At 72.2% G+C, this 225462-nt stretch carries 212 protein-coding genes, 4 pseudogenes and 2 riboswitches (2 of these 218 cut by a window edge); of the genes and pseudogenes, 138 read left to right on the forward strand and 78 right to left on the reverse strand.

Going from position 1 to position 225462, the window contains the following annotated elements; translation table 11 throughout:
- From ACSMTC_RS28445 to ACSMTC_RS28480, 8 genes and pseudogenes are all read left to right on the forward strand, one after another.
- Positions 1-750: the 3' portion of a glycosyltransferase family 39 protein gene (locus tag ACSMTC_RS28445; RefSeq protein ID WP_436562564.1), read on the forward strand. The gene continues 717 nt to the left of window position 1, outside the view; only the last 750 of its 1467 coding nucleotides appear in the window; its start codon lies off the left edge, out of view; it ends in the stop codon at positions 748-750.
- A gap of 16 nt (positions 751-766) precedes the next feature.
- Positions 767-930: pseudogene (locus ACSMTC_RS28450) on the forward strand (TetR/AcrR family transcriptional regulator); the annotation flags it as partial.
- Between the two features lie 6 nt (positions 931-936).
- Entirely contained in the window at positions 937-1209 is a 273-nt protein-coding gene (locus ACSMTC_RS28455) for an SDR family oxidoreductase (protein ID WP_436564838.1), read from the forward strand.
- Between the two features lie 92 nt (positions 1210-1301).
- Positions 1302-2210 carry a zinc-binding dehydrogenase gene (locus tag ACSMTC_RS28460; protein WP_436562565.1) on the forward strand — a complete coding sequence of 303 codons (909 nt, stop codon included), beginning with the start codon at positions 1302-1304 and terminating at the stop codon, positions 2208-2210.
- A 168-nt stretch (positions 2211-2378) separates the two neighbouring features.
- The gene (locus tag ACSMTC_RS28465; RefSeq protein ID WP_436562566.1) at positions 2379-2516 is read left to right on the forward strand and encodes a hypothetical protein; all 138 of its coding nucleotides are present in this window, start codon (positions 2379-2381) and stop codon (positions 2514-2516) included.
- A gap of 350 nt (positions 2517-2866) precedes the next feature.
- Positions 2867-3958 carry a ribosome small subunit-dependent GTPase A gene (gene rsgA / locus ACSMTC_RS28470; protein WP_436562567.1) on the forward strand — a complete coding sequence of 364 codons (1092 nt, stop codon included), beginning with the start codon at positions 2867-2869 and terminating at the stop codon, positions 3956-3958.
- Between the two features lie 140 nt (positions 3959-4098).
- Positions 4099-5730 (forward strand): DNA-3-methyladenine glycosylase 2 family protein, encoded by a 1632-nt coding sequence (locus ACSMTC_RS28475; RefSeq protein ID WP_436562568.1) that lies wholly within the window; start codon positions 4099-4101, stop codon positions 5728-5730.
- Positions 5727-6230, forward strand: coding sequence for a methylated-DNA--[protein]-cysteine S-methyltransferase (locus tag ACSMTC_RS28480; protein WP_436562569.1), 504 nt, complete (start codon positions 5727-5729; stop codon positions 6228-6230). Before ACSMTC_RS28475 ends, ACSMTC_RS28480 begins: the two co-directional genes overlap by 4 nt.
- A 195-nt stretch (positions 6231-6425) precedes the next feature.
- On the opposite strand, the gene ACSMTC_RS28485 is transcribed toward ACSMTC_RS28480, so the two are convergent.
- The 4 genes from ACSMTC_RS28485 to ACSMTC_RS28500 form a co-directional block, all read right to left on the reverse strand.
- The gene (locus tag ACSMTC_RS28485) at positions 6426-6968 is read right to left on the reverse strand and encodes a MarR family winged helix-turn-helix transcriptional regulator (protein ID WP_436562570.1); all 543 of its coding nucleotides are present in this window, start codon (positions 6966-6968) and stop codon (positions 6426-6428) included.
- Between the two features lie 286 nt (positions 6969-7254).
- A complete protein-coding gene (locus ACSMTC_RS28490; RefSeq protein ID WP_436564839.1) occupies positions 7255-7875 on the reverse strand; it encodes a DUF305 domain-containing protein in 621 nt (206 codons plus the stop codon).
- Between the two features lie 125 nt (positions 7876-8000).
- Positions 8001-8681, reverse strand: coding sequence for a DUF3105 domain-containing protein (locus ACSMTC_RS28495; protein WP_436562571.1), 681 nt, complete (start codon positions 8679-8681; stop codon positions 8001-8003).
- Between the two features lie 111 nt (positions 8682-8792).
- Entirely contained in the window at positions 8793-9329 is a 537-nt protein-coding gene (locus ACSMTC_RS28500; RefSeq protein WP_436562572.1) for a hypothetical protein, read from the reverse strand.
- A 934-nt stretch (positions 9330-10263) separates the two neighbouring features.
- On the opposite strand from ACSMTC_RS28500, the gene ACSMTC_RS28505 reads away from it, so the two are divergent.
- Entirely contained in the window at positions 10264-11448 is a 1185-nt protein-coding gene (locus ACSMTC_RS28505) for a PP2C family serine/threonine-protein phosphatase (protein ID WP_436562573.1), read from the forward strand.
- Between the two features lie 21 nt (positions 11449-11469).
- On the opposite strand, the gene ACSMTC_RS28510 is transcribed toward ACSMTC_RS28505, so the two are convergent.
- Complete coding sequence (locus ACSMTC_RS28510) at positions 11470-12105, reverse strand: TetR/AcrR family transcriptional regulator (RefSeq protein WP_436562574.1); 636 nt, start codon at positions 12103-12105, stop codon at positions 11470-11472.
- Positions 12106-12261: 156 nt separating this feature from the next.
- Here ACSMTC_RS28510 and cutA point away from each other — a divergent pair, with 156 nt between their 5' ends.
- The 13 genes and pseudogenes from cutA (at position 12262) to ACSMTC_RS28575 (ending at position 19359) form a co-directional block, all read left to right on the forward strand.
- Entirely contained in the window at positions 12262-12585 is a 324-nt protein-coding gene (gene cutA / locus ACSMTC_RS28515; RefSeq protein ID WP_436562575.1) for a divalent-cation tolerance protein CutA, read from the forward strand.
- A gap of 191 nt (positions 12586-12776) precedes the next feature.
- Positions 12777-12971, forward strand: a complete 195-nt coding sequence (locus ACSMTC_RS28520; RefSeq protein WP_436562576.1) for a hypothetical protein — start codon at positions 12777-12779, stop codon at positions 12969-12971.
- 294 nt (positions 12972-13265) lie between these two features.
- Entirely contained in the window at positions 13266-13421 is a 156-nt protein-coding gene (locus tag ACSMTC_RS28525) for a hypothetical protein (RefSeq protein ID WP_436562577.1), read from the forward strand.
- A gap of 171 nt (positions 13422-13592) precedes the next feature.
- Positions 13593-13808 carry a hypothetical protein gene (locus ACSMTC_RS28530; protein ID WP_436562578.1) on the forward strand — a complete coding sequence of 72 codons (216 nt, stop codon included), beginning with the start codon at positions 13593-13595 and terminating at the stop codon, positions 13806-13808.
- Positions 13798-14310, forward strand: coding sequence for a DUF6879 family protein (locus tag ACSMTC_RS28535; protein WP_436562579.1), 513 nt, complete (start codon positions 13798-13800; stop codon positions 14308-14310). Before ACSMTC_RS28530 ends, ACSMTC_RS28535 begins: the two co-directional genes overlap by 11 nt.
- 20 nt (positions 14311-14330) lie before the next feature.
- Positions 14331-15185, forward strand: coding sequence for a helix-turn-helix domain-containing protein (locus tag ACSMTC_RS28540; RefSeq protein WP_436562580.1), 855 nt, complete (start codon positions 14331-14333; stop codon positions 15183-15185).
- 352 nt (positions 15186-15537) lie between these two features.
- Positions 15538-15780: a hypothetical protein gene (locus tag ACSMTC_RS28545; protein ID WP_436562581.1), complete on the forward strand. Its 243-nt coding sequence runs from the start codon at positions 15538-15540 to the stop codon at positions 15778-15780.
- Positions 15781-15884: 104 nt separating this feature from the next.
- Complete coding sequence (locus ACSMTC_RS28550; RefSeq protein ID WP_436562114.1) at positions 15885-16736, forward strand: IS5 family transposase; 852 nt, start codon at positions 15885-15887, stop codon at positions 16734-16736.
- 28 nt (positions 16737-16764) lie between these two features.
- Positions 16765-17010 (forward strand): annotated as a pseudogene (locus ACSMTC_RS28555) (DUF7848 domain-containing protein); the annotation flags it as partial.
- 190 nt (positions 17011-17200) lie between these two features.
- Positions 17201-17437, forward strand: a complete 237-nt coding sequence (locus tag ACSMTC_RS28560) for a DUF397 domain-containing protein (protein ID WP_436562582.1) — start codon at positions 17201-17203, stop codon at positions 17435-17437.
- Between the two features lie 92 nt (positions 17438-17529).
- Positions 17530-18006: a hypothetical protein gene (locus ACSMTC_RS28565; protein WP_436562583.1), complete on the forward strand. Its 477-nt coding sequence runs from the start codon at positions 17530-17532 to the stop codon at positions 18004-18006.
- Positions 18007-18019: 13 nt separating this feature from the next.
- Positions 18020-18895, forward strand: coding sequence for a JmjC domain-containing protein (locus ACSMTC_RS28570; protein ID WP_436562584.1), 876 nt, complete (start codon positions 18020-18022; stop codon positions 18893-18895).
- A 188-nt stretch (positions 18896-19083) separates the two neighbouring features.
- Positions 19084-19359: a hypothetical protein gene (locus ACSMTC_RS28575; protein ID WP_436562585.1), complete on the forward strand. Its 276-nt coding sequence runs from the start codon at positions 19084-19086 to the stop codon at positions 19357-19359.
- Positions 19360-19768: 409 nt separating this feature from the next.
- On the opposite strand, the gene ACSMTC_RS28580 is transcribed toward ACSMTC_RS28575, so the two are convergent.
- The 4 genes from ACSMTC_RS28580 to ACSMTC_RS28595 form a co-directional block, all read right to left on the reverse strand.
- A complete protein-coding gene (locus tag ACSMTC_RS28580) occupies positions 19769-20080 on the reverse strand; it encodes a hypothetical protein (protein WP_436562586.1) in 312 nt (103 codons plus the stop codon).
- A gap of 241 nt (positions 20081-20321) precedes the next feature.
- Positions 20322-21359: an agmatine deiminase family protein gene (locus ACSMTC_RS28585; RefSeq protein ID WP_436562587.1), complete on the reverse strand. Its 1038-nt coding sequence runs from the start codon at positions 21357-21359 to the stop codon at positions 20322-20324.
- Positions 21360-21470: 111 nt separating this feature from the next.
- On the reverse strand, positions 21471-23195 hold the full coding sequence (locus ACSMTC_RS28590) for an urease subunit alpha (RefSeq protein WP_436562588.1): 1725 nt from the start codon (positions 23193-23195) through the stop codon (positions 21471-21473).
- A 91-nt stretch (positions 23196-23286) separates the two neighbouring features.
- Entirely contained in the window at positions 23287-23997 is a 711-nt protein-coding gene (locus ACSMTC_RS28595; protein WP_436562589.1) for an urease subunit gamma, read from the reverse strand.
- A gap of 315 nt (positions 23998-24312) precedes the next feature.
- Between ACSMTC_RS28595 and ACSMTC_RS28600 the strand changes: the two genes are divergently transcribed.
- The 4 genes from ACSMTC_RS28600 (at position 24313) to ACSMTC_RS28615 (ending at position 29422) form a co-directional block, all read left to right on the forward strand.
- Positions 24313-25290 carry a quinone oxidoreductase family protein gene (locus ACSMTC_RS28600; protein WP_436562590.1) on the forward strand — a complete coding sequence of 326 codons (978 nt, stop codon included), beginning with the start codon at positions 24313-24315 and terminating at the stop codon, positions 25288-25290.
- A gap of 121 nt (positions 25291-25411) precedes the next feature.
- Entirely contained in the window at positions 25412-25870 is a 459-nt protein-coding gene (locus ACSMTC_RS28605) for a MarR family winged helix-turn-helix transcriptional regulator (RefSeq protein WP_436562591.1), read from the forward strand.
- Positions 25871-26309: 439 nt separating this feature from the next.
- Complete coding sequence (locus ACSMTC_RS28610; RefSeq protein WP_436562592.1) at positions 26310-26723, forward strand: ATP-binding protein; 414 nt, start codon at positions 26310-26312, stop codon at positions 26721-26723.
- 473 nt (positions 26724-27196) lie between these two features.
- Positions 27197-29422 (forward strand): SpoIIE family protein phosphatase, encoded by a 2226-nt coding sequence (locus ACSMTC_RS28615; protein ID WP_436562593.1) that lies wholly within the window; start codon positions 27197-27199, stop codon positions 29420-29422.
- Between the two features lie 112 nt (positions 29423-29534).
- Here the strand turns inward: ACSMTC_RS28615 and ACSMTC_RS28620 are convergent, their stop codons facing one another.
- The 8 genes from ACSMTC_RS28620 to ACSMTC_RS28655 all read right to left on the reverse strand — a co-directional run bounded on the left by ACSMTC_RS28620 (position 29535) and on the right by ACSMTC_RS28655 (position 37096).
- Positions 29535-30566: a DUF2637 domain-containing protein gene (locus ACSMTC_RS28620; protein WP_436562594.1), complete on the reverse strand. Its 1032-nt coding sequence runs from the start codon at positions 30564-30566 to the stop codon at positions 29535-29537.
- Between the two features lie 171 nt (positions 30567-30737).
- Entirely contained in the window at positions 30738-31610 is an 873-nt protein-coding gene (locus ACSMTC_RS28625) for a (2Fe-2S)-binding protein (protein WP_436562595.1), read from the reverse strand.
- 114 nt (positions 31611-31724) lie between these two features.
- Entirely contained in the window at positions 31725-32519 is a 795-nt protein-coding gene (locus ACSMTC_RS28630) for a hypothetical protein (protein ID WP_436562596.1), read from the reverse strand.
- A 239-nt stretch (positions 32520-32758) separates the two neighbouring features.
- Positions 32759-33772 (reverse strand): hypothetical protein, encoded by a 1014-nt coding sequence (locus ACSMTC_RS28635; protein WP_436562597.1) that lies wholly within the window; start codon positions 33770-33772, stop codon positions 32759-32761.
- Positions 33773-33827: 55 nt separating this feature from the next.
- Positions 33828-34460: a nucleotidyltransferase family protein gene (locus ACSMTC_RS28640; RefSeq protein ID WP_436562598.1), complete on the reverse strand. Its 633-nt coding sequence runs from the start codon at positions 34458-34460 to the stop codon at positions 33828-33830.
- Positions 34461-34532: 72 nt separating this feature from the next.
- Positions 34533-36029 carry a DHA2 family efflux MFS transporter permease subunit gene (locus ACSMTC_RS28645; protein ID WP_436562599.1) on the reverse strand — a complete coding sequence of 499 codons (1497 nt, stop codon included), beginning with the start codon at positions 36027-36029 and terminating at the stop codon, positions 34533-34535.
- A gap of 99 nt (positions 36030-36128) precedes the next feature.
- Positions 36129-36623 carry a MarR family winged helix-turn-helix transcriptional regulator gene (locus ACSMTC_RS28650; RefSeq protein WP_436562600.1) on the reverse strand — a complete coding sequence of 165 codons (495 nt, stop codon included), beginning with the start codon at positions 36621-36623 and terminating at the stop codon, positions 36129-36131.
- A 92-nt stretch (positions 36624-36715) separates the two neighbouring features.
- Positions 36716-37096, reverse strand: coding sequence for a MerR family transcriptional regulator (locus ACSMTC_RS28655; RefSeq protein WP_436562601.1), 381 nt, complete (start codon positions 37094-37096; stop codon positions 36716-36718).
- 111 nt (positions 37097-37207) lie between these two features.
- On the opposite strand from ACSMTC_RS28655, the gene ACSMTC_RS28660 reads away from it, so the two are divergent.
- The gene (locus ACSMTC_RS28660) at positions 37208-37993 is read left to right on the forward strand and encodes an amidohydrolase family protein (protein ID WP_436562602.1); all 786 of its coding nucleotides are present in this window, start codon (positions 37208-37210) and stop codon (positions 37991-37993) included.
- A gap of 232 nt (positions 37994-38225) precedes the next feature.
- Positions 38226-38975, forward strand: coding sequence for an HNH endonuclease family protein (locus ACSMTC_RS28665; RefSeq protein ID WP_436562603.1), 750 nt, complete (start codon positions 38226-38228; stop codon positions 38973-38975).
- Between the two features lie 125 nt (positions 38976-39100).
- Here the strand turns inward: ACSMTC_RS28665 and ACSMTC_RS28670 are convergent, their stop codons facing one another.
- Both ACSMTC_RS28670 and ACSMTC_RS28675 read right to left on the reverse strand, forming a co-directional pair.
- A complete protein-coding gene (locus tag ACSMTC_RS28670) occupies positions 39101-39433 on the reverse strand; it encodes a DUF6204 family protein (protein WP_436562604.1) in 333 nt (110 codons plus the stop codon).
- Positions 39426-40208, reverse strand: a complete 783-nt coding sequence (locus tag ACSMTC_RS28675; protein ID WP_436562605.1) for a TetR/AcrR family transcriptional regulator — start codon at positions 40206-40208, stop codon at positions 39426-39428. Before ACSMTC_RS28675 ends, ACSMTC_RS28670 begins: the two co-directional genes overlap by 8 nt.
- A gap of 118 nt (positions 40209-40326) precedes the next feature.
- Between ACSMTC_RS28675 and ACSMTC_RS28680 the strand changes: the two genes are divergently transcribed.
- A complete protein-coding gene (locus ACSMTC_RS28680; protein WP_436562606.1) occupies positions 40327-41910 on the forward strand; it encodes an MFS transporter in 1584 nt (527 codons plus the stop codon).
- An 81-nt stretch (positions 41911-41991) separates the two neighbouring features.
- On the opposite strand, the gene ACSMTC_RS28685 is transcribed toward ACSMTC_RS28680, so the two are convergent.
- On the reverse strand, positions 41992-42984 hold the full coding sequence (locus tag ACSMTC_RS28685; protein WP_436562607.1) for a quinone oxidoreductase family protein: 993 nt from the start codon (positions 42982-42984) through the stop codon (positions 41992-41994).
- A gap of 108 nt (positions 42985-43092) precedes the next feature.
- Between ACSMTC_RS28685 and ACSMTC_RS28690 the strand changes: the two genes are divergently transcribed.
- Positions 43093-43479 (forward strand): ArsR/SmtB family transcription factor, encoded by a 387-nt coding sequence (locus ACSMTC_RS28690; RefSeq protein WP_436562608.1) that lies wholly within the window; start codon positions 43093-43095, stop codon positions 43477-43479.
- A gap of 3 nt (positions 43480-43482) precedes the next feature.
- Here ACSMTC_RS28690 and ACSMTC_RS28695 read toward each other — a convergent pair whose 3' ends face one another.
- Complete coding sequence (locus tag ACSMTC_RS28695; RefSeq protein WP_436562609.1) at positions 43483-44424, reverse strand: alpha/beta fold hydrolase; 942 nt, start codon at positions 44422-44424, stop codon at positions 43483-43485.
- Positions 44425-44599: 175 nt separating this feature from the next.
- Here ACSMTC_RS28695 and ACSMTC_RS28700 point away from each other — a divergent pair, with 175 nt between their 5' ends.
- Positions 44600-45034, forward strand: coding sequence for a MarR family transcriptional regulator (locus ACSMTC_RS28700; RefSeq protein ID WP_436564840.1), 435 nt, complete (start codon positions 44600-44602; stop codon positions 45032-45034).
- A gap of 220 nt (positions 45035-45254) precedes the next feature.
- On the opposite strand, the gene ACSMTC_RS28705 is transcribed toward ACSMTC_RS28700, so the two are convergent.
- Positions 45255-47636 carry an ArnT family glycosyltransferase gene (locus ACSMTC_RS28705; protein ID WP_436562610.1) on the reverse strand — a complete coding sequence of 794 codons (2382 nt, stop codon included), beginning with the start codon at positions 47634-47636 and terminating at the stop codon, positions 45255-45257.
- Positions 47637-47841: 205 nt separating this feature from the next.
- Positions 47842-48972, reverse strand: coding sequence for an alpha/beta hydrolase (locus ACSMTC_RS28710; RefSeq protein WP_436562611.1), 1131 nt, complete (start codon positions 48970-48972; stop codon positions 47842-47844).
- Between the two features lie 13 nt (positions 48973-48985).
- On the opposite strand from ACSMTC_RS28710, the gene ACSMTC_RS28715 reads away from it, so the two are divergent.
- The 8 genes and pseudogenes from ACSMTC_RS28715 to ACSMTC_RS28750 all read left to right on the forward strand — a co-directional run bounded on the left by ACSMTC_RS28715 (position 48986) and on the right by ACSMTC_RS28750 (position 57284).
- Entirely contained in the window at positions 48986-49660 is a 675-nt protein-coding gene (locus ACSMTC_RS28715; protein ID WP_436562612.1) for a hypothetical protein, read from the forward strand.
- A gap of 115 nt (positions 49661-49775) precedes the next feature.
- Positions 49776-50945, forward strand: coding sequence for a hypothetical protein (locus ACSMTC_RS28720; RefSeq protein WP_436562613.1), 1170 nt, complete (start codon positions 49776-49778; stop codon positions 50943-50945).
- A gap of 361 nt (positions 50946-51306) precedes the next feature.
- Positions 51307-51537 carry a hypothetical protein gene (locus ACSMTC_RS28725; protein ID WP_436562614.1) on the forward strand — a complete coding sequence of 77 codons (231 nt, stop codon included), beginning with the start codon at positions 51307-51309 and terminating at the stop codon, positions 51535-51537.
- Positions 51507-54076: pseudogene (locus tag ACSMTC_RS28730) on the forward strand (lantibiotic dehydratase); the annotation flags it as partial. The gene ACSMTC_RS28725 and the pseudogene ACSMTC_RS28730, both read left to right, overlap by 31 nt.
- Positions 54056-54598 (forward strand): lantibiotic dehydratase C-terminal domain-containing protein, encoded by a 543-nt coding sequence (locus ACSMTC_RS28735; protein WP_436564841.1) that lies wholly within the window; start codon positions 54056-54058, stop codon positions 54596-54598. The pseudogene ACSMTC_RS28730 and the gene ACSMTC_RS28735, both read left to right, overlap by 21 nt.
- Positions 54595-55872 (forward strand): lanthionine synthetase LanC family protein, encoded by a 1278-nt coding sequence (locus tag ACSMTC_RS28740; protein ID WP_436562615.1) that lies wholly within the window; start codon positions 54595-54597, stop codon positions 55870-55872. The genes ACSMTC_RS28735 and ACSMTC_RS28740 overlap by 4 nt, the downstream gene beginning before the upstream one ends.
- Positions 55873-56094: 222 nt before the next feature.
- Positions 56095-56748: a DUF1707 SHOCT-like domain-containing protein gene (locus ACSMTC_RS28745; protein ID WP_436562616.1), complete on the forward strand. Its 654-nt coding sequence runs from the start codon at positions 56095-56097 to the stop codon at positions 56746-56748.
- A gap of 122 nt (positions 56749-56870) precedes the next feature.
- Positions 56871-57284, forward strand: coding sequence for an NUDIX hydrolase (locus ACSMTC_RS28750; protein ID WP_436562617.1), 414 nt, complete (start codon positions 56871-56873; stop codon positions 57282-57284).
- Positions 57285-57434: 150 nt separating this feature from the next.
- On the opposite strand, the gene ACSMTC_RS28755 is transcribed toward ACSMTC_RS28750, so the two are convergent.
- Together ACSMTC_RS28755 and ACSMTC_RS28760 are read right to left on the reverse strand one after the other, a co-directional pair.
- The gene (locus ACSMTC_RS28755) at positions 57435-57701 is read right to left on the reverse strand and encodes a DUF397 domain-containing protein (RefSeq protein ID WP_436562618.1); all 267 of its coding nucleotides are present in this window, start codon (positions 57699-57701) and stop codon (positions 57435-57437) included.
- Positions 57698-58558, reverse strand: a complete 861-nt coding sequence (locus ACSMTC_RS28760) for a helix-turn-helix domain-containing protein (protein ID WP_436562619.1) — start codon at positions 58556-58558, stop codon at positions 57698-57700. Before ACSMTC_RS28760 ends, ACSMTC_RS28755 begins: the two co-directional genes overlap by 4 nt.
- A gap of 395 nt (positions 58559-58953) precedes the next feature.
- Here ACSMTC_RS28760 and ACSMTC_RS28765 point away from each other — a divergent pair, with 395 nt between their 5' ends.
- Positions 58954-59643, forward strand: coding sequence for an ATP-binding protein (locus ACSMTC_RS28765; RefSeq protein ID WP_436562620.1), 690 nt, complete (start codon positions 58954-58956; stop codon positions 59641-59643).
- A gap of 342 nt (positions 59644-59985) precedes the next feature.
- Positions 59986-60474 carry an NUDIX domain-containing protein gene (locus ACSMTC_RS28770; protein WP_436562621.1) on the forward strand — a complete coding sequence of 163 codons (489 nt, stop codon included), beginning with the start codon at positions 59986-59988 and terminating at the stop codon, positions 60472-60474.
- A gap of 33 nt (positions 60475-60507) precedes the next feature.
- On the opposite strand, the gene ACSMTC_RS28775 is transcribed toward ACSMTC_RS28770, so the two are convergent.
- On the reverse strand, positions 60508-61734 hold the full coding sequence (locus ACSMTC_RS28775; protein WP_436562622.1) for a serine hydrolase domain-containing protein: 1227 nt from the start codon (positions 61732-61734) through the stop codon (positions 60508-60510).
- A gap of 113 nt (positions 61735-61847) precedes the next feature.
- Here ACSMTC_RS28775 and ACSMTC_RS28780 point away from each other — a divergent pair, with 113 nt between their 5' ends.
- Entirely contained in the window at positions 61848-63002 is a 1155-nt protein-coding gene (locus tag ACSMTC_RS28780) for a sensor histidine kinase (protein WP_436562623.1), read from the forward strand.
- A complete protein-coding gene (locus tag ACSMTC_RS28785; RefSeq protein WP_436562624.1) occupies positions 62990-63634 on the forward strand; it encodes a LuxR C-terminal-related transcriptional regulator in 645 nt (214 codons plus the stop codon). Before ACSMTC_RS28780 ends, ACSMTC_RS28785 begins: the two co-directional genes overlap by 13 nt.
- A gap of 259 nt (positions 63635-63893) precedes the next feature.
- Here the strand turns inward: ACSMTC_RS28785 and ACSMTC_RS28790 are convergent, their stop codons facing one another.
- From ACSMTC_RS28790 to ACSMTC_RS28800, 3 genes are all read right to left on the reverse strand, one after another.
- Entirely contained in the window at positions 63894-65297 is a 1404-nt protein-coding gene (locus ACSMTC_RS28790; RefSeq protein WP_436562625.1) for an NAD(P)-binding protein, read from the reverse strand.
- Positions 65298-65596: 299 nt separating this feature from the next.
- Positions 65597-66268, reverse strand: coding sequence for a TetR/AcrR family transcriptional regulator (locus tag ACSMTC_RS28795; protein WP_436562626.1), 672 nt, complete (start codon positions 66266-66268; stop codon positions 65597-65599).
- A gap of 156 nt (positions 66269-66424) precedes the next feature.
- On the reverse strand, positions 66425-67177 hold the full coding sequence (locus ACSMTC_RS28800; protein ID WP_436562627.1) for a ferritin-like domain-containing protein: 753 nt from the start codon (positions 67175-67177) through the stop codon (positions 66425-66427).
- A gap of 475 nt (positions 67178-67652) precedes the next feature.
- On the opposite strand from ACSMTC_RS28800, the gene ACSMTC_RS28805 reads away from it, so the two are divergent.
- The gene (locus ACSMTC_RS28805; RefSeq protein WP_436562628.1) at positions 67653-68453 is read left to right on the forward strand and encodes an ABC transporter ATP-binding protein; all 801 of its coding nucleotides are present in this window, start codon (positions 67653-67655) and stop codon (positions 68451-68453) included.
- A complete protein-coding gene (locus ACSMTC_RS28810; RefSeq protein WP_436562629.1) occupies positions 68450-70987 on the forward strand; it encodes an FtsX-like permease family protein in 2538 nt (845 codons plus the stop codon). Before ACSMTC_RS28805 ends, ACSMTC_RS28810 begins: the two co-directional genes overlap by 4 nt.
- Positions 70988-71013: 26 nt before the next feature.
- Here ACSMTC_RS28810 and ACSMTC_RS28815 read toward each other — a convergent pair whose 3' ends face one another.
- A complete protein-coding gene (locus ACSMTC_RS28815; RefSeq protein ID WP_436562630.1) occupies positions 71014-71796 on the reverse strand; it encodes an alpha/beta fold hydrolase in 783 nt (260 codons plus the stop codon).
- 164 nt (positions 71797-71960) lie between these two features.
- On the opposite strand from ACSMTC_RS28815, the gene ACSMTC_RS28820 reads away from it, so the two are divergent.
- Entirely contained in the window at positions 71961-72821 is an 861-nt protein-coding gene (locus ACSMTC_RS28820) for a helix-turn-helix transcriptional regulator (protein WP_436562631.1), read from the forward strand.
- Between the two features lie 164 nt (positions 72822-72985).
- Here ACSMTC_RS28820 and ACSMTC_RS28825 read toward each other — a convergent pair whose 3' ends face one another.
- Positions 72986-73729: a class I SAM-dependent methyltransferase gene (locus tag ACSMTC_RS28825; protein WP_436562632.1), complete on the reverse strand. Its 744-nt coding sequence runs from the start codon at positions 73727-73729 to the stop codon at positions 72986-72988.
- Between the two features lie 372 nt (positions 73730-74101).
- On the opposite strand from ACSMTC_RS28825, the gene ACSMTC_RS28830 reads away from it, so the two are divergent.
- A complete protein-coding gene (locus ACSMTC_RS28830; protein ID WP_436562633.1) occupies positions 74102-76273 on the forward strand; it encodes a PIG-L family deacetylase in 2172 nt (723 codons plus the stop codon).
- A 42-nt stretch (positions 76274-76315) separates the two neighbouring features.
- Here the strand turns inward: ACSMTC_RS28830 and ACSMTC_RS28835 are convergent, their stop codons facing one another.
- The gene (locus ACSMTC_RS28835) at positions 76316-78127 is read right to left on the reverse strand and encodes a stealth family protein (protein WP_436562634.1); all 1812 of its coding nucleotides are present in this window, start codon (positions 78125-78127) and stop codon (positions 76316-76318) included.
- 1585 nt (positions 78128-79712) lie between these two features.
- On the opposite strand from ACSMTC_RS28835, the gene ACSMTC_RS28840 reads away from it, so the two are divergent.
- The 4 genes from ACSMTC_RS28840 to ACSMTC_RS28855 all read left to right on the forward strand — a co-directional run bounded on the left by ACSMTC_RS28840 (position 79713) and on the right by ACSMTC_RS28855 (position 82064).
- The gene (locus ACSMTC_RS28840; protein WP_436562635.1) at positions 79713-80666 is read left to right on the forward strand and encodes an SPFH domain-containing protein; all 954 of its coding nucleotides are present in this window, start codon (positions 79713-79715) and stop codon (positions 80664-80666) included.
- A 22-nt stretch (positions 80667-80688) separates the two neighbouring features.
- Positions 80689-80922: a type II toxin-antitoxin system antitoxin gene (locus tag ACSMTC_RS28845; RefSeq protein WP_436562636.1), complete on the forward strand. Its 234-nt coding sequence runs from the start codon at positions 80689-80691 to the stop codon at positions 80920-80922.
- 174 nt (positions 80923-81096) lie between these two features.
- Entirely contained in the window at positions 81097-81726 is a 630-nt protein-coding gene (locus tag ACSMTC_RS28850; protein WP_436562637.1) for a GOLPH3/VPS74 family protein, read from the forward strand.
- A 65-nt stretch (positions 81727-81791) separates the two neighbouring features.
- Positions 81792-82064: a CGNR zinc finger domain-containing protein gene (locus tag ACSMTC_RS28855; protein WP_436562638.1), complete on the forward strand. Its 273-nt coding sequence runs from the start codon at positions 81792-81794 to the stop codon at positions 82062-82064.
- Positions 82065-82127: 63 nt separating this feature from the next.
- Here ACSMTC_RS28855 and ACSMTC_RS28860 read toward each other — a convergent pair whose 3' ends face one another.
- A complete protein-coding gene (locus ACSMTC_RS28860) occupies positions 82128-82619 on the reverse strand; it encodes a winged helix-turn-helix transcriptional regulator (protein ID WP_436562639.1) in 492 nt (163 codons plus the stop codon).
- Positions 82620-82710: 91 nt separating this feature from the next.
- Between ACSMTC_RS28860 and ACSMTC_RS28865 the strand changes: the two genes are divergently transcribed.
- Positions 82711-83208, forward strand: coding sequence for a tautomerase family protein (locus ACSMTC_RS28865; protein ID WP_436562640.1), 498 nt, complete (start codon positions 82711-82713; stop codon positions 83206-83208).
- A 326-nt stretch (positions 83209-83534) separates the two neighbouring features.
- Here the strand turns inward: ACSMTC_RS28865 and ACSMTC_RS28870 are convergent, their stop codons facing one another.
- Positions 83535-84101, reverse strand: coding sequence for a cupin domain-containing protein (locus ACSMTC_RS28870; protein ID WP_436562641.1), 567 nt, complete (start codon positions 84099-84101; stop codon positions 83535-83537).
- Between the two features lie 91 nt (positions 84102-84192).
- Positions 84193-84585 carry a DUF488 domain-containing protein gene (locus tag ACSMTC_RS28875; RefSeq protein ID WP_436562642.1) on the reverse strand — a complete coding sequence of 131 codons (393 nt, stop codon included), beginning with the start codon at positions 84583-84585 and terminating at the stop codon, positions 84193-84195.
- A 414-nt stretch (positions 84586-84999) separates the two neighbouring features.
- On the opposite strand from ACSMTC_RS28875, the gene ACSMTC_RS28880 reads away from it, so the two are divergent.
- The 10 genes from ACSMTC_RS28880 (at position 85000) to ACSMTC_RS28925 (ending at position 96634) form a co-directional block, all read left to right on the forward strand.
- On the forward strand, positions 85000-85341 hold the full coding sequence (locus ACSMTC_RS28880; RefSeq protein ID WP_436562643.1) for a DUF1508 domain-containing protein: 342 nt from the start codon (positions 85000-85002) through the stop codon (positions 85339-85341).
- Positions 85338-85742 carry a hypothetical protein gene (locus tag ACSMTC_RS28885; RefSeq protein WP_436562644.1) on the forward strand — a complete coding sequence of 135 codons (405 nt, stop codon included), beginning with the start codon at positions 85338-85340 and terminating at the stop codon, positions 85740-85742. Before ACSMTC_RS28880 ends, ACSMTC_RS28885 begins: the two co-directional genes overlap by 4 nt.
- A 335-nt stretch (positions 85743-86077) precedes the next feature.
- Positions 86078-87124: a PstS family phosphate ABC transporter substrate-binding protein gene (locus tag ACSMTC_RS28890; RefSeq protein WP_436562645.1), complete on the forward strand. Its 1047-nt coding sequence runs from the start codon at positions 86078-86080 to the stop codon at positions 87122-87124.
- 297 nt (positions 87125-87421) lie between these two features.
- A complete protein-coding gene (locus tag ACSMTC_RS28895) occupies positions 87422-88015 on the forward strand; it encodes a hypothetical protein (protein ID WP_436562646.1) in 594 nt (197 codons plus the stop codon).
- Positions 88016-88223: 208 nt separating this feature from the next.
- Positions 88224-90755, forward strand: a complete 2532-nt coding sequence (locus ACSMTC_RS28900; protein ID WP_436562647.1) for a hypothetical protein — start codon at positions 88224-88226, stop codon at positions 90753-90755.
- 179 nt (positions 90756-90934) lie between these two features.
- Entirely contained in the window at positions 90935-91939 is a 1005-nt protein-coding gene (gene pstC / locus ACSMTC_RS28905; protein WP_436562648.1) for a phosphate ABC transporter permease subunit PstC, read from the forward strand.
- Positions 91940-92029: 90 nt separating this feature from the next.
- Entirely contained in the window at positions 92030-93088 is a 1059-nt protein-coding gene (pstA, locus tag ACSMTC_RS28910) for a phosphate ABC transporter permease PstA (RefSeq protein WP_436562649.1), read from the forward strand.
- 38 nt (positions 93089-93126) lie between these two features.
- On the forward strand, positions 93127-94830 hold the full coding sequence (locus ACSMTC_RS28915) for a phosphate ABC transporter substrate-binding protein PstS (RefSeq protein ID WP_436562650.1): 1704 nt from the start codon (positions 93127-93129) through the stop codon (positions 94828-94830).
- The gene (locus ACSMTC_RS28920; RefSeq protein ID WP_436562651.1) at positions 94827-95765 is read left to right on the forward strand and encodes a sortase; all 939 of its coding nucleotides are present in this window, start codon (positions 94827-94829) and stop codon (positions 95763-95765) included. Before ACSMTC_RS28915 ends, ACSMTC_RS28920 begins: the two co-directional genes overlap by 4 nt.
- Before the next feature lie 26 nt (positions 95766-95791).
- On the forward strand, positions 95792-96634 hold the full coding sequence (locus ACSMTC_RS28925) for a phosphate ABC transporter ATP-binding protein (protein ID WP_436562652.1): 843 nt from the start codon (positions 95792-95794) through the stop codon (positions 96632-96634).
- A gap of 69 nt (positions 96635-96703) precedes the next feature.
- Here ACSMTC_RS28925 and ACSMTC_RS28930 read toward each other — a convergent pair whose 3' ends face one another.
- A complete protein-coding gene (locus tag ACSMTC_RS28930) occupies positions 96704-97027 on the reverse strand; it encodes a DUF2087 domain-containing protein (protein WP_436562653.1) in 324 nt (107 codons plus the stop codon).
- A 344-nt stretch (positions 97028-97371) separates the two neighbouring features.
- On the opposite strand from ACSMTC_RS28930, the gene ACSMTC_RS28935 reads away from it, so the two are divergent.
- Positions 97372-98745, forward strand: a complete 1374-nt coding sequence (locus ACSMTC_RS28935; protein ID WP_436562654.1) for an ATP-grasp domain-containing protein — start codon at positions 97372-97374, stop codon at positions 98743-98745.
- A 155-nt stretch (positions 98746-98900) separates the two neighbouring features.
- Positions 98901-99560, forward strand: coding sequence for a hypothetical protein (locus ACSMTC_RS28940; RefSeq protein ID WP_436562655.1), 660 nt, complete (start codon positions 98901-98903; stop codon positions 99558-99560).
- Positions 99561-99716: 156 nt separating this feature from the next.
- On the opposite strand, the gene ACSMTC_RS28945 is transcribed toward ACSMTC_RS28940, so the two are convergent.
- Entirely contained in the window at positions 99717-100769 is a 1053-nt protein-coding gene (locus ACSMTC_RS28945) for a YncE family protein (RefSeq protein WP_436562656.1), read from the reverse strand.
- A gap of 143 nt (positions 100770-100912) precedes the next feature.
- Here ACSMTC_RS28945 and ACSMTC_RS28950 point away from each other — a divergent pair, with 143 nt between their 5' ends.
- Positions 100913-101833 carry a LysR family transcriptional regulator gene (locus ACSMTC_RS28950; protein ID WP_436562657.1) on the forward strand — a complete coding sequence of 307 codons (921 nt, stop codon included), beginning with the start codon at positions 100913-100915 and terminating at the stop codon, positions 101831-101833.
- Positions 101834-101892: 59 nt separating this feature from the next.
- Here the strand turns inward: ACSMTC_RS28950 and ACSMTC_RS28955 are convergent, their stop codons facing one another.
- Together ACSMTC_RS28955 and ACSMTC_RS28960 are read right to left on the reverse strand one after the other, a co-directional pair.
- Positions 101893-103014, reverse strand: a complete 1122-nt coding sequence (locus ACSMTC_RS28955) for a hypothetical protein (protein WP_436562658.1) — start codon at positions 103012-103014, stop codon at positions 101893-101895.
- Positions 103015-103152: 138 nt separating this feature from the next.
- The gene (locus tag ACSMTC_RS28960; protein WP_436562659.1) at positions 103153-104049 is read right to left on the reverse strand and encodes a phosphotransferase enzyme family protein; all 897 of its coding nucleotides are present in this window, start codon (positions 104047-104049) and stop codon (positions 103153-103155) included.
- Positions 104050-104201: 152 nt separating this feature from the next.
- Between ACSMTC_RS28960 and ACSMTC_RS28965 the strand changes: the two genes are divergently transcribed.
- From ACSMTC_RS28965 to ACSMTC_RS28980, 4 genes are all read left to right on the forward strand, one after another.
- Positions 104202-104912, forward strand: a complete 711-nt coding sequence (locus ACSMTC_RS28965) for an aldo/keto reductase (RefSeq protein WP_436562660.1) — start codon at positions 104202-104204, stop codon at positions 104910-104912.
- A 151-nt stretch (positions 104913-105063) separates the two neighbouring features.
- Complete coding sequence (locus ACSMTC_RS28970; RefSeq protein ID WP_436562661.1) at positions 105064-105297, forward strand: hypothetical protein; 234 nt, start codon at positions 105064-105066, stop codon at positions 105295-105297.
- A gap of 80 nt (positions 105298-105377) precedes the next feature.
- A complete protein-coding gene (locus ACSMTC_RS28975; protein WP_436562662.1) occupies positions 105378-106316 on the forward strand; it encodes a hypothetical protein in 939 nt (312 codons plus the stop codon).
- Between the two features lie 322 nt (positions 106317-106638).
- Positions 106639-107427, forward strand: coding sequence for an AfsR/SARP family transcriptional regulator (locus ACSMTC_RS28980; protein WP_436562663.1), 789 nt, complete (start codon positions 106639-106641; stop codon positions 107425-107427).
- Between the two features lie 97 nt (positions 107428-107524).
- On the opposite strand, the gene ACSMTC_RS28985 is transcribed toward ACSMTC_RS28980, so the two are convergent.
- Complete coding sequence (locus ACSMTC_RS28985; protein ID WP_436562664.1) at positions 107525-107941, reverse strand: DUF3592 domain-containing protein; 417 nt, start codon at positions 107939-107941, stop codon at positions 107525-107527.
- Between the two features lie 437 nt (positions 107942-108378).
- Between ACSMTC_RS28985 and ACSMTC_RS28990 the strand changes: the two genes are divergently transcribed.
- The 4 genes from ACSMTC_RS28990 to ACSMTC_RS29005 all read left to right on the forward strand — a co-directional run bounded on the left by ACSMTC_RS28990 (position 108379) and on the right by ACSMTC_RS29005 (position 112891).
- On the forward strand, positions 108379-108702 hold the full coding sequence (locus tag ACSMTC_RS28990) for an SAV_915 family protein (protein ID WP_436562665.1): 324 nt from the start codon (positions 108379-108381) through the stop codon (positions 108700-108702).
- The gene (locus tag ACSMTC_RS28995) at positions 108699-109148 is read left to right on the forward strand and encodes an Lrp/AsnC family transcriptional regulator (RefSeq protein WP_436562666.1); all 450 of its coding nucleotides are present in this window, start codon (positions 108699-108701) and stop codon (positions 109146-109148) included. The genes ACSMTC_RS28990 and ACSMTC_RS28995 overlap by 4 nt, the downstream gene beginning before the upstream one ends.
- A gap of 199 nt (positions 109149-109347) precedes the next feature.
- Entirely contained in the window at positions 109348-110313 is a 966-nt protein-coding gene (locus ACSMTC_RS29000) for a DUF4331 family protein (RefSeq protein ID WP_436562667.1), read from the forward strand.
- A gap of 67 nt (positions 110314-110380) precedes the next feature.
- Positions 110381-112891 (forward strand): sensor histidine kinase, encoded by a 2511-nt coding sequence (locus ACSMTC_RS29005; RefSeq protein WP_436562668.1) that lies wholly within the window; start codon positions 110381-110383, stop codon positions 112889-112891.
- Here ACSMTC_RS29005 and ACSMTC_RS29010 read toward each other — a convergent pair.
- Complete coding sequence (locus ACSMTC_RS29010; RefSeq protein WP_436562669.1) at positions 112885-113412, reverse strand: universal stress protein; 528 nt, start codon at positions 113410-113412, stop codon at positions 112885-112887. The two genes, ACSMTC_RS29005 and ACSMTC_RS29010, sit on opposite strands and share 7 nt — an antisense overlap.
- Positions 113413-113789: 377 nt before the next feature.
- Between ACSMTC_RS29010 and kdpB (ACSMTC_RS29015) the strand changes: the two genes are divergently transcribed.
- Complete coding sequence (gene kdpB / locus ACSMTC_RS29015; protein ID WP_436562670.1) at positions 113790-115934, forward strand: potassium-transporting ATPase subunit KdpB; 2145 nt, start codon at positions 113790-113792, stop codon at positions 115932-115934.
- A 171-nt stretch (positions 115935-116105) separates the two neighbouring features.
- On the opposite strand, the gene ACSMTC_RS29020 is transcribed toward kdpB (ACSMTC_RS29015), so the two are convergent.
- From ACSMTC_RS29020 to ACSMTC_RS29035, 4 genes are all read right to left on the reverse strand, one after another.
- Complete coding sequence (locus tag ACSMTC_RS29020; RefSeq protein ID WP_436562671.1) at positions 116106-117452, reverse strand: hypothetical protein; 1347 nt, start codon at positions 117450-117452, stop codon at positions 116106-116108.
- 407 nt (positions 117453-117859) lie between these two features.
- Positions 117860-118519, reverse strand: a complete 660-nt coding sequence (locus tag ACSMTC_RS29025) for a response regulator (protein WP_436562672.1) — start codon at positions 118517-118519, stop codon at positions 117860-117862.
- Positions 118516-119832, reverse strand: a complete 1317-nt coding sequence (locus ACSMTC_RS29030; RefSeq protein WP_436562673.1) for a sensor histidine kinase — start codon at positions 119830-119832, stop codon at positions 118516-118518. Before ACSMTC_RS29030 ends, ACSMTC_RS29025 begins: the two co-directional genes overlap by 4 nt.
- Before the next feature lie 67 nt (positions 119833-119899).
- Positions 119900-120343 carry a hypothetical protein gene (locus ACSMTC_RS29035; protein ID WP_436562674.1) on the reverse strand — a complete coding sequence of 148 codons (444 nt, stop codon included), beginning with the start codon at positions 120341-120343 and terminating at the stop codon, positions 119900-119902.
- Between the two features lie 295 nt (positions 120344-120638).
- Here ACSMTC_RS29035 and ACSMTC_RS29040 point away from each other — a divergent pair, with 295 nt between their 5' ends.
- Complete coding sequence (locus tag ACSMTC_RS29040; protein WP_436562675.1) at positions 120639-121976, forward strand: sensor histidine kinase; 1338 nt, start codon at positions 120639-120641, stop codon at positions 121974-121976.
- The gene (locus ACSMTC_RS29045) at positions 121964-122638 is read left to right on the forward strand and encodes a response regulator (protein WP_436562676.1); all 675 of its coding nucleotides are present in this window, start codon (positions 121964-121966) and stop codon (positions 122636-122638) included. The genes ACSMTC_RS29040 and ACSMTC_RS29045 overlap by 13 nt, the downstream gene beginning before the upstream one ends.
- A 63-nt stretch (positions 122639-122701) precedes the next feature.
- Here the strand turns inward: ACSMTC_RS29045 and ACSMTC_RS29050 are convergent, their stop codons facing one another.
- Positions 122702-123481 carry a hypothetical protein gene (locus ACSMTC_RS29050; protein WP_436562677.1) on the reverse strand — a complete coding sequence of 260 codons (780 nt, stop codon included), beginning with the start codon at positions 123479-123481 and terminating at the stop codon, positions 122702-122704.
- Entirely contained in the window at positions 123478-123777 is a 300-nt protein-coding gene (locus tag ACSMTC_RS29055) for a PadR family transcriptional regulator (RefSeq protein ID WP_436562678.1), read from the reverse strand. The genes ACSMTC_RS29050 and ACSMTC_RS29055 overlap by 4 nt, the downstream gene beginning before the upstream one ends.
- 409 nt (positions 123778-124186) lie before the next feature.
- Positions 124187-124358: riboswitch (cyclic di-AMP (ydaO/yuaA leader) on the forward strand.
- A gap of 2 nt (positions 124359-124360) precedes the next feature.
- Here ACSMTC_RS29055 and ACSMTC_RS29060 point away from each other — a divergent pair.
- From ACSMTC_RS29060 to ACSMTC_RS29145, 18 genes are all read left to right on the forward strand, one after another.
- Complete coding sequence (locus ACSMTC_RS29060) at positions 124361-125323, forward strand: CAP domain-containing protein (protein ID WP_436562679.1); 963 nt, start codon at positions 124361-124363, stop codon at positions 125321-125323.
- Between the two features lie 430 nt (positions 125324-125753).
- Positions 125754-127160, forward strand: coding sequence for an NAD(P)/FAD-dependent oxidoreductase (locus ACSMTC_RS29065; RefSeq protein WP_436562680.1), 1407 nt, complete (start codon positions 125754-125756; stop codon positions 127158-127160).
- 149 nt (positions 127161-127309) lie between these two features.
- Positions 127310-127485, forward strand: a riboswitch (M-box (ykoK) riboswitch).
- 337 nt (positions 127486-127822) lie between these two features.
- Complete coding sequence (locus ACSMTC_RS29070) at positions 127823-129472, forward strand: NRAMP family divalent metal transporter (RefSeq protein WP_436562681.1); 1650 nt, start codon at positions 127823-127825, stop codon at positions 129470-129472.
- Positions 129473-129599: 127 nt separating this feature from the next.
- Complete coding sequence (locus tag ACSMTC_RS29075) at positions 129600-129935, forward strand: hypothetical protein (RefSeq protein ID WP_436562682.1); 336 nt, start codon at positions 129600-129602, stop codon at positions 129933-129935.
- 194 nt (positions 129936-130129) lie between these two features.
- On the forward strand, positions 130130-130390 hold the full coding sequence (locus tag ACSMTC_RS29080) for a hypothetical protein (RefSeq protein WP_436562683.1): 261 nt from the start codon (positions 130130-130132) through the stop codon (positions 130388-130390).
- Positions 130391-130507: 117 nt separating this feature from the next.
- Positions 130508-130963 (forward strand): winged helix-turn-helix domain-containing protein, encoded by a 456-nt coding sequence (locus ACSMTC_RS29085; protein ID WP_436562684.1) that lies wholly within the window; start codon positions 130508-130510, stop codon positions 130961-130963.
- 230 nt (positions 130964-131193) lie between these two features.
- Complete coding sequence (locus ACSMTC_RS29090) at positions 131194-131709, forward strand: hypothetical protein (RefSeq protein WP_436562685.1); 516 nt, start codon at positions 131194-131196, stop codon at positions 131707-131709.
- A 446-nt stretch (positions 131710-132155) separates the two neighbouring features.
- A complete protein-coding gene (locus tag ACSMTC_RS29095) occupies positions 132156-133007 on the forward strand; it encodes an SDR family NAD(P)-dependent oxidoreductase (RefSeq protein ID WP_436562686.1) in 852 nt (283 codons plus the stop codon).
- Between the two features lie 523 nt (positions 133008-133530).
- A complete protein-coding gene (kdpF, locus tag ACSMTC_RS29100) occupies positions 133531-133620 on the forward strand; it encodes a K(+)-transporting ATPase subunit F (RefSeq protein WP_266275987.1) in 90 nt (29 codons plus the stop codon).
- 1 nt (position 133621) lies between these two features.
- On the forward strand, positions 133622-135283 hold the full coding sequence (gene kdpA, locus ACSMTC_RS29105) for a potassium-transporting ATPase subunit KdpA (protein ID WP_436562687.1): 1662 nt from the start codon (positions 133622-133624) through the stop codon (positions 135281-135283).
- Positions 135283-137406: a potassium-transporting ATPase subunit KdpB gene (gene kdpB / locus ACSMTC_RS29110; protein WP_436562688.1), complete on the forward strand. Its 2124-nt coding sequence runs from the start codon at positions 135283-135285 to the stop codon at positions 137404-137406. The genes kdpA and kdpB (ACSMTC_RS29110) overlap by 1 nt, the downstream gene beginning before the upstream one ends.
- A 12-nt stretch (positions 137407-137418) precedes the next feature.
- Positions 137419-138054, forward strand: a complete 636-nt coding sequence (gene kdpC, locus ACSMTC_RS29115; RefSeq protein WP_436562689.1) for a K(+)-transporting ATPase subunit C — start codon at positions 137419-137421, stop codon at positions 138052-138054.
- A gap of 154 nt (positions 138055-138208) precedes the next feature.
- Entirely contained in the window at positions 138209-140749 is a 2541-nt protein-coding gene (locus tag ACSMTC_RS29120; RefSeq protein WP_436562690.1) for an ATP-binding protein, read from the forward strand.
- Entirely contained in the window at positions 140746-141420 is a 675-nt protein-coding gene (locus ACSMTC_RS29125) for a response regulator (RefSeq protein ID WP_436562691.1), read from the forward strand. Before ACSMTC_RS29120 ends, ACSMTC_RS29125 begins: the two co-directional genes overlap by 4 nt.
- A 300-nt stretch (positions 141421-141720) precedes the next feature.
- The gene (locus ACSMTC_RS29130; protein WP_436562692.1) at positions 141721-142215 is read left to right on the forward strand and encodes a hypothetical protein; all 495 of its coding nucleotides are present in this window, start codon (positions 141721-141723) and stop codon (positions 142213-142215) included.
- A gap of 578 nt (positions 142216-142793) precedes the next feature.
- Positions 142794-144326 (forward strand): hypothetical protein, encoded by a 1533-nt coding sequence (locus ACSMTC_RS29135; RefSeq protein WP_436562693.1) that lies wholly within the window; start codon positions 142794-142796, stop codon positions 144324-144326.
- 103 nt (positions 144327-144429) lie between these two features.
- A complete protein-coding gene (locus tag ACSMTC_RS29140) occupies positions 144430-144603 on the forward strand; it encodes a hypothetical protein (RefSeq protein ID WP_436562694.1) in 174 nt (57 codons plus the stop codon).
- Between the two features lie 28 nt (positions 144604-144631).
- Positions 144632-144736: an aromatic-ring hydroxylase C-terminal domain-containing protein gene (locus ACSMTC_RS29145; RefSeq protein ID WP_436562695.1), complete on the forward strand. Its 105-nt coding sequence runs from the start codon at positions 144632-144634 to the stop codon at positions 144734-144736.
- 429 nt (positions 144737-145165) lie between these two features.
- On the opposite strand, the gene ACSMTC_RS29150 is transcribed toward ACSMTC_RS29145, so the two are convergent.
- Positions 145166-148054: a BREX system ATP-binding domain-containing protein gene (locus ACSMTC_RS29150; protein WP_436562696.1), complete on the reverse strand. Its 2889-nt coding sequence runs from the start codon at positions 148052-148054 to the stop codon at positions 145166-145168.
- A gap of 403 nt (positions 148055-148457) precedes the next feature.
- Between ACSMTC_RS29150 and ACSMTC_RS29155 the strand changes: the two genes are divergently transcribed.
- The 10 genes from ACSMTC_RS29155 to ACSMTC_RS29200 all read left to right on the forward strand — a co-directional run bounded on the left by ACSMTC_RS29155 (position 148458) and on the right by ACSMTC_RS29200 (position 157966).
- Complete coding sequence (locus ACSMTC_RS29155; protein ID WP_436562697.1) at positions 148458-149192, forward strand: thioesterase II family protein; 735 nt, start codon at positions 148458-148460, stop codon at positions 149190-149192.
- A 72-nt stretch (positions 149193-149264) separates the two neighbouring features.
- A complete protein-coding gene (locus ACSMTC_RS29160) occupies positions 149265-150149 on the forward strand; it encodes a class I SAM-dependent methyltransferase (RefSeq protein WP_436562698.1) in 885 nt (294 codons plus the stop codon).
- Positions 150150-150421: 272 nt separating this feature from the next.
- On the forward strand, positions 150422-150595 hold the full coding sequence (locus tag ACSMTC_RS29165) for a hypothetical protein (protein ID WP_436562699.1): 174 nt from the start codon (positions 150422-150424) through the stop codon (positions 150593-150595).
- A gap of 453 nt (positions 150596-151048) precedes the next feature.
- Positions 151049-151420: a hypothetical protein gene (locus ACSMTC_RS29170; RefSeq protein ID WP_436562700.1), complete on the forward strand. Its 372-nt coding sequence runs from the start codon at positions 151049-151051 to the stop codon at positions 151418-151420.
- Positions 151421-152288: 868 nt separating this feature from the next.
- Entirely contained in the window at positions 152289-153116 is an 828-nt protein-coding gene (locus tag ACSMTC_RS29175) for an AfsR/SARP family transcriptional regulator (protein WP_436562701.1), read from the forward strand.
- Positions 153117-153146: 30 nt separating this feature from the next.
- Positions 153147-153611 carry a group II truncated hemoglobin gene (locus tag ACSMTC_RS29180; protein WP_436562702.1) on the forward strand — a complete coding sequence of 155 codons (465 nt, stop codon included), beginning with the start codon at positions 153147-153149 and terminating at the stop codon, positions 153609-153611.
- A gap of 220 nt (positions 153612-153831) precedes the next feature.
- Positions 153832-155058 carry an MFS transporter gene (locus ACSMTC_RS29185; RefSeq protein ID WP_436562703.1) on the forward strand — a complete coding sequence of 409 codons (1227 nt, stop codon included), beginning with the start codon at positions 153832-153834 and terminating at the stop codon, positions 155056-155058.
- A gap of 79 nt (positions 155059-155137) precedes the next feature.
- The gene (locus tag ACSMTC_RS29190) at positions 155138-155887 is read left to right on the forward strand and encodes a methyltransferase (RefSeq protein WP_436562704.1); all 750 of its coding nucleotides are present in this window, start codon (positions 155138-155140) and stop codon (positions 155885-155887) included.
- Between the two features lie 127 nt (positions 155888-156014).
- Positions 156015-157472 carry an NAD(P)/FAD-dependent oxidoreductase gene (locus ACSMTC_RS29195; protein ID WP_436562705.1) on the forward strand — a complete coding sequence of 486 codons (1458 nt, stop codon included), beginning with the start codon at positions 156015-156017 and terminating at the stop codon, positions 157470-157472.
- A gap of 86 nt (positions 157473-157558) precedes the next feature.
- The gene (locus ACSMTC_RS29200) at positions 157559-157966 is read left to right on the forward strand and encodes a RidA family protein (protein ID WP_436562706.1); all 408 of its coding nucleotides are present in this window, start codon (positions 157559-157561) and stop codon (positions 157964-157966) included.
- 70 nt (positions 157967-158036) lie between these two features.
- Here the strand turns inward: ACSMTC_RS29200 and ACSMTC_RS29205 are convergent, their stop codons facing one another.
- A complete protein-coding gene (locus tag ACSMTC_RS29205) occupies positions 158037-158612 on the reverse strand; it encodes a flavoprotein (RefSeq protein ID WP_436562707.1) in 576 nt (191 codons plus the stop codon).
- 245 nt (positions 158613-158857) lie between these two features.
- Between ACSMTC_RS29205 and ACSMTC_RS29210 the strand changes: the two genes are divergently transcribed.
- From ACSMTC_RS29210 to ACSMTC_RS29230, 5 genes are all read left to right on the forward strand, one after another.
- Entirely contained in the window at positions 158858-162115 is a 3258-nt protein-coding gene (locus tag ACSMTC_RS29210) for a non-ribosomal peptide synthetase (RefSeq protein ID WP_436562708.1), read from the forward strand.
- Entirely contained in the window at positions 162112-163707 is a 1596-nt protein-coding gene (locus ACSMTC_RS29215) for a GMC family oxidoreductase (protein WP_436562709.1), read from the forward strand. Before ACSMTC_RS29210 ends, ACSMTC_RS29215 begins: the two co-directional genes overlap by 4 nt.
- Before the next feature lie 2 nt (positions 163708-163709).
- Positions 163710-164459: a thioesterase II family protein gene (locus ACSMTC_RS29220; protein ID WP_436562710.1), complete on the forward strand. Its 750-nt coding sequence runs from the start codon at positions 163710-163712 to the stop codon at positions 164457-164459.
- A gap of 4 nt (positions 164460-164463) precedes the next feature.
- On the forward strand, positions 164464-165606 hold the full coding sequence (locus ACSMTC_RS29225) for an acyl-CoA dehydrogenase family protein (RefSeq protein ID WP_436562711.1): 1143 nt from the start codon (positions 164464-164466) through the stop codon (positions 165604-165606).
- A 90-nt stretch (positions 165607-165696) separates the two neighbouring features.
- Positions 165697-166299, forward strand: coding sequence for a helix-turn-helix domain-containing protein (locus ACSMTC_RS29230; RefSeq protein WP_436562712.1), 603 nt, complete (start codon positions 165697-165699; stop codon positions 166297-166299).
- A 46-nt stretch (positions 166300-166345) separates the two neighbouring features.
- Here ACSMTC_RS29230 and ACSMTC_RS29235 read toward each other — a convergent pair whose 3' ends face one another.
- Positions 166346-167320: an NAD(P)/FAD-dependent oxidoreductase gene (locus ACSMTC_RS29235; protein ID WP_436562713.1), complete on the reverse strand. Its 975-nt coding sequence runs from the start codon at positions 167318-167320 to the stop codon at positions 166346-166348.
- Positions 167321-167536: 216 nt separating this feature from the next.
- On the opposite strand from ACSMTC_RS29235, the pseudogene ACSMTC_RS29240 reads away from it, so the two are divergent.
- From ACSMTC_RS29240 to ACSMTC_RS29250, 3 genes and pseudogenes are all read left to right on the forward strand, one after another.
- Positions 167537-167781, forward strand: a pseudogene (locus ACSMTC_RS29240) (IS1380 family transposase); the annotation flags it as partial.
- A gap of 54 nt (positions 167782-167835) precedes the next feature.
- On the forward strand, positions 167836-168150 hold the full coding sequence (locus tag ACSMTC_RS29245) for a metalloregulator ArsR/SmtB family transcription factor (protein WP_436562714.1): 315 nt from the start codon (positions 167836-167838) through the stop codon (positions 168148-168150).
- Complete coding sequence (locus ACSMTC_RS29250) at positions 168147-168560, forward strand: SRPBCC family protein (protein ID WP_436562715.1); 414 nt, start codon at positions 168147-168149, stop codon at positions 168558-168560. Before ACSMTC_RS29245 ends, ACSMTC_RS29250 begins: the two co-directional genes overlap by 4 nt.
- Positions 168561-168590: 30 nt before the next feature.
- Here the strand turns inward: ACSMTC_RS29250 and ACSMTC_RS29255 are convergent, their stop codons facing one another.
- The 9 genes from ACSMTC_RS29255 to ACSMTC_RS29295 all read right to left on the reverse strand — a co-directional run bounded on the left by ACSMTC_RS29255 (position 168591) and on the right by ACSMTC_RS29295 (position 176455).
- Positions 168591-169454, reverse strand: coding sequence for an ROK family protein (locus ACSMTC_RS29255; protein WP_436562716.1), 864 nt, complete (start codon positions 169452-169454; stop codon positions 168591-168593).
- Between the two features lie 104 nt (positions 169455-169558).
- Complete coding sequence (locus ACSMTC_RS29260) at positions 169559-169990, reverse strand: GNAT family N-acetyltransferase (RefSeq protein ID WP_436562717.1); 432 nt, start codon at positions 169988-169990, stop codon at positions 169559-169561.
- A gap of 59 nt (positions 169991-170049) precedes the next feature.
- Positions 170050-170808, reverse strand: a complete 759-nt coding sequence (locus ACSMTC_RS29265; RefSeq protein ID WP_436562718.1) for a polysaccharide deacetylase family protein — start codon at positions 170806-170808, stop codon at positions 170050-170052.
- Positions 170805-172094 carry a glycosyltransferase gene (locus ACSMTC_RS29270; RefSeq protein ID WP_436562719.1) on the reverse strand — a complete coding sequence of 430 codons (1290 nt, stop codon included), beginning with the start codon at positions 172092-172094 and terminating at the stop codon, positions 170805-170807. The genes ACSMTC_RS29265 and ACSMTC_RS29270 overlap by 4 nt, the downstream gene beginning before the upstream one ends.
- 481 nt (positions 172095-172575) lie before the next feature.
- Entirely contained in the window at positions 172576-172866 is a 291-nt protein-coding gene (locus ACSMTC_RS29275; RefSeq protein WP_436562720.1) for a metal-sensitive transcriptional regulator, read from the reverse strand.
- A 141-nt stretch (positions 172867-173007) separates the two neighbouring features.
- Positions 173008-174294, reverse strand: coding sequence for a YbfB/YjiJ family MFS transporter (locus ACSMTC_RS29280; RefSeq protein WP_436562721.1), 1287 nt, complete (start codon positions 174292-174294; stop codon positions 173008-173010).
- 186 nt (positions 174295-174480) lie between these two features.
- Positions 174481-174783, reverse strand: a complete 303-nt coding sequence (locus ACSMTC_RS29285; RefSeq protein WP_436562722.1) for a heavy-metal-associated domain-containing protein — start codon at positions 174781-174783, stop codon at positions 174481-174483.
- A 398-nt stretch (positions 174784-175181) separates the two neighbouring features.
- The gene (locus ACSMTC_RS29290) at positions 175182-176090 is read right to left on the reverse strand and encodes a M56 family metallopeptidase (RefSeq protein WP_436562723.1); all 909 of its coding nucleotides are present in this window, start codon (positions 176088-176090) and stop codon (positions 175182-175184) included.
- Positions 176087-176455: a BlaI/MecI/CopY family transcriptional regulator gene (locus tag ACSMTC_RS29295; RefSeq protein ID WP_436562724.1), complete on the reverse strand. Its 369-nt coding sequence runs from the start codon at positions 176453-176455 to the stop codon at positions 176087-176089. The genes ACSMTC_RS29290 and ACSMTC_RS29295 overlap by 4 nt, the downstream gene beginning before the upstream one ends.
- A 222-nt stretch (positions 176456-176677) precedes the next feature.
- On the opposite strand from ACSMTC_RS29295, the gene ACSMTC_RS29300 reads away from it, so the two are divergent.
- From ACSMTC_RS29300 to ACSMTC_RS29345, 10 genes are all read left to right on the forward strand, one after another.
- On the forward strand, positions 176678-177886 hold the full coding sequence (locus ACSMTC_RS29300; RefSeq protein ID WP_436562725.1) for a trans-sulfuration enzyme family protein: 1209 nt from the start codon (positions 176678-176680) through the stop codon (positions 177884-177886).
- 251 nt (positions 177887-178137) lie between these two features.
- On the forward strand, positions 178138-178638 hold the full coding sequence (locus ACSMTC_RS29305) for a MaoC family dehydratase (RefSeq protein ID WP_436562726.1): 501 nt from the start codon (positions 178138-178140) through the stop codon (positions 178636-178638).
- A gap of 47 nt (positions 178639-178685) precedes the next feature.
- Positions 178686-179516 (forward strand): class I SAM-dependent methyltransferase, encoded by an 831-nt coding sequence (locus tag ACSMTC_RS29310; RefSeq protein ID WP_436562727.1) that lies wholly within the window; start codon positions 178686-178688, stop codon positions 179514-179516.
- Positions 179517-179541: 25 nt separating this feature from the next.
- Entirely contained in the window at positions 179542-180594 is a 1053-nt protein-coding gene (locus ACSMTC_RS29315; protein ID WP_436562728.1) for a class I SAM-dependent methyltransferase, read from the forward strand.
- Positions 180595-180621: 27 nt separating this feature from the next.
- A complete protein-coding gene (locus tag ACSMTC_RS29320) occupies positions 180622-181515 on the forward strand; it encodes a diiron oxygenase (RefSeq protein ID WP_436562729.1) in 894 nt (297 codons plus the stop codon).
- 36 nt (positions 181516-181551) lie between these two features.
- The gene (locus ACSMTC_RS29325; protein ID WP_436562730.1) at positions 181552-182427 is read left to right on the forward strand and encodes a class-II aminoacyl-tRNA synthetase family protein; all 876 of its coding nucleotides are present in this window, start codon (positions 181552-181554) and stop codon (positions 182425-182427) included.
- A 52-nt stretch (positions 182428-182479) separates the two neighbouring features.
- Entirely contained in the window at positions 182480-182848 is a 369-nt protein-coding gene (acpS, locus tag ACSMTC_RS29330) for a holo-ACP synthase (protein WP_436562731.1), read from the forward strand.
- Positions 182849-182908: 60 nt separating this feature from the next.
- On the forward strand, positions 182909-183151 hold the full coding sequence (locus tag ACSMTC_RS29335; RefSeq protein ID WP_436562732.1) for an acyl carrier protein: 243 nt from the start codon (positions 182909-182911) through the stop codon (positions 183149-183151).
- Positions 183152-183266: 115 nt separating this feature from the next.
- Positions 183267-184460, forward strand: a complete 1194-nt coding sequence (gene metK / locus ACSMTC_RS29340; protein WP_436562733.1) for a methionine adenosyltransferase — start codon at positions 183267-183269, stop codon at positions 184458-184460.
- 318 nt (positions 184461-184778) lie between these two features.
- Positions 184779-185456 carry a maleylpyruvate isomerase family mycothiol-dependent enzyme gene (locus ACSMTC_RS29345; protein ID WP_436562734.1) on the forward strand — a complete coding sequence of 226 codons (678 nt, stop codon included), beginning with the start codon at positions 184779-184781 and terminating at the stop codon, positions 185454-185456.
- Positions 185457-185609: 153 nt separating this feature from the next.
- Here the strand turns inward: ACSMTC_RS29345 and ACSMTC_RS29350 are convergent, their stop codons facing one another.
- Positions 185610-186347 (reverse strand): SAM-dependent methyltransferase, encoded by a 738-nt coding sequence (locus tag ACSMTC_RS29350; RefSeq protein WP_436562735.1) that lies wholly within the window; start codon positions 186345-186347, stop codon positions 185610-185612.
- A 174-nt stretch (positions 186348-186521) separates the two neighbouring features.
- On the opposite strand from ACSMTC_RS29350, the gene ACSMTC_RS29355 reads away from it, so the two are divergent.
- On the forward strand, positions 186522-187091 hold the full coding sequence (locus ACSMTC_RS29355) for a helix-turn-helix domain-containing protein (RefSeq protein ID WP_436562736.1): 570 nt from the start codon (positions 186522-186524) through the stop codon (positions 187089-187091).
- A gap of 122 nt (positions 187092-187213) precedes the next feature.
- Here the strand turns inward: ACSMTC_RS29355 and ACSMTC_RS29360 are convergent, their stop codons facing one another.
- Positions 187214-187999, reverse strand: a complete 786-nt coding sequence (locus tag ACSMTC_RS29360) for a PIG-L deacetylase family protein (protein WP_436562737.1) — start codon at positions 187997-187999, stop codon at positions 187214-187216.
- A gap of 602 nt (positions 188000-188601) precedes the next feature.
- On the opposite strand from ACSMTC_RS29360, the gene ACSMTC_RS29365 reads away from it, so the two are divergent.
- Both ACSMTC_RS29365 and ACSMTC_RS29370 read left to right on the forward strand, forming a co-directional pair.
- Entirely contained in the window at positions 188602-190179 is a 1578-nt protein-coding gene (locus tag ACSMTC_RS29365) for a class I tRNA ligase family protein (RefSeq protein ID WP_436562738.1), read from the forward strand.
- Positions 190180-190376: 197 nt separating this feature from the next.
- Positions 190377-190571, forward strand: a complete 195-nt coding sequence (locus tag ACSMTC_RS29370) for a hypothetical protein (protein WP_436562739.1) — start codon at positions 190377-190379, stop codon at positions 190569-190571.
- 198 nt (positions 190572-190769) lie between these two features.
- Here the strand turns inward: ACSMTC_RS29370 and ACSMTC_RS29375 are convergent, their stop codons facing one another.
- From ACSMTC_RS29375 to ACSMTC_RS29390, 4 genes are all read right to left on the reverse strand, one after another.
- Positions 190770-191969, reverse strand: coding sequence for a DUF2332 domain-containing protein (locus ACSMTC_RS29375; protein WP_436562740.1), 1200 nt, complete (start codon positions 191967-191969; stop codon positions 190770-190772).
- Between the two features lie 231 nt (positions 191970-192200).
- Positions 192201-192665 (reverse strand): Fur family transcriptional regulator, encoded by a 465-nt coding sequence (locus ACSMTC_RS29380; RefSeq protein WP_436562741.1) that lies wholly within the window; start codon positions 192663-192665, stop codon positions 192201-192203.
- A 102-nt stretch (positions 192666-192767) separates the two neighbouring features.
- Positions 192768-193769: a helix-turn-helix transcriptional regulator gene (locus tag ACSMTC_RS29385; protein WP_436562742.1), complete on the reverse strand. Its 1002-nt coding sequence runs from the start codon at positions 193767-193769 to the stop codon at positions 192768-192770.
- Between the two features lie 460 nt (positions 193770-194229).
- Positions 194230-195093: a class I SAM-dependent methyltransferase gene (locus ACSMTC_RS29390; protein WP_436562743.1), complete on the reverse strand. Its 864-nt coding sequence runs from the start codon at positions 195091-195093 to the stop codon at positions 194230-194232.
- 347 nt (positions 195094-195440) lie between these two features.
- Between ACSMTC_RS29390 and ACSMTC_RS29395 the strand changes: the two genes are divergently transcribed.
- Positions 195441-196793, forward strand: a complete 1353-nt coding sequence (locus tag ACSMTC_RS29395) for a hypothetical protein (protein ID WP_436562744.1) — start codon at positions 195441-195443, stop codon at positions 196791-196793.
- Positions 196794-197058: 265 nt separating this feature from the next.
- Here the strand turns inward: ACSMTC_RS29395 and ACSMTC_RS29400 are convergent, their stop codons facing one another.
- Positions 197059-197451, reverse strand: coding sequence for a hypothetical protein (locus ACSMTC_RS29400; RefSeq protein WP_436562745.1), 393 nt, complete (start codon positions 197449-197451; stop codon positions 197059-197061).
- On the opposite strand from ACSMTC_RS29400, the gene ACSMTC_RS29405 reads away from it, so the two are divergent.
- Entirely contained in the window at positions 197432-197878 is a 447-nt protein-coding gene (locus tag ACSMTC_RS29405; protein WP_436562746.1) for a DUF4232 domain-containing protein, read from the forward strand. The two genes, ACSMTC_RS29400 and ACSMTC_RS29405, sit on opposite strands and share 20 nt — an antisense overlap.
- 52 nt (positions 197879-197930) lie before the next feature.
- On the opposite strand, the gene ACSMTC_RS29410 is transcribed toward ACSMTC_RS29405, so the two are convergent.
- The 4 genes from ACSMTC_RS29410 to ACSMTC_RS29425 form a co-directional block, all read right to left on the reverse strand.
- The gene (locus ACSMTC_RS29410; RefSeq protein WP_436562747.1) at positions 197931-198449 is read right to left on the reverse strand and encodes a GNAT family N-acetyltransferase; all 519 of its coding nucleotides are present in this window, start codon (positions 198447-198449) and stop codon (positions 197931-197933) included.
- Positions 198450-198808: 359 nt separating this feature from the next.
- Positions 198809-201127 (reverse strand): heavy metal translocating P-type ATPase, encoded by a 2319-nt coding sequence (locus ACSMTC_RS29415; protein WP_436562748.1) that lies wholly within the window; start codon positions 201125-201127, stop codon positions 198809-198811.
- A 67-nt stretch (positions 201128-201194) separates the two neighbouring features.
- Positions 201195-202145 (reverse strand): hypothetical protein, encoded by a 951-nt coding sequence (locus ACSMTC_RS29420; RefSeq protein WP_436562749.1) that lies wholly within the window; start codon positions 202143-202145, stop codon positions 201195-201197.
- A gap of 44 nt (positions 202146-202189) precedes the next feature.
- Entirely contained in the window at positions 202190-202471 is a 282-nt protein-coding gene (locus ACSMTC_RS29425; RefSeq protein ID WP_436562750.1) for a metal-sensitive transcriptional regulator, read from the reverse strand.
- Between the two features lie 193 nt (positions 202472-202664).
- Here ACSMTC_RS29425 and ACSMTC_RS29430 point away from each other — a divergent pair, with 193 nt between their 5' ends.
- Together ACSMTC_RS29430 and ACSMTC_RS29435 are read left to right on the forward strand one after the other, a co-directional pair.
- Positions 202665-204122: a DHA2 family efflux MFS transporter permease subunit gene (locus tag ACSMTC_RS29430; protein ID WP_436562751.1), complete on the forward strand. Its 1458-nt coding sequence runs from the start codon at positions 202665-202667 to the stop codon at positions 204120-204122.
- Between the two features lie 474 nt (positions 204123-204596).
- Positions 204597-206258 carry an APC family permease gene (locus ACSMTC_RS29435; protein ID WP_436562752.1) on the forward strand — a complete coding sequence of 554 codons (1662 nt, stop codon included), beginning with the start codon at positions 204597-204599 and terminating at the stop codon, positions 206256-206258.
- Between the two features lie 155 nt (positions 206259-206413).
- Here ACSMTC_RS29435 and ACSMTC_RS29440 read toward each other — a convergent pair whose 3' ends face one another.
- A complete protein-coding gene (locus ACSMTC_RS29440) occupies positions 206414-207379 on the reverse strand; it encodes a TetR/AcrR family transcriptional regulator (RefSeq protein ID WP_436562753.1) in 966 nt (321 codons plus the stop codon).
- A 94-nt stretch (positions 207380-207473) separates the two neighbouring features.
- On the opposite strand from ACSMTC_RS29440, the gene ACSMTC_RS29445 reads away from it, so the two are divergent.
- A complete protein-coding gene (locus ACSMTC_RS29445; protein WP_436562754.1) occupies positions 207474-209309 on the forward strand; it encodes a right-handed parallel beta-helix repeat-containing protein in 1836 nt (611 codons plus the stop codon).
- A gap of 58 nt (positions 209310-209367) precedes the next feature.
- Here ACSMTC_RS29445 and ACSMTC_RS29450 read toward each other — a convergent pair whose 3' ends face one another.
- A complete protein-coding gene (locus tag ACSMTC_RS29450) occupies positions 209368-210711 on the reverse strand; it encodes a lytic transglycosylase domain-containing protein (RefSeq protein ID WP_436562755.1) in 1344 nt (447 codons plus the stop codon).
- Between the two features lie 137 nt (positions 210712-210848).
- Positions 210849-211946, reverse strand: coding sequence for a C40 family peptidase (locus tag ACSMTC_RS29455; RefSeq protein WP_436562756.1), 1098 nt, complete (start codon positions 211944-211946; stop codon positions 210849-210851).
- A gap of 566 nt (positions 211947-212512) precedes the next feature.
- Between ACSMTC_RS29455 and ACSMTC_RS29460 the strand changes: the two genes are divergently transcribed.
- On the forward strand, positions 212513-212716 hold the full coding sequence (locus ACSMTC_RS29460; RefSeq protein ID WP_436562757.1) for a hypothetical protein: 204 nt from the start codon (positions 212513-212515) through the stop codon (positions 212714-212716).
- A 205-nt stretch (positions 212717-212921) separates the two neighbouring features.
- On the opposite strand, the gene ACSMTC_RS29465 is transcribed toward ACSMTC_RS29460, so the two are convergent.
- Together ACSMTC_RS29465 and ACSMTC_RS29470 are read right to left on the reverse strand one after the other, a co-directional pair.
- Positions 212922-214181: a glycosyltransferase gene (locus ACSMTC_RS29465; RefSeq protein ID WP_436562758.1), complete on the reverse strand. Its 1260-nt coding sequence runs from the start codon at positions 214179-214181 to the stop codon at positions 212922-212924.
- Between the two features lie 286 nt (positions 214182-214467).
- Positions 214468-214962 carry a MarR family winged helix-turn-helix transcriptional regulator gene (locus ACSMTC_RS29470; RefSeq protein ID WP_436562759.1) on the reverse strand — a complete coding sequence of 165 codons (495 nt, stop codon included), beginning with the start codon at positions 214960-214962 and terminating at the stop codon, positions 214468-214470.
- Between the two features lie 142 nt (positions 214963-215104).
- On the opposite strand from ACSMTC_RS29470, the gene ACSMTC_RS29475 reads away from it, so the two are divergent.
- The 4 genes from ACSMTC_RS29475 to ACSMTC_RS29490 all read left to right on the forward strand — a co-directional run bounded on the left by ACSMTC_RS29475 (position 215105) and on the right by ACSMTC_RS29490 (position 220543).
- A complete protein-coding gene (locus tag ACSMTC_RS29475; protein ID WP_436562760.1) occupies positions 215105-215515 on the forward strand; it encodes an organic hydroperoxide resistance protein in 411 nt (136 codons plus the stop codon).
- A gap of 275 nt (positions 215516-215790) precedes the next feature.
- Positions 215791-217209 carry an aldehyde dehydrogenase family protein gene (locus ACSMTC_RS29480; protein ID WP_436562761.1) on the forward strand — a complete coding sequence of 473 codons (1419 nt, stop codon included), beginning with the start codon at positions 215791-215793 and terminating at the stop codon, positions 217207-217209.
- 75 nt (positions 217210-217284) lie between these two features.
- Positions 217285-218364 carry a Zn-dependent alcohol dehydrogenase gene (locus ACSMTC_RS29485; RefSeq protein WP_436562762.1) on the forward strand — a complete coding sequence of 360 codons (1080 nt, stop codon included), beginning with the start codon at positions 217285-217287 and terminating at the stop codon, positions 218362-218364.
- 331 nt (positions 218365-218695) lie between these two features.
- A complete protein-coding gene (locus tag ACSMTC_RS29490) occupies positions 218696-220543 on the forward strand; it encodes a cholesterol oxidase substrate-binding domain-containing protein (protein ID WP_436562763.1) in 1848 nt (615 codons plus the stop codon).
- Positions 220544-220617: 74 nt separating this feature from the next.
- On the opposite strand, the gene ACSMTC_RS29495 is transcribed toward ACSMTC_RS29490, so the two are convergent.
- Positions 220618-221118, reverse strand: a complete 501-nt coding sequence (locus ACSMTC_RS29495; RefSeq protein WP_436562764.1) for a YbaK/EbsC family protein — start codon at positions 221116-221118, stop codon at positions 220618-220620.
- Between the two features lie 200 nt (positions 221119-221318).
- Here ACSMTC_RS29495 and ACSMTC_RS29500 point away from each other — a divergent pair, with 200 nt between their 5' ends.
- The 3 genes from ACSMTC_RS29500 to ACSMTC_RS29510 are packed head-to-tail and all read left to right on the forward strand — an operon-like array spanning position 221319 to position 224294.
- Positions 221319-222407: an ABC transporter substrate-binding protein gene (locus ACSMTC_RS29500; protein ID WP_436562765.1), complete on the forward strand. Its 1089-nt coding sequence runs from the start codon at positions 221319-221321 to the stop codon at positions 222405-222407.
- Positions 222407-223495 carry a FecCD family ABC transporter permease gene (locus ACSMTC_RS29505; protein ID WP_436562766.1) on the forward strand — a complete coding sequence of 363 codons (1089 nt, stop codon included), beginning with the start codon at positions 222407-222409 and terminating at the stop codon, positions 223493-223495. Before ACSMTC_RS29500 ends, ACSMTC_RS29505 begins: the two co-directional genes overlap by 1 nt.
- 7 nt (positions 223496-223502) lie before the next feature.
- Positions 223503-224294, forward strand: a complete 792-nt coding sequence (locus ACSMTC_RS29510) for an ABC transporter ATP-binding protein (protein WP_436562767.1) — start codon at positions 223503-223505, stop codon at positions 224292-224294.
- Positions 224295-224373: 79 nt separating this feature from the next.
- Here ACSMTC_RS29510 and ACSMTC_RS29515 read toward each other — a convergent pair whose 3' ends face one another.
- Both ACSMTC_RS29515 and ACSMTC_RS29520 read right to left on the reverse strand, forming a co-directional pair.
- Positions 224374-225327 (reverse strand): L-tyrosine/L-tryptophan isonitrile synthase family protein, encoded by a 954-nt coding sequence (locus ACSMTC_RS29515; RefSeq protein WP_436562768.1) that lies wholly within the window; start codon positions 225325-225327, stop codon positions 224374-224376.
- Between the two features lie 85 nt (positions 225328-225412).
- On the reverse strand, positions 225413-225462 hold the final stretch of the coding sequence (locus ACSMTC_RS29520; protein WP_436562769.1) for a cytochrome P450 family protein. Its footprint extends 1228 nt past the window's final position; only the last 50 of its 1278 coding nucleotides appear in the window; its start codon lies off the right edge, out of view; it ends in the stop codon at positions 225413-225415.

Below are 225462 nucleotides of genomic sequence, written 5' to 3' on the forward strand. Positions count from 1 at the left end.
GACATCTGGGCCCCGGCCCTGACCAGCGCCGTCGGCGCACTCTGCGCCCGTCTGCGCCCGCCCGCCGTCCCCGGAGCGCCGTGCGGGACGCGGGCGTTGGCGCTGCCGCTGCTGGTACTGCCGCCGGCGGTGCTGATCCTGGTCTCCTACCTCGACCCGCTGTACGTGGACCGCTATGTGGTGTTCAGCTACGCCGGTCTCGCGCTGCTGCTCGGCCTCGCCCTCGACCGGGCCTGGGCCCGGCTGCCGGCCGGGCTGACCGGCTGGTCGGTCGCCGGGCGGCCGGTGGCCGCGGCGCTCGCACTGGCGCTGCTGGTACTGGTGCCGCTGCCCTTCGAACGCGGGCTGCGGACGCCGCAGAGCAGGCCCAACGACGTTGCGGCGGCTGCCCGGGCGGCGCGGGACCTCGGCCGCCCCGGGGACGGCGTGCTCTTCGTCCCCGGTGCCCGCCGGGAGGCCGAGCTCTACGACCCGGCCGCCTTCGCCGGGCTGCACGACCTCGCACTGGTACGGACCGGTGCGGACTCCGGCACCATCAACGGAGTGGAGGCCGAACCCGCGCGGATCCGGGCCGCCGTGGCCGCCCAGCACCGGGTGGTCCTGGTCACCGACCCGCGACCGCGGGCCGCCTCCTCCGCACGAGACCAGGCCAAACTCGCCGTACTCGCCGCCCGGTTCAAGCTCTGCCGCACCCGGGCGGTGCATGGCATCACGGTCGCCCTCTACGCGGTCCGGGGGGACTGCGGCTGACCGAAGACGCTGCGGCTCGATGCAGGATCTGGTGGACCACCTCGGCATCAACCGGGGCAGCAGCTACGCGACCTTCGGGAGCAAGCACCAGCTGTACCTGCAGGCGCTCGACCGCTACCGCGAGTTCAGGGGCGACAGGCCCTGGACCTGCTGAACAGGCCCGGCCCCGGAATGACGGCGTACGCCATGAGCGAGGCCGCCATCAGCGGGCTGACCCAGGGGCCGGCACGCGACCTCGGGCCGCGCGGCATCACGGTCAACCAGGTCGCACCCGGTTCGACCGACACCGGCATGAACCCCGCCGGCGGGCCCAGGGCCGACCACCAGCGCTCGCAGACCGTCTTCAACCGCTACGGGACGGCCGAGGAGGTCGCCCACGCGGTGGCCTACCCGGTCTCGCCCGAGGCGGCCTCCGTGACCGCCGCCACGCTCGCCATCGACGACGGCTCGAACGTCTGACTGGGGGTCAATCTGCTTCGGTGTGCCGGGAATACATCCGGCCGGGCAGTGATTCCACCTCTCCAGTAATCGGAACCGAAGGGGTTCACACCATGCGTGCTCTCGTCATCGACCGCTCCGCTCCGGGCCAGCTCATCCCGGCCGACGTCCCCGATCCGGTGCCGGGTCCCGACGAGGTGCTCGTCCGGATCGCGGCGACCTCGCTGAACTACGGCGAGCTGCCCAAGCCCGGCGACGACCGGCCCGACGGCACCGTCCCCGGCTGGGACGCGTCCGGGGTGGTCGAGCGGGCCGCCGCCTCCGGCCGGGGGCCCAAGCCCGGAGACCGCGTCGTGACCTGGGGCTGGAACGGCGGCTGGGCCGAGCTGCGGGCGGTACACGTGGACGAACTCGCCGTCCTGCCCGACTCGGTGGACTTCGTCCAGGCGGCCGCACTGCCGGTCGCCGGCCTGACCGCGCTGCGCGCGCTGCGCCGGGCCAAGGTCCGGCCCGGCCATCGGGTCGCCGTCACCGGCGCCTCGGGCGGGGTCGGCAGCTTCGCCGTCCAGCTCGCCCACCTGGCGGGCGCCGAGGTCTACGCGCTGGTCGGCAGCCGTGCGCGCGGCGAGGGCCTGGCCGAGCTCGGCGCGGACCACGTCATCACCGGCCCCGAGGAGATCGACAGCCCGGTCGACATCATCCTCGACAACGTCGGCGGCCCGCTGCTCACCGAGCTGCTCGGGCACACCGCCTCCGGCGGAGTCGTGATCTCCATCGGCGCCACCTCCGGCGAGCCGACACCGATCCAGCCCTACCAGCTGGTCGCCGGCCAGTTCACCCTGATCGGCATCCAGGCCGGCGGCGAGACCGGGGCCGACCTCGGCTACCTGGCGGCCCTGGTCGCCGAAGGCCGGCTGCAGGCGCGGGTGGACCAGGTGAGCGACTGGACGACCGCGACCGAGGCCGCAGCCGCGCTGCTGGAGCGCCGGATCCGGGGGAAGGCCGTACTCACCATCGGCTGAACCCTGCTTCACAACCTGATACCTGAACAGAAATCAGCTGTACGCGGACCTGTCGGCGAAATCGTCGCCGACGGGTCCGCGTTTTTCGTCCGCCGGCGAACCGGTCGGTCTTTCCCGGTCGAGTCGTCGCAGGCCGCGCGCCGGCTGCTGCTCTTCACTCCCTCGGGCGTGGACCGCTTCTTCCTGGAGGCCGGACAGCGGGCCGAGCCCGGGACACTGCCGCCCCCAGCGGAGCAGGAGGGCCTGACCCACGTCGCCGCGGTCGGCGAGCGGTACCACCTGTTCCAGGCCGCGGGGGAGAACTGACCCGGCCGAGGCCCGTGACGGCGTCACCGAGCCGTCGTACCAGGGGAGTTACAGCCAGACCGCTGCCCGTGGCCGCACCGGGCCGAAAACCGGTGGCGGCCCGGGACCGCCGTGACTACGGTGACGTCGTCAGGAACGGCCCGTCGGGGGCCGTGCCGTCGGCTGTCGAGATCAAGAGGGAGGTGGCGACCGTGGTGGCTGTCATTGTCCGGCGCGTTGCCCGTGCCAAGAAGACCGGCGTTCCTACCTCCGTGGTCTCCGGCCGACCCGCTCGCACACCCAGGCGCTGACGCTCCGGCGTCGAACCGCGCGCGGCCGGGGCCACCCTTTTCCCTGAAGGGTCACCCCCGTTGAACAACAACTCCTCCAACGCCTCCGCACTGTCCGGCTTCGGCTGGGACGAGGCGTGGGCTGCCGAGTTCACCCCCCTCGCCGAGGCCGGGCTCACCCCCGCACGCGTCGCACGGGTGGACCGAGGCCAGTGTGACGTCGTGCTCGCCGACCCCGCGTCGGGCGAGCCGCGGACCGTACGGGCCGACTCCCGGCCGGTCCTGGACCCCGACCCGGTCAACAACCCGTGCACCGGTGACTGGGTGGCCGTCGACCTGACGGCCGAGCCGATGGCCGTCCTGGCGGCGCTGCTGCCGCGCCGCACCGCGATCGTCCGCAAGGGCGCCGGCGGCCGCTCGGACGGACAGGTGCTGGCGGCCAACACCGACTCCGTACTGATCGCCGTCTCGCTCGCCACCGAACCCGACCTCAGCCGGATCGAGCGCTTCCTGGCCCTGGCCTGGGAGAGCGGGGCGGAGCCACTGGTCGTCCTCACCAAGGCCGACCTGGTAGACGACGCCGAGCACATCAAGGCGGACGTCGAACTGATCGCGCCCGGCGTGACCGTCCTGGCGGTCAGCGCCGAGACCGGTGAGGGGATGGACGTCCTGCGCGCCTGCCTCGGCGCCTCGACGGCGCTGATCGGACAGTCCGGCGCCGGCAAGTCCACCCTGACCAACGCCCTGACCGAGACCGGTGCCATGGCCGTCCAGCACATCAGGGACCGCGACGGCAAGGGCCGCCACACCACCACCACCCGGGAGCTGATCCCGCTGCCCGGTGGCGGCGTGGTCATCGATACCCCCGGACTGCGCGGGGTCGGCCTGTTCGGTGGTGACGGCCTGCGGCAGGCCTTCGGCGAGATCGAGGAACTCGCCGAGGACTGCCGCTTCCACGACTGCGGTCACAACACCGAGCCCGGCTGCGCCGTGCAGGCCGCGCTCGCCGACGGCACGCTGTCGCAGCGCCGCTGGGAGAGCTACCGCAAGCTCCAGCGCGAGAACGAGTGGAACGCCTCCCGGACCGACGCCCGGCTGGCGGCCGCCCGGCTCCAGCGGTTCAAGACCATCGCCAAGACGATGCGCGGGCCGCACAGCCCGACCCGCCGCTGACCTCTGCCGCCGAATTCTGCCGCTGACCTCGGCCGCTGAATTCTGCCGCTGACCTCGGCCGTGCGGCCGCCTCCCGACCGCGGGGCGGCCGCACGGCGTCCGTCCGGCCGCCGACGGCCGTGTCCGATTTCCGCCAGTCGATGCCTCTGTGGTGGCGCAGACTGGACAGCGTGATCGACGACGACACCCGATACCGAGCCGTGGACAGCCGGGACGCCCGCTTCGACGGAGTGTTCTTCACTGCCGTCAGGACCACCGGCATCTACTGCCGGCCGAGCTGCCCCGCGGTGACCCCGAAGCGGGTGAACTGCACCTTCTTCCCCACCGCGGCGGCCGCCCAGGGCGCCGGGTACCGGGCCTGCCGGCGCTGCCGCCCGGACTCCGTACCCGGCTCGCCCGAGTGGAACCACCGGGCCGACCTGGTCGGCCGGGCGATGCGGCTGATCGGTGACGGCGTGGTGGACCGTGAAGGCGTCGCCGGACTCGCCGACCGCCTCGGCTACAGCGCACGCCAGCTGCAGCGCCAGCTGACCACCGAACTCGGAGCCGGGCCGCTCGCGCTCGCCAGGGCACAGCGCGCCCAGACCGCCCGCCTGCTGCTCCAGACCACCGAACTGCCGGTCACCGAGATCGCGTTCGCGGCGGGCTTCGCCTCGGTCCGGCAGTTCAACGAGACCATCCGCGAGGTCTACGACCGCACCCCGAGCGGTCTGCGCGCCGAGATGGCGACCGGCCACCGGGGTGCCGCGCGGCCTGGCACGATCAGTCTTCGCCTCGCCTACCGGGGAGCCCTGGACAGCGAACACCTGATGGACTTCCTCACCCTGCGTGCAGTCCCCGGCGTGGAGGAGATCGTCCCCAGCACGCAGGCCGGTACGCGGACCGGTGTGAGCTCCAGTGCACCCAACGGCGTGCGCACCTACCGGCGCACCCTCGCGCTGCCGTACGGCCACGCCGTCGCGGAGGTGGACGAACTCGGCCCGGACACCGACTGGCGCCGGGGCTGGCTCGACTGCCGCCTGCGCCTGACCGACCTGCGCGACCTCACCACCGCCGTGTACCGTCTGCGGGCGCTCTTCGACCTGGACGCCGACCCGGACGCCGTGGACGCCCGGCTCGGCGCCGACCCGGTGCTCGGCGGTCTGGTCCGGGCCCGCCCGGGGCTCCGCTCGCTCGGCCATGTGGACCCGCACGAGCTGGCGGTCCGGGCGGTGCTCGGCCAGCAGATCTCCGTCGCCGCCGCGCGTACGCTGGCCGGGCGGCTCGCCGACAAGTACGGTGTGCCGCTGGCTGAGCCGGACGGCGGGCTTCGGGTGCTCTTCCCGGACACCGCCGCCCTGGCCGGGGCGGAACCGGGCGACCTGCCCATGCCGCAGTCCCGCCGCCGGGCCCTCACCGGTCTGTGCACCGCACTGGCCGACGGCACGCTACGGCTGGACGCCGGCGTCGACCGCGAGCAGGCGGCCGCCACGCTGCTGGACCTCCCCGGGATCGGCCCGTGGACCGTCGGCTACGTGCGGATGCGTGCCCTCGCCGACCCGGACGTCTTCCTGCCCACGGACGCCGGGGTCAGACACGGGCTGCTCCGCCTCGGGCAGGCGGGCGATCCCAAGGCGGCCGACGCGGCCGCGCGGGTCTGGGCGCCGTGGCGCTCGTACGCCATCCACCGGCTGTGGTCCACCGCTTCGCCGGAAGCGGTGGCGGCGGCCGGGACCGTGGACCGGGCGATCCCGGGCAGTGCTTCGAACAGTGTGAAGGGTGAACAGGCATGACAACGGTGTTCACGACCATGGAGAGCCCGCTGGGCGTGCTGCTGCTGAGCGGCGTCCTGGACGGCGACGGGCCGGCCGCGCTGAGCGCGGTGACCGCCCCCGGCCAGAAGGGGGCACTTGCCGAGCCAGCCCCGGACTGGGAGCCGGACGCGCCGGCGCTGGCCCCGGCCGTGGAGCAGCTGGGCGCCTATTTCGCCGGTGAGCTCAGTGTCTTCGACCTGCCGCTGGCGCCGGTCGGTACGGAGTTCCGGCAGCGGATCTGGCGTGCCCTGGACGACATCCCGTACGGCACCACCGTCACCTACGGCGAGCTGGGGGAGGCCGCCGGTCAGTCGCCGCGCGCGGTCCGGGCGGTCGGCGGGGCGGTGGGGGCCAACCCGCTGCTCGTGGTCCGGCCCTGTCACCGGGTGGTGGGCGCCAACGGCTCGCTCACCGGTTTCGCCGCCGGCGTCGAACGCAAGCGCTGGCTGCTGGAGCTCGAACGCGGCACCCTCTTCTGAGAGCCGGGTGCCCACCGGGGGCCGTGTTCTCACGGGGGAGCGCGGGGGCCGTGCGACCGGGCGTCGACCCGGTCGCGCGGCCCCCGCGCGCTCTCGCGGCTCGCGCACACCCCTCAGCGCCCGGGAAACGCCCACGCGCCCCGGAGAGAGCCGCACGCGGCTCTTCGTAGCCGGGGATCGGCGGCCGGTGGAGGGTCAGAGGCCGGTGCGGTCCTCGGGCACGCCGGGGCCGGTCAGGGCCTTGGCGAGCTGTTCGAGGCCGGGGATGGCTCCCATGACGGCCTCTCGATCCGCCTGCGTAAGGCTCTCCAGGGCGTCGGCCATCCGGCGTTCGTGTGCGCGCTGCCAGTCCCTGAGCTGCTGGTGTCCCGCCTCGGTCAGGGCGATCCGGGCGGTGCGGCGGTCGCCGGGGTCGGCCTGGCGGTCCACGAAACCGGCCTCCAGCAGCTTGCCGACCAGCCCGCTGACGGTGTTCGGGGCCAGCCGCTGGCGTGCGGCCAGCTCGCCGACCCGCAGCGGTGCGGCGGCCAGTGTCTGGAGCAGCTCGACCTGCGCCATCGGAAGCGATTCCCACGGGTACTCGGTGCGGATGCTGCTGCGCAGCGCCCGGCGCAGTCTGGTGATCACATCGGTGAGTCGCTGGGCACGCTCGATCGCCGCGGCCTTCTCCAGCGCGGACTCACCACCGGCGACGGCGGCGTCGGAGGAGGTAGGAGAGGGGTTGGACAGCGATGGCATGGCGGACAGCGTAGCGCCTCTTATGCGCGCGACCCGGCCTGTGAACTGCTCCGCAAGCGTCCCTCCCACCTGGTGGAGGGCGTGCCGGCGGCTTCACCGGCCGCCACGCCCGTAGTGGCGCCGCGCGGCGGGGAGCCCGTGTGCGAGGTCGTACAGGTGGCGGCGCAGGTGCCGCGGACGGCGGGGCGCCGCCGAGCCGGAGGGTGTACCGCCGTAGCCGGAAGGGGTGCGGCGGACCGGTAGTCCACCGCACCCCTTCCGGGTGGTGCGACCGAGCTGACGGAGGTCAGGAGAGCGGCTTGGCGCCGCGCTCGGCGAGCATGCCGGTGATCAGGTCGATCTCGGAGCGCTGCCCGTTGACCATGCTCTGGGCGAGCCGCTTCTCCACCGGGTCGGTGCTGACGTCCACATAGCCCTGGGCCATCTCCACCCCGCCCTTGTGGTGCTGGATCATCAGCTGGAGGTAGTAGATCTCGGCGTCCCGACCGCTGAGTCCGCGCAGCTTGTCCAGGTCGGCGTTGGTGGCCATGCCCGGCATCAGCGAACCGTCGTGCGCCGCGTAGGGGTGGTCCATCTTCATCCACGCCATCGGCGGTGCGGTCGAACTCTGGGTCAGCCCCCACTGGTCGAGCCAACCCATCAGCATCCCGCGCTGGTTGGCCTGGGTGTTGATGATGTCGAAGGCCAGGTTGCGGACGGCGGCGTCCTGGGTGCGGTCCCGGACGATGAACGACATGTCGATCGCCTGCTGGTGGTGCGTCGCCATGTCCCGGGCGAACCCGGCCTCGGGCGAGTCGGTCGCGGGCGCGGCCGCCACCGTCCCGGAGGCGGAGGAACCCCCGGCCATCAGCGCCGGGATCCCCAGCCCGAGCGCCAGGGCGGCGGCCAGCGCGGCCGGCCACCACATCCGCCGCCCGCGCGGCTTGGCGGGCACCTCGATGCTCTCGATCGTCTCCACGGCTTCCACGGTCTCCACGCCTTCCTCGGGGTGGGGAGTGTCCACGGTCATGCCCTCGGCCGGGCCGGCGCCGGTCACTGGACGGTGCTGCACGACGCGCCCGGCTCCTGGGTCTGCGGGCCCTGCACGTACTTGGTGAAGAACTCGTCCACGCGCGGGTCCTTGGCGCTGTCCAGGATCAGCTGGGTGCCCCAGGCGGTGAGCGTGATGGTGCCCTTCTCCTCCGGGTACGGGCTCATCAGCGAGTACGGGGTCGCCTTCACCTTGGCCGACAGCGTCTTGAGGTCGTCGGCGGAGGCCTTGGCGTTGTAGGTGACCCAGACCGCGCCGTGCTCCAGCGAGTGCACGGCGTTCTCGTTGGCGACCGGCTTGTCGTAGACGGTGCCCATGCAGTTGGCCCACACCGGGTTGTGGTCACCGCCGACCGGCGGGGTCTGCGGGTAGTTGACCTTGGTGGTCACATGGTTGCGGGAGAGGTTGTCGTAGGTCTTCACGCCCTCGATCGGGGACTTGGCGGCAGCGCTCTTGCTGTCCTGCTTCGACTTGGCGTCCAGCGCGACCCACGCGCCGACACCGATCATCGAGGCGACCAGCACGCTCGCCGCGCCGATCGCGACGAACTTGCTGCGGCGGTCGCGGCGCTGCTCCTGGGCCCGGAGCTCGGCGATCCTCGCCCGCCGGTCGCCCCCTTCGGCCTTGCCGGCCGCTGTCTGCTGATTGCCCGGCTTGTCCGACTGCTTCGATGCGGAACCCATGGGAAGTGTCCTTGTCCCCGCCGCGCGTCAGGGCACGGCGGAATTCGGTGTGGAGGGATGGCGGAGCCGCCGGCCGGTCGCGTGGGAGCGCCGGACGACGGTGGGTTCCGCTTAGGACCGGTGGACCTGGAGCACATGCAGGTCGGGCGCGTGGTCGGGCCCGAGCAGTGTGGTGAGCGCGGCCGGCCGGGGCAGCGCCCCGGACGGGAGGAGCTGGGTCGGCACGGCGGCCGCCGGCTGCGGCGGCGCGTTCGGCAGCTGGGACTGCTGGCCGCAGAACGGGTGGCTGGAGCAGCCGCTGCCGGGCATCTGCCGATCACCGTCGACCGAGCACCAGGTCAGCGGCAGACGGCCGTCGTCCACCGGCAGGCCGTGCAGGGCATGGGTGGTGACGCCGTGTGCCCGGGGGCCGGGTGTACGGGAGCCCGGTGCGGTGCGGTGCGCGCCGGTGGTCGGCGAAGCGGGCAGCGCCACGGTCACGGTGGTGGCCGGAGGGTGCCCGGGGCCGGCCGTCGAGGCCTGGGCGCGGCCCGCACAGGGAAGCAGCGCCAGCAGACCGACCAGCAGCAGGACCAAGAACGCGCCTGCCGGGCGGCCCGTGCTGCTGGCCCTCCCCGGCTGTGGTGCGGTGGCTCCCGGCGCGGTCATGCGCACATATTAATCAGCTGAACGAGCGAAGCGATGCCCTTTGCGGTCCCTCATTTTGGGCTGAACGGCCCGCAGCCGGTGCCGAATCCTCCCTGGTGGGGGAAGTTCCGGCCAGGCCGGGACCGATCGGGCGCGGCGGTGGCCGGAATACTGCCCCCACCGGGTGACCGGTTGTCCACGATTCCCGGACAACATCGTTCTCCTTGGGGACAATGACGTCGAGTCCGGCACCCCAGCCCGCTCGGCAGACGGCAGTACACGGACGAGGAGCCGCCAGATGAGCAACCAGGGCGCACCCCCGCACCACCGACCGGACGACGGTTGGTGGCACACGGTGTACGAGGGCCCGGCGGGAACGCTGCCGGACACACCCGGCGCCACCGCGGACGAGGGCAGCGTCGACGACTGGTTCGACACGGCGGCGGGGATGATCGGGGCGCTGCGGGCGAGTGCTCCGCCGACGGGTGCTCCTCTTACGGGTACTCCGCTGACGGGTGTTCCGCTGGTGGGTACGCAGCGTGCGGGGGAGCCGCCCGTTGGGGGGCCCCGGGGTGGTGAGGCACGGGGCGGGGAACCGCACTCCGAGCCGTCCGCCTCGGCGGCGGACCGTACCGACCGGACGGCTGCGGCCGATTCCATGGAGCAGGCCGAGGAACCGGTCGTGAGCGATCGTCCGAACCCGGCCGGGGCCACCGATGACGAGGTCTCCGTCGATGAGGCCACCGTCGATGAGGTCACCGTCGACGACTGGTTCGACTCGGCAGCCGGTGTGATCGGGGCACAGCGCACCGCCCCGCAGCCGTCCGAGGGCTTGGAAGCCGAGTCCGCGTCTGAGACCGAGCCCGCGGCCGGGCCTGAGACTGAACCTGCGCCTGCGTCCTTCCCCTCCCCGGCGCCTGCGCCCGTCTCTGAGTCCGCGCCTGAGCCGCCATCCTTGGTCAAGTCCGCCGACGGTCGCGGGTTCCCGAAGGCACCCGAGCCGCGGACAGCAGAGCTGCCGGACCTGTCGGAAGACCTCGCGCCCGCGCCGCACACCCCCTCGGAACCGGTTTCCGCGCCCACCGTCGCGGCCGCCGAAGCCGCCGAGACCGGCACGGTCACTGAGGCCGATGCGACCACCGAGGCCACCGAGGTCGCGCCCCGCCCGCCGACGCCCCGCCCGCCGTACCGCAGCCAGCAGCCGCACCCCGTCCCGCACATCGGTGAGCGCCCGCCCACCTACGGGCCAGAGCCGACCACTCTGCCCGCCGCCTCCCCGGACGAACTCGCCCTCCTCGCCCCCGACACGGTCATCGAGGGTGCGCAGTACGGTCCGACGACGCTTCGGGCCGCCTCCGTGCGCGGGGACTCCGCCCGCTACCTGGGCGAGCCCAGGAGGGACTCGCTCCTGGTCACCCGGTTCGGCGAGGGTGAGGAGGGCCTGCTGCTGGCGGTGCTCGCCGCGCCCGGCCGCTCGCGGCCGCAGTCCGCCGCGAGCGCTGCCGAGGCGTGCCGCCAGCTTGCCGCCGCGATCGGCCGCAGCCGACCCGAACTCGCCGCCGACCTCCGCGCCGGCGCCCGCGACCGCCTCCGCTACGGCCTGCAACGCCTCACCGCCCGCGCGGCTGCTCCCCTCCGAGCTGAGGAAGCGTCGGCCTCGCCGACCGCGGAAGCCCGGTCCGAATCCGCCACCGAAGGTGCGGAGCGGGCCGCTGGGTCGGCCGACGCCGGTTCGTTGCACTGCCTGCTGTTCTCGCTGGACCCGGAGGCCACCCATCGGGCCGCGTTCGGTACCGGACCGGGCGGCCTCTACCTGCTGCGTTCCGGCCACTGGATCGACGCGTACGGTGCCAGGCTGCTGCACCACCCCGACGGCCGCGAGTCCGTACCGCAGCCCTCGGAGGCCCCGCCGCGCCCGTTCCGCTTCCGGCTCGTCCCGGCGACCCCGGGAGACATCCTGCTGCTCTGCTCACCGGGCCTGGCTGAGCCGATCGCCGAGGAACCGGCCGTCGCGCACTTCCTGTCGAGCCACTGGGCCCACCCGCACCCGCCGGGCACGGTCGACTTCCTCCGCCAGGTCCAGGTGCGAGCCAAGGGCTACGCCGACGACCGTACGGCGGCGGCCCTCTGGACCGAGTGACGGACCGACTCGCGCCGCAGGTCAGCGTTCCCTCCCCAGCAGGGCCGCCGCGACGGACGCGACCTGCGCGGCGGCCTCCTCCCGGTTCGCCCCGGGGAGCCCGATCGCGATCGGCACGGCGAAGCCGTCCAGCAGCGCGCGGATCTGGACGGCCCGGTCGTGCGCCCGGTCCGCCGTGAACTCGCCCGCCGCCACGCCTTCCTCGATCAGCGCGACCAGGTCGGCCTGCCAGGGCGCCTCGATCTCCAGTTGCCCCTGCCGGATCTCCGCGCTCGCCGGCGAGCGGCCCCACACCTCGAGCCAGAGGATCCAGCGCGGATCCCCGGGCCCCTCCGGCAGGTACAGCTCCGTGTACGCGGCGAGCCGCGCCCACACATCGCCGCCACCGCGACCGCCGTCACGACTGTCACCGCCGTCACGGCCGAGCGCGGCGTGGCGGCGTACGCCCAACTGCTCCTCGCTCCAGCGCAGGGTCTCCAGCAGCAACTGGTCCTTGCTGCCGAAGTAGTAGAGGAGATGCCCGGCGCTCATCTGGAGCTGTCTGCCGAGCCCGGCCATGGTGAGCTTGGCGAGGCCGTGCTCCGCGATCGCGGCCCGAGCGGCGGCGAACACCTCCTCGCGCGGCCGCGCGGCCCGGCGCGCCCGTGCCTCCGCCATCTGCTCTTCCTCCTCGCGACCTGCTCCGACGGTCTCCCACCATAAGGCCCCATCCGCCTCGAACTCCGGTGAGCCGGGCCCAGCCCGAGCAGCGGCGCCGTTCCCGGCCGGGCGGAGTCGGGTCCGCGGTCCACTGGCCCGTTCTACCCTCGGGCCATGACGAACCGTGACTTCATCGTGGTGACGACCACCCACGACGACGAGGCCAAGGCCCGCGAGCTGGCCGCCAAGGTGGTCGGCGAGCGCCTGGCGGCGTGCGCGCAGGTGTACGCGATCGGCTCCGTGTACTGGTGGGAGGGCGAGGTGCGGTCCGGCGACGAGTGGCGCATCGACTTCAAGACCCGCGCCGATCTCTCCGACCGGCTCGCCGCGTTCATCGGCGAGCACCACGGTTACGACACCCCGGAGATCATCGGCGTACCGGTGGTGACCGGCTCCACCGGATACCTGGACTGGATCAACACCGAGACCGCGAACTGACAACGGGCGACGGCGGCGCGGAGCTCCCCCGAAGGCTCCGCGCCGCCGGACTGTCCGGCCGCCTCATCGGTCGAGCGGCAACTGTGCTGAAACGCTTGAAAAGAGAGCCGCGAATGCGAACACTGGTTCACGCCGAAGCAAGATCATTGCCTGGCCCCGAACTCGCCTTCCGAGTAGTAAGAGGTACACCGATGTCTCGCACCCGTATCGCAGTCGTCCTGGCAGGTTTCGCGGCAACCGTCGCCGTGTTGACCGGCGCCACCACGGACACCGTGAAGCAGGCGACCGTGGCCGACACGAGCTGGGGTGACGTGGCTACGCCGGCCGGATCCGTGGCGGCGTCGGCCGGTCACGCGGTTGCCCTCGTCGACGACAACTCCTGGTGATCGGCGGCGACTTCGAAAGCCCGGTCGGCCGGTGAAGCAGGCCTGCCGGCCGGTCTCCTGAATCCCGGTTCGTATCACCCGCTCTCATCGGGCGATCCGAACCGGGATGCATGGCCTTGGTCGACGCCGAGTCAATCTGCGGGTCACCCGACGTGAAGTGGCGTCAGTCTCCGGGCTGCCGCCGCGTGATGCAGTGGACGTCGACACCGGGAGGGCTTCTGCCCCTCCGGCGTGCCGTTTCTTGACGGCTTCAAGATCGGTGGGCTTCGCCGAGACCTTGGCCAGCTCGGTCTCGTGCTTCAGCGCGGCGACCAGTCCGACGGGCGCCTGCGCGACCTGGACCAGCGCGTTGACCGGTTGGAGCGCAGCCGGTGGCCCCTGCCGGCGGTCGCCGCGCTGACCGGCCTCGGCGCCCTGGTCCTCTCCGCGATCGCCCTCATACGCCCGTGAGCAGAACGCCCCGCCCGGCTCCGGCCGGGTGGGGCGACTTTGTCGTTCAGTCCCATGGCCGATCATCGCCACGCTACGGTTCGTGCAAGTTCCTGCAAGGACCTGGCGCTTCGACACCCCGACAGGCAAGCCTGATCACAGACATCGTCCGCTCCGTAGCTGGAGGTCATCATGGCACTGCACATGCTTGGCAAGGATCCGAACAGCCCGGAGGGCAAGTCGCCGACCCTCTACTACGACGATGTCAAGGACACCTACGTCATGCAGGGGTGGAAGGTCACCGACCCCGAGCGCCTCGCCCAGATGGACATCCCCGACCACGAGACGGTCATCGAGTGGCCCAAGCGCATGATCCAGTTCCTCCCGGAGGTGAACGGTGACAGCTGAGCCGACATTCGAGGAGCTGTTCGGGCGCTGCCAGCGCTCGGCCGTACACCTGGAGATGCGCGACGGTTACATGCGCGACGACCCGAAATTCATCGCCTGGCAAAACGGTACGCTCGGTGACGAGACCGACATTGAGCGAAGCCCGTGGCTCACCCTGATGGCACGCACAATCCGCCGGGGAGTCGGGGTTCGGCGAGCGCGCATCGTCTCAGAGCCGATCAGTGACTACGTCCGGTTCGAGTACGAGGTCAGCGTCGGCAATATCGCAGCTGGCGAACAGATTCGTTGGCTGCCTCGGCGTAGTGCCACCGACTTCGCCTTGCCGGGAAACGACTTCTGGCTGTTTGACGGCGAGCTGATTCTGCTCAACCACTTCGATGGTGATGGCAACTTCACCGGCCACGAGCTCACCACTGAACCGGCCGTGATCAAGCTGTGCGCCTCTGCCTTCGAAGCCGTGTGGGAACGTGCTGTCCCGCACGAGGAGTACCAACCAGCCTGACCCGAGAACATACGGTCCCCATGTCTACCTCTTCCGCGTCCTCCAGCGTTCAGCAGGCCCGAGCGGCCTTGGGTCTGCGCCTGCGTGAGATCCGCAGGGACGCTGGCATGACGGCCAGGGCCCTCGCACACATGGCGGGCTGGCACGAGTCGAAATGCTCGCGAATCGAGCACGGGAAGACGGCTCCGTCGGACGCGGACATCCGGTCCTGGGCCCTGCACTGCGGGGCCCAGGACCAGGAGCAGGACCTCATCGCAACCGCTAGGGGCATCGAGGGAGCGTACATCGAGTGGCGTCGCCTGGAACGTCCTGGGCTGAAACGCGCCCAGGAAGCGGTACTACCACTGTTCGAGCGAACGCACCGGTTTCGAACCTACCAGTCATGGGTGATCCCTGGGTTACTGCAAACCGCGGGCTACACGAGGGCAGTCCTGGACACGATCGTTGCCTTGCGTAGCGTTCCGAACGACGTGGACGCGGCGGTCGCCGTGCGTATGGAACGGCAGCGAATCCTAACTTCCGGCAACCACCGGTTCGCAATGCTCATTGAAGAATGGGTGCTCCGAACCTTGATCGGTAGCTCCGACGTGATGGCTGGCCAACTGGGTCATCTGATTGCCGTGGCTTCTCTGCCGTCGGTGAGCCTCGGCATTGTCCCTCTCGGTGTGCCTCGCGGCGCGGGGTGGCCGGTGGAATCGTTCACCATGTACGACGATGCGCAGGTCAATGTAGAGCTCGTGTCCGCACACCTGACGGTGACCCAGCCCCAAGAGGTTCAAGAATACGCACGAGCGTTCGCTGAACTGGCCGATCTCGCGGTGTACGGGACGCAGGCGCGAACGCTGATCACATCGGCTATCGACGCTCTCGGGTGAACGCGTGCAAGTTTGCGCACACTCGTTGAGAGGGTCCTGCTGACACTCCTACCGTTCTGGTGATGGCAAAGCCTGCGTCTCCTTGCAGATATGGCAAGCCCGTTTCGGATCTTCCTGCCATCCACCAAGACCTGATCAGGAGTCCGGAGGGACGCATGCCCGTATCGACTGAACGGCAGCAGGCAGCGGTGGAGGCTGAGCCAGTGGGCGGCCGACAGGAAGTCCTGTCGTGCCGAACCTGTGGGGCCGAGAATGTGCCGCTGCACTTTGACTCCGTGGCGCCTCCCGAGCGGGTCAGCGACCTGGTGGTGCGTGACCGAGGCCGCTGCATCTCCTGCGTGGTGCAGGGTCGATGAGCGTCGCGAAGACCTACGAGGAGTACAAAGCCGAGCGGCGTCGGCGGGTCCGGCCGCCGGATGGGTGGCGTCCGCTGGACGACTACGACCCAGCCGAAGCCGACTGGATGCTCGCGCGCCGAGGCGTCCCGAGCGGCTTCCCGTTCTGCGAGTGCGGATCCCCCAACTGCCCCGACAAGGGCGCCTACCAGCTGAGCAACTTCAGCCGCCTGAAAGAGCAGCAGCTTCATGCCCCGTAAGACCGACCGGCAATAGGTGCTGGCGAGGTGGCCCGGACGGCAGAACGGGCACGGGTCCACGCGATCATGGAGTTCTCTACGCTCAGTGATCACGAAGGACAGCCGTGCCCGCGCTGCCATCTTGCCTGCTCGAACCCCTCTGGGACCAATTCGCCGCACTCCTGCCCACACGACCGGAGTTCGCTGTGGGCCACCCACTCGGCTGCCACCGCCGCAGAGTCCCCGACCGGACCGTGTTCGAACACGTGGTACTCGCACTGGTCCACGGCTCGGGCTACGAGCGCCTCTCCAGCCCCGGATGCTCGGACCGCACCATCCGTCGAAGACTCAAGGAATGGGCGGAACAAGGCATTTCCGAGGCCGTCCACGCTCTCGCGCTCCAGGCGTACGACCGCATGATCGGCCTGGAACTGTCCGAGATATCCGTCGACGGCTGCATCACCAAGGCCCCGTGCGGCGGCGAGCGTGCGGGCCGGTCCCCGGTCGACCGCGGAAAGCAGGGCCTGAAACGCTCGATCGCCACCGAGGCCCACGGCGTCCCGCTCGGCCTGGTCGCCGCGGGGGCCAACCGCCACGACTCGCCTCTTCTCGGACCAACCCTCGAGGCCGCCATCGGGCAGGTCGGGCCCCTTCCTCAGGACGTGAATGTCAACCTCGACCGGGGCTACGACAACAACAAGTCCCGAACTCTGCTTCGGGAGTTGGGCTTCACCGGTGAGATCGCCCGCAAGGGCGTACCCGCCCCGATCCAGGCCGGCAAGCGGTGGACCGTGGAACGAACGCACTCGTGGATGAACGGCTACGGCAAGCTGCGGCACTGTACCGAGAGGAACGGCGCGGTCGTCGAGTTCTATCTCCACCTGGCCGCTGCACTCGTCACACTCCGCATGCTGATCCGCCGCGCCACCACCCGCTACCGGTGGGGCGACCGTCCCACCACACGCCGCCTCAAGTGATCCATTTGCCGGTCGGTCTAAGTTCTTCCGCTTCCTCGACTGGACTCTGACGCCGGACCGTGAGCCGGACGCGCCCCCGATCCAGCACATGTACTGGTGTTGCGGGGAGGACGAGGATGGCAAGCCATGCGGCGCCGAAGGTCCGACCTGCACCGACTTCAAAACGGCGCAACGCTGGCCCTTCGAGCACATCAAGGAACAGCAAGGCCACCGGTCGTACGCCCACGTCGCGGTCACGCCCTGGCTGATGGTGCCGAAGGAAGAGCCGTCGTGACGATGCCCGCCGACGATCCGCAGGCTGAGTACCGCGAGGTCGCCAGCCTGGCCGCCGTCCTGCTCATGTCCGCGCGGCGGTGCTGATCGGCTACCCCAATGACTCCCGCGCCGGTGCGCCCGGGGCGGGTCGCACCATCCGACTGGTCAGCCGGCCGGGCGGAACACCACCAACTCTGTTGGAGGAAGTCATGTCCAACCTGTACGAGCTGGCGATCGACGGCGCGGTGTTCGCGCGTCAGTGTGGCGGCAACCTCGACAGCGAAAGCGAGACCTGCGTCGACCTGGCCGCCATCCCCGGTACGGCGGACGGCTACGTGCTCCGTGACACCAAGTCGGAGGGGGCCGGCCGCGAACTGCGGTTCGAGGCGGCCGAGCTGGACGCCTTCGCCCGCAGCTGGGTGACGTCCCGGGGTCTGGCCCTCTGACGCCCTAGGCTGACCCACCCCCGAAATAGCAGGAAGGCACCTGTCCCAAGGTGTAGTTGGGGCAGGTGCCTCCACTCTCTGGAGGATAACCCGTGGACTTCTCCGGCCACTGGCACGGGTACGGCCCCTGGACCGGGACCAGCCCCGCCTACCACACCGAGTACCTGCGCCGGCCCACCCCGCTCGACCCCGCATGGGTCAGGACGCTCAAGAACCCGGACCCCGAGTGCTTCGTCTCCTTCGAGCGGCGCACCATCCCGCCCATGCGCACCGGCCACTACCTCCTGCGCCGCCCCGCCGGTCTCGCCGACCGGACCTGGAAGGACGCGGACCCGGCGGTGGACTGGCTCACCGAGACCTACCGGAAACACCCGCCCGCACCGCGTCCGGACGGCCGTGCGGTCGACTGCGGCCTGGAAGCCAGGACCCACCACGCGCGGGTGGCGCTCTCGCACCGTACCGATGCCGTGTGGTGCTACTACATCACGGGCGACCGGCTGACCAGCTACGCGGTGGTCAACTGCCCCAACCTCCCCTTCCACCCCGACATCCCCTGCCCGCTCGGATGAAAGAGACCACCGCATGTCCCTCACCACGCTGCTGGGTCCGGGCGCCGAGGCGCTGCTGCGCGAATGTCCGACTGAGCCGCGGCTCTACCGCCGGACCGGCTCCGAGCTGGACGAGAAGATCACGCTCCAGCTCATGGACAGCCACATCGACCATGGCCTCGTGACCCCGGCGTTCACCGCCGCCGTGAAGGACGGCGGCGCCGTCCACCCCGGCCGGTTCTCCAGGGACGGCCAGATGACACCCGGCAAACTCCGTGCACTCTTCAACGACGGCCACACCGTCAACCTCCGCGAGATGCAGCGCACGGTGCCCTACCTCGCCGAGCTGTGCCGCACGATCCGGCACGAGACCGGCTATTCGCTGTACGTCTCCGCGATCATCACCCCGCCCGGCCGGCGGGGGCTCACCCACCACTGGGACCAGTTCACCGCCGTCGTCACCCAGATGCACGGGCACAAGCGGTGGCCCGTCTGGCGGCCGGAAGTCGACCTGCCGATCGACACCTACCTGGACTCACCGGTCATGTGGACCCAGGAGATGCAAGACCGATGGGACGCCACCGAGCCGTACGCGGTCTACGACCTCGGCCCCGGCGACACCCTGGTCCTCCCCCGAGGCTGGGTCCACAGCCCCCACTGCATCGGAGAGGAAACCAGCTTCCACCTGACCTTCGCACTGCGCGAACGCATCGCCCTCGACCTGGCCAGCGCGATCGTCACCACCGCACTCACCCAACGGGACTTCCGTATCGGCATCCCACCCGCCGCACTGGGCCCGGAAAGCCTCCCCCACACGCTCCACGAGGTGCGGAAGGCGTTGATCTCCTACTTGGATCAAGCCGACCTCTCCGGAACCGCCGAAACGGTCCGCGAGGCACTGATCGGCTGAGCTGCCGCCAGCTTGGCGCAACGCACGCACCCTCGCGCCCTGCCGACCGGTCGGCAGGGCGGGACCCCCATGCTCCCGCCGCAGCTCCGTAGGCATACCGGCACAGCGGGACCCAAGCCCCGGCCGGCCGCCCATCCCCCCTGATGGGCCGGTCGGGCCGCCAATCGTCAGACCTGAAAGTCGAAGCGGTGGAGTCGTTGAACGATGCCTTGGAACAGGTGCGCCAGGCGGCCGACCTGAAGCGGCAGCTGGAGGTGCGGCTGGACCTGATACTGAGGGCGGCGGTTCGCACCGCGCGGGCCCAGGGCGCGCTCTACACCGAGATCGGCGTCGTCGGCGGATTCTCCAGTCAGACGGCGGCGAACCTGGAGAAGCCGCCCTATCCCGACCGGCGGAATGTACACGAGGCGCCCGGAGATCACAGAGAGCTGGGGAGCCGTCGCGGTCCTCACCGGCGACGGTGATCTGCTGTGCCCCGAAAGCACATGCGGGTGGCCGCTCCCTCTCCCGCGTCCCGTGATCCACGTCCCGATCCACCAAGCCCAGAACGGGGAGTGCCGCTTCTCGGCCGCCTTGGTGACACCGATCGCCGCGCAGCTCGGGGTGCGCGGCTGATCGGGCGCGCCGATCACGGTCACGCGGCCGCCAACGATGACGGTACGAGGGAAGTCGCATGACGTCGGTACCGTCCGGATCCGAGCGGCTGCACCGGTTCATGGTGAATGCCCACCGCGCAGTGCCGGGATCGCGGCGGTCGCCGTGCTGAGCGGCTTCGGCGTACTGGTCCTGTCAACAGTCGCCCTCGTGTGTCCGTGGACACGACGCTCCCCGCTCTCCTTCGGGAGGCAGGGGGCGTCTTCGTCGTGACTGCCGTCAGTGGAGTCGGGTGCGCCCGCTGTTGGGCCGGATCCGACCTCGGCTGGTGCGCGGCGGCTGGGACGGGCGCCGGTCCGGGAGCGGGGCGGCGGCCTCGGTGCGGCGGGTGAGCGCGTCCTTCAACGCCCGTACTGCCGCGATCATGGCCAGCGCCGCGAGTGCGGGTGACTCCTCGACGCCCCGCGCGGCCATCTCAGCCTGGCACTCGGCGCACCAGACCACGCTCGCGGCCGTGCCGTTCCCGTACCGCAGGCCGACGGGTGGCAGATAGCGGATCGAGCACTCCTGACAGACGAAAATGAGCCTCATCCCGTCACCACCCCGGCCCCTCCGCAGGTGTGCTGCACCTTCTCGGTGCCCCTCTGGCCGGCGCACGCCGTGCATGGCCGCGATTCTGACATTCCGTCACCTCCGGTACAGAAGGTAGCGGTCCGCCTGCAAGATCGGGGGCGATCGGTCAAGGTGCGACGACCGGCCTTGACCGAACTCGGGGCGGCGCGGAGGCTCATGGGTGAATCGCTCCTGTGCGCCGCCCCGATCTGAGGAGACGTCAGGCCCTGGGCTGCTGCTGGGTGATGCAGTGGATGCCGCCCCCGTTGGCGAAGATCTCGCGGGCGTCGACCAGTTCGACCTTGCGGTCGGGGTAGGCCTCGCCGAGGATCGAGGCGGCGACCTGGTCGCGGGGGTCGTCGAAGGCGCAGAGGATGACGGCGCCGTTGGCGACGTAGTGGTTGACGTAGGAGTAGTCGACCGGCTCGCCGTCCTCGTCGGTCAGGACGGTGGGGGCGGGGAGTTCGATGACCTCCAGTCGGCGGCCGGCGGCGTCGGTGGAGGCGCGCAGGATGGCGGTGATCTCCTTGCAGACCTCGTGGTCGGGGTGGGCCGGGTCGGGCTGGACGTGGGCCACGACGGTGCCGGGGCGGACGAAGGAGGCGACGATGTCGATGTGGCCTCGGGTGCCGAACTCGTCGTAGTCGCGGGTGAGTCCGCGCGGGACCCAGATGGCCTTGGTGGTGCCGAGCTCGGCGTGCAGCTCGGCCTCGACGGCCTCCTTGGTCCAGCCGGAGTTGCGGCCCTCGCCGAGCTGGACGGTCTCGGTGACCAGGACGGTGCCCTCGCCGTCGACGTGGATGCCACCGCCCTCGTTGATCAGCTCGGAGGCGAAGCGCCGGACGCCGGCCAGCTCGGTGATCCTCTCGGCGATGTGCTGGTCGTTGTCCCAGCGGGCCCAGGACTGCGCGCCCCAGCCGTTGAACACCCAGCCGACGGCGGCGGTTTCGCCCTTGCCGTCGATCAGGAAGGTGGGGCCGATGTCGCGCATCCAGGCGTCGTCCAGGGGGCGCTCGACCAGCTCGACCCCGGTGGAGACGTAGCGGCGGGCCGCCTCGGCCTCGCCGATGTTGACGATCATCGTGACCGGTTCGTACCGGACGATGGTGTTGGCGACCCTGGCCCAGGCCTCGCGGGCGGCGTGCAGGTGCTCCGGGGTGTCGAAGGTCGGGTTGTCGGTCGGGAACGCCATCCAGGTGCGCTCGTGCGGGTGCCACTCGGCGGGCATCCGGAAGCCGAGGGGGGCGGGAGTCGTCATGGGGGAGGTCCTAGGTCCGGAGCGAGGTGGGGCGGGACACTGCGGGGGCGGGTGGGACGCCGCGAGGTCAGCGGGTGGGGCCACTGAGGGCAGGGAAGGGGCGTCGCGGGGTCAGAGGAAGTACAGGCGGCTCAGCGAGACGCTGTCGGCGGGGGCGGAGCGCAGCGGCGAGCCGTCCAGGGAGACCAGACCGGTGTCGGCCTCGACCTCGACATGGCCGATCCGGGCGTTGCGGACCATGTCGCGCGGGCCGATGCCCCGGGTGTTCCGGACGCCCACGCGCCGCCTGCGGGTGGGCAGTTGGTCGCCGGCGACGTCCAGGTAGGAGGCTTCGGCGGCGGCCTGGGCGACGAAGGCGACCGAGATGTCGGCGGCCGTCGCGCCGTGGGCGCCGAACTGCGGTCCCAGCACCAGGGGTTCGCAGCGGTCGGTGGAGGCGTTCGGGTCGCCGACCACCCCGTACGCGGGGAACCCGGCCTTGAGCACCAGCTGCGGCTTGGCGCCGAAGTGGTCGGGACGCCAGAGCACGACGTCGGCGAGCTTGCCGACCTCGATCGAGCCGACCTCGTGCGAAAGCCCGTGTGCGATGGCCGGGTTGATGGTGAGCTTGGCGATGTAGCGGAGCACCCGCTCGTTGTCGTCGCCGCCCGCGCCGGTGCCGTACGAGCCGGTGCCGTCCAGCGGACCGAGTTCGGCCTTCATCTTGCCGGCCATCGCGAAGGTGCGGCGCACCGTCTCGCCGGCCCGGCCCATGCCCTGGGCGTCGGAGGAGGTGATGCCGATGACCCCGAGGTCGTGCAGTACGTCCTCGGCGCCCATCGTGCCGGCCCGGATGCGGTCGCGGGCCATCTTGGCGTCGCCGGGCAGGTCGACCTTGAGGTCATGGGCGGAGACGATCATGCCGAAGTGCTCGCCCAGGGCGTCCCGGCCGAACGGCAGGGTCGGGTTGGTGGAGGAGCCGATGACGTTCTCCACGCCCGCCATCTTCAGGACGTTGGGGACGTGCCCGCCGCCGCAGCCCTCGATGTGGAAGGCGTGGATGGTGCGGCCCTCCAGCACGGCGAGGGTGTCCTCGACGGACAGGCACTCGTTCAACCCGTCGGTGTGCAGGGCGACCTGGACGTCGTACTCCTCGGCGACCCGCAGCGCGGTGTCCAGCGCGCGGGTGTGCGCCCCCATGTCCTCGTGCACCTTGAAACCGGAGGCACCGCCCTCGGCCAGCGCCTCGACGAGCGGGGCGGCGTCGGAGGACGAACCGCGCCCCAGGAAGCCGATGTTGACGGGCCAGGCGTCGAAGGCGTTGAAGGCGTGCCGCAGCGCCCAGGGGGAGTTGACCCCGACGCCCCAGACCGGCCCGAACTCCTGGCCGATGATCGTGGTCACGCCGGAGGCCAGCGAGGCCTCCATGATGCGCGGCGACAGCAGGTGGACGTGGGTGTCGATGGCGCCGGCGGTGGCGATCAGTCCCTCGCCGGAGACGATCGTGGTACCGGTGCCGACCACCACCTCGACGCCGTCCAGGGTGTCCGGGTTCCCGGCGCGGCCGATCGCGGCGATCCGGCCGTCCCGGATGCCGATCGAGGTCTTGCGGATGCCCTGGATCGCGTCGATCACCAGGACGTTGCTGATCACCACGTCGCAGGTGTCGCGGACGGCGGCGGCCTTGAGGTGCAGTCCGTCGCGCGCGGTCTTGCCGAAGCCGGCCAGGAACTCCTCGCCGGGCGCCTGCGAGTCGGACTCGACCCGGACGATCAGGCCGCTGTCGCCGAGGCGGATCCGGTCGCCCGTGCGGGGGCCGTGGACCGAGACGTAGTCATGGGGGGTGATCGCGGTCATGCTCCCGCCTCCGGGCAGTCGATCGGGGTCGGGGCCGAGGACGCGGGCGTCGTTCCCCGCGGGGCGGCAGCGTCGTCGGGGGTGGGGGCGGTCACGACTCGACCTCCGCATCGTCGAACGTGGTCAGGTAGCCGGTGGCACGGGCCTTGGCCAGGGCGGCCTCGCGGGCGCCGGGAGCGTCCAGCGGGCCGTCCACCAGGCCGGCGAAGCCGATCGCGACGCGCTCGCCGCCGATCGGTACCAGGCCGACCTCCACGGTGGCGCCCGGGTCGAAGCGGACCGAGGAGCCGGCCGGAACGGCGAGGTGGGTGCCGTAGGCGGCCTCGCGGTCGAAGGCCAGCCGGGGGTTGGCCTCGAAGAAGTGGAAGTGCGAGGTGACCGAGATCGGTACCGCCGAGGTGTTGTGGACCAGCAGTACGACCGCCTCCTCGATCGGGTCGTAGCCCTCGCCCGCGCCGACCAGGACGGTGCCGGGAGCCTCTTCGCCGAGCGAACCGGCGCCCTTGAAGGGGTCGTTGACCACCGCGAGCCGGGTGCCGTCCTCGAACACCGCCTCGACCTGGATGGTGGTGACCACGTCGGGTACGCCCGGCAGCACGTCGTCCGCGGTGAGCACGCTGCGCCCGGCCTCGATCGCCTCGGCGAGCCGGCGGCCGTCGCGGGCCGCCTCGCAGACGGTGTCGGCGATCAGGGCGGTGGCCTCGGGGACGTTGAGGCGGACGCCCCGGGCGCGCCGGGCGCGGGCCAGTTCGGCCGCTGTGAAGATCAGCAGCCGGTCCCGTTCGGTGGGGGTCAGTCGCACGGTTCCTCGCTCGCGGGGGTGCCGGTGGAGCCGGTGTCGGGGCGGTCGGTACCGGAGCCGGAGTGACCGCCGAGCTGGTTAGAACGTCGTTCAAACAGCTCTGCGGCCATTGAACCCGCGCCGGGTCGCCATGTCCAGCGTTGCCCGCGGCGAAGTCATCGGCGCGTCGGGTGTCGCAATCGAGTATTCGGCTACGGATTCGTATCAGGTACCTGATATAACCAAGGTGCCTTGCAAATAGCCAAGGCGCCTTGCAGCTCGGCCCGCGCAGGGTCGAGTGCTTCCGAGTACGTCCGAGTCGTGAGGAGCGCAGCCGTGCGCGCTGTCCGTTACACCCGCACCGGTGGTCCCGAGGTCCTGGAGATCGCCGAGGTGCCGGCCCCGCAGCCGGGAGAGGGCGAGGTCGTCATTGATGTCAGCCACGCCGGTGTCCACTTCGCCGACGTGATGTTCCGGCGCGGCCAGTTCCAGCTGCCGCTGCCCGCCGTCCCCGGACTGGAGGTGGCCGGCACGGTCGCCGGACTCGGCCCGGGCGTCACCGGTCTGCGGGTCGGCCAGCCGGTGGTCGCGGTGCCGACGGGCTTCGGCGGCAACGCCGAGCGCGTCGTCGCCGGTGCCGTCACCACGGTCCCGCTGGAGGGTGAACTCACCGGTCTCGACCCGGCGTTGGCCGCCGCCACGGCCTGCAACGCGGCCACCGCCGTCGGCACCCTGCGCGGCGCGGCCCGGATCGAGAAGGGCGACCGCGTCCTGGTCCTCGGTGCCTCCGGCGGCCTCGGTCTGCTGCTCGGCCGGCTCGCCCGCAGCTACGGCGCCGCCCTGGTGGTCGGCGCCGCCGGTACCCCGGAGCGCGCCGCCCGCGCCCTCGCGGCCGGCTACGACCGGGCGCTGACCTACGGCGAACTCGCCGACCAGCTGGACGAGTTGACCGAGGGCCGGGGCTTCGACGCGGTCATCGACTCGGTCGGCGGCGAGCCGCGCGAGCAGGTCAGGGGGCTGCTCGCGGTGCTCGGGCGCCATGTGGTGATCGGCAACGCCGCCGACCGGGACGTCACACTGGAGGCCAACCAGGTCTGGTACGACAGCTTCACGCTCGCCGGCTACAACCTCGGCGGCGTCCTGGCCCGCCGTCCCGACCTGCTGCGCGCCCACCTGGAGGAGGGGCTGCGCCTGGTCGCCGACGGCACCCTGCGGCCGGAGTTCCAGGAGATCGACTGGGACGGCGTCGCCGAGGCGCACCGCAGGCTGGAGGGGCGCACGGCGATCGGCAAGTACGTGCTGCGGGTGCGCTGAGCCTCCCCGGCCCGGTGGGCACGGCCCGTGGAGCCATACTGGTCGGGGCCCGAAAGGGCCACGACCAGTACCGGTACCAGCGCCGACAGAGCGAGCGCGAGCGAAGGAGAGGCTGCGGCCCATGACCACCGACCCCGCCGAGCTGCTCGCCGGACCGCAGGGCTCCCAGCTGCGCCTGGGGCTCGCGATCAAGCAGGCAGAGCAGGCCATGATGGCGGCCAAGTCCGACGCGCTGCGCGAACTCGACCTGACGGTCCCGCAGTACGCGGTGCTGCTCCAGCTGACCGAACGGACCGGGATGTCGGGCGCCCAGCTGGCACGCGGGGCGGCCGTCACCCCGCAGACCATGGCGGGCGTGCTGGCCAATCTGGAGGCCAAGGGGCTGATCGAGCGCGAACCCTCCGAGCTGCACGGAAAGGTGCTGGTGACCAGGCTCAGCGAGGCCGGCCGGACGGTGGTGGCGGAGGCCGACGCGCGCGCGGTCGGAATCGAGTCGGCGCTGTGGACGGCCTTCGACGAGTCCGAGCGGGACCTGTTCCGCGGCTTCCTCCAGCGGGTGACCTCCGTGCTGCAGAAGTGAACGGGGCGGCCCCGGCGCGCAGACGTTCGCCGAACATCGGGGCGGTACGGCCCGCGCCCGCCGGACGGTGACGCATTCTGGCTGCGGGGCTCGCCGGAAGCTCGCGAAAATGGCCTGCCGTCGAACTGAAATGCGGTTGGAAACCGTGTGCGGCGCTCGCAAACCTCTCACAGGCCCTGAAAAGGATCACTCGGGAGCCTCCGAGCTCCGCTTTCACACCAGGTGACCGCCTACGCACTGTTGCGAACCGCCGTGACTGGGCATGAGGATGGTCGGCAGAACGTTGGACGGACCGACCGATGGGGGACGCGGTGGCCGGCCGTCCGGACAAGGGTGGGGGCGTACGGTGATGGATGGTCAGGCGAGGTTTCCGCGCCAGCGGACGGCTTCGAACAGCGACACGGTCACACCCGTCGGACGAAACGGCGAGAACCTGCCGTTGGCGCACGAGCCCGGCTGCGCCCTGCACCGCAGGCTGCACGCCGCGCTGGACCCGGCCGATGTGGTCGCGGTCAGCGCGGTACGCCACCGGCTGCGCGCCGCACTGAAGCGGTGGGGGGTGCCGGAGCTCGCCGACACCGCCGAGCTGCTCGCCTCAGAGCTGGTCACCAACGCGCTGGTGCACACCGGCAGAGGGGCGGTCTTCGACGCCGTCCTCACCTCCGAGACCTCCCAGCGGCGCCTGCGCATCGAGGTCCAGGACGGCACCGCCCGGCTGCCGGGCCGCCGGACCCCGGCCGAGTTCGCCACCTCGGGCCGGGGTCTGCTGTTGGTGGAGGCGCTCGCCGACGACTGGGGCGTACAGCTCCGGGGGGACGGCAAGGTCACCTGGTTCGAGCTCGCTCTTCCCTGAGCCGCCGCTTCAGCCGACGGCGAGCCGCTCACGGCAGAGAGGCCGCTCACGGCAGGGAGGCCGGGCAGCGGCATGGGGCCGATCACGGCAGTGGGGCCGGGCACCAAGGGCGCGCGGCACATACCTTCGTCGCGGTCCTCGACGGGCCGAGCCGGCACCGTCCCAGGGAGTGGAACGCGCGCGAGCGACCGCGCACGGCCGAACCGGGCCGGTCGAGCACACAGTTGGGCGAGCAGGCCCCGCGCTCCCGAGACGCTCGCGCGGGCGGCCCCGTCGAACTCCCGCGGACGGCCTGTCGGGCACGGGCATTGCCGCCTTGCCGAACATTCGACAGGATAGTGAGAATGTGTGTCCGGGAAGGCAGCGGGGAGCTCCGAGCCTCGACTGAACGCCACCACCCGTGACACCGTCCCACCACCCCACGGCCATCGCAGTCCGTCCGGACGGCATGCCACGGCAGCGGCAGGAGAACCATGGCGACTGAGCCCGAGCCGCAAGGGCCCGCGCGCCGCACCCCACCGGCCCAGACCTCCCGGAGTGCCGCGCGCAACAGCGCGCTGCGCACCGCACCCGGTCTGCCGGCCGGCCGGATCGTGCCCGCGGCACCGCGAGGACTTCCCACCCGTACCGGTGACTCCACCCCGGACTGGCTGGAACCGGCGATGGCCGCGAACGGCATCGGCTCGTTCGACTGGGACATCCGACGCGACGTCCTGGAGGGGGACCACCGGGCCTGCGCCATCCTCGGCCTGGACGCCAAGCGCTTCGACCGCAGTTCCGCCGCCTTCCTGGCCATGCTCCACCCCGAGGACGCGCCGGTCGTCCGTCGCCGGGTCGAGCGCGCCGTCGCCGAGCTCGGCCAGTGCGGCGCCTACTACCGCACGGTGTTCCCCGGCGGCGGGATGCACGCCGTACGGTTCCGGGGCCGGGTGCTCGCGGACGCCTTCGGCCGCCCGTCCCGGATGGTCGGGTTCGTCTGGGACGCCACCGTCGAGCTGCACAAGCGCGAGCGGGCCGGCGAGCTGGCCGCGTTGCGCGAGGAGCGCTCACGCTTCATCAAGGAGGCCGCCCGCGCGCTCTCCGAGGCCATCACGGTCCGTGATGTGGCGCGGGTCTTCACCGAGCTGCCACTGCCCGGACTGCCCCCGGACGGTCTGCTGCTCGCCTCACTGGAGGCCGGCCGACTCCAGATCCTGGGCGCCAGCGGCTACACCCCGGACGCCGTCCGCCCGTACGACCGCTCGATGCTCGGCCCGGCCAACCCGGCGGCCGAGGCGATCCGCAACCGTGCACCGGTGTTCATAGCCAGCCGGGAGGAGTACCGCGAGCGCTATCCCGAGGACTGGGAGCGGGTCCCGCCCGGCAACCCGCGCAGCGCCTGGGCCTACCTGCCGCTGGTGGCCAGCGGCAGACCGATCGGCGTCTGCGTGTTCGCCTTCGACGACGACCGGGAGCTGGACGCCGACGAGCGCACCCTGCTCTCCACCCTCGGCGGCCTGGTCGCCCAGTCCCTGGCCCGGGCCCGGCTGCACGACGCCGAGCACGAACTCGCCGCCGGACTCCAGCGGGTGATGCTGCCGCGTACGGTGCCGTCGGTCTCCGGCGTCACCACCGCCGTGCGCTACCTGGCGGCCGGATCCGGGCTGCAGATCGGCGGCGACTGGTACGACGTGGTCCCGCTGCCGGGTGGTCACGTCGGCCTGGTGATCGGCGACGTCCAGGGCCACGACGTGCACGCCGCCGGCATCATGGGCCAGTTGCGGATCGCCCTGCGCGCGTACGCCGCCGAGGGCCACCCGCCCGCCGCCGTGATGGCCCGCGCCTCCCGCTTCCTGGCCGACCTCGACACCGACCACTTCGCCACCTGCACCTATGCCGAGGTCAACGTCGACTACGGCGTGGTCTACGCGGTCCGGGCCGGCCACCTGGACCCGGTGGTCCGCCGCGGCGACGGCAGCGCCACCCCCGTCCCGGTCGCCGGCGGACTGCCGCTGGGCGTCGACCCGGACGAGGAGTACCGGGTCACCCGGTTCAGCCTGGACCCGGGGGAGACCGTGGTGCTCTGCACCGACGGCCTGGTCGAGGCCCGGGGCATGGACCTGGACACCGGCTTCGCCCGGCTCTGCGACGCCGTGTCCGGTGACCTCCCGGCCCGGGGCGAGTCGCCGTACGACCCGCTGGAGGTGCTGGCCGACCGGATCGCCTCGCAGGCGGCGGACTCCACCGAGCGCGAGGACGACATAGCGCTGCTGCTGCTCCGCTGGGACGGTCCGGCCGGGGGGCTCGCCGCCCAGCAGCTGCGCCGCCGGATCGGGCAGGCGGACCTGGCGCGGATCTCCGAGCTGCGCGGTGAGCTGAGGGACGCGCTGCGCCGCTGGGGTGTGGCCGAACTGGTGGACACCGCGGAGCTGTTGGCCTCGGAGCTGGTCACCAACGCGATCCGGCACACCGACCGGGACGCGATGTTCACCGCTCGGCTGTACCGGGAGCCGGTCCAGGGCGGTGAGCCGGCCGGGCGTGCCAGGCTGCGGGTGGAGGTCGAGGACGAGTCGGACCTCTGGCCGACCCGTCGCACACCGGGGGAGCAGGCCTCGTCCGGGCGCGGGCTGATGCTGGTCGAGGCCCTCGCCGACGGCTGGGGCGTGGAGCCCAGGGGTACGGGGAAGCGGATGTGGTTCGAGCTCTCCGCCGAGAGCTGAGACCGACCGGCGATGGTCGGCACGCGACGTCGCGGGCCCTATCGCCGGTCGGTCCGAGTGCCACCCGGTTCCCCGCGACCCGCTGTGCTCAACCCGGGCCGATCGGGCGCCGTCAGCCGAACTGCTCCTCCAGGTCCTTGAGCTTCTGCTCCAGGGAGTCCAGCCGCGGCAGGGTCACGGTGTCCTCGTCCGGGGTGAGGTCGATGCTGCGGCGGTCCTGGCGGGCCGGCAGGCCGGGCGGGCTGATCGCCGCGCCGGCGACCGGGGCGTCGGCTGCCGCTATGGCGGGCTCCGATCCGCCGGCCTCCAGCTGCGGGGGCAGCTGGGGTGCCAGCCGGTGCTCGCCGCGTGAGCGCCAGACCGAGCCGTGCTGGCGGCCCAGCGCCTTGATCTCGGCGCGCTGGCGGCGCTCGGCGAGCCGCTGCCGCTCCCGGTTGAGCGCGGCCTCGCGCTTGTCGTCCCGGACCTCCTCGACCGCCTCGTCCAGGGTGCGGACGCCCTCCAGGAGCATCAACGACCAGGCGGCGTACGTCTCGCGGGGTGCCCGCAGCCAGCGGACCATCCGGATCTGCGGCAGTGGCCGGGGTACCAGACCCTGCTCCCGGAGTGCGGCCACCCGGGTCTGCTTGAGGGCGCGGTCGAACAGGACGGCGGCCGACAGCGACATCCCCGCGAAGAACTGCGGTGCCCCGGCATGGCCCCAACCACGCGGCGCGTGCACCCAGTTGAACCAGGCCGAGGCCCCGGCGAAGAGCCAGACCAGCAGTCGCGAGCCGAGTGCGGCGTCGCCGTGGCTGGCCTCCCGGACGGCCAGGACGGAGCAGAACATCGCCGCACCGTCGAGACCGAACGGGACCAGGTACTCCCAGCCGTCGGAGAGGCCGAGGTTCTGCACGCCGAAGCCGACCAGGCCGTGGAAGGAGAGCGCGGCCGCGACGGCGGCGCAGCAGAACAGCAGGGTGTAGGAGGCCGCCCCGTACAGGGATTCCTTCCTGCGGCGGCGTTCCTCGGAGCGTTCCCAGGAATCCGAGCCGCCGGTCGAGGCGCTGGATCTGGTGCGGACGAAGGCCACCAGCACGGCGGTCAGCAGCAGTGCGACCACGCCTGTGGCGGCCCAGCCCAGTGGTATGTGGAACAGTCTCATGGCCGGAACCAGTCTCGCTTTCCTCCGCGTTGACGGTGAGGGACATCATTGCGGAAGTGGTCGCGAGTTTTGGCCGGTTTACCCGCAATGCATCATGGCGAGGGAATCCGGGGCAGAATTCGGGCCGATGATATGAAAATCAATAGGGCCAACTCGGATACCTGTTCCGCATCAGCTCTGATTCGTACACGTCCGAGGGCAGCCGAAGCAGGCCTCGGCCGGGCGGACGGTGTAGAACAGGCAGCAGCTCGTCCGGGTGCGGGTCCAGGCTTTGAGGGCGTCCGGTTGCCCGGCCGCACGGAATCCGGCGCCGCCGACGAACGGCGGGCGGCGCTCGCCGTCCGGCAGCAGCAGTCGCAACTCGGCCACCGCCGCCGCCTCTTCGTCCAGCAGGCTGCCGAGGTACCAGAGTCCTTCGACGACGTCGTCGGTGGCCATGCCCCACAGGGTGCGCGGTCCGCGCCGCAGTTCGGGGCGGAACGCGGCCAGCACCGGGGCCAGCTGCTCGGCGAGCGCCGCCAGCAGCTCGCCTCGCAGCGCCTCTTCGTCCGGCACCACCCGGGTGCCGGGCAGGGTGGCCGCCGGATCGTCCGGCAGGCAGGCGAACCCGAGTGGCTGGACGGTGAGTTCACCCGAACTGCGGCGGATCGACACCCGTTCCACCGGGATCCGGGGCACCCGGTGCTCCAGCAGCCACGGCAGCGTGAACAGCAGCGCGACCGGCCAGTTGTAGCGGTGCAGGCAGAATCCGGCCGCGACGTCCGGGCGCAGCGGCTCGCCGTACTCGGCCAGGCCGAGCGCGGCGTCGTAGGCGATCAACTTCCGCAGGGCGTCCGGGTCCTGGACGAAGTCGGCGGTCCGTAGCCAGCCGTGGCCGGTGCGCGGCGGTCCGGTGTGCACCCGCACTCCGGGGAAGGCCCGGCCGAGCCTGGTGTAGCTGTGGAGCAGGGGGGCGGCGGGTGAGTCCGGGCCGGTCCGCGCGCCCGGTGCGGACGGGGCGCCCGGCCCGGTCGGCGCGGCGGCCACGGTGGTGCTCACGGTCATGGTCGGGCCCCATCGGGTGGACCGGAGCCCGGTGAGCTCCGCGACGGCAGGACTGAACCTGCCCGAGGCACTGCTCCCCTCGGGCAGGTTAGGCTCACCTTAGATGATGGAGGCTTAGGCGCCCCGTACGACGGGACCGTTCGGTGGAGCCGTGGATGCGGGAACGGCGCTCAACCGGCGCGCGAGCCACACCGGGACCCCGCCCAGGGCCTGCACCAGCCGGGCCGCCTCCGCGCGCAGCCTGGCGGCCTCGACGGGTTCCGACACCTGGGCCAGCGCGGCCAGTGCGGGCGCCACGCCCACCGTGAACCCCAGGTCCTCCCGTAGTCGCAGCGAGGCCCGGAAGCCCTCCCGGGCCCGCTCCCGGTCGCCCGCGGCCAGCGCCAGTGCCGCCAGGTGCCCCCAGGTGTACGAGCGCAGCAACTCGTCGCCGCGCTCCGTGGCCCCCTCGTGCGCCCGCCGGTAGGCGATCCAGGCGGCGGTCCGGTCGTGCAGCAGGTTCTCCGCGACCAGGCCGCGCCGGAAGTCCAGCAGCGGCCGCCCGGGGGCACCCGGGGGCAGCAGCGCGGAGGTCCGGCCGAGCGCGGCCTGGGCCTCGTCCAGCCGGTCGCGTGATCCGAGCACACTGGCGATGTAGGCCAGGAAGCCGCGTGCACAGGCGGCGGCCGCCCGCTGGTCGGGGGCGGCCGCCCCGGCCTCGGCGAGGCGAAGGGCGTGCTCCGCCTCCTGCCAGTTGCTCCCGGTGAACAGGCTCTGCTCGATGAGGAGTTCGGCCCGGCGTAGGGCGGCGCCGGGGTCGTGTGCCGCGGTGGGTGTCAGTAGCTCGGCGGCCTCGCGCCAGCAGCCGCGCGAGCGTAACCGCCACACCGTGTCGGCGCTTCCCCCCAGGTCCGTACCGTGCTCCGACAACGCCACCTCCTTGTGTGCGGTGTCCAGAAAACGGGACTCTGTGGCCGCAATTCAACACCGGGGGTGAGCTTGTGCACCAGATCACGAGCGTCGGAGATTGCTGATTTCTGTGATCGATCTCACGCGGTCCTGAGGCTTGAGTTGACGGTGGGTCAGTCCTGGATTGACGGGACGGTCAAGGACGGTTGACGTCGGCTCGGAACGGGGCCGGTGGGCCGGTGGTACGGCGGCGGGGCCGGTCAGGACGTCCAGCCGGTCTCCGCCAGCGCCTCGGCCGCCCCGTTGGCGGGCTGCGGAAGCCCCTCCTCGTCCAACTGGAACAGGGCCACCAGCAGTTGCTCGCCGCGCACCGTCGCCTGGTGCGAGTAGCCGCCGACGGTGAACATCGCGGCGGCGATCTCCTCGGCGTGCAGGGTCTGCAGCCAGAGGCACTCGACGGCCTTGACGTCCGCGGGCTCGACACCCGCGTCAACCTGGGCGACCATCCGGCTGCCCAGCATGGTGACGGCCTGACTCTCCTGCTCCTCCGTCAACTCCAGGTCCTCGAAGCCCAGCCATTGGAGGTAACGCGCGGCGGTGATCACCGCGTCCTCCGGGCCGCGCACCGGCTGCGGCCGGAACGGCGCCCGACCACCGCCGGGCCGGCCGCTGCGGCCGCCCCGGTCGCTCCGGTCGCGGAAGTCGGAGCCGTACCCCTGCGGCGGCACCATCGGGACCGGGCCGCCCAATCGCGCCCCGTACGGGCGAGGGCGCGGTGAGAACGGGGCGCCCTGGCCCGGCAGTGCGGCGGCTCCGGGCGGGGCTGCGCTCTGCGCCCGGGGTGAACGGTCCACCGGCAGACGGACCGTGGCGCCGCAGTTGCAGGTGAACTCCGGCTGCGGCCACTGGTCGCTGCGCCCGCAGTGCGGGCAGCGCATGCTCAGCCAGGAGTCCTCCCAGGAGCGGAAGCGCACCTGGACCGGCACGCCCCCGCGCAGCAGCGGCACCCGCAGCAGCGCCCCGCACGGGCACGGCAGGCTCGGCGGCTCGTACAGGTGCTCGCGACGGCAGGCCGGACAGCGGATCGCGCTGGCGGCCGGGCCCGCACCGCCGGCTTCCGAGGCGCCCGACGACCCGCCGGGGCCGGGGGAGCCGGCCGGTTCGGGCAGGGCGTCCGGGCCGAACCAGGCCGGATCGCTGAAGTCGTCGGGCAGCGGCGCTGAGGCCATGGCGTGCACCGTCCGTTCGGGTCGGCTGGGCAGGTTCGCCTCCATCGTCCCTGATCCGTACGGGGCTTGGCGCCGAATGCGGCAATAGTTCGGGGGAACTTCAGGGGCACGGGGGCGTTCCGGACCTGGCGTGCCAGCGCGCGAGGTCCGCCGGGGTGTCGAGGTCGTCCGGAACGGCGACGTCACCGCACTCGACCAGAACGATCTCGGCGGCGTGCGCCGCGAGCAGCGCGCGGGCTCCGGCGTCGCCGGTGGCACCGGCCGCGGCCTCGGCGAAGTGGCGGGCACCGATCAGCACCGGGTGGCCGCGCCTGCCGCCGTACGCGGCGGCCGCGAGCTCCGCGCCCGCGCGGTGGGCGGCCAGCAGGCGGGCGACGGCGGTCGGGGTCACACCGGGGGTATCCACCAGCATCACCAGCACGGCGCGCGCGCCCGGTGGCAGAGCCGCGAGCCCGGCGCGCAGCGATGAGCCCATGCCGCTCTCCCACGCCGGGTTGTCGACCAGACGGCAGTCGCCGACCTCGGTGGCGGCCCTGACCTGCTCGGCCGCCGCGCCCAGTACCGCCACGGTCTCGGTACAGCCTCCGGCCCGGACCACCGCGAGGGCGTGCTCGATCAGCGGCCTGCCGCCGTGCCGGATCAACGCCTTGGGGCGTCCGCCGAGCCGACTGCCGCCGCCCGCGGCCAGGATCAGGGCCACCGGAGGCCGGGACGGGGGAGACTGAGCTGCCATGTGGCCAGTGTGGCGGCTCCCGTGCGGACCGGGGTGCGGGGGCCGGCGACTCGTACCGGGAGGGCCGGGCGGTCAGGCCGCCGGGCTCAGCCGGTCTGCGGGCGCCGCGTCCGACCGGGTGTCCGTCGGCTCGCCCGGGGAGCCGGCCGGGGAGTCGGCCGGCCCGGGCCGGCGCAGGACGGCGGCCGCGAGGACGAAGGCGGTGATGAGGAGGGCGGCGCCGAGGGCGAAGGCCAGGCGGAACCCGGCGGTCAGCGCGGTGGCGGCGTCGTGGCCGGTGGCGGTGAGGCGGTCGGTGCGGGAGGCGGCGAGGGTGGTGAGGACGGCCACGCCGAGGGCGCCGCCGACCTGCTGGGTGGTGTTGAACAGGCCCGAGGCGACACCGGCGTCGTCGGGGCCGGCGTCGGACATGGCGAGGGAGGTCAGGGCGGTGACGGCCAGGCCGAAGCCGGCGGCGAGCAGCATGGTCGGGAACAGGTCGACCAGGTAGTCCGAGTGGACGGGCAGGCGGGTGAGCAGGCCCAGGGCGGCCACCAGCAGGGCGAGGCCGATGAGCAGGACCCTGCGCTCGGTGAGGCGGGCGATCAGCCGGGCGGAGAGTCCGAGGGAGACGGTTCCGATCGCCAGGGCGGCCGGGAGCATCGCCAGTCCGGTGGCGGCCGCGCCGTAGCCGCGGACGTTCTGCAGGTAGAGGGCCATCAGGATCTGGAACCCGAAAAGGGCGGAGACCATCAGGGCCTGCACCAGGTTGGCTCCCGAGACGTTGCGGGAGCGGAACGTGCGCAGCGGCAGCAGGGGACGGGCGGCGGTGGCCTGCCGGGCGACGAAGGCGGCGAGCAGGAGGGCGGCCAGGGCGGCGGGGCCCAGGGTGCGGGCGGAGGCCCAGCCGAAGCGGCCGGTCTCCACGATGGTGTAGATGCCGAGCATCAGGGCGGCCGTGATCAGCAGGGCGCCGAGGGCGTCGGTCCCGGCGCGCAGGCCGGGGCCGCTCTCCGGTGCCAGCACCCTGCAGGCCAGTACGACGGCGGCCGTTCCGATCGGCAGGTTGATGAGGAAGATCCAGTGCCAGTTGAGGCTCTCGGTGAGGACGCCGCCGAGTACCTGGCCGATCGAGGCGCCGGCGGCCCCGACGAAGCCGAAGACGCCGAAGGCCTTGCCGCGCTCCACGGGGTCGGGGAACAGCGTGACGATCATGCCCAGGCTGACGGCCGAGGCCATCGCCCCGCCGGTGCCCTGCAGGAAGCGGGCGGCGATCAGCATCTGCCGGTCGGTGGCGACCGCGCACAGCAGCGACGCCGTGGTGAACAGCGTCAGACCGGCGACGAAGACGCGCCGGCGCCCGATCAGGTCGCCGAGCCGTCCGGCCAGCAGGAGGAGCCCGCCGAAGGCGATCAGGTAGGCGTTGACGGTCCAGGTCAGATCGGCGGGTGAGAAGTCCAGATCGCGCTGGATCGCGGGCAGTGCCACGGTGACGATGCTGCCGTCCAGGATGACCATCAGCATCCCGGCGCAGAGCACGGTGAGAGCAAGTCGGGGTGAGCGTACGGGGGTTGGGAAGGTCGAGGTCATGGCGAAACTCCCGGTTCATGAGGACCAGGTAGGACGCTATCAGATAGTCCCGTACGGGACTATCTATCTATGGACTTCTCCTGCTTCTCTGGCGCCGCGCTACTGCCGGGGCCGGCGGGCCCGTCGCACCGGTCGCTCGCTCTCCATCGGGGTGGACAGGTGCCCGCCGTCGTCGACCAGCCGCAGCAGGGCGGAGGCGAAGATCTCGCGCTCCTCCTCGGGCAGGGAGGCCAGGGCCTCGCGGTGCACCCGGTCGGAGATCTTCGTGCCCTTGGCGACGGCCTGCTCGCCCGCCGGGGTGACCGAGATGATCCGGGCTCGGCGGTCGGTCGCCGAGGGGCGGCGCTCGGCCAGGCCCGCCTTCTCCAGCTCGTCCACCGTGACCACCATCGTGGTCTTGTCGATATCGGCGATCTCGGCCAGCTGGATCTGGGTCCGCTCGGCCTCCAGGGCGTGGAACAGGACGCAGAACGCCCGCGGCGTGATGCCGATCTCGGCGAAGGCGGCGGCCATCCGGGTCGCCAGGACATGGCTGGCGTGGGCCAGCTGGCCGGAGAGGTCCATGACATGGCGCTTGGGGGCTGGGGTCGGCATGATCCCAGCCTAACAAGTGGGGAGTTACTGGATTATCCGGACATGGATGAACTGTCCGGGTCTGCGATCGAGGGCGCCGGGGCGGGGGGAGGCTACCCGTGGAGCGCCCCGCCGCCGGGCGGCCCGGCCTGCTCGGTGGCGGCGATCGCCAGGCGCAGGGTCTGCCGCGCCTGCGCCAGCTCGTCCGCACGCCGGTCGAGGCGGGCGAGCTGGGTACGGAGCTTGTCCAGCACCCCGGGGCACGGACGCAGCGAGCCGTCCGCGAGGCCGCAGGGCAGCACCTGCCGGATCAGGCTGGTGGACAGCCCGGCCGCCAGCAGGGCGCGGATCTGGCGGACCGTCTGCTCGGCGTCGTCGTCGTAGTCGCGGTATCCGTTGGCGAGGCGGCTTGAGGTGAGCAGGCCGACGCGTTCGTAGTACCGGATAAGGCGCTCGCTCGTCCCGGTCAGTCCGGCCAGCTGCCCGATCAGCATCGCCCTTCACCCCTCCGCTCGGCTTGACCTTGTCACGGTGTCAACCTTCAACACTGGGCCCGGCGGCCGCATTCCGTCGCCGCCGCTGTCGGCCCTGACCAGGAGAATTCGTTGATCATCGACGCGCACAGCCATGTCCACGATCCCGTGCGCAGCCACATCGCCCTGCTGGACGAGGCGGGAGTCGACCGCGCCGTACTCTTCGGCACCCGGCCGCACCCCGAGCGGGCCACCGATGCGGCCTCGTTCCGGCGCGAGATGAGTGTGCTTCACGAGGCGCTCAGCGGACGGTCCGACGGCCCGGACGGCTTCGAGGCCGCGCGGCGGGAACTCGCCTCGGCATGTGCGGCACACCCCGACCGGTTCATCGGCTTCGGCTCGGTCCGGCTGGACCTGTCGGCCCCGCAGATCGCGGCCGAGGTCGAACGGGAGGTGGTCGGCCGGGGCCTGCGGGGCATCGGTGAGCTGACCCCGCCACCCGACGGGGCCGGCCGGATCGAGCCGGTGCTGCGGGCGGCCGCCGACCACGGTGGACTGCCGGTCGTCGTGCACGGGTTCGCGCCGACCACGGCGGGCGATCTGGCGACGCTGGCCGCTCTCGCCCGCCGGTACCCGACCGTGCCCATGGTGGTCAGCCAACTCGGCGGGCTGAACTGGCTGGCGGCCATCGAGCTGGCCCGGGAGACCCCGAACATGTACCTGGAACTGTCCACGGCGAACGTCATCTTCGCGGTACGGCTGGCCGTTCAGGAGGTGCCCGACCGCACCCTGTTCGGCTCGGACGCCCCCTACGGCGACCCGGTCCTCACCCGCGCCACCGTGGAACGCGTGACCAGGCCGGGCGAGCTGCGCGATCGCGTCCTCGGCGGCACCCTCGCCGAACTGCTCGGTCTCTGACCGAACGTGACCGCCCGCGACCTGGCGCGGCCGGCCGGCCTGAGCCGGGGAACCGTCGGCCCGGCCCGGCCCGGCCGCGTACGCCGTCGGCCGGGCCGGCACCCCGCACCCCTCGGGGCGCCGGGTGTGAGCCTCGCCATGTCTCCGCGCACCCCGTTGTGGCGCCTTGACCAGGTATGACCGCACTGGTGTGCTGGTGCGCCGTCAGACGTCACACCATCGGGGGAGCACCATGCGCGCCGGCCGTACCACCCTGTCCGCGATAGCCCTGCTGCTCGCCGTCACACCGGTTCTGACGGGCTGCAGTGGGGGAGGCAAGCCCTCCGACAGCTCCGCGCGGCCGGCCGGGCCCGGGACCAACCCGCTGCGGAACCCGGACGGCACCAAGCCGGGGCTGGCGCCGATAACCTCGGACGCCGACCGCAAGGCCGCCCGCGACCTGATAACCAAGGTCGCGACGGCGGCTCCCGGGCCCAGGACCGGCTACGACCGAGACCAGTTCGGCCCGGCCTGGACGGACAACGTGGACGGCGTCCCGCTCGGGCACAACGACTGCGACACCCGCGACGACATGCTCGCCCGGGACGGCAGGTCCGTCGAGTACCGGGACGGTTCCACCTGCGTGGTCAGCGCCATGACCATCGACGACCCGTACACCGGCAAGACCGTCAAGTGGACCAAGCAGCAGGCGACCCGAATACAGATCGACCATGTGATGCCGCTCTCGTACGACTGGCAGATGGGCGCGGCCAAGTGGGACAAGGCCAAGCGGCTCCGGATAGCCAACGACCCGCTCAACCTGATCCCGGCGGACGGTTCGCAGAACGCCTCCAAGGGCGACTCGGGACCCGCCGGCTGGCTCCCGGGCAACGAGGCCGTGCGCTGCTCCTACGCGGTGCGTTTCGCCCAGGTCTCGCTCAAGTACCAGCTGCCGGTGACGCCGGACGACAAGAAGGCCATGCTGCGACAGTGCGACGGTTGAAGAGAGCAGGCCCCGCACGGTCGTACCCACCCGCGTGAGCGCCGCCACCCCCGCCGCCATCACAGCGGGCTGCGGCTGCAGCCCTGGCACTGGGAGGAGCGCTGAGCCCTGCCGCCGCCCGGCCGTCAGCGCCGGGGACGGCGGATCTTCATGTCGTCGACGCTGGTGGCCGTGGCGCGCAGCGCACCGTGGCGCAGTCCCCGGGCGGCCAGGGCCGTGGCCGCCCGGTCGCAGGCGTACTCGGCCGCCATCTCGTCGTCCTCGTCAGCGCCCTGCCGGACCACGCAGCGGAACGAGAAGGGGCGCAGCGTGCGGTCGTAGATGAGGCTGCCCTCGTCGGTGAAGGACGCGTTGAGGATGTCGTGCCGGTCGGCCGCCGCGAGCAGTTCGGCCCGCTGGGCGTCGTCGAGGTCCTCGAACACGCCTCGGACGATCACGCGGTAGGTACGTTCACTCATGGCTGCTGCCTTTCTCGGTGTCGGCCGCGGACGGTCGTGCCGCGGACGGCTGTGCTGCGGACTGCCGCGCCGCGGAGGGTCGCGATGGTGAGCCGCCCTGCGTCAGCAGCGCGGCCAGTCCGTCGAGGAGCCGCTCCAGGCCGAAGCTGAACCGGGCCTCCATGGAGGGGCCGGTGAGGTCGTCGGCGAGGGCGACGAGGTTGGGGAAGGACGCCTCGGGGAGTTGGCGGAGCTGGTCGCCCACGGAGGTGGCGACCTCCGAGCGGCTGGCGCCGGCGACCTCGGACGCCGAGATGGGGGACTGCTCCTGGAGCACGAAACCCTGGACGTAGGCACCGAGCAGGTAAGTGACCAGCGCGGCATCGGAGTTCGAGAATCCGGCCTCCCGCAGCCGGTCCAGCTGCTCCTCCATCAGCCGCAGCAGGTTCGGCCCGAGCGCGAGGCGCCCGGCGACGACCTTGGCGGCGTCGCGCCGGTCCAGCAGGTGCCGCCGGTAGCGCAGGCAGTACTCGCGGAACTGCTCGCGCCACTGGCCCTCGCGGGGCGGCGCCTCGGCGCCGGCCATGAGCTCGTCGGTGAGCAGGTCGAGCAGCTCCTCCTTGTTGCGGACGTGCCAGTACAGCGAGGGGGCCTGCACGCCCAGTTCGGCGGCGACCTTGCGCATGGACAGCCCGCCGATGCCCTCGCGTTCCAGTACCCGCAGGGCTGCCCGGGTGAGCGCCTCCCGGGTCAGCCCGGGCTGCTGGGCGTCCGTCCGCGCGCTGCCGCCGGCCATGGGCCACCTCCGTCGAAGGGGGTCGAGGGGAAGTCGAAGGAAAAAGACACTTGCCATCTAACACTGTTAGGTGCAGTCTGGCGACACCAATTTCCGCCTAACAGTGTTAGGGAACCTCATGAAGGATCCGACTGTGCGGCGCAGGACGACGGCGCTTGCCGCCCTGTGCATAGCCATGTTCATGACGATGCTCGACAACGTCATCGTCAACAACGCCCTGCCCCGGATCGGACAGCAGCTGCACGCCGGGGTCAGCGGCCTGCAGTGGGTGGTGGAGGGCTACAGCCTGGTCTACGCGGGACTGCTGCTCACCGGCGGCACGCTCGGCGACCGGTACGGCCGGGCCCGGATCTTCCTGGCCGGGCTGGCCGTGTTCACCGCCGGGTCGGCGATGGCGGGACTGTCCTGGTCAATCGGCCTGCTGACGGCCGCCCGGATGGTGCAGGGCATCGGTGCGGCGCTCCTCACTCCGGGAAGCCTGTCGATCATCGGGCACCTGTTCACCGGCGAACGGGAGCGGGCCCGCGCCATCGGTCTCTGGTCCGGAGTCTCCGCGCTGGGGCTGGCCATCGGCCCGGTCCTGGGCGGGCCGCTGGTGGAGGCGTTCGGGTGGACCGGGGTCTTCTGGGTCAACGTCCCGGTCGGTCTGGTCGGGCTGGTGGTGGCGGCCAGGTCGCTGCCGCGGATCGCGACCACGGCCAGGCGGCTGGACCTGCCCGGGCTGGTGCTCTCCGGGGCCGGTCTCGGCGGGCTGGTCTACGCGCTCGTCGAAGGGCCGAACCGCGGCTGGACCGACACCCGGGTGATCACCTGTGCGGCGCTGGCGGCGGCGGCACTGCTGGCCTTCGTCCTGGTCGAACTCCGCACCGCCGAGCCGATGCTGGACCTGCGGCTGTTCCGGGACCGGGTGTTCAGCGGAGCGGTCACGGGTGGATTCATGGTCAGCTTCGGCATGTTCGGCACGTCGTTCTTCCTGCCGCTGCTCATGCAGGGGGTGATGGGCTGGAGCCCGTCCGACGCGGGGCTGGCGGGCCTGCCGATGACCGCGATGATCGTGGTCGCGTCGCCGCTCGCGGGAACGCTCGCCTCCCGCCTCGGTCCCAGGATTCCACTGGTGACCGGCCTGGCCCTGTGCGCCGTGGCGCTCGGCGGGCTCTCGTGCTACGGCGCCCGCGCCCACTACACGCAGTACCTGTGGGTGCTGTTCACCATGGGCTTCGGGATGGGCATGACCTTCACTCCGGTCTCCGTCGCGGTGCTGCGCCGGGTCGCTCCGCAGCAGACCGGTATGGCCTCGGCGACCATCAACACCCTGCGCGAACTCGGCGGTGTCGTCGGCGTCGCCGCACTGGGCGCGGTCCTCACCGGCCGGCTGACCGCGAACCTGGCCGGAGCGCTCGACCGGCTCGGCGTCCCGTCGGATGCCGGTCGGCGCCTGGCGGACTCCGTCACCTCCGCCGGTGCCACGGGCGCCGAACGCCCGGCCGGTCTGCCGCCGGCCGTACACGATGCGGTGACCGGCGCGTTCGTGGACGGGCTGCACTTCGCCATGCGGTGCGGCGCCGGTGCGATCGCGCTGGCGGCGGTGCTGGTGGCGGTCCTCCTCTCCGGCGACCGGCCGGCCGGTGCCCGGCTGGGCGAGGTTCCGCCGGGCACCGGCGGGCAACGGCCGGAACCGGTCCGCGGGCTCATCCGCGGCTAAGACCGGCCGGCACGCGACGCCGCGGGCCCTGTTGCCGGTCGGTCTAAGCCCTCATACGGCTCCGGCGGTTGGCCGGCAGCTCTAGAGGATGCCTTCGCCGATGCGGGCCACGTACTTGCCGGAGCCGCGGCCCTCGGCGAGCAGGTCGTGGGCCGCGGGGATCTCCGCGAGGCCGGGGACCTCGGTGACCGGCATGGTGAGCCGGCCGTCGGCGAGGAAGCCGAGGATGCGGCCGGTGGCGGCGGCCACCCTGGCGGGGGCGTTGGCGACCAGGCCGCGGTGGCTGAAGCCGGTGATGGTGAGGTTGCCCCGGAGCAGCCGGTCCACCGGAGGCAGGGCGTCGATCGCCGCACCGGTGGCGTTGCCGAAGAGGACCACCCGGCCGCCGGGTGCCGCCAGTTCCAGATCGAGGCTGAGGGCGGTGGTGCCCAGTGGGTCGAGGATCAGATCGACTCCGCGGCCGTCGGTGGCCGAGCGGACCGCCTCGGTGGGGTCGGTGTCACGGGTCAGTACGAGCTGGTAGCCCGCGCGCTCGGCCTCGGCGGCCTTCTCCGGCCGTCCGACCGTGCCGATCAGCCGGCCGCCGCCCAGCAGCGGTACCAGTCGGGCGACCGCACCGCCGATCCCGCCGCTCGCCGAGTGCACCAGGACGGTGTCGCCGGGGGTGAACCGTCCGGCGTCGGTCAGCAGCAGGAGCGAGGTGGCCAGGCCCAGCGGCGTCGCGGCGGCCGCCGCGAGCGATACGCCGTCCGGTACCGGTACGGCCAACTCGGCGCTGGCGAGCGCGACTTCGGACATCCCCGCACCCTTGGGCACCGCGACCACACGGTCGCCCACCGCGAGGTGTGTCACGCCGGGGCCGAGGGCGCGGACCGTGCCGGAGACCTCGAGGCCGGGGCGGTGCGGCCAGGTCGCGTAGCCGGCGTCGCCCCGGCGGGCCATCACATCGACGAAGTTCAGTCCGGCGTACGCGACGTCGATGGTCAGCTCGCCTGGCCCGGGAACCGGCTCGGCGACCTCGACGACCGACGAGTTCTCGGCGCCGCCCGGCGCGGTCATCACCAAGGTACGCATCTGTGAACGCCTCCTGTGGGTAGGATGTCATTCGAAGTTCTACGAACGACGAAATTAGTACCACGCTCATTCGATGAATGTCGAACATCGCTGCTCAGGAGGTTTCCCTTGCCCCGCTCGCATCAGCGCCGCGCCCCGCTGTACCACCCGGAGGCCGAGGAGATCGACCTGCTCGACGTGCTGCACGCGCTCGCCGACCCCACTCGGATGACCATCGTCCAGACCCTCTGGGCCGAACCCGAGCGCGCCTGCGGGACCTTTCCGGTCGACGTCGCGCCCTCCACCCTCAGCCACCACTTCAAGGTGCTCCGTGAGTCCGGGGTCATCCGCCAGCGTGGTGAGGCCAACCGGCGGCTGAACGAGCTGCGCCGGGAGGAGCTGCAACAGCGCTTCCCCGGCGTGCTCGACGCGGTCCTCGCAGCGGCCGGTCCGGCCGAAGCTGCTTCGCCCGAGGTGGCGCAGGTAGAAGCGGGGCAGGTCGGCCAGGGGGCCTGACGGCTATTCCACTCCCGTCCGCGGCCGCGGGTCGGGCGCGGACCGGTCCGGCGTGCCGAGGAAGCGGGTCACCCGCTCGTTGAGCGGCTCGGGATCGGCCATGGGTGCGACGGTGTGCGAGATGCCGGGCAGTACGGCCACCTCGGCGTCCGGTAGCAACCTGCGGGCAGCGTCCGCGACTTGGGCGCTGTCATGGGTGCGGCTGCGCTCCGCCAGGAGGACCAGGGTAGGGACGGTGAGTGATCGCAGCCGCTCGGCGGACGGGCGCGGGCCGGTGACGGGGCGGGAGCTTGGAAAGTGGGCCGCGCCCAGCGCGTGCACGGTCGACCAGGCGGAGTCGACCAGTCCGCGCGCCGGCGCGCCGCCGGACTCCCAGTCGACGTAGGCGCGGGCGCGGGCCTCGGTGGGCCGGGCCACGAGCGGGGTGACCCGCAGCAGGTAGCCGAACCGGTATCCGGCGAAGCACTGGGTGGGGTCGAGCAGGGCGAGCCGCTCCACCCGCTGCGAGGCGTGCAGCGCGTAGGTGAGGGCGATCCAGCCGCCGTACGAGTGGCCCATCAGGGCGGTCGAGTCGAGCCCGAGGTGGTCGAGGACGGTGTCCAGCCACGCCGTCATGGACTCGGCCCGCCTGATCGGGTGCCCGTCGTGGACACTGCGGCCCGGGTCGCCGAGCAGATCGACCGCGTACACGCGGTGGTCGGCGGCGAGCGCCGCGACGTTCGCGTACCAGATCGTCGAAGTGGCACCGCCCTGGGGCAGCAGGACCAGCGGGCGGCCGTCCTCGGGCCCGCAGGCGTTGATCCGGGTGGTGCCGTACTCGGAGACGACGGTGATCGGTGTCACCGGGAGCGGCCAGCGGGCCAGTGCGGCGTCGTATGCCGCGAAGAAGGCGATCTCGTTCTCGGGTGTCCTGAAGGCGGGCCGGTCGGCTCGTCGTGCACTCATGATGCAGCCCCAGATCTGACAGAATCGACTCGCCGAGCAACAGTCTCGGAGAGCAATACTCTCGTTGAGCGAGATATTAGACCTGCTGATGTCCACGGCGGAAGCCCGGGCGGAGCGGACGGAAGAAGGAACATTGGGGACGGAGCAGGACCCGAGGCGCGCTGCTGACAGTTCGATGCAGCTGGTGCACCTGCTGCGCGCACTCACCGTCGAACTCGACCAGCTCGGAGGTGAGTTCGCGAGCCTGCACGGGCTGCACCCGACGGACCTGCGGGCGCTGATCCATCTGCTGGACGCCGCCCGTGCGGGCACCGAGGTGACACCGGGTCAGCTGGGCGAGCAGCTGCGCCTCAACTCGGCCGGGACGACGGCACTGGTCGACCGGCTGGAACGGCTCGGCCACGTCCGCCGGGTGCGGGACACCCGGGACCGCCGCCGGGTGCTGCTCGTGGTCGAGGACCGGGCGATCGAACTCGGGCAGTCGTTCTTCGGCCCGCTGATCGGCGGGATGGTGGCGGCCCTCGGCGACTTCGACTCCGCCGAACTGGCGGCTGCCCGGCGCTTCCTGCTGACGATGACGCAGGTGGTCTCGGCCACCCGGGAGGGATAGTCGCCGGCCCGGCACAGCGGACCGATCCCTCCGGTCCTCGACTGGGGGCCCTTCCCGGCCCGAGGATCGGGGGGATCGGCGGAACCGGACCGGAATCCGTCAAGGTGCTTCGGTTGCCGAGGTAGGCGAGCCCGTGGGCCACGCCCTGGCGCGAGCCCGGAATGCCGAGGGCCCACCGGTGGGGAGAACCGGTGGGCCCAGGGCGGTCGGTGGGGCCGCGTCAGTGTGAGGCCGGCGCCGTCAGGTCGTACACCGTGGCGGTGCCGACGGTCCTGGCGGTGTAGTGGGCGGCCACCCAGGCGGCGATCTGTCCGGCCTCGGAGTCCGAATTGCCGCGCGCGAAGCCGTCGTTGACGTGGGAGTCCTCCGCAGCGCCCGGCCCCCGGCCCGCGCCCCTGCCGCCGCTCATGCCGCCCCCCATGCCGCCTTCGCCGGAGCCGATGAAGTAGTGGATCTTCCCCTGCTTCACGTACTGCTGGAAGTCCGCCAGGCTCAGTGAGGGATCGGTGCCGTTGAAGCCGCCGAGGGCCATCACCGGCTTTCCGGTGGCGAGTTGGTAGCTGGCCTGGTTCTGCGAGCCGACCGTGGCCGCGATCCAGGTGTACGAACCGGCGTTCTGCTTGAGCAGGTCGGCGAGCTCACTGCTGACCCGGGCGCCGTCGAGCAGTCCGCCCATGCCGCCGCCCATGCCACCCATGCCGCCACCGCGTCCGGACTCCCGCCAGGAACCGGCGGCACCACCCTGTCCGTCCTGTCCGCCCTGTCCACCCGGTCCGCCGAAGCCGCCGGGGAAGCCGCCCGGGAACCCGCCGCCCGGGAAGGCGCCGTTCTGTCCGCCCGGCTGTCCGCCGCGCTGTCCGCCCGGGAACCCGCCGCCGGGGAAGCGGCCACCCGGGGCGCCACCCGGGAAGCCGTGCCCGCCGCGTCCGAAGCCGCCGGCGGTCGCCACCCGGGGCCCGGCGGTCACGATCGAACCGGTGTGCGCGGTCGAGACAGTGTCCAGTGCGTACGCCGTCGGCCCGCCGAACGCGGTCGCCAGCCCGGCCAGTCCGACCACCGCGGCCACCCGCCCGGCCAGCCGGCCCGCCAGCAGCAGCGCGGCCGCCGCCACCAGGCCCCCGACCAGGACGGCCCACCGCAGCCATGGCAGGAACGAGGAGCTGCGCCCCAGCAGGACGTACGACCACACCGCCGTCCCGGCCACCACCACGGCCAGCAGCGCCGCGTACGGCAGTTGCCTGCGCACTCGCCACAGCCCGTCCACGCCCATGCCGACCAGTGCGGCGACGGCGGGGGAGAGGGCGACCGTGTAGTACTGGTGGAAGATGCCGGACATGAAGCTGAAGACCAGTCCGGTGCAGACCAGCCAGCTGCCCCAGATCAGGAAGGCGGTACGGGCGCGGTCGGTGCGGGCGTGGCGCCGGGTCGCCCAGAGGCCGAACACCAGCAGGACCAGCGCGGCCGGGATCAGCCAGGCGATCTGACCGCCGATGTCGGTGCCGAAGAGCCGGGTGATGCCGGTGCCGCCCCAGTGGCCGGCGCCGCCCCCGGGACCGCCCGCAGGTCCGCCGCCGACGCTGCCGCGCTCGTTGCCGGTCAGCCGGCCGAGGCCGTTGTAGCCGAGCGCGACCGAAATGAAGCTGTTGTCCTGCGAGCCGCCGATGTACGGCCGGGAGGAGGCCGGGACCAGCTCGACGATCGCCACCCACCAGCTGGCCGAGAGCAGCAACGCCAGCCCGCCGAGCAGCAGTTGGCGCACCCGGCGCCACAGCCCGGTCGGCGCGGCCACCAGGTGGACCACCGCGAAGGCGGGCAGGATCAGGAAGGCCGCCAGCGTCTTGGTGAGGAAGGCGAAACCGAACATGACCCCGGTGAAGACCATCCACCGGGTACTGGCGGTCTCGGTGGCCCGCACCAGCCCGTACGCGGCGAGCGAGAGCAGCAGCACCAGCAGCGCGTCCGGGTTGTTGAAGCGGAACATCAGTGCGGCGACCGGGGTGAGGGCCATCGCCGCGCCCGCGACCAGTCCGCCCAGGGGGGAGAAGCGCCGGCGCACCGTCGCGTACACCGTGCCGACCGTGGCCACCGCCATCAGCGCCTGCGGGGCGAGCAGGCTGAAGGAGTTCAGCCCGAGGACGCGGGCCGAGAGCTCCATCGGCCACAGGAACATCGGGGGCTTGTCGACGGTGATGAAGTTGGCGGCGTCCGAGGAGCCGTAGAAGAAGGCCTTCCAGCTCTGGGTGCCCGCCTGCACGGCGGCCGAGTAGAAGGAGTTCGCCCAGCCGGAGACCGAGATGTTCCACAGGTAGAGCACGGCGGTCGCCGCCAGCAGGCCGAGCAGCGCGGGCCGGGCCCAGCGGGGGTCCTCCGGCCGTCCGTGCCAGGCCCGGGCCGGCAGGGTCCGCAACCGCCCGGCCCAGGACGCCGGGCCCTTGGGGCCGACGGCGGGCAGCTCGACCGGCGGGAAGGGCTCCGTCGTGACGCTCGCACCACTCGCACCACTCGTACCGCTCGCACTGCTCGCCGGGGGCGTGGGAGGCGGGTAGTCCGCAGCCTCGGGCCACGGTTCGTCGGTCGGCGGAGTGGAACTGGTCGAGGTCATGGCACCACGCTCGGGGGTGTCGCTGAGATTCTCATGAGTCCCAGCTATGAGCGTGGTGTGATCTCGCCCGGGAGGACCGGGAGGACCGGGAGGACCGGGAGGACCGGGCGGACCGGAGGCCTGGCGGGGCACGGCGAACTGCCCGGGCGGCCAGGCGTCTTCGGGTCCGGCCCGGGCCCTCACCCGCCTCGGCCGGCCGTACCGGCTACGCGGACTGCGCCGGCTGGGGCGGCGTGATGCGCTTGCCCAGCCACTCCAGTGCGGGCGGGATCTCGCGGGTCCAGGTGTGGAAGTTGTGGCCGCCGCTGTCCAGGGTGATGGTGGACATCGCGGTCGGGGCCCTGAACGCGGCGACCATCTTCTTGGTCGCGGCGTAGTTCTCCTCGTTGGGGCTGGTCGCCAGCAGCAGCGAGACTGGCTCGGCGGGCTTGTTCTTCAGCCGCCACAGCAGGTCGTTCTCCCGCTTGAGCTGGGCGTCGCCGCCGAACAGGTCGCCGGTGGTCGGGTCGTTGGAGACGCTGTAGTAGCCGGAGTACGAGGCGGCCGCCCGGTACGCGTCGGGCTTGCGCAGCGCGAACTTCAGCGCGCAGTACCCGCCGGTGGAGTCGCCCATGGCCGCGCGCGCGTCGGGCCGGTCCAGCACCCGGTAGTCGGCGGACATCGCCTTCGGCAGGTCCTCGGTGAAGAAGGTCTCGACCTTGGGCCCGCCGGGGATGTCCATGCACTCGGTGTCGCGGTTGCCGGACAGCGTCGGCTGCATCATCACCAGGACGGTGGGCGGCAGTTGCTTGCTCTCGATCGCCTTGAGCGCGGAGGCCGGGTACTGCAGCAGGCTGATCAGCTTCTCCGCCGAGCCCGGGTAGCCGGAGAGCACCAGTGCCATCGGGAAGCGCTGCCCGGAGTAGTCCGGCTGGAAGTACTGCGGCGGCAGGTAGACGTACGCCTTGCCGGACATGCCCGAGGCCTCGCCCTGGATCCGGACCTGCTGGATCAGGCCGGAGCGCTCCTTGGCGGAGCCCTGCGAGGAGTACATCTTCTGCTCGCCGGTCACCGAGATCGCCTTGCCGCCCGGCTTGTGGTCGACCACCGTACCGGGGCCGCCGTCCAGCCCGAGCAGGTCGCTCCAGGTGCTGTAGAAGCCGAAGTAGGAGTTGGCCACCAGCGCGAGCGCGGCCAGCACGGCGACCTGGGTCACGAGGAAGGCACCGATCCTGCCCAGCCAGGCCCGCCAACTCCGCCCGCTCAGCCGGGGCCAGAGCCACATGGTGGCGGCGAAGACGGCGATCGCCAGCACGGTGGCGATGATCTGCAGAGGAAGTCCGGTCAGGCTTGGCACGCGCCGATCGTAATTGACCACCCAACCGGCCCTCGGGCGGCCCCCTGCCCGAGGGCCGGGGAGCCTGCCCGAGGAACTCGCGAAGGCCGAATGGGAGCTGCGGGCGGGGCTCACCGCCGACCGGTTCTACTGCGAGGGGAAGCGGCCAGCCGAGATCCTGATCGAGCGGCCGGCACCGGGGGAGGCCGTCCTGCTCGACATGGTGTGCGAGGGCGACGGCTACAAGAAGCTGACCCTGGTCACGCGCACCGGGAAGAGGATCACGGAGGAGCGGTTCTTCAGCGACCCTGGCCCGTACCGGGGCCGGGAGCTGGTGCCGGCCGAGCGGACGCACGTCCGGATCGAGACCGAGCCCGACCACCGGTGGTCGCTGCGCTTCCGCCCGTTGCACGACGCCCGCCCGCTCACCGAGAGCCTGTACGGCCAGGGCCCCGAAGTACTCCGCTGCCCCGAGTCCGGCAGTCTGCGGCTCACCGCTCACCTGCGGCAGCCCGGGGACAACGGAGAGGTCCGGTTCGTCGACGATGCCGATGCCGAGGCCGGTGTGGAGATCAACTGGAGCGGGGATGCGGGTCACATGGTCGCCCACGGCCTCGGGACCTTCCGCCGCACGGAGTCCGTGACCGGACCGGGTCTGCTGGTGGTGAGGACCATGGGGACCTGGGAGCTCAAGCTCTCACGACCGTGAGGAGCAGGAACAGGGAGACGCCGGTCCTGACCGACACCGCTGGACGGGCGTGAGCGGTCGGTGCGAGCCGGCGCGCGTTGAGGCCGTCGTGCAGCGCTGCCGGGGCCACTCGGCGATGTCCGCGTTCCCCCATAGGGTTGGGAGGTCAGGCTCTCGCATCGTCCGTCGTCTGTGGCTGGAAGAAACCGTGACCATCGCCGCTCGTCTCGTCGCCTCCATCGCCGCTCCGCTGGACTCGACGTCAGCAGAGGCTCCGCAGGTGCTGCACTGGCCCGACCGCAGACTCCTCGTGCAGCGCGGCGACACCGAAGTGGTGGCCCTCGATTTGGATGTGCCCCACGCCGGTCGAGCCTCTGAGGTCCGCTTCCCAGCACCCTGGCCGCGCCACTTCGGATCGGTGACGGTGTCGCCGGAGCGGGATGCGGCGGTGTTCGCCGGAGTGCACGCGGTGCGGTCGGTGGAGGCGACCGGTGCGACGCGGTGGGAGGTGCGGCACGGCTGCTGGGGCGGTGGCTGCCCGCTCCTGCACGTGTCGTTCGGTGAGTACGCGGATGACAGGGACCATCTTCACGCTGACGGCGGTTCGGTCGCCGTCAGTGCGGACGGCAGGCTTGTCTGGGCCCACGTCCTCGGCTCTTCGGGCAGTGGCGGGCACACGGAGGACGCTCCGGAGCAGTGGGTGGTCCTGGATGCCGCGAACGGAAGGATCCTGGGAGGTGTGGAGACCATGACCGTGGCCTCCAACTCCGAGCACACTTCACACCCGGACCCCGGATGGATGGGGCTGAGCATCGGCGAGGGCGAGGAGGGGTCGCCTGTGCTGTGGGGACGCTGGGACGGGCAGCAGCTGACCACCGGGCAGATCGGCGTCGAGCAGGTCCTCCTTGCGGTGAGCCCGGCCGGCCGGCACCTTCTGACCGTTGACGTCGGGCAGTGGTCGCTCTCCCTCCACCAGGTGGAGAACGGCTCGGTTCTGCGGGAACTGGACGCTGCGGACACCGTGCCGGCGCACCCGGGCAGCACCGGCGAGGACAGGGTGTACTGGGACTATGACGCGGCCTTCGTGGATGAGGACACCATCGTTGCCGGGACCTCCGAGTGCGATGCGCCGTACGGGTCGGTTCGTCACTGGCTGGTCGACGTGCACGGGATGAGCCTGCGCGGCGAGATCTCCTACCCCGTCCCCGTCTCGGGGCCTGCCCGCGCAGCCGGGGGCGGTGCGTGGTACACGATCTCGAAGGACGGGACTTCCGTTGATCTGTGGGAGCTGGCCGAAGAGAACTGACTTCGATCGGTGACGCCTCGCCGTCCGGGGAACAGCGACAGCCGGGGCCCGGTAGTCCTGGCCATGCGGAGATGTCCCATTGGTCGCTGCCCCGCGCCGCCGTCGCCGACCGCGCTGACCAGGGGTTGTCGGGGGTCGGCCGAGGGCTGTCGGTGCCGTGGCCGGCCGCTGCCCGGCCGGTCGGGGTGGTGACCGCCCCGGTGGCGGACTGGGCGGGCGGTGCGCGGTGGCGGTCCCGGAACGGCGTGAAGCTGGCCGGTTCCCGATCGTCGGTGGATCCGGCGATAACCGAATCCGGTCGTTCACCCGTCTGTTGTGGGACGGTCGGCCGGTGGTGGGCCGCTGGACGAAGGGAGGAACGATGGCGCGAGTACTGGCCGGGTTGGTGGGGGACACGGCGGCCTTCGCCAAGCTCATGGAGGAACGCCGGCCGGAGGTGTTCCGCACCGCCGGGTGGCCGACGGGGCTGCCCCGGCCGAGCGAGCTGGACGACGTGCTGCGGGGCGGCCTGCTGCGGGTGCCGTACGTCGAGCTGAGGCGGTCAGCCGCTACCGGCTGCGGATGGCCACCCGGCCGACCCCGTTCGGGCTGATGGCCGCCGTGGCAACGGCACGCTTCGGCACGGCGGCCGAGGTCCGCTGGGGCGGGGCCGACCGCCGCGCGCTGCGGCCCGACCTCGGCTGGCTGCTCCCGCTGCTCGACCGGCTGCGGACCGACCCGGCGGTGCTGCCCCGCCTGCGGCTGGCCGTGGACCAGCAGGCCGTCCTGCGCGGTGACCGGCTGGTCCTGCCGTACCTGCCCGAGCGCCGCGACGGCGCCGAGGCGCAGCCGCTCGCCGAGCGGACCGTCCGGGCCACCGCCGTGGTCCGGGCCGCGGTCGAGGCCTCGGCCGAGCCGGTCCGACACGCCGAACTGCTCGCCGCGCTGGCCGCCGGGTTCCCCACGGCCCCGGCCGAGGCGATCGCGGCCCTGGTCCGCACGCTGGTCGGACAGGGTTTCCTGCTCACCGACCTGACACCCCCGCCGGACAGCACCGACCTGCTGGGCCATGTGCTCGACCGGCTGCCCGCGGACCACCCGGTGCGCGCCGAACTGGCCGCCGTCCGCGACGGGTTGGCGCGAGCGTCGGCTATGCCGCGCGGGCAGGCCACCGACCTGCTGCGCGAGCTCCGGACCCGGATGACCCGGCTCGCTCCGGCCGACCGCCCGCTCCACGCGGACCTCGCGCTGGACGCCGAGGTGGTCCTGCCGGACCAGGTCCGCACCGAGCTGGAGCAGATCGCCGCGGTCCTGTGGCGGCTGTCGCCGCCGGTCACCGCGCCCGAGCATCTGCGGTCGTACCACGCGGAGTTCGTCGAACGGTACGGGATGGACAGCCCCGTCCCGCTGGCCGAACTGCTCGACCCCGATACCGGCCTGGGACCGCCGGCCGGCTATCTGCGTCCGGTCTCCGGCCGCGGCTCGGCCAAGGCGCAGCCGTCCCGTGCCCGTACCGGTGCCGAAGCGGCTCGCGACCGGCTGCTGGCCGAGCTGGCGGCGGGCGCCCTCGCGGACCGGGGGCCGGACGGCATGCTGCCCGAAGTGGTCCTGGACGACGACCTGTTGGCCCGCCTGACGCCGCCGCGCGACGAGGCGGGCCCCGCGGCCGCCGAGACCCCTCCCGCCTCCCTGGAGCTGTACGCCGAGCTGGCGGCGGACTCCGTCGGGGCGCTGGACGCCGGGGACTTCAGGCTGGTGCTCTCCCCGACGGCCGGCAGCGACTTCGCCGGAGCCACCTTCGGCCGCTTCGCCTCACTGCTCGCGGGTGCGGGTGATGGTTCCGGCGCGCGCGATGGTGTGCGCGATGGCGCGGGCGCGTCGGCGCACGACCCGGTGGCGCCGCACCACGACCCGGCCACGGCCGGCGGGGCGCTGCTGGCCGAGGCCGCCGGGTCCGGCGACGACGGCGCGCTCGAAGCGCACCTGGAGTTCACCCCGTACCGGCCGCGCCACGCCAACATCGCACTGACCCCGCGCTGGCTCGGCCACCGGGTGGTGGTCAGCGCCTTCGCCGACCCGGGCGGCCCGTCCGTACTGCCACTGGACGACCTCGTCGTGCTGGCCGACACCGAGCGGCTCGCGGTGTACTCCCGCCGCCTCGGCCGGGAGGTCCGGGCCACCGCCCATCATGTGCTCAACCAGCGCACCGGCGCGTCCAACGCCGCCCGCTTCCTCCAGGAGGTGACGCTGACCGGGCAGCGGTCCTGGCAGCCCTGGGACTGGGGCGCGGTGAACAGCGCACCCGTGCTGCCCGGGTTCGCCGGGGCCGGGTGGTGCTGGCACCGGCCACCTGGCGGCTGACCGCGCCCGTCCCGGCGGCCCCGGCCCCGTTCGAGGAGTGGGCCGACGGACTGGCCCGCTGGCGCCGGCGCTGGGGAGTGCCGGCCGCCGTCCGGCTGGTCAGCGGCGACCAGCGGATCAGCCTGGACCTGGACGACCCGTGGCACCGGCGGCTGCTGTACAGCCAGGCGCGTTCCACCGAGTTCACCGTGCTCCAGGAGGACCTCGCCCCCGCCGGTGACGGCGGCTGGCTGCGCGGGCCGGACGGCGCGCGGACCGCCGAGCTGGTGGTCCCGCTGCGCCGCAGGCCGGCCCCGGATGCGCACTCCCGACCCCGCCGCCGGCTCCCCGCCGGGCGCGCCCGGACCATCGAACTGCCCGGTGGCGCCTGGCTGTTCGCTCGGCTGGCGGCCGCCGAGGTGCGTCAGGAGGAGATCCTGGCCGACCACCTGCCCCGGCTGGTCGACGCCCTGCCGGACCAGGTGGACCGCTGGTTCTTCGTCCGCTACCGGGACCCGGCGCCGCACCTGCGGCTGCGCTTCCACGGTGCGCCGCCGGCCCTTGCCGCCGATCTGCTGCCCGCGTTGCACGACTGGGCACTGGAGCTGCGCCGGGCCGGCCTGGCCGCCGATCTGCGCCTGGAGAGCTACGCGCCGGAGACCGACCGCTACGGCGGTGCCGAGGTGCTCGCGGACGCCGAACGCGTCTTCCATGCCGACAGCCTGGCTGCGCTCGCCGCGCTGCGACTGGCCCGGGCGGAGCGCCGCCTCTCCAGGGACCTGCTGGCCGCCGTGAACATCGCGGGTACCGCGCAGGCCTTCCTGGCCGGCCGCAGCGGCCCGCCGACGGGGCACCGTGCCCCGGACGCCGCTGCTCCTGGTGCCGGTGCCCCCGATGCCGGGGCTGGGTCCGACGCCCCCGCAGACGTACCCGGCGGACCCGGCGTACCCGGCGGACCCGGCGGACCGTCGGCCGGCGCCTGGCTGGCGGCGGCGTACCCGAAGTCGGAACAACACCACCAGGCGTTCCGGGCCCACCGCGCGGCCGCGTTGCGGGCGATCGGTCCGGACGGGCCGACCGCCCCGGCCGGCGGTCTGCTGCCCGCCGACCCCGCACTGGTCGCGGCCTGGCAGCAGCGGGCGGTCGAACTCGCGCGGTACGCGGCACAGTTGGACCCGCTGTCGGCCGACCCGGTGCTGGCCTCGCTGCTGCACATGGGCCACAACCGGCTGGTCGGCATCGACCGCGAGGCCGAGCGCCGGGCCTACGCGCTGGCCAGAGGAGCCGTCGAGGCCCACCGGGCCCGCCGGTCGAACCCGGGGGTGGGGCGTTGAACGCGACGGATCGACTCCGCGCGGTGGCCGAGCTGCTCAGCAGGCCCGGTGAGGCCGGTGGCACCTCCGACGGTGGGCCCGCCGCCGCGCCGCAGGGTGCCGCGCACGCGCTCGGGGACGGCCACAGCGGCGCCGCACTCGCACTCGCCGTGCTGGCCGACCGCGAGGACGACGCCGAGCTGCGCCGCGCCGCGCACGGGCGTCTCGCGGCCGCCGTGAAGTCCCCCGGGGCGATGCGGGGCGGCGGGCTCTTCTCCGGTGCCGCCGCGATCGCCTTCGCCGCCCGCACCATGGCGCGGCGCCCCGGCGACTACCGCACCCTGCTCGACGGGCTGACGCCCCGGATCCGGCAGGCCGCCGCCGGCCGCGTCACCGAGCTCCGCGCCGACCTGGCCGCCGGCGCGGGACTGCGCGCGCACACCTACGACGCCGTCTCGGGCGCGGCGGGCCTCGGCCGGCTGCTGCTCGCACTGGAGCCGGACCAGCCGGCGCTGGCCGACCTGCTCGCCGCGCTGGTCGAACTGGCCGAGCCGAGCGGCGGAGTGCTGCCGCGCTGGTGGGTGGCCGGTGGACCGGGACTGCCCGGCGCGGATCCCACATACCCCCGAGGCCACCTCAACCTGGGCCTGGCGCACGGGATTCCGGGACCACTGGCCCTGCTGGCGCTGGCCTGGCTGCGCGGCGTACGCGTGCCCGGTCAGGACGAGGCGATCGACGCGCTGGCGAGCTGGCTCGCCGCCCGGCGGGCTCCCGCCGGGCGGGACTCCACCGCCGGCGGCTTCTGGCCGATGACCGTACGCGTGGAGGACGAGGAGGCCGGGCACCTGCCCGCCGACCCGCCGACCAGGGCGGCCTGGTGCTACGGCACCCCCGGTGCGGCCCGCGCGCTCTTCCTGGCGGGTACCGCGCTGAACCGCTCCGACTGGCAGGCCACCGCCGTCGCGGCGCTGGCCGGCACACTGCGCGACCCGTCCAGCTGGAACCTCGACGGCGCCGGGCTCTGCCACGGCACCGGCGGCCTGCTGCGGATCACGCAGCGCATGGCCGAGGAGTCCGGCTCCGCCGAGCTGGCCGAACACCTCCCCATGCTCGCCTCCGCAGTCGCGGCCGACCTCGACCGGGCACTCGCCGCCGACGGGTCGTCAGGCCTGTTGGAAGGGAGGGCGGGCGCGGCCCTCGCCCTGTACGCGTACGTGCGCGCCGGTGCCGGTGGCGCCTCGGTGGGTGCGGGTGACGCCGCTGCGGAGTGGGACGCCTTCCTGCTGATCGGCTGATCGGCTGATCGGCTGATCGGCTGATCCGCTGGCCTGCTGACCTGCTGACCTGCTGGCAACGATCGCACCGGGCACCGGTCCGGCGCTCGATCGCGGACGCACTCGAACGAGACGCTTTGTGACCGGGCCTGGCGGGCATCCAACTCGCGATATATCGTAAGTTGCCAGCCGTGCCGCCGGCCACACCACGCGAAGACGTTCGACAGGATCAGGATGGGAAGCATGTCGGGAGAGATCTCGCCCACGGGGAAGCGCCCTGGCAACGACTCACCGCCCGAGCTGCGGGCCTCTCATGCGGACCGGGATCGGGTGGTGGACGTGCTGCGTGTCGCGGCGGGCGACGGCCGGTTGACCGCGGCCGAGCTGGACGAGCGCGTGGAGGCCGCCCTGTCGGCACGGACGGTCAGCGAGCTGACCGTGCTCACCGCCGACCTGCCACCCATGTCGGCCTTCGCCGGCGCGGTTGTGGCGGAGGCCAAGGACGTACTCCGGATCGACCAGAAGTTCAGTGCGGTCAAGCGGGTTGGGCACTGGGTGGTGCCACGACGCCTGGAGCTCGCGGTGGAGTGGTGCGACGTGACGCTCGACTTCACGGACGCCGTGATCACGCAGGACACCTTGCGGATCGAGATGGACATGCGCGGCAAGAACCTGACGCTGATCACCAGGCCGGGCATCGTGGTCGATGCCGATGCCCTGAGGCTGGAGTTCAGCAAGGTCAAGATCCGTGAGGTCCCGGCCCCTGACGCGCCGATCACACTGCGAGTGGAGCTGGTCGGCACCAAGAGCTTCGGCCGCGTCATCGTGCGGCACCCACGGCGGACGGTCGGCCAGTGGATGCTGAGGACCCCCGCGCCCCTGCCTGCCATCGACTGACCTGCCCATCGCCCAACCGCATTCGGAACATTGCCGACGCGCACGCTTGCGATTTCGGTTAGTTGCTGCATCGATGTCGATACGCTCCTTCGGTCTATGCCAGTCGCCCTGGAGGAGCAGACGTGACGCAGCAGACTGCCGAGGAACGCCCAGGAATTGCCGCCGCGATCGTGGTGCACGAGGACCGTGTCCTGATGGTGCGGCGGCGGGTCAGTGAAGGCCGGCTCTCCTGGCAGTTCCCGGCCGGTGAGATCGAGCCGGGCGAGTCGCCCGAGGAAGCGGCTGTCCGCGAAACCAAGGAGGAGACCGGACTCTGTGTGGCCGCCGTCAAGCTCCTGGGCGAGCGTGTTCACCCGAAGACCGGTCGGCTGACGTCGTACACGGCTTGCGAGGCCGTGAGCGGTTCCGCCGAGGTGGTGGACGCCGAGGAGTTGGATGCGCTGGCGTGGGTGGCCCTCGCCGAGATCCCGCAGTACGTGCCCTACGGGCTCTACGAGCCGGTACAGGCGTACCTGGACGCCTCGCTCGCTGGCTGAATTCGCCGAGGGCGGCGGCCGTGACGCCAGCTCGCCTGGGCGACCCGCGTCTGGCACTTCGCGAAGTGGGTAGAAAGCAGGACGGTCCGGCGCTCTATGGGTGCGTCGGACCGTCCTGCTTCGTGTGGGTTCAGCAGCCCGCAGGACCGCTCAGGCGGTGGGCGGGTAGAGGTTGGCCTGCCCGGCGACCATGCCGCCGCCGAAGGCGTTCCATTCCTGCATGTTGAAGCGGAGCTCCCGGGGGTCGTCGGCAGGCAGCTTGGAGTCGCGGACCGCGACGCCGACCTGGATGCCGTTGAGCGTGATCGGGGTGATCCTCACGCAGGCGGCGCCGTTGCCTGACAGTTCTGAGGTTGCCCCCTCCACACCGGTGAGGTCGACGGCGTAGAGGTCTTCCTTGCTGATCTGGTCGCTCATAGTTGCTCTTTCATGAACTTGTGGAGGAACCGTACGGTCTCGTCGTGAGACAGTGCGGCCTGCTGGGTGTGGTCGAAGGCGCGCACGGCTCGGCGCACCTCATGGGCCGACTCGCACTGCGTGATGCCGGACATGTCTTCAGCGAACGCGAGTTGGTGATCAGTGGCATCGGGAAAGTCCAGCAGGAACAGAGGTGACTGCAGGATGCCGCGTCGTCCTGCAGTGAAGGGGACGACCTGGATGGTGATGTTGTCCAACTCGCCGAGCTGGAGCAAGTATTCGATCTGTTCCCGCATCGCCTGAGGTCCGCCGATGTCGATGTGGAGGGCGGCCTCGCCGAAGACCGTGTGCAAGTTGAGCTTCGGGTCCTCTACCAAGCGTCGTTGGCGCCGCATCCGGATCTCTACCAGAGCTTCGACATGATCAGCACCGGGCTTCTGCCAGATGTTTTCGATCACCGCGCTGGCGCTGCGCTCGGTTTGGGTGAGACCGGAGAAGACGAGTGAGGAAGCTTCGCGGACGCCCGAAGCTGCAGCTTCCAAGGGAAGATAGCGGGCGAAACCTGGGACCAGGACATCGTCGTAGGCTCGCCACCACTGTTTGATGGGCTCCCCGGTGGTCAGGGACTCCAAGCTGTCGCGGGTGCGGCCCTTCACCCCGAGGTGGTCGAACATCGCGAGGACATCCTCTTGGCTGACGGTGATACGCGCCCGTTCGACCTTGCTCAGCCATGGACCGGTCTTCCCTACCGACCTGGCGACCTCTTCCAGGGACTTGCCCGACTCCTCGCGGATGGCGCGCAGTTCAGCCCCGATCTGCTGTGCCTTGTGCGGCGGCAGTGGGTCCTTGATCGCCATGTGGCGTCTCCTCGTGGTGACTTGATTGACCGTAAGTGTCACCTGTGCCAGGGGTCGCTCTCAAGTGTGATCCGCCGAGGTTTTTTCAACTTGCCGTTCACTTTGACTTGCATCTTGCAGTCAGGGCGCGCCACACTGCATTGAGCACGGTCCGCTGCCGCTCGGTAGCGGAGTGTATGCCTCGACATGAGGCCTGCGGCAAGCGTTCAAGTGACCTCGGAGAGGTTTGGCTCGGTTCCGCTCTACTTGGTCTCCCGGCCTGGCCGCATGCCTCCGTATTGCAAGCCATCCTGATCGACCGCCGAGCTGGTTGGTCGGCGCGCAGGTTCTGGTGCGAGTCGACCAATCGGCCCTGAGGGTCACCGCGACCACAGCGGTCGCTCCTGGAATGCCAGATGACCACCCGCAAGGCGGGCCGGAGATATGTCATGATCACGGTGAATCTCTCAACTGAAGTCAGATACAGCGCAGTTGGCGAGATGCGAGATGCTGTCGTGAACGACCTGCGGAGGGCAGGCCTCGACCTCGACGACGAAATCGCTTACACGGTGAGGCTCCTGCTGTCCGAGGTGCTCACCAATGCCCTGGAACACGGATACGGCGGAGAGGTGGCGGATCCCTGCGGCCGTCTTCGTGTGACGGCGACGGCGAATCCCAGGGCAGGGCTGCTGCGCGTTGTCGTACCTGATCCAGGAGCCGGAATCCCGGCGGAGCGGCAGGCGAGCGGGGAGGATATCGATGGGCGCGGTCTTGCCCTGGTGTCCTCCCTGGCTTCCGACTTCGGGTGGGAGAGGGACGAAGGCGGCGGCGCGGGCATGGGCCCGAAGCGGGTCTGGTTCGAGGTCGAGATCGACCCGGTGGCATTCGGTACGGCGCGGTGCGCCCAGGAGGCCACCCCGGAGGCGTTGGCCGATATGCGGACGATGCGGAGCGGAGCTGCTATGGCCGTCCACTGGCGGCGCGGGCCAGTGTGCCTCGGAGGTGGATCGGTCAACCTCGCCGACGGCTCCATGATCAGGCGACATGTCGACGTTGTGGCATTCGTCTGCCGTGCCGCCGCGAAGCGACCGGTGGAGACAAGGTGACTCGCGCCCTGGTCCGGCTCTTTGCCGCCGCGACCGTGATCCTCTCGGCCGTCCTGCTGTACGGCGCTTGGGTCGCCTGGTGCCAACGCCGCGCCCTTCAACTGCCGTGACAGTCAGCCTCGTTATCGGCGCAGGCCTGCTGGTCGCCCTCGCGTTCAGCGGCTGTGCCGCAGTCCTCGCGGAGAAGTACCGCATCGAACTCCCGCCGGGGCCGGACTCCCCGCCCCGGTGGGCGAACCCGGGTGGGCCGCGTGCGCCACGCCGAAGGCATGCGGCCCACCCGGGCCCGCGATCAACTCACCGGAATGACAAGAACAACCGCAACAAGCAGAAGGAAAGCCGATGTGCTCCGATCTCACCCCCGACCAGCGTTACTCCCGGATCCAGCTGGGGTGTCAGGCACTGATCACCAATCCCCGGGGCTTCGTGCTGCTGGTCAACCCGGATCGCAGGGAGGGATGGACCCTGCCCGGCGGCATCGCCCGCGACGATGAGCTGCCGCATCTCGCCGCCGCCCGTGGGGTGCGTGAGGAGACCGGTCTCGATCTGCGGTTCGGTGATGCGCTCATGGTGGACGTCGTCCCCCGGGAGGACTCGCCGCAAGGAGTGGACCACGTCTTCGCGGCGCAGGTGTCGGCCCAGGCCGCCGCCATGGCCACCATTCCGGCCAGGGCGCTCGCCGAGATCAGCGAGATCGCCTGGGTCGAGCCGGACTACATCCCCGACCGATGTACGGACGACCAGACTCGCCGTATCTGGTCCGCGCTGCTGCGGCTCACCGACCCGTTCGCGCCCGTGTACCACGTCGACGGCCGGCCGATCGGCGACTGACCGGGATCCTGTACCCGCTCCACGCGGAGGACCTCAACGCTGCTGACGGTCGCCGTTCGGAGTTGCGCACAGGGCGTCGTCGACCAGCTTGGTCTCGGCCTGTTCCACGTGCAGGACGTCGTCCGCGGAATCGGCGAGGACGCCCGACAGCGAGACCGTGACGCTGCGCCGGCCGTCGGCGGTGACGCCGGTGGCCGTGATCCAGCCGGAATCGCCGCCCTCGTGGCCCCAGTACACCCCGCCGCAGGACAGTGGGCGTGAGAAGAGTCCCAGCCCGTCACGGGCGCCCGGCAAGAGCTGCTCGAACTCCTTGCTGACCGGGATGGTCTGCTTCATCTGCGCCAGCTGCGCCGGGGGCAGGAGCCGGCCGCCGAGCAGGGCGCGGAAGAATCGGTTGAGATCGGCGGTGGTGGAGACGAGCCCGGCCTCTCCGTTCGTGCCCGAGCCGACCTGCTCGGTGACGTCCACGAGCGGCTCGCCGGCCTTGAACCTCTGATAGGTCTCGGCATGTGGCTGGGCCAGTGTGGGTGAAGTACCCGGCCAGAAGGTGTGATCGAGGCCGAGTGGCCGGACGATCCGATCCCTCACCTCCTCGTGCCATGGGTGCCCGGTGACCCGTTCGATGATCATGCCGAGCAGAACGTAACCGGTGTTGGAGTAGCTCCAGTCCGTGCCGGGCTGGAAGTCCGGGTGGTGGCGCATTGCCCGGGCGACGGTCTGCTCGGGTGTGTGGGTGTCGTACCGGTGCTGGTAGAAGTCCTCCGCTGAGGTGTAGTCCGGGTAGTCGTCGTGGATGCCGCTGGTGTGCTGGAGCAGTTGGCGGATGGTGATCATGCGACCGTCATTGCCGTTTCCGGACACCACGCCGGGCAGCCACCGCTCGACCGAGTCGTCCAGGGAGAGCCTGCGGTCACCCGCGAGTTGAAGGATCACGGTGGCCACGAACGTCTTGGTGACGCTGGCTATCCGGAAGGTGCCGTCCCGAGGGACCGGCCGCCGGGCCGTCAGGTCGGCGACGCCGCTGGTGGCGGTCAGGTCCCGGCCGGCAGAGGTGACCAGGCGGGCCTGCACTCCCGCCACGCCGAGTGCGGTGATCGCATCGGCATCGTGCCGGAGCTGGATCCGGTCGTCGTGCTGCCGGGCGGCCATCGCGCCGGACACACCGGTGGAAACGGTTCCGGCCACGATGGCGGCCAGCGCCAGGTTCCGTCGGATGGATCGGCCGTGCCGCCGTGGCGGAAGAATCGGTGAACTCGTCATGGGCGTTGACACTAGGCCTGGCTGAGGTGAGCAGACGGTACCGCTCACTGGTGAGAAAAAGGGGTGGCTGGCTGTAGTGCCAGGCTCGGTCGCCATGGCCCAGACTTGTGCGAATGAACCACCACGGGGCCACCCGGCTTTCGGCGATGTGGCGGAGTCTGGGTTATCTACTGGGAAGCCTGTTCACCGCCGTGGTCGCGCTGTTCGCGCTGCCCGTACTCCTCGTCCCGATGACGGCGCGCGCCTGGGCGTCCTGGCATCGGCGCCGTGCCGACCGGCTGCTGCTCTCTCCGTGTTCCGGTCCCGTCCGTGTCGGTACGTGGCGTGTTCTCGGATGGCTGTGCGCATGCATCGTGAGCAGTCTGGCGTTCGGACTCGTCGTGGTGTTGTGCGCGGGTAACGCGGTGGCCACGGCCATCACGGTGCCCTTGTGGTGGGCGTTGCCCGCCGGCACCGGCGCGGGAGGCTTCGCCGCCGGTGTCCCACTGTCCGGGTGGGGCACGGCGTTGACCCTGGGGACCGCACAAACCGTCACCTTCGCGGCTCTGACCTACTGGCTGGTTCCACCGCTGGCGCGCCTACACGCCCGGATCTGTGTCGCGTTGCTGTCCCCCTCGGCCGCCGAGAGGTTGGCGCGGCGTGTGGAGACGCTGACCGAGACGCGGGCCGACGCCATGAAGGCACACGGCGCGGAACTTCGCCGGATAGAACGTGACCTGCACGACGGTACCCAGGCCCGGCTGGTGGCCATCGCGATGCGGCTGGGCGTGGCCCGTGAGTTGCTGAGCGAGGACCCCCTGATGGTGGCCGGACTCTTGGAGGAAGCGCATGAGAGTACCGAGGAGGCCATGGCGGAGCTTCGTGCGGTGATCCGGACGATCTACCCGCCGATCCTCGCCGATCGCGGCCTCGCCGGGGCGCTGGCCGCACTGGTGAGCCGATCGGCGATCGACACCACCCTCGATATCGGTGGCCTCGGCACGATCCCCGCCGCGGTCGAGGCCGTGGCGTACTTCACGATCGCCGAGGCGCTCACCAACGTTGCCAAGCACAGCCAGGCCACCCGGACCACCGTCCGCGTCGCACGCGAGGGTGATCGGCTGTCGATCGAGGTCACCGACGACGGAGTCGGCGGCGCCGACGGGACGCTGGGTACCGGCATCGCCGGAATCCGCCACCGTGTCCTGGCGCTCGACGGCACCGTCCACATCCACAGCCCCGGCGGCGGCCCGACCACGATCACTGTGAGGTTGGCGTGCGGGTCGTGATCGCCGAGGACAACGTCCTGCTGTCCAACGGGCTGGAACTCCTGTTGACCGTCAAGGGCTTTCACGTCGCCGCGATCACCCAGGACGCCCCGGGCTTCGTCGCCGCCGTCACCGAGCACCGACCGGACGTCACCATCGTCGACGTACGGCTACCGCCAACCTTCCGCGACGAGGGCATCCACGCCGCCATCCACGCCCGCCGCCGGCACCCCGGCCTGCCCGTGCTCGTCCTCTCCCAGTACGTCGAGCAGCAGTACGCCGGCGAGCTGATCTCCGATGGACGCGGCGGCGTCGGCTACCTTCTCAAGGACCGGGTGAGCCGGGTGAGCGAGTTCATCGACGCGCTGCGGCGGGTTGCCGCCGGCGGTACCGTCATGGACCCCGAGGTGATCGGGCAGCTCCTCACCCGTCACGCCCAGGACCCGATCGCCGCCCTCACGCCACGCGAACGCGAAGTCCTCGCCCTGATGGCCGAAGGAAAGGACAACACCACGATCGCGGCCCGGCTCGTCATCACCGAGAACGCCGTCCACAAGCACATCGGCAACATCTTCGCCAAGCTCGGCCTCTCGCCAGCCGACAGCGGCCACCGCCGCGTCCTCGCAGTCCTCACCTATCTCAGCCGCCACTAGCACCTGTTCATCGCCGAGGCCATCACCGGTGAACCGTCCGTGGACGAGGCCCGGATCGACGGACTGCTCCTGCGCACCACCCACCGGCTCGCCCAGGGCGAGCAGCTGCGCACTCGGGTGACGTACCGGGTGACTCCTCCCCCGGCTGAAGCCGGGGGAGGAGTCATGTTCGTGCCGCCCTCCAGCGTGCGGTGCCGGCCGGCCGAGGACGCGCTCAAGCCGTGGCGGCACCGTTACGCGAGATCGCTTGTCCGCCCGGTCAGTTCACCACCGCGACTGCGTCCGCCTGCTGCAGAAGCTGCTCCAGCTTCAGCCTCAGGGCTTCGAACATGGGCAGGAGTGCGGCCCGCTGCTCCGGCGAGAGCTCGGGGAGCCGCCGGCCCAGGAGCCTGCAGGTGCCGAGCCATTCGAGGAGTGCGGGGTCGGCGGTCCATCGCACGACCCGCTCCTGGATGTCGCCGAAGAACTGTATCCAGTCCAGGGCGGAGTCGGGGTGCTGCGAGGGCGCGCACAGCCCGTTCCTGGTGTCGTCGTCGGCGTAACCCGCCTCGATGTGGGCGATGAGTGCGGCACTGAACACCTGCTGGCAGGGGATCACCGCCTGCAAGGTGATGCGCGCCTGGTCGAACACCGGCACCGTCGGCCGTCGCTCCAGGCCGTCGGCGGTGCAGTCGATGTAGAGGGTGCCGGCCTGCGCGGGAATGGTGGCCTGGTCGAGCTCGATCGCGTTCTCGCCGATGCGCTTGACCCTGCCGTGGCGGACGACGTCGCCGATGCGGCGCAGCTGTTCGAGTTCGGCGCGGGCGACGGTCGCGCAGCGGTAGGCGGTCGGCTCGACGTCGGGGGAGAGCCGCAGCAGCAGGCCGCTCTCCTCCAGCCGTGCGAACAGCTCCCGGACCGTGTCGGCACCGGCCACGGCCTCGCGACGGGCCGCCTCCGTTTCGAGGTAGGAGCCTCCGGGCTGGGTGTGGGCTCGGTCGATCATCCAGGAGTCGCGGGGCATGATCCAGGTGATGTCGGACGGATCGGTGCCGCGGCTGAGCAGCCACAGGCAGGCGTCCATACCCGTCTTTCCCGCCCCGACGACGGTGTAGTGGGACGGCTGGCCCTGCAGTGCGGGCAGCTGGTTGGGGGTGATCAGGCGGACGCCGGGGGCGACCTCGTACTTCGGTGGCACCATGGCCGGCACCGTGACGTTCATGTAGGTGGCGTCCACGGTCCGCCGCTTGACGGTCACCTCGAAGCCGGTCCCGCTGACGATGGAGTGGAAGCGGTGGACGTCGGGCCGCTCGGGATCCGGGCCGTCGTAGGACGACTTGGGGAAGTAGGAGACCCGGCCGGTCGGCAGGAGCGTCCTGCGCATCACCTGGTCGAAGTAGGCCAGGATCTCGCCGGCCGAGGCCAGTTCGTTCAGTCCGGCGTTCCAGCCGTCCTGGTCCACCGTGCCGCTGCCCAGCTCGCGGGAGTTGACGCCGTAGAAGGCCGACGGCTGGTGCAGGCGCACGAAGGGGTAGGCGACCGTCCAGTGACCGCCGGGCTGGTCGTAGCGGTCGACGATGGCCACCGTCGCGTCGGTCTCGGCGACGAGGGTGTCGGCGAAGGCCATGCCCATGGCCCCGGCTCCGACGATCAGGTAGTCGACCTCAAGAGCTGTCGTTTTCAAGGGATTTCGTCCTTCCGTGGTTGCTTTCCGAGGGTTGGGAGCCGGACGTACTCGGCGTGGCCGCGGTTACCGGTGGCGCAGTGCGGCAGAGCCACGGCGCGTGAGGATCTTTCGCTCGCGCGATGTCCGGCCGTCAGGCTCGGCGTGCCAGGTCCCATGTGAAATGGCATGCGGACATGGGCCGTTGACCGCTCGCGGTGGCACACGCCACTGCGGTCAGGGCCATGCGCAGATTCCGGGCCCGGCGAGGAGTGGGACGTCGGGCCCGGCGAGGAGTACCTCGGGGTCTGTGAAGACGCTCAGGAATCGGAGGGGTTGAAGCCGGCGACACGCTCTTCCTCGGCGGTCGTGAGGGCGGCCACGGGCATGTCCGCCAGCCCGGGGTGGACGCGCAGGCCGTCCAGGACGATCGTCAGGTAGCGCCGCCACACCTCGCTCGAGACCGGCTGGGTGTGCTGGATCGCGCAGTTCACCATGTAGAAGATGAGCTGCAGGTCGGTCAGTGCCAAGTCCGGACGCAGCAGACCGGCGTCCTGGGCGCGACGCATGACCGCCTCGGCCGCGGGCATGAACCTGCGGCGAGCCTGTGCCACCAGGGGACGGCCTCCGACCTCGGAGAACACCACCTCCCGCAGTCCGCGATCGGCTGCCATCTGCTCCAACACCCAGGTCAGCAGGCCGACGACCCCCTCCCACGGGTCGTCGTTCGCCAGAGCCTGTTCGGCGGTCACCACCAGGGCGTCGACACGCTCTTCGAACAGCTCGTTGATCAGTGCTTGCTTGTTGCCGAAGAGCCGGTAGGAAGTCGCCACTCCGACACCGGCGTGGCGAGCGATGTCGTCAAGGTTCACTCCCAGCCCTCGTTCGGCGAACACCTCCCGAGCGGCTTGGAGCGTGCGCTGCCGGTTTGCCTCGGCATCGCGTCTCAGGCGCCGTGCGCCACGGGGTGCGGATGAATCCGTTCCGTCCATGAGTTCACAGTAACACTATCTGGAGTTGGCAACTCCACTAAGCGGGGTCGGCCCGTGGGGGGCGGCGTCCGCGATGGCGTGGGCGGGCCGACTGTGACGGCAGGAGTGCGCCGTAGGAGTGCTCGGGTGGGGCTCGGCGGCGGAGCCCGCGTGCGGTCAGGCCGAGGCGGGACGGTGCGAGGCGGTGCCCGTCGTGCGGGCTCCCCGCTTGCCGAGCAGGGTCGCCGCAACTGCGGCTGAGGCACCCATGGAAGCGCGGAGGAAGCGGGTCCGCCGCACCTTGAGTGCGCGCAGTGCCGGGCCGTGGTCCAGGGCGACGAAGAGGGCGGCGGCCAGGAGCAGGATGCGCCAGCCGAGCACCGCGACGGACCGTGCGGCTACGGGAAGTTCGTCGATCGAGTGGCGAAGCCTCCTGCAGTGGAAGGGGATGTGGCGCTGTTCGTCGGCCAGGATCCTGGACGCCACCTCGCGGGCCAGCGGGTCCGCGACCCCGTCGCGGACGCTGCGGTAGTACTCGACGGCGACCAGCTCCGCGATCATCAGCACCATCAGCTCCAGCCGAAGCCCGAGCAGTCGCCGGAACTGGACGAAGATCCGGTCGCTCCAGTGGCTTTCGAGGGTGGTGACGCCTCCGGCTGCCAGCAGGCGGGCCAGCAGGCGTGCGTGGTTCTGCTCCTCGGCGATGAACAGACGGACCGCCGCGGAGTAGGTGGCGTCCCCGGCCCGGTCCGCCTTGGCGATCAGGTGCCGGCCGTCGCCGTCCTCGCCGACCTGGAAGCGCTGCAGGCTGCGCCAGACCGCGGCCGGCAGGGCCGCCCCTTGCGACCAGTCGGGATCCCCCGCTCCGGACCGGCGCTCCTTCTCGGCTTCGAACTTCGCGACCCAGTCGGCGAACCCGGTCGTGCCCATGTCTTCCCCCTGCGTGTCGTCGGTTGATTGGAGGACGCCCGCAGGCGCGGACCGGCCGCGACCGGTCCTCGACGGGGCGGCGGGAAGCGGGCAGGCCGATTCCCGGGGCGGGCGGGCGCGAAGTCGAAGCGGTGCGCCGCCGCAGCGTCCTCGGCACACCGTAACCTAAGACTGAACGTGTTCAAATTACTGTGGCCGATGGACGGCGCACCTGGTTCGGCCCCTCCGGGGTCACACGCGGTCGCCATGACCTCACGCTCCGACCTGCGGGAGCGGCGAGCCGGCGGGTGGAAACGGAGCAGAGTGGGGGCACCCTGGAAGGCTCTGCGCACACCCCGGCGAGTCCCGGTACCGGTGGCCCCGGGGTGCGGGCGGGGGATAACCCCACCATGGGGAGGCCGGTGGCCACCATGGTTCGCCGTCGTCCGGATTCCTAGCGTGGACCACGTAGTCGACCAGCTAGGAAAGGCACACCATGGCACTGCGCCCAGGCCGCACACGGACCGAGCGACCACAGCCCGTGTACCCGGCGATCGAACTGCGCTCCGTACGGCGCAGCTACGGTCGGGGCGAGGCGGCCGTGCACGCGCTGCGCGGCGTCGATCTGGCGCTGCCGCGCGGGAGTTTCACCGCCGTGATGGGGCCGTCCGGGTCCGGCAAGAGCACGTTCCTGCAGTGTGCGGCCGGGCTGGACCGGCCGAGTTCGGGGGAGGTGCTGCTCGGCGGGGTGGAGATCACCGGGCTGGACGAGAACCGCCTGACCGAGCTGCGGCGCAGCCGGATCGGGTTCGTCTTCCAGTCGTTCAATCTGCTGCCGTCGCTGACGGTGCGGCAGAACGTGCTGCTGCCGCAGCGGCTCGCCGGTGTGTCGCAGGACCGGCGGCGGGCCGATGAACTGCTGGCCCGGGTCGGCCTGGGGGAGCACGGCGGACGCCGTCCCGGGCAGCTGTCCGGCGGGCAGCAGCAGCGGGTGGCGATCGCCCGGGCGCTGATCACCGAGCCCGAGGTGGTGTTCGCGGACGAGCCGACCGGTGCGCTGGACACCCGTACGGCGCAGGAGGTGCTCGGACTGCTGCGGCAGGCGGTGGACTCGATGGGCGCGACGGTGGTGATGGTCACCCATGACCCGGTGGCCGCCTCGTTCGCGGATCGGGCGCTCTTCCTGGCGGACGGTGCGATCGTCGACGAGCTGTGGTCTCCGCAGCCGGAGGCGGTGGCGGGCCGGATGCTCGCGCTCACCGCGGCGCCGGGTCGCTACGCGGGAGCGGCGGCGTGAGCAACGGTCTGGCACGCGCCTCGGTGCGCTTCAGGCCCGCGTCCTTCGCGGGCAGCTTCATCGCGCTGCTGTTCGGCGCGGCGATCATCACCGCCTGCGGCATCCTGCTGCAGAGCGGTATCACCGCGCACCTCGCACCCGTGCGCTACGCGCAGTCGCCGGTGGTGGTCGCCGGTGACCCGTACGCCAGGATCAGCGTCAAGCACGGCAAGAACACCGACGAGAAGGCGACCGCACTGTCCGAACGGGTCAGGGTGGACGCGGAGTTGGCGTCGCGGATCGCGGCCCGCCCCGGGGTCGCCGCAGCCCTGCCGGACCTGGCCTTCCCGGTGCTGTCCGACGCTCTGCCGACAGTGACCGGCCGGGGCTACTCCTCGATCGGCATCACCGCCCCGGGCACCGCTCCGCTGGCCGAGGGGCACGCCCCCGGCGCGGGAGAGGTGGTGCTGGACGAGGCCACCGCGCGGGCCGCGAAGCTGCGCACCGGTGACAGGGTCTCGTTCACCGCGCCTGCCGGCGGCGGGAGTTACCGGATCTCCGGTCTGGCCTCCGCGCAACTAGGCTCCGGCGGCGCGTGGTTCGGCGACGCGGTGGCGGACCGGCTCTCCGGGCACCCCGGCCGGGTGGACGCGATCGCCGTCACCCCGCGCGAGGGGGTGTCGCCGCGTGAACTCGCCCGGCAGGTAAGGGAGGCGGTCGGCGGTGCGGCCAAGGTGTTCACCGGTGACGACCGCGCGATGGTCGAACGGCCCGCCCTGCTGCAGGCGGGGGAGGTCCTGATGGGCCTCGGCGGTTCCTTCGGCGGAATCGCCGCCATGACGGCCGTCTTCGTGGTGATGGGCACGATCGCCCTGGCCACCGGGCAGCGGGCCCGCGAGTTCGCCCTGCTGCGCGCGATCGGCGCGACCCCGCGCCAGATCCGCCGCACCATCGCCACCGAGGCGGTGCTGATCGCCCCGCTCGCCGCGGCCCTGGGCACCGTACCGGGGTACGCGCTGGCCCGCTGGTGGTTCGACCAGCTGGTGGCGCGCGGCGCGGTGCCCGAGGGCGTCGTACTGGACGTGGGCCCGATCCCGATCCTGGTCGCGGTGGTGCTGAGCCTGCTGGCCGCGCTGACCGCAGGCCGTCTGGCCGCGCGGCGGCCGGCCGGGCTCCGGCCCGCCCAGGCGCTGGGCGAGGCCGCCGTGGAACGCGGCCGGCCAGGGACGGTGCGCACCGTCATCGGCCTGGTCGCGGTGGCGGGCGGCGTGGTGCTGGCCGTCGTCGCCGCCAACCTGAACGGTGCCACCGCCGCCAACACCGCGCTCGGCGTGGTCATGTGCTTCCTGCTGGCGGTCGCCCTGCTCGGCCCGCTGCTCGCCCGGGCCGCCACCACCGTGCTGGGCCTGCCGCTGCGGACCGGCGGCGCGGGTGCCGCCGGGTCGCTGGCGGCCGACAACACCCGGGCCAACGCCCGGCGGCTGGCCTCCGCGATCACCCCGATCGTGATGGTCACGGCCTTCTGCGGAACCCTGCTGTTCCTGCAGAGCACCATCCGGCACGTCTCCGGCGAGCAGGTGCGCAAGGGGGTCGTCGCCGACCAGGTCCTCGGCTCGGCCGGGCCCGGACTGCCGGCCGACACCGCCGAGCGCGTCGCCCGGGTGCCCGGGGTGGCCGCGGCGGTCGGAGTGCTGCGGACCGGAGTGTTCCACTGGTCCCTCGACTCCCTCAACTCGGATACCGCACTGGGCATTTCGGGGAATCCGGCGCAGCTGTCCAAGGTGCTCGACCTCGGTGTGCGCAGCGGCTCGCTGAGCGCGCTCGCCGATTCTCCGGACACCGTCGCGCTCTCGGCCATGCTCGCCGAGGATCTCGACGCCAAGGTCGGCGACCGGGTTCCGCTCCGGCTCGGTGACGGCACCGAGGTCCGGCCGAAGCTCGTCGCGACGTACGAACGCGGCCTCGGGTTCGGCCAGGTGCTGCTGCCCCGGGCCGCGGTGGCCGCGCACGTCGGCGCCGGGTACGACAGCCAGGTACTGGTGAGCGACGCCCCGGGTGCCGAACGGGCCTCGGTGGCACGGAATCTGGCGGAGCTCGGCGTTCCCGGCCTGACCGTCACGGACGCCGCCGGGTACGCCGCGCAGACCGACCGGAACCAGGAGATCGGCTCCTGGGCGAACACCGTGATGGCCGCCGTCCTGGGCGGATTCGCGGCCGTCGCCGCCGCCAACACCCTGGTGATGACGGTCCTCGACCGCCGCCGCGAGGTCGGACTGCTGCGGCTCGCCGGCACCACGCGCCGCCAGGTGCGCGGCATGATGCGCTGGGAGGCGCTGCTGGTGGCCGCCACCGGACTGCTGGTCGGCGGGGTCATCGCCTGGATCACCCTGTCGCCGATCACCCGGGGCCTCACCGGCTCCGCACCCCATGTCCCGCTCTCCACCGCCCTTCCGCTGGCCGGCGGCGCGGTCCTGCTCAGCCTCGTCGCGACGGCCCTGCCGACCCGGGCGCTGCTGCGCAGCCGCCCGGTGGAGGCGGCCGCGGGACGCCAGTAGCGGACCAGGACGGGGGAACCGCCGGGTCACCGGGTGAACTCGTCCACCAGCTTGGCGAATTCCTCCGGCTTCTCGAAGAGCGCCACATGCCCGGCGTCGATCTCGGCGTAGGAGCTGTCCGCGATCGCCGCGTGCAGCGCCCGGCTGTTCTCGACGGGCACGGTGGCGTCCTGGACGCAGCCGATGACCAGGGTCTCCGCCTGGATGCGCGGCAGCAGCGCGCGGATGTCGAGCTGGAGGTCGTAGTCGACATGGCGCAGGGTGCCCGGGGAGGCCGGCATGTTGGGGATCAGCTGCTCCACCTGCTCACGGCCGATGGCGTTGAGGAAGCCGCGGCTGAAGCCGGTCATGGTGACGAGCCGTCCGAACGCCTCGGAGTCGGTCCGGCCGAGCCGCTGCCACAGGGTGAAGAGGTTGCGCAGGTACTCGTCGCTCTCGGTGTGGGCCCACCCGGCCACCAGGATCAGGCGCCGCACCAGGTCGGGGCGGAGCGCGGCGGCCGTCGCGGCGACCGTGGCACCCATCGAGAAGCCCAGCAGGTCGACCGGGCCGGTGCCCGAGTCCTCGATGACGGCGATCACCTGGGCCGCCAGGCCCTCGACGGTCAGCGGCGCGCCGTCGTCGGTGGTGCGGTCGGCACCGGACAGGTCGGGGGTGATGACGGTGTGGTTCCCGGCGAAGACCGGGGCGATCTGGCCCCAGTTGATCGCGGCACCACCCGATCCGGTGCCGTGGACCAGGACGAGAGCCGGACCGTCGCCGGTGCGGTCGTAGTGGACCAGGGCGTCGGCGACGGAGACGGTTGCCATGGTGGGACTCCTCTCCCAGACGGGGCTGGGGTTCTGCCCGGCGGTGCCGGGGCCGGGCGCTCGCTCCGGCAACGCCAACACTGCCGCCGCCCGGTCGGGGCCGGGAGAGCCCCGCCGACCCTGGGACCGGCGATCCCTGGTTGGGCCCGGCCCCGTCGTGCAGGATGGCGCGCATGACGATCAACCGTGCCGAGCTCGCCGACTACCTGCGCTGCTCCCGGGACCGGGTCCGCCCGCAGGACGTGGGCCTGCCCGCCGGACCCAGGCGCCGGACCCCGGGTCTGCGCCGCGAGGAGGTCGCCCAGCTGGCGGGGATGTCGGCCGACTACTACATCCGGCTGGAGCAGGCCCGCGGCCCGCAGCCGTCCCCGCAGATGCTCTCCGCGCTCGCCCGCGCGCTGCGCCTGACCGCGGACGGACGCGACCACCTCTACCTGCTCGCCGGCCACCGGCCGCCCGCCGGCCGCGCCGCCGGCGACCACGTCAGCCCCGGCCTGCTGCACCTGCTCGACCAACTCCCCACCACCCCGGCCCAGGTGCTCAGCGACCTCGGCGACGTCCTCGCCCAGAACGCCGTCGCCCGCGCGCTGCTCGGCGGGGTGTGCACGGTGTCCGAACACGGCCGCAACGTGGCCTGGCGCTGGTTCACCGATCCCGCCGTCCGCGCCGCCTACCCCGCCGAGGAGCACGACCACTACAGCCGGCTCCACGTGGCCGACCTGCGCGCCGCCACCGGCCGGCGCGCGGGTGACCCGGCGGCCGCCCGCCTGGTGGAGCGACTGCGCACCGCCAGCGCCGAGTTCGACGCCCTGTGGGATCTGCACGAGGTGGCCGTGCGCCGCCACACCCGGATGCGCGTGCTCCACCCCGTGATCGGCCCCGTGGAACTCGACTGCCAGGTGCTGCTCGCCCCCGAGGGCGACCAGCGCCTGGTCCTCTACACCCCGCCTCCCGGCAGCGACACGGCCGGCCGCCTGGCCCTCCTCGACGTGGTCGGCACCGAGCAGTTCAGCCCGGCCGGCTGAGGGCCGGACCGCCCTTCGAGGCCGCGGCTCCGTCCGACTGCGGCGGTGCGGTGGAATCATGAAGCCCGCCGTCCACGCCGGGCGGGTGCGCCGACCTCCTCACGTGCGGCGCCGCTCCGCACTCCTTGAGCGGCTCGCGCTCCTTGAGCAGCGGTGGCCGCGGATCACCAGCGACGGCCCAGCCGTCTGAGCCGCAGCACGTCGGGGGAGCGGCCGTCCTGCGGGCGGAAGCCGGCCTCGCCGAGTTCCCGCGCCAGCTCCTCGTCGGTCAACGGCCACTGGTGGAAGGTCTCCCGGGCCCTGCGGATCTCCCGTCCCCGCCGGTGCACCAGATAGAGGTAGTCGAGCCGGATGCGGTCCGACTCCGTGCGCTCGGTCAGCCAGGCGGTATAGACGTCGGACCCGACCCGGGCCCGGCCTGCCCGGCGGCGTCCCGGCCCGGCGGGGAGGGCGGCGGGCGGGCGGTCCACGAACAGCAGGCCGCCGGGGAGCAGGCAGTCGGCGAGCGCGCGCCAGACCTCGCGGCGCTCCGCGGGCGGCAGACCGGCGATCACCCGGAAGCAGACGGCCAGGTCCGCCCGCGCAGGGAGGTCGAGCTGCTGGGCCCGGCAGGTGTGGACCGTCACCCGGCCGAGCGCCTCGGGGCCGGCGGCGGCCAGCCGGGAGAGCAGCACCGTCCGCATCGCGGCGGCCGGTTCCACCGCGTGCACGGGCACGGACGAGGCGTCGACCAGCACACCGGTCACCAGCCCGGTGCCGGCGCCCAGTTCCACGATCCCGACCCGGGCGGCCGCGGCCGGCCCGCTCAGCGCCAGCGCGTGCCGCCGGTACTGAGCGCCGTGCAGGACGTCGTAGAACTCCGCCGAGACCGCGTAAGCGCCCTGAATCTCCGGCGCCACCTGCTCCATCAGTCCATCATCAGCGCAACGCGACCGCCCCTCAATCGCTGCTCAGGGGCCCGATACGCTCCGTGCCGCGCCCATGGCGCCGTGCCACCGCCGGGGCCTGCCCGGCGGACCTCTTCGCCCACGCGAGGGCCGCCGCGCCCCCACCTGCGGTCCCGCGCGGCCCCACCCGGCACAGCCCGGCACAGCCCGGCACAGCCCGGCACAGCCCGGCCACGCGGCCGAATTCGCGCCCGAAAGACCCGTGACAGGCTCCCGGAGCAGAAAGGTTCGAACGGCGAATTTTAGTATTGTTCCCCGACAGAGATCTTGACACGGGGACCCCCACTTCAGCGGAGCGCGGCCGACCCCGACACTGCCCAGGGGGGACCACCCGTGAGCCCGACTCCAGCGGCGCAGGACAGTGCGCCCGAAGCCGTACCACCCCGGCGGACCGCCCACGAGTGGGGCCGCCGGACCGTACTCGGCGCAGGGCTCGCCGCCCTGTCGCTGACCGGCCTCGGCGGTATGTTCAGGGCCGGCCCGGGTGAGGACGAGGCCGCGGTGAAGGACCTGGCCAGGGCCGGCGGCGCGCCCACCGGAGAACGCTGGCACGGCTCGCACCTGCAGATCATCGCGCACCCCGACGACGACCTGTACTTCATGAACCCGCTGCTCCAGCGCTCCATCGCCGAGGGCTCGACGGTCGCGACCGTGGTGATGACCGCCGGCGAGGCCGACGGAAAGAACAGCCCCACCGACGACGACAGGGAACACGACAAGACCCCGACCGACAAGCCCGGCTACACCGAGGCCCGGCACAACGGACTGCGCTCGGCCTACGCGCTGATGGCCACCGGCAATCAGCGGGCCGCCTGGCGCCGCGAGGTGGTGGCCCTCGGCGACGGCGCCCAGGTGGAGCGCTGCACCCTCGCCGAGCGCCCGGCGGTCCAGCTGTACTTCTTCAACCTCGCCCAGAACCTGCACGGTTCGGCCAAGGCCCCGGACGGCACCGGCGTACGGCTGCGCACCCTCTGGTCCACGGACGTCCCGCTGGAGAGCACCCTGCCCGGCACCGGCTCACCGGTCACCGCGCCGCAGGACTTCAGCCGCGAGAGGGTGATCGCCTGCCTCCTCGACCTGCTGAAGCAGCGCCGGCCCACCGTACTGCGCACCCTGGACCCCGACCCCGAGCACGACCCGTACGAGCCGGGCATCTCGCTCGCCGACCACATCGACCACACCGCGACCGCCCAGTTCGTCCTGGCCGCGCTGCGCCAGTACACCGAGCAGACCGGCGAGCGCCCGGTGGTCGAGTACTTCCGCGGCTACACCAGCAAGTTCTGGCCGCCCAACCTGAGCGACGCGGCCAAGGCCGAGAAGCGCGAGTACCTGATGCCGTACGCCGGTTACGGCGCGCCGTGCCCCGCGGACGCCTGCGGCGACTTCCAGGTGCGCCCCGACCCGGGCGACTCCATGCACATCATCAGCACCGCCTACCGCTACACCCCGGACACCGACTGGCTGGTCAAGGACGGCACCGGCCGGCTGAACGCCTTCGCCGTGCTCGGCGGCCGGGTGGCGCACTGGGCCGAGCAGGCACCCGGGAGCGGGAGCTGGGGTGCGGTCCGCTTCCTGGCCGGCGACTGGCTGATGCCCAGGCTCCAGGTGCGCGCGGACGGGTCGGGCCGGATCCACCTGGTCGCGCTGCGGCGCTGGGCCGGGGAGAAGGACGCGGTCGGGGTCGAGGTGGTGCGGGCGGTACAGAGCGCTCCCGGCGGCGACTTCGGCTCCTGGGAGTCGCTGGAGGGCCCGGACTACGGCAACTCCGACCAGCGGGTGCGGCGCGAGATCGGCGGGCCGGCCGCCGCCCTCGACGCGGACGGGCGGCTCCATGTCTTCGTCCGCGACTTCGCCCACGGGCTGAGCCACCGCCAGGAGCTGCCCCAGGGCGGCTGGAGTCCGTGGCAGCGGCTCGGGGGAGCGCGGCTGCAGGACGCGGTGACGGCGTTCACCGGCCACGACGGTGCGGTCCAGGTCTTCGCGACCGACACCTACGGCGTACTGCGGTGGCGTCAGGAGCGGCCGGGCGGAGCGTTCCGGGCCGAGCGGATCGGTACCCCGGTGCCGGTCGCCGGCGCGGTCACCCCGGTGGAGTGCGCACCGGGCCGGCTCACCCTGTACTACCGGGAGGCCGGCAGCGGCGACGTGGTGGCCTACCGGCAGGAGTCCGACGGCGCGCACTGGCCGCCGCTGCCCGCCGTCCTCTCCGGGCACGACGGCATCGGGGAGGTCGCGGTGGCCCGGCACGGCTCGGGCGGGCGCGGCGGTACCGCGGTCGCGGACCGGGCCGGGTCCGGTCTGCTGAGCCTGCTGGTCACGGCGCCGGGCGCGGCGGGGACCGCCTGGGCACAGAGCGGCGGACAGCTGGTGTACGCCCCGGCCCTCGCGGAGGACTCGACGGGCCGCATGGTGGCGGCGGTGATCGGCACCGACGCCCGCCTCCACCTCACCCGTCAGGCGACCCCGGACGGCACCAGCCCCTTCGGGCCCTGGGCCACCGTCTGAACAACCCCTGGCGGCGCCCCGAGGACGCCGCCAGGGCCGCCGTCAGCGCTTCTCGAAGGGGCTGGGCTGCGGGAAGTACGCGTCCAGGAACGGCTGCAGCAGCTCCAGCTGGTTCGCCAGGTCCTTGCGGTCCGAGACCGTGTCGTTGATGCAGAAGACGTCCAGGTCCCGGGCCGCGAGGATGCGGGCGAGCCGGCGCGAGGTGCTCTGGTGCATCAGGTCCAGATAGGCGTACTTGAGTTCGGACGGCACCGCGCGGGCGCTGTGGTAGCCGTAGTAGTGGTGCAGCGAGGAGGCCACCGAAAGGTCCGAGGGGCTGCGGAACTTGGCCTCGGACGTCGCCTGGTGCAGCTCCTTGAAGTGCTCCTCGATCTCGGCGAGCACATCGCGGCGCAGCGCGTGCGGCACGTGCTGCATCTTCTGCACCAGGGTGCTGCCGAAGTCCTCCTCGATCAGCCGCCGGTTGTTCTTGGCCGCGGCGGAGACCGGCGAGTCCAGCAGCGAGGGGGTGCCCAGCGGCACGGCCGCCACCGACGGGAAGAACTTGCTCAGCCCGTTGGAGTGGAAGAACAGCTGCGGCGAGATCGGACGGCCCAGGAAGACGTCGTCGTTGAAGTAGAGGAACTGCTCGGACAGCCCCTCGACGTGGTGCAGCTGGCTCTCGATGGCGTGCGAGTTGAAGGTCGGCAGGACGCCCTTGTCACGGAAGACCTCCCGATGGCTGAGCACCTTGATCCGGGGGTTGGAGGTGTCCAGCCAGGGCGGCGTCTGGTCGTCGGTGACCAGGTACACGGTGCGTACCCAGGGCGCGTTGAGGTGCAACGAGCGCAGCGAGTACCGCAGTTCGTCCCGGCTCATGTAGCGCGCGTCGTTGGCGGCCTCGGGGTTGAGGTCCTGGGCCGAGCCGTCGGCCTCGGCCCGGCGGCGCTGCCAGGCCGGGTCGTTGCCGTCCACCCAGGTGTAGACCACGTCGATCGGGAAGCGGATGTCCTCCGGCAGCGCGCGGACGAACTCCGGCCGGGTCGGGACCGGGTTGTCGGGGCGGTCCCAGGCCTCCAGCCGGGTGAACATGCCGACGGGCCCGGGGACCGGCTCGTGCCAGGCCGGTACCCGCTCGGTGACCCGGTTGCGGCGCGGGGCGACCAGCTCCCCGTCCTCGGGCGCCCAGAACTCGATGTCGCAGCCGTACTCGTGGCCCATCACACAGGTGGTCCCGGGGTCCGCGTGGAACCAGGTCATCCGGATGACCTCGGCCTGGGCGACGGTGGTCCAGGCGTGCTTCTCGAAGCCGGGCTCGGACCGGGTCGGCGCCGTGCTCCGGTCGGTCGGCATGGCCGAGACGTAGCCGGGGACGGTCGCGCAGAGCGCCGCCAGCGCCCGGTACGCGGCCGGCCGGTCGGCGCGGGAGACGGCGATGGTGGCGGAGGTCTCCTGGAAGCCGCGGACGGCGAAGCAGTCGATCCCGGCCTCGGCCAGGGCGGTACGGACCAGGGTGAGGTTGTCGTTGCGGGCCTGCAGCGGGGAGACATCCGGTCGGAGGCTGACGATCTTCCGCGCCCGGCCGACCTGGATCAGCGTGACCCGGCCCGACTCGAACAGCGCGGGGTGGCGCTTGGCCAGCAGACCGCCGTGCACCGAGGCGACCTTCTGCTGGACCGAGAGCGAGCGGGAGAGCCGGTGGATCACCTGGGTGCGGAGCTCGTACGGGACCATGCCGGCGATCGCCGCGCGGCTGCGCTCGGGGAGCAGCCGCCGGTACACCCGGACGACCTTCGAGCGCTCCGACTGGAGCACACCGACCGTGCTGGGGGCGGTCGGCGCGGGGGCCGGCTGTTTCTGGGCGTGGATCGCCATCTGCCGGCCAGGGCCGTCGTTTATTTGCGAGCCAGCCAACGTATCCCCCTGGTGCATGGATTCCGGAGCTCACCGTCCGTCAGTCGGATCGGACACTTAATTTCATCACATCTTCATCCCCCTCAGTCTTGAGTCGGGGGGCGTCTATCGGTTCCTAAGAAGATTTCGTGGCTTATGTCCTGTTTTGCTGGCTTTCGATGAGGTGTCCCGGCGGTCCGGTGTTCCCGTGGCGCGGTGCCCCGGTGGCGCGGGAAGCCTGCGGTCGGCAGGCCGCTGCAGCGCCCGGGTGCGGCACGGACCTCCCGTCAGCAGGGACCTCAGGGTACCGCCACGGCGACATGCCCTATGGATCGGTGGAGGATGTAAAGGTCCAGGTCAGAGCTGATGTGAGGGGTGGGAGTGGGGGCGCTGGAAGCATCGTGACATACACCACATTCCCGGCGATTCCCATTGGAGGGGCAACCGTTCGCGGGTGCGGGGGCGTCGAGAAGGGAGCAGGCGACCTCGGTGTGATGTGGCATCAGTGCCGGGGGATGTCGTCGGCTCTCTGGCGGCGGCGGCCTTGCGGCCTGTGTGCGGGCCTGCCGGGTCCGTGTCGGTAACAGGGTTCCCGGTCGCCGTGGAGAGGGCGGCTGGGCCGTCCTTGCCGTGGCCGCCGGCCTTCCGCTGCTCCACTGGCCGGAGGATCGGCACTGTCGGGTCGGACCGGATGCCCTGTGCCGGGCGAGCTCGTAGAGGCTCGGTGGGGCCGAGCCGGTCGAGTGCTCGCGATGGGGGCTGAGAGCCGTTCCTCTTGGCGCGGGCCTGTCGGGCGCCCTCCCGGCGCAGGGTGGGGCGAGGCCACCGAGGCGGGCCTGTGTGTACGGCCGGTGCGCCTGCCGGGGAAGGGTCTTGCGGCCGCGCAGTGCCCGGAGCGTCCCGGTGGGCGTCGGGGCGGCCCATGCCGCGTCGCGGTGGAGGTGACCGATGCGGCGTCGGGCGCACGGTGCGGTCCGTCGTGGCCGGACGGCGACCTCCGGGGAGGGGCGCGGGTTTCGTCCGCTGCGGCGTTCTGTCTTCGAACGCTGAATCACGGTCAGATCTCGGTCGAAATCGACGGGGGCTCAGTTGGCCGGCGGGCACTTCCATACAAGTGCGTACCCTGAGAATCGTTGGTGGGACTGGCTTCCGGTCGACATTACTGACCAGTAATCAGCGGTTGGATTTCCGGGGGTTCCGAATGCGCGGTAATTCCCGGGGTGCCCGGCCATTGCTTCCGGCAATTCCCGACACCGGCTCGGGGGTCTCCTGAAGGGTCCGCCGTCCGGGTTCTCCAGGTGGGGCCGGCGGGCCCGTCGGTCGGCCGCGCTGTCGAGCGGTTCGAGGTCGTGGTGGCCGAGTTCCCCGCGCGGGGTCTCCGCGAGCCCCAGTCGCCCCAGGGCGGTGCCCGTGGTGCGCGCTCCGGTGGTGCCGGGCGAGTGGGCGGTCGGGGGCTCCGGGCTCCGCCTCCGGCGCGGTTGGCCGGCGGGGAGGGGTTTGCGGGGCTCGAAAAAGTGATATCACTTTGCTAGGTTCGTGCCACACCGCAGGAGAGGAACCCGGTCCGATGACCCCAACGCACAACCACGCCGACACCACGGACGACTTCGCCCTCGACGTCCCCACCCCGAAGGTCACCGAGCGCGTCATCACCGGCCTGCCGGGGCTGCCGATGGTCGGGCTCTTCCTGCTCTGCCTGCTCGGCGGGATCGCCCTGACCGTCGTCGGCGGCAACCGGCAGGCGGACGGCGAGACCGGGGTGGGCACCACCCTGCTGGTGGTCGGGCCGGTGCTGGCGGTGATCGGCCTGCTGCTGGCCCGGGGGCTGCACATCGTCTCGCCCGGGCAGGCCCGGGTCATCCAGCTGTTCGGCCGCTACCGGGGCACCATCCGGGCCGACGGTCCGACCTGGATCAACCCGTTCACCAGCTGCCGCCGGCTCTCCACCCGGATCCGCAACCACGAGACCGAGACCACCAAGGTCAACGACGCGGACGGCAACCCGATCGAGATGGCCGCGGTCGTGGTCTGGCAGGTCGAGGACACCGCGAAGGCCATATTCGAGGTGGACGACTTCACCGAGTTCGTCGCCATCCAGACCGAGACCGCGGTGCGCCACATCGCCAACAGCTACCCCTACGACTCGCACAGCGAGGGGGAGATGTCGCTCCGCGACAACGCCGACGAGATCACCCGGAAGCTGTCCGCGGAGATCGCCGCCCGGGTGTCCTCGGCCGGTGTGCGGGTGATCGAGTCCCGGATCACCCGGCTCGCCTACGCCCCCGAGGTCGCCCAGGTGATGCTCCAGCGGCAGCAGGCCGGTGCCGTGGTCGCGGCCCGCCGCCTGATCGTGGAAGGCGCGGTCGGTATGGTCGAGGAGGCCCTGGACCGGCTTGCCGAGCGCGACGTGGTCGAGCTGGACGAGGAGCGCAAGGCGGCGATGGTGAGCAATCTGCTGGTGGTGCTCTGCGGTGACCGGGGCACCCAGCCGGTCGTCAACACCGGCTCCCTCTACCAGTAGATCCAGTGAGGAGCAGCACGCGGTGGCGACGGAGCGGAAGAAGATCCTGCTGCGCCTGGACCCCGCGGTCCACGACGCGCTGGCCAGGTGGGCCTCGGACGAACTGCGGAGCACCAACGCGCAGATCGAGTTCCTGCTCCGCCGGGCGCTCACCGAAGCTGCCCGGATGCCCGGCGGCGCGGCCCGCCTGCCGCGCCGCGGACGCCCCCCGAAAGCGGCTCCGGAGCCGGAGAGCCCGGAGCCGGACGGCTCCTAGCCGACGAGCCCGGGCGGGGGAGTCCCCGCCCGGAAACCCGGCGGCGAGGATCAGCGACCCCTGATCCCGCACCCCTCCCCGGCCACCGCCCCGCTCCCGCTCCGCTCCCGCTCCCGCTCCGAAGCCGGTCCGCCGGCACCAGCCGAGCCACGCCGAAGCCACCAGGAGTCAGCGATGGAACTGCCCGAGACCCTTGCCGGAAAGCTCTACCTGCTCGCCTACGACCCGGAGCGCGAGCGCCTCACCGGCCGGCGCAACCTGGAGTACCTGCTGCGCGCCGCGGCACTGACCGAACTGCTGCGCCGGGGCCTGCTGCGCGAGGACGGGCGTACGCCGGTCGCCGTGGGCACCCTGCCCGCCGGGCTCGACCCGGTGCTCGCCGACCAGTGGCGGCGGATAGCCGGAGGGCGGTCGCACAGCTGGCAGCACTGGGTGCGGTGGCCCCACCGCCGGACCGTGCGCGCCGTGCGGGAGGGCCTGGCCGCAGCGGGCTGGATCGACGTCGAGGAGTACCGCGTCCTCGGTGTGTTCCCGGCCGCCCGGATCGCCCTGCGTGAGCCGCGGGTGCGCAGGGCGCTGGAGGCGGCGGTCTCCTCGGCGCTGCGCGGCCCGCTCTCCCGGGTGGACCCGGACGACGCGGCGCTGGTGGCCCTCGCCGACGCGGCCCGGCTGCACGCCGTGCTGACCTGGCGGCAGAGCCGCGAGTTCCGGTCGCGGATCCAAAAGCTGGCCCCCGCCGCCGGTCCGGTGCCGCTGGCACTGCGGCGGGCGCTCCAGGCCCGCGGTGCGGAGGCCGCGTCCTAGCCAGGCGAACCGGTCCTCACCGGGGTCGCGCCCTCGTCAACAGCGCGGCCGCCGAGCCCACTTCGGTGCCCGAGCTCTCGGCCGACGCGACCTCCGTCCGCTGGAGCGGTGGCGGAGTCGCAGCGGTGCTCTCGATGGTCGCGCGGGACCTGATCGCGCTCTGCCACTCGGAGCACCGCACCCGTGTCCGCATCTGCGGGAACCCCGCCTGCGGCACACCGTTCGTTGACACCTCCCGGGCTGGCGCCCGTCGCTGGTGCTCGATGAAGACCTCCGGCGCACTCGCCAAGAAGCGGGCGTACCGGGCCAGGATTCAGACGGCCGCCGACGGCGAATAGGTCACCGACGGCGAATAGGTCACCGACGGCGAACGGGCCGGCCCGCCGGCGCCGTTCACCGCCTCAGGACGCGTCCACGAAGCGTGCGCCCGGCCCGGGCGTGCGGAGGACGTCCTCCGGTGCGAGATGACTGTGCCCCGCGGCGCACTCCAGGACGACCCTGACCGGCTCCTCGCACGCACTCGCATCGTCGACGGGATGGTGCCGGACGACGACCGACGGACCCTGCGCGTCGGCGAGGTACCTGTCCCCCCACTCCAGCAGCGCCAGCAGCGTCGGCCTCAACGCCTGCCCCTGCTCGGTGAGTTCATAGGCGAAGCGCTGCCGGTCCCCGGGCTCCTGATACGGCACGCGGCGCATCACGTCGGCCGTCACCAGGGTGTCGAGCCGACTCGCCAGGAGGTTCTTGGCGATCCCGAGGCGGGAGTGGAACTCCCCGAACCGGCGCGCGCCGTCCAATGCCTCGCGGACGATCAGCAGCGACCAGCGCTCCCCCACCACCGAGAGGGCGCGCCCCACCGAGCAGTTCACCGGGTCGATCCGCCGCGTCTCCATGGCACCAGTCTACCCACCTGGGTTTACGAACTGAACTCAGCTCCCGTACGCTCCGATCTAAGTTTAAAAACTAAACCCAAGGGGTTCGGTCATGCCCATGCTCGATGTGTACGTTCCCGACGGTGTGCTCCAGCCCGATGCCGAGGCGGCGCTGATGAACCGGATCACCGAGATCCTGATCCGTCACGAGGGGTTCGACCCCGCCGATCCGGTGGCCCGGTCCGTCTCCTGGCTGTTCCTGCACCGACCGGCCGCCGTCTACGTCGGCGGCGAACCCTCGGACGCGCCCCGCTACAAGGTCGTGCCGTCCGTGCCCGAGGGCCAGCTCGACGAGCGGAAGCGCGCGGGCGTCATCGCCGAGGTCACCGAGGCGATCCTGGATGCCGAGAGCGGCGCCTGGCCGCGCGATGCCAGCCGGATCTGGGTCTTCCCCACGGAGATCCCCGAGGGCCACTGGGGCGGCTGGGGCCGGATCAGGCCGCTCGCGGCGATCCTCGCCCGGCTCAGCGGCGGCGACACCGAGCGGGCCCGCACGCTGGCCCGCGAGCGGATCGCCGCCAGCCGGGCCGAACGCACCCGTCTCCCCTGATCGATCGGTAGAACGGCGACACGGGAGAGCCGGGACGGGAGAGCCTGATAGGGCGTCCCCCGAAGGATCCCGGCTCGGTGCCCGCAGAGCTCGCCGAACGATGAACCTGCCGCCGGGCCAGGGGCCGTGCCACCGGTTTTCGTGACGGGAGGACTAGCTGGTGCCCAACAGCGCCCATCTGGGCGGAAGTTGAATGTCCCGGGATCAGGACGGGCGATCACTGCCCTGATCGGCGTCCGGACGGTTCACGCGGACGTGGACGCCCGGCAGGTACATCGAATCCGACCCGTCGCAGATACCTGACGGCACATCAGGAATACAGGGGCTCAAGCGACTTCCAGGCGCTCGCCGCACTGGCTGCAGAAGACCGGCGCCGTGCCCTCGGCCAGCCGTCCGCAGCCGGGGCAGACCCGGTTCAGCCAGCAGGCCGACTCGCCGCCCTCGCCGCCCTCGTCGGTCCGGACGGTCGGGACGCTCGGGACGGAGGGGACGGAGGGGGCGGTCAGAGCGGAGTCGGCGGGCGGCCCGGAGCGGATGGTCATCCCCGGGCGCCGCCGGTGCACCGTCAGCCAGGCCAGCCCCGCCGAGGAGGCGCGCAGCGCCCGCCGGGAGCCGTGCGGCAGCCAGGCCAGCGCGCCGGGGGTGAGCGGCTGCGACCGTCCCTCGGAGTACAGGGTCCCGCTGCCCTCGACCACCAGCAGCAGGACGTCCAGATCCGGCTCCATGTGCTCCTCGACCGCGCCGTCCGCCGGCAGGCGGACCAGGTTGGCGTCGAGCTGCCGTCCCGGCTCGGCGAGCCGCCAGAGCGCTCCGCGCTGGTCCGGGGACGCCGTGGCGACGCGCTCGGCGAGGTCGGCCAGCAGGCGGGGAACGTCGGTGTCGGCGGACGGCATGGGCAACTCCTGGTCTCGGGGGACGGTCGCGGTCCGGCCGGTCCGGGGACCGGTCGTGCCGCCCGAAGCCGGGCCGGCCGGCGTCGGGAGGCTAGCGGTGCGAGCCGCCGCCGTGGCCCTTTCCGCCGTGGCCGGAGAGCCGGTCGGCGAGGACCGAGGCCTGGCTGTGATCGACGTCGCGGCTGGCGGTGAGCAGTGTCAGCGGCCCGCTGTCGGCGATCTCGGTCAGGCTCCGCAGTGCCTGCTGATGCTCCGGATCACGCAGTTCGGTGAGGTAGCGGCGGCGGAACTCGCCGTAGCGCTCGGGATCATGACCGTACCAGCGCCTGAGCTCGGTGGACGGCGCCACCTCCTTCATCCAGACGTCGAACGCCCCGGCGTCCTTGCGCAGCCCGCGCGGCCACACCCGGTCCACCAGCACGCGCACCCCGTCATCGGGCCCGGCGTCGGCGTAGATCCTCCGGTACTCGACGTGTCTGGTCATGACCGGCCTCCGTGCTGCTCCTCGGTTACGGTGCCCTACGGCCACTATGCCCCGCCGCGCACCGCGGCGTCCCGCCCGAAAACCCCGGTTCCGTACGGCCGCGCGCCCCGTCCCGGCCGGCCGTCCCGGCCCCGGCGAAAAGCCGCCCGACGACACCCCGGAGCCGGCGCCGACGGCCGCTCCCGCGGTGCGGCAGAGGTCTGGTCCAGAGGAGATTAACGAGGGAGAACTTCTGCGCCAATAGCGGGCTTTGGCGGATCCTCCGCCTTCCCGGCCGCCAGTGTGCACACATAGCGTTGGAGCCGCTGTCGATCATTCAGCACGAGTCCCGCGGGGGCAGTGGTGGGGGGTTCCGGGCGTTCCGGAGAGCGTGGAGCGGCCGGTGCCGGCCGGGACGGGCTGCAGACCGAACGGGTGTCGAGCGGCCGCTTCCAGTGGCAGCTGAAGGCCCCGAACGGACGGGTGGTCGCGGTCTCCTCGCCGGTGTACGAGTCGGCGGCCGAGGCCGAGCGGGCGTTCGCCGAACTGGCCGCCGCCGCTCCTGACCTGGTGGCCCGGATCACCCATGTCCGGGAGGGCCTCGGCTGGATCTGGGCGATCCCCGGCACCCGGGGGAACCCGGTGGCACGGTCCAGCCGGGCGTACGAGCGGTACGCCACCTGCCAGAACGCCTTCCGCCGGTTCGTCGCCCTGCTGGCCAAGCCGGACCTTCCCGCGGGGAGCGACCTCCCCGCGGGGCCCGGACTGCCCCGATGACCGACGGGCGCCGCCCCCGGCTGCTGGCGCTCCAGGGACCGGACCACACCGTCGGCTGGGCCCTCTGCGCGGCCAACGGACGGCAGCTCGCCACCGCCGCCAGGCGCTACCGCGGCGAGCGGGAACTCCGGGCCGCACTGCGGGAACTGCTGATGGAGCGCGCGGCGCTGCGGTACACGCTGAACCAGGACGAGCGGCGGCTGTGGATGTGGGCGGCCTACCTCCCGCTGCGCAGTACCCGGCCGGGTGCGGACGACGCGCCGCCGGTCGCCCGCAGCGCCCGCGGCTATCTGCGCCGCGACCAGTGCCGACGGGGCATGGAGACCTTCCGGACCAGCCTGCAGCAGATCGACCGCCGGCTGCGGTGCGCGGGGGCGGAGGAGGACCGCTGGCCGTGGTGACCCGGGCGGTGGGCGGGGCGGCTGCGGCTGGGGCGGCCGGTTGTTGCCAGGGTGACCGGCAGATGGCCGAACGCCCCCCGAATCGCCACCTGGAGAAGAACGCTGCCGCCGGAGCCGGTCGGCCCCGGCCACCGGTGACCCCTCCGCTGAGCTGCCCGGTCGCGGCGGGCGGACCGTGGCGGCGCAGCGGTCCGGCCGGTCGGACGGCTCTTCCGGGGGGCCGGGCCGCGCCGCAAGTATCGGTGCCGCCGGAGGCCGATGGACGGGCCCCGGAACCGGACCCGGTCACGGGCTCCGGTCACGCGATGTACGTCTCTCCCCGGAGGAAGAGGACCATGCGTCACACTGCCGCCAAGGCGTTCGCGGCTCTCGCCCTGACCACCGCCCTTGCCACCGCCGCCGTCCCGGCGATCGCCGACCCGTCGGTGACCCCGGCGGCCCAGGACATCGTGGGCACCGGCTCCGACACCACGCAGGCCCTGCTGAACCAGTTCTCCACCGACTACAACGCCTCGCTGACCGCCGCCGGTGACACCACCTCGCCGCGCCTGTACAGCTGGGACGCCACCGGCAGCACGACCATCACGCCCAAGACCGGTGCCACCGGCATCAACCGTCCCAACGGCTCGGGTGCCGGCATCTCCGCGCTCAACGCCAACACCAGCGCCACCGTGGACTTCGCCCGCTCCTCCCGGGCCCCGCAGGCCGGCGACCTGAGCACGGACGACTTCGTGGCCTTCGCCAAGGACGCGGTGGCCTGGTCGGCTCCCGCCACCGGCAACGCTCCGAGCGCGCTGACCACGGCCGACCTGCAGGGCATCTACACCTGCACCATCACCAACTGGAACCAGATCACCGACGTCCCCGGCTACACCGGCCCCAGCGCCACCATCAAGCCCTTCCTGCCGCAGACCAGCTCCGGCACCCGCTCGTTCTTCCTGAGCGCCATCGGCGGCGGCAGCGCCGTGACCCCGGGCTCCTGTGTGACCTCGGGGCCTGAGGAGAACGAGGGCACCGACCAGCAGCTGTCCGACCCGAACGTCACCTACCCGTACTCGATCGGCCACTTCGTCGGCCAGCTGAACGGCCACAACAGCTCCAGCGACAACGTCGGTGTGCTCACCCTGCGCACCCTGGACGGGGTGGACCCGCTGACCGCCGCCAACACCATCAACCCGGCCTTCGCCGCGACCGGTTACAGCCGGGTGCTCTACAACGTGGTCCGCGACGCCGAGTGGAACGGCACCGACGCGCACGCCGCCGCGCTGCAGGCGATCTTCGGCACCAACGGCTGGGTCTGCAACAGCGGCCGCACCGACATCTCCAGCTACGGCTACCTGCCGCTGCCCGGTGCCGCCTGCGGCAGCGTCACGCACCTGTGACCACCGCTTCACCGGTGGGCGACGCGCACGGCCCGTGGACCTGGCTTCCCGGTCCGCGGTCCGCAGTGTGAAGTCCGCAGCGCGAAGTCCGCAGTGTGAAGTCCGTAACCCGTAGTCCGTAACGCGTAGTCCGTAACCCGTAGTCCGTAACGCGTAGTCAGTAGAGCGCGATCCGCGACGCGCGGTTCGCAGCCGGCAGTTCGTGGGGGAGCCCGCCCGCCGCAGGTCCGGCGGGCGGGCTCGTCCACGGGACACACCCGTCACGAGGCGCCGGCCTCCAACAGCCGAGGAGTTCCCATGACCCGTCCAGCCGTCCGTTCCGCCGCGCTGTCCGCCGCCGCCCTGCTGGCGGCGGGCGCACCGCTCGCGGTGGCCGCGCCCGCCGGTGCGGCCACCCCGCCCTCGGGGAGCGCGGTGGTGACCGAGAGCGGCACCTTCTTCCAGCAGGCCGCAGCCGCCGGGATCGTCGCGGTGCCGCTGCCGCCGGCCGGAGCCTCGTACGACGCCACCAAGGGGCCGGCGGCGACCTTCCGGGTGACCGGCGGGTCGGCCAGCCTGCCCGGCTACTACGGGACCGTCCAGCTCGGCGGCGGCCTTCTGGCCTTCGACGCGCGGACCGGCAAGTGCGTGACCTTCGAGCAGCTGGCCTTCGACGCGGGTTCCTGGCAGCTGACCGGAGTCCCCGCGGGCGGTACCGCCCCGGTCGCCCTGCTGGATCCGGCCGGAAGCAACACGGTCACCAGGAACGGCGCCACCCAGAACCTGGCGGCCTCCGACCTCCGGCTGGACGCCGCGGGTGCCGCACTGCTCGACAGCCGCCTGGGGACGTCCTTCTTCACCGCCGGGCAGTCCGTCGGCTCGTTCTCGCTCTCCTTCACCCCCGGGTCGTAGTCGCGCGCCGTGGCCCCGGGTCGTAGTTGCGCGGCGTGGCCCCGGCGGGCTCTCTCGCGGACCGACCGGCTCAACTGCCGTTGTCAGCAGTCACGTTGTGGCCTCGTACACCTGACCGACAGTCAAGCGCCATATCGGCCTGGCCGAATGGAGGGCAGCTGGGTGTGAGCTTGTGAAACCGATCTGCGTCAGCACCGGAGGTATCCCCATGAGAGTCGGCCCACCAGGTCCGTCCGGCCGGAACACCCGACCCCGGGTGCTGCTCGCGGCCGGGCTGGCCTGGGCGGTGGTGGCGGTGCTCGGTCTGCTGCCGTTCGGGGGAGTCCTTCCGCAGGCGCACGCGGACTCCGGTGTCACGGTCGAGGGCCCGAAGGTCTGGCGGCCGAGCAGCCAGAGCTACGGTCCGGCCGGCTCGGTGTCGGTGACCCCGGCGAACGGGCTCACCGACCAGGTGATCCGGGTCTCCTGGAAGGGCTTCACCCCGACCGTCGACGGGGCCGGCCGGCCGGTGGCCACGGTACGCAACCCGCACGACGGCACGGCGGACTCCAATGCCCGCTACCCCGTGCGCGTCTACCAGTGCCGTGGCACCGACCCGGGTCCGACCGACTGCTACGGCTCCACCCTCTACGGCGCGGACCCCGGCAAGGGCTTCCAGCAACCCGCACCGGCCGCCGGCCTGACCACCCCCGAGTTCCCCTCCAACATGGCCATCGCGGCCACCAGGCCGGACGGTTCGGGGCAGGCGTCCATCGAGGTCTGGACCGCCCAGCAGAGCCAGAGCCTCGGCTGCGACGCCGGCCACCCGTGCTCGCTGGTGATCGAGGCGGAGTACGGCGGTGACTCGCTCGGCGCGTACCAGAGGCCGCTCGGCGCGATCAACTGCGACGACCACGAGGGCGACAGCGACTTCTTCTTCAACGAGGCGACCGACGCCTCCTTCTACGTGAACAACCTCGGCCACACCTGGCGCAGCGGTGAGGCCTGCGCCTGGACGCACCGGGCCGTCGTCCCGCTGACCTTCGCCCCCTCGGCCGCCGACTGCCAGGCCAAGGCCGCCGACTTCAAGGCGATGGGCCTGGAGATGGCCAACCGCGCGATGCAGCAGTGGCGGGCCGGGCTCTGCCAGGGGGCGAGCCCGCTGAGCGTGCAGTACACCTTCGGCGGCGGCGAGCCGCAGGCCAGGGCCAGGTTCCTGCAGCGCGCCCCCGACTTCGACGTCGCCCTCACCGCCAGACCGGATTCGAGCCCGGCGAGCCGGCCGTACGTCTACGCGCCGTTGGCAGACTCGGCCATCTCGGTGGTGTACGTGGTGGACGACGCGGTCAGCCATCAGCAGATCCGCCAACTGAAGCTCAACGCAAGGCTGCTGGCCAAGATGCTGACCCAGTCGTACATCCTGGCCGGCCAGGACAACATCCCCTCGGTGTCCGGCAATCCGCGCTGCGTCTTCGAGGATCCCGAGTTCCTGCAGCTGAATCCGGTGGACAAGGTGAACGGACCCAACTGGCCGGCCTGCGGCGCGACCGCAGACCTGCGCAACACCGCGCCCGTGGTGGTCGGCGGCACCACCGACCTGGTGCACCAGCTCACCGCCTGGCTGGCGGCCGACCCGGCGGCCGGCCAGTTCCTCCAGGGCGCGCCCGACCCGTGGGGCACCCACCTCGACGCCTACTACCTCAAGCCGAAGTTCCCCGGCTATCCGGTCGACGCCTTCCAGCCGCAGGACTACTCCGGGCCGGGCAACTGGAAGCAGTACGAGTGGAACCCGGTCCTCGGCGGCCTGGACCAGGTGGCGCGGTCCGCCATGCAGAGCCAGCCCTCCTGCCTCAACCCCAACGTCAACCCCACCGGCGGGCACGACAAGTGCCAGGTGCAGACGGTCGGTTCACGTCAGTTCTTCGCCGTCCTGGACGCCGGTGAGGCGCAGGCGCTCAGCCTGCCCGAGGCCGCGCTGCAGAATCCGGCCGGGAACTTCGTCACCCCGACCCTGACCGGTATGCGCGCGGCCGTCGCCGACATGCCCGTCGACCCGGCCACCGGAACACAGCAACTCCCTTACGGCGACCGGAGCTCCGCCTTCGCCAAGGACGCCGACGCCTACCCCCTGACCATGGTCCAGTACGCGATGCTGCCCACCGGCGGACTCGACCCGGCCAAGGCCGCCGCCGTGGCGCGCTTCGTCCAGCAGGTCACGGATCCGGGCGGCGGGCAGGTCTACGGGTCCCAGCCGGGGCAGCTCGCGGTGGGGTACGCCGGACTGACGGACGGCCAGCTCGCCTCGGCGCAGGACGCGGTGCGCCATGTGCAGGCGCAGGACAAGGCGCTGCCGGGCAACCAGAAGGCCGGCCAGCCGGGCGGGGGGCCGGACGGCGGCACCCCGGGAGGCGGTGGCACGTCCCAGGGCGGGGGCCCGGGCTCGTCCGGCTCGTCCGGCGGCGGAGCCCTCCCGGCGGGTGGCGCCGGAGGGGACGGGACGGCCGGCGGTACCGGCGGTGGAGCGGGGGCCCAGAAACCCGGCGCCCCGGCGCCCTCGGGTGCTGCGGCCGCCGTGGCCGCCGGGCAGCCCTCGCCCGACCGCGCCGGGCTGACCCGCTGGCTGCTCCCGGTGGCCCTGGTCATCGGCGCGGCCGCCCTGGTGGGAGGCCCCGCGGCACTGGCCCTCAGTGGAACCCCGGCCGGCCGGCGCGTCATCGCCACCGCGCAGCAGGCCTGGAACCGCGCCACCAGCCGAGCCTGAGCCAGGCGGCCCAAGGGGGTCGCACCTCGGCGGTGATCGAGGTGCGACCCGTCCGCCGGGGCCGAGCGAGGCCGCGTTCCGCCGTGCGCACGCGGTCGGCCGGGTGCGGCCCGCGCCCATGGGGAGCTTCCCGGCCGCCCCGAACCGAGCCCGTCCGCAGTGACCTTCCCGGAGAGCAGATGAGCACCGACACCGTCGTCCTGGAACACGTGCCCGAGGAGGAGGACCGCCCGCGCGCGCTGGCCGCGCCTTCGGCACCGGCCGACCGGGTCTTCCGGGGGGCGCTGCGACTGGCGGGCCTCTCGGTCTTCCTGATCATGGGCCTGATCTCCTTCTTCCTTCTGCTGCGCGGATCGCAGGCGCTGCGCGCGGTCGGCTGGTCGTTCTTCACCGAACAGCGCTGGCAGACCGCCGCCCACACCTTCGGTATCGCCGCCGTGCTCCCCGACGGTCTGCTGATCGCCCTGATCGCGCTCTGCCTCGCGGTGCCGGTCGCGCTCACCGCGGCGGTGTTCATCTCCGAGTACGCCCCGGCCCGGCTGCGCTCGGTGCTGGTCTCGCTGGTCGACCTGATGGCGGCGATCCCCAGCATCGTCTACGGCCTGTGGGGCCTGTTCTTCCTCCAGCCGAGGGTCGTCGGCCTGGAACGCTGGCTCTCCAACCACCTCGGCGGGCTGATCCCGTTCCTCAAGGTGCGCACCGGGGACATCGGCACCTCCTACACCTCCTCGACCTTCATCGCGGGCGTGGTGGTCGCCCTGATGATCATCCCGATCGTCACCTCGCTCAGCCGGGAGGTGTTCTCGCAGGCGCCCCAGGGCGAGCGCGAGGGAGCGTACGCGCTGGGCAGCACCCGGTGGGGCATGGTCAGAACGGTCGTCCTGCCCTTCGGCCGGGGCGGGGTGATCGGCGCGGTGATGCTCGGCTTCGGCCGGGCGATGGGGGAGACCATCGCCGTCGCGCTGATCATCTCGCCGACCTTCAAGTTCGCCGGGCACGTCCTGGAGACCGGTGCCAACTCCATCTCGGCCCTGATCGCCCTGCGCTTCGGCGAGTCGGACCCGCTCTCGATGTCCGCCCTGATGGCCGCCGGCCTGGTGCTGTTCGCCCTGACCCTGCTGGTCAACGTCGCGGCCGGACTGGTGGTCAGCCGCTCCCGCTCCGGCTCCGCCACCGCCGACTGAGCCCGAAGCCCCGCGACCGAGCCCGAAGCCCCCACCGCCCAAGCGAAAGCGAGCCGTCCGATGACCGTCACGCACCAGGTACCGCCACCGGTGGAAGCACCTCCGGAGCCCGAACTCCGCATCCGGCTGCAAGGGTTCACCCGGCCCGAGCTGTACTCGGTGCTCGGCGCGGCCGCGGGATCGCTGGGGCTCGACTGGCTGCTGTACGAGCGGCTGCTCCCGTTCAGCGGCGCGCTGGGCTTCCTGCTCTGCTGGTACCTGCTCTTCCTGGTCCTGTACTTCGGCGTCGGTCGCCTGCAGTGGGACGGCCGGGTGGTACGGGAGAAGATGGTCTCGGCGCTCGCCTGGAGCTCCGGACTGCTGGTGGTCGGGCTGATCGCCGACCAGATCGGCTATGTGGCGGCCCGGGGGCTGCACGCCGCCGTGCACCTCAACTTCCTCACCCAGTCCATGGAGCACACCGCCGCGCTCTCCCCGATCACCTCCGGCGGCGCGCTGAACGCGATCGCCGGATCGCTCGAACAGCTCGGCCTGGCAACGCTGTTCGCCGTTCCGCTGGGTATCGCGGCGGCCGTCTTCATGTCCGAGGTCGGCGGCCGGTTCGCGCGGCCGGTGCGCACCCTGGTGGAGGCGATGACCGCGCTGCCGTCGATCGTCGCGGGGCTGTTCATCCTCGGCGTGGTGATCCTCACCCTGGGCGCGGAGAAGAGCGGCTTCGCGGCCTCACTGGCGCTCACCGTGATGATGATGCCGATCGTCACCCGGGCCGCCGAGGTGGTGGTCCGCCTGGTCCCCGGCACCCTGCGGGAGGCCTCGTACGCGCTCGGCGGCAGTCAGTGGCGCACTGTCTGGAACGTCGTACTCCCCACCGCCAGGCCCGGGTTGGTGACGGCGGTGGTCCTCGGCATGGCCCGAGGTGTCGGCGAGACCTCGCCGGTCCTGCTCACCTCCGGCTTCACCGCCCGGATGAACCTCGACCCGCTGAAGGACCACCAGGTCAGCCTGCCGCTGTACATCTGGAACTACGTCAAGCAGCCCTACCCCGACATGGTCGCCCGCGCCTTCGCCGCCGCGCTCACCCTGATGGTCCTGGTGCTGGTGCTCTTCGTCACCGCCCGGCTGCTCGGCCGTCGCGGTCCGGGGCGGTGACGGCTGCCGTGCGTCCGCCCAACTCCCGAGGAGTCCCCATGCCGTGGGCACGTCGCCTGGTGCGAGTGCTGTCAGCCCTGTTCGCCGCCGTCCTGGTACTGCTGGCGAGCCCGGCGGCCTACGCCGGTACCTCGCTGAACGCCGACGGCTCCAGCTGGGCCGGGCCCGCCATCGACCAGTGGCGGCAGGACGTCTCGCCGCAGGGCATCCAGATCAACTTCAATCCGATCGGCTCCGCTGCCGGGCGCAACCAGTGGGAGAGCGGCCAGGACGACTTCACCGCCTCCGACGTGCCGTTCCGCTCCCGCGCCGACACCGGGGTCGGCGGCGGTGCGGGCTCGGGAGCCGGTCAGCCGGAGAACCCGCAGTACGGCTTCTCGTACGTTCCGATCACGGCCGGCGGCACCGCGTTCATGTACAACCTGGTGGTCGGCGGCAAGCGGGTGACCGACCTGCGCCTGTCGCCCGACGTCCTGGTGGACATCTTCACCAACAAGATCACCTCCTGGGACGATCCGAAGATCACCCAGGACTACGGCCGGGCGCTGCCCAAGCTACCGATCACCCCGGTGGTCCGCTCCGACGGCTCGGGTGCCACCGCCCAGTTCAGCCGCTGGATGGAACACGCCCACAAGAGCCAGTGGGACGCGTACTGCGCCCAGGTCAACGGCGTCGGCTGCGGCGACTACACCGAGTTCTTCCCGCCCTCGGGCCGGATGGTCTCGCAGAACGGCTCCGACGTGGTGGCCGGCTACATCCAGTCGCCCACCGGCCTCGGCGCGATCGGCTACGACGAGTACGCCTTCGCCAAGCGCAGCAACTGGCCCGTGGTGAAGGTGCTCAACCCCAAGGGCTACTACACCCTGCCCACCGCCTCCAACGTGGCCGTCGCCCTGACCGCCGCGAAGGTGCGGGGAGTCGACGACAGCACCTCCCCGAACGACCCCGACTACCTGCAGCAGAACCTCGACGGCGTCTACACCAACGACGACCCGCGCTCCTACCCGATCTCCAGCTACAGCTACGTCATCGTGCCGCGCTCGGGTGCCGCCCAGCCGGTGCCACCGCGCTTCAACAACGACAAGGGCAGCGCACTGAGCCGGTTCATCTCCTACGTCCTGTGCGAGGGCCAGGGCGAGGCCGACAGCCTCGGCTACTCGCCGATCCCCCGCGGGCTGGTGCACGGCGGAATGCTCCAGGTCCGCCACATCCCCGGCAACGCCAGCCCGGTGGACCCCGACTCGCTCGGCAACTGCGCCAACCCGACCTTCGACTCGCAGGGCAAGCTGACCGTCCTGCTGAACGCGCCGCAGCCGAGCCCCTGCGACCAGAAGGGCGCACCACTGGACTGCACCGTCCAGAACGGCCGGCCGGTCGCGGGCTCCTCGGGCTCCGGCTCCGGCGGCACCGGGGCGGGCGGCGGCCCGGGCGGGAGCGCCGGCGGCGGTACGGGCGGCGGCGCGGCCGCAGGTCCGGGCTCCTCGGGCGGCGCGGGCGGCGGTTCGGGCGGCACCGTGGTCGACCCGCAGACCGGCGAGGTGCTCGCACAGGGCTCCTCGGGCGGGGGCTCGGTACCCGCCTCAGTGGTCGCGATCGGCGGACGCCCCGAGAACTGGCTGCTGAGTGCGCTCACCGCGGCGGAACTGCTGGGTGTGATCGCCGTACCGCCGCTCCTCGGCCACTGGCTGCACCGGCGCCGGGCCGCCGCCACGGGGACGGGCGCGGGCGGTGGCCGGCGATGAGCGCACCCGCACCCGAGGCCGGGCCCTCGCCGTACGCCCCGCCCGCGCCGTACGCCCCGCCCGGCGCCCACGGCGGCGCGGGCGCCTACCCGGTCCCCTTCCGCCCGCGGTCGCAGCCGCGCCGGCACCGCCCCTGGCTGGCCCGACTGGGCTGGGCCCTCTCGCTGGTGGCGGTACTGCTGCTGGGCTTCGTCGGATACCTGCTGGTGTTCTCCCGCCTCCAGGAGCAGCACGTCCAGTCCACCGCCTACCGGACCTTCCGTGACCAGCTCGCCAACGCCGTCGCCCCGACCGGTGCCGCCCCCGACGGTGCGCCGGTGGCGGTCCTGGACATACCCGCGATCGGGGTGCACCAGGCCGTGGTGGTCGAGGGCACCGGCGGACGCGACCTGATGCGTGGCCCCGGCCACCGCAGGGACTCGGCGCTGCCGGGCCAGAGCGGTGTCAGCGTGCTGTTCGGCCGGGGCACCGCCTTCGGCGCCCCGTTCGCCCGGCTGAGCGAGCTGCGGATCGGCGACCGGATCCAGGCCACCACCGGGCAGGGCAGCTTCAGCTACACGGTCAACGCCTACGGCGACGGCGCGCATCCGATCAAGGACACCGCCACCGCCCGGATGGTCCTGGTCACCAGCGACTCCGGTCCGCTGCCCGCCGGCACCGTGCTGATCGGCGCCCGGCTGGACGGCACCCCCCAGCAGAACCCGCACGGCAGGCCCGCGTTCACCGACGCCGACCGCGCGCTCGCCGCCGATGCCGGAGCCCTGCCGGCCCTCCAGCTCTGGTCGCTGGCACTGCTCTCGGCAGCGACCGCGGCCACGGTCGCGGTGCGGCAGTGGCATCGCTGGGCTGCGTATCTGACCTTCGCTCCCGTGCTCGGCGCGCTGCTGTGGTGCGTGTACGAGAACGCCGCCGCCCTGCTGCCCAACCTCTACTGACGGACCGTCGGAAAGGCTCCCGGACCATGCTCGAAGCACCCCACCCGACCCCACCGCGACCCGCCGCCGAGGACGACACCGTCCGACTGCCCGCGGTCTCCGGCCTCCAGGCGCGGGCGGTGTCCGCGTGGTTCGGCGACCGCAAGGTGCTGGACCGGGTCTCGCTCACCATGCGGGCGGGCGAGGTGACCGCGCTGATCGGCCCGTCCGGCTGCGGCAAGTCCACCTTCCTGCGGATCCTCAACCGGATGCACGAGATGGTGCGCGGAGCGGCGCTGGCGGGCGAGGTGCTGCTGGAGGGCGAGGACGTCTACGCGCCCGGACGCCGCCCGGCCGAGGTGCGGCGCCGGATCGGCATGGTCTTCCAGCGCCCGAACCCCTTCCCCGCCATGTCGATCCGGGACAATGTGGCCAGCGGCCTGAAGCTGGCCGGGATCAAGGCCGGCCGGGCGGAACGCGACCACCTGGTCGAGACCAGTCTGCGCCGGGCCGGGCTCTGGGACGAGGTCAGCAGCCGCCTGGAGACCCCGGGCGGCGCGCTCTCCGGCGGCCAGCAGCAGCGGCTGTGCATCGCCCGCTCGCTCGCCGTCTCCCCGGACATCCTGCTGATGGACGAGCCCTGCTCGGCCCTCGACCCCACCTCCACCCGGCGCGTCGAGGACACCATCGCGGAGCTGCGGGGCCGGCTGACCATCGTCATCGTCACCCACAACATGCAGCAGGCCCAACGGGTCTCGCAGTCCTGCGCGTTCTTCCTGGCCACCCACGACACCCCCGGCCGGATCGTCGAGGCCGGCCCGACCGCGCGGCTCTTCACCGACCCGGCCGACCAGCGCACCGCCGACTACGTCAACGGCCGCTTCGGGTGACGGCGCCGGGGCGTGGCCGGCTACGGTCGGGCCCCGCTCTCGTGCCGCGGGTGTGCCGCCCGCGGGGCGCTACCGGCGGGAAGCGGTGGGGCGGTCCTCACGGAGCCGGTAGACGCCGTCCGCGCGGTCGAGGATGTGCTCCTCCACCAGGTCGCGGCGCAGACCGGCGTGGTCGGACTCGCCGCCCTCGCACCAGCGGCGCAGGATCTCGTTGACCTCGGGCTCGGTGTAGCCGGTGCGCGGCTGGAAGGAGAGCGCCGCGACGTGCTCCAGGACGACCAGCCGCTTGGCGCGCTTGACGGGAAGCCGGGTCAGGTGCCCGTCCCGGACGAAGGAGCGCAGTACGGCTGCTGCCTGCTGGTCGGTGGGGGCCGGTGGGTTCTGGGAGGTCATATCGGCGGTCATGTCGGAGGTCCTCGTCCTCGGGCGGGCCAGAGCCCCGACATCCTGTCCCTCTCCCGCGGTCCGGCGCATCCGAATAAACGCCCGCTCCGGTGGCGCCGAGCGGATTCGGGCCACCTCGGCTCAGCCGGGCCGGGCGCGTTCCCCGACGGCCTCCGGCCGCGGCGGAGGACACCCCGACCGCTCCGACGGGCCGGGACGGTACCGGCGTCTTCGGCCGCCGGAACCCCTTCCCGGCGGGAGCGGTCGGGCAGTCTAATGCATCATCAGTGTTCCAGCTGCTCAGACAAGTTGATCAAAATGCGGAAGAGGTGGCTGGATGCATAATCCATCGCGTGATCGCTTCTCTTGATGACGTCGAGCGACTGCTGCGCCCCGCCGGGTACCTGGGGCTTGCCGCGCGCCCGCTCTACCTGCTGCCCATGCTGCGCACGGGCTGTCTCTCCGAGCTGCTGACCGTGGAGGGGGCGGACGCCGGCTGGGCCGAGCGGTTCGGGGTCCGGGTGCATTCGCTGGAGGAGCAGACCGCGCGCCGGGAGGACACGCTCAGCGGGCGACATCTCGAGGAGCTGATGGAGCACCTGCCCGCCGTGGTCGGAAACCGCTGGCGCGGACGGGAGTTCGCACTGGCGGCCTACGGGACGTACCGCGAGCACTGGCGGCAGGCGATCGGACGGACCGGCGCGACCCTGCTGGTACCGCCCGCGCCCGGCGGCGGGGACCTGCTGACCGACAAGGTGCTGATGCGCGACTGGTTCGAACACCTGGGCGTGCCCACCCCGGCCAGCGTGGTGGTCGACAGCATCGACTACCCGCTGCTGAGCGGGAAGTTCGGGCCCGTCTTCGTCGCCCAGAAGCCGAAGGGCAGTTCCGGCGGCAACGGCACCTATCTGGTCACGGGCGAGCAGGAGGCCCGCGAACTGCCGCAGCGCAGCCGCTGGCTGGTCAGCGAGTACGCCGGCGACACCACCTTCAGCTTCCACGGCTTCGTGCCCCGGGAGGGGACCCCCGAGGTGCTGCGCCCGGCGCTCCAGCTCACCGGCGTGGAGGGGCTGGGCTCGGGCTTCGGCGGGTACGTCGGCACCGACTTCCAGGCGCCGGCCCTGCTGCCCGCCGAGGCGCTGGCGAAGGGGCGCGAGGCGATGGAGCGGATCGGCCACGGTCTCGCCGACCTCGGCTACCGGGGCATCTTCGGCGGCGACTTCGCGCTGCGCGCGGACGGCTCGGTGGCCACCCTGGAGATCAACTGCCGGGTCCTGGGCTCCAGCTGGCTGCTCGGTGAACTGGAGGTCGGCGCCGGTCTGCTGCCCACCATGGTCCGGCACTTCGCCGAACGGCACGGTCACGTCACCATCGGCAAGCCGGACCTGGATCCGGTGGAGGCGGTCCAGTTGACGATCCGCCACACCGACGCGGCGGGTGTGCTGCTGGACGCGCCGGTGGGCGGCGTGTACGCCCTGGAGGGCGACCGGCTGGTCTTCCGGCGACCCGGGGCCGGACTGCTGGAGTGCGGGCCGGCGGACACCCAGGAGTGCGTCCTGCTCAACCTGCCCCGCGCCGGAACCGCGCTGCACCCCGGCGGCATCCTCGGCCGACTGGTCACCCGCCGACCGCTGACCACCGCCGACGGCCGCTCCCTGAACCAGTACGGCCGGATCCTCGTCAATGCCATGCGCCGTCTGTACTCTTTCGTGGACGCCACGGGTTGACGCGGACGGCCGCCCGGGTCCGGCGGGTCCTGCCGGTCCTTTGAAGCCGGCAGGTTTGGGGGTAGCGCTCCCGTGGGAGGTGGTCCATGATCGCTTCGGCCGTGAGAACGATCATGGAAAGGGGTGGGCCGCCGATGGCTTCCATGGGGACGGTAATGAGCACACCGGGTGGGGACCTGTCGGAGGAGCCGCAGTCGGGCTCCGAACCCGGCGGAGCCGCGGGCCGGTTCGAGGGCGAAGCACACGAAAGGCTGCGGCAGTCGGTTCAGGCGGCGGAACGGGCCTTCGGGGAGCTGGCCGCCTGCGACGCGGCGCTCGACCGGGCCGCGGTGCGGGGCCGGGCGCTCTCCGAGGACCTGGCCCGGCTGGTGGCGGCGGAGGACGAGCAGGACGTCCCGCCCCTGCTGGACGCGCTGAAGGAACTCGCCGACGAGGTCCAGCGCTCCGAGGAGACCCGTCGGCTGGTCAGCCGGATCCTCGGTCAGGACGGGCCCGCCGAGCGACCGGGCGTCCCGGTACCGCACCTGTCGGAGGAGCAACTGCCGCCCGTTCCGTCGGTGTACGACGAGAGAACCGCGGAGTTCGGTGATCTGCCGGGCGCTTCGGAGCTGATGGCCACGCTCGCGCCGCGCCTGCGGGCCGCCCACGCCGAGCGGATCCGGCAGACGGCCGACCACCTGGTGAAGACCGTCCGCCGGCTGGCCGGGCCGGAGCTGATCGACACCGGTTTCGTCCATGACTCGCTGGTCGAGGCCGACCTGACCTTCGAGCTCTGGCGGCGCTGCCTCGCGGACCGGCGGCTCGACCTGGACTAGCGCCGACCGCACTCCGTGCCGACCGGCACTCCGCGCCGGCGGGTGGCATCGGCGCGGAGTGAGCGGCCGAAGCCGCCCGGCTGCGGATTCAGGCCTTCGGGCCGTCACGGCCGGCTTGAAGACCTCCCCGCACCACCGCCGGAGCGTGGGCGGGGGTCAGGCCGGGCGCGGGATGTAGGCCAGGCCGTGGGCGCCGGCCTCGCCGAGCCTGGCGATGTCCAGCCGGGCAAGGCGCTCCAGCGTCTGAAGGTCGACGATGTCGACGGTGGAGGAGACGGCGCAGGCCACATAGGCGAGCCGGCCGTCGGGGGACGAGGTGATGGTCAGCGGGAAGCGGCCCACCTCGATCCGGCCCAGCTGCTCGCGGGTGTCGGCGGAGAACACCGTGAGGCGTCCCGGCGCGTGGCGTCCGAGCCGGGACTCCGGGTCGGCCTCCACGACCATTTCGCCCGCGAGCAGCTTGCCGGTCGACGTCAGGTGCACCGGCAGGACGATGTTCTCCGTGGAGAGGGTGTCGACGACGGACGCGGTCCGGGCGTCGATGACACGGATCCCGGTGGCCGGTCCCTGCTCGGTGAGGGTGGAGAAGGAACCGTAGGGCGAGGCGACGAAGACCTGCGTGCCGTCGGCGGAGACGGCGAGCCCCTCGCTGCCCGGCACCTCGACCTTCGCGATGAGGGTTCCCCGTTCGAGGTCGACGACCGAGACGAACGGTGCCTCCTTGTTGGTGGCGTAGCCGATCCGTCCCGCCGGGTCGACGGCGAACCAGTGTGGACCGGGCGCGTCGGTGTCGATCCTGCCCAGGGGCCGGCGGGTCTCCGTGTCGATCACCACGACGCCGCCGGGCCGGTCCGCCGAGGCCTCCACGCTGACGTAGAGGCGGCGACGTGCCGTGTCCAGCGCCAGCCCGTGCGGTCCGTGTTCCGGGGCGAGGTCGACGACCTCGACGATGCGGCGGGTGTCGGGGTCGATGACGGTCAGCTCGGTGCGCCGGCCGCTGTTCGCGTTGTAGTAGCCGGAGTGGTACGTCGCGGTGCACCACAGCAGCCGCTGGATCGGGTCGAAGCACAACTCGTGTGGCTCGGCGAGGACTTGGATCGTATCGAGGTGCCGGTCGTCGGCGGCGTCGAAGAACGAGACCGTCGGCCCGCTCTGACTGATGACGGCCAGAACGTCGCCTTCTCGGCCGGCGCGGGGGGACTGCTGCATGGAGGGCTCCTTGGAAGGGCCGATGAGGATGCCACGCGTCTTCCGTGGACACCTCCACTCTCGGCGACCGCAGGTGCCGCGACAATGCAAGGATTGACAACCAGTAGTTGACTCAGACGCAAAAGTGCGGCCCAGGAGCGCCGATGGACCTCAATCTGCTGCGAGTTCTGGACACCCTGCTCCAGGAGAACAGCGTGACGCGTGCCGCCGAGCGACTCGGCACCTCACCCGCGGCGGTCAGCCGCAGCCTGGCCCGGCTCCGCCGTGCCGTCGGTGACCCGCTGCTGGTCCGCGCGGGCCAGGGGATGGTCCCGACCCCGCGAGCCCTGGAGCTCAGGGAGGAGGTGGGCGCGCTGCTGCGCGGCTGCGAGGACGTGCTGCGGCCCGGAGCCGGTTTCGACGCCGCGCATCTCCGGCGCACCTTCACGGTGCAGGCCACCGACCTGCTCCTGGCGGGGCTGGCCGGGACCTTGACCGACCGGATCCACACCGAGGCCCCGAACGTGGACGTGGTCTTCCTGCCGGAGGCGGTGGAGGGCGGCCCCGCGCTGCGGCAGGGCCTGGTCGACGTCGAACTGGGCGTCCTCGGGCACCTGGACCCGGAGGTCCGGACCCAACGGCTCACCCGGATGGCGCTGGTCGGCGTCGCCCGCGGCGGTCATCCCCTCTTCGACGGACGGATCGACGCCCGCCGTTTCGCCGCGGCCGACCACATCGGCATCTCCCGGCTCGGCAAGCGCCTCGGGCCCATCGACAGCGCGCTCGCGGAACTCGGCCTGCGGCGCCGGATCGCGGTCGTGGTACCCAGCCACACCAGCGCGATGATGCTCGCCCGGGACTCCGACCTCGTCGCGCTCACCCTGGCCGACTGGCTCCCCGACGCCATCGCCGCACTGGGACTGCGCACCTTTCCCATCCCCCTCGATCTGGAACCTCTCGACCTCGGAATGGCCTGGCACCCCCGCAGTTCGGCCGACCCGGGGCACCGCTGGTTCCGTGACCGCCTGGCGGCCGCGGTCCTGGCCCCGTCAGGGACGGGGACGACGGCTCCGGAGGGAGCCTGACGCCTTGGGGCGAGGTGGTACGGCCGGGCCTCTCCAACGGGCAGCCGGCCTACCGGAGTTCAGATCAGCCGGTCACGGTGGTGGGCGGCCCTGGCCCGGACCAGGTCGGCGAACTCCTTCCGGTTCAGGGCCTCCTCGCCCCGAGGCTCCTCGCCGTCCGCGGACTCCTCGGCGTGCTCGGCGTAGAGCAGCCAGCAGCCGTGGACGGCGGAGACCAGGTCCTCCAGCAGATCGCGGGCCGGACGGCGGGGGTCGAGCGAGGTGAGGCGGATCCGGGAGAGCTCGGCGCGGAGTTTGGGGTCGTCGGCGCCGTACTTGGCGATCAGCTCCTCGACCGGGGCGATCTGCGCGCGGAAGGCGACCAGGTCGGGCAGGACGCCGTCGGCGACCTCGAGCGCTTCACCGACCAGGTTGGTGACCGCGTCGTACGGCGTCACCCCGGTCTCCAGTAACTGCAGGACGTGGGTGGGGCTTTCGTGCGGGAGGGCCTCCAGGTCGTCGGCGAAGCGGATCACCGCGGCGGTCGGGTGCCCGGACCGCTCGGCGGCGATCTCGGCCGCGGCGTGCAGCCAGTGCGCCGCCGCGACCGCCGCCGAGGTCGGGTCCACGGTGGTGAACAGCGACTCCTGGCCGAACGGGTCCTGGCTGAACAGCTGGTCGGCGGCGGCCACCTGGACCGGCGACGCGTCCTCCAGGCTGAGCAGTACGGCCTGCCCGGCCCGACCGGTGAGGCCGCCGAGTCCGGCGCTCTCCACCGCCGCGAGTTCGACACCCACCTCGGCGCGCACGGCCGCCGTCAACTCCCGGTCGGCCAGGGCATGGAGGGCGCGTCCCACCTCGTGCGCGAACTCCAGCAGCGGGCTGTACTCCAGGACGGTCTCCTCCCCTCCCGGGAGAACGGGGCGGGTGATCGCGCGCAGGGCCTCGCCGAACGCCCCGCGTCCCTGCTCGCGTCGCCACTCCTCGCCGGTGGACTCCAGCGGGTCGAGGACCGCGGACGGGTGGGTGTAGGTGTGCCAGGCGGCGGTGGACAGCCGGGCGAGCGCCGCGGTCAGCCGGTTCAACCGAGCGGGATCCGACACCTCGGGCACGGTGGAGACCCGGGTGGCGAGTTCGCCCTCACCGGTCTCCCAGGTGGCGATGAGTTCACGGCGCGCCGGGTCGATGGCATAGCGGGTCATGCGGACTCCTCTCCCAGTCGCCTCCGTGATACCACCTGCCGTCGGGGCTTCGGGTGCCGATCGCCACTTCGCCGGTTCGAGGGCGGAAGCAGTCGTAACAGTGGTCTGCCGTAGTGCAGTTGTACGATTGTCGGCTGGTCAGCCGAGCGGGGTCCAGTGCCATGGGCGGGGGCCGCGCCGACCCTGGAGGCAGGCGAGGCGGTGGTGCGCCTGCTCGCGGTGGCGCGGCGGATCGGCGGCGGCGTGCTGGAGGGCGTAGCAGACGGCGCGGAGTTCCCGGACGGAGCTCAGCAGCGGGTATCCGGGCCAGTCGGTGACGTCGCAGCCGTAGGCCGTGCAGAAGGCGGCGTACTCGGCATCGGTCAGCAGGCCGAAGGTGCGGTGGTCCACGGCGGTGGAGACCAGGTCCCACTCCGGCGGGCCCAGCCCGGTCCGTTCGAAGTCGAGCAGATAGGCGGCATCGGAGGTGACGGCGACATTGCCGCCCCAGGCGTCGCCGTGGACCACGGTCTCCGGCAGGCCGGGCGGCGGCCCGGCGGACCAGGCGGCGTTAAGGCCGGCCAGCCGGTGCCGCAGCCAACTCCGCTCGGATCCGGCCAGGGTGGTCGCACCGTCGATGCGTTCGGCCAGACGGACGAAGGGATCGAGCCTGGTGAGCCGGAGGCTCTCGGGCGGCCTGGGAAGGCTGTGCAGGCGGCGCAGTATCAGCGCCAACTCGGCTGCCCAGGCGGGCCGGTGGGGCGGCAGCCGGTGCCAGAAGGTCACCGGGCGCCCGTCCACCTCGACCGGCCCGGGGATGCCGTCGAGCGGTCGCACGGCCGGGAGGCCGAGAGCGTTCAGCCAGCGGGCGACGGCGATCTCCCGTGCGGCGGCGTCCGATTGGCCGGTCCTGGAGATCCTGGCGACGATGCCGTGCGCGAGGCGCCAGATCTCGTTCTCGCCGAGCCGCATCGGTTCGGCGCCGACGGCATGGGCGGCGGGCAGTCCGGTGGCTTCGCAAGCCCTGAGCAGCAACGCGTGGGATGCGGTGGTCACGGCCTCCACGGTAACGGTGTTGACTTGGAGGGCAATCGAACGCCTAGGTGCGGCCTCGTGACTCCGAAGGAGTCGGGACGTACGCCGCATCGGAGCGACCGTCAGCGAACGTACGCCGCCTACGAGTTCGCTACCGGATGGGGAGGGTGACCGTGCGCTACCGAGTCCTGGGTCGTACCGGCATCGAGGTGAGCGTCCACTGCCTCGGAGCCATGATGTTCGGGGCGGTCGGCGACGCCGATCACGACGACTGCGTCCGGACCATCCATGCCGCGCTCGACCAGGGGGTCAACTTCGTCGACACCGCGGACATGTACTCGGCGGGCGAGCCCGAGGAGATCGTCGGCAAGGCGCTGCAGGGCCGCCGGGACGACGTCGTGCTCGCCACCAAGGTGCACTTCCAGATGGGCGAGGGCCGCAACCGCAGCGGGAACTCGCGGCGCTGGATCGCGAGCGAGGAGGCCCGCGGGCTGCCGGCGATGGACCTCTCGGCCGGCCGCGCGGCGCTCCACCCGGCGCGCTTCGATCCCGCCGCGCCCGCGAACGCCGCCAAGTACGAGGCCGTGGAGCAGCTGGTCGAGCTCGCGGACGGCATCGGCTGCTCGCTGCCCGAGCTGGCGGTCGCCTTCGCCGCGGAGCACCCGGCCGTCACCTCGGTGATCATCGGGCCACGGACCATGGCCCAACTGGAGAGCCTGCTCAAGGGCGCCTCGCTCACCCTCGACGACGCGGCCCTCGACCGGATCGACGAGATCGTCCCACCGGGCACCAACGTGTACCACCCGGACGGAGTCTGGCGTTCGCCGTACCTGACCGACGCCGCCCACCTGCGGCGGCCGCTCGCTCAGGGCTCGGCGGGTTAGCGGGGGAGTCCCGGTCCGGGAAGTCGTCGGTCTGGAATTGGGCGTCCGGACGCCTGCCGAGTGTGCGCGACGTACTGTCACCAGGGCGTCGCCGGACGGTCCTCGGCGGTCGGCAACGCGGTGGTGACGTTCGGTCGGGCAGTATCGGGCCATGGCTGGATACCGGGCACTCGTCGCCGGGCGGCGCAGTGTCGCCGCACCGCCCGGCCGGCGTTCCGCCGAGCGGATCCCGGTCGGACGGCGGCCGCTGGCGGTGCCCGCCGAGTCGCCGGAGTCCGAGGCCGTGGACGCACCGGGAGCGGCGCTCCGGCCCGGCGGGCTGGCCCGGCGGGCCGCCGGGGAGGCCGCCACGGCGGCGGCCGGGCTGTCGGAGGTGCGGCGATGACCGACGGCGGGCCGGGCGGAGCGGACGGCGGCAAAGCGGTGCCAAGCAGGGCGGAGGCAAGCGGCCGGCCGGGTGGAGCGATGGGCGGGGCGACGGCCGGTGAGCAGTCGGGCGAGGACTGGACGTTCGACGGCGGAGCCCTCGATGACGGGGCCCTCGACATGCCGTACCGGCTCGCGCTCGCGGTCTCCCCGGTCGATGCCAGGACCAGCGCGCCGATCGCGCCCGGCATCCGCGCCGACCGGGAGGCGCAGGGTCCGGTCGACCGGTTCGGCCGCTCCCTGCTGCGGGTGGTGCCGCTGGAGGCGTACGGCGGTGGGGCGGCCTTCGTCCTGCGCTACGGCAGCGGCAGTTGCGGCGGTGGCGGGGTGCGGGGCCGGTCGGCGACGCTGCGGATCGCCGACCCGGAGGGCCGCTGGGTGCCGCGCCGGTTCACCCTCCCGCTGTGGAGCAGGGCGGAGCTGGCGGAGGCGGACCGGCGGCCGACGGGCAGGTCCGTACCGGTGGCGGCCCGCCTGCTGCGGCCCTGGCTGCTGCCCGGGGTGGCCTACCCGGTGGCCCGAGGGGTCACCGGGCTCCGCCTTCGGGTCACGTTCGCTGGGGTGCCGGTGCGCTGGCCCAGGGTCGAGGCGTTCGGGCCCGGCGGGCTGCGGGTCGGCTGGGCGCACGGGGATCAGCACGGGCAGGTGCTGCTGCTCGTGGACGGCACCGGCGCGCTGCCGCCACCGGCGCCCTCGCGCTTCGAGGTCGCGCTGCGCGCCCACATCCCGGACCCGGCGGCCGCGCCACCGCCCGAGTCCCTGGAGCGGCTGGACGCGCTCGATCCGTTCGACCCGCTCGGGGACTTGGTGGTGGAGACCGTCGAACGCTCGCACAACCCGCCCCGCCCCGAGGACTTGGACAACGACGTCCTGCGCGGTCTCGCCGTCCCCGCCGGCTATCTGACCGCCGCCAGGGACGTGGTCCAGCCGCTCACCGTCGGCCAGGTGGTCCGCGCACCCGATCTTCCCTTCGGCTGACCTGGGGACACGCCGAGGGCCCGCTCTACTCCCGTACACGGCACGGGACTTCTTCGTGCACGGCGGCGCCGGGGAACGCGCACCGCGCGTCTCACCACTGCCGCCCGGCCCTGCACAGACCCGGCCGGCCGCAGGAGGATGCGGGCAGCCGGGGTCAACAGATCTCCACAGGGCGGGAGTTCACCGGTGTCCGGTCACCTGTGACCTGAGGTGCGGAGGGCCACGGGAGGGTGTCCAGTCACCCTCGGTTGCCTCAGGTGACGGTGGGGTGACGAAGTGCGCATACCATCTGCAGGTCGGGCTTCGAGCGGGAGGGCCGTCCATGCACGCACAGTTCACAGAGTCGCCGGTACTGATCCCAAGCCAGGGGCAGGCCCCGACTCTGCATCTCTTCGGCGGGCCGCGCGTGGTCCAGGCCGGGCGGCGGTTGGAGGTTCCCGAGGGGAGTAAACGGCTGCTCGCCTTCGTCGCCCTGAACGGCGGCCGGGTCGAACGGCGGCATGCCGCAGGGGTGCTGTGGCCGCTGGGCGACGACCTGCGGGCGGCCGGCAATCTGCGCTCGGCGCTGTGGCGGCTGAGGGCCGCCGGCATCGACATCCTCGACTCCGACAAGTACGCGCTCAAGGTGCGCGAACACACGGTGGTCGACCTCTACGTGCTCTGCGACTGGGCCGGCCGGCTGATCGACGGCACGGCCACCACCGGAGACCTCTGCGCACTCAGGTGGCGGGCGGACGCACTCGATCTGCTGCCCGGCTGGTATGACGACTGGGTGCTGATCGAGCGCGAGCGGATCAGGCAGCGGCTGCTGCACGCACTGGAGGCACAGAGCCGCCACCTGGTCCGGGTCGGGCGGTTCGCGGAGGCGGTGGAGTCCGCGATGACGGCGGTCGGCGTGGAACCGCTGCGCGAGAGCGCCCAGCGGTCGCTGATCGAGGCCCACCTGGCCGAGGGCAACCTGGTGGAGGCGCTGCGCAGCTACGACGCGTACCGCATCCTCACCCGGCGCGAGCTCGGTGTCGAGCCCGGCGGCGAACTCGCGGCACTGCTGCGGAGGCACTGCGATTCCGGCCGCCGCCGGCTGCGGACGGAGGGGGCGGGCCGCATCTGACCCATCGGCTGCTCAGGCCCGGCCCAGCGGCCGCCCGGGTCCCGTGCCGACTCCGGTCCCGTCGGCGCAGGCCTCGCCGACTCCGGTCCCGCCGGCCTCAGGTCCCGTACGTGAGCAGGGCCAGCGCGGTGAGGGCTATCGCGGCGCCGCAGGCGAGGAAGGTGTACTCCAGCCAGCGGCGTTCGCGGCCGTCCACCAGCACCTGGCCCGGGTCGGCGGGGTCGTAGGTGATCCACACCTGTCCGCCGTCGGCCAGTCGGCGGGACCGGCTGGACGGTACCGGCGAGAACACCTCGACCACCTGGCCGTCCACGGTGCTGAACTGCAGCAGTGGGCGCGGGCTGCCCACCCGGTCGTCCTCGCCGAGCGCCCGGTACCTGACCAGCGCCTGCGCGGGAATCCCCACCCGCCGCAACCGCCGGACCTCCCGCAGCCCGGCCCGCCCCGCCAGGCAGGCGACCAGGCCGCCGAGCCCGGCGAACAGCGCCAGGCCGACCCAGACCGTGCCGTCCATCGTCCCGTCCCCTGCTCCGGCGCCCGTGCTCCGGTGACTGTGCTCCCGTGAACTTCCCGTGAACTCTGCCGACCTCCCTGGCCCTTGGAATCCCCGGTCCCAGTGTGACTTTCCCCTCGGTGGGCTTGGTGTCCCGTGGATTTCCGCTAATTTTCACGGGCCGCCGAAGCGGTGCCGCCCCCTCCAGTCTGCGCCTGTCGCCGTCGCTCCGCCGCTCTGTCCTGCCGGTATGCCCGGGTGCCCGGGGCCGGGGCCGGGCCGGAATCGGTCCGGTGGGCGTCAAGAGCGCGTCAGGGGAGGGGGATTCAAGGTCAACACGCCGTCAGGAGGTCTTGCGATACCGTGAATCCGGCCTAGCGTCGATGGTGCCCTCTCCGGGTCGAGGATGATCCGCAGAGCCTTCCGCAGAGCTTTCCCTCGCAGCAGGAGGACCCGCTGTGACCAGCACCGAAACCGCCCCAGAAGAGCCTGACGAACATACCGTCCGGTATGTACCGGTGCGGATCGCCGGAGATGCCAGAGTGCTCCGGTTCTTCCGCCGACGCGACGGCAGCCGCTGTGTCCTGGCCTTCGGATCGGCCGCGGACGCGCATGAACTTCTCGGCTCTGAACAGGAGTTGATCGACCTGGCGATCCCCGCGCTGCGGGATATGATCACTCCACTGGGAGTCCGGCACATCGTCCTGGATCCCAGGCTGGTCGCCCCCGCAGTTCCCGACACCCCGCAGCGCCCGTTCACCGTGCTGGAGCCCCAGCGGTGAGCCCACTGCCGGTACCCGCCGCCCGGCTGGACGAGCTGGACGTCGCCCTGCTGCGTGCGCTGCGCGCCGACGGGCGTGCCCCCGCCGGGACGCTGGCGGAGCGGTTGTGTGTCACCGAGGCCGCCGTCGACGCCCGGCTGCGGCGGCTGGCCGCCGAGGGGGTCCTCACGGGGGTGCGCGCCGAGGTGGACCCTTCCGCGCTGGGGCGTCCGCTGCTGGCCGTGGTCCGGGTGCGCTACGGCCCGAACCCGCTGGATTTCACCCGTCTGGCGGAACACTTCCCCGCCGTGCAGTCCGGGCTCGCCCTCGCCGGCGAGGCCGATCTGGAACTCCACCTCGCCTGCGTCGACCAGAAGGAGCTCCACGCGGTGCTCCACGGCCTCCGTCAGGCCGGTGCCGTCCGCGTCCACGCCGAACTCGTCCTCCGGCGCCTCACCGCCCGGTGATCCGCGGCTCGGGGGAGGCCGGGGGCCTCCCGCCAGGGCGGCGGGCGGCCCTGAGGAGTCGTCCCGCGACCCGGACGGCCCGGTGACCGGTCCACCCCGGGACTGCCGTCCCCGAGAGGCCGCCCCGCCGTCTCCCGGGGGTGTCCGGGGGCGGGCGCCCGGTGGTGCGGCGGTCTGCGGGCCGGAAGATCCTGAGGCCATGTCCCATCACCTCAGCGGCCCTGACGGCCGCTCTCCGCGCGGTGACGCGAGACTCGACCTCACCGATGTGTACGCGTTCGCGGTGCACGGCGGGCGCACTGTACTGATCATGAACGTCCATCCGGACGCCCCGGCCAAGGGCGCCGTCTTCCACCCCGACGCGGTCTACCGCCTCAACATCGACACCGACGGCGACCACCGTGCCGACGTGGCCTACAGCTTCGTCTTCTCCGACCCCGCGGCCGGCCCGCAGACCGCCACCGTCCACCGGGCCACCGGTGAGCAGGCCCGCGCGCACCAGGCCGGCGGGAAGCGGCTCCTCGGCGGCGTACCGGTCGGCCTCGACGTCGAACCGGCGGTGGTCGTCGACCACACCTACAAGTTCTTCGCCGGTCTGCGCGGCGACCCGTTCTTCGCCGATCTGGACGGCATCGCCGAGGGCTTCCAGTGGACCGGTGTGGACTGGGGAGCCGACAAGAACGTCCTGGCCATCGTGCTGGAGCTGGACGACGAGGACGTGGGCACCGAGGGGCCGTTCGGCGTCTGGGCCCGGGTGAGCCTGCACGAGAACGGGCGGCTGACCTCGGTCGACCGGGGCGCCCACCCGTCCCTGATCGCGTACTTCGCCGAGAACGACGCCAGGGACGCCTACAACGCCGCCGAGCCCGCCGACGACCTGGCGACCTACCTCGCGCCGTTCACCGCCGCGCTCCAGCGCACCGGCGGCTACGACCAGGCCTCCGCCGAACGGGCCCTGCGCACCGTCCTGCCGGACGTCCTGCGCTACGACCGCACCGAGCCCGCGGCCTACCCGAACGGCCGGACCCTCACCGACGACGTGACCTCGGCCAGGCTCGCCATGGTCACCGGCGGGAAGATCACCACCGACCACATCCCCGCCCACACCGACCTGCTGGACGGCTTCCCGTACCTCGGCAACCCCCACCCCGCCAAGCGCCCGTAGCGCCCGGCGGGCCGGACCCGGCTTATCTTGAACCTGGACGGATCCGCGAACCAAGGAATGATCCCCCGTGGCCGCTGGCGGTGGAAGGCTGCGCGTCTACCTCGGCGCCGCGCCGGGAGTCGGCAAGACGTTCGCCATGCTGGCCGAGGGCAGACGGCTGCGCGCGGGCGGCCTGGACGTGGTGGTCGGGCTGGCCGAGACGTACGGCCGCAGCGGCACCGAGGAGCAGCTCGGCGACCTGCCCGTGGTGCCCCGCCACACCGTGCGCTACCGGGGGATGGACCTCACCGAGATGGACCTGGACGCGGTGCTCGCCCGCCGTCCGGCCCTCGCGCTGGTGGACGAGCTCGCGCACACCAACGTCCCCGGCAGCCGCAACACCAAGCGGTGGCAGGACGTCTGGGAGCTGCTGCGGGCAGGTATCGACGTGGCCAGCACGCTCAACATCCAGCACCTGGAGAGCCTGAGCGACGTGGTCGAGCAGATCACCGGCATCGTGCAGCGCGAGCAGATCCCCGACGCCGTGGTGCGCGCCGCCGACCGGGTGGAACTGGTCGACCTCAGCCCGGAGGCGCTGCGCACCCGGATGGCGCAGGGCGAGATCTACCCCAGCGACCGGATCGACGTCGCCCTGGACAACTACTTCCGTGCCGGGAACCTGGGTGCGCTGCGCGAACTCGCGCTGCTGTGGCTGGCCGACCGGGTGGAGGAGGAACTCGCCGACTACCGTGCCAGGCACGGCATCCGGGCCCCCTGGGAGACCAAGGAGCGGATCCTGGTCGCCCTCAACGGCGCACCCCAGGGCGAGCACCTGATCCGGCGCGGCGCCCGGACGGCGGCCCGGGTGCATGGGGACCTCATCGGCGTCCACGTCCGCGCGGACGACGGCGCGATCCGCTACGAGCCGCCCGCGCTCGCCGCCCAGCGCGCCCTGCTGCGCGAACTGCACGGCAGCTACGTCGAGATCGGCGGCACGGACGTGGCCCGGACCCTGGTGGACTTCGCCCGGACCGAGAGCGCCACCCAGATCCTGCTCGGTCCGACCAGCCGCTCCAGGCTGCGGGAGCTGCTGACCGGTTCGGTGATCAACCGGGTGATCCGGATGGCCGGTCCGATCGACATCCGGGTGCTGCCGCCGCCCTCGCCCGACCAGACGGTGCTGCCGGGCGGGCCGCGCCCCCGGCGGCCCGCCCGCGTCCCGGCCCGGCGGCGGTGGACGGCCTGGCTGCTCGGGCCGCTCGGGGCGCTCGCGCTGGCCGCGATGCTGTCACCGGTGCGCCACTCGCTGGACCTGTCCGGGGCGCTGCTCTGCCTGCTGCTGCTGGTCGCCGGGGTGGCCGGTCTCGGAGGGCTGGCACCGGCCGCCGGGACCACGCTGACCTCGGCCCTGGCCGCGGACTACTTCTTCACCTCCTCCCGGCACAGCCTGGCGGTCAGCAGTGGCGCCGACCTGGTCCCGCTGGGGGTGTTCCTGTGTGTCGCGGGGATCATCAGCCATCTGATCGACGGCCTGACCCGCCGCTCCCAGGAGGCCGCCCGGGCACGGGCCGAGGTGCAGGCCCTCACCAGGCTGGCGGGGGAGACGGTGCGGGGTGAGAGCCGCACGCTGCGCCGTCTGCTGGCCGAGCTGCGCCGGGTGTTCCGGCTGGAGGCGGCGGGCATCCTGGCGCCGACCGGTGCCGGCTGGCGCCCGGTCGCCGTCTCCGGCGGCCCGCTGCCCGCCCGCCCCGAGGACGCGCCGTTCGCCGCCGAACTCGGGCAGGGCACCGTGCTGGTCCTGGCCGGCGGGGCGATCGACGAGCAGAACACCAGGCTGCTGGGCCCGTTCGTGACCCAGCTGCGGCTGGCCGAGGAGCACCGGCGGCTCACCCGGGAGGCGGCCGCCGCCCAGTCGCTGGCCCGTACCGACGCCCTGCACACCACCCTGCTGGAGGCCGTCGCCCACGACCTGCGCGGTCCACTGGCCGCCATCCGGGCGGCGGCCGGCCGGCTCGACGCCGCACCCGAGGCCGAGACCATCACCGCCGAGGCCGAGCGGCTGAACCACTCGGTCGCCAACCTGCTGGACCTCAGCCGGCTGCGGGCCGGCCGGCTCCCGGTCGGACTCCGGGCGACCTCGGTCGGCAAGGTCCTGCGGGCGGCCGCGGCCAGCCTGCCGGGCGACGGAGCGGAGCTCGTGATCGGCCCCACCGGTGGACTGCCGCCGATCGAGGCCGATCCCGGGCTGCTGGAGCGCGCGCTCGCCAACGTCCTGGCCAACGCGCAGGCCTGGTCGCCGCCGGGCACGGCGGTCCGGGTAGACGTCGGCGCCGTGGCGGACCGGGTGGTCGTGCGCGTGATCGACCGGGGCCCGGGCATCGCACCCGAGGAGCGTGAGCGGATCTTCCAGCCGCTGCGCGGGCGCCGGAGCCGGCCGGGCGGAGTACGGGAGACCGGTACGGGGTTCGGCCTCGCGGTGGCCAAGGGCTTCGTCGAGGCGATGCACGGCGAACTGTCGGCCGAGGAGACCCCGGGCGGAGGCGCGACCTTCGTCTTCAGCCTCCGCCAAAGGCCGGCCGCTGAGCGGGACGGTCAGTAGGTGCCCGTGCCCGCCGGACGGGCCCAGGCCGCCGCCCGGCCGGACAGCCGGGGCATCGGCGCTCCGCTGCGCACGGTGAACTCCAGGCTCTCCAGCAGCTGCGACGGCGAGACGACCAGCACCTCGCAACCGGCGTGCGAGCGGCAGTAGCGGGTCACCGAGCCGTGGATGACGTGCCGCAGGCGGCTGCGCCGACTCGCGCCGAGGACCAGCAGATCGGTGTGCCGGTCGGCGACCCTGACCAGGGCCGGGCCCGGGTCGGCGTGCACCACCACCGGGCGGATCACCATGCCGTCCGGGTAACCGCCGAAGGCCTGTGCGAACACGACGTCCATCAGCCGGTGCGCGGAATGCTCCAACTCCGATGGTGGGCGCAGCCGTTCGGCATCGGTATGGCTCCAGGCCGTGACCGGGACCAGTACCGCGCCCCGCCGGGCGGCCTCCTCCACGGCGCGGTGCAGCGCCGCCAGGCTGCTCAACGATCCGTTGACCCCGACTACCACACGGGCACTGTCGTTCATCGCCATCCGCTCCCATCGGCGTTCCGGGCGCCTCGGGTGAGGGCGCCTGCCACGGTGAACCTGTCGCTGCTGACTTCCCGACTCCATTCGACCCCGAACGGCCCGGCGGATAGCGGTGCTTGACGCACGTCGTACGCGACTACCGGAAACCTTGACGTGACCTTGACGCAAGGGGGCCGGGTCGGCGGGTCGAGGGTGTCAAGCCGGTGTCAATCTTCCCTGGCGGACCGTCAGGAAGGCGTCAGAGCCACGGCGGGCCGGTCCGCTCGCACGGTTGGCTGCCGCTTGGCCCGTGCCCGTGTACCGGGCCGCACTCCCCCTCCGCCCCCCGCGCTGCACACCTCCCCGTCGCAGGCCCGTACGAGAAGGTCCGCCCCATGCTCCAGCAGGCTCCCGAGAGGGACGTCAACGTCCGTACCGTCACCAGCCGCGCGCCCAACCCGACTGCCGTACACCGGCATCGGGCACCGAGCGGGCTCTTCGACCCCAGGCAGCTGATCACCTCCTTCCCGGAGGCGCTGCGCAAGCTGCATCCCCGGCTGATGCTGCGCAACCCGGTGATGTTCGTGGTCGAGGTCGGCTCGGCCCTCACCACCTTCTCGGCCGTCGTCATGCCGAGCGTCTTCGCCTGGCTGATCAGCGCCTGGCTCTGGCTCACCGTGGTGTTCGCCAACCTCGCCGAGGCGGTCGCCGAGGGGCGCGGCAAGGCGCAGGCGGAGTCGCTTCGCAAGGCGCGGACCGGGACGGTCGCCCGGCGGCTGCTCAGGTGGCGGGTGGGCCTGGAGCACTGCGAGGAGGAGGCGGTGCCGGCCGAGGAACTGCGCCAGTACGACTTCGTGGTGGTCGAGGCGGGGGAGAGCATCCCCGGCGACGGCGATGTGGTCGAGGGCGTCGCGGCCGTGGACGAGTCGGCGATCACCGGTGAGTCCGCGCCGGTGATCCGCGAGTCCGGCGGCGACCGCAGCGCGGTGACCGGCGGCACCAGGGTGCTCTCCGACCGGATCGTGGTCCGGATCACCTCCAAGCCCGGACTGACCTTCATGGACCGGATGATCGCTCTGGTCGAGGGCGCCGAGCGGAAGAAGACCCCGAACGAGATCGCCCTCAACCTGCTGCTCGCCACCCTGACCATCGTCTTCATCCTGTGCATCGTCAACCTCCAGTCGCTGGCCATCTACGCGGGTGCCGAGCAGACCCTGACCGTCCTGGTGGCACTGCTGGTGGCACTGATCCCGACCACGATCGGCGCACTGCTCTCCGCGATCGGCATCGCGGGCATGGACCGGCTGGTGCAGCGCAACGTGCTGGCGATGTCGGGCCGGGCGGTGGAGGCGGCGGGCGACGTGGACGTGCTGCTGCTGGACAAGACCGGCACCATCACCTTCGGCAACCGCCAGGCCACCCGCTTCGTCCCGCTCCCCGGCGTCGAGACCGCCCAGCTCGTCGAGGCCGCCCAGCTCTCCTCACTCGCCGACGAGACCCCCGAGGGCCGCTCGATCGTGGTCCTCGCCAAGCGGTACGGGCTGCGCGAACGGGCCGAGGGGGAGCTCGGCCGGATGGAGTTCGTCCCGTTCAGCGCACAGACCCGGATGAGCGGCGTCGACCTCGACTGGCCCGACGGCAGCCCGACCGTCCGGGTGCGCAAGGGCGCGTCGGCCGCCGTCTCCGCCTGGGTGTACGAGAGCGGAGGGCAGGTCCCGCCGCAGGCGCACCAGGCGGTGGAGATCATCTCCTCGGGTGGTGGGACCCCGCTGCTGGTCGCGGTCCACGACCGGCACGGCGCACGGGTCCTGGGCGTGATCCAGCTCAAGGACGTGGTCAAGGACGGGATCCGGGAGCGTTTCGCGCTGCTGCGCCGGATGGGCATCCGCACCGTGATGGTCACCGGTGACAATCCGCTGACCGCCAAGGCCATCGCGGAGGAGGCCGGGGTGGACGACTTCCTCGCCGAGGCCACTCCCGAGGACAAGCTCGCCCTGATCCGGCAGGAGCAGGAGGGCGGCAAGCTGGTGGCGATGACCGGTGACGGCACCAACGACGCGCCCGCGCTGGCCCAGGCCGACGTGGGCGTCGCGATGAACACCGGCACCTCGGCTGCCAAGGAGGCCGGGAACATGGTCGACCTGGACTCCAACCCGACCAAGCTGATCGAGATCGTCGAGATCGGCAAGCAACTGCTCATCACCCGAGGGGCGTTGACCACCTTCTCGATCGCCAACGACGTCGCCAAGTACTTCGCGATCATCCCGGCGATGTTCGCCGGCGCCTACCCCGGGCTGCACCACCTCAACATCATGGCCCTGCACAGCCCGAAGTCCGCGATCACCTCGGCGATCATCTTCAATGCGCTGATCATCGTCGCGCTGATCCCGCTCGCCCTGCGCGGCGTGCGCTACCGGCCCTCCTCGGCCTCCGACCTGCTCACGCGCAACCTGCGGGTGTTCGGGTTCGGCGGTCTGGTGCTGCCGTTCCTCGGGATCAAGCTGATCGACCTTCTGGTGCAGTTCGTTCCCGGGTTGTGAACCAACCTTCCTGGGAGGTAGGGGAGTTGTCCGCTCCTTCGGTACTTCGCCGTGCCGGGGCGCCCCGGCTGCGGAGTGCCGGTCGTCGGCCGGGCTGGCAGACGGGGAGGCCCGCGGGATCCTGCCCGGTCTCCAGTCGGCCGACCGCCCCGGTGCGGGCGCCCGGAGTCCTCACGCGGCTCGGGACCGTCCGGCCGACTGACGCTGCGGGGTGCGGTCGCCGGTTGCCGGCCTCATGCCGTCCCGGCCGAGGCGCGGCCCGGGTGTGACCGGAGCCTGCCGCACCAGAGCGCGGGGCGGTGCGGCCAGGCGGGACCAGACCACCAGGACGAGCGGCAGCGCCAGGTAGCCGAAGCGGCCCGCCGGGGCGAGCGTGAAGGCCAGTGTCAGACCCAGGGCCAGCCGATCGGCGGCGGCGACCAGGGAGGCGGGCGGACGCAGCAGCAGTGACAGCGCGAGCACGGCACCGCCGGCCACCAGCAGGGCGACGGCCGCGAACCACCCTGCCGGGCCCAGGTCGGCCAGTAGCCGGCCCGGCAGCGGGCTGCTCGCCGGGGTCGGGACGGCCGCCCGCCCGGTGGGGAACGCCAGCACCTGTTCGATCATCCGGTGTGGCGCGACGACCGCGGCCGGCAGCACCAGCGCCGCCGTACCGGCCAGGCAGACGAGCGCACACCGGACCGCCGCGCGTCCGCCGTACACGGCGGCGAGCAGCGCGAGCGCGACCGGAAGCGCGGGCCAGGCCGACCACTTGAGCGAGCACGCCAGCGCCAGCGCCGCCCCGGCCGCGACCGGACGTCCACGGGCGGCGAACGCCAGACCGAGGCAGCACGCACCCGTCAGCGGCAGATCCACCCCGCTGACGCAGAGCGGCAGCGCCACCACCGGTGAGGCGGTCAGCGTGATCAGCCCGGTCCCGAACGACGGCCGTCCGGCTGCCGTTCGTCCTCCGGCTGTCCACCGCCCGGCTGCCCACCGCCCGGTCGGCCGCAGCGCCACCCGCCCGGCCACCAGGCAGGCCATCAGCGCGGCGGCGCACCACAGCCGTGCGTCCGCGAGCGGGGTCGCGCCCAGCAGTACCCGGGGCAGCCCCCAAAGGGTCATCCCCGGCAGGTACGGGGTGAAGTCCTCGACCCGCCGCGGGTCGGGGAGGTAGGGGCTGCCGCTGTGCACCAGCAGGTCCGCCGACCGCTCGATCACCATGACCTCGGACTGCCCCTGCCCGCAGGCCACCAGCACCGCGAGCGGAAGCACCACCGCGCCGGTCAGCGCCACCAGGGCCGAGGCCCGGCCGGCCCGCGAAGCGGGCTCCCGGAGCGCCACCCCGGCCGCCAGCAGATAGCCCGCCGCCGCGAACAGCCCCCAGAGCCGGTGCGGCGCCAGCCCGGACAGCAGCGGGAACGACCCCGCCCACACCGCCGCGACCAGCCAGCCTGCCGCCCGGATCGCGGGTCGGTTCCAGCGGGACGGGGCAGCCGGAACGGGTGCGGCAGCGGGGCGTCGGAGCGCTTCGGTCATCACCCCGTCATTGCACCGGCCAGGCGAGGGCCAGGTCAGGAGGGCTGGCTCGACTTCGATGGTCGAGTTTTCCCTACCGGGTTTTTCCTACCGGTCCCTCCTGTCGGTCCTCCCGAGTCACTGGTTCTTCCCGGCGGCTCTCCCCGCCGTTTTCTCCCCGCCGGTTCGACGGCCGGGCCGTCCCCACCCCGCCCGGCCCGGTGCCGGATGCGGTGCGACCGGTTGACGGGAACCCGCGTGCACTCCCGGGCGAGTAGCCGCCCGGCCCGGGGCGGACCCGGCTGCCCCGCACACCGCCTCCCGTGCCCTGTTGCGGTGTGCCGCCACGGCTGAACCTCCAGACAACAACGGTGAGTTGGCCTCCGCCACGCAGGCCGGGACAACGGCCCCACCCGGAATCCTGGTGGTCAGGGCCGCTCCGGTGGCTGCGGTACGAGCAGCCCCCGGTTGAACGCCTCGGTGACGGCGGCGGCTCGGTCGCCGACACCGAGCTTGGCGTAGATGTTCAGCAGATGGGACTTGATCGTGGCCTCGGTGATGAAGAGTCTGGCCGCGGCCTCCCGGTTGGCAGCCCCGGCCGCCACCAACTGGAGGACTTCGAGCTCCCGCTTGCTGAGCGGCCCCGGGGCGGGGGCGCGTACCCGGTTCATCAGCAGGGCCGCCACCGAGGGCGCGAGTACGGCCTCGCCCCGGGCCGCCGCCCGCACCGCCCGCAGGAGCTCGTCACGGGGAGCGTCCTTGAGCAGGTAACCGGTGGCGCCCGCCTCGATCGCGGGCAGCACATGGCTGTCGGTGTCGTAGGTGGTCAGCACCAGCACGCGTGCGCTGCTCCCACGCCTGGTCAGCTCCCTGATCGCGCTCACCCCGTCCATGCCGGGCATCCGCAGGTCCATCAGGACCACGTCCGGCCGCAGCGTCTCGGCGAGCCGGACCGCCTCGGCTCCGTCGGCAGCTTCGCCGAGCACCTCGAACTCCTGATCGCGAGCGAACATGCTGCTCAGGCCGTCCCTGACCACAGGATGATCGTCGGCGATCAGCAGCCTGATCGCGGCGGTGGGGCGGCTCACGCGTCCACCTCCGCCGACTCGGCGGGGACGCGGGCCGAGATCCCGGTGCCGCCGCCCGGCTCCGACTCGACCTGCAGAGTCCCCGACAGCCCCTCGATCCGCTGGCGCATCGCGACCAGGCCGAACCCGCCGCGATCCGCGCGCGGAGCGTCGGTGCCGTTGCCATCGCCACTGGCGCCGCCACCGCCATTGGCGACGAAACCGCCGAAACCGCCGAAGACACCGGTGGTGAGCCGGGCCGGATCGAAGCCGTCGCCGTCGTCGCGCACGTCCAGGGCCACCTCGTGCTCCAGATAGGAGAGCGTCACCCCCACCCTGGTCGCTTCCGCATGCTTGGCCACGTTGGCCAGCGCCTCCTGGGCGCACCTGAGCAGCGCGACCTCCGCCTCCGGCCGCATCGGCCGTGCCGTACCGGTCGTGGTGACCTGGACCGGGATCCCGTGCAGCGCCGACCAGCGGCCGGCCACGCCTGCCAGTGCCTCGCTCAGCCGTGCCGTCCGCAGTGGCTCGGGGCGCAGGGCGTGCACCGATCGCCGCGCCTCGGACAGGCTCTCCCTCGCCAGCCTGGTCGCGGCCCGGACGTGCCTGCGCCGTCCCGCCGGATCGGCCTCGGCATGCTCGGCCGCCTGTAGCTGGGTGATGATCCCGGTGAGCCCCTGCGCCAGGGTGTCGTGGATCTCCCGCGCCATCCGCTGCCGCTCGTCGTGCACGCCGGCCTCCCTCGCCTGTGCCAGTAGCCGCTCGTGCAGGGCCGCGTTCTCCGCCAGCGTCGCCGCCAGCCTGCGGTTCGCCTCGTGTGCCTTCCGAAGCGCCTGATCGCGCTCGTCGTTCTGCCGGGTGCCGCGCCGGGAGAACCAGGCGAAGCCGCACATGGGGATCACGTTCGCGGCCAGGATGGCGACGTACACGGCCTGGCCCGAGAGCGTGGTCTTGTCCACGCCGTAGGCCTGCGCGGTGCCCGCCACCACCGCCACCGCGGCCACGCCGACCGGCTGCCACGGCCAGCGCAGCACCCTGAAGGCGTAGATGTACCCGGCGGGTGTGAAGAGCCCGAACCACGGCTCCCTGACCACCAGGACCGCCGTGATCACGATCAGCACGGTGAAGAACACCGCCATCACCGGCACACGCTCGCGCCAGGCCGGATGCAGTGTGAAGACCCACAGCATCCAGACCGCGGCCAGCGCGCACAGGGCCAGGTCGATGAAGAGGGACCCGCCCGAGGACCGCCGCTCGGCGACCACCGTGACGACGGTCAGGACCGCCAGCAGCGCATATGGCACAACGGTCGCCGACACGAGTCGGTGTCGCACCGGACCCCTCATCCACGCCCCCTCAAGCTGCCGTTCCACCGGACAATCTAGCCGTGACCGGCGCGGGCTATCCGGAGGCGAACAGCGAGCGCAGGTGCCTGCCGTTGACGATCGCCACGACGCCCAGGAGGAGCAGTCCGCACGCGCCCTGCTCGATCCTCATCCACAGCGGCAGGAGATTGGGGAGCGGCACGAGGACGGCGATGGCCGCGACCATGGCGCCCGAGGCTATTCGGAGCCGCAGATACGCCCGGCGGTGGCCGCGCGAGGCGCCGACGACGAAGGAGAGCATCAGCAGGGAGGTGAGGACGACGATCGTGCCCCGGATCCAGACCGTCGCGTTCACCAGCCCGGGATCACGGCGGAGCAGGCAGGCGGCCACGAGGGTGAGCAGGCTGAGGGCGATGTAGCCGCCGACGAGGCGCTTCATGGTGCGAAAAGCCGTCAGGCTGCGTGGATGGCTCGGGAGTTGGTCGGACGGGGCGGCGGGCTGTGCGTTGCGGGTGTTCACGGTGGGTCTTCTCCTCTCTCGGGTGGCCTCCAGCGTCGCAACGCCACGGCAGTCCGCGCATCGGTCGATCTACCGGAACCGCGGCTGAACCGCTGTACCGACCGGAAGGCCGAGCCGGTCCACCGTTCGGCTGACCGGCTCTCAGCACACGGTGTCCGCCTCCGGGTTCGGTCCGACCCCGCCGGTCCCGCCTCCGACCCCGCCGGTCCCCGGCCGACCCGGCCACCGATCCCCCGCCGACCCGGCCGTCGACTACGGTTGGGTGACTTGACCAGCGAAGGCACGGAGGGGACGGATGCCCGGAGTACTGGCCGCCGAACCGTCCGGGCTCGCGTTGTGGGGAGCGCTGAGGGCGCGCCCGATCCGCTTCCTGTACTCGGGCTGGCCGTGGCGCTGCTGGGCGTACCTGCTGAGCGGGGCGCTGCTGGGCACGGTCACCCTCGTGCTGCTGGCGGTGCTGCTGGTCCTGGGAGTCGGACTCTCGGTCGTCGGGATCGGGCTGGTCATCCTCGCGCTCACCGCGCTGGCCGGGATACCCGTGGGCGCCGTCGAGCGGCGGCGGATGCGGCTGGTGGAGCCGGAGACCGTACCGAGCCCGCACCCCGTGCTGGCGGCCGGGCCCGGCCACGGGGTCGCCCACCGGGTACGGACCCGGCTGCGCGAGCGCGCGACCTGGCGCGAACTGGGCCACGCCGGCGCGCTGGCGCTGGTCTTCGCGGCCATCGACCTCGCGTTCACCGCGCTGCTGGCCCTGTCCTTCGTGTTCCTGGTCTCGCCGCTGGTCGTGGCCGCCCTGGCACCCGAGACGGTGATGCTCCTACCCGGGCACGCGGTGGACGGACCGGTGGAGGCCCTGCTCGGCGGCGCGGCCGGACTGCTCGGCCTGGTGTGCTGCGCCTATCTGGGCGCGCTGCTGACCGGTGCCCAGATCGGGCTGTCCCGGCTGCTGCTGGCCGCCCGGGAGGCCGAGCCGGCCGGGCAGGTGGTCGAACTCACCCGCTCCCGCGCCCGGTTGGCCGACGCCTTCGAGAGCGAACGCCGGCGCATCGAGCGTGATCTGCACGACGGCGCGCAACAGCAACTCGTCGCGCTGACCATGACCCTGGGCCTGGTGCGGCTGAGGCTCGGCGCCGGCCAGGGCGAGGCGGCGGCCGAGCTGGCCGCCCGCGCGCAGGGTGAGGCCCGCCGGGCACTGGACCAACTCCGCGACCTGGTGCGGGGAATCCACCCCCGGGTGCTCGCCGACCACGGCCTGGCGGCCGCCGTCGCCGAGGTCGCGGTACGCAACCCGATCCCGGTCCGGGTGGACCTCGACCTGCCGTACCGGCTGCCCGAACAGGTCGAGACCATGGCCTACTTCAGCGTCACCGAGGCGCTCGCCAACGCCGCCAAGCACAGTGGCGCCACCCGGGTCACCGTCGCCGGACACCACGCCGACGGCCTGCTCTCGCTGCTGATCAGCGACGACGGGCGCGGCGGCGCGGATCCGGCGGCCGGCGGCGGACTCCAGGGCCTGGCCGACCGGCTGGCGATCCTGCAGGGCCGGCTGCTGCTGACCAGTCCGGCCGGCGGACCCACCCGGCTGCGAGTCGAAGTCCCCTGCTCCGCCCGGGAGGTGGCGTGCTCCGCATAGTCCTGGCCGAGGATTCCGTCCTGCTCAGGGCGGGCCTGGTCGAACTGCTCACCCTCGGCGGCCATCAGGTCACCGCCGCCGTCGGGGACGCCGAGGAGCTGGTCCGCGCGGTGGACGCGGACCTTCCCGACCTCGTCCTCACCGACGTCCGGATGCCACCGGGTTACGGCGACGAGGGCCTGCGGGCCGTCCTCGAACTGCGCACCCGGCACCCCGAGTTGCCGGTGGTGGTGCTCTCCCAGTACGTCGCCACCGCCTACGCCGCCCAGCTCCTGTCGGGCGGTGACCCGGGCCGGGGCGGACTCGGCTACCTGCTCAAGGACCGGGTCGGTGAGGTGGCCGAGTTCCTGGACGCGCTGCGCCGGGTGGCCGACGGCCGGACCGTCATCGACCCCGAGGTCGTCAGGACCCTGCTCACCCAGCGGTCCGCCGGCAGCTCCGCCGCCCGGGCGCTCGACCGGCTGACTCCCAGGGAACGCGAAGTCCTCGCCCTGATGGCCGAGGGCCGCAACAACCAGTCCATCGCCCGGGAGCTGGTCGTCACCGAGGCCGCCGTGGTCAAACACGCGGGCAACATCTTCACCAAACTCGATCTCGACCCGACCGACGGCAACCGCCGTGTCCTCGCCGTCCTCGCCCACCTCCGCGCCGACGGCGGGTAGCCGGCGTAGCCGGGGCTCCGGTCGGAGCCCCGGCAGGGGCGGGGTGCGGCCCGGCGGTCCCGGTCAGTCGGTGGCCACGGACCGCAGGTCGCGCAGGGTGGCGGTGAGTGCCCACGCGAGCAGTACCAGCGCCGCCCCCGCCGCCACCGCGATGTGGTCGGGGGTCTGACGGGCCGCCGAGGCCGCGAGGACGACCGATCCGGTGAGCACGCCGGCCGCGGTCAGGCTCCACAGGCCCAGGCGGAGTCGCCCGGACGGGGGCGCTGCGACCACGGTCCCGCCGAGGCCCGCGAAGAACCGGCAGGTCTGGACGGCTCCGGCGGCCAGGGTGGTCCAGTAGGCGAAGACGGCGAGGTGGTGCCAGGGGCCCGTGGCGAGCGAGGGCGCTCCGAGGCGCACCACGGCCACCATGCCCGCCCCGACCAGGGCGGGGGCGGCGAGCCGGCGGAGCGCCCGGCCGGCCAGTGCGGTCGCGGCGGCGCGGGTCGGGCGGGGGAGCGGCGCGACGAGGGCGAGGCCGAGCAGGAACAGGACGGTGCAGGTGTTCCCTGCCCAGGTGCCGCCGGGGGCGGAGGTGAACCGGGCGCCCTGCGCGGTGGCGACGCGCCCTGACAGTGCGCCGAGCGCAGCGACCGTTATGGCCAGCGTGGCCGCCCGTTGGCGGCGCTGGGCGTGGTGGTCGGCGGGCCAGATCGCGGGGTGCAGCCACATGTCCGCGATGCCGACGGCCAGGCTCGGCCAGGCCCGCCAGCCGGCCGCCCGGGCGTCCTCCTCGAGCGCCTCGCCCCACCGCTCCCGGAACACGCCGGGGTAGAGCCGGACCAGGCCTCGGTGGAGACTCAAGCCGGGCTCACCCCCAGGCTCCGCAGTCCAGCCCTGGCGACCTTCGCCATGGACCGCAGTTCCTGTTCAAGTACCTGGCGGCCCTTGGGAGTCAGCCGTACGGGCCGCTGGCGTCCCTGCTCCTCGGCGGGCTCGATCAGCTGCTTGGCCTCCAGCCGGCTGAGTGCCCCGTACAGGCTCCCGGGGCCCAGTCGTTCTCCGACCAGTTCCTCGATCGCCGTGTTGATGGCGTAGCCGTGCAGCGGCCCGTCGGCCAGCACGCACAGCACCAGAGTCTGGGCGTCGTTCGCCTGCATCCGCCGCGCTCCTCTCCCTCTTGGGCGAAACGGTACTACGCGGTGTGTACTGTGCCGCCACGCCTGACAGTGAGGCCCTCTTGCTGCTGCGAGCAGCCCGTCCGTCCACCGTGCCGGTCGCGGCGACGGCGGCCGCCGACCGGGGATGCGGCCGGCCGGCTCCGATGGCCGAGGGTCGCAGTACCCGGTGTCGGGGCCGGGGAAGTCGGGTCAGAAAGGTGTCCGATTAGGTCGTTTATGGGCAATGTGTCACTGAATATGGCAATCAGTCAGCTTTTCATGCCATTTCTATGTGAGGTGCGTAATACGAACTTGTGTCCGGCGGGTGGAACTGCCTAGCGTTCAGGCTGTTCGCACCTGCGGACCCTGCCGCCGGGACGCCGAGTCCTGTCCACCGGTCGGCAGGACGTCGAGCAGTGCACCGGGCAGGAGCGGGGGAACCAGGTAGTTCGCCGCGCCCTGCCCAGCCCGCTCCCGGGCTCGGTGGGTCGCGGCTCGGGGTGAAGCCGTTCTGTGTGCGGCCGGGCTACCTCACGGCCCGAACCCGACAGCTCACCTCGCAGGCGTCGCAGAGGAACGCCCCATGCTGACTTCAGGTTCCGGCCGGCATCGCCGTGCGCGCCGGAGTTACACCCCGCGTCTTGCCGCCACCGCCGGGATCGCCGGCGCCGGTCTCATGCTGCCGCTGCTGAGTGCGAGCGGAGCCTCCGCGGCGCCCGGCTCCCACACCTACGCGAGCTACGCCGGGTGGCAGGAGCACCACCAGTACCACCACCAGGCCGGCTCCGGGGGGCAGCGCCACCAGGCCGGCTCGCACACCGCGCCGCACGCCGCGCGGCCCGCCGGTCAGGCTCCCGCCGGGAAGTCCCACGCCTCCCCGACCGCTTCGGCCACCCAGGCCCCGGACACCGAGAGCGCGCAGCCCGCCGCCGACTACCAGGGCTCCCACGGCGCGCGGCCGACCGCTCAGGCCTCGACCCCGTCGTCCGACGCCTCCGCTCCGTCGTCCGAGGCGTCCGCCCCGTCGTCGCCGTCCGCGTCCCCGTCGGCTCCGGCCGGCCAGGCCCCCGCCGCCACCCCCACGGCCACGCCCACCGCCCCGTCCGCGACGAGCGGTTCGAGTTCGGACGCCGTACAGCAGGTGCTCAGCCTGATCAACCAGGCACGGGCCGCCCAGGGCCTGCCCGCCTACACCATCACGGCGGGTCTGACCCGCAGCGCCGAGGCCCACAACCAGACGATGGCCGGCGGCTGTGGCATGTCCCACCAGTGCCCGGGCGAGGCCGAGTTGGGAGCGCGGGAGACGGCCGCGGGCGTCCAGTGGAACGCCATCGGGGAGAACATAGGTTACGGCGGCGGGGTCGGCTCCGCCGCCCAGGACATCGCCGCGATGGCCGTCAGTCTGACCCAGGACATGCTGAACGAGACGCCGCCGGACGACGGCCACCGCAAGAACATCCTCAGCGGCGAGTTCAGCCACATCGGCATCGCCGTCTACCGGGATGCCCACGGCACCGTCTGGCTCACCCAGGACTTCTCCAACTGACCTGTCCTGTAAGGACATCGGCCGAGATGGCCCGGTCCTCTCCCCGGCAGGGCCCGCCGCCCCGTTCCCTCGGGCGGCGGGCCCTGCCGGACGGTGCGGTGTCGGGAGGTGGTGTCGAAGGCGGGGCGTGTCCATCGGGTGCGCGACCGGGATCGCCCGGGCGGTTCCGTGTGGGTGGCGTTCCTTGTCGATGCACGTTCACCTCCAGTCCGATCTGATGGTTAGCGGCCCAGCTCGGGTGGGCAGAATGCATCCGGTTCGTCCTCGCACGCTCCCCACGTACGCTGCACGCGCTGGTCCGCGCCTGTGCACCACCCCATCGCACCGCAGCACCACCTTCCGCCTCCGCGCCGCACCACCCGCCTCCGCACCACCCGCCGCCCAGTGCAAGGCCCGGCGTACAGCTCCGCCGGGTGAGAGAGGGGCCGAGATGTCGTTACCTGTTGGCAGAGCCGCCGTGCTGGGAGGCAGCCTGGCCGGGCTGCTGCACGCCTGGGTCCTCGCCGAGGCGGGCTGGCAGGTGACCCTGGTGGAGCGCGACCGCCGACCGGGCAGGGCCGAGTTCGCCGGGGGAGTCCCGCAGGCCCGCCAGGCCCACCTGCTGATGCCGGCCGGACTGGATGCCATCGAGCGGCTGCTGCCCGGCACGACCGAGCTGCTCATCGACGCGGGGGCGCAGCGCCTCGGCCTGCCCAGCGACATCCGCTGGCTCACGCCGGCCGGCTGGCTCCCCTCCTTCTCGCCGCGGCACACCATCGTCAGTCTCACCCGCCCCCTGATCGACTGGGCGCTGCGCCACCAGGTGCTGTCGCACCCGGGTATCGAGGCGCGTGAGGGAGTCGACGCCGTCGGGCTCACCGTCGCCGGACCCCGGATCGCCGGAGTCCGCTACCGGCGGCGCGGCGACCGTGACCGGACCGAGTCGGTGCTGCCCGCGGAGGTGGTGGTCGATGCCACCGGCCGTACGTCCCGAACTCCTCACTGGCTGAACGACCTTGGGCTCGACGCGCCCGAGGAGAGCGTGATGGACGGCGGGGTCAGCTACTCGACCGGGCTGTTCCGCAGGGCCGAGGGGGGCCTGTCCGCCGGCCGTGCGCTCTACCTCCAGCCCCGGCCCGGGCGCAATCCGCGCTTCGGGCTGCTGTTCCCGGTGGAGGGGGACCGCTGGATGGTGACGGTCGGCGGGATGCGCGGCTTCACCGCACCCACCGACCTCGACGGATTCCTCGCCTTCAGCCGGGAGTTGCGCACACCGGACCTGTACGAGCTGCTCAAGGGCCTCGAACCGGTCGCCCCGATCCACGGCTTCCGCCCGCCGCCCAGCCGGCGGCGGCACTACGAGCGGCTGGCCGGTCTACCCGAGGGGCTGCTGGTGGTCGGCGACGCTGCCTGCACCTTCAACCCGATGTACGGGCAGGGCATGTCGGTGGCGGCCCGGTCCGCGCTGGTGCTGCGCGATCTGCTCGCGGCCGGAGCTTCCGGAGCCCACAGGTCCCGTGGACCGATCGCCCGTAGACAGACGGTAGTTGAACTCCCGGTGAACTCCAGGATGATCCAGCGCGCGGTGTTCCGCGAGGCGGGGGCGGCCTGGCGGGCGGCCTGCGCCGAGGACCTGCGCTACGACACCACCCTCGGCGGCCGTCGGGGGCCGCTGCTGAAGCTCCAGCACGCCTATCTGGACCGGGTGTTGAACGCCGCCCAGCGCAGCAAGGCCGCGCAGGACGCCTTCATCGACACCCTCTCGCTGACCGCGCCGCCGACCAGGCTCTTCGCGCCGGCCGTGCTGCTGCAGGCCGCCCTGAGCGGCGGCCCCAGGGGGCGCCGGATCGGGCCGTGAGGGTGAAAGCGGGTCGCAAAACGGCTCGCAGTGGCCGGAGTTGTCGAGGACGGCACCGGGGTTCCCGTTTCGATCGAGAAGATCGGTCAAAATTCGGTAAATGTGGTCGGTGCACCCTTCCGGTGGGTCTACGCTTGATGAGGTTTGAAAAGGCACCTCGTTCGGTGAGGCGTCTTCACGGACACAGGCCACTGATCCCAACCGTCGAGAGACGCTCCGGATCAGGACAGATCTTCCCGACCTAAGGGTTGATCCCAAGTGGCTTCCGGCTGGTGAGCCGGATCACGCCGTGGAGTGCCAAAGCTCTGACGAGTTGGGGTGAACCGGCCGTTTCGGCTGGTCCGCTCCTTGCCGTGTCGATACGACGCACAGCTGCGTCCCGGCCGGAAGGAGGCGAGAGACATGGATTCGAGTTGCAGTAGTCCGGGCCATAAACGGCCCCACATCCGCATGTCCTCGTTCTCCATCGGCACGCGGTAACAACCTTCTTCACGAGCTTTTCTGACACACCGTCCGCTCGGTGCTGCGCCATGCCCTCATGTCCTTATGACCTCATGGCGCTATTCCGCCGCGGGCTGCCGCGGTGTGCCCTCGTGAAGGGGATTGCTGCTGCGCGCCACCCGAACTCTCCCCGTGAAACCGGGGGGCAAGGGAGGTTCGCCATGACCGACACCACGATGACTCCACCGTCGATCTCGGCGCCGCGCGCCGCGGTGCTCGACGACGCTCACGTCGGCGACATCCAGGGCGCCCTGGGCACCATCAGCCTCAACGACACCGACCCGCGCCAGGGCCTCTCCGCCAAGCTCAAGACGCTGCTGGCGATCGTCGGGCCCGGCCTGATCGTGATGGTCGGCGACAACGACGCCGGTGCGTTCTCCACCTACGGCAACGCCGGCCAGAACTACGGCACCAGCCTGCTGTGGACCCTGCTGCTGCTGGTCCCGGTGCTCTACGTCAACCAGGAGATGGTGCTCAGACTGGGTGCCGTCACCGGTGTCGGCCACGCCCGGCTGATCCTGGAGCGCTTCGGCAAGTTCTGGGGCGCGTTCAGCGTGATCGACCTGTTCCTGCTCAACGCGCTGACCCTGGTCACCGAGTTCATCGGGATCACGCTGGCGGCGGGCTACCTGGGTCTGCCGAAGGTCGGCTCGGTCATCCTGGCCGCCGCGATCATCATCGCCTCCGCCTTCACCGGCTCCTTCCGCCGCTTCGAGCGGATCGCGGTCGCGCTGTGCGCCGGATCGCTGCTGCTGGTGCCGATCTACTTCATGGTCCACCCCAAGACCTCGCAGATGGCCCACGACTTCGTGGTTCCCAGCATGCCCGGCGGCAGCGGCGAGCTGGCCACCGTGATGCTGCTGATCATCAGCATCGTCGGTACCACGGTCGCCCCCTGGCAGCTCTTCTTCCAGCAGTCGTACGTCATCGACAAGCGGATCACCCCGCGCTTCATGAAGTACGAGAAGGCCGACCTGTGGATCGGCATCGTGATCGTGGTCGTCGGCGCCGCCGCGATGATGGGCTTCACCGCCGCCGCCTTCACCGGCACCGACGGCTTCGGCCAGTTCACCGACGCGGCGGGCATCGCCAAGGGCCTGGAGGACCACGCGGGCAAGCTGGTCGGCGTGCTGTTCGCGATCGCCCTGCTGGACGCCTCGATCATCGGCGCCTTCGCGGTCTCGCTCTCCACCGCCTACGCGATCGGCGACGTCTTCGGCATCAAGCACTCGCTGCACCGCGGGGTCGGCAACGCCAAGGGCTTCTACGCCGTCTACGCCGGTCTGGTCGCCGCCGCGGCGATCATCGTCCTGGCCGCCAGCGACAGCACGCTGGGCCTGCTCACCCAGGGCGTCCAGGTCCTGGCCGGTGTGCTGCTGCCCTCCGCCTCGGTCTTCCTGCTGCTGCTCTGCAACGACAAGGAGGCCCTGGGCCCCTGGGTGAACGGTCCCAAGACCAACGCCTTCACCTCCGCCGTGATCGGCGTCCTGGTCACCCTGTCGGTCATCCTGACCGCCTCGGTCCTGTGGCCGAACATCAGCTCCTCGGCGATCCTCGACATCATGGCCGCCTGCGGCGTCCTCGGGGTGCTGGCCGCCGGGTTCTCCTTCACCCGCCGGCGCACCGCCACCAAGGAGGACCCGATCGACCGCACCGGGCGCGAGAACTGGCGGATGCCCCCGCTGGAGACCCTGGCCCGTCCGACCATGTCCACCGCCCGCAAGATCGGCATGGGCGCGCTGCGCACCTACCTGCTGGTCGCGATGGTCCTGGTCGTCGTGAAGATCGTCCAGGTGGCGATCTCCCAGTGACCCGGCGGTGGGGGAGGCCGGCCCACAGCGGCCTCCCCCACCCCGGCACCACCGGTGCCCCACCCCGTAGTCCCGAACAGTCATAGGCCTCTCGCCGCCCCCTCGCCCGAGGAAGGGAGAACCAGCCATGCACGTCTCGCTGCTCCACCCCCGCCAGACCGGCCGCACCGTCGAGCCGGACGGCATCACCGCCCGGCGCGCCCACAGCTGCCCGCGCCTGCGTCTGACCCTGCACGACGGCGCCGAGCGCGCCTACCGGCTCGACGACCCCGGCACCTGCCCCGACTCCGGGACGCCGAACTACGCCGACTCCGCGTACGAGCCCCGCGTGCACCTCGCATACCTGCTGGCCCGTCAGGGCCACCACCCCGGCTGGCTCGCGCACTTCGCCGACCTGCCGCTGCCGGCCGCACACCGGATCGCCGAGGCCGCCCGGGCTGTTCAGGGCGTCCGGGCCGCCTGACCGCCCGCCGCGGTCCCCGGCACCGGCGCACTTCCCCGCGCCTCGCGCCACTTTCGTACGTCGCGCTCCTCCCGCGCCTCGCGCCCCTTCGGTGCGTGGCACTCCCTGCGCCCCGTACCCCTCCCACTCTTCGCCTTGCAGCACGCCGAGCCATGGCTTCGGCATGCCGTTCTCACCACGGAGGTGACCGTCCCGTGTCCGCACTCGCCCTGTTCCAGATCAACATCCCGATTCCGGTCGGCCGGGCCCGGGGAGCCTCCCGGTCGTCCAGGACGCACCTCGCCGACAGCCTGTCGGCGGCCGCGCTCGACAGCGTGGTCCTGCACGCGCCGGCCTCGCCGGTCGAGCCGTCTCCGGTACCGGTGCGCCGGACGGCACTGCGGGCCGGCTGGCACACCGTTCCCGGCCGCGACGGCCGGCCGCGCCTGGAGGCCACCTGGCGCTCGGCCGCCTGAATCCTCCGCCGGTTGAGCCCTGTGCCGGCGGACTCCGCCGACCGAGCCCCTCGCCGACCGGACGCCCGCCGCCCAAGCCCGAACCCGAACTCGTACTCGTACCGCCAGGAGGCCGACATGGTCGTGCGCTACCCACGGCTGAACGTCATCTTCTCGGACCACCACACCGCGACCCACCGCCCCGCCCCGCCCGCTGCCCCGCCCGCCGCTTCGGCCACCACCCCGGCCACCACCCTGGCCGCCGCTCCGGGCCGGCCCGCGAGGTCGGCGCAGCAGCGTGTGGTGGTCGACCAGACCTTCCGGACCGCCACCGTCGAAGGGCGCCAACTCGAGCTGACTTACCTGGAGTTCGAACTTCTCGCGCACCTGGTGGCCAATCCGCTGCGGGTTCACTCGCGCGGCCAGCTGATGGAGGCCGTCTGGGAGCGGCCGGACAACGGTGACACCCGCACCATCAACACCCACATCGCCCGGCTGCGCCGCAAGCTCGGTCCGGACCACCGCGCCAGTATCGCCACCGTCCGCCAGATCGGGTACAAGTACGACCCGAGCCTGGCGTTCGTGGCGGCCTGACGGCCGGTCAACTACGGTCGGTCGCCGATGAGGAGCGGGTGGTCACCCGGCTCTCGCTCGAACCGGCCGTCCGGGACCTGCACTGGCACCTGCACGACGGCAGCACCGGAGTGGACGAGGAAGCCATCGCCTGATCCCCCTGACCGGGGCCGCCTCCCCGGGCGGCGGCCCCGGCCTCGTACCGCCGGTGCCCGGGCAGCGGCGCGAGAACCCGACGCGGAGGAACTCCGATGAGGCCGTACTTCCACTCCCGGGCCATGCCGCCCCGGGACGTCCGCCCACCTGCCCGGATCACCCGCCCCCGTACCCGGGAGGGGACGGCGCTGCTCGGCGTGCTCACCCTGCTGCTGGTCGAGATGGTCGCGCTCGGCCTCGCCCCGGGCCGGGCCCGGCCGCTGATCGGGGCTTGTCTGTTCGGTGCGGGAGCCACCGTGTTCGTGCTGGTCGCGGTGGTGCGCTGGAGCCACCGTGCCATGGCCCGCCGGGGCCGCTCCACCGCGCCCCTCCCGTCGCCGGACGGGCAGTGGTACGACGCGAAGGCGCTGGAAGGCTACCCAAAAGAGGAGATAGCCCGGCTGCTCCCGCTCTCGGCCGACCCCGGCCGCAACCGGCTGCAGACCGCCTGGGTCCTCGCCGCCCATGGCCGCGATGCCGCCTGGATCGCCCGCCACCTCGACCTCCCCGCCGACCTGGCCCGCCTCCTCGCCGACACCGCCGCCCACCGGGCCGCGGCGGATAGGACCTGACGGGCCGGGGCGAGCCCTTAGCCGACGGCCAACACCCGTAATCCGGTCGTGCGTTGGTCGCTGCGGGACCCGGAAGGCTGATGCGGTATCAAGGATTCATCAGGGAGGGTGAACCGTCCTTGCCCCCACGATCGGCGGTCGACTTGAATGAGGGCATGACCTGCTCGACACGCCACCACGATCGCCCGCCGCATCCGCGGGCGGGGGCTGTTGTCGCGGTCTTCGTCGCCATCCGGTAGCGCTTCCTCCCCGCGAAGCAACGCTCCCGATCGCGCCGCAGGCGGGCTCCCGGTCACTTCCGGCCGGGGCCCGCCTGCGTTCGGTCACCCGCGCGTACACGGATACGCGCGACTCGCAAGCACGTACACATCTCGCAGTCCCGGCCCCCGCCGCGCGGTTGGTCGCGCGGCGGCACCCCGGGTTGCCTGCAACCCCTTGGATGGGTCATGCCCGACGCAGTCCTGTCGTCCCTGCCGTCCCCCGCGGACCGTGTTCTGTCGAACCGGACCGCCCTGGTGACCGGTGCCTCCTCCGGTATCGGATGGGAGAGCGCCCGCCTGCTCGCCGAGCACGGTGCCACCGTCCTGGTGCACGCCCGCACCGCCGCCGAGGGCGAGGACGCCGTCGCGCGGCTGGCCGCCGCCGGAGCCGACCGCTCCCGACTCCTGCCGTTCGCAGCGGACTTCAGGCATCTCGCGGAGGTCTCGGCGCTGGCCCGGGCGGTCGCCGCGACGGTGCCCGCGCTCGACCTGCTGGTCAACAACGCGGCGGTGATGGCGCCCGAGCGCTGCACCCTCACGGACGACGGCAACGAGGTCTCGCTCCAGGTCAACTTCCTTGCCGCACACCTGCTGGCCAGGCAGCTGCGGACCACGCTGGCGGCCGCCCGGGGCGCGCGGGTGGTCAACGTCTCGTCCTCCCTGCACCGTACGGCCGCGATGAACTGGACCGACCCGCACCGGGTCAAGAAGTACTCCCGGGTCGCCGCGTACGCGCAGTCGCAGCTCGCGCTGACCATGGCCACCGGCGAGATGGCCCCCGAGGGCAGCGGGATCACGGCGGTCAGCCTCAACCCGGGGCTGTGCGACACCGCCCTGCTGCCGCTGTACGGACGGGTGGGCGCACCGCCGGCCGAAGGGGCGGCCGCGGTGGTCCGGCTCTGCCTGCCCGGCACCGAGCTGGTCAACGGCGAGTACTACGACGGCGGCGACATCGCGCCGACCGCCCAGGTCGTGCACGAGGAGCGGTCCCGCCGCCGGCTGGCCAAGCTCGCCGACCAGCTGGTCGCCCAGGCCTGACACCGCACCGGAGTTCAAGGAACAGGAGAGGCATGTCCAAGCGCGCCCGTAAGAAGAAGGCCCGCCGCGGCAAGAAGGCCAACCACGGCCGCAAGCCCGCTTAAACACCCTGAACCCACCCGGCGCCGAGTGCCACCGGCGCCGGGTGACGACGATCTGCGGCCCCGGGCGGCCGTCCCCGCACCTGCGGAGCGACGGCCGCCCGGGGCCATTCGTATGCAATCCAGCCGTGAGGGAACGTTCCGGCCAAGGTCAGGTCTCGGCTGTGTGAAGCAGGCATCAAGGCTGCGTCAATGTTTTCGATGCACCCGTATGGACGGCGTCAGGGGCGCGCAAACGGCGCTCGGTGGCTGGTTTGCTCCTCGTGCCGACCTCCCGTCGGCGTCGTGAGGGGCTTCCGGGGCGCCTTCGACCTCAATCCCTGAACCACTTTGGTGGAACCCATGCCCGATCTCATCTACGTCGGCGTCACGGTTGCCGTGTTCGTCGTCCTGGCCCTGATCGCGAAGGGGGTGGAGAGGCTGTGAGTGCCGAGAACATCGCAGGTCTCGTCGTCGCCGTCGCGCTGGTCGGCTACCTCGTCGTGGCGCTGATCTACCCGGAGAAGTTCTGACATGAGTTCTACGCTCGCGGGCTGGTTGCAGGCCATCGCCCTGGTCGGCGCCCTGGCACTGTGCTACCGCCCCCTTGGCGACTACATCGCCAAGCTCCTCACCACCGCCAAGCACCTGAGAGTCGAGCGCGGCCTCTACCGCGTGATCGGCGTGGACGGCGACGCCGACCAGCGCTGGCCGGTCTACCTGCGCTCGGTGCTGGCGTTCTCCGCCGTCTCCCTGCTCTTCCTGTACCTGCTCCAGCGGATCCAGAACATCCTTCCGCTGAGCCTGGGCAACAAGGCGGTCGAGCCGCACACGGCCTGGAACACCGCCGTCTCCTTCGTGGCCAACACCAACTGGCAGTCCTACGCCGGTGAGTCCACGATGGGCCACCTGGTGCAGATGGCCGGCCTCGCGGTGCAGAACTTCGTCTCGGCCGCCGTCGGCATCGCCGTCGTGGCCGCACTGATCCGGGGCTTCACCCGCAACCGCACCGACCGGGTGGGCAACTTCTGGGTGGACCTCACCCGGATCTCGCTGCGCCTGCTGCTGCCGATCTCGGTGGTCTTCGCCCTGGTCCTGGCGGCCACCGGTGTGGTGCAGAACTTCCACGGCTTCCACGACATCGCCACCCTCGGCGGCGACACCCAGTCGATCCCGGGCGGCCCGGTGGCCTCCCAGGAGGTCATCAAGCTGCTGGGTACCAACGGTGGCGGCTTCTTCAACGCGAACTCGGCCCACCCGTTCGAGAACCCGACCGGTCTCAGCAACGTGCTGGAGATCTTCCTGCTGCTGGTGATCGCCTTCGCCCTGCCGCGCACCTTCGGCAAGATGGTCGGCGACAACCGCCAGGGCTACGCGATCGTCTCGGTGATGGCCCTGTTCTGGATCGCCTCCGCCGCGCTGATGACCATCGCCGAGCAGCACCACGGCGGTGCCGCGCTGCAGGCGGCCGGCGGCGCGATGGAGGGCAAGGAGCAGCGCTTCGGCGTCGCCGCCTCCAGCCTCTTCGCGGTCTCCACCACGCTGACCTCCACCGGTGCGGTGGACGCGGCGCACGACTCGCTCACCCCGTTCGGCGGCGGCCTGACCATCTTCAACATGATGCTCGGCGAGATCGCCCCCGGCGGTACCGGCTCCGGTCTGTACGGCATGCTGATCCTGGCCATCGTGGCGGTCTTCGTCGCCGGTCTGATGGTCGGCCGCACCCCCGAGTACCTGGGCAAGAAGCTCGGTTCGCGGGAGATGAAGTTCGCCTCCCTCTACATCCTCACCACCCCGACCGTCGTACTGGTCGGCACCGGTGTCGCGATGGCGCTGCCGGGTGAGCGGGCCGGGATGCTGAACTCCGGTGCGCACGGCTTCTCCGAGGTCCTGTACGCGTTCACCTCGGCGGCGAACAACAACGGTTCGGCGTTCGGCGGTCTGACGGTGAACACCGAGTGGTACGACACCGCGCTGGGTCTGGCCATGCTGCTCGGCCGCTTCCTGCCGATGATCTTCGTCCTGGCGCTGGCCGGCTCGCTCGCCCAGCAGCAGCCCGTACCCGCCACCCCGGGCACCCTGCCCACCCACAAGCCGCTGTTCGTGGGCCTGCTGTCGGGCGTCGTCCTGATCGTCGTCGGCCTCACCTACTTCCCGGCCCTGGCTCTCGGGCCGATCGCGGAAGGTCTCCACTGATGTCGTCCACCCTTACCCCTGCACCGGCCGACCAGGCCGAAACGACCGAGGCAGCCGCGGCTCCGCACAGAGTCTCGGGCGGCCTGCTCGACCCCAAGCTGATCGTCACCTCGCTGCCGGACGCGGTGAAGAAGCTCGACCCGCGGGTGATGGTCAAGAACCCGGTCATGTTCGTGGTCGAGGTCGGCTCGGTGGTCACCACCGTGTCGGCGATCGCCAACCCGAGCGTGTTCGCCTGGGCGATCACCATCTGGCTCTGGCTGACCACGGTCTTCGCCAACCTGGCCGAGGCCGTCGCCGAGGGCCGCGGCAAGGCGCAGGCCGACACTCTGCGCCGGACCAAGACCGACACCATGGCCCGCCGGCTGACCGACTGGCCCGCCTCGCAGGACGAGGAGGAGTGCTCGGCGACCGCGCTCCAGCTCGGCGACCACGTGGTGGTCGAGGCGGGGCAGATCATCCCGGGCGACGGCGACGTCGTCGAGGGTGTGGCGAGCGTCGACGAGTCGGCGATCACCGGTGAGTCCGCGCCGGTCATCCGCGAGTCCGGCGGTGACCGCAGCGCGGTGACCGGCGGCACCAAGGTGCTGTCCGACCGGATCGTGGTCAAGATCTCCTCGGAGCCCGGCAAGACCTTCATCGACCGGATGATCGCCCTGGTCGAGGGCGCCGCCCGGCAGAAGACGCCGAACGAGATCGCGCTGAACATCCTGCTGGCGTCCCTGACGATCGTCTTCCTGATCGCCGTGGTCACCCTGCAGCCGATGGCGACCTTCGCGGGCGCCCCGCAGTCGATGATCGTGCTGGTCGCGCTGATCGTGGCGCTGATCCCGACCACCATCGGCGCGCTGCTCTCCGCGATCGGTATCGCCGGTATGGACCGGCTGGTGCAGCGCAACGTGCTGGCGATGTCCGGCCGCGCCGTCGAGGCCGCCGGTGACGTCAACACCCTGCTGCTGGACAAGACCGGCACCATCACCTACGGCAACCGCCAGGCCGCCGAGTTCCAGCCCGCCCAGGGCGTGTCGACCGACGAGCTGGCGGACGCCGCCCAGCTCTCCTCCCTCGCGGACGAGACCCCCGAGGGCCGCTCCATCGTGGTCCTGGCCAAGAACGAGTACGGCCTGCGGGCCCGTGCCCAGGGCGAGCTCACCCACGCCACCTGGGTCCCGTTCACCGCCCAGACCCGGATGTCGGGTGTGGACCTGGACGAGCCGGGCGGTGTCCACTCGGTCCGCAAGGGCGCGGCCGGTTCGGTGATCAAGTGGGTGACCGAGAACGGCGGCGCGGTCGCCGACGACATCGCCCAGCTGGTGGACGGCATCTCCGCCGCCGGTGGCACCCCGCTGGTGGTCGCCTCCCGGATCGGTGACGGCGTCCCCCGCGCCCTCGGCGTCATCTACCTCAAGGACGTCGTCAAGGACGGCATGAAGGAGCGCTTCGAAGAGCTCCGCCGGATGGGCATCAAGACCGTCATGATCACGGGTGACAACCCGCTGACCGCCAAGGCGATCGCGGACGAGGCCGGCGTGGACGACTTCCTCGCCGAGGCCACCCCCGAGGACAAGATGGCCCTGATCAAGAAGGAGCAGGAGGGTGGCAAGCTGGTCGCGATGACCGGTGACGGCACCAACGACGCCCCCGCTCTCGCCCAGGCCGACGTCGGCGTCGCGATGAACACCGGGACCATGGCGGCCAAGGAGGCCGGCAACATGGTCGACCTGGACTCCAACCCGACCAAGCTGATCGAGATCGTCGAGATCGGCAAGCAGTTGCTGATCACCCGTGGTGCGCTCACCACCTTCTCGATCGCCAACGACGTGGCCAAGTACTTCGCGATCATCCCGGCGATGTTCGCCAGCGTGTACCCGGGCCTGAAGCACCTGAACATCATGGGCCTGCACAGCCCGACCTCGGCGATCACCTCAGCGATCATCTTCAACGCGCTGGTCATCATCGGCCTGATCCCGCTCGCCCTGCGCGGCGTCAAGTACAAGCCGTCCAACGCGAGTTCGCTGCTGGCCCGGAACATCGGGGTCTACGGCATCGGCGGTCTGATCGTCCCGTTCATCGGGATCAAGCTGATCGACCTCGTCGTGCAGTTCATCCCCGGCCTGAACTGAGAGAAGCAGGAAATGTCCAAGCCACTGCCCACCGCCGTGCGTACGCACGCGACCGCGCTGCGGATGCTGCTGGTGATGACCGTGATCCTCGGTATCGCCTACCCGCTGCTGGTCACCGGGATCAGCCAGGTCGCCTTCGCCGACAAGGCCAACGGATCGATCGTCAGCTCCGACGGCAAGGAGATCGGCTCCAGCCTGCTGGGCCAGAACTACAACCTGCCGAAGAAGAACCCGGACGACCCGAACGAGCAGGCCCAGCCGGACCCCAAGTGGTTCCAGCCGCGCCCCTCCGCCGCCGGCACCGGTTACGACGCCAAGAACTCCGGCCCCAGCAACCTCGGCCCCAACAGCCCCGACCTGCTGAAGGCGGTCCAGGAGCGGCGGGCGGCGGTCGCGGCCTTCGACGGCGTCGACCCGGCCACCGTCCCGGTGGACGCGCTGACCGCCTCCGGCTCCGGCCTCGACCCCGACATCTCGGTAGCCTACGCCCGTGAGCAGGTCAACCGGGTCGCCAAGGCCCGCGGCCTGTCCGCCGACACCCTCAACCACCTGATCGACAAGTACACCGACGGCCGTTCCCTCGGGTTCCTCGGCCAGAGCGGCGTCAACGTCGTCCTGCTCAACAAGGCGCTGAGCGAAGAGAAGTGACAATGTCACCCACAACTCGGTGAACCGACCGACCCGGGTACGGGGGCCACGCCCCGCACCCGGGTCGGTCGCCCGTGTACCCGCTCGTGCGTCATCCGCCCGCGTGCCGGCCCGCCCGCCCGCGCACGCCCTCCGCAAGGAAAGAGCAGCGCCCATGTCCCGTGACCTCACCCCCGGCACCCTCATCCGCCGCGGGCAGTTGAGGGTGTACCTCGGCTCGGCACCCGGTGTCGGCAAGACGTACCGGATGCTGGACGAGGCACGCAGACGGCAGGACCGCGGGGCGGACGTGGTGGTCGGGTACATAGAGTGCCACGGGCGTCGGCACACCGAGAACATGCTGGAGGGGCTGGAGACCGTCCCCCGGCTCACCCGGACCTACCGGGAGACCGAGTTCCAGGAGATGGACCTGGAGGCGCTGCTCAGCCGCAGACCGTCCCTGGTGCTGGTGGACGAGCTCGCCCACACCAACATCCCCGGCGGGCGCAACGCCAAGCGCTGGCAGGACATCGACGACCTGCTGGACGCCGGCATCGACGTCATCACCACCGTCAACATCCAGCACCTGGAATCGCTCAACGACGTGGTTCAGAAGATCACCGGCATCCCGCAGCGGGAGACCGTCCCCGATGAAGTGGTCCGCCGCGCCGACCAGATCGAACTGGTCGACATGGCCCCGCAGGCGCTGCGCCGCCGGATGGCCCACGGCAACGTCTACAAGGCCGAGAAGGTGGACGCCGCGCTGTCCAACTACTTCCGGGTCGGCAACCTGACGGCGCTGCGCGAACTCGCCCTGCTCTGGGTGGCCGGACGGGTGGACGAGGGACTGCGGGACTACCGGGCCAGCCACAACATCGACCGGGTCTGGGAGACCCGGGAACGGGTCGTGGTCGCCCTCACCGGCGGACCCGAGGGCGAGACCCTGATCCGCCGGGCCGCCCGGATCGCCGACCGCACCGCCGGCGGCGAACTGCTCGCCGTGCACGTCACCAAGAGCGACGGCCTGGCCGGAGCCTCACCCGGCGCGCTGGCCCAGCAGAGACAGCTGGTGGAGACCCTCGGCGGCAGCTACCACGTGGTGGTCGGCGACGACATCCCCACCGCCCTGCTCGCCTTCGCCCGCGGCCGGGACGCCACCCAGCTGGTCCTCGGCACCAGCCGGCGCGGCCGGATCAACCGCTTCCTCACCGGCCCGGGCATCGGCGAGACCACCGTGGACGCCTCCGAGGATATCGACGTCCACATGGTCACCCATGAGTTCACCGGACGCGGCAAGCTGCCCTCGCTCGGCCGCCGGCACTCCCGCCGCCGCACCGTCGCCGGCTTCGCCTCGGGGCTCGTGGTGCCCACCCTGGTGACCGTGGTGCTCTCCCAGTTCCACAGCCAGGTGAACCTCACCACCGACGCGCTGATCTTCCAACTCGGCGTCGTGGCGGTCGCGTTGCTGGGCGGCGCGGTCTCCGCGCTGGTGGCCTCGCTGGTCGCCTCGCTGCTGCTGAACTACTTCTTCATCCCGCCCATCCACAGCATCACCATCGGCGAGACCAACAACGTGATATCGCTGCTGGTCTTCGCCGCCGTCGCGCTCACCGTCTCCACCGTGGTCGACCACGCCGCCAGACTCACCTCGCGGGCCGCCCGCGCCACCGCCGAGGCGGAGACCCTCTCCACCCTGGCCGGCAGTGTGCTGCGCGGAGCCGACGCGGTGCCCGCCCTGCTGGAGAAGTCCAGGACCGCCTTCGCCATGGCCTCCGTCGCACTGCTCGACCGCTCCAGCGGCGAGGTGCTGGCCCGCAGCGACGCCGAGACCGAGGGCGGCGCGGCCTCCGGCGAGGCGGTCACCGAGATCGCGGTGGGCGCGGACGCCGTGATGATACTGACCGGCCGCCGGCTCCCCGCCGCCGACCAGCGGGTGCTCACGGCCTTCGCCGCCCATGTCGCCGCCGCCCTCGAACGCGACCGGCTCGCCACCGTCGCCGCCGAGGTCGAACCGATCAAGGCCGCCGACCGGATGCGCACCGCCCTGCTCGCCGCCGTCAGCCACGACCTGCGTACCCCGCTCGCCGCCGCCCTCGCCTCGATCGGCTCGCTGCGCAGCCCCGACGTCGAGTTCTCCCCGGAGGACGAGGCCGAGCTGCTCAGCATGGCGGACGCGTCGCTGGTCAAACTCACCCGTCTGGTGGACAACCTGCTCGACATGAGCCGGCTCCAGGCCGGCGCCCTCACCCTCCACCTGGCGCCCACCCACCTCGAAGAGGTGCTGCCCCGCGCCCTGGACTCGCTCTCCGACCCGGACGCGCCCATCCAGCCGCTCGACCTGGACACCGCACCGCCCGTGCTGGCCGACCCGCCGCTGCTGGAACGCGTCCTGGCCAACGTCATCACCAACGCCCTGCGCTACAACGCCCCCGGCGCACCGGTCCTGGTCGCCGCCAGCAGCCACCAGGACCGGGTGGAGATCCGCGTCGTCGACCGCGGCCCCGGCATCGCCCCCGAGGACCGCGACCGGGTCTTCCTCCCCTTCCAGCGCCTCGGCGACACCGACAACACCACCGGCGTGGGCCTCGGTCTCGCGCTCTCCCGCGGCCTCGCCGAGGCCATGGGCGGCACCCTGGAGGTCGAGGACACCCCCGGTGGCGGAACCACCATGCTGCTCACCCTGCCCGCCGCCGGAACGGGAGAACCCACGCTGTGAACCACATCCTGGTCGTGGACGACGAACCCCAACTGCTGCGCGCCCTGCGGATCAACCTGCACGCCCGTGACTACGACGTCCTGACCGCCGCGACCGGCGCCGAGGCGCTGGAGTCCGCCGGACGCCTGATCCCCGACGCCGTCCTGCTCGACCTCGGCCTGCCCGACCTGGACGGCATGGACATCATCCGGGGGCTGCGCGCCTGGAGCGCCATGCCGATCATCGTGCTGTCCGGCCGGAGCACCACCACCGACAAGGTGGACGCCCTGGACGCCGGTGCCGACGACTACCTGACCAAACCCTTCGTCATGGACGAGCTGTTCGCCCGGCTGCGCGCGGTGCTGCGCAGGCCCGGCAGCGAGGAGATCGCGACCACGGTCACCGTAGGGGAGCACATCATCGACATCCCGGCCGGCACCGTGACCGGCCCGAGAGGAGCGGTCCGGCTCACCCCGACCGAATGGAAGATCCTCGTCCTGCTGCTCTCCGCCCCCGGCCGACTGGTGCCGGGGCGTCAGATCCTGCGCGAGGTCTGGGGCCCCGAGGCCGAGAGCCACGGCAACTACCTGCGCGTCTACCTGGCCGGCCTGCGCCGCAAACTCGAACCCAACCCCACCCGCCCCCGCCATCTGATCACCGAACCGGGCATCGGCTACCGCTTCGAACCCTGAACGGGCGGTCCGTGCAAGACGATTGGGCGGGGGATGCCAGGAGTGGTATGTGCAGGCCGAAGCCCCCGCACCGTTCCCGCCCCGTGCGGGGTGCGGGTCGGTGTGGGGTCCTTCGCGTTGTCCCGGTTGTGGGGCCTAACGGCTACGTCAGCGCCTCCCTGGCGACGCGGCCGCCGAACAATGGACGAGATCAGTGAAATGAAAAGGTGGACCAGCGGTGCAACGCGAACGGCTGCCCGAAGCGTGCAAGGGAGTGAGGCGCTCCGCTGCGGACGCCCAACTCACCTTATGGGGAAAATCTTGAGGAACCGTCATTTCGGCTTCGCCGCCGTGGGCGTGGCCAGTGCAGCCCTCACCCTGACCGCGTTCGGCGCGACCGCCGCGTCGGCTGCCCCGCAGGCCGCCCACTCGGGCAGCACGATCTCGGCGGGCGAGCCGACGGCCGACTGCGGGGGCAATCCGTACCACCTGCGGGTGCTGCAGGCCATTGACGCGAGCCCCGCCGGCAAGTCACTGACCGCCCAGAACACCAAGTACTTCTGTGGCGACGACGACGGCTACTTCGCCCCGGTGGGCAAGGCCAAGAGGTTCCACTTCGCACCCGGCGCCAAGGCCACCCTGCTCAACGGTATCCACCAGGAGAAGGTCAGCCTGACCGACCTCCTCCGGCGCGTCCATGCCTGCAAGAGCAACGGCAATGCCGTCCACTGGCCGTCCTCCTGCAACAGCCAGTACGTGATCACGGTGAACAAGGCCGGCGCGATCACCACCATCTCCCAGCGCTACCACCCCTGATCCACTCGTTCGTCCGAGTCGCGGCCGATGGCTGCGGGTGCCTCGGTAGTCCACAGAACGCGCTGATCGGGAGCGGATCCCGATCAGCGCGTCGTGGACGACAGCAGCGCCAGCTCAGGTACCGGGAGACGAACCGCAGCGAGTTGTCCAGCCCTCGGTTGGCAGCGGCACTTGGCGATGCCGAAGGCGCCACAGGCGGCTCTGCCTTCACCTCCTGTTTCCCGCCAGGTCGCATTGAACGACGTCGCCCCCGTAGCGCTTGCGCGGAGCGTTCCGGCCTCGCGTGTTAACAGGGCGTCAAGATCGGTCGGCCTGGCGCAAAGGGCGCGTCAGGGAGCGTGGGGACTGGCTCCGTGCGCCGTAGCGTCGGTGGTGATGTCGCGGGTCTGCTCCTCGGGGGAGAGGCGGGTTCGCGGCCACCGCCGGTGAGGATCCTCACCGTTCGACAGCCGGCGGCCAGGTGATGGGGGAGGGGACGCGCGGCCATGACAGCGGGCGTATCGGGCAGACCGGCCGGAACAGCAGGGGAGACGCGTCCGCCGGGGGCGGCGGACGGCGATCCGGCAGGCCCGATACCCGTGCCGCGCGGCCCCCTCACCTCGATCCAGGGGGGCGGAACACCTCCGGGGCCGATCACGATCACCTCACCATCGGGGTCGGTCCCGCGAGGCCGGCCGGGCCTTGCCCGAGCCATCAAGTCTGCTTCGCTGCAACCGAGTTCCTGGAACACCCCGAGACTGGTCCGAGTCCTCACCGGGCTCTGCCTCGCCGCCCTGCTCACCGCGGGCGCCATCACCGCCACCGTCCTCGGCGGCGCCCGCACCGGCACCGACGGCATCGGCCACGACAAGGCCCCGCAGGCCGTCCGCGCCGCCGACCTCTACTTCGCGCTCGCCGACATGGACGCCCAGGCCGCCAACCTGCTGCTGGCCGGTGACGACCCCGACCTCGCCAAGCTGCGCACCGAGACTCAGCAGACCTACGAACAACGCCGCACCCAGGCCGACTCGGACCTCCAGCGCGCCACCGAGGCCGCGACCGGCGACCCCGCCAGCGAACAGGCCGTCCACACCGTCATCGACGACCTCGGCCAGTACGAGAGCCTGGTCGCCCGGGCCCGGCTGCTGGAGGAGCAGGCCCACGCCCCGGCCGGCCGCCCCTCACCCGACGCGCTCACCGCCTACCGCCAGGCCACCGACCTGCTGCGGCAGCAACTCCTGCCCGCCACCGACCGGGTGACCGCGGACAACGCCGCCACCGTCGACCACGTCTACACCACCCAGCGCGCCGACCTCGCCGCCGGGCGCTGGTGGCTGCTCGCCGCCGGACTCGTGGCCGTCGCCGCCCTCGTCCTGCTGCAGCGCACGCTCGCCGTGCGGTTCCGCCGGATCCTCAACCCGGCGCTGCTCGCCGTCACCCTGGTCACCGCGCTCGCCGTCGCCGCCGGCTACACCCTCGCGGGCACCGCCGACCGGAACCTGGTCGTGGCCAAGGTCGACGCCTATGACTCGGTGATCGCGCTCAGCCGCGCCCGTGCCGTCGCCTACGACATGAACGCCGACGAGAGCCGCTACCTCACCGACCCGGCCCGCGCCGCCGCGTACGAGCAGAGCTACTACGACAAGAGCCAGTCCATGGCCCGGGTCGGCGGCACCACGCTCGCCGACTACGACGCCCGGCTGGCCGCGGCCGTCGACGCCCACCGGGCCGACCCGCACGCCAGGGTGCCCTTCGACGGCTTCCTCGGCGACGAGCTGCGGAACATCACCTTCCCCGGCGAGGGGGAGGCGGCGGAGAAGGTACTGGCGGACTACCGCCAGTACCAGCGGGACGACCAGAGGATCCGCGAGCTCTACGCCCAGGGCCGCCTCAAGGAGGCCGTCACCTACGACACCGGCACCGCGGCCGGCCAGTCCAACGCCGACTTCGACGTGCTCTCGGGCGCGATGGACGAGGTCATCGCGATCAACCAGAAGTCCTTCGACAGCGCCGTCGCCGCCACCGATCACGACCTCGGCTCCGGCCTCGCCGTCGGCGGTGGAGCCCTGCTGGCCGTCGCGCTCGGGCTGACCGTCCTCGCGGTCCGTCCCCGTCTGCGCGAGTACCGCTGAGCGCGGTCCGGGCTGGGCGAGTGTCGCTGGCCTCGGGACCCGCCCGCTGCGATGCGCCGGAGAATGTTGACGCGTCGGAAATCCCTGACGCATTGTCGCGGCCGTGCCAACAGACGTCTTCAGCGCACTTGCCAACCCGGTGCGGCGCAAGCTGCTCGACTGCCTGCGGGACGGGCCCCGTGCGATGAGCGACCTCGCGGGCGCGTTCGAGCTCGGCCCGCTGCCGGGGGCACGGCTGTCCGGCGCACGGCTGCTCTCCGGCAACGGAGCCTGCTGACTGGCGCTATATCAACTCCCTGTCTGCAATGGGCGGTCAGGTTGACCGGGTCGAGCGCGGGCCTGCGGCCGACGAGGGTGGGGCGTTGCTGGTCCGCCCGGACGGATACGTCTGCTGGGCCGGCCCGGGATGACGACGCTCACGGCCTGCGGGTCGGTCTCACCTGTTGGTCCGGCACGCCCCGAATCCCGTGATGCCTGGAGGCCGGGCCCCATGCCCGAGCGCATGGGGCCCGGCCGGTCGTCAGCCGCGCGCCACCAAGAACGACTGGCGACAGGGTCCGCGGCGTCGCGTGCCGATAGCTCTCTCTCCCTCCTTGCCCGCCATCGGGCAGGAGGGGCCGTCCTTGCCCGCCATCGGGCGGGGGCACCCCCGGCCGAAGGCTGGGGGCGAGGGGTCCCCGGCCGCGCATCCCTCGTCGCGCGCAGCGCCGCTGTGCTCTCTTCCCCCAGCCTGGCGGCCAGGGGACCCCCTTCTCGATCCGCGCTTCCTGTTGCCGGTCGGTCCAGGGCGGTCTGGGGCGAAATCCCCGGTAGTGCGGACCAGCAAGGCGGAGGCGGCCTCAGGCCGCGGGATGCGAATTCCGGCGTTCCTGGCCGCGGTAGAGCTGCGGAGCGGGCCGGGCCGCGCGAAGACTCGGGTGGCGAGCCGGTGGCTCATCCGTGCGGCCGCGGTGAGGCAGGACGGGAGCGCTGCGCGGTTTCTCCTCGGATGGGAAGTACCTGGCCAGCTCGTGCCGGCCGCTGATGCGCAACTTCCGGTAGGAGTGGGTGAGATGGGACTCGACGTTGCGCAGGCTCACCTTCAGCTGCTGGGCGATGCTGCGGTTGCTCATACCGCGTGAGGCGAGTTCGGAGACCTGCCGTTCGGTGGGGGTGAGCAGCGATTCCGTGGAGTCCTTGCGCGGGTCGGGCCGCCCGCCCGCGCCCCTCAGCTCCCGTTGCACTGCCTTCACCAGGCCGTCGGCGCCGAGCGAGATGCCGACCTCGTTGGCGCGGTGGAGTAGTTCGCGGGCGCGCCCGATCTTCCCGCTCTGGCAATGGGCGCACCCCGCCGCGTACAGGGCGTGGGCGAACTGCAGTGGCATCGGGGCCGGTTCGATGAGTTCCACGGCCTGGCTGGCGAGCCGGAGCGCCTCGCGTCCCGAGCCGACGGAGGCCTGAGCGACCAGGGCGCGGGCCACGGCGAAGGGGGCGTTCCAGCGGCGGGCCAGGTCGGCCTCCACCTGGGCGATCCGGCGGGCGTCGGCCACGTCGCCAAGTGCCATCCGGAGCGTGGCCTCCGTCGAACGCCAGGGCAGGATCGCCGGGTTGACGACGCCCCGGCGCTCCAGCTCCGCCGCGCAGTGGGCGATCAGGGCGAGGCCACGCTGGGGATCGCCCAGCCGTCCGAGAGCTCGTCCGACGCTGTGCAGGAGGTGGAGCCGCCACCAGGTGCCGGGTTGGTCGCCCGGGAGCGGCGGGGCCTCGTCGAGGAGGGCGCCGACTCCGGCGATGTCGTCCTTCTCCAGGGCTGCGTCGATGAGGACGCTGCGGGCGAGCGCCCCGGTGTGGTACCGGTCGGCGCCGATTCCGGTGAGCAGGTCCATGGCGTGGCGGGCGTCCTCCTCGGCCTCGGTCAGTAGACCGCGGTGGAGCTGGGCCAGGCCGCGCACGGCCAGGGCCTCGGCGATCCGGGTCACGGTCCCCTCGGCACGAGCCAGCCGCACCTCGGTGTCCAGGTGCCGCTGGACCTCGTCCACGTCGCCGGCCCAGAGCAGGGCGAGCAGCGCGTGGTACCAGGTGGTCGAGCCGTACGGGGCGCGCGGCACGGACAGCATGCGGTGGGCGATCCGCCGTACCGCGGGCGCGGAGTCACCGGCAGCGGTACGGAGCAGCAGCACCCGCGCCAGTCGGTCCTCGTCCCCGTTCCCGGGCTGGTAGGTGCCCTCGTGGAGCCGTACGTGGGTGAGCCCCCGGCGCAGCCGCGCGTCGGCGGACGGGTTCCGGCCGCCGATCTCCCGCTCGGCGTCCTCCAGTACCTGGCGAGCGCGGGCGGGTTCGTCGAGGCGGAGCAGGATGTCGGACAGCCGCAGCGCTTGGCGGGTCCGCTCGGCGGACCCTGGGGTGCTGGCGATGTGCTCGGTCAGGGCACGGGCGGAGGCAGGCAGGTCCAGGCCGGTGAGAGCCTGGATCCGCAGGTCCTCGGCGCGTGCGGCGAGCTCGGTCGGCACACCGTGCAGGACGGCCTTCTCGATCAGGTGGCGGGCGCCCGCCGGGTCGAGGCCGACCATGCCGTGGGCGATGTCCAGCAGCAGCCGGGCCATCCACGGTTCGTCCAGGCGGTGGGAGCGCAGCAGATGGCCGGCGATGTCCTTGCAGGGGGCGCCGCGCCGTCTGAGGCAGCGGGCGGCGAGATGGTGGAGTTCGGCGCGCTCGGCGCAGGGGATGTCCTGGTAGAGCAGTTCGGTCAGCACGGGGTACCGAAACTTCAGGTCGTGTGGGCACAGCAGCCCGGACTCGGTGAGCCGGGTGAGACATCGGCAGGCGTCCTCCGTGGACACCCCGCACAGGTCGGCGAGGAGGGCGGCGTCCAGGGCCGTGCCCAGGACGCTGGCGCACCGGGCGATCTCGACGCAGTTGGGGTCCAGGCGCCGGAGCATGCACAGGATGCGGTCCTTGACCGACTGGAGGTGCAGCCGTTCGTCCGGCGGGTCCGCCGGTCGGTCCTCGGTGGGGCGGGAAGGAGCGGTGCGGGCCGCGGGCACGGTCCGTATCTGCTCGGTCAGCAGATACGGGTTTCCGCCACTGTCGGCGATCAGGGCGTCCACGGACTCCTGTTCGTGGCCGCAGAGTTCGGCGGCTAGGTCGAGCGCGGCGCTCGGGCTGAGGTCGTGCAGGTGGATGTAGTGGTCGGGGCGGATGCCCTCCATGAACTCGACCAGCAGGTGCTGGTCGGTTGCCGCCTCGCCACGGCGCTTGGTGACGAGCAGTAGGACGGGGAGGTTCTCCAGACGGCGGCTCAGGAAGCCGAGCCACAACAGGGACTGCCGGTCGGCGTGCTGGACGCAGTCGACCGTCAACAGGATCGGGGTGCGCTGCGCGGCCCTGCCCAGGTATGCGCACAGCTCCGCGAGGAGCGGGTAGACGGGTTCGGCCGGCTCGCCGTCACCTCGGGACGTACCGCACAACGAGAAGGCGCGCTGCCACTCCCCCGCCGCTTCGGGCAGCGTCCCGAGGAGCTGGTGTACGACCCCCAGGGGAAAGCGCTGTTCGGTCAGGGACGCGGTGGCCGAGAGCACGACCATGCCCTGCTCCCGGGCGGTCTCCCCGGCCCAGCGCAGGAATGAGGTCTTGCCCGTGCCGATGATTCCCTCCACCAGCGCGACCGCGCCCGCGCCGACTCTCGCGGAGTCGAGCAACTCAGTGATGATCTTGGATTCTTCGCTTCTGCCGAACAGTTCCAGGGGCACGGCCCCTCCACCTCCAGCCTGAACGGTGAACGACCTGGGTGACGCGGAAATTTCCTGGATCTGCGGACTGAGAAACGCCGGCCACGAAAATGGCGGTTGCACACAGATGTGAACCGACGTTAGCACGACCGGCCGTTGAGTTCGTACAGCGAATTTGGTCTGACGGCTCCCGAGGATGGTCCTTCGGTCAATGCTTCGGGGCGACCGTATTGATGTCCACGGGCACCGCACGGGTACGGTCGGCACGGCTTGGCGCCGGTGACCTGCGGCGGGTACGGAAAGCGGTCGCCGCACTCCCCGGAATATTCACTTCCACCTGTTGGCGGAAATCTGACGGAAGGATCGGTACGGTGTCTGCGATCAGTGAGCGCTGCGCCGAGGCATGGCAGGTGAGCGGCCGATGGTGAGCGACTACTCCGTGCGGCTGTTCTGCCTCCCGTTCGAGGGCGTCTCGGCCGGCGTGTACCTGCCCTGGAGCGACATGCTCGGGCCCGCGGTGGTCGTCACACCTGTGGAGTTGCCGGGGCGGGGCCGCCACCCGCGGACCCGCCCGTACGAGCGCCCGGAGCCGCTGCTGGCCGAGATCACGCGGTTCGTGTGCCGCATGCGCGACCGGCCGTTCGCGCTGTACGGGCACGGCTTCGGTGCCCTCCTCGCCTACGAGATCGCGGCCCGGCTGGAGTGGGAGCACGACGCGGTGGCCGAGCGGCTGTACGTGTCCGGCGCCGGCGTGCCGCGTCGGCCGGCGCCGGAGCAGGCGCTCGGCCGGCTGCCGGACGCTGAGCTGCTGCACAGGCTCGGCGAGCGCGGCCGGATACCCCCGGGTGCCCAGGACCCCCGGCGGGCGGCTCGGGTGCTGCCCGCACTCCGGGCGGACCTCGCCGTCCTGGAGGCGTACCAGCGCGATCCGCGCCATGTCCTGCACTGCCCGGTCACCGCCGTGGGCGGGGTGGACGACCGCAGCGTCACCCGCGCTGACTTGGCCGGATGGCGCCGGTGCACCCGGCGCGCCCTGCGGGTGCGAACGTTCCCCGGCGGCCACTACGTCCCGCTCACCGCGCAAGCGGAGCTGCTGGAGGCGTTCAGTTGGGACCTGATGCATCATCAGGTCGCGCCGCACGCAGTCGTCCAGGCGTAGCGGTTCCGGAAACGGCAACAAGAATTGTCCGGCGGGCGCGACGTGCGCATGCTGGGCACCGGAGGTGACCGTATGACCACGCATCACACCGAGGACCTCGACGGTGACGCCCACCGGACCGAGCCGGAACTGGAGGCGGAACTCCACTCCGGCTGCCTGGCAGAGGCATCCCGCTGGCTGCGGGACCTGCTGGGGCCCGAGGAGTGGGTGACGGCGGCGGTGCGCCGCGTGCTGGACGTGGGCAGCGGGCCGGGTGTGGCCTCCTGTGAGCTGGCCCGTGCCTTCCCGCAGGCGGACGTCGTCGCGGTGGACCGGTCCCACTCGCTCCTCGCCCGGGCCGGGGCCCGGGCGGCGGAGCGCGGGCTGACCGGACGTCTCACCACGCTGCGGGCCGAACACCCCGAAGAGTTCGGCCGGTTGGGCCCGGCTGAGGTGATCTGGACCGGCAACGTCTGCCGCCACCTGGGCGACCAGCAGGCTGCCGTACGGAGCCTGGCGTCGGCGCTGCGGCCCGGCGGGCTGCTCGCCGTCTGCGAACACGGTCTTCCGCTCCGCTTCCTGCCCCGCGACATCGGCATGGGCCGGCCCGGCCTCCAGGCACGCCTGGACGCGGCGCTGGAAGAGCGTTTCGCGGCCCGCCGCGCCGGGCTCTCCGGTACCACCTCCGTGGTCGAGGACTGGCCGCTCCTGCTGGCGGCGGCCGGGCTCGTCCCCACCGGCAGCCGCACCTTCCTGATCGACCTCCCCGCCCCGTTGGGCCTGGCCGCGCGCCGCTATCTGCACACCCGGCTGACCCGGCTGCTCGCCGAGATCGGCGACCAGCTCACCCACGCCGACCGGCTGACGGTGGAGCAACTCCTGGACGAGGAGGCAGGCACCGGCATCCTGTGGCGATCGGACGCCTTCTACCTCACAGCTCTCACCGTGCACACCGCCCGCCGGTGCGCTCGCGCCTGATCGCATCGCCGTAACGGAACTCGGCTTTCGACGTTCTGGCAGGTTCGGATGATCAGACTGCGCTGGCTGCGGCCCAGGCCTGCTGGGCGGCGCGGACTTCCTCATCTGTGGGTCGGCCTGGACTGTCGGGCGTAGAACGGGCGACGATGATGACCCGGCGGAGCTTGGCGACCACGTCGGACGATCCGCCACAGAACAGACCATGGCGATGCATCACTCACGAGAACCGCGAATCGGACACTTCTCGATCACGCAATGACCCTGCCTCGCCGATGCCCGCACGAATGCGGTCGCGCATCCTGCGGGATCATCGCGGCCTGCTCGGCCGTGTCGAACTCACACATGCCGGTGCGCAGATAGCTCTGCCCGGCGAGCAGTACATCCCGCCACAGTCATGGAAGGACCGCCACCAGATCTCCACCGACTTCGTGTCGATATCAGGATGACGGCCAAGGCGCCACTAAGGCAGATGTGTATATACCGGATATTCGCCATTGCGCCGGTTCCCGCTCTGGCCGCGGAAGTAGGAGAGCCGTCGGTCCTTTTCGGGTAGGCACGCCCCGATAGAGCCCGCAGCTTTCGGCCAAATCGTCAGCACAGTGAAGAGCAGTCTCCTGTCCGGCAGGTTCGTCCCCTCGGCTGACGTGCTCGAATAGCGACCGCAGCACAGCCCTAAGTGCCTTTCAAGTCGCACGATGGCAGAACTTCGGCCAAAAGTCCTCGACGCACCAACTCCCAACTCAAATTAATGCGTTGACGCATCGCGACATGCGGCCTAGAGTGAATTCGCCGATTGCGGAGCCGTTCGAGCTATTCTGAGAAAGCTCCCGCAGCGGCAATGCAGTCACCATCGCCTCGATAGGTGCGGCCATGGCCGCAGAGGGAAGACGGAGATGCTCATGACGAAGATCCGCACAAAGCTCGCATCCATCGGCATGACGGTCGGCCTGGCGGCTGGAGCTGGCCTCCTCGCCGCCACGCCGGCCTCTGCTAATTCCTCCTACTGCATCACTTCTTCGCCGTCGAACTACTGCCAGACGGGGACCGTTGCCGCATACTCAAACAACACCGTCCAGGTCTACGTCAACGGCCTCTCGGGCGGTGGCGGTCAGTGGCAGGTCTACGACTCCAACACTGGCGTGCGAGTCGGTTGGGGCTACTTCCACAGCGGCAGCGGCAACCCGGTGATCACCATCAGTGGCCTGTACGGCAGCGCCTACTACCTCGTCATCGGGAGCGACTCCGCAAGCGGCCAGATCTACGGCAACTGAAGCTGTGGGAAAGTGATCTGGGTTAACCTGGTCAAATAGGTAGTATGCCCAGGGCTCTTCTGGCTGGAGCCCTGGGCATGCCCGAGTTGGGCGTTTTGGCATATTTGATTCTGTAAATGGCTTATGGTCATGCCACTTTGATGACGTCATGCCCGATAGATAAATGGGGTATAGGGGATGATGTTCGGGCAGGCACGGTCTCGCTCGGTTCTCATGGGTCTCGACAACCACATGATCACCGGCACCGTGCCTGCACTGCTTTCCTGTCCGATCCGCCACAGAACAGACCATGGCGATGCGTCACTCACGAGAACCGCGAATCGGACACTTCTCGATCACGCAATGACCCTGGTGACGGAGTGGTGGGAGTTCACCGCAGCGGGCGCCCACGTGCTGATCCGAGCGAAGACGAACAACGCGCGCCGCCATCGAGCGTGAGAGCCCCGAAGACCCCGGACAAGGTCCCAACAGGGGCGTCCTGTAAGGAATCGAGGGAAGTAGCACGTTGGTACGTCCAAGCTCGTACTCGCCGTCGAGTGCCACCGCACCAGGCTCCGCAAGCGCCCCGAGTTCGGCTAGGGCGCTTATCTGCTTGTGATCAACCTGCGAGATTCTCCACCGCGGTGAGGGCGGATCCGGTAGAGCGGAATTCGCCTGTGGCTTTGCCGCACGCCGGCTCCGAAGAGCACGTTCTCATTTCTTGCCACGGAGGACGTGCCCTTCGGCGTGCCCTCCAACCGTTCGGTGCCGATTCTTCGGTCAGCTCTACGGTCACACCGTATTGAGGCCACCACCCCGTACTCCTAGATTCCTTCCAGTGGCCATCGCCACGAGGAACCGGATGAAGCGGATGAATGACGGAGGGTGCGTGAAGATTCAGGTTCTCGGCCCGCTCCATGCCGAGACCGGCGGGGTTCCGGTCGTCCCGACGGCGGGCAAGCAGCGGCAGATTCTGGCGCTCCTCGCCCTCCATGCCGGGCAGCTCGTGCCGGTGACCACGCTGGTCGAGGAGATCTGGGGCCCCTGGCCGCCGCGCAGCGCGCGCACCACCGTCCAGACGTACGTCCTGCGGCTGCGGCGCACTCTGGCCGCCGCCCTCGGCGGCCCGGACGGTCCGGCCCGCGCCCGGGAGCTGCTGGCCGCCGGGCACGGGGGGTACCTGCTGTGGGCCGACGAGCAGGACGTCGACGCGTTCGCGTTCCAGCGGGAGGCGCAGGCTGGCCACGCCGCCTTCGCGGACGGCGACAGCGAGGCGGCGGCACGTCGGCTGCGCCAGGCGCTGGCGCGGTGGCAAGGGCCGGCGCTGCTGGACGTGCCGACCGGAGCGGCGCTGCGGATCCAGGCGGCTCGTCTGGAGGAGAGCCGGCTGCTCGCGACGGAGCGCCGCATCGATGCCGAGCTGTTGCTCGGTCGGCACAGCGAACTCCTCGCCGAACTGGTCGAGCTGACGTTGCGTCATCCGTCCAATGAACGGCTGAACTCACAGGCCATGGTCGCGTTGTATCGCTCGGGGCGGCGGTCCTCGGCCCTGGAGCTGTACCGCCGGCTGCGCCGACGGCTGGTCGAGGAGCTGGGCCTGGAGCCCATGCCCCAGCTCCAGCGGCTGCATCAGGCGATGCTCTCGGTCGATCCCCGGCTGGACATGGTCACGGAGGGCGGCAGGCCGACGCCGACCTTCGACCTCTATGCGGCCTGAACCTGCCCATACAGAACCGAAGGTGACACAGTGACGAATCGGGTTCCCACCCTGTACGAGTGGGCCGGAGGCGCCGAGGCGCTGGAACGGCTGACGGAGGAGTTCTATGCGCGCGTCCGCAAGGACGAGTTGCTCGCCCCGCTCTTCGCCCACATGGACGACGACCACCCCAAGCACGTCGCGACCTTCCTCGGCGAGGTGCTCGGCGGCCCGGAGCACTACACCGAACAGCACGGCGGTTACCACCACATGGTCTCCCGTCACCGGGGCCGGGCCATCAAGCCCGAGCAGCGGGCACGGTGGGTGGAGCTGATGCGGGAGGCCATGGACGTGGTGGGGCTGCCGGACGACGCGGAGTTCCGTTCGGCGTTCATCGGCTACATCGAGTTCGGCTCGCGCCGCGCCATGGCCAACTCCCAGCCAGGCGTGGGATCCACCGGGCGTACGACCATCAAGAAGTGGGGCTGGGGAGAGGCTCAGCCAGGTGTCGACTGATCAGGCCGGCCGCTGGCCCAGGCGTCCCGGTATCGGCAACAAATGTTGTCCGTTCGTCACGCCTGGATCCAGCATGGGGACCAGGGGTGATCGCCCTCCCGCCATCCGGCAGGCCGCCGCGCGCCCACCGTGATCCGTACGCCCCAACCATTCGAACAAGGAGCTCCCCCATGCGCTTGACCACTCCTCTGCCGGCGCACCAGACCGGAGGTGGCCGCCGATGAGCGTCCAGACCGAACAGCCGCAGGCGGCTTCCGGCAGGACCGCCGCCCGACTGCCACTGGGGGTGTACCTGCTCGCGTTCAGCTTGTTCGCGATGGGCAGCGCCGAGTTCCTGCTCGCCGGCGTCCTGCCGGACATCGCTGACGACCTGGGGATCTCACTCTCCTCCGCCGGAGCCTTGATCTCGGCGTTCGCGATCGGCGTGGTGATCGGCGGCCCGCCGCTGGCCGTGCTGACCCTGCGCTGGCCGCGGCAGCTCACGCTGGTGTCCTCGCAGGCCATCTTCGCCGTAGGTGTGGCGGTCGGACTGATGAGCGGCAACTTCACGGTGCTGCTGGTCACCCGCTTCCTGTGCGGCCTGGCCTACGCGGGGTTTTGGGCGGTCGCCGCGGTCACCGCGATCGGCCTCGTCACCCCCGACCGCACGGCCCGCGCCTCCGGCGTGGTGGTCAGCGGACTCAGTGTCGCCATGGTGGCCGGTGGCCCGGCCGGCGCGCTGTTGAGCCACTTCACCAGCTGGCGGGGCGGGTTCTGGGCAGTGGTCGGCCTCACCGCGATCGGTGCGGTCTCGACTCTGGTCGCCGTGCCCTCAACCAAGGCGGCCCAAGAACCCAGCGTGCGACGGGAGTTGCGCACGATGAAGCAGCCGCAGCTGTGGGTGGTGTACGCCGCGACCCTGCTGAGTACCGCGGCCTACATGATGTCGTACAACTATCTCGCGGCCTTCCTCACCGACATCACGGGCATGCACTCCGTGTGGGTGCCCGCGATCCTGACCCTGTTCGGCATCGGCGCCTTCATCGGTCTGTCCATCGGTGGCCGGATCGCCGACGGGCGCCCGCACCACGCGCTCCTGATCGGGGCGGCCGGGATCCTGGTCTCGTCCGTCCTGCTCGCACTCCTCGGCCGGTACGCGGTGGCCGTCATCCCCCTGGTCCTGCTCCTGGGCGTCTCCGGGTTCGTGCTCAACCCGGCCATCTACGGGCGGGTGTTCACCGTCGCGGCAGGGGCGCCCACTCTCGCAGGGGCCACCGCCGTCTCCATGTTCCAGCTCGGCATCAGCCTCGTCCCCGTCCTGGCGGCCGTCGCCCTCGTCGGCGGCGCCGGCCTGACCGCCATCCCCTGGCTTGGCGCCGGCCTGGCCGTCCTCACCATTCCGGCCGTCCTGATCGACCGCGCGAAGACCCGCAGCCGGGCGAAGAACCTCCAGCCCGGCGACAACTGACCGGCTCGCATTCCACCGTAGAGAGCCGCGGAGCACCTGTCGACTGACCTGCTCTGCGGCTCCCCCAAGGGAGGATCGCATGGACAACAAGCTCGGCTACGAACTCGGAAACTGGGTCGTGTCACAGATCCAGAGCCCGGACCGTCCGACGCAGACGACGTTCTCGCTGCTCGGGCTGGAATGGGACCTACTCCCCGGGGTGTTCCCGCCCTACACGGACCCGGGCCCCGGCCTGTTCGCCTCCTGGGTGCCGTACCAGAAGGGCAGCCGGTTCCTGGAGATGGGCTGCGGCGCGGGCATCGCCGCGGTGATCGCGGCGCAGCGCGGCTGCGAGCGGGCGCTGGCGCTGGACATCAACCCGGCGGCAGTGGAGAACACCCGTCGCAACGCCGCCCGGCACAAGGTGGCCGGCCAGGTGACGGCACTGACCAGCGATCTGTTCGACGCGCTGGACCCGACAGAGGTGCTCGACGTCGTCTTCTGGAACACCCCGTTCATCGAAGCGCCCGAGGACCGTTCCTGCGCCGGCCAGATCGAGCGGGCGGTCTTCGACCCCGGGTACGGGATGGTGCGCAGGTTCTTCCGTGACGTGGTGCCCCGTCTCTCGGCGGAGGGGCGGGTGTACCTGGGTACCAGCGAGGCGATGGGGAATCCCGAGAAAATGCTGCGGGCGGCCACCGACGCGGGATTCGAAGCCCGCCGGTACCGCAGCGAGTCCGTCGAACTTCCGGCGGCGGACTTCGGCGACTCCCCGGTGGTCAAGGCCCACGCCGACGAGCGCGGCATCGTCGACATGGACTTCACCATGTACGAGTTCCTGCGCCGCTGACACTTTCTTGCCTCCGACCGAGGAAGTCCCCGCAGGACGCTCACCGATCCACCAGTTCCGACGGAATTCAGTTCACTATCAATTCGATTCCGGGCGACACGACGGCGCCTTGGAAGATTGGAGTTTGATGAACGCCAACGGGAAGGCAGACGGCACCGGCTTCGATGTGGTAGTCGCTGGGAACGGAGTCCTGGGGCTGTCACTGGCCTGGGTCCTGGCCCGGCGGGGACAACGGGTCGCCGTGCTGGGCCAGCCACACCGCCCCTGGGCCGGCTCGGCGGCGGCCGGTGCCATGCTCGGCTGTTTCGGAGAGGTCACCACCTCCCTGCTGGCCAGCGAGCACGGCCGGGCCAAGCTGGAACTCGGCATCCAGGCCACCAAGTTGTGGCCGCAGTGGCTGGCGGAGCTGGAGGACCAGACCGAGGGCGCCCCGGTCAGGACGGCCGACGGCACCACCGTCATCCTCAACACCATCGGTACGGCCGAGATCGACGACGCCAACTACAACCTCATCCGCGCCGAACTCACCCGCTACCAGGAACCCTTCGAGGATGTCGAGCCCGGCGACCTCGACTGGGTGGACGCCGAGCCGATCTCCCGCCCGCTGAAGGCCTTCCACATACCCGGGGAGCACGCCGTCAACGCCGCTGCCCTGCTGGAACGGCTCGAGTCGGCGGCCGTTCGGGCGGGCGCCACCCTCGTCACCGAATTCGCCACCCGCGTCGAGTACCAGGGCGAGCGGGCGACCGGAGTCGTCCTGGCCTCCGGGGAGCGGATCGGCGCCGACCACGTGGTGCTGGCCGCCGGAGCGCGCACCCAGGAACTCCTCGACAGCCTGCCCGTCGGCCCCCGCATCCCCCGCCTGGTGAGCGGCTACGGCGTCTCCTCCCTCATCAGGACCGTGGACAGGACGACCCCGGACAGCGTCATCCGGACCCCGAACCGCTCCTTCGCCTGCGGACTGCACGTCGTCCCCCGCGGCGACGGGCACGTCTACGTCGGCGCCACCAACGTCATCTCCGTGGAGCCGCGGGACACCCCCGAGATGCGCGACCTGGTCTTCCTCCTCCAGTGCGTCAACCGCCAGGTCCGCCGCAACCTGTGGAACAGCGAGGTCGCCAAGGTCCAGGTCGGCAACCGCCCCGTCTCGATGGACGGCTTCCCGCTGCTCGGCGAGGGCGGCATGCAGGGCCTGTGGATCATGACCGGCACCTACCGTGACGGCCTGCACCTCTCGCCGCTGCTGGCCCAGGACTTCGCGGCCCGGATCCTCGGCGAGCAGCCCCAGGCCGACCTCGCGCGGTTCGCCCCGGTGCGGCAGCCGCTGCGCACCGGGACGCGCGAGCAGATCGTGGATGTCCTCGTCGACCACCAGATGGGCATCGGCTACGAGCAGGACTGGACCATTCCGGTCGAGTGGCACCACTGGATCGAGATGGACGTGCGGCCGGCCACCCTCGCCTGGGCGAACGTGCTCGACCCCGAGTTCACCCCGCCGGCCGAGCTGCTCTTCGCGTCCCGCTTCGACCCCGAACTCGTCAAGCTCCTGCGGAAGTACTACGCCACCTGCCGCGAGCACGGCTGAGCCTTCCCCCGAAAACGCATCACGGCCACCGTACGGGCAGGACGCAACGCGCCTGCCCGTACGGCATCTTCGAGAAAGGACAGAGCATGGCTGTCAAGACGATCGACCCGCCGGAGCTGCCCACGCCCTACGGATGGCGGCAGCTGGCCGTCGGCACCGGAAGCCGCGTGGTGTTCCTCAGCGGTCAGACCCCACGCACCGCCGCCGGTGAACCGGTGGGAACAGGAGACCTGGCCGCCCAGACCGAACAGGTGTACCTCAACATAGCCGCCGGTCTGGCCGCGGCCGGCGCTACCTTCGACGACGTCCTGCGCCTGACCATGTACGTCAAGGACTGGTCGCTGGACAAGTGGGACGAGATCGGGGCGGGCGTCGAGCGCGCCGCTGCCCGGATCGGCGCCGACCTCGTCAGGCCCACCACCCTGGTCGGCGTGGCCACCCTCGCTGAACCCGACTTCCTCATCGAGATCGAGGCCACCGCCATCGTGGCCTGACGCGCGAACGCCGCTGAGCGGCCCCCGGCCGGGAACTCCTCGTTCCCGGCCGAGGGCCGCTCGGCGTTGGTCAGGCCAGGAGGTCGCCGATCACCTTGGCCACCGTGTCCGGGGAGGGCAGGGCGGGATGGTGGCTGGCGACGCCCGTGGACGGGTCGTAACCGTCGTGCCACTCGGGCTCGTTGACGAGCCCGCCGTCCGCGCGGATCTGCGCGATGTTCCGCTGGACAGCCGGCTTGTGCCACATCCTGGCGCCCATTACCGGGAAGTACACGACGGGGTAGTCCACCGACAGTGCCACCGTCAGCAGGCGATTGGGCGCGGCACCGGTCGCTGCCGAGGCGAGGGTGTGGGCGGTGGCCGGCAGCACCGCGAGCAGGTCGTGGTCGGCCGCGAGCCGGGACGGTTTGTCGGTCGGCCAGTGGGCCGGGGACTCCCCGCTCACCACCCGCTCGGCGAACAGCGCGAGACTCTCCGGGGAAATGAACGAGCTCGCGGTGTGCGTCAGCAGGACCGTGAACGTGCTGCCCGCGATGTGTCGGCGCATCGCCTCGATATACGACGGAAGCTGCGCCACCGCAATCGATCCGGTGGCGCCGATGAGGATGCGTTTCCCGGCTGCTGCCAGGGAGTTCTGAGTGGCCATTCCTCGATGATGTCGCTACCGTCCCACCACCGGTCAATGGCGCATGACCCGACCGCCGGAGGGAGTCCGCCACGAGTCCAGCGGCGGTCCAGCGCGCACCAAATACTTCGGTCGCCCCTTCGGTCGGACCGTATTGAGACGCGGTCAGCCGCTGCCTAACTTTCCGTCTGCGCACAACAATTCGAAGGCCCGCCAGGGCATCTGACGAAATGGGGCGAATGTCGATGGAGGATCTCTTCGCGGAAATGCGTGTCAGCTACGGCCGGCGTCGCCTGGGCGAGGACCGGCTGCCGCAGCTCAAGCCGCAGCCGGATCGGCGTCACGAGCCGTTCCCGCTCACCGACATCCAGCAGGCGTATCTGATCGGCCGGCACAAGGGCCTGGAGCTGGGTGGCATCCCCAGCCAGTACTACCTCGAGTTCGACTGTCCCGGTCTTGACCTCGACCGGCTGACCGGCGCCCTGCGGAAGGTTGTCGCCCGGCACGAGGCACTGCGCACGGTGGCCGGGACCGACCAGACACAACGGATCACCGCCGAGGACGAGTTGGAACCGTACGTCATCCGCACCACGGACCTGCGCGGCCGGCCGGCCGCGGACCAGACGGCCGGAGTTGACCGGATCCGCACCGAACTGACGGAGCAGGTGCTGCCGGTGGACCGGGCGCCGCTCGTCGACATCCGCGCCACGCTGCTGGACGGCGACCGCGTCCGGCTCCACCTGGCCGTGGACCTGCTGTTCCTCGACATGCGCAGCCTGTTCCGGTTGCTGGAGGAGTGGCGCCGGTGCTACGACGACCCGGCATGGCGGCCGGAACCGCTGGAGCTGTCGTTCCGCGACTACGTGCTGGCGCAGGAGGCGCTGCGCGAGGACGACCTGGGCCAGGAGGCCGCCGCGTACTGGGCGGACCGCCTGGACGCACTTCCCCCCGCGCCCGAGCTGCCGCTGGCCGCGGCGCCCGAGCAACTCGGCACCCCGCGGTTCGTCCGGCACCGGGCCGTGCTCGCCCCCGAGCGCTGGGCGACGCTTCAGGCGGCCGCCGCGCGGCACGGGCTGACGCCGTCGGGCGCGCTGCTCGCGGCGTACGCGGAGGTGCTGCGGACCTGGTCGCGGCGGCAGGAGTTCACCCTGACCGTCACCCAGTTCCACCGGCTCGGGCTGCACCCGCAGGTCGAGGAGATCATGGGCGACTTCCTGGCGCCGGGCCTGCTCGCCGTCGGCGGGCGGCCCGAGGAGACGTTCGAGCAGCGGGCGAAGAACCTTCAGGAGCGGCTCATGGCGGACCTGGCGCACTCCGCGTACGGCGGCATCCGGGTGCTGCGCGACCTGGCCCGCCGCCGGGATGACCGCCGGGCGTCGATGCCGGTGGTCTTCTCCAGCACGCTCGGCCGCGGAGAGGGCGTCCCTCGGGCCGGGGCCCTGGAGTCGTTCGGCGAGCTGGTGTTCGACCACAGCCGGACGCCGCAGGTGTGGCTGGAGAACCAGATCCTGGAGCTGAACGGCCGGCTCAGCGTCAACTGGAACGCGGTCGAGGGCCTGTTCCCCGAGGGGATGCTGGAGGACATGGTCGCCGCGTACGTGACGCTGCTGGACCGGATGGTGGACGACGAAGCGGTGTGGGGCGCCACCCGCGGGATCGTGCCGCTGCCGGCCGCGCAGGCCAGTGAACGGGAGCGGGCCAACGCCACCGCGGAGGACATCCCGCCGGTGCTGCTGCACGAGCTGGTCGCCGAGGCGGCCCGGTGTCGTCCCGGCGCGCCGGCGGTGATCACGCCCGGCGCGGAGACCACGTACCGTCAGCTGACCGAGGCCGCGCACCGGATCGCACACCGGTTGCTGGCCGGACCCGGTGCCGGGCCGGGCGAGATCGTTGCGGTGTCGATGCGTCCGGGTGCCGCGCAGTACTCCGCGCTGCTCGGGGTGCTGCACACCGGTGCCGCGTACGTGGCCATCGACCCGGAGCTGCCCGAGGAGCGGCGGCTGAAGTTGCTGGCCCGTTGCGCGGTACGGGCCGTGGTGACCGAGCCGGACCTGCGCGACGCGCTGCGCTGGCCGGCGGGCGTGGCGGTGGTGACCCCGCAGGACGAGGCCACCCTGGCGTGTTCCGCCGAGGCGCCCGATCGCCGCCAGGGCCCTGACGACCTGGCGTATGTGATCTTCACCTCGGGCTCCACGGGCGAACCGAAGGGCGTGATGATCACCCACCGGAGTGCCGCTAACACCGTGCAGGACATCAACCGGCGGTTCGGCGTCGGGGAACAGGACCGGGTGATGGCGCTCGCCCCCACCGGCTTCGACCTCTCGGTGTACGACATCTTCGGCGTCCTGGGCGCCGGCGGCACCGTGGTCGTGCCCGACCCGGTGCGCGCCAGCGACCTCGCGCACTGGTCGCAGCTCATCAGCCGCTACGGCGTGACCATCTGGAACAGCGTGCCCGCCCCGATGCGGATGTGGATCGACTCGCTCGGCGACGGGGGCGCCCCACGTGGGTGCCGGTTGCGGCTGGCCCTGCTGAGCGGCGACTGGATCCCGGTGGACCTGCCGACCCGGATCCGGGAGAAGCTCTCCACGATGCGGGTGATCAGCCTGGGCGGCGCCACCGAGGGCTCCATCTGGTCGATCCACCACCCGATCGAGACGGTGCGGCAGGAGTGGTCGAGCATCCCGTACGGCAAGCCGCTGGCCAACCAGACCATGCACGTGTTCAACCAGTGGCTCGAGCCGTCCCCCGTCGGGGTTACCGGCGAGATCCACATCGGCGGCATCGGCGTGGCCCAGGGCTACCTGGGCGATCTCGAGCGCACCGCGGAGCGCTTCCTGGTCCACCCGGTCGCGGGGGAGCGGATCTACCGGACCGGCGACCTCGGCCGGTACCTGCCCGGCGGCGACATCGAGATCCTGGGCCGCGAGGACTTCCAGGTGAAGATCAACGGCTACCGGGTCGAGCTGGGCGAGATCGAGGCCGGGCTCATTCGCCAACCGGGCGTGCGCACCGCGCTGGTCACCGCGCCCGCCCACGCGCGGACCGGACAGCGGCAGATCGTCGCGTACGTGGTGCCCGACGCCGGGGCGGACCCGGACCCGGCCGTGCTGCGGGAGGCGCTGGCATCCCTGCTGCCCGGCTACATGATGCCCAGCCGCTTCCTGACGCTGGACACCCTGCCCCTGACTGGCAACGGCAAGATCGACCACAAGGCGCTCCCCACGCCGTGGAACGACGACGCCGAGGCCGGCGACGGGCGGACGGCACCCCGCAGCCGGGTGGAGGAGCGGCTGTTCGCGCTCTGGTCGCAGCAGCTCGGCCACGGCGACTTCGGTGTGGAGGAGGGCTTCTTCGACATCGGCGGCGACTCCCTGCACGCGGTCGGCCTGCTCGCGCTGCTGCGCGCGGAGTTCGGCATCGGGGCCGACATGGAGACGGATCTGGTCGAAGGGTTGTTCATGAACGCGTCGATCGAGTCGTTCGCCGAACTGATCGCTTCCGTCGAGGAGTTGGCCGCGTGACTGACGAGTGGGAGTACGTGGTCGTCGGAGCGGGCTCGGCCGGAGCCGTCACCGCCGCCCGGCTCGCCGCCCGGGGCTCCGGGAACGTCCTGCTGCTTGAGGCCGGCGCCGACCAGCCGCGTTCCCGGGACCGGTCCCACCCCCTGGCCGACGCCGGCCGCCTGGTGCTGTCCGGTTACAACTGGGACTACCGGGCCAACCTGCGCACCAGCAGCCGCCTGGAGGACCTGGTCGGAGCGCGGGCCGGCGGGCCTGCGGCGGCCCGCGCCCTGTGGGAACGCTTCCCGTACCAGCTGGGCAAGGTCGTCGGCGGCGGCTCCGCCGTCAACGGCGCCATCGCCCTGCGCGGGCTGCCCCGCGACTTCGCCGCCTGGGCGGCGTACGGCAACCCGGACTGGTCGTGGGAGCGGGTGCTGCCGTTCTACAAGGACATCGAGAACGACGCCGACTTCCCCGGCCGCCTCCACGGCGACAGCGGCCCGCTGCCGGTCCGCCGCACCCCGCGCGAGGAGGTGCACGAACTGGACGCGGCGTTCTGGGCGGAGTGCAACCGGCAGGGCGTCGCCGACCTGCCGGACCTCAACGCGGGGGAGGAGGCCGGGGTCGGCCCGATCCCGGGCAACGCGGTGGACGGCGAACGCGTGGACGCCGCCACCGCGTTCCTCGCCGGCGCGCGCGAGCTGCCCAACCTCCAGCTGCGCACCGGGATCCGGGTCGTCCGGGTACTGTTCGAGCAGCACCGGGCCGTCGGCGTTGAGGTCGAGACGGACGGCCGGCTCGCCGCGATCCGGGCCAGGCACGTCGTGCTCAGCGCCGGGGCGGTCGGCACGCCCGTCATCCTTCAGCGCTCGGGTGTCGGCGACGCGGCGTTGCTCCGGGTGCTCGGCATCACCCCCGTGGTGGACCTGCCCGGGGTCGGCCGGGACCTGGTGGACCACCCCTCGGTCGTCATCTGGTCCAAGCCCGCCGACGGGGTGTGCACGCCGGGCCTGCCCTGGCGGCAGGTCGCGGCGCGGATGAGCAGCGGCTTCGACGGCGACGTGGACATCCAGGTGGGGCTGCTCAACAACGTGGAGAGCCACACCATCCCCGGCTTCGTGGACCGCCTCGGCTGGCCGCTGGTCGTGGGCGCCTCGGCGATGCTGATGCGCCCGCGCTCCCGGGGCCGGGTCTTCCTCGACTGCGCCGACCCGTACGCCGCGCCCGTCATCGAGCTGGGCCTCGGCACCGATCCCGAGGACGTGGAGCGGCTCTGCCACGGCGTGCGCCGGGTCTGGGGCCTGCTGCGCTCACCCGGCCTGGCGAGCCGGCTGACCGCCACCCAGTTCTGGAGCGACCGCATGATCGCCAGCGACGGGGTTGTGCGCAGCGGCGTCCGCAACATCATGAACCCCGGCTGGCACGCGGCCGGTTCGTGCCGGATGGGACCGGGGACCGACCCGTGGGCGGTCGCCGACCAGGACGGCCGGGTGCACGGCACGGAGAACCTGCGGATCGCCGACGCCTCGCTCTTCCCGACGATCCCGAGCGCGCCCACCAACCTGACCACCCTGATGCTGGCCGAGAAGCTGGCCCGGAGCATGAAGGAGTGACCGTGCGGCCTGAATCCAGCTCACCAGTGCTGCTCTACTGCTTCCCGCACGCCGGGGCGACCTCGCTGGTCTACCGGGGCTGGCAGTCGTCGGGCGAGCCGCACCTGTCGGTCCGGGGCGTGGACGCTCCCGGCCGGGGCACCCGCCGCCGGGAGCGCGGGGCCACCGGCTTCCACGCCCTGGTGCGGGCCATGGCCGACCACGTGGTGGCCGACCTGCTGGCCGAACGGGAGCGATCGGCCGGCCTGCGCTGGGCGACCTTCGGCCACAGCTTCGGAGCGACGATGAGCCTGGCGGTGGCCGCCACGGTGGCCCGCCAGGTCGGTGTGCCGCCCGTCCGGTCCGTACTGTCCGGGGCGGTGCCGCCCCGGCTCCAGCGGCCCGGCGCGCTGCTCGCCTCCGTACCCGACGAGGAGCTGCTCGCCCGGACTGCCGCCGACGGCGGGACGCCGCCCGCGGTGCTGGCCCAGCCGACGATGAGCCGCATCCTGCTGCGGATGCTCCGCGAGGACGACGCCGTGCGGGCCGAGTTCGCGCAGGAGGCCGCCGGGCTGCGGGTGGACTTCCCGCTCACCCTGATCGCCGCCCGGGAGGACGTGCACGCCCCGCCGGAGAAGGTCTGGCCGTGGTCCGCGCACAGCTCGGCCCCGACCCGCCGGGTCGAGATCGAGGGCGGCCACTTCGCGGCCGTTCAGCAACCCAAGGAAACCCTGACGACCATCGCCGACGACACCGACCCAGGGGAGGGGTGACCGCATGGCCCGCAAGCGATACGAGGCGGAGCACGAACACTTCCGGGACATGTGCCGGGAGTTCCTGAGCCGAGAGGTGGTGCCGTACCACGCCCAGTGGGAGCGGGACGGCATCGCCGACCGCGAGGTGTGGCGCAAGGCCGGGAAGGCCGGGCTGCTCGGCATCGGCGTGGACCCCGAGTACGGCGGGGGCGGCGATCCCGACTTCCGCTACCCGGCGGTGTTGGCGCAGGAGATCATGTGGGCCCGGGCGACGGCGCCGACCTTCGTGGCGCACAACGACGTCATCGCCGGCTATCTGGCCGAGCGGACCACCGAGGAGCAGCGCAGGCGGTGGCTGCCGGGGCTGTGCTCGGGCGAGCTGATCGCGGCGATCGCGATGAGCGAGCCCGACGCGGGCTCCAACGTCGCCGACATCCGCACCACCGCCTTCCGCGACGGGGACGGTTACGTCCTCAACGGGCAGAAGACGTTCATCACCAACGGCGAGCACGCCGATGTCGTCGTGGTCGCCGCCAAGACCGCTCCCGAGCGCGGCGCCCAGGGCATCAGCCTGCTGGTGGTGGAGCGCGGCGCGCTGGGATTCACCCGCGGCCGCCGGATGGAGAAGCTCGGCTGGCACGCCAGCGACACCTGCGAGCTGTTCTTCGACGACTGCCGGGTGCCGGCCGAGAACCTGATCGGCAAGGAGAACGCGGGGCTGGCATATCTGATGGCCGGGCTGCCCCGGGAGCGGTTGAGCATCGCGACCGTGGCCCTGGGCGCCGTCGAGCGGATGCTGACGGACACCCTGGAGTACGCGAAGACCCGGGAGGTGTTCGGCCAGACCATCGGCGGCTTCCAGCACAACCGCTTCCAGCTCGCCACGATGGACACCGAACTGACCATCGCTCAGGTCTTCCTGGACCACTGCATCACTCGACTCAACGCCGGCCGGCTGTCCGTCACGGACGCCGCGAAGGCGAAGTGGTGGACGACGGAGTTGCAGGTGGACATCGCCGGCCGGTGCCTGCAGATCCACGGCGGGTTCGGCTACCTGAAGGAGAGCGCGATCTCCCGGGACTGGGCCAACAGCCGGGTACAGACGATCTACGGCGGGACGACGGAGGTGATGAAGGAGCTGATCGGCCGGTCGCTCGGTCTCTGACGTCACGGCACCGCCCACCGGCCTCCGGCGGGCGGTGCCAATGTGGCATCTGTGATTGCGAGTTCGGGGGCAGCGCGATGTAATGACGGCATGACACAGTCCCCGACCATCGCTCAGGCCCTGTCCGAGGTCGGCCCCCGGCTCAAGCGGCTGCGCACCGCCCGCGGTGTCACCCTGGCGGCGCTGGCGGAGGCCACAGGGATATCCAAGAGCACGCTGTCGCGACTGGAGGCGGGCCAGCGCCGCCCCAGTCTGGAACTGCTGCTGCCCATCGCCCAGGCCCACCAGGTTCCGCTCGACGAGCTGGTCGGCGCCCCGGAGGTGGGCGATCCGCGCGTCCGGCTGAAGCCGCACCGGGTGAACGGCAACACCGTGCTGCCACTGACCCGTCAGCCCGGCCCGCTGCAGAGTTACAAGATGATCCTGCCGGACCGTCGTACCACCCCGGAGCTGTGCACCCATGAGGGGCACGAGTGGCTGTACGTGCTCTCCGGGCGGTTGCGGCTCATCCTGGCCGACCACGACGTGGTGCTCGGCCCCGGCGAGGTGGCCGAGTTCGACACCCGGCTGCCGCACTGGTTCGGCAGCACCGGTGACGGTCCGGTCGAACTGCTGAGCCTCTTCGGCCGTCAGGGCGAGCGGATGCACGTGCGCGCCCGTCCGACAGTGCGCACGCCCGCCTCCGGCGGCTGAGCCGGGACGGGCGTGCGGATCGAGGCGTCGCCGGGCGCGGGCGGGGTCAGGTCGTGGGGGCGGGCGACACGGACCGATACGCCGCGAGGGCCTGCTCGACCTCCTCGTCCACCAGGTCGTGGTTGAGCGCGAAGGCGGCGGCGGCCCCCATGCCGGCCGCGGTGACGGCCTGGGCGCGCGGGTCCACCACGTTGCCGACGGCCCACAGCCCGGGGCGGGTCGTGCGGCCGGCCCGGTCGGTGACAAGCCAGCCGCCGCCGTCCTTCTCGCAGCCGAGGCCGTCGAAGGGCGCGTCGTTGGGGGTCATCCGGGGGAAGAAGAACACCGCGGCGCACTCCAAGGTCCGCCCGTCGGCGAGCTCCACCGCGTGCAGCCGCCCGTCCTTGGTGAGCAGGCAGGACACCGGCCCCTCGGCCACCTTCACTCCGCGCGCGTCCAGGCGCTCCCGCTCCTCGTCGCTGAGCGGCTGGGTGTGCGGGACGTACACGACGTCATGCGACCACTGGCGCAGCAGCAGCGCCTGCCCGGCGGACGCCGGGTGGACACCCAGCACGACGAGCGGCTGGTCGCGCACCTCGTAGCCGTGGCAGTACGGGCAGAAGAGGACATCCTTTCCCCACAGCGCGCGCAGGCCCGGGATGTCGGGCAGTTCGTCGCGCAGCCCAGTGGCGAGGACGACGTGGCGGGCATCCAGTGTCGCGCCGCCGACCAGCCGGACCAGGTACCCGTCGGCCTCGCCGGCGTCCACCTGGTCGACCTGACCGTTGATCAGCACCGCACCGTACCGGGAGATCTCGGCGCGCCCGGTCTCCAGCACTGTGAGCGGCGGGACCCCGTCACGAGAGAGAAAGCTGTGCATGTGGGCCGAGGGAGCGTTGCGGGGCTCCCCGGCGTCGATGACGGCGACGCTCCGGCGGGCCCGGGAGAGCACGAGCGCGGCGTTCAGCCCGCCCGCTCCGCCGCCTATCACGATGACGTCGTACGAGGTTCGGTCGGTTGTGCTGTTGATTGCGCCAGTCATGGCGATCACCTCCGCCGCAAGGGTGCGGCTGAGGGGAGATCACGAGCAATTTTTGTTGCCGTTCCTGGAACACGATCTGGCCTGAGGGACCTTGTTGGCGGATGTGACCTGACCTGCTGTCGCCCTCACACTGCCAGCGTGAGGGCGAGCTGTTCGCAGTGGGAAACGCGGGTTGTACCGAGCGGGGTGTCGGTCCACCAGGCGTCGAGGCGGTAGAGGTTCTCCGTCAGCTGGTCCATCACCGAGCCGGTCCGCCGGGCAATCCGCCACCTGCCCGACCAGGTCTGGGCGTGTCCCGCCCTGCAACGGGACGGCTCGCTGCGCGAAGCGCCGGGGTCGCCGAGTTGACCGGCCTGGTCGACCTGCTCGAGGGCACCCGGATCCTCGTCCGCCGCGAGCGACCGCACCCCGGCGCCCGGCTCCCCCTGTCGGACCTGGACGAGGGTGTGCGTCACCAGGTACGCATGCGTCGGAAAAATTTGACATGTCGGGCTTCTCCGACGCAAGGTTGCGGCATGGCGGAAGTCGACGTGTTCGCCGCGCTGGCGAACCCCGTGCGGCGAAAGCTGCTGGAAACCCTTCAGAGTGGGCCTCGTGCGGCCGGTGAGCTGGCTGGCGAATTCGAGCTGAGCAGGCCGGCGGTCTCCGAGCACCTGGCCGTGCTCAGGAGCGCGCGGCTCGTGCGTGAGGAGCCGCGCGGGCGGCATCGTTACTACCACCTCGAGGCATCCCCACTCGCTGAGGTGGGGGAGTGGCTCCATCCCTTCGAGCGGTATTGGCGTGCCCGGATGACCGCTCTGCGTGACCTTCTCGACGAGGAAAACCCGTGACCGACCCCGCCGTAATCCACTGCGACCAGTTCCTGTCCCACCCGCCGGCCGTGGTGTGGCGAGCCCTGACCACACCCGAGCTGCACGCCCGCTGGTGGGCCGCCGGAGACGTACGGCCCGTCGTCGGCCACCGCTTCAGCCTGGACATGGGCCCCTGGGGCGAGCAGCCCTGCGAGGTGGTCGCGGTCGAGCCCGAGCGGCTGCTCAGGTACAGCTTCGCGCCGTCCACCCTCGACACCACGATCACCTGGCGGCTCGAACCGGAGGGCACCGGCACCCGCCTCTTCCTGGAGCACGCCGGCTTCGACCTCGACTCCCCGCTGGGCAGGACCGCCTTCCAGGGCATGGGTGCGGGCTGGCCGAAAGTGCTGGACCGCCTCGCCGCCGTCCTGGCCGAGCCCTCCGCCTGACTCGCGTCCCCGGTACATCGGCCTGCGGCGTCAGACGTACTGCCGGACCCACGACTGTCCGTCGGCGGCCGCGGTGGCCAGCCGGATGGCGCCGCGGGCGACGACCAGGTCCGGATCCCTGATCTGGTCGACGGTGCAGGAGTGCCACAGCTCGGGTAGTGCGTGGGTCCGTGCGGTGGCCAGGGCGGCGTCCCAGTAGCCCCGGTAGCCGAGGGTGCCGCCCGCCACCCGGATCGCGTCGGGGTTCAGGATGTTGACCAGCGAGGCGAGCGCCAGTCCGAAGACCTCGCCGGCCGCGTGGACGATGTCCTCGATCCGGCGGTTGCCGTCGGCGAGTGCGGCGTGAACCCGCTCCGGTGGCAGGCCCGCGGCCCGTACGATGGCAGCGCCTCCCGCCAGTTCGTCGAGACGGCGGACGCCCTGTGCTCCGGGGACCGGCAGGCTGCCGATCTCGCCGGCCCAGCCTCGTGCGCCGCGGAGGACCCGCCCCTCGGACAGGTAGGCCGAGCCCACCGCCGTGCCGCACACGACCACCGCTGCGGTGGCGGACCTCGGGAAGTGGGCCGTCTCCTGTGCGAGCGCGCACCGGATGTCGTTGACCAGCAGCGACGGGCCCCAGTCGGCGGCCGTCCCCGTCCAGCCCGCGAGCCGGGGCAGTACGTCGGAGACCTTGACCCGCCCGTCCTCGACCAGCCCGGGTACCGCGATCCCCATGGCGGTAGGCCTGAGCTCGTGGTCGGCGAGGAACGCCCGGACGGCCGTCTCGATCCGGTCGGGGGTGGTCGCCGGGCCGGTCGCCACCCGCCGGGTGAGCGCCCCTTCCAGCTCCGGCCCTTCGGCGAGCATGAGCACCTTGGTCCCGCCGACGTCGACACCTACCGCTGCACGCCGCAACGTCCCGTCCCCTCCACCAGGTTGACCGATCCGCTGCCCAGCGTAGAGCGCCCGGCCCGCGGTTCGCCGCCTGTCGCGCGGCTCGCGGTACGCGGCGACGGGCGTCAGGGAGTGAAGCTCATGTGCATCAGCTTCCGGGGATCGGGGAAGGGGGCGAATCCGACCTTGGCGTAGACCCCGTGGGCGTCCTCGGTCGCCAGCATCACCCGCCTGAGCGCATAGGGGGCGAGGTGGTCGCGGACGGCGGTCGCCAGCCAGGTGCCGAGGCCCTTGCCCCGGTGGTCGCGGTCGACGTAGACGTCGCAGAGCCAGGCGAAGGTCGCCAGGTCGGTGACCACCCGGGCGTAGCCGGCCTGTGAGCCGTCCGCCGAGTAGACACCGAAGTTGACGGACGCCCGGACGGACTGCTCGACCGTCTCGCGGGTGCGGCCGAGCGCCCAGTAGGTGTCGGTCGACAGCCAGTGGTGGACCAGGCCGATGTCGAGGCGGTCCGGATCGGTGTCGATCTCGTGTCCGTCATCCCTGCGAGTGATCACGGGTTGGGACGGTAGCACCGGAAGCCGGTCAGCGCGCGGGATTTCGCGGACCCGGGAGGTCACACCGTGGCGGTGGCGGCGCTCCGGTGCTCGCGCAGCGGGCCCAGGTTCAGGCCGCGGGCGTGGCAGGCGTCGATCAGGCGGGGGAGGGCGCCGAGGGTGGAGCGCCAGGAGCCCGGGGCGGCGGTGCAGTCGGTGTCGTGGAGCAGGACGGTGCCGCCGCCCGCGAGTCGGCGGGTGACCGTGCGGTGGACCGAGTCGGGGGTGGCGGTGGCGGTCCAGTCGCGGCCCCAGGCGCTCCACAGGACGGGGGTCAGCTCCAACTCCCGTGCGGCGGCGAGGGCTCCGGCGGTGAGGACTCCGTACGGCGGCCGGTACCAGACGGGGTGGGTGCCGGTCAGGTCGGATATGACGTCGAGACCCCGGGCGATGTCGTCGCGGACCGCGCCCGGAGAACGGACGAGCAGGCAGCGGTGTTCGTAGCCGTGGACGGCGATCTCGTGGCCCGCTGCGACCAGTTCACGGCCCAGGCCGGGATCGCGGACCAGCATCCGGCCGAGCAGGAAGAAGGTCGCCCGGATGCCCGCCCGGTCCAACTCCCTCAGGAAGTAGGGGGTGGAGGCCCGGTCGGGGCCGTCGTCGAAGGTCAGGGCGACGTGGTCGGGATCGCCGTACCCGCACAACTCCGGGGTGAGCCAAGGCCGTACGGCGTTGAGGGCGCTGAGCGCGGGTGCGGCGTGGGCGACCGCGAGTGAGGCCGCCGCGAGTGCGCCGGAGACGGTCAGGGCCCTGGTCACGGGGCCGATGAGACTGCTCACGAGGCCAGCTCCCGGGTGTTGTCGCGGCGGAGTGCCGACACGGTGGTGGTGGAACGGGCGCCGGGTGCGGCGACGGTCGCGCCGGCCAGTGCGGCGATCACGTGGTCCGCGGGCACGGTGGTCTCGGCGGGACGGGCCGGGGCGGTGCGCAGCGCCTCGCGCAGCAGCGGGGCGAGTTGTCCCGGGGTCCGGATCCACGCGGCGAGCCCGGCGTCGTCCAGGGCGGCGGCGTTGGTGACGCCGTGGCCGGGCAGGCAGCGGTAGCTGACCACGGGCACGCCGGTGGCCATCGCCTCCAGGGAGGTGAGCCCGCCGGCGTTCTGCACCACCACGTCGGCGGCGCGGAGCAGCGCGGGCATGTCGTCGACCCAGCCGAGCGCCACACCCACGCCGTCCCCGGCGAGGCGTTCGCGCAGGGCCTCGTTCCGTCCGCACACCGTGACCGGTGTGGCCAGGCCGGTCGCGGCGATCTCCCGGGCGGCGAGTTCCACCTCGCCCACACCCCAGGAGCCGGCCACCACCAGGGCGATGGGACGCTCGGTGGGCAGGCCGAACCGCAGGCGCTCGCGGAGCCGTTCGTCCGCCGAGGCCGCCGGGCGGAACTCCGGGGCGACCAGTGGGCCGCCGACCAGTACGCCGTGGGCCCGGTGCCCGCGTGCCTGGGCGGCGGATACCGGGTGCAGCGCGAGATGCAGATCGACTCCGCGCGCCACCCAGAGCGGGTGCACCGACATGTCGGTGAGGAAGGTGACCACCGGTGCCGTGAGCCCGCCGCGTCGGCGGAGCCGGCCCAGTGCCTGGCTGGCCAGCGGGTAGGTGGACACCACGGCGCCGGTGTCGGGGCCGATCAGCGCCCGGGTCCGGCGTGCGGCGGCGCGGCCCGCGAGGGCGCTGACCAGTGCGGAGGACCAGCGGTGCCGCTGCAGGCCGTCCAGCAGCCAGCCCCAGGCCCAGGGCGCGACCTGGAGTTCCAGTTCGTAGCTTGCCCGCAGCAGCCGGCCCCAGCCGGGCGGCAACAGGTCGAGGAAGTCATGGCAGTCGACGGTGATTCCGAACTGCCGTAGGCGGCGCACCAGTTCGCGGGCCGCTCCGTCGTGCCCGGCGCCGATGCTCGCGGACACCACGGTGACGCGGCGGTGCGGGGAGCGGTCGGCCGTCCGCTGGATCCGGTGCTGCGGAGTACGTCTGCCACCGACCAGCGCCAGATGGCGGATCTCGTCCTCGCCCGCCGCTGTGGCGCCCGTCGCACCGCTCTCGGACGGCTCCGGGACGTGGGACTGGGGCATCGGGGGCTCCTAGCGCAGGCACGGGGCCGGAACCTCCGTCCGGCGGTGCGGCTCAGCATCACCCCGCGACGCTGAAGCCAGCCTGAAGCAAGCTGAAGATCACTTCAGCGCACCGGGTGCGAACGGTCCGTGACCGGGCACGGCCGTCCGGCCCGCGACCGCGGGGCCGCCGCAGGTCGCGGCCGGCGGGGCGCGGTGCTCACGAGGTGGTCGGCACGCGGGCGCGGTCGGGCGCAGGAACCGAGCCAGGGGCGGGAGTTCGCGTGTCGGGCAGGAGCGGAAGCATGGAAGCGCTTCGAAAAGGGAGGGCGCGCTGGAAGAGCGGAGGCGCGTTGAAAAGGGCTGCCGGTCCGCAGGCGCCCGGTCCCGCCGCGAGCGCGCGTGTGGGACCGGGCGCCCGCGGACCGGTTCCGGGCTCGGGGCACCGCAGACCGCGGTAGGGGCGGACTGCGGCGGGGAAGTCACCCGCTCCGGTGACGGGTCAGGAGCGGACCAGCCGGGCGATCGCGGCGTTGGCTTCCTTGAGCTTGAGCGCGGCCTCGTCGCCGCCCGCGTTGATGGCGTTGCTCACGCAGTGGGCGAGGTGCTCCTCCAGCATCTGCAGCGCGAAGGACTGGAGGGCGCGGGTGCTCGCGGAGACCTGGGTGAGGACGTCGATGCAGTAGGTGTCCTGCTCGACCATCCGCTGGAGACCGCGGATCTGGCCCTCGATACGGCGCAGCCGCTTGAGGACGTCGTCCTTGTGGTTGCTGTAGCTGTGCTGCTCGGCCATGGGCGTACTCCGGTTCCCTCAAGTGCTCGGCTCTCGCCTGGTCGGGCGGACATTTCCATCGGCGATGCCGGCCGGATCTGTCGGTGCGTCACTCGTGGCGGCCGTCTCCCGGGCGTGTGCCACGCCACCGGCCAGCCTACTTTACCCGGGGACGGTATCCCTCGAAACGGGGGCGGCCGGGACGGGTGGGGCGGAACGGGCCCGTTGGGCGAGCGCGGTGGCGGCGGCCAGCGCCAGGAGCACCGCGCCGATCGCCAGCCCGGCGGCGGTGCCGCTCGGTCCGTCGGAGAGGGTGCCCGCCAGCAGCGGCCCCAGGCACTGGCCGAGGGCGAACACGGTGGTCAGCCCGGCGATGGCGGCGGTCCAGTAGTGCTGGGGCAGGCTGTCCCGGGCACAGGTGGTGACCGCGGTGATCACGGAGAGGAAGGCGGAGCCGAAGAGCACCGCGGAGGCGTAGCTGACCGGGGCGGCCGAGGAGAGCAGGGGCAGCGTGGCGGCGACGGCGGTGACGGCCATCAGCAGTGCGCTGCCCCGTCCGCCCCGGAGCCGGCCGAGGACCCCGCTCCAGGCGAAACCGGCCACCACGGCGGCGCAGCCGAGGGCCACCCAGAACGCGGTGACCAGGCCGTCGCCCGCGCCGTGGCCGCGCAGGTGGGCCACGATGAAGGTCATGTAGGCGATGTAGCCGGAGCCGTACAGTCCGTACGAGACCAGAAGTGCGAGCAGCGGACGGGCCGGCCAGCGCAGGCCCGGGCGGGGGTCGGTGCGGGTGGGGCCGGGGGCGGCCGAGCCCGGCAGGCAGGCGGGGATCGCGACCAGTGAGAGGACGGCCAGCACCAGCCAGGCGGTGCGCCAGCTCGGCGGGCCTTGGTGGCCGCCGAGGACGACCGGGACGGCTGCTCCGGAGACCGCCACCCCGAGTCCGCCGCCGGCGAAGTACACCCCGAGCAGCAGCGCCGAGCGGCCGGGGGCGGCGTCCGCGCCGAGGCGGGCGGCCAGCGTGCCGCCGACGATCAGTGCGACCGCGCCCGCCGCACCGGCGATCATGCGGACCACGAGCAGGTAGGTGAGGTCGGAGGAGGCGGCGGTGGCGGCCAGCGAGACGACGGTGGCGGCCAGGCTGCCGAGCAGCGCGGGGCGTTCGCCCCGGCGGGCGGCGACCGAGGGCGCGGCCAGCGCGCCGGCCAGGTAGCCGACGGCGTTGGCGGTGGTCAGCGCTCCCGCGGTGGCCATCGACCAGTGCAGGGAGGTGCGCATCGCGGGCAGGACCAGCGCGTACGCGAAGCGGCCGAGCCCGAGCGAGACGGCCGGTGCGGTGGCCAGGCCGAGGGCCGCGGCCGTCGAGCGGACGGGGCCGGGCGTCGCCCGGGTGTTCGCGGCGGTGTCCACGGGGCTGCCGGTCGCGGGTGGTAACTGACGGATCGTCATGGCGCTCCTTGGCGAGGCCGAGTGAGCCGCGGGTACCGTCGTCGGTGCTTCAGGCCGGTGTGCGCGTCCTGCGGTTCACGGCTGAGCCACCGGGGCCGTGGGGTGTTTCCGGCCCCGGTGGCGCGGGTGGCCCGGGGTGTGCGCGGTGTGGCTGACGGCGCGCGCACGCCCCGGGGGTCCGGTGGGTCAGACCAGCTCGTAGCCGGCCTCGTCGATGGCCTCGGCGACGGCGCCGCGCTCCAGCGGCTGCTCGCTGTCGACCGTGACCTTGCCGGTGGTGAGGTCGACCGCGACCGCGGTGACGCCGGAGATCTTCTTCAGCTCCGCGGTGACGGAGCTGACGCAGTGTCCACAGGTCATGCCCTGGACGACGTAGACCTCGCGGGTGCCGGTGGCGGACTCGGCGGCGGGGGCGGAGCCGCACGAGCCGCCGCCGCAGCAGGAGCCTGCGGCCTCGGTGACGTCTGCGGTCAGGAGGTTCTCGGACATCGGGTGCTCCCTTGCTGGATCTGTCGCGTCAGGCGATCCGGCGGTCCTGTGGGCCGCCGACTCTTTGAACATACCATACCCCCCCAGGGTACTGTCAGCGGTGTACGGAAACCCGATGGGGAAGCATGATGGCTGTGGCGGTGGTGACTTGAGACGACTCCGCGTCGGCTGGAGGCGTCCGGGTGCGGCGGGCCAGGCTGCTCGGAGGTGGCGAAGACGGGGCCGGCGCGTGGCCGACGGCCGGCCGGGCTCGACCGCGGTCCACGGCGGCACCGGAGGGTGGTGGCCCGGTGGCCGCTCGCCGAAACCGAGCCCGGGCCCGAGCCCGAGCCCGAGTCCGAAGTACGGTGCTCCGCCGGCCCGCGGGTGTGTGATCCGGCGGAGGCCCGGCGGACCCCTCAGCCCGGCGTCGGCCCGCAGGTGACGAAGTACGGCAGCAGCGGTGCGGTGAGCGCGAGCAGCAGTACGGCCCCCCGCGCCACCGGATGCAGCCCGATCCGCGGTCGCAGCAGCCGCTTGAGGCGGAGCAGTACCGTCGGCCCGCCCGCCGCGAGCGCGGTCTGCGGCACGCCGCCCGCGGCGACCCCGCAGATGGCGGCGGCCAGTTCCTTCGGTGTGCAGCTGCGCAGGGCGTGGTCGTCGGCGACCATCTCCAGCAGGTCGGCGGTGTGCGCGCGGGCGGCGCGGGCGAGCGGGACGCCGGGGAACGCGCGGGCGAATCCCTCGGCGAGGGCGAGGGAGAGGTGGTGACGGCCGCGCAGGTGGGCCCGTTCGTGTTCGAGGACGGCGTGCAGCTGCTCGGGTGTCAGGGCGTCGAGGGTGCCGGTGGTCAGGACGACGCGGGGGTGCCGCCCCGGAAGGCAGTACGCGGCGGGGGTCTCGTGCTCCAGGATGACCGCCCGCAGGCCGGGTTCGGGCCGTGCGGCCAGGTCGAGCAGGGAGAGGTGGCGTCGGCGGTGGCGGCGCGAGCGGAGCAGTGCGGCACCGAACCAGCCGAGCGGCCAGGCCGCGGTGACCCCGATCGGCAGCAGCAGCCCCGGCCCCTCCGCGCCGCGTTCGGCCGGGGGAGTGTCCTCTCTGCCGAGCCAGATGTCGATGGCGCCCAGCAGGCCGTGCAGGTGCTGTCCCGAGCGGGTGGCGTGGTAGACGGCCATGGCGAGGGAGACGACGAAGGTGAGCATCAGTGCCCGCCAGAGCGCCAGGGCGGCACGTGGCGAGCGGTGGGTCCAGCGGGCCCGGCTGAGGGCGGGCGGTGCGACCCACCCCACGACGGCGCAGTAGCCGGTGAGGACGGCGGCGGCGATCACTGCTGGTCGGCTCGGTCGATGGCCTGGAGTGCCTGGCGCAGCGCCTCCTGCTCGTCCGGGGAGATCTGTTCGACGAACCTGGCGAGGGCGGTGGAGCGGTCCGGGCTGACGCCCAGCGCGTCGTGCATCAGGGCCGCCGTGTAGGCCTCGCGGCTCCGGGTGGGCTGGTAGACCCAGGCCCGGCGCTCCTTCTCGCGGCGCAGGTGGCCCTTGTTGTAGAGGATGTCGGCGACCGTCATCACGGTGGTGTACGCCACGGGGCGCTTCCGGTTGAGGTCGTCGACGATCTCCCGGACGGTGGCGGGCCGCCCCCAGCTCCACAGGCGGTCCATGATCTCCGCCTCCAGCTCCCCAAACCGCCGCATGCTGGCGCCCCCTTCTCGTCGCACCGCCCCCCGCTTCGGCCCTCATGGTAGTCGAGCCCAGGGCCGCACCAGGCGGAGTCGGTGAGGTCGGTACCCTCGGGGGGTAGGGTATCGACTGCTGAGGCCGGGCGGTCCGCGCAATGCGAGCGGCGGCGAACCGACTTGGGAAAGCCTGGGCGTTTTCGGTGCGTCCGAAGCGCGCGGCTGGGCATCGTGGCCGGCATGACAGCTACCATCTCCGGCGCCGGCCCGCAGCCGGCCTCCCGTCCGCAGACCCGCGCCGTCCACATCACCGCTCCCCGGCCGACGGGCAGCCGCCCGCTGGCCGTCCCGCTCTACCAGACCTCCGGCTTCGCCTTCGAGGACCCGGACTCCATCGCCGACGCCATGGCCGCTCCCGGCGGCGACTTCGTCTACACCCGGCGCGGCAACCCGACCACCGGCGCCCTGGAGTCGGTGCTCGCCGACCTGGAGGGCGGCGCCGCCGCGATGGCCACCGCCTCCGGGATGGGTGCGATCAGCTCGGTGCTGCTCGCGCTGCTGCGCCCCGGTGACCACGTGATCGCCCAGCGGTGCCTGTACGGCGGCACCTTCTCGACCCTCTCCGATCTCCGCGAGCGCTACGGCGTCGAGGTCACCACCGTCGGCGGGGACGACCCGGAGGAGGTCCGCGCCGCGCTGCGGCCGAGCTCCCGGCTGCTCTACCTGGAGACCATCGCCAACCCGACCACCCAGGTCGCCGACCTGCCCGCGCTGCTCGCCGTCGGGCGGTCCGCCGGACTGATCGGCGTGGTCGACAACTCGCTCGCCACGCCGCTGCTCTGCCGGCCCATCGAGCTGGGTGCCGACATCGTGGTCCACTCCACCACCAAGTACCTGGGCGGACACTCGGACGTGGTCGGTGGCGCGGCCGTCTTCGCGGACCGGGAGCGGTACCGCGAGGTGTGGCAGCGGGCGGTCGAACTCGGCGCCACGGTCGACCCGTTCGCCGCCTGGCTGACCATCAGGGGCATCCAGACGCTGCCGCTGCGGATGCGCCAGCACTGCGAGAACGCCTCCTTCCTGGCCCGGCGGCTGGCCGGGCACCCGGCGGTGTCGGAGGTCCACTGGCCCGGCCTGGAGAGCCACCCCAGCCACCTGGTGGCCAAGCGGCTGCTGTCCGGCTACGGCGGGGTGTTCGCCTTCGACCTGGCCGGGGGCCGGGAGGCGGGCCGCCGCTTCATCTCCGGGGTGAGGCTGGCCTCGCTCGCCCTGTCGATGGGCGGTGTGGAGACGCTGGTCGCCCATCCGGCGAGCACCTCGCACCGGGAGCTGGGGTCGGAGCAGCTGGCCCTGGCCGGTATCGGTGCCGGCACCGTACGGGTCGGGGTGGGCATCGAGCACCCCGAGGACCTGTGGGACGACTTCCGGCAGGCGCTGGCCGCGCTCTGAGCGCGGCGCGACGGCCCGGTCCGCCGGCCGCCGGGCCGACAGTGTGTCAACTCGCGTTCCCGCAGGTGAACAAGTGGATCCGACCCCGAATGACCCGTTCGTCCACCGCATCCGACGGGACCCGCAAAGATTTGGATTGACCAAATTATTTGCTCGATCCTATGTTGGTTCCGGCCCTGAAGAGCACCTCACTCCCGAGTGAGACGGTGTGCGGCCGCCAGGTCGCGCTCATTCGCAGACAAGAGGAACTCATGTACTACTTCGAGGACTTCACCGCCGGGGACGACTTCGATCTCGGTACGGTCTCCCTGACGGAGCGGGAGATCATCGAGTTCGGCACCCGCTGGGACCCGCAGCCCTTCCACGTCGACCCCGAGCAGGCGGCCGGATCCCCGTACGGCTCGCTGATCGCCAGCGGCTGGCAGACCGCCTCGATGTTCATGCGCCGCTACGTCGACGGGCTGCTCTCCGACAGCGCCTGTGCGGGCTCGCCCGGCGTGGACGAGATCCGCTACATCCGCCCGGTCCGGGCGGGCGACCAGCTCACCGCCAAGGTGTACGTCCTCGGTACCGGGCCGTCGTTCGGCCGTCCGAGCACCGGCATCGTCAAGCCGCGCTGCACGCTGGAGGACACCGACGGCCAGGTGGTCTTCAGCATGGTCCTGCACAGCATCTTCGAGCGTCGGGCCAAGCGCGAACCGGTCGGCAGCATGCCCGGCGCCAGTTTCTCGCCGGACCCCTGCCACCCGTAACCCGACCGCCGAGCAAGCGAATTCAGACAACCCGAAGGGGGCCCTCCGTGGAGGCCGTATCCCGTACCGCCCAGTGGACCGCCGCCGCGCGAGCCCTGGAGTCCGAGCGGACCGACGCGCTGTTCGTCGACCCGTACGCCCGGACCGTCGCCGCCGACACCGGATTCAGGCTGCTCGACCGCTACGCCGGGGCGGGCACGGTCGAGTTCCTCGCCATCCGCACCACCTACCTGGACCGCGCGGTCCGGCAGGCCGTCGCCGAGCGGGGGATCCGGCAGGTCGTCTTCCTCGCCTCCGGCATGGACACCCGCCCGTACCGGCTGCCGTGGCCCGAGGGCGTCACCGTCTACGAACTGGACCGGCCCGCACTGCTGGAGGCCAAGGCGCAGCTGCTCGCCGAGGCCGCCGCCGAGCTGCCCGCCGGGGTCACCCGCCACCCGGTCGCGGTGGACCTCGCGAAGGAGTGGAGCGACGCGCTGTGCGCCGCCGGGTGGCAGGAGCGGACGCCGACCCTGTGGGTGGCCGAGGGCCTGATGTTCTTCCTCCCCGAGGACGCGGTGCGCCGGCTGCTCACCACCGTCGCCTCCGTCTCCGCCCCCGGCACCGTGCTGCTGGGCGACTTCGCCAGCCGGGTCTCCCTGATCAACCCGATGGCCCGCAAGTTCCTCGGAGCGCTCAAGGAGGACGGCAACCCCTGGCTGTTCGGCACCGACCACCCGGAGACCTTCCTCACCGAGTGCGGCTGGCAGCCGCAGGAGGTCAGGCAGCCCGGTGAGGAGGGCGCCGAGTTCGACCGCTGGCCGTACCCCGTGGTGGACCGCGCGGTGGCCGGCGTGCCGCGCTCCTTCCTGTTCACCGCCGACCTGCCGCAGGCCTGATCAGGGCCCGAGAGGAGGAACCGACATGACCGCAGAGACCGCCGCCGAGTTCCACCAGCGGGTGATCGACGACGCGGGCGCCGCCGTCCGGGGCCTGACCGTCGCCCTCGGTGAACGCCTCGGCCTGTACCGGGCGCTGCACGGTGCGGGACCGCTGACCATCGACCAGTTCGCCGAGCGGGCCGGCATCCACCCCAGGTACTCCCGCGAGTGGCTGCACGCGCAGGCCGCCGCCGACTACGTCGCCCACGACCCCGGGGCCGGCACCTACGAGCTGACCGACGCCCGGGCCGCGGTCCTCGGCGACCCGGAGTCCGCGACCTACGCCGCCCCCTTCTTCACCGCCCTCAAGGCGCTCTACGCGACCGAGGACCAGCTCACCGAGGCGTACCGCACCGGCGGCGGCGTCGGCTGGGCCGAGCACCACGCCAGCCTGGACTCGGGCATGGGCAGCTACTTCCTGCCCGGCTACCGGGCCAACCTGGTCCAGCACTGGCTGCCCGCCCTGGACGGCGTCACCGAGCGGCTCGCCGAGGGCGGCCGGGTCGCCGACATCGGCTGCGGCCCAGGTCACGCCACCCTCCTGATCGCCCAGGCGTTCCCGAACGCCGAGGTGTACGGCTACGACTACTCCGAGGAGGCGATCAGCCAGGCCCGCGAGAACGCCCGGGCCGCCGGTCTCGCCGACCGGGTGGTCTTCGAGGTGGCCGGCGCCGACGGCATCCCCGGCGGCAAGTACGACCTGATCACCTACTTCAACGTGATCCACGACCTCGGCGACCCCGCGACCGCCGCCCGCCAGGTGCGCAAGGCGCTCGTACCGGACGGCGTCTGGATGATCGTCGAGCCCAACGCGCACCCCGCCGTCGCGGACAACACCAGCCCGGCCGGCCGGCTGTTCATGAGTCTGTCGGCCGTGATGTGCCTGCCCGTGGCCGCCGCCGAGAAGGGGCCGTACGCCCTCGGCAACCACGCCGGCCAGGACGCCCTGGGCGAGATCGCCAGGACCGCGGGCTTCACCCGCTGGCGCCGCGCCACCGAGAGCGCCGTCAACGCCGTGTACGAAGCCCGCCCCTGAGACCGCCCACCCTACGGAGAACGCCAGATGACCACCGCGACACCCGACCTCAGCGACCGGTTCCGCGAACTCCTCGACCGGCTCTCGCACAAGTCCGTCGAGGACTACTACAACCCCTACCAGACCTTCGACTGGGCCGACGAACTGCCCGAGGACGACTGGTGGATGAGCCCCGACCTGCTCTCCGTCCACGGCTCCGCGCTCCACGACGGGCTCGACGAGGCGACCCTGAAGAGGCTCTCCAAGTGGGAGAGCATCAACTTCTACAGCCTCAACGTGCACGGCATCCGGGAGCTGATCATCGAGGTCGTGGACCGGATCCACACCCCCGGCTTCGAGATCCCCTCGGACTTCTTCCACCACTTCATCGGTGAGGAGAACGAGCACATGTGGTTCTTCTCCGAGTTCTGCCGCCGCTACGGCGACAAGATCTACACCGGCGCCGCGCTCAAGTCCGCCCCCACCGAGAAGCGCGCCCCGGAGGTGGAGAACTTCCTGGTCTTCGCCCGGATCCTGTTCTTCGAGGAGATGGTCGACTTCTACAACACGCGGATGGCGCAGGACACCACGCTGCACGAGACCATCCGCCAGGTGAACCGGATCCACCACCAGGACGAGTCCCGGCACATCGCCTTCGGCCGCGAACTGGTCTCGCACCTCCACCAGCGGATGAAGGCCGCCGTCGACGAGGCCGAACTGCGCGAGGTGGAGGCCTACCTGAAGCGCTACATCGTCTTCAGCCTGCACTCCTTCTACAACCCGCACGTCTACCGCGACGCCGGCATCGCCGACCCGCTGGCCATGCGCGAGGCGCTGATCGAGGACGAGGGCCGAAAGGCCGTGCAGCGCAAGGTCATCCGCAAGCCGATGGCCTTCTTCCTCAAGTCCGGCATCTTCTCCGACGACAGCCTGCCGGACTGACCGACCCCTCTACCCATCCGTACTGGGAGGTGGCCCATGAGCCCCGCTACCAGCCCGCCCCTCGACGCCGCAGCCGTCGAGACCACCATCGAGCGAAACGGCCTGTCCGCGCTCGGCCCCGAGGCGACCGCCCTGCTGCGACTGCTGGACGACACCTTCGCGGCCTGGGGCACCGCCGCCGGCGCCACGGCGATGACCATGCCGCCGCTGCTCCCCGCCGCGGACCTGGCCAGGCTCGACTACTACGACAACTTCCCGCACCAGGCGATCCTCGCCGCACCGCTGGACCTCGCCGAGCGCGAGCGCTCCCCGTTCGACGCCGAGAGCGGCACCTTCGCCCGGCAGGCCCTGGAACCCGCCGCCCTCGGCCTGCCCTCGGCCGCCTGCTACGGCGTCTACCTGCACCACGCGGGCACCCGGCTGCCCGGCAACAGCCTGGTGACCGTGGTCGGCCGCTGCTTCCGCAAGGAGACCGAGTACGAGAGCCTGCGCCGCCTGCTCGGCTTCCACATGCGCGAGATCATCGCCCTCGGTACCCGTGAGCACGCCGAGACGCACCTGAGCACCTTCACCGAGAAGATCTCCACCTTCGCCGAGGCGCTGGAGCTCCCGCTGCGCAGGGAGGCCGCCACCGACCCGTTCTACGACCGCGGCGGCGCCCGCCTGCTGCTCCAGCAACTCTCGCCGGTCAAGCACGAGTTCCTGTACGAGGACCTGGCCATCGCCTCCGTCAACGTGCACCGGAACTTCTTCGGCGAGCGCTGCGACATCAGTCTGGCCGAGAGCGGCGAGCCCGTCTTCACCAGCTGTGTGGCCTTCGGCCTGGAGCGCTGGCTCTCCGCCCTCACCCGCCGGCACGGCAGCTGGCAGGCCGCCACCGCCGCCGTCGCGTGGGCGCGATCGGCGGTCTGACATGGCGGCGGGCTCCGTACCTGCCCCCGCCCCGGGCTGGGCGAACCTCGGTATGGACATCGTCTCGGCGGCGCGGGTCCGCCGGATCGTGGCCGAGCACGGCGAGCCCTTCCTACTGCGCATGCTGACCGAACGGGAACTCGCCGACTGCCGCACCGACGAGGGACTCAACCTGCTCAGCGTCTGCGGCCGGATCGCGGCCAAGGAAGCGGCGTTCAAGAGCCTGAGGGTCGCCGACCGGATCCTGCCCTGGCTCGACATCGAGGTGCGCCGCGCCGACGGCGGTTGGCCACTGATCGAACTGCACGGCCGGGCGGCCAGGCTGGCACAGGAAGCGGGCATCGAAGGCATCACCGTCAGCATCAGCCACGACGTGGACTACGCCGTCGCGGTCGGTGCGGCGGTCCCCGCCGGGTCCTGACACCCGGCGAACCACCGAATTCATCGGCACCAACCCCCACTCATCCGAAGGAGCATCACCATGTCCGCAGAGCTGCAGCAGATCAGGAACTGGATCCTCAAGCGCAACCCCGAGCGCCAGGACATCGCGGGCGACCTCGACCTGATCGAGAACCGCCTGATCGACTCGCTGTCCTTCGTGGAGTTCGTCTTCCTGCTGGAGCAGGTGAGCGGCCGGAGCATCGACATGGAGTCGCTGGAGGTCGACCACCTGCGCACGCTGAACATCATCGAGGCCCGGTTCCTCGGCGTCGCCGTCCACTGAACCGGTCGGTCCGATCCGGTCCGGGCGGCTCGGCCGCGCGGCGTGGAGACCCACTGCGCCGTACCGAGCCGCCCGGCGGCCCCCCACCCCCACCACACCGAAAGGGCCCACCCCCATGGCACGCCGACTGTTCACCTCCGAATCCGTGACCGAGGGTCACCCGGACAAGATCGCGGACCAGATCAGCGACGCGATCCTCGACGCGCTGCTGACCATCGACCCCTCCTCCCGGGTCGCCGTGGAGACCCTGGTCACCACCGGCCAGGTCCATGTGGCCGGCGAGGTCAGCACCTGCGCCTACGCCGACATCCCCACCCTGGTCCGGGACACCGTCCTGGAGATCGGCTACGACAGCTCCAAGAAGGGCTTCGACGGCGCCTCCTGCGGCGTGTCGGTCTCCATCGGCTCCCAGTCGCCCGACATCGCCCAGGGCGTCGACGCCGCCTTCGAGGCGCGGGTGGAGGGCGCCGCCGACACCCTGGACCAGCAGGGCGCCGGCGACCAGGGCCTGATGTTCGGCTACGCCTGCGACGACACCCCCGAGCTGATGCCGCTGCCCATCACCCTGGCCCACCGGCTCTCCCAGCGCCTCACCCTGGTCCGCAAGGACGGCACCATGCCCTACCTGCGCCCGGACGGCAAGACCCAGGTCACCATCGAGTACGACGGCGACCGCGCGGTCCGGCTGGACACCGTGGTGGTCTCCACCCAGCACGCCTCCGACATCGACCTCGACACACTGCTCGCCCCCGACATCGAGCAGTTCGTGGTCCGTCCCGTGCTGGAGGGCGTCGAGCTGGACACCACCGGCTACCGCCTGCTGGTCAACCCGACCGGCCGTTTCGAGATCGGCGGCCCGATGGGCGACGCCGGCCTGACCGGCCGCAAGATCATCGTGGACACCTACGGCGGCATGGCCCGCCACGGCGGCGGCGCCTTCTCCGGCAAGGACCCGTCCAAGGTGGACCGCTCGGCCGCCTACGCGATGCGCTGGGTGGCCAAGAACGTGGTCGCGGCCGGGCTCGCCCGCCGCTGCGAGGTCCAGGTCGCGTACGCCATCGGCAAGGCCGCCCCGGTCGGCCTGTTCGTGGAGACCTTCGGCACCGAGACCGTCCCGGTGGACCGCATCCAGGACGCCGTCCTCCAGGTCTTCGACCTCCGCCCGGCCGCCATCGTCCGCGAGCTCGACCTGCTGCGCCCGATCTACCGGCAGACCGCCGCCTACGGGCACTTCGGACGTGAACTGGCCGACTTCACCTGGGAGTCCACCGACCGCGCGAACAAGCTGCGCGAGGTCCTGGGCCTTTAGGGCGTGTCTGGCAATTCCCGCCGGGCGCGCGACGCGCCCCCAGCCTCCGGCCGGGAGGTGCCCCCGGGCACGCACCTCGCCGCGTTGTCGTCAGTCGCCGATGCTCCGCATGGACTCGCCCCCAGCCTCCGGCCGGGAGGTGCCCCCCGCCTCCGCCTTGCGATGCACGCACCCAGACGCCGCGCGCTGATCCGACGCGAATTGCCAGACACGCCCTCTAGGACCGGCCCCATCCGGGCGGGAGCAGGCCCGAGCGGTAGCGCCACCGACCCCGGTCGGTTCGGGGAGCACGCCCAGAGGACACCGAAGGAGGCACCGATGCCGCACCTTGACGAGATGGGAGAGTTCCCCGTGACGACCGTTCGCGACCCCGACCGCCCCGGACGCCTGCTGCTCACCGAGCGGGAGACGCTGCTGCCGATGCTGCGCCGCACACCCGAGCACCACTTCGACCGTCCGACGTCCTGCCCGGACTGGACGGTGCGGGAGGTGCTGGCACACTGCGGCGCCGCACTGGTGCGGATCGTGGAGAACCGCCTGCCCGCCTTCACCCCGGAGCACAACGCGGCCGACGTCCTGGAACGAAGACACTGGCCGATCGGCCGGGTACTCGACGAACTGGAGCAGGGCATGGTCGAGGCGGGCCCGATGATCGCAGCCGCCGGCGGGGCGCTGGACGTGATCGGTCTGGGTGAGTGGGTCCACGCCGGAGACGTCCGCGAGGCACTCGGCGAGCCGGGCGCGTACGAGAGCGTTGGCATGGACGACGCACTCGCCCTCCTGGCCACGGTCAGCCGTGAGCGCAGCACGCCGCGCGTCCACGCCAGTACCCCGATCGGCGGCATGGTCTTCGGCAATGTGGTCGAGGGCCGCGCCCCGGCCCGGCTGGAGGCCGACCCGGGCACGGTCATCAGGATGTACTGCGGCCGCCCGGTCGATCCCGCCCGCTACCGCCTCACCGGAGCCACCGACCGGGAACTGGTCATCTACGGGTGATTCCACCGCCGTTGGCGGTCACGCGGGGGCCGGGCCCTAGGGACAGGACCGCGTACCCGGTCGCCCTGTCCGGCGCGGGCGAACAGCGCGGGCGAACGGCGCGGGCGAACGGCGCGGGCGAACGGCACTCCCCGGAAGGCCGGGAGCAGTGCCTCAGTCGGAAGTCCGGCGCAGCACAAGGCAGACGAAGCCCCAGGAGTCCCGGTAGTCGCGGAGCCACTCGGTGCGGCGCACGGCGGCCGTCTCGAGGGCCTGGGAGCTGTCCGGATCGTCCGGGTGGTCCAGGGCCCAGGAGGCCAGCGAGCCCCAGCAGGCCCACTCGTAGCCGTCGAGCTCCTCGCGGGTGCTGACATGCCCCTGGACCGGGGTCCAGCCGTCGGCGGCCACGCGTTCCACGGTCGTCGCCAGGTCGGTGAAGTCACCGAGCATCTCGACGGCCTCCGGGGAGGGCTCGCGGTTCCAGATGCCCTCGCCGATCAGGACGCGCCCGCCCGGTGCGAGGTGCCTGCGGGCCTCGGCGAGGGTGGGGAGCAGGCCCCCGAAGGCATGCGAGGAAGCCACGTTGAGCACCAGGTCGAACGGGCGCGGGGAGCTGAACTCCGCGGCCTCCTGCCGGTGGAGTACGAGGCGGTCCCGGACACCGCGCGAGAGGGCCGCCCGGTCGGCCTGTGCCAGGGCGACCTCGGAGATGTCGACGCCCTCGGCGTGCAGCCGGGGGTGTTCGGCCAGGGCTCGCAGCAGCCATTCGCCACCGCCACAACCGAGGTCGAGCACGCGCTCGTCCCCTCGGGGGAGCGCGTGTCCCAGCAGGCGGCGCACCGAGTCGTCGCTGAGCGGGGCCTTTATCGGGTGGTCGGCATGGGCGAGTGCGGAGATCTCTTCACGGTTCACCGGCGCAGCCTGGCAGGGACCGCGCGCCCGCGCATCCGGTTTTCGGCCGGCCCGGCGTGCACGCCTCGCCCTCAGGGATCAGTACATCCTCCATGTCGGACACCTCCTGGCGCCGACCATGCGCTCGGGCGGCGGCAGGTTGACAAACCTTGTTGCCGGTTCTGCAATAAGGCCATGGAAGACCTGCTCGCCGCCGTCGGACCGAGACTCAGGCGCATCCGCCGGCAGCGCGGGTGCACGCTCGCCGCGCTGTCCGAGGCCACCGGGATCTCGGTCAGCACGCTGTCCCGGCTGGAGTCGGGGCACCGGAAGCCCAGTCTGGAACTGCTGCTGCCGATCGCTCAGGCGCACCAGGTGCCGCTGGACGAGCTGGTCGGTGCGCCACCGGTCGGCGACCCGAGGGTGCGGCTGAAGCCGGTCAGACACGGTGAGACGACGGTGGTCCCGCTGACCCAGCAGCCCGGCGGGCCGCAGGCGTTCAAGATGGTCATCGACACCAGCCGCAGCAAGCCCGAGCCACGGACGCACGAGGGTTACGAGTGGCTGTACGTGCTGAGCGGGAAGCTGCGGCTGGTGCTCGCCGAGCACGACGTCGTGCTCAAGGTGGGGGAGGCCGCCGAGTTCGACACCCGGCTGCCGCACTGGTTCGGCAGCACGGGGGAGGCACCGGTGGAGGTCCTGAGCCTGTTCGGACCGCAGGGTGAGCGCATGCACGTGCGCGCGCAGCCCCGCCGGAAGGAGTAGGGTCCGTCGCCAATCTCCCGTCAGAGGCCTGGAGTTGACGGGTCAGGGGCCTGTTCCGACATCGCGGCCGACTGCCGCCTTCGGGCGGTGGGGCGGCTGACGCCGAGTCGGCCCGGGCGGCCCTACCCCAGTCGGACGGCCTGGAAGGCCTCCGCCAGCCGGCCGGCCGGCAGACCCCCCTGGGCGGCGTGTTCGCCCTGCCAGCGGACCAGCAGCTCCTCCAGGTCGGTGAGGTGGGCGGTCTGCGAGGTGTGCAGGCGCAGCGCGGCGAGCTTGCGGGGGAAGACCTCGGTGACGTCGACGAAGCGGTTCGGGGTCGGTCCGGTGATCAGCCAGATCTCCGGGACCTCCCAGGGGGCGAGGTTCCGCTCGCGGTAGAGGGTCGGGTGGGCGAAGGGGTTGCGCGCGTCGGGGTAGACGGCGCGCAGGGCGGCCTCGCCCGCTGCCCGGTGGTCGGGGTGGACGTCGGCGATCCGGTCCCAGTTGATCTCGGGGCTGGGCAGGATCACCAGGTCGGGCTTGGTCTGCCGGATGACCCGGGTGATGTCCCGGCGCAGCTCCATGCTCGGTTCGAGGCGCCCGTCGGGGTAGCCGAGGAACCGGACGTCGTGCACTCCGCACGCGCGGGCCGCCATCCGCTGCTCGGCCCGGCGCAGCGGGGCGATGGTCTGGCGGGGGAGGGCTTCGTCGAAGCCGCCGTTGTCGCCGTCGGTGAGCACGCAGTAGGTGATCGCCGCGCCCTGGTCGGCCCACTGCATCACGGTGCCGGCGGCGCAGAACTCGACGTCGTCGGGGTGGGCGGTGATCACCAGGACCCGGTCGGGCCTGGCCGGGGCGGTCCCGGCGGTACCGGTCTCAACTGCCGGGCGGGCGGTCGGGGTGGCGGTGGGCGACTTGGCTGCCGTCATCGTGTGTCCTCGTCCTGGTAGAGCGCCGGTGCCGGCGCCGGGTACGCGGCGGGTCCGGGCCGACTGGTCCGGGAGCCGGGTCGGGTCAGCCAGCAGCATCACGCGCCTACCGCCCGGTCGCAAAGGAGTCCGGGCGGCGTCCACCCGCCGTGGCGTGGACGCGCCGTCCGCCGTGGCCACAGGACGGCCGGAACGGCCGGATGTCCGGTCGGCCAAGTGGGAGGCCAGACCAGCGGTGCGGCGGTTCTCCGTCAACTCCCCTGCCTCAGTCGCCGGTTCCTGCTCGATCGGCGGCAGCCGTGCGCTGTCGCAGCCGACTCGGGCGTGCCACCGGAACCGTGTACCGTCCCGGAGCGCGGACTCGCCGTGCGAGCGGAGGGCAGCCGAAGTCCCGTACCGCTCAGCGGATCACGGTGCTCCGCGAGGGAGGTCCCTGGCGGCCACACGCCACGGCGTGGACGCGCAGCCCGGATCGGTCGATCGATCGCCGTCGCACTGACAGGATGGCAGGACCAGACCGCGCGACCCGTACCTCCCGGTCCGCCCGCGCAAGACGCCGGCAACGAAGCGCAAGCCACCAGCAGCACAGAGGAGGTCCACCCGTGTCCACTTTCCTCCGGATCACCGCGACCCCGACCACGCCCAACGGCGAACTGCACGTCGGGCACCTGGCCGGTCCCTACGTCGCCGCCGACGTCCTGCGCCGCTTCCTGACGGCGGACGGCCACTCCGTCCGCCTGACCGGCGGACTCGCCGACCACGGGAGCGCGGTCGAGCTGTGCGCCCTCACCCAGCGCCGCGACCCGGCGGAGGTGGCCGACGGCTACGGCGAGGCGATCGCGGTGGACTGGCACCGGGCCGGCGTCGGGTTCGACCAGCTGGTCCGGCCGGGCCGGGACAAGAGCTACCGCGCCTTCGTGACCTCGCTGTTCAGTGAACTCCACGCCGACGGCGTGCTGGTGGCGCGCACCCGGCTGCTGCCGTACTGCGGACCGTGCGAGCGCGCGCTGTACGGGAAGCTGGTCACGGGCGGCTGCCCCTCCTGCGGTGCCCAGGCGGACGGCAACCTCTGCCGGACCTGCGCCCGCCCCAACGACTGCGGCGACCTGCTGGCGCCGGTCTGTGTGCTCTGCGGCACCCCGGCCGTGCTGCGCCAGTGCCGGCGGCTCTACCTGCCGTTGGAGGCGTACCGCAAGGAACTGGTCGCCTTCTGGGACTCGGTGGCGCTGCCCCCGCGCCTCGCCGCGTTCCGCGACGGCCTGCTGCACGACGGACTGCCGGACGTCGCGGTGAGCCATCCCGCCCAGTGGGGCATCGAGGTGCCGGTCGAGGGCTTCGAGGGCCAGCGGATCGCCCCGGCCGTCGAGGAGGTCGCCTCCTATCTGCTGTCGGTCCGGGGTGCGGACGAGAGGGAGCAGGGGCCGGTGCAGTTCTTCGGCATCGACCGCGCCGCCTTCCAACTGGCGGTCCTGCCGGCCCTGGTGGCCGCGCACGGCGGGCCGCTCCCGTCGGCCTTCCAGGTGAACGACCACTACCGGCTCGGCGGGCGGAAGCTCTCCACCACCGAGCGGCACGCCGTCTGGGCACTGGACGTGCTCACCGACGCCGGTTCGGACACGCTGCGCCGCCATGTGCTGTCCGGCCGTCCCGAGTTCCGGCCGGCCGAGTTCGAGCTGGACGGGCTGGAGCGCACCGGTGCCCGGCTGCACACCGGCTGGAACGAGTGGCTGGGCCGGCTGTTCGCCGCATTGCGCGAGGACTGCGCTGGGGTGACCCCGGAGGAGGAGCCCGGTGGTGCGGGGTGGGACGTGCTGAGGCAACGGCTGGACTTTTCGGCCCGTGAACTACGAAGCTCCTACGGAGTATCGGGATTTTCGCCCAGGCGGGCGGTCGCCCTGCTGGACGAAGTCGTCAGGCTCGTCGATGACTTCCACCTGGCCAACGCGTACGAGCGGGACCGACCCGGCCGGCGATCGGCCTACCGGGCCTCCCTGGCGGCGGAGTTGGCGGTCGCGAACGCGCTCACCGCCTGGGCCTGGCCGGTCATGCCCGAGGGTGCGGAGCGGCTCGCGGCGGCTCTGGGGGTCACGGCGGGCGGTCCGGTCACCTCGGCCGCCCTTGCCACGCCGACGCCCGGAGTGCGCGTCGCCCCGCCGACCGGACCGGTGTTCGGCTTCTGAGCGGTTCGCGCCCCCGCCTGCCCATGTGTGCCCGGCCGTTCTCCTGGCCGGTCCACGCCATGGCCGGGGCACGACGCCCGAGAGCCTGGATCTCCGTCGCGGCACCGGCAAGGATCGGATCACCTCCCCCGCTGCCGGTATCGACGGCGCGGCAGCCGGAAGCCCCCGCCCCATCCGCGTCCCCTGGAGAGAAGACCATGCCTGCGACCATCGCCACCACGGTCCGTATCGCCCTGTGCGGTACCGCCTCCGCCGTCCTGGCCCTGGCCGTCGCCGGGCCGCTGCCCGCGCAGAGCGGCTCCCGGTCCGCGAGTTCCGTCGTCCGGGCGGACGCCGCCGGCCCGGCCGGTGCCATCCTCTGGCCCGCCCTGACGCCCGGCGCCCAGAGCTGAGTCCGAGCCCCGATGACGTCGGCCTGCGGACGGTGGCAGCGCACCACGGCTCACCCGGCGGCCCGCTCGGCCACCGCCGCTCACACCGGCCCGGGAGGGCGGCAGGACCGCCGTCGTACGCCCGTGGCCGCGCACACCACGAGTACGGAACTGTTCTCCGGGCTTTTCCGGGGCGAGAGGATTCCCCGGACGCTCGCGTCAGCCGGTCCGGCCCGCGCGGTGGTTCTCCGGGGCCGGGTGCAGTCCTTCGGCCGCCGCCCAGGAGAAGTCGTCGTCATGGGTGCGGGCCGGTGCGATCCACTCGACGTACGGGTCGGCCAGGGCGAGCACCTCGTCGACCCGCGTGCTCCCGCTCCGCAGGCTGGTCCCGACCGCGTAGATCTCGCCGACCTCGTGCAGCGGCCCCGAGAGCGACGGTGCTGCGACATCGGTCCGCGCCACCAGACCGGGCGCCTCGGTGAACAGCCATGCCACCCTGCGGTCCCGGGCCGCCGTGGTCAGCTGATCGGTGAACCGGGCGCGCCCTTCGGCGTCCAGGTAGCTGAGCAGCGAGGCGGTGAACACCACGACCGGGATGTCCCCGGGTACTTCGGCGATCAGCCGCGCGGTGTCGTGGCAGGCGTTCGCACGTACGACGGGGAAGGGCCGGCGCCCGGCCAGCTCCATCGCCCCGCGCAGGGTGGCCAGTTCGCGGACCTGCTCGGGCCAGATGAACGCTTCCAGCCACGGCCCGGCGGCGGGGTCGCCGGCGAGGTCCACCGGGTCCAGGTCGGCACCGGACCGATGGACCACCCGCGGCAGGCCGCCGAGCAGCCCGTCCGCCGGCCCGCCACCGCGGACGGTCGTGGTCAGTGTCACGGGCGCGTCGTCGGCCGTCGCCGCGGGCTGACCGGAGAGCCGGTAGGCATAGGAGTCGAAGTGCAGGTTCAGACCCGCGCTGGCGCCCACTTCGAGCAGGGCCACCGGCCCCGGCCAGTGCCGGGCGATCCGGCGTACACCGAGTCGCAGGGCGAAGCAGCGCCGGATCTCGTTGGTCTGGGTGGCTCGGTTCGTCAGCAGGTCGTGCAACTCGTCCCGGTGCCCGGCGCAGAACGCCCGGAACGCGGACGGTGCCTCGTCGTCGACGGCCCGCCGCCCGCCGTGGATCGGGTAGTAGGCGGCCAGGAGGTGATCGGGCCGCGCTCGTACCAGGTGGTTCACCGCGGCGAAGAGCAGACTGGGACGGCGCTGCTGCGCCGGGGTCTCCAGGAGCAGCCGGAGCAGGGCGCCATCCTCGGCGACGGTCTCACTGAGCAGGGCGTACAGCGGCGAACGGCCGCGGCACTGGGTGCGGCCGAACATCCGGAACAGCTGCTGCAGGTACCGCAGTTCGGCTTCCCGCTCATCGGTCGTGCCCACCTGGCGGCTCCAAGCGTCCTGGACGGTCGTCGGGCTCCCCGGCCGTCAGGGCTGGCAGCGGAGCAGACTCCTTGGCTGACGCATCATCATATCTCCGGTTCCGTGAGGACCATGGGCGAGAGCATCCGTCCTGGACGAGGCCGGAACGGTCAACGGGGCTCGGCCGAGGTCCGGTTCGGACGCCGGAGCCGTACGCTCCCCCATGGATACCGCGACTCCGGGGCCGGCCCGTCAGACCGCCGCGCCGGCCTTGCGGCAGTCGGAGCACTCACCGAGGAAGACGAGCTCGGTCTCCTCGATGCGCCAGCCGCGCAGGCCCTTGCGGGGCGGGGCCGGGGCGTCCGCCTCGACGTTGGCCACCTGGCCGCAGCGGGTGCACAGGGCGTGGTGGTGCTCGCCGGTGGAGAGCTCGAAGACGGCGGGGCGGCCCGGACGTTCGAACTTCCGGACCAGGCCGGTCTCCATGAAGTGCCGCAGCATCTCGTAGACGGCCTGGCTGGTGAGGGTGCCAAGCCGGGCCCTGGCCGCCTCCGTGATCGACTCGACGTCCAGGTGTGCCCCGGCGCCGAGGATCTGCAGGACCTCCAGCCGGGGGCCGGTCACCCGCAGGCCGACGTCGCGCAGCCGCTGGACCGCCGCGTCCCGGTCCGCCTGAGCCTTGCCGTGTTCGATCAGAGCCGCCATGAGGTCCGCCATTTGGGTCAAGAAAATATTTGGTCCAATCGTACCTCTTGGCGTACCCCAGGACTGACCCGAACCCCTGTGAACCCCCGGGCGGCACACCGGAGATGGCCGCCCTCAGTCGAGCCAGCCGAGCCTCGCCGCCCGTACCCCCGCCTCGAACCGGCTGGTGGTGCCCAGCTCCTGCAACACCTCGGACATCAGCCGGCTCAGGGTGCGCAGCGAGATTCCCAGCGAGCGGGCGATCTTCTCGTCCTTCATCCCGGCCGCCAGCATCCTGATCGCGGCGTGCTGCTGCTCGGTCAGCCGGCCGTCGCCGCGCCGCTGCTTGGCGTGCCCGTAGTCGGCGGAGGTGTGCCAGCAGTACTCGTAGAGCGCCAGATAAGAACGGACCAGGGCGGAGCCCCGGGCGAGGACGGCGCCGGCCTCGTGGTTGTCCGGGTCGATCGGCAGCAGGGCGAACCTGCGGTCGCTGAGGATCATGTTCAGCGGCACCACCGGCGCGAGCCGGACCTCGACCCCCAGCTCGACCTGGCGGCGGAAGAACCCGGCGAGTGCGGGGACCGCGGCGAAGCGCTGCTGGTAGACGGCCCGGACCCGGACGCCGCTCGCCAGCAGCCGGCGGTCGCGCTCCAGTCCCTGCTCCAGGAACTCGCCGGTGGGGAGGGCGCCCGGGTGCATCGAGGCGATCTCGTTCTTGGCGGTGTCCGAGAGGTCTTCCAGGGTCTGCTGGATCCGGCGCCTGCTGGTCAGCACCTCGATCTCGATCTCGCACTGGGTGGCGGCCCCGCCGCGCATGTACCGGGCGGCCAGGTCCTCGATCGCGGCGTACCGGTCCTCGGCGCGCTGCTGGCGCTCCCGGATGTCGCGCTGCTCCTGGGCCAGCATCCGCAGCAGCGCGACCTCCGGGTCGATCACGGCCACGGCGGCGGCCTCGTCCCTCGAGGGGTCGGTGACCAGGCCCAGCTGGTTGAGTTCGGCCCAACAGGACCGCGCCTCATGGCCGGAGAGTCCGAGCTCGGCCGTCAGTTGGTCGTAGTTGGACGATCCCCGCGCTCTCAGTTCCTGGTAGAGGGTCAGCGCCTGGTCGGAAGACCTGACGTCGATCGTTGTTGACACGCGACACCGCCATCCCCGGTTTGGATTGCCTGCACAACTCCCGTCGAGGCCGTTTCCCGATGGCTGTCCGGGCGGGAAACGACTAGGCTCGATAGTAGAAGCGTCCCGGCGGGCGGCGGCTCGATCGGGGCGATGAGCCGCGGACCTGACGGACTGCCGGTCGGCACTACGTCAGATTCGGGTGCTCCGGCGGGGTGCCGGGGGTGGCGCTGTCGGCACTTGGCTGCCGGCGCTTCACTCCCGGCACTCCGGTTCCGGTGGTCCGGTCGTGGAGCGGCACCGGAGGGCGGTGCGCCGACGGCAGCTCGGTGCGGTGTCCCGGAGGTCCGGCGGTTCGGGGGGAGAGGATCAGGCCCGACGGCTCGGCAACGGTGTTCCGGAGGTCGGTGGTTCGGGGGAGAGGCTCAGGCCCGGCGGCTCGGCAACGGTGTTCCGGAGGTCGGTGGTTCGGGGGAGAGGATCAGGCCTGGCGGCGACGCTCGCAGAGCAGGAAGACACTGTCGGTCCGGGCGTCGAGCGGGCGGCTGTCGCGGGCGGTCACCCGCAGGCCGGCCGTGCGCAGGTCGCCGCAGAGCCCGTCGGGGTCGACCACCCACTTGCGGGTGGGGAACTCGTGGCGCAGCACACCCTCGGTGCCGAACTGCTCGGTGCGGAACAGCACTTCCTCCCGCATGGTCGAGAGGTCGAAGCGCTGTTCGGCGTGGACCGTCTCGTCGATGTCGTCGAATCGCGGCACCCGGAAGGTCCAGTGGCGGTGCGGCTCGTCGGACAGGCCCGCCCGCCGGTGTGCGGTGAAGTCCAGCGCGAGCGTTCCGCCGGGGCGCAGATGGGCGGCCACCTCGGTGAGGAGTGCCGCTCGGACGCCCGGCGCGAGCGCCGCGACCATCGCACCGGCGAGCAGTACGAACCCGTACTCCCCGTCCAGCCGGAGCAGCTCCAGCTCGGTACAGGAGGTGGTGACGGCCTGTCGGGTGCGGCGCCCGCCGCGGGCGGCCCAGTCGTGCAGCCGGTCCAGGGCGGCCGCGTCCCGGTCCACCGCCTCGACCCGGAAGCCGTGGTGGGCGAACGGGACGGCCAGCCGCCCGGCTCCGGCCCCGAGGTCGAGGACCGGACCGCCGGCTCTGCGGGCCGCTCTCAGGTAGCCGACGATGTCGGCGGCGTGCGGGTTGAGCAGGAAGTCCTGCAGCCAGGTGGTGTGCGGGGTCGGAGGCGCCATCGACTCCAGGCCCGGCGCCCAGCGGGTGCCGGCGGGCTGACCGTGGTCGTGAGAGCGGCGGACGGGGGTCGCGAGCGGGGCGGACCCGGACAGGCTGCGCGTGGCCATGGCTCCTCCAGGGTGTGCTCAGGCGCCCCGCCGGGGAGGGCCGGTGCCATGAGAGCACCCGGGGCCGTCCCCAGTCTGGGTGGCGGGGTCGGGCGGGAGCCAGTGGCAGGCGCGGCGGGTCCACGCGCTGGCGGGTGGACGCCACGGCTGGACCCGGACTGGAATTCGAATATGGAAAATCATACAAACAAGTAAATATGCCGTCCGGGTCTGGTGGGGTCGTGCCGAACAAGGCCGTTCGGGTTAATAACCACACCGATGTTTTGATCGTGCTGTGTGGTAGGCGTGGATAAATCAGTCCTTGTTGTAGACAGAGAATCCGCTTTGCCTATCACATTGGGAGCATCATGAAGACCCGCGCAGCCGGTCTCGTCGTGTCGGGACTGACCTCGTTCGCCTTGGTCGTGCTGGGCAGCAGCACGGCGCACGCCTACTCCGACTGGTCCTCGGACACCTCGGCCGGCGACTTCGGGATCAGCGGATCCCCCTGGATGGCCGCGCTGTTCGACCAGGCAGGAATCGCAGACAACGCAGACCCCGCAATGGCGACTTCCTCGGAGGAAGCCGCGCAGGCCGCCGACGACGGCGGTATGGCGCCGCAGGTATTCGAGGGCGCGCCCGAGTGGGAGAACGGCTACCAGACGGCCGGACCGGCCGTGAACGGCGGTGACAACTCGTGGAACCAGGGCGATAAGCACTGCGACGAGAAGTGCGGCAAGCACCACTGCGACGAGAAGTGCGACAAGCACCACTGCGACGAACGGTGCAGCGAGCACAGCGAGGAACACAGCACGGATCACGAGCACAGTGAGGAGCACAGCAGGGATCACGAGCACGGCAAGGATCACGAGCACGGCAAGGATCACGAGCACGGCAAGGATCACGAGCACGGCAAGGACCACGGCAAGGATCACGGCAAGGGCCAGGGGAACGAGCAGAACCAGAACAACCAGCAGAACCAGGCTCAGGACCAGGCCCAGGACCAGTCGCAGGGCCAGGGGCAGACGGACAACCAGACCGCCAATCCCACCCAGACCGCCAACCCCACCCAGGACTCCAACGCCAGTGCCATCGGTGGCGGCAGCGGCACCGGAACGGGCACTGGAACCGGCACCGGAACCGGCACCGGAACTGCAACCGGCACCGGAACCGGCAGTGCCACCGCCAACCCCACGTCCGACTCCAGTCTCACCGCCAACCCCAACCAGAACTCCGACTCCAGCGCTACGGCCAGCGGCAGTGCGAACCAGACGGCCAACCCCACCCAGACCGCCAGCGCCAGCGGCAGTGCGAACCAGACCGCCAACCCCACTCAGACCGCCAACTCCACCCCCACCCAGACCAACAACCCCATCCAGACCTCCACTCAGACGCAGGGCAACCAGACCGTCACGGTCTCGATCTCGAACGAGAACGAGAACGAGGTCAAGAACAAGCAGGAGGGTGCCAAGGTCCTGGTCGAGCAGCGCGTCAGCGATCACGGCAGGGCAGGCCGGAGCGGTCACCACCACGAGGCCGGCCAGGAACACCACCACGAGGCGGGCCAGGAACACCACCACGAGGCGGGCCAGGAACACCATCACCACCACGGTGAGCTCGCCCACACGGGCTCGGAGCAGACTCCGATGATGCTGCTCTCCGCGCTGTTCGCGACGATCGGCGCGATGCTCCTCGTGCTGCGCCGGGCCACCCGGATCTGACCGGCCCGTCCTCGGGGCGGTGGGTCCGGTCCGGAGCGGCCGGACAGGAGTAGAAAGAAGAGGAACCGGATCGCCGCGTGTGCCGGGCCAGGCCGTGTGCCGGCCCGGCGCACGCGGTGCGCCATGTCCGGCGAGGTCCTCCCGGCCTGCCTCCTCGCACGTGCGGGATGTCCCCCGTGTAGTGTCCCTCGGGTCCTCTAGGCTCGCAGAGTCCGGGACCTGAGGGAAACGGCGGTGGCGTTGGTGAGTCCATCGCCCGGTACGACTACGGGGGAGAGGCTTCGATGAACAGACGGCTGGCAGCCGGTGCGGTGGTGGCGGTGGGACTGGTCCTGTCGGTCAGTGCCTGCGAGCCGGGGAGTGACGGCCAGGCGACGACGGCGACGGCGACCGGCGCGGTGGACGGCCATACCCCCTCCCCGGGCGCCCGGACCGCCGGCTCCGCCGCACCGTCCGCCTCCGTGGCGGCGAGTGCGGGGCCGACCGCCGCGGCGAGTACGGCTGCGCCCTCGGGCAGCGCTACAGCGGGGAGTCCGTCGGCGGCGCCGGGTACGGCATCACCGGTGGCTTCGGTGTCCGCGACGGTGACCGGGCCGGCCCCGTCGGGTACGGCCTCGCTGCCGGGACCGGACTCGGCGGTGGCCAACTGCACGTCCAAGCAGCTGCGTTGGACCCTGGTGCACCTGGAGCACGCTCCGATGACGCCCGGCGATCCGGCCGTGGCGCGGCTGACCGCGCAGAACGGCGGGGGTACGGCGTGTGCCTTCGACGGCTATCCGCGGTTCCGGGTGCACGTCGGCAAGGGGCCCGAGGTGGTCGCGGTCGGGGGCAGGACGGCGCCGTCCCGGCTGGTGCTGGCACCGGGGCACTCGGCGGTGGTGGACCTGCACTACAGCGAGGTCCCGGACACCAGCGGCATCTGCTACTTCCCGTCGGACGACCTCGCGCGGGGGCAGGTGCTCCCGCCGCACGCCGCGCCGCACGAGATCGGCACCGGGCTCAGGATGACGGACACGCACGGGAAGCGGGTGGCGATCGCCGTCTGCGAGAACCACCTCTGGATGAGCGCGCCCGTCCTGAAGTGACGCTGCGCCGGCCGGCGCCTCCGGGCCCCGGGGGAGCTCCCGGAGGCGCTGCTCAGACCGTGCGGCGGATGCGCACCGGGGCGGGGGAGCCGACCGCCCGGGCGGGGTGGCGGTCGGGGCCGACGGGCTCGAAGCCGCGGCGGGTGAAGAACCCGAAGGCCGGGTCCTCGGGGCCGCACAGCCCGACCCACTGTTCGGTGGCGCCGCGGGCCCGCTGCTGCTCCGTCGCGGCTGCGATCAGTGCGGTGGCAACGCCCTTCCCGCTGTGCGCGGGGGCGACACAGAGGGTGTAGATCTCGCCGGAACCGATGGTGGTGATTCCGCCCGCGACGGCGCCGGCGAGTTCGCCGCCGACGTGGGCGACGATCCAGCCGAGCCATCCGTCGCCGGCCCGGGCGGCGCTGATCTCGGCGGAGATACGGCCCACTCCGCAGTACTCCCCGACCAGGCGCTCGGTGCGGTACCCGCCGAGCAGTTCCGCGTAGTTCTCGCGCCATGAGGAGGCGAGCAGTGCGGCGATCCTGGCGGCTTCGTCCGTGACGGCCGCCCTCAGCTCCAGCTTGTCATCCATCTCTCGTTCCCTGGTCGGCGCCGTGCCCTCCGGTTCGGCAGCGGTGGCCGCCGAGCCGGAGGGAGGGGTGGTCGTTGCCCGGAATGGTCTGTCGGAAGCCGGTCAAGTGATTCCGTCGGCGGACGTCAAGGCCTGTTCCGAGTCTGGACTGCTCATCATTCCGCCGGTGTGCCGGATCGGTTCCAGGCGGAAAGTCCGGCCGATCCTCTGTCATGTCGAAGCGTTCCCGTCCGGTGGAGCCGCCGAGGAGTGCGGTGGCCGGCCGGTCGGACTCCGCGAAGCCGCGAAGCCGCGAAGCCGCCGGACCGGGCGGTCGGGCGGCCTCGCGAGGACGGCGGACGGTGGCCGGTCGCGCTCCGTCAGGCGGAGGGCTCGACCGCGCGGTTGTCGGGCAGCGCGTCGAAGCGGCGCAGCCGCAGGCTGTTGGAGACGACGAAGACCGAGGAGAAGGCCATCGCCGCGCCGGCGATCATCGGGTTGAGCAGACCCGCGGCGGCCAGCGGCAGCGCGGCCACGTTGTAGGCGAAGGCCCAGAACAGGTTGCCCTTGATGGTGGACAGGGTGCGCCGGGCGAGGCGGATGGCGTCCGCCGCGATCCGCAGGTCACCGCGGACCAGGGTCAGGTCGGCCGCCTCGATCGCGGCGTCGGTGCCGGTGCCCATGGCGAGGCCGAGGTCGGCCTGGGCGAGTGCGGCCGCGTCGTTGACGCCGTCGCCGACCATGGCCACCTTGCGGCCCTCGGCCTGGAGGCGCTTGACCACGTCCACCTTGTCGGCGGGCAGCACCTCGGCGATGACCTCCTCGATGCCGACCTCGTCGGCCACCGCCCGGGCGGCCGAGGCGTTGTCACCGGTGAGCAGAACCGGCCGCAGGCCGAGTGCGCGCAGCTGGCCGACGGCGGCGGCCGAGGTCGGCTTGACCGCGTCGGCGACCACCACGATCCCGCGCGCCCTGCCGTCCCAGCCGACCGCGACGGCGGTGCGGCCCTTGGCCTCGGCCGCCGCCTTGGCCTGCTCCAGCGCGGGGGTCAGGTGCTGGCTCCACTCCTCGAGGAGACGGGTGCGGCCGACCAGGACCGCGTGGCTGGTCCCGTCACCGGCCACCACGCCCTGCACACCCAGGCCCTCGATGTTGGCGAAGTCCTCGACCTTCGGCAGGGTGCCTACCCGCTGGGTGGCGCCCTTGGCGATCGCCTGGGCGATCGGGTGCTCGGAAGCGTCCTCCAGGGCGCCGGCCAGGCGCAGGATCTGCTCGGTGTCCTCGCCCTCGGCCGGGACGACCTCGACCAGGGTCATCTGACCGGTGGTCACCGTACCGGTCTTGTCCAGCACCACGGTGTCCACGCCGGTGGTGGACTCCAGCACCTCGGGGCCCTTGATCAGGATGCCCAGCTGCGCGCCGCGCCCGGTGCCGACCATCAGCGCGGTCGGGGTGGCCAGGCCCAGGGCGCACGGGCAGGCGATGATCAGTACCGCGACCGCGGCCGTGAACGCCGAGCTGATCCCCGCGCCGGTGCCCAGCCAGAAGCCGAGGGTGGCGACGGCCAGCGTGATGACCACGGGTACGAAGATCCCGGAGACCTTGTCGGCGAGCCGCTGCACCTCGGCCTTGCCGTTCTGGGCGTCCTCCACCAGCCGTGCCATCTGGGCGAGTTGGGTGTCAGCGCCGACCTTGGTGGCACGGACCAGCAGCCGTCCGCCGGCGTTGACCGTCGCACCGACCACCGCGTCGCCAGGGGAGACCTCGACCGGGACGGACTCGCCGGTCAGCATGCCGGCGTCGATCGCCGAGGTGCCCTCGAGGATCACACCGTCGGTGGCGACCTTCTCGCCGGGGCGGACCACGAAGACGTCGCCGACGCTCAACTGTCCGATCGGGATGCGCTCCTCACGCCCGCCGCGGACCACCGCGACGTCCTTGGAGCCGAGCTCCAGCAGTGCCTTCAGCGCCGAACCGGCCCGCCGCTTGGAGCGGACCTCGAAGTAGCGGCCGGCCAGGATGAAGGTGGTGACCCCGGCGGCGGCCTCCAGGTAGATGTTGCCCGCGCCGTCGCTGCGCCCGATGGTGAGTTCGAACGGGTGCGTCATGCCGGGGGTGCCGGCGGTGCCCAGGAACAGCGCGTACAGCGACCAGCCCATGGCGGCCAGCGTGCCGACCGAGATCAGGGTGTCCATGGTCGCCGCGCCGTGCCGCAGGTTGGTCCACGCGGCGCGGTGGAACGGCCAGGCGCCGTAGGCGACGACCGGGGCGGCGAGGGTGAGCGAGAGCCACTGCCAGAAGGTGAACTGGATCGCCGGGATCATCGCCAGCGCGATCACCGGGACGGTCAGCACGGTGGAGACGAGCAGCCGCTGGCGCAGTTCCCGGACCCGCTCGTCGGCAGCCGAGGGGCCGGCCTCCGCGGCGTCCGCCGCCTGTTCGGCGGCCGGGGGTGCGGGGAGGGCGGCGGTGTAGCCGGCCTTCTCCACCTGGGCGACCAGGTCCTGCGGTTCGACCGACTCGGGGAAGGTGACCTTGGCCTTCTCGGTGGCGTAGTTGACGGTGGCGGTGACGCCCTCCATCTTGTTCAGCCGCTTCTCGATCCGGGCGGCGCAGGAGGCGCAGGTCATGCCGCCGATCTCAAGCTCGATCTGCGCACTGCCGGCAGGCAGGGTCCTGTCTTGGGTTGCGGAGCTCATCACCCCTCCTCGGGGGTACTGCGGTGCGGTTCAGGGTACGGGTGGGGGGTATCGGCCGAGCGCGCGGTCAGTGCTGGTGGCCGCTGTGGTCGTGGTCGTCCGGCTCGGCCGGCCCGGTGCCGGGCTCGGCGTGGGCGGTGAAGGCGGCGGTGTGCACGGTGTCGCCGTGCTTGAAGTCGAGGAAGAGCCGGTAGTCGCCGGCGGTCGGCACGGTCACGTAGAAGGTGATGCCGGGGCCGGCGGCGGTGTGGCCGTCACCGGGCATGCCGTCCGGGTGCACGTGCAGGTAGGCGAGGTCGCCCGAGCGCAGTGCCACCAGGTGCCCGTACGCGCCGAGGTAGGGCTGCAGGTCGGTGACCGGCTTGCCGTCCCTGCTGACGGTGAGGGTCAGCTTGGAGGTCCTCCCGGCCTCCAGCCTGCCGTCCAGGCTGACGGAGTATCCGTCGGCCTCGACGGTGGCGGCCGGGGCGGGGAGCGGCTGCGGGGTGAAGTCACCCGCGGCGGACAGGTCGGCGCCCAGGGTCAGGCCCTGGCCGCCGGCCGGGGCGAAGTCGGTGAACATCCGGTACTCTCCGGCGCTCGGCAGGGTCAGCGGGATGCTCCAGGTGCCGGCCGCGTCACGGGTCGGGTGCACGTGCTGAAAGTCCGTCAGGTCGCGGCGGACCACGATGAGGTGGAGATCCTGGCCGTGGGTCGCGCTGTAGTCGGTGAGCGGCTTGCCGTCGGGGCCGCGGACCACGAAGGAGAGCGTCTGCGGCCGGCCGGCCGCCAGGGTGCGGGTGGCGGGCTCCAGGGTGTAGCCGTGCTGCGTGACCATCAGTCCTCCAGGTGTCTCCTCGGCCGCGGACCCTGATCCGCCTCCGCCCATGTCGTGGTCCTCGTGACCGGCGGCCGCACCGTGGTGCATGGCCGGGGCGGTGCCGCCGATGGGGCCGACGGCGTGGCCGATGCCGGCCGCCCCGCCGAGGGCGACCGCCAGGCCCAGGGCGAAGCCGGCGAGTTTGGTCGGGGTGTTCAAGGGGTGTCTCCTTCGGGCGGGGAGCGCCTGTTCGGCCGGTGCGGTCAGGAACGCAGCAGTCGTGCGATGGCTGCCGAGGCCTCCTGGAGCTTGGCGTCCGCCTCGGCGCCGCCCACTCCCACCGCCGTGACCAGGCAGTGGTTCATGTGCTCGTCGAGCAGCTCCAGGGCGACCGCCTGCAGTGCCCTGGTGGTCGCCGAGACCTGGGTCAGGATGTCGATGCAGTAGGTGTCGGACTCGACCATCCGCTGGAGGCCGCGAATCTGGCCCTCGACGCGGCGCAGCCGCTTGGTGATCTCGCTCTTGGACTCGATGTACCCGGCCATCCCGTGACCTCCCGTCTGTTCGTTCTAGCGGTGTAGACGGTACCCCCCTAGGGTATCGATGGCAAGTACCCCCCGGGGGTTTGGTTCGGAGTCAACCTCCGCCCTGACATTCACCGTTATCCGCTATGTCGCTCCGGGTCGAGCGGTGCTATGTTCCTCCAGTCCACATACCCCCAACCGGTATGGAGTATCGATGTCCGCATCCGGCATCTCGCCCAACCCGAGCCGCGGAAAGGCCCGTTGGCTGATCGCGGCTGCCCAGTTCATGGTCATCATGGACACGTCGATCATCGGCGTCGCGCTGCCCAAGATGCAGGGCGCCCTCGGCTTCACCCAGGAGAACCTGTCCTGGGTCTTCAATGCCTACGTCGTCGCCTTCGGTGGCTTACTGCTGCTGGGCGGCCGCCTGGCCGACCTCTTCGGGGCGCGCAGGCTGTTCAGCACCGGCTGGGCCGTCCTGGCCGTCGGCTCGCTCGGCGCGGGCCTCGCCGGCAACGTCACCATCGAGCTGATCAGCCGTGCGGTCCAGGGGGCGGGTGCGGCACTGATCGCCCCCGCCGCGCTCACCCTGCTGATGATGCTCTTCGGCCACGACCCCAAGGAGCTCACCAGGGCCTTCGCCCTCTATGGCGCCGCAGCTCCGGCCGGAGGCACCGCAGGCGTCTTCCTCGGCGGGGCGATCACCCAGTACATCAGCTGGCCCTGGGTCTTCTTCATCAACATCCCGGTCGCCCTGGTCGCGCTGGTCGCCACCCCGAAGCTGATGCCCGCCACCGGCCGGCGCAGCGGACAGATCGACCTGCTCGGCGCGCTCACCGTCACTCTTGGCGTCGCCGCCGCCGTCTACGCCATCGTCCGTGCCCCCGAAGCCGGTTGGGGCTCCGCCTCCACCCTGCTGACGCTGGCCGCCGCCGTCGTCCTGATCGCGCTCTTCCTGGTCATCCAGTCCAAGCGCCGCGAACCGCTGATGCGCCTGGACATCTTCAAGGCCCCCAATCTGGCCGCCGCCAACGTCGCCCAGTTCCTGCTGGCCGCCGCCTGGGTGCCGATGTGGTTCTTCCTCAACCTCTACCTGCAGCAGGTCCTCGGCCTGAGCGCCTTCCCGAGCGGTGCCGCGCTGCTCCCGATGACCGTGGCCATCATGCTCATCATGATCACCACCGCCCCGCGTCTGATCGCCAGGTTCGGTCCCAAGCCGCTGATCGTGGTCGGTCTCCTCCTACTGGCGGTCGGCCTGTTCTGGCTCTCGCTGGTCCGCGCGGACGGCAACTTCTGGGTCGACGTCCTGCCCGCCTCGCTGGTCTCCGCGATCGGCATGGCGCTCGCCTTCATCCCCTCGCTCGGTACCGCCATCTCCAGCGCCCGCCCCGAGGAGGGCGGTCTGGCCTCGGGCATCGTCAACACCAGCTACCAGGTGGGCTCCGCCCTCGGCCTTGCCGCGATGACCGCCCTCGCCGCTGCCAAGGGCGCCGGGCACCTCGGTGACGTCAAGGCGCTCACCAGCGGGTTCTCCGCCGCCTTCACCGGCGCGGCCGTGATCGCCGTCGTCGGCGGGGTGCTCGCCATCGCCCTGCTCCGTACCCCGAAGCCGCAGCCGCAGGCCGCGGTGGCGGAGGCGGCCGAGGTGGCCGAGCCCGCGCACAGCGTGTGAGCCCGAGGCCCGGGCCGACGGCCGCACGCCCGCACCTCCCGGCCGGGTCCCCCGTCCCGGCCGGGGCACCACCGCACCGCAACGGCGCCGGACCGGTACGCAGCGACGTACCGGTCCGGCGCCGTTCCGTCCACGGCGGAGCTCTGCCGACGGTGATCGGATCATCACTCTCGGAAGCTGTTTGATCGGGTGGCTTCTTGGTCACTCCTGTGCGGTCCGCGGAAACCCCGGCCGTCGTGGTTCACTGGTCAAATGCCTGCTACCTGCGCAGATCTCGGGTAAACCAGGCAACTCGCCATCGGACACAAGATGGCAACGATCGAACGATTTGAGCTTGATATGAGCATTTCGTCCGAGTTGGTCGCCTATTCTGCGACGCGTTGCCTGGCCGTTTGACGTCACTTCGTGGCCGGTGCCGATCAGGACAGGAGCCTCACCCGGAGGCCCTGGCGACCAACCCGAAGGGGCGACACATTGAGCGCGCCTGAGCCGACTACGCGGTCAGACCAGAACTACCGCCGTTCACTCGGAACCATCAGCCTCACCGCGGTCGGCCTCGGCTCGATCATCGGTTCCGGCTGGCTTTTCGGTGCCGAGCGAGCCGCCAAGCTGGCCGGTCCGGCCGCGACCCTGGCCTGGGTGATCGGTGCTGCGGTCGCACTGGTGATCGCGCTCACGTACAGCGAGCTCGGATCGATGTTCCCGAAGGCCGGCGGCATGGTCCGCTACGGCCAGTACTCGCACGGTTCGCTGGCCGGCTACCTGGCCGCGTGGGCGAACTGGATCGCGATCGTCTCGGTCATCCCGGGTGAGGCGACCGCCTCCGTGCAGTACATGAGCTCCTGGAACTTCGGCTGGGCGAAGGCCCTCTACGACGGCAAGGAGCTCAGTGTCAGCGGTGTGGCCCTGGCCAGCGTGCTGCTGATCGGCTACTTCCTGCTGAACTGGTTCGCGATCACGCTGTTCGCCAAGACCAACACCGCGATCACCGTCTTCAAGGTGGTCGTGCCCACCATCACCGCGGGCGCCCTGCTGCTCTCGCACTTCGACACCCACAACCTCCAGGACCACGGTGGCTTCGCCCCGAACGGCTGGAGCTCGGTGTTCACCGCGGTCGCCGTCTCCGGCATCGTCTGGGCCTACAACGGCTTCCAGTCGCCGCTGAACATGGCCGGTGAGGCCCGCAACCCCGGCAAGTCGCTGCCCAAGGCCGTGATCAGCTCGATCCTGATCGCGCTGGTGATCTACGTCGCGCTCCAGCTCGCCTTCCTGCTCGCGGTTCCGTCGGGTGACCTGGCCCACGGCTGGTCCGGCCTGAACTACAACTCGCCGCTCGCCGACCTGGCGATGGCCTGGGGCCTGAACTGGCTCGCCATGCTGCTCTACGCGGACGCCTTCATCTCGCCGAGCGGTACCGGCATGATCTACGCCGCCACCACCTCGCGCATGATCCACGGTGTCCAGGAGAACGGCCACCTGCCGTCGATCTTCGGCCGGGTCGACCGCAAGACCGGCATCCCGCGTCCGGCGCTGGTGCTCAACCTGTTCATCGCCTTCCTGTTCCTCGCGGTCTTCCGCGGCTGGGGCTCGCTCGCCGAGATCGTCTCGGTGGCCACCGTGATCTCGTACATCACCGGTCCGGTCGCCGTGATGTCGCTGCGCCGCCTGGCTCCGGACCTGAAGCGCCCGGTCAAGCTGAAGGCGATGCCGGTCATCGCGCCGGTGGCCATGGTCTTCGGTTCGCTGGTGCTGTACTGGGCCAAGTGGCCGCTCACCGGCAAGGTGATCCTGCTGATGGCCGCGGGTCTGCCGATCTGGGCCTGGTACGAGCTGCGCAAGCCGTGGGCCGTGCTCAAGCCGCACCTGATGGCCGGCTGCTGGATGGTCGCGTACCTGTTCGTGATGGCCGCTGTCTCCTGGGCGGGCAGCTCGGACTTCGGTGGCCACGGCTACCTGCCCGAGGGCTGGGACCTGCTGATCGTCGCCTTGATCGCGCTGGGCTTCTACTTCTGGGGCGTCCGCAGCTCCTGGCAGAACCCCTCGCTCGCCAAGGTGCGGGAGGAGCTCGCGGCCGAGCCCGAGGCCGAGCCCGAGGCCGCGGCGAAGCCGGGCGAGACCGCGCCGGTGTCCGGCTGACGCCGGTCGCCGGAACGTAGCCACCAGGGGCGCGGGGAACCGCGCGCGAAGCCGGACACCTCAGCAGAGGACCGGACGCGCGCCTTCCCCGCGCCCCTGACGTGTTCCTCTTACGGTCACGGCCCGTCGTCGGTCCCCGTCGTCGGCCCCGGGCCTCAGTCTCCGGCGGCGTCGGCCGCCTGACGGCGGCGGTAGGCGCGCTGGCGGCAGGCTCGGGAGCAGTAGTCGCGCGGGCGGCCCCGGGTGGTCCCGTCGAGCGGGGTACCGCAGACCGTGCAGCGGCCGGCGGGCGGGCAGTCCTGCGGCACGGCGCTGCTTCCCTCCGGCACGGCGGCCTTCTCGTCGCGGTCTCCGTCACCACGGCTCCGGACGAGCAGCTCGATGCCGTCGAGAGTCCTGGCGAGCCCGAAGTCGAACGGGTCCTCGGGCCGGTCGAAGCCGCCGGCCAGCCAGAGCCTGCCGAGTGCGGGGTAGGGCCCCATCTGCTCGATCAGTCCGTCCTGGTCGCGCCACCACTGCTCGTGCGTGACACCGGAGTCGCGCTCCTCGCGGAGGAAGTCGTGCGCCTGGCGGGCGGCGGTGTGCACGAAGCCCGCGACCAGCGAGACCACCGCGACCACCTCGGAGGCGCGCAGCCCGGTGCCCTCCGCGATCCGCAGGCCGCGGTCGTAGTCGGCCATGATGTTCGGCCCGGGCAGGCGCCGGCTGCCGGCGGTGTGCACCAGCCAGGGGTGGCGCAGGTGCATCGCCCAGTGCGCCCGGGCCCAGGCCTCCAGGGCGCTCCGCCAGCCGCCGCCGTCCTCGGCCGCCGGGGGTGCCGCCGGGGCCAGCTCGGCCGAGACCGCGTCCCGCATGAGCTCGATCAGCTCCGCCTTGCCGGGGACGTGCCGGTACAGCGACATCGTGGTGAAGCCCAGCCGTTCGGCCACGGCGCGCATGGACAGCGCCGCGAGCCCCTGGGCGTCGGCGATCTCCAGCGCGGCCCGGACGATCCGGTCCGGGGTGAGCCCCTCCCGGTCCCGGGAGGGGGCCGGACCCCAGAGCAGCTCGATCGTGCGCCCGGGATCGGCCGAGGTGTTCTCCCCGGCCGGATTCCTCCGAGCCTGGTTCTCGCCGGTCACGCTCATCCTCCTCGTTCTTGACACCCACCTTAGCCGCGTGTTTATGGTGTACACCGCTGTGTACACCATAAACACCTCTGGGGAAGGTTGGCTCATGGTTGAGAACCAGCTCTACGTCGCGCCCTGGGGCCGGGATTCCTGGCCCGGCACATTCGACCAGCCGTTCGCCACGCTGCCCGCCGCGCAGCGAGCCGTACGCGCCCGCACCGAAGGCATGCGGTCCGACCTCGTGGTCAGCCTCCGGGCCGGTACCCATGTGCTGACCGAGCCGCTCGTGCTGAACGCCGACGAGGGCGACTCGGGGGAGAACGGGTACCGGGTGGTCTACCAGGCCCATGGCTACGGGACGGGCGGGCAGGAGGAGGCCGTCATCAGCGGCGGCCGCCGGATCACCGGCTGGCGGCCCGGCGAGGCGGGCGTCTGGCGGGCCGAGGTCGGCGAACTGGAGACCCGGCAGCTCTACGTCGACGGCCGCCGGGCCGCCCGGGCCTCGGTCAGTCCGGGTATCCCGGGCAACGTGACGAAAACCGAGACCGGTTTCGTAACGGACAGCACGGTCCCGCAGAGCTGGCGGGACCCCGGGAGCATCGAGCTGGTCTTCACCGGTGTGTATCCGTGGTCCGAGGCCCGCTGCCGGGTGGCGGAGATCACCGGTGACGCGCACTCCAGCACCATCACCCTGGCCCAGCCCGGATTCGGGTGGGCCAGGGAGCTCTACCTCGCGGAGTGGGTCGGCGAGCTTCCGCCCGCGGCGGAATCCACGGGGGTCTGGGCGACCGTCAGTGCGCCGAACACGGCCGAGAACAGCGTGAGCTTCCTCACCGAGCCGGGCAGCTTCGCCCTCGACCGGTCGGAGCCCGGCCGCCACGTCCTCCACTATCTGCCGCTGCCCGGGGAGGACCCGGCGCAGGCGGAGATCGTGGCACCGGTACTGGAACGGCTGGTCGTCGGCCGGGGCACCGAGGAGCGGCCGCTGCACGACGTGACCCTGCGCGGACTGACCTTCGCCGACGCGGGCTGGAACGAGCCGAGCGGGCCGGGCGGGTTCCTGCACTTCCACGGCGACACCTACTACGACGGCGGGCCGCTGCGGAAGGTCGAGCTTGCCGAGGGCAACGCCCGGCTGGCGGTGCCCGAGCGCCCGGCGCTGCTGCCGGCCAACGTCGAGTTCGAGAGCGGGGTGCGGATCACGCTGGCGGACAACAGGTTCACCCGGCTCGGTGCCGGAGCGGTCGGCCTCTCGGGGCCGGGCCGGGACAACGCGGTCCTCGGCAACGTCATCGAGGACGTCTCCGGCAGCGGGATCGCCGTCGCCACGGGTACCGGCACCCGGGTGGAGCGCAATCTGATCCGCCGGATCGGGCGCGAGTACCACGGCTCGCCCGCCGTCTGGGTGACGGACGCCCGGGAGACCATCGTGGCGCACAACGAGATCCACGACGTGCCCTACTGCGGCATCATCCTGGTCGGGGGTGACCGGGCGGCCCGGGTGCAGATCGTCGAGAACCTGATCCACCACACCATGACGGTGCTCGCCGACGGCGGCGGCATCTACCTCAACGGGCGGCAGGGCTCCTCGTACGCCGGCGGCACCCTGGTGCGGGGCAATGTGATCCGCGACACCGTCACCTCGTACAACTTCGGCCTCTACACCGACTACGGCGCCGCCTGGGTGACCGTGCAGGGCAATGTCGTGTACCGGGGTGACACCCCGATCGTGCTCAGGGTGACGCCGCCGCTGGAGAACGTCGCCTTCCTCGGCAACTTCTGGGACGACCGGCCGGAGGGCTGTGACAACCCGCCGGCGGGGGTCGTGGTCGCCGGGAACACGGTGCTGCCGAAGGACGACTTCGAGCGGGCACTGGCCGCGGACCCGGCGGGGGCCGACATCCTGGCGTCGGCCGGCCGGGGCGGCGCGGCGAGCGGCTGACCGAGGAGAGCAGTGAGCCCCCGGACGGGTGCCCAGGGGCTCAGCGGGAGCGCGAGGCTCAGTGGTGCTTCGCCGCCGGGGACGGTGCCGGGCCGGCACTCGGGCTGGCCGAGGTGCTCGGGCCGGCAGTCGGGCTGGCCGAGGCACTCGGGCTCGGGCAGCCGGACGCCGACGCGGATGGCGACGGCGACGCGGAACCACTGGCCGACGGGCTCGGGCTGCTCGTCGGAGTCGGAGTCGGCGAGGGCGTCGGGCTCGCGGACGGCGACGGCGAGGCGGACCCGCTCGGGCTGGGCGACGCGCTCGGGCTCGGGCAGCTCGGACCCGACGGGCTCGGCGACGGGCCCGGGCCGGTGCTCGGGCTGGCCGAGGGGCTCGGCGACCCGGACGGGCCGGTGCTCGGGCTGGCCGAGGGACTCGGGGATCCGGACGGGCCGGTGCTCGGGCTGGCCGACGGGCTCGGCGTCCCGGACGGGCCGGTGCTCGGGCTCGGGCTCGGGCCTGCCGACGGCGAGGCCGACGGGCTCGGGGTCGGCGACGGGCTCGGCGGGTACCAGCCGCCGGTGGCGGGCGGCACCGGAATCGGCTTCGGCGCACCCCACGGGTCACCGGGGCGGTCGGGCGTCACGGTGGCGCCGGACTCGAAGTGGCGCATCCAGCTCTTGACGGTGTTGAGGTAGTCCGTCGAGTAGTTGTAGCTGAGGATGGCCCGGTCGAGCTGGGCGGAGTCCGAGAGGTCGCGGCCGTCGGCGCACAGGTAGCGGCCGGCGGTCAGTGCGGCGTCGAAGATGTTGTTGGGGTCGGCCTTGCCGTCGCCGTTGCCGTCCGTGCCCCAGGATGCCCAGGTGGAGGGGATGAACTGCATCGGCCCGATGGCCCGGTCCCAGCCCGAACGGCCGTCGCTGGAGGGAATCGCGGCGAAGCCGTTGTTGCCGTCCAGCGACGGCCCGAGGATCGGGGTGTAGGTGGTGCCGTTGGCGTCCACCTGGCCGCCGTTGGCCTGGCCGGACTCCACCTGGCCGATGCCCGCGAGCAGTTGCCACTTGAGGTGGCAGCCGGGGGTGGTGAGGGCCAGGGTGTCCTCGGCCTTGCGGTAGGCGGCGAAGACCGTGGAGGGAAGCGAGGCACCGGTCGGAAGGGTGACCTGCGAGCCGGCCCCAGGGGTGGTGGTCCCGGGCGGGGTGGACGGCTGGACCGGCGGCTGCGGGAGGACCCGCGGACCGCCGCCGTCGGCCGACCGGTCGGCTGCCGAGGCGGCGCCGCCGGTGTCGGAGGCCGATGCGGAGGGCAGCTTCAGGGTCTGAGAGCCCGTCAGGGCGGCGGCCGCGACCAGGGCGGCCAGCGCCCAGGTGACGCGTTCCGGCGCTCTTGTTCGTTGGAGTAGCTGTTTGAAATCGGTCATCCGATAACCCCCTTGATGTCCGAAAAATCCGGTTATGCGGGTCCGACGATATGTCAACGCCGGGTCAGCTTAACCCGGTTGTCCGAACATTCGATGAGCGCCGACCGAAGCCCCGGCGGCGCCCGCGGACCGCCGGATCAGGGCCGGATGGCGCCCATGTACGGCATCACGTTCATCGGGACGACCGTGACGTTCTTCCCGAGCCGCGGCGCGTGCAGCACCATGCCGTCGCCCACGTAGATCCCGACGTGGTGCAGATCCTGGAAGTAGAAGACCAGGTCCCCGGGTTGCAGGTCGGACTGCGAGACATGGTGGCCCGCGTTCCACTGGTCCCAGGTGGTCCTGGGCAGCGACACCCCGGCCGCACGCCACGCGGACTGGGTGAGCCCCGAGCAGTCGAAGGCGCTGGGGCCCACGCCGCCCGGCTGGTACGGCTTGCCGAGCTGCGCGTACGCGAAGTCGAGCGCGCTCTTGGCCCGGCCGCTCGCCGGGCCGGTGTACGAGCCGCCGACGGAACCGCCCGAGCCGCCGGTGGCGGACGATCCTCCCCCGGCGGCCGACGAGCCACCCGGCGAGGTGCGGCCCGAACCGCGGGAGGCGGCCTGGTCGTTCTCGTCGGCGAGGACCTTGGCGCGGTCGGCCGCCTCGAGGCCGTCGAGCACGGACTTGGCCTCGGCCAGCTTGGCCTTCGCCTCCTCCTTGTGCTCGGCCAGTTCCTGCCGGGCGCGGTCGAGTTCGGCCAGTTTGGCGGCGGTCTCGTTGCGGGTCTGGTCGATCGAGCGCTGCAACTGCAGTGCCAGGCGCAGGGCGGCCACCTGCTGCTCGTTGGCCTGCCCCTGGAGTCCGGCGCGCTCCAGGTACTCGCCCGGGGAGGCGTTGAGCATCAGCTGGACCGAGGGGTCCACCCCGCCGGAGCGGTACTGGTCGGCGGCCACCGCGCCGAGCGTGGTGCGCAGTTCGTTGACCTTCGCCTGCTGTTCGGCGAGCCGGTCCTGGAGCCGCGAAGCCTCGGCCTGGAGCTGTTGCTGCTGCTCGCCGGCCTTGTTGAAGTGCTCCGTCGAGACCTCGGCCTCTTCGTAGAGCTTGTCCACCTGGGCCTTGACCTGCTCGAGGTTCCTGCCCGGAGCGGCGTGGGCGCCGGCGGCGACGGGGAGGACGGTGGCGGCTCCGGCCGTCGCCGCCAGCAGGGTCATCCGGGTGCGGCCGGCAGGTTTCGGGCGGCGATGGATCCCCAACGGAGCGTCACTCCTCTTTCGCGGTCAAGACGTCGGCAGGCAGCGGCGGTTGGCATCGACCGCGCGTAGCAAATTAGTATTTACCGAGTCTTGGTGCAAGCTTTGGCAGGTCGGGTGAGTTCGCAGCCCGTGGTCACGGGTGCCGGTGAGTGGGCCGTCCGTCATCCGCAGTGCGGTGAGCCGGCTGGTGCGTACGAAGCGCACCGTCAACAGGGCGGTGGGCAAAGGGAAGGCATGGCTCGGCCAGGTCGCGTGGCTCCGGCGGGCCCCGGCCGGTGCGTGGCCGGAGGTGATGCCGAGTCCGGCACACGGCGGCAGCGGGACCTCTCCCGCTGGACGCCGGGGGCGGCGGGGTCGAGGCCCGCGGATGCTCGCTCTGGTGCCCGACTCCCCGCGGGCCTTCCCCGGTCCGAGCGGGCCGGGGTGTCAAGGAGTCGTCAAGGTCGGGGGGTTCCGCGTAGTCCGGGCGTCAAGGCCGGATGCGAACGGGCCAGAGTGGGGCTGCACTGGAGAGGTGGGCGGCAGGCCCAGCGGAACCGGAACATCCGGGAAGGAAGCGAAGCGTCATGATCGAGGGCAATCGACTCGCCGTCGTCGTCAACGGATCGCCGAACGGGCATGTGCTCAGCCGCCCGGCGGTGGTACCCGCACGGGCGCGGCTCGAGCTGCGGCCGGTGGGCGCCGCGGCGGTGACACCGGAGACCGATGAGGAGGAGCGGGTGCCGGCGGCGGGCGCGCGCTGCCGCCTTGCCATGGCATACCTCGACTGACCTGCCACCGGCCGATCACAGCGACCCCCAGGGGCGCGAGGAACCGCACGGGCGACCCGTTGCGGCAGAGCTCGCGCCCCTGGCGGCGCGTGTTCGGAGGTGCGAGACCCCGCGTCTACGGGTGTCCGTGTGGTCGGACGCCCGGTGCCCCGCGCCACCGGAGCGGGACCCGAGTGGCTCGCGGCTGCCGGGGGGCGGGGCGGGACTAGCCGCCGGTCAGCCGTGCCAGCAGGTCCCGCACCGCCCCCGCGCCGTCCTCGGCGTCGATACGGGCCGCGAGTCGTCGCGCGCGGAGCCGGTAGCGCGGGTCGTCCACCGCCTCGCGCAGCGCGGCCGCCAGACGGTCGGCGGTGAGTCCGGCGAGTGGCAGGGGGCGCGGGCTCACCCCGAGCCGGGTCAGCCGGGCGGCCCAGAACGGGGCGTCCAGCTGGCCCGGTACGGGGATCTGCGGAACTCCCGCGCGCAGCCCGGCCGCCGTGGTGCCCGCGCCCGCGTGGTGGACGACGGCCGCGGCCTGCGGGAACAGCCACTGGTGGGGTACCTCCTGGACGGTCAGTACGTCGTCGCCCGTCACCCGCAGTCCGGTCCAGCCAGCCTGCACCACGGCTCGCAGCCGCGCGATGCGCAGCGCGTCGGACACCACCTGGCCGAGCCGTCCGGCGTCCGCGACGACCAGGCTGCCGAAGCCGATGCACACAGGTGCGGGGCCGGCTCGGAGGAAGTCGGCGAGTTCGGCGGGAGGCTGCCAGTCGGCCGAAAGGTGCGGCCACCAGTAGCCGGTGACTGCCAGCTCGGGTCCCCAGTCGGCGGGCCGGGGGACGACGCTGGGGGAGAAGCCGTGCAGAACCGGCCACCCGGCCCGGGTGTGGGCGCGGCGCAGGGCACCCGCGCGCTGCCGGGGCAGGCCGAGCCGGCGGCGCAGGTCGCGGACGGCCGGAGCGTAGAGCCGGTCCAGGGCGAGGTGGGCGCCGTGGGCGGAGAGCCGGTTGCCCAGGCGGCCGAGGGAGCGGTCGCCGCCGAGCAGCGGTGAGGCGAACTCGCCGGTGGGGTGGATCGGTTGGAGGGAGAGTCCGACGCTGGGCAGGTCCAGGGCCTCGGCGACGATCTGTCCGAGCGGCGCCGTCACCATCGAGAGCAGCAGCAGGTCCGGGCCCGCGCGGTCGGCGGCCTCGGCGATGGACCGGCCCAGGGCCGGGGTGAACCTCCGCCCCATGCGCAGGAGTTCGGCCATCGCGCGCGGTCCGGTGGAGGCGCGCAGCAGCCGCTGTCCCCGCGCGGAGGCGAGTTCCGAGCGTGGGTCCACCGGCAGGGGGTGGAAGCCGAGCCCGGCGGAGTGGGCCGCGTCGGCGAACCTGGCGTGGGTGGCGAGGGCGACCTCATGGCCACACTCGCGCAGACGGGCCCCGAGCCCGGTGAACGGGGCGACATCGCCCTGGGAGCCCGCGGTCGCGATCAGGATGCGCACGCTGCTCAGTGTGGCGCCCGCGCCCGCCGTCGGACAGACCGCCACGCCCCCGTACGGCTGCCGCCCGGTCGTCGTGGTGGGAGGGTGGCGCCGGACGGATGGACGCTCCGGACATCGCGCGGTGCATGGGCCGACCAGGCCGGTCGGCCGGGCGCGGCCACGGCGAATCGCAGGCAGGGTTGCGGCGGATCTGACTGCACATCAACTGTCGGAACCAGAAAGAACGTTGGACGATTCCGACAGATCCGGGTCGGACCGTGCCGTCGCCCGAGCGGTCGTCTGACCGCTACGGGGCGGTGGTGTCGAGCTCGGCCGCGTCCAGTGCGGCCGTGACGCGCCGCAGCAGGGTCTGGAGGGTGGCGATCTCGGTGAGCGGCAGGCCGGTGGCGGCGGCGATCCGGCGTGGGGCGTGCAGTGCCTGTGCGCGCAGACCGGCGCCGGCGTCCGTGAGGCGGACGGTGACCGAGCGCTCGTCCTCGCTGCTGCGCTCGCGGCGGACCAGTCCGGCCGCTTCGAGGCGCTTGAGGAGCGGGGAGAGCGTGCCGGAGTCGAGCCGCAGGTGCTCGCCGATCTGCTTGACCGGCAGCTCGCCGTGCTCCCAGAGCACCAGCATCACCAGGTACTGAGGGTAGGTGAGCCCGAGGTCCTTGAGGACGACCCGGTAGACGCCGCCGAAGGCGCGCGAGGCGGCGTGCAGCGAGAAGCAGATCTGGCTGTCCAGGCGGAGCAGCTGCTCCTCGGGTACGTGCGACAGGTCGGCGGGCAGGTCGGTGGCGGTCATGACCCCAGGGTATCCGCACCGCGCACATTTCAGTTGTGCGCAATTTAGTTGTGTGCTGTACTTGGTGCATCGGGCGGTCCGGGGATCGGGCCGCCGATCGGATGAGCCCTTACGGGTTCGGACCATGAGAGGGGCGAGTCCCATGGACGCGCTGTACACCGCTGTTGCCACCGCGAACGGCCGCGAGGGCCGGGCCGTGAGCTCCGACGGCCGGCTCGACCTGCCGCTGGCCATGCCGACGGCGCTCGGCGGCAGCGGCGAGGGCACCAACCCGGAGCAGCTCTTCGCGGCGGGCTACGCCGCCTGCTTCGCCAGCGCCCTCGCCCTGGTCGGCCGGCAGGCGAAGGTGGACACCGGCGACGTCTCGGTGACCGCCGAGGTCGGGATCGGCAAGGACGAGACGAGCTTCGCGCTCGCCGTCACCCTGCGGGTCGAGCTGCCGGAGGCCCTGCAGGGCGAGACCGGTGAGCTGCTGGTCAAGAAGGCGCACGAGGTCTGCCCGTACTCCAAGGCCACCCGCGGCAACATCCCGGTCGAGCTGGTCGTCGAGTAGGTCTGGCAGGCCGGGTAGACGGCCGGGCCACCGCGCGGCGGGCCCGGCCGGCCGGTACCCGGCGGCTCTGTCGCCGGGGCGACCCACGGGGTGATGACGGCCCGGCGCGGAACGCCGCGCGGATCAACGGATCACCACCGTGCCCTCTTGCGCGGCACACCTCCAACCGCCTTGACTGGCAGCGCTGGTCAGGGCGGTCGGCCGTTCCGGGCCGGCCACGGCGAACCAGGCGGGCCGACCCGGAACGGGCCGGACGCCGGAGGAGAGGCGGAGCGGTGCAGGAGTACTCGGATCAGTACATCGGCGGAGAGTGGCGGCCCTCGCTCGCGGCGGAGACCATCGCCGTGCTGAACCCGGCGACCGAACAGGTCATCGCCACCGTCCCGGCCGGCGGGGCCGAGGACGTCGACGCCGCCGTACGCGCCGCCCGGGCCGCGGCCCGCTCCTGGGGTGCGGCCGGCCGCGAGGAGCGCCTGGCGCCGCTCACCCGGCTGCGCGACGGCCTGGCCGCCCGGCGGCAGGAGATCGCCGAGACGATCACCGCCGAACTGGGCGCGCCGGCCGCCTTCGCGGCCTCGGTGCAGGCCGGGCTGCCGCTCGCGGTCGCCGGCGCGTACCTGGAGCTGCTGGCCGGGTACGAGTTCGAGGAACGGGTCGGCAACTCCCGGGTGTTCGCCGAGCCCGCCGGAGTGGTCGGTGCGATCACGCCGTGGAACTACCCGCTGCACCAGGTCGTCGCCAAGGTCTTCCCGGCGCTCGCCGCCGGCTGCCCGGTGGTCCTCAAGCCCGCCGAGGACACCCCGCTGGTGGCCCGGCTGTTCGCCCGGCTGGTCCACGAAGCCGGCTTCCCTCCGGGGGTGTTCAACCTGGTGACCGGCCGCGGGCCGGAGGCCGGCGCCGCCCTGGCCGAGCACCCCGGGGTGGACCTGCTCTCCTTCACCGGCTCCACCGCCGTCGGCCGGCGGATCGCCGAGGCGGCCGGGAGGGGCGTCAAGCGGGTCGCGCTGGAGCTCGGCGGCAAGTCCGCCAACGTGGTGCTGCCCGGTGCCGACCTGGTCCGCGCCGTGAACGTCAACCTGGCCAACGTCTTCGCCAACTCCGGCCAGACGTGCAGCGCCTGGACCAGGCTGCTGGTGCACGAGGACCAGTACCAGGAGGCGGTGGCCATCGCCGCCAAGGCCGCCGAGAAGTACGTCCCCGGTGACCCCGCCGACCCCGGCACCCGGCTGGGGCCGGTGGTCAGCGCCAGGCAGCGGGAGCGCGTCCGCGGCTACATCACCGGCGCACTCGCCGAGGGCGCGACCCTGGTGGTGGGCGGCGCGGAGGCGCCGGAGGGCCTCGCCCAGGGCTTCTACGTCCGCCCGACCGTGCTCGCCGACGTCACCCCGGACATGACGGTGGCTCAGGAGGAGGTCTTCGGACCGGTGCTCTCGATCCTCGCCTACCGCGACGAGGAGCACGCCCTGGAGATCGCCAACGGCACCGAGTACGGCCTGGCGGGCGGCGTCTGGGCGGCCGACGAGGAGAGTGCCGCGGCCTTCGCCCGCCGGATGGACACCGGGCAGGTCGACATCAACGGCGGCCGCTTCAACCCGCTGGCGCCTTTCGGCGGGTACAAGAGCTCGGGGGTCGGGCGGGAGCTCGGGCGGCACGGGCTGGCGGAGTTCCTGCAGACCAAGTCGCTGCAGTACTGAACCGGCCGCGCTCAACCACCCCCGTGGGCCGGTCGGTTCGGAGGCCGGCCCCAACCGCCGCAAGGAGGAAGCACCATGGTCCGCGCCGTCCTGCTCAGCGCCGTCGGAGCCCCGCTGGAGCTCACCGAGATCGACCTGCCCCGGCCCGGCCCCGGACAGGTCCGGGTGAAGCTGGCCGCCGCCGGGGTCTGCCACTCCGACCTCTCACTCTCCAACGGGACCCTGCGCACCGGGACACCGACCGTCCTCGGCCACGAGGGCTCGGGGACCGTGACCGCCGTCGGCGAAGGCGTGACCTCCGTCCGTCCCGGCGACGCGGTCGTGCTCAACTGGGCGCCCGCCTGCGGCGAGTGCCATCTGTGCGGGCTCGGCGAACCATGGCTGTGCGAGCGTTCCGCCGAAGGCTCCGAGGCCGCCTACGGCTCGCTCGCCGACGGCACCGGCGTCTTCCCGGGGCTCGGTGTGGCGGCGTTCGCGGAGGAGACCGTGGTCGCCGAACGCGCCGTGGTCCCGCTGCCCGCGGGCATCCCGCTGGCCTCGGCGGCCGTGCTCGGCTGCGCCGTGCTCACCGGCTACGGCGCGGTGCACAACGCCGCCCGGGTCAGGGCGGGCGAGTCGGCGGTCGTCCACGGCCTGGGCGGCGTGGGCCTCGCCGCCCTCCAGGCGCTCCGGATCGCGGGCGCCGGTCCGATCATCGCCGTGGACATCAGCCCCGAGAAGGAGGAGCTCGCCCGGCGCCACGGGGCGACCGAGTTCCTGCTCGCCGACGAGCGGACCGCCAAGGCGGTACGGAAGCTGACCGGCGGCCACGGCGCGGACCACGCCTTCGAGTGCGTCGGGAAGGCGGACACCATCCGCGCCGCGTGGTCGGCGACCCGGCGCGGCGGGCGGACCACCGTGGTCGGCATCGGCGGCAAGGAGGAGATGGTGTCCTTCTCCGCACTGGAGATCTTCTATTTCGCGCGTACGCTCACGGCCTGCGTGTACGGCAACAGCGACCCGGCCAAGGACATCCCGGTGCTCGCGGAGCACGTCCGCGCCGGGCGGCTGGACCTGGAGGCGCTGATCACCGACCGGATCACGCCGGAGGAGATCCCGGACGCCTTCGAACGGATGGCACAGGGGCGCGGCGGGCGCTCACTGGTGGTCTTCTGACGGGTGACGGCCCGCGCGGCGTGCGCACCGGTGTGTGTCCGTACGCACCGGTGCGCCCGCCGTTTCGGTGCGCCCGCCGCTCTCATGAGCCCGTCGTCCGGAGGGTCCGCTGCGCCGTGCGTCGGCCGTCCGTCGGCCGGCCGGCGGACGCCACGGCTGACGGTGCCTCCGCTGACCGCTGACCGCTGACCGCATTCGGCCCGCAACACCCGCCGGTTGCGGACTTTTCGCTCGAACGAGTGATCGTCGATCTGTTCGATGGCCGAGCACGGGTGCTCTGTCCTAGCGTCTGGGCCGGACGTGGACAGCGTTGTGGGGAGTTGGGGGGATCATGACCGACGAACGGCACGAAGGCGGCCCGGGGAGCGGATCAAGCGGCGGCGGGCTGACGAGACGAGGGGTGCTCGCCGCCTCCGCCGCACTGGGCGGGGTCGGCTGGCTGCTGCGCGGCACCGTCGGGGCGGACAGCGCCCAGGCGGTCGGGAGCGCGCCGCCCGGTCTCCCGGCCGGGATCACGCCGTACCAGCGGGTGTTCGAGAACTGGGCCGGGGAGGTCCGTACCGACCAGCTCTGGACGTGTGCCCCGAGCGCCCCGCAGCAGATAGCCGAGCTCGCCGACTGGGCGCGGTCGGCGGGCTGGCGGCTGCGGGCCCAGGGCCACCGGCACGGCTGGTCGCCGCTCACCGTCGCCGACGGCACACCGTCCTCCGTCCGGGTGCTGCTGGTCGACACCAGCCAGTACCTCACCGGGATGTCCCTGGTGGACACCTCGACGGTCCGGGTGCAGACGGGCGCCGGGATGGAGGAGCTGCTGCTCTTCCTGGGCCGGCGCGGTCTCGGGCTCGCCGCCTGCCCCGCCCCGGGCGACCTGACCGTCGGCGGGGTGCTCGCCATCGGCGGCCACGGCACCGCCCTCCCCGCCGCCGGCGAGACCCCCCGACCGGGCCACGGCTACGGGACGCTGAGCAACCAGGTCACCTCGCTCACCGCCGTCGTCCACGACCCCGCCACCGACCGGTACGTGCTGCGCACCTTCGACCGCTCGGAGGCCGACAGCGCGGCCTTCCTGGTCAACCTCGGCCGGGCCTTCCTCACCGAGGTCCAGCTGCGCGTGGGCGCCGACCAGCAGCTGCGCTGTACCAGCAGGCTGGACATCCCGGCCACCGAACTCTTCGCCGCGCCGGGCAGCTCCGCCGCCGCCGGCGGCCGGACCTGGGCCGACTTCGTCAACCGGGACGGCAGGGCCGAGGCGATCTGGTTCGCCTACACCACCAACCCCTGGCTCAAGACCTGGCGGGTCACCCCGAACCGGCCGTTCGTCGCCCGGGCGGTCAGCGAGCCCTACAACTACCCGTTCTCGGACAACATCCCGCAGCCGGTCGCCGAACTCGCCGGCCAACTGATCGGCGGTGCCTGGGGCCTGGCGCCGCTGTTCGGACAACTGCAGTACCTGGTCGCCACGGTCGGCCTCACCGGCGACCTCACCGACGTGCTGCTCTCCGGCGGGCTGCTGCGCGACCTGCTCAGCGGCGGCATCCTCACCCATCTGCTGGGCGACGGCCTGCGCTCGGACCTCTGGGGAGCCTCCCGCTGCCTGCTCCAGTACGTCCGGCCCACCACCCTGCGGGTGACCGCCAACGGCTACGCCGTGCTCCTCGCACGGGCCGATCTGCAGTGGGCGGTCAGCGAGTTCACCCGGTACTACCAGCAGCTGGTCGCGGAGTACCAGGCCCGTGGCGAGTTCCCGGTCAACGGCGCGGTCGAGATCCGGACGACCGGCCTGGACGACCCGGCGAGTTCGGGCGTGCCCGGCGCCCGTCCGCCGCTGCTCTCGGCACTGAGGCCCCGGCAGGACCGGCCGGAGTGGGACACCGCGCTCTGGCTGGACATCCTCAGCTTCCCGAACACACCCGGACTGCACCGCTTCTGCCGGGACTTGGAGGGCTTCCTGCAGCGCACCTTCGACGGCGGCCGGGCCGGGCTGCGGGTGGAGTGGTCCAAGGGCTGGGCCTACACCGCCGACGCCGCCTGGGCCGACCCGGACATGCTCGGCCGGGTCATCCCCGACAGCCTCCGCGCGGGCGGCGGCCCCGGCTGGGACGAGGCCGTCGCCACCCTCGACCGCCACGACCCGTACCGGGTGTTCGGCAACCCGTTCCTGGACGGGCTGCTCAAGTAAGAGCCCTGCCCAGGTGACCGACGCGGCCGACGGACGTCCTGCTCGGGCGAGCGCGAGCGTCGGGGAGCCCGGCGTCAGGCCGTGACGGACAGCGGGGTGCCCGCCGTCAGCCGGACCAGCTCCTCGAAGGTGGTGGGGAAGACCGTGTGCGGGTGTCCGGCGGCGGCCCAGATCCGCGGATGGTCGGCCAGGGTGGTGTCCACCACGGTCCGCAGCGGTGCCGGGTGGCCGACCGGCGCCACCCCGCCGATCGCCTGACCGGTGGCCTCGCGGACCTGGTCCGCGGAGGCCCGGCTCAGCCGGCCGACGCCGAGCCGGTCCGCCAGAGCGGAGGTGTCCACCCGGTGGCTGCCACTGGTCATGACCAGCAGCGGCTGACCGTCCGCCATGAACACCAGGCTGTTGGCGATCGCACCGATCTCGCAGCCCAGGGCCGCCGCTGCCGCGGCGGCGGTCCTGGCCACGTCGGGAAGTTCACGTACGGCTCCGGTCACGCCCGCGTCCGCCAGCGCCCGGGCCACCGGTCGGCTGCGGGCGGGCAGCTGGGTACGGCTCTCGCCGGACACATCTGGCATGGGGATCCCCTTCTGACGACACGGCGGACGGCGGGGCGGACAACTCCGGCCCACCGGACGATCATTCTGCACCGAGCGGGGGCCGGACAGCGCGGAGGAAGGAATCGCCAGGGCGCGGGAACCGGGCGCCGGTCCGCCACGACTACCTGGTCCGGGCCGCAGCGGCGGCCTGTGTGCACCCGGATCCCCAGGAGAGTTCCATGCGTTCTCGCGTGTTGTGCGGCCTGGCCGCCGCCGTGGCCCTGCTCGCCACCGGTTGTGGCAGCGGCGGCTCGTCGGACGGGCCGACCGGCGACGCGACCGACCGGACGGCCGCCGCGGCGGCCGGCGGCTACCCGGTGAAGGTCGCCGACTGCGGCGGCGCCGAGACCACCTTCACCGCCGCGCCGAAGCGGATCGTCACCAGCAACGCCACCAGCCTGGAGATGCTGCTCCGGCTCGGCGTGGGGGACCGGGTGATCGGTACCGGATTCCCGCCCGGCAAGGGCACCATGCCGGACGACCTCGCCGCCCAGGCCGCCAAGGTCCCGGTGCTCGGTCAGACCGTGATCGCCAAGGAGAAGCTGCTCGGCTCCGGTGCCGACCTCTACATCGACACCTTCGCCGCCATGAGCGGTATGGGCGGCGGCATGGGCGGCGCGATGGGCTCCGCACCCACCGAGCAGGAGTTCGCGGCGGCCGGGATCAAGCACATCTACCTGCACTCCACCGCCTGCGCCGCCATGCTCAAGGGCCCGCAGCAGGACCTCACCGAGGTCGAGGCGGACATCAGGCGTCTCGGCGAGGTCACCGGCACCACCGCCAAGGCGGACCAGCTGGTCGCGGCCATGGAGCAGAAGACCCGCGCCGTCCAGGCCGCGGTGAAGACGGTCCCGGCCGATCGGCGGCCCACCTACTTCTTCTTCGACTTCGACGCCGGGACCAAGCAGCCGATGGCGGTCTGCGGCAGGCAGGTGGCCAACGCGGTGATCACCCTGGCCGGTGCGCGCAACGTCTTCGCCGACTGCGACGGCGACTTCAAGCCGGTCGCCTGGGAGGACGTGGTGGCCCACGACCCCGACTGGATCCAGCTCGGAGTCCGCGACCGGGGAAGCGAGGCGGAGAACGCCAAGGCCTTCGACGAGGCCGCCCGGTTCCTGCGGGACTTCCCTGCGACCAAGGGGCTGAAGGCCGTCCAGGAGGGCCACTTCGTCAGGATCGGCTCCGAGGTCACCACCATCGCCGGGGTCCGCAACGCCGACACCGTGCAGCAGATCGCCCACACCGTCCACCCCGACCTGGTGAAGTGATGGCGGCACCAGCCGCCGCCCGGCCGGGAACCGGACCGGGAGCGGAGCCCGGAAGCGGGCGCGCCGTACGGACCGTCCCGGCCGGCGCGGCCGCCGCACTGCTCGGCGCGGCCCTCATCGTCGCGCTGACCGCCGCCGTCTCGCTGGGGTCGGTGGACATCCCGGTCGGGGAGGTCTGGTCCGTGGTGGGCCGCCGGCTCACCGGGAGAGCGGCCGAACCGGGAACGCGTGACCTCATCGTCTGGCAACTCCGTGCCCCGAGAGCCCTGTTGGCCGCCGTGGTCGGCGCCGGACTCGGCCTGGTCGGCGCCGCCGTCCAGGCCCTGGTGCGCAACCCGCTCGCCGACCCGTACCTGCTCGGCATCTCCTCCGGCGCCTCGCTGGGCGCGGTCGCCGCCGTCGTCCTCGGCACCGGCGCCGGGACCGCCATCGGGTTCGGTGCCTCCGGGGCCGCCTTCGCCGGGGCGCTCGCCGCCTTCGCCCTGGTCTGGGCCATCGCCAGGCGCGGCGGCGGCTTCTCCCCGCTGCGGCTGGTGCTGGCCGGAGTCGGGATCGGCCAGTTCCTCTCCGGCTTCACCAGCTACCTGGTCCTCCAGGCCGGGGACGAACAGCAGACCAGGGGCGTGCTGTTCTGGCTGATGGGCAGCCTCAGCGGCGCCCAGTGGAGCCAGCTCGCCATCCCCGCCGTGGCCGTGGTGGCCGGGCTGCTGGTGCTGCAGGGCCGCGCCCGCGCCCTCAACGCCCTGCTGATGGGCGACGAGACCGCCGCCGGACTCGGAGTGGACGTGGTCCGGCTGCGCCGCGAACTCTTCGTCGTCACCAGTCTGCTCACCGGAGTACTGGTCGCCGTCTCCGGCGCGATCGGCTTCGTCGGCCTGCTCGTGCCGCACGCCTGCCGACTGGTGGTCGGCGGCGACCACCGCCGGCTGCTGCCGGTCTGCGCCCTGGCCGGCGCCGTACTGCTGGTGGCCGTGGACACCGTCGCCCGGACCGCACTGGACAACCAGGAGGTCCCGATCGGCGTCGTCACCGCGCTGATCGGCGCCCCCGCACTGCTCTATCTGCTCGACCGACGTCTGGAGCGCTGAAGAGACGATGCGAATCGACGTGGACGGCGTGGCCGTCACCCTCTCCGGCCGCAGCATCCTCGCCGGAGTCCACCTGGTCGCCGAGGAGGGGGAGATCGCCGGACTGATCGGGCCCAACGGCAGCGGCAAGTCCACCCTGCTGCGCACCGTCTACCGCCACCTCAGACCGCGGTCCGGACGGGTGCTGCTGGCCGGCCGGGACCTCTGGGAGCTCGCCCCCGCCGAGACGGCCAGGCATCTCGCGGCCCTGCCGCAGGAGCGCGGCAGCGACTTCGAGTTCACCGTCCGCGAGGTGGTGGCGATGGGGCGCTCGCCCTACCAGCGGGCCTTCGCCGGGGAGAGCCCCCAGGACCGGGAGGCGGTGGCCGACGCGCTCGCCCAGGTCGGCCTGGCCGGCCACGAACGCCGAAGCTTCGCCGCCCTCTCCGGCGGCGAACGCCAACGCGCGCTGCTGGCCAGGGCGTTCGCCCAGCAGCCGGACGTCCTGGTGCTGGACGAACCCACCAACCACCTCGATGTCCGGCACCAGGTCGAACTGCTCGCCCTGCTGCGCGCCCGGCGCCGCACCACCCTGATCTCGCTGCACGACCTCAACGCCGCCGCCTCGCTCTGCGACCGGCTGCACGTCCTGCACCGCGGTGAGGTGGTCGCCTCCGGCAGACCGCGCGAGGTCCTGACCCCCGAGCTGATGGCCGAGGTGTTCGGCGTCCGGGCCGCGGTGGTCGACCACCCCCTCACCGGTGATCCGCTGATCGCCTTCGACCACCGCGGCCCGGCCGACCCCGCCCGGTTCTGCTGAGCAGGACACCTCGGGGTGAGCGCCCCAGGGGTACCTCGGCCGGCCGAGGTACCCCTGGGGCGCTCACGGTGCGCGGAGCCTAGCGGGCCTCGTAGTGGCTGGGGCGCCCGTCCCGCAGGACCAGCCGGCCGGCCTCTTCGGCGGCCTGGCGCTTGAGCAACTCCCAGCTGCCGTCCGGTCGATGGAGGACGCAGGAGTGCCAGGGGGTGGTCCAGGCGTCGCGTGAGTCGAGCAGCCTGATGCCGAACTTGGCCGCACCGCGCCGCTGCGGGTGGATGGAGAGACGGACCGAGCGCCGGTGGTGGTCGGCGATCAGGTCGCCCCAGGCTCGGCTGCGCTGGATCACCCCGTAGGCGCGCCGGCGGCACTCGCGCTGCAGGGCGGATCTGGAGCCGGGGAAGTCGGCGGTGTCGTCGACCAGGAAGCGGGTGATGCCGCAATAGAGGCGCTCGGCGTCGGCGTCCGAGCGGATCTCGGCGCGCAGCCGCTCCACGGTCGGGGCGTAGCGGGCGTGCACCACGGCGCGCTTCTCGTCGTGCGGCAGGTCGCCGAGGACGTCGCGCAGGTCGAAGACCGAGAGGTGGTGGAACCCCTCACGCCGGATGACGGCCTTCAACTCGTCGGAGTAGGCGTCGATGTGGTCGTCCGGGACACGGATCAGATCACCGAAGACATGGCCGTCGGAGCAGATCACCATCCGGGCGCCGGGCGGGTGGATCTCGCGGACGGCCGCGCACAGCCGGTCCAGGAAGCCGAGCGAGAGCCGTTCGCCCTCGTCCGGGAGGTGGCCGAGCACCTTGGCGGGGTTCGGCGACTTGCACGGGAAGCCGGGCAGGGTGAACACGATCGGATCGCCGACGGCCACGAAGGAGGCCAGTTGGTGCAGTTGGTGCGGAAAGGCCGAGGCCGGCGCGGCCTGCTCGGGGTCGGCGGCCCGGCGGTGCGGCAGCAGCAGCTCCAGGACGGCGGCGCAGGTGCGTTCCACCTGGTCGGAGAAGGGGGCGGGGGCGGCGATGGTGCCGGCGGGCGGCATGCGGTCCTCCGGGAGGGCATGGCGGTAGGACGTCCGGACGCCTGGCTGTGGCGGCACGGACGCGGCGGGAGGGAGGGGAACGGGGTCAGAGGCGTCTGTCGTAGACCACCGGCAGGCGGTTGACGCCACGGGCGA

Source organism: Kitasatospora sp. HPM-01-4 (genome assembly GCF_051374625.1).
Taxonomy (GTDB): domain Bacteria; phylum Actinomycetota; class Actinomycetes; order Streptomycetales; family Streptomycetaceae; genus Kitasatospora.

Bases quoted from the DNA above. Each gene is read 5' to 3' on its own strand.
- ACSMTC_RS29195 (WP_436562705.1), top strand. From the start codon at position 156,015: ATGAACGCCAACGGGAAGGCAGACGGCACCGGCTTCGATGTGGTAGTC.
- ACSMTC_RS28765 (WP_436562620.1), top strand. From the start codon at position 58,954: ATGACCACCCGCAAGGCGGGCCGGAGATATGTCATGATCACGGTGAAT.
- ACSMTC_RS28665 (WP_436562603.1), top strand. From the start codon at position 38,226: ATGCGCGCCGGCCGTACCACCCTGTCCGCGATAGCCCTGCTGCTCGCC.
- ACSMTC_RS29430 (WP_436562751.1), top strand. From the start codon at position 202,665: ATGTCCGCATCCGGCATCTCGCCCAACCCGAGCCGCGGAAAGGCCCGT.
- ACSMTC_RS29090 (WP_436562685.1), top strand. From the start codon at position 131,194: ATGAGGCCGTACTTCCACTCCCGGGCCATGCCGCCCCGGGACGTCCGC.
- ACSMTC_RS28875 (WP_436562642.1), bottom strand. From the start codon at position 84,585: ATGACCAGACACGTCGAGTACCGGAGGATCTACGCCGACGCCGGGCCC.
- ACSMTC_RS29065 (WP_436562680.1), top strand. From the start codon at position 125,754: ATGTCGTTACCTGTTGGCAGAGCCGCCGTGCTGGGAGGCAGCCTGGCC.
- ACSMTC_RS29075 (WP_436562682.1), top strand. From the start codon at position 129,600: ATGCACGTCTCGCTGCTCCACCCCCGCCAGACCGGCCGCACCGTCGAG.
- ACSMTC_RS28975 (WP_436562662.1), top strand. From the start codon at position 105,378: ATGGGCGGGGCGACGGCCGGTGAGCAGTCGGGCGAGGACTGGACGTTC.
- cutA (WP_436562575.1), top strand. From the start codon at position 12,262: ATGACGAACCGTGACTTCATCGTGGTGACGACCACCCACGACGACGAG.
- ACSMTC_RS29275 (WP_436562720.1), bottom strand. From the start codon at position 172,866: ATGGCCGAGCAGCACAGCTACAGCAACCACAAGGACGACGTCCTCAAG.
- ACSMTC_RS28915 (WP_436562650.1), top strand. From the start codon at position 93,127: ATGCCGTGGGCACGTCGCCTGGTGCGAGTGCTGTCAGCCCTGTTCGCC.
- ACSMTC_RS28800 (WP_436562627.1), bottom strand. From the start codon at position 67,177: ATGGGCACGACCGGGTTCGCCGACTGGGTCGCGAAGTTCGAAGCCGAG.
- ACSMTC_RS28725 (WP_436562614.1), top strand. From the start codon at position 51,307: ATGGCGCGAGTACTGGCCGGGTTGGTGGGGGACACGGCGGCCTTCGCC.
- ACSMTC_RS28580 (WP_436562586.1), bottom strand. From the start codon at position 20,080: ATGAGGCTCATTTTCGTCTGTCAGGAGTGCTCGATCCGCTATCTGCCA.
- kdpB (WP_436562670.1), top strand. From the start codon at position 113,790: ATGCTCCAGCAGGCTCCCGAGAGGGACGTCAACGTCCGTACCGTCACC.
- ACSMTC_RS29235 (WP_436562713.1), bottom strand. From the start codon at position 167,320: ATGACTGGCGCAATCAACAGCACAACCGACCGAACCTCGTACGACGTC.
- ACSMTC_RS28615 (WP_436562593.1), top strand. From the start codon at position 27,197: ATGGCGACTGAGCCCGAGCCGCAAGGGCCCGCGCGCCGCACCCCACCG.
- ACSMTC_RS28510 (WP_436562574.1), bottom strand. From the start codon at position 12,105: ATGGCGGAGGCACGGGCGCGCCGGGCCGCGCGGCCGCGCGAGGAGGTG.
- ACSMTC_RS28770 (WP_436562621.1), top strand. From the start codon at position 59,986: ATGTGCTCCGATCTCACCCCCGACCAGCGTTACTCCCGGATCCAGCTG.
- ACSMTC_RS28490 (WP_436564839.1), bottom strand. From the start codon at position 7,875: ATGTGGTGGCCGGCCGCGCTGGCCGCCGCCCTGGCGCTCGGGCTGGGG.
- ACSMTC_RS28825 (WP_436562632.1), bottom strand. From the start codon at position 73,729: ATGGAGCAGGTGGCGCCGGAGATTCAGGGCGCTTACGCGGTCTCGGCG.
- ACSMTC_RS28745 (WP_436562616.1), top strand. From the start codon at position 56,095: ATGTCGGGAGAGATCTCGCCCACGGGGAAGCGCCCTGGCAACGACTCA.
- ACSMTC_RS28475 (WP_436562568.1), top strand. From the start codon at position 4,099: ATGCCTCTGTGGTGGCGCAGACTGGACAGCGTGATCGACGACGACACC.
- ACSMTC_RS28900 (WP_436562647.1), top strand. From the start codon at position 88,224: ATGAGAGTCGGCCCACCAGGTCCGTCCGGCCGGAACACCCGACCCCGG.
- pstC (WP_436562648.1), top strand. From the start codon at position 90,935: ATGAGCACCGACACCGTCGTCCTGGAACACGTGCCCGAGGAGGAGGAC.
- ACSMTC_RS28950 (WP_436562657.1), top strand. From the start codon at position 100,913: ATGGACCTCAATCTGCTGCGAGTTCTGGACACCCTGCTCCAGGAGAAC.
- kdpC (WP_436562689.1), top strand. From the start codon at position 137,419: ATGTCCAAGCCACTGCCCACCGCCGTGCGTACGCACGCGACCGCGCTG.
- ACSMTC_RS29325 (WP_436562730.1), top strand. From the start codon at position 181,552: ATGAGCCCCGCTACCAGCCCGCCCCTCGACGCCGCAGCCGTCGAGACC.
- ACSMTC_RS28695 (WP_436562609.1), bottom strand. From the start codon at position 44,424: ATGAGTGCACGACGAGCCGACCGGCCCGCCTTCAGGACACCCGAGAAC.
- ACSMTC_RS28925 (WP_436562652.1), top strand. From the start codon at position 95,792: ATGCTCGAAGCACCCCACCCGACCCCACCGCGACCCGCCGCCGAGGAC.
- ACSMTC_RS28860 (WP_436562639.1), bottom strand. From the start codon at position 82,619: ATGGAGACGCGGCGGATCGACCCGGTGAACTGCTCGGTGGGGCGCGCC.
- ACSMTC_RS28540 (WP_436562580.1), top strand. From the start codon at position 14,331: ATGTCTACCTCTTCCGCGTCCTCCAGCGTTCAGCAGGCCCGAGCGGCC.
- acpS (WP_436562731.1), top strand. From the start codon at position 182,480: ATGGACATCGTCTCGGCGGCGCGGGTCCGCCGGATCGTGGCCGAGCAC.
- ACSMTC_RS28570 (WP_436562584.1), top strand. From the start codon at position 18,020: ATGTCCCTCACCACGCTGCTGGGTCCGGGCGCCGAGGCGCTGCTGCGC.
- ACSMTC_RS29500 (WP_436562765.1), top strand. From the start codon at position 221,319: ATGCGTTCTCGCGTGTTGTGCGGCCTGGCCGCCGCCGTGGCCCTGCTC.
- ACSMTC_RS29515 (WP_436562768.1), bottom strand. From the start codon at position 225,327: ATGCCGCCCGCCGGCACCATCGCCGCCCCCGCCCCCTTCTCCGACCAG.
- ACSMTC_RS29245 (WP_436562714.1), top strand. From the start codon at position 167,836: ATGGCGGAAGTCGACGTGTTCGCCGCGCTGGCGAACCCCGTGCGGCGA.
- ACSMTC_RS28530 (WP_436562578.1), top strand. From the start codon at position 13,593: ATGGCACTGCACATGCTTGGCAAGGATCCGAACAGCCCGGAGGGCAAG.
- ACSMTC_RS29010 (WP_436562669.1), bottom strand. From the start codon at position 113,412: ATGAACGACAGTGCCCGTGTGGTAGTCGGGGTCAACGGATCGTTGAGC.
- ACSMTC_RS28835 (WP_436562634.1), bottom strand. From the start codon at position 78,127: ATGGCGATCCACGCCCAGAAACAGCCGGCCCCCGCGCCGACCGCCCCC.
- ACSMTC_RS28805 (WP_436562628.1), top strand. From the start codon at position 67,653: ATGGCACTGCGCCCAGGCCGCACACGGACCGAGCGACCACAGCCCGTG.
- ACSMTC_RS29495 (WP_436562764.1), bottom strand. From the start codon at position 221,118: ATGCCAGATGTGTCCGGCGAGAGCCGTACCCAGCTGCCCGCCCGCAGC.
- ACSMTC_RS28545 (WP_436562581.1), top strand. From the start codon at position 15,538: ATGAGCGTCGCGAAGACCTACGAGGAGTACAAAGCCGAGCGGCGTCGG.
- ACSMTC_RS28780 (WP_436562623.1), top strand. From the start codon at position 61,848: ATGAACCACCACGGGGCCACCCGGCTTTCGGCGATGTGGCGGAGTCTG.
- ACSMTC_RS29445 (WP_436562754.1), top strand. From the start codon at position 207,474: ATGGTTGAGAACCAGCTCTACGTCGCGCCCTGGGGCCGGGATTCCTGG.
- ACSMTC_RS28775 (WP_436562622.1), bottom strand. From the start codon at position 61,734: ATGACGAGTTCACCGATTCTTCCGCCACGGCGGCACGGCCGATCCATC.
- ACSMTC_RS28455 (WP_436564838.1), top strand. From the start codon at position 937: ATGAGCGAGGCCGCCATCAGCGGGCTGACCCAGGGGCCGGCACGCGAC.
- ACSMTC_RS29270 (WP_436562719.1), bottom strand. From the start codon at position 172,094: ATGCCCCAGTCCCACGTCCCGGAGCCGTCCGAGAGCGGTGCGACGGGC.
- ACSMTC_RS29055 (WP_436562678.1), bottom strand. From the start codon at position 123,777: ATGCAGGCGAACGACGCCCAGACTCTGGTGCTGTGCGTGCTGGCCGAC.
- ACSMTC_RS29510 (WP_436562767.1), top strand. From the start codon at position 223,503: ATGCGAATCGACGTGGACGGCGTGGCCGTCACCCTCTCCGGCCGCAGC.
- ACSMTC_RS28485 (WP_436562570.1), bottom strand. From the start codon at position 6,968: ATGCCATCGCTGTCCAACCCCTCTCCTACCTCCTCCGACGCCGCCGTC.
- ACSMTC_RS28650 (WP_436562600.1), bottom strand. From the start codon at position 36,623: ATGCCGACCCCAGCCCCCAAGCGCCATGTCATGGACCTCTCCGGCCAG.
- ACSMTC_RS28760 (WP_436562619.1), bottom strand. From the start codon at position 58,558: ATGGCGATCAAGGACCCACTGCCGCCGCACAAGGCACAGCAGATCGGG.
- ACSMTC_RS28670 (WP_436562604.1), bottom strand. From the start codon at position 39,433: ATGAGTGAACGTACCTACCGCGTGATCGTCCGAGGCGTGTTCGAGGAC.
- ACSMTC_RS29460 (WP_436562757.1), top strand. From the start codon at position 212,513: ATGATCGAGGGCAATCGACTCGCCGTCGTCGTCAACGGATCGCCGAAC.
- ACSMTC_RS29345 (WP_436562734.1), top strand. From the start codon at position 184,779: ATGCCGCACCTTGACGAGATGGGAGAGTTCCCCGTGACGACCGTTCGC.
- ACSMTC_RS28850 (WP_436562637.1), top strand. From the start codon at position 81,097: ATGGAACTGCCCGAGACCCTTGCCGGAAAGCTCTACCTGCTCGCCTAC.
- ACSMTC_RS29285 (WP_436562722.1), bottom strand. From the start codon at position 174,783: ATGTCCGAGAACCTCCTGACCGCAGACGTCACCGAGGCCGCAGGCTCC.
- ACSMTC_RS29390 (WP_436562743.1), bottom strand. From the start codon at position 195,093: ATGGCCACGCGCAGCCTGTCCGGGTCCGCCCCGCTCGCGACCCCCGTC.
- ACSMTC_RS29475 (WP_436562760.1), top strand. From the start codon at position 215,105: ATGGACGCGCTGTACACCGCTGTTGCCACCGCGAACGGCCGCGAGGGC.
- ACSMTC_RS29425 (WP_436562750.1), bottom strand. From the start codon at position 202,471: ATGGCCGGGTACATCGAGTCCAAGAGCGAGATCACCAAGCGGCTGCGC.
- ACSMTC_RS29490 (WP_436562763.1), top strand. From the start codon at position 218,696: ATGACCGACGAACGGCACGAAGGCGGCCCGGGGAGCGGATCAAGCGGC.
- ACSMTC_RS29020 (WP_436562671.1), bottom strand. From the start codon at position 117,452: ATGACCGAAGCGCTCCGACGCCCCGCTGCCGCACCCGTTCCGGCTGCC.
- ACSMTC_RS29315 (WP_436562728.1), top strand. From the start codon at position 179,542: ATGACCGCAGAGACCGCCGCCGAGTTCCACCAGCGGGTGATCGACGAC.
- ACSMTC_RS28945 (WP_436562656.1), bottom strand. From the start codon at position 100,769: ATGCAGCAGTCCCCCCGCGCCGGCCGAGAAGGCGACGTTCTGGCCGTC.
- ACSMTC_RS28655 (WP_436562601.1), bottom strand. From the start codon at position 37,096: ATGCTGATCGGGCAGCTGGCCGGACTGACCGGGACGAGCGAGCGCCTT.
- ACSMTC_RS29415 (WP_436562748.1), bottom strand. From the start codon at position 201,127: ATGAGCTCCGCAACCCAAGACAGGACCCTGCCTGCCGGCAGTGCGCAG.
- ACSMTC_RS29395 (WP_436562744.1), top strand. From the start codon at position 195,441: ATGAAGACCCGCGCAGCCGGTCTCGTCGTGTCGGGACTGACCTCGTTC.
- ACSMTC_RS28865 (WP_436562640.1), top strand. From the start codon at position 82,711: ATGCCCATGCTCGATGTGTACGTTCCCGACGGTGTGCTCCAGCCCGAT.
- ACSMTC_RS28585 (WP_436562587.1), bottom strand. From the start codon at position 21,359: ATGACGACTCCCGCCCCCCTCGGCTTCCGGATGCCCGCCGAGTGGCAC.
- metK (WP_436562733.1), top strand. From the start codon at position 183,267: ATGGCACGCCGACTGTTCACCTCCGAATCCGTGACCGAGGGTCACCCG.
- ACSMTC_RS29410 (WP_436562747.1), bottom strand. From the start codon at position 198,449: ATGGATGACAAGCTGGAGCTGAGGGCGGCCGTCACGGACGAAGCCGCC.
- ACSMTC_RS29205 (WP_436562707.1), bottom strand. From the start codon at position 158,612: ATGGCCACTCAGAACTCCCTGGCAGCAGCCGGGAAACGCATCCTCATC.
- ACSMTC_RS29295 (WP_436562724.1), bottom strand. From the start codon at position 176,455: ATGCGGCGGTTTGGGGAGCTGGAGGCGGAGATCATGGACCGCCTGTGG.
- ACSMTC_RS28500 (WP_436562572.1), bottom strand. From the start codon at position 9,329: ATGACCGCGCCGGGAGCCACCGCACCACAGCCGGGGAGGGCCAGCAGC.
- ACSMTC_RS29225 (WP_436562711.1), top strand. From the start codon at position 164,464: ATGGCCCGCAAGCGATACGAGGCGGAGCACGAACACTTCCGGGACATG.
- ACSMTC_RS29040 (WP_436562675.1), top strand. From the start codon at position 120,639: ATGCCCGGAGTACTGGCCGCCGAACCGTCCGGGCTCGCGTTGTGGGGA.
- ACSMTC_RS28795 (WP_436562626.1), bottom strand. From the start codon at position 66,268: ATGGACGGAACGGATTCATCCGCACCCCGTGGCGCACGGCGCCTGAGA.
- ACSMTC_RS28705 (WP_436562610.1), bottom strand. From the start codon at position 47,636: ATGACCTCGACCAGTTCCACTCCGCCGACCGACGAACCGTGGCCCGAG.
- ACSMTC_RS29370 (WP_436562739.1), top strand. From the start codon at position 190,377: ATGCCTGCGACCATCGCCACCACGGTCCGTATCGCCCTGTGCGGTACC.
- ACSMTC_RS29070 (WP_436562681.1), top strand. From the start codon at position 127,823: ATGACCGACACCACGATGACTCCACCGTCGATCTCGGCGCCGCGCGCC.
- ACSMTC_RS29305 (WP_436562726.1), top strand. From the start codon at position 178,138: ATGTACTACTTCGAGGACTTCACCGCCGGGGACGACTTCGATCTCGGT.
- ACSMTC_RS28885 (WP_436562644.1), top strand. From the start codon at position 85,338: ATGACCGACGGGCGCCGCCCCCGGCTGCTGGCGCTCCAGGGACCGGAC.
- ACSMTC_RS29485 (WP_436562762.1), top strand. From the start codon at position 217,285: ATGGTCCGCGCCGTCCTGCTCAGCGCCGTCGGAGCCCCGCTGGAGCTC.
- ACSMTC_RS29335 (WP_436562732.1), top strand. From the start codon at position 182,909: ATGTCCGCAGAGCTGCAGCAGATCAGGAACTGGATCCTCAAGCGCAAC.
- ACSMTC_RS28940 (WP_436562655.1), top strand. From the start codon at position 98,901: ATGAGCACACCGGGTGGGGACCTGTCGGAGGAGCCGCAGTCGGGCTCC.
- ACSMTC_RS29280 (WP_436562721.1), bottom strand. From the start codon at position 174,294: ATGACGATCCGTCAGTTACCACCCGCGACCGGCAGCCCCGTGGACACC.
- ACSMTC_RS28640 (WP_436562598.1), bottom strand. From the start codon at position 34,460: ATGGCAGCTCAGTCTCCCCCGTCCCGGCCTCCGGTGGCCCTGATCCTG.
- ACSMTC_RS28480 (WP_436562569.1), top strand. From the start codon at position 5,727: ATGACAACGGTGTTCACGACCATGGAGAGCCCGCTGGGCGTGCTGCTG.
- ACSMTC_RS29505 (WP_436562766.1), top strand. From the start codon at position 222,407: ATGGCGGCACCAGCCGCCGCCCGGCCGGGAACCGGACCGGGAGCGGAG.
- ACSMTC_RS28895 (WP_436562646.1), top strand. From the start codon at position 87,422: ATGACCCGTCCAGCCGTCCGTTCCGCCGCGCTGTCCGCCGCCGCCCTG.
- ACSMTC_RS28815 (WP_436562630.1), bottom strand. From the start codon at position 71,796: ATGGCAACCGTCTCCGTCGCCGACGCCCTGGTCCACTACGACCGCACC.
- ACSMTC_RS29200 (WP_436562706.1), top strand. From the start codon at position 157,559: ATGGCTGTCAAGACGATCGACCCGCCGGAGCTGCCCACGCCCTACGGA.
- ACSMTC_RS29190 (WP_436562704.1), top strand. From the start codon at position 155,138: ATGGACAACAAGCTCGGCTACGAACTCGGAAACTGGGTCGTGTCACAG.
- ACSMTC_RS29145 (WP_436562695.1), top strand. From the start codon at position 144,632: ATGGGCGGTCAGGTTGACCGGGTCGAGCGCGGGCCTGCGGCCGACGAG.
- ACSMTC_RS28625 (WP_436562595.1), bottom strand. From the start codon at position 31,610: ATGACCGTGAGCACCACCGTGGCCGCCGCGCCGACCGGGCCGGGCGCC.
- ACSMTC_RS29300 (WP_436562725.1), top strand. From the start codon at position 176,678: ATGACAGCTACCATCTCCGGCGCCGGCCCGCAGCCGGCCTCCCGTCCG.
- ACSMTC_RS28645 (WP_436562599.1), bottom strand. From the start codon at position 36,029: ATGACCTCGACCTTCCCAACCCCCGTACGCTCACCCCGACTTGCTCTC.
- ACSMTC_RS29060 (WP_436562679.1), top strand. From the start codon at position 124,361: ATGCTGACTTCAGGTTCCGGCCGGCATCGCCGTGCGCGCCGGAGTTAC.
- ACSMTC_RS29000 (WP_436562667.1), top strand. From the start codon at position 109,348: ATGTCCCATCACCTCAGCGGCCCTGACGGCCGCTCTCCGCGCGGTGAC.
- ACSMTC_RS28590 (WP_436562588.1), bottom strand. From the start codon at position 23,195: ATGACCGCGATCACCCCCCATGACTACGTCTCGGTCCACGGCCCCCGC.
- ACSMTC_RS28520 (WP_436562576.1), top strand. From the start codon at position 12,777: ATGTCTCGCACCCGTATCGCAGTCGTCCTGGCAGGTTTCGCGGCAACC.
- ACSMTC_RS29380 (WP_436562741.1), bottom strand. From the start codon at position 192,665: ATGGCGGACCTCATGGCGGCTCTGATCGAACACGGCAAGGCTCAGGCG.
- ACSMTC_RS29170 (WP_436562700.1), top strand. From the start codon at position 151,049: ATGACGAAGATCCGCACAAAGCTCGCATCCATCGGCATGACGGTCGGC.
- ACSMTC_RS28755 (WP_436562618.1), bottom strand. From the start codon at position 57,701: ATGAGCGACCAGATCAGCAAGGAAGACCTCTACGCCGTCGACCTCACC.
- kdpA (WP_436562687.1), top strand. From the start codon at position 133,622: ATGAGTTCTACGCTCGCGGGCTGGTTGCAGGCCATCGCCCTGGTCGGC.
- ACSMTC_RS29450 (WP_436562755.1), bottom strand. From the start codon at position 210,711: ATGACCGATTTCAAACAGCTACTCCAACGAACAAGAGCGCCGGAACGC.
- ACSMTC_RS29120 (WP_436562690.1), top strand. From the start codon at position 138,209: ATGTCCCGTGACCTCACCCCCGGCACCCTCATCCGCCGCGGGCAGTTG.
- ACSMTC_RS28890 (WP_436562645.1), top strand. From the start codon at position 86,078: ATGCGTCACACTGCCGCCAAGGCGTTCGCGGCTCTCGCCCTGACCACC.
- ACSMTC_RS29470 (WP_436562759.1), bottom strand. From the start codon at position 214,962: ATGACCGCCACCGACCTGCCCGCCGACCTGTCGCACGTACCCGAGGAG.
- ACSMTC_RS28680 (WP_436562606.1), top strand. From the start codon at position 40,327: ATGAAGGATCCGACTGTGCGGCGCAGGACGACGGCGCTTGCCGCCCTG.
- ACSMTC_RS28955 (WP_436562658.1), bottom strand. From the start codon at position 103,014: ATGACCCGCTATGCCATCGACCCGGCGCGCCGTGAACTCATCGCCACC.
- ACSMTC_RS28685 (WP_436562607.1), bottom strand. From the start codon at position 42,984: ATGCGTACCTTGGTGATGACCGCGCCGGGCGGCGCCGAGAACTCGTCG.
- ACSMTC_RS29355 (WP_436562736.1), top strand. From the start codon at position 186,522: ATGGAAGACCTGCTCGCCGCCGTCGGACCGAGACTCAGGCGCATCCGC.
- ACSMTC_RS29210 (WP_436562708.1), top strand. From the start codon at position 158,858: ATGCGTGTCAGCTACGGCCGGCGTCGCCTGGGCGAGGACCGGCTGCCG.
- ACSMTC_RS28820 (WP_436562631.1), top strand. From the start codon at position 71,961: ATGGCGCGCATGACGATCAACCGTGCCGAGCTCGCCGACTACCTGCGC.
- ACSMTC_RS28620 (WP_436562594.1), bottom strand. From the start codon at position 30,566: ATGAGACTGTTCCACATACCACTGGGCTGGGCCGCCACAGGCGTGGTC.
- ACSMTC_RS28970 (WP_436562661.1), top strand. From the start codon at position 105,064: ATGGCTGGATACCGGGCACTCGTCGCCGGGCGGCGCAGTGTCGCCGCA.
- ACSMTC_RS29230 (WP_436562712.1), top strand. From the start codon at position 165,697: ATGACACAGTCCCCGACCATCGCTCAGGCCCTGTCCGAGGTCGGCCCC.
- ACSMTC_RS28980 (WP_436562663.1), top strand. From the start codon at position 106,639: ATGCACGCACAGTTCACAGAGTCGCCGGTACTGATCCCAAGCCAGGGG.
- ACSMTC_RS29320 (WP_436562729.1), top strand. From the start codon at position 180,622: ATGACCACCGCGACACCCGACCTCAGCGACCGGTTCCGCGAACTCCTC.
- ACSMTC_RS29360 (WP_436562737.1), bottom strand. From the start codon at position 187,999: ATGACGGCAGCCAAGTCGCCCACCGCCACCCCGACCGCCCGCCCGGCA.
- ACSMTC_RS28460 (WP_436562565.1), top strand. From the start codon at position 1,302: ATGCGTGCTCTCGTCATCGACCGCTCCGCTCCGGGCCAGCTCATCCCG.
- ACSMTC_RS28920 (WP_436562651.1), top strand. From the start codon at position 94,827: ATGAGCGCACCCGCACCCGAGGCCGGGCCCTCGCCGTACGCCCCGCCC.
- kdpB (WP_436562688.1), top strand. From the start codon at position 135,283: ATGTCGTCCACCCTTACCCCTGCACCGGCCGACCAGGCCGAAACGACC.
- ACSMTC_RS28605 (WP_436562591.1), top strand. From the start codon at position 25,412: ATGACCACCGACCCCGCCGAGCTGCTCGCCGGACCGCAGGGCTCCCAG.
- ACSMTC_RS28675 (WP_436562605.1), bottom strand. From the start codon at position 40,208: ATGGCCGGCGGCAGCGCGCGGACGGACGCCCAGCAGCCCGGGCTGACC.
- ACSMTC_RS28700 (WP_436564840.1), top strand. From the start codon at position 44,600: ATGCAGCTGGTGCACCTGCTGCGCGCACTCACCGTCGAACTCGACCAG.
- ACSMTC_RS28635 (WP_436562597.1), bottom strand. From the start codon at position 33,772: ATGGAGGCGAACCTGCCCAGCCGACCCGAACGGACGGTGCACGCCATG.
- ACSMTC_RS29085 (WP_436562684.1), top strand. From the start codon at position 130,508: ATGGTCGTGCGCTACCCACGGCTGAACGTCATCTTCTCGGACCACCAC.
- ACSMTC_RS28930 (WP_436562653.1), bottom strand. From the start codon at position 97,027: ATGACCTCCCAGAACCCACCGGCCCCCACCGACCAGCAGGCAGCAGCC.
- ACSMTC_RS28840 (WP_436562635.1), top strand. From the start codon at position 79,713: ATGACCCCAACGCACAACCACGCCGACACCACGGACGACTTCGCCCTC.
- ACSMTC_RS28495 (WP_436562571.1), bottom strand. From the start codon at position 8,681: ATGGGTTCCGCATCGAAGCAGTCGGACAAGCCGGGCAATCAGCAGACA.
- ACSMTC_RS29095 (WP_436562686.1), top strand. From the start codon at position 132,156: ATGCCCGACGCAGTCCTGTCGTCCCTGCCGTCCCCCGCGGACCGTGTT.
- ACSMTC_RS28985 (WP_436562664.1), bottom strand. From the start codon at position 107,941: ATGGACGGCACGGTCTGGGTCGGCCTGGCGCTGTTCGCCGGGCTCGGC.
- ACSMTC_RS29160 (WP_436562698.1), top strand. From the start codon at position 149,265: ATGACCACGCATCACACCGAGGACCTCGACGGTGACGCCCACCGGACC.
- ACSMTC_RS28720 (WP_436562613.1), top strand. From the start codon at position 49,776: ATGTCCGCGTTCCCCCATAGGGTTGGGAGGTCAGGCTCTCGCATCGTC.
- ACSMTC_RS28870 (WP_436562641.1), bottom strand. From the start codon at position 84,101: ATGCCGTCCGCCGACACCGACGTTCCCCGCCTGCTGGCCGACCTCGCC.
- ACSMTC_RS29165 (WP_436562699.1), top strand. From the start codon at position 150,422: ATGCCCGCACGAATGCGGTCGCGCATCCTGCGGGATCATCGCGGCCTG.
- ACSMTC_RS29185 (WP_436562703.1), top strand. From the start codon at position 153,832: ATGAGCGTCCAGACCGAACAGCCGCAGGCGGCTTCCGGCAGGACCGCC.
- ACSMTC_RS28560 (WP_436562582.1), top strand. From the start codon at position 17,201: ATGTCCAACCTGTACGAGCTGGCGATCGACGGCGCGGTGTTCGCGCGT.